This is a genomic window from Streptomyces sp. V3I8 (assembly GCF_030817535.1).
GTDB lineage: Bacteria > Actinomycetota > Actinomycetes > Streptomycetales > Streptomycetaceae > Streptomyces.
The window spans coordinates 8,559,432-8,789,446 of sequence record NZ_JAUSZL010000002.1 but is presented as its reverse complement, the minus strand read 5'-3'; the positions used below and the strand labels follow the sequence as shown (position 1 = coordinate 8,789,446).

The following is a 230,015-nucleotide window of genomic DNA, read 5'->3' as shown; positions in this document are numbered from 1 at the left end:
GATCCAGCGGTCGACCCGGCCGACGAGCGTGTCGCGGTGGCGGTCCAGCACGGGCCAGTCGGTGTAGAACAGGCGCGCCAGGTCGCCCGGCGCACCGGGGCGCCCGAGATTGGCGCCGACCGGCAGCTCGCCCCTGCCGACGGCGGCTTCGGCGTACCGCTTCGGCAGGTCGGCGTACCAGAGCACGTCCGGTGCGCACAGCGCCGCGCCCGGCCCGAACACCAGCAGCACGCCGTCGCCCGCGGGCCTGCGCGGCCGGGGCACAGAGTCGAAGAGGTCCGTGGCCCGGGCCTGCGACAGCGGGGTGAAGAAACGGTCGTCAGCCGGGTGGGGCCGGGCGGCGATCCGTTCGGCCGCGGAGGGCGCGTGGTGGTCGCGCACGTCCAGTGCCTCCGCTTCCCGTCCTGCCCCGCGCACGGCCTCCGTGAGGCCGCCGATCAGGGCCTCCCAGTCCAGTGCGGCGGGACCGTCCACGGCCAGGACGAGCGGACCCGGCGGCAGCGCGGCGACCGCGACCGGCCACCCCTCGGTCACCTGCCCGTCGACCGGTTCGTAACGGGGATGGGGGTCGTACGAACGAGACGCGGACTGCACATCTGCTCCTCAGTGGGCTCCATAGGGAGGTTAACGATAACAACGCGTGTCCGAGAGAGTCCATCCTCGGTCAGCAATCGATCGATCCCATGCATGGCTCCACAAGCTGGCCTTTTATCAGGAAGAGAGATTCTTCCCGCTTCTTCCATGTGACGGACCCTTGCCACTGCAGGAATGTTGTCGTTAACTTCCACGCAACACCCACTCGGCGGCCCCGGGTATTCCGGGAGACCCTGCGCCCTGTGGTTCACATCCGGCCATGCACATGGCTCGCTTCCGTGAAGGTGATCAATGTCAGCATCGGGCAGGACCCGAAGTGCGGCCGCGCCGCTCGCCCGGCGCCGCCTTCTCGCCGGGGCGGCCGCGGGCGCGGCCGTGCTCACCGCGGGGGGCTGCGCCCGCGGGGACAGTACGTCGGCGCAGCCGGGGACCACGAGCATCTCCAACGACAACGCGACCTGGGACGACGGCTACCGGGCGGCCGGACGTGAACTGCAGAAGATCACCGGCTACGCGCTGCGGCCGTTGTCGAACCCCTCGGTGACCTCGTACCAGCAGGTCGTGCAGATGACCCTGCAGACCTCGAAGGCCACCGACCTGGTCAAGTGGGCCTCGGGCTACCAGCTCAAACGGCTGGCCCGGGCCGGCGGCCTCACGGACCTGTCGGGCGTCTGGGGGAAGTACCGGGCGAAGGGATGGGTACGCGGCGCGTCACGGGACGCGGTGTCGTACCGCGGGAAGGTGTACGGCATCCCGCTGTACGAGTCGTACTACGTGCTGTTCTACAGCAAGCCGGTGTTCAAGAAGCTCGGGCTGTCCGAGCCGCGGAGCTGGGACGCACTGCTGCACTGCGCCGAGGTCCTCAAGCGCAACAGGATCACGCCGTTCCTGGCCAGTCAGGTCGGCGGCTGGCCCGCGATCGAGTGGTTCCAGGAGCTGGTCACCAAGGTCGACCCGCGCTTCTACCAGAAGCTGGTGGCCGGCCAGGCCTCGTACACCGACGACCCGGCCCGACGGGCGATGGACATCTGGCACGACTTCATGCGCAAGGGCTGGATGACGTCGCCCGACTTCGACCAGGCCCGGGGCCCGGGCGCGCTGAAGGCCGGAACGGTCGGCATGTTCCTGCACGGCACCTGGCAGGCCCAGGGAATGACCGCCGCGGGCATGGAGCCGGGCGCGGACTACGGGGCGTTCATCCTGCCCACGGTGGGGTCCGCCACGCCCAAGAGCGTGATCGCGGAGTCGGGCGTCTTCACGGTGCCCGCCCGGGCCTCCTCGCACGACGCCGCCCTGGCGAACGTCGGAGCGTGGCTCGCCCCGCCCGTCCAGCGGGTGTGGAGCGACTTCCTGCAGGACAGCTCCGCCAACCCGACGGTCCGGTCGGACAACCCCGTCGTGGCCGAGCTGCAGCGTGACGTCACCAGGGAGCGCCGGATCCCGCTGATCCGCTACTGGGAGGCCGGCCCGCCGAGCCTCATCCAGGGCAACACCAACGACCTGGGCGGGTTCATGGCCGGGCAGACCTCGCCGGCGACCACCCTGCGCCGGATGCAGGAGCGTGCACAAGACGAATGGGCAGCCTGGAGGCGCGACGAGGCATGAGTACTTCCACGACCGACCGACCCGCCACCGGCGGGGGCAGGCGGACACCTCCCGTCGGCGCGGAGCCGCGTCCCGCGGTGCGGCACGTCTGGATCGGCAGGCGCGAACGCCTGACGGCCGGGGGGTTCATGGCGCCGGCCGTGCTCCTGGTCGCGGCGTTCCTGCTCGCCCCGTTCGTGTGGACCGTCCACCGCAGCTTCTTCGCCGACACCCGGACCTCCCCCTTCAGCTGGTTCGACAACTACACCCGGTTCGCCTCCGATCCGGCCCTGACCCGCTCGATCCAGAACACACTGCTGTGGGTGGCGGGCACGGTCGTGCTCCCCTTCGTGCTCGGGCTGGCCATCGCCTGCATGACCGACGCCACCCGCTTCTCGCGCCTCGCACGGCTGTGTGTCGTCCTTCCCTACGCGCTGTCGGGCTCCGCGGTGGCGGTGGTCTGGAACTTCATGCTCACCAGCGACGGCGCCGTCAACCAGGTCCTGACCACGGTGGGCCTGGACTCGTTCGCCCAGGGGTGGTTGCTGACCTGGCCGGGCAACACCTTCGTGATGATCCTCGCCAACGCCTGGCAGGCGACCGGTGTGGCCGTCATCCTCTTCCTGGTCGGACTGCAGTCCATCCCACCGGAGACCCTGGAGGCCGGCTCCCTGGACGGGGCGGGGAGCTGGCAGCAGTTCCGCCACATCGTCCTGCCCCAGCTGCGGCCCGTGTCGATCATCGTGATCGGCATGAGCCTGGTGAACGGCCTCAAGTCGTTCGACCTGATCTGGGTGCTCACCCAGGGCGGCCCGGGACGCGCCACGGAGACCCTCGCGGTGTCCATGTACAACGAGACCTTCCTGGAGCTGCGACCCGGCGCGGGAGCGGCGATCGCCGTCGTCCTCACCGTCATCGTCCTGGTGGCCTCCTGGCTCTACCTGCGCCGTCAGCTCGACGTGAAAGGCGAATGACCATGTCCCTCGGCCGCGTCCTGCGCACCGGCACCGTCACGGTGCTCGCCCTGCTCTGGCTGGTCCCGACCTGGCTCCTGGTGGTCAACGCCCTGGTGCCGGCCGAAAGCTACTCCGGCAGCCCGCACTGGCTCCCGACGGACTTCGGGCTGTTCGGCAACATGTCCCAGGCGTGGGACAAGGCCGACCTGGGCCCGGCGTTCGGCAACAGTCTGCTGTACTCCGTCGTCAGCGCGCTGGCCGCCGCCGTACTGGCCTCGGGTGCCGCCTTCGCCACGATCATCATGCCCGTGCGGCACCGGACGCTGTGGTTCTGGGTGATCTACTCCGGCACGCTGCTGCCCCTGCAGGTCTTCATCCGCCCGCTGTTCCTGTCGTACGCGCAGTCGTCCCTGTACGACACCCAGTTCGGGCTCGTCCTGATCTACACGGCGATCGCGATCCCCTTCGCCTTCTTCGTCATGCGCAACTACGCCCTCACCCTGCCGCGGGAGGTAGTGGAGGCCGCACGCATGGACGGCGCGTCCTGGTGGCGGCTGTTCTGGCAGATCCACGTGCCGCTGACCCGGTCCGCCATGGTCGCCGTGTTCGTGTTCCAGTTCGTGGCCGTGTGGAACGACCTGATGTTCGGCATCACGCTGACCACGAGCCGCAACATCCGGCCGGTCATGGCCGCGCTCGCCGACCTGCAGGGCAACTACTCCAACGTCGGGCCCCCGGTCGTGCTCGCCGGCGCCCTCCTCGTCTCCCTGCCGACCCTGGTGCTGTTCTTCTCCGCCCAGCGCTTCTTCGTCAGCAGCCTCAGGATCCACCGCTGACCTCTGCACGCCTCCCTCCTCCACCTCGCGAAGGGTGAACCATGCCGCGATCCCTGCTCCGCCGTGCCACCGTGACCGCCGTCTGCGCGGGCCTGCTCTGGACCGCCGTCCCCGCACACGCCGGGACCGATCGTCCCGTCCGGCCCCACCCCGTCTCGCCCGCCCGGTGGGCCGACCGCGCCACCGACGCCTACGAGGCCCTGCAGACCTACCTGTACGAGGGCACGGACCAGCACGGTCTGTACCTGGAGCACACGCCGCGGCAGGCGGCCGACCCGGCGCACTCCTACCTCTGGCCGTTCCGCGAGGCCGCGGCGGCGGCCGTCGACATGCAGGAACTCCCGCGCACCGGACCGGGCTACCGCGCGGCCGCGGCGGAGCGCTTCGACACCTTCGAGCTGTACCACTCCGGCGGCGAGCGGCCCGGCTACCAGTCGTATCTGCCCGCCCCGCTCGGCTCGGGCGGCGACGTCTACTACGACGACAACGCCGTGGTCGCCCTGAGCCAGCTCGACCAGTACGAGTCCACCGGCGACAGGACGTTCCTGCGGCGGGCCGAGAACGTCATACCGGTCGTCACCCGCGCCTGGGACGGCGACACCGCCAAGGCGTGTCCGGGAGGCATGGACTGGGTCGACTCCCCCGGCAACAACATCCGGGCCACCAACGTCACCGCGCTCTCGGCGCAACTCGCCGCCCGGCTCTACGAGCACACCCACGAGCGTGCCTATCTGGAGAAGGCCGAGCAGTGGTACGGCTGGGTGTCCTCGTGCATGCGCAAGGCCCCGGGGCTGTACGTCAACGACCGGAACGACGACGGCGGCACCAACGAGACGCTGTGGACGTACAACTCGGGGGCCATGATCGGCACGGCGACGGCCCTGTACCGCGGGACCGGCAAGGCCGCCTGGCGGACCAGGGCCGTCACCGACGCCGACGCCTCTCTCGCGTACTGGGCGCAGGGCACCCGCCTGCACGACCAGCCGGCCGTTTTCAACGCCTTCTACTTCAAGGACCTGCTGGACCTGGACGCGATCCGCCCCGACTCCGCCTACCGGCAGACCATGAGCGGCTACGCGGACAGCACGTACCGGACCAACCGGGACGCCTCCAACGGGCTGTTCCGCTTCCAGCCCTCGAACGGCGGCGACTACGACCCGCAGGCCCCGGCCGCGACCCTCAACCAGTCGGCCATGGTGCAGATATTCGCCACCCTGGCCCGCGGCGACCGGCACGGTCACGGGGCCGAGTAGGGCCCGTACCACCGACACCGACCCCGACACGAAGGACGATCACGCACCATGCCCAAGCCACCGCTGATCCGGCCGTCCTGGTGGGACTCCGACATCGCGCGCGACATCCTGCGCGACCGCGTGGTCACCGCCACCGTCGGTGTGGGTGACCTGCGGGTGCACCTGTCCGGCGAACCCCTGTTGCGCCACGACGGCTCCGGCGCACTGCTGCAGTCCATCCGGGTGCGGCTGCAGCCCGAGGGCGCGGCGGCCGGCGCCGGGGCGCCGCGCGTCACAAGGGTCCGGGTCACCACCGGCGGTGGTACGCCCGTCCGCAGCGAGCTCCTCTCCGGCCCCGGGACGGACCTGCGCGTCCTGGTGCCGGAGGTGGACGCGCCGACGCCCCTGCGGATCGAGCTCCCCGACCTGGCGCAGGACACCTGGCTCGACTTCGAGGCCCGCCCGCAGCGCCACTGGACACTGCACCTGGTGCAGCACTCCCACCTCGACATCGGCTACACCGATCCGCAGGGCCGGGTGATGGCCGAGTCCCGCGCCTACCTCGACTCGCTGCTGGAGCTGTGCAAGGACACCGACGACTGGCCGGAGCCCGCCCGGTTCCGCTGGGCCGTCGAGGGGTTCCACTCCTTCCAGGACTGGAGCGCCAACAGGCCCGCACGCCAGGTGGAGAACTTCCTGGACCGGGTGCGCGAGGGGCGCGTCGAGCTGACGGCGATGCCGTTCAACCTCCACACGGAGACCTGTTCCACGGACGAACTGCACGAACTGCTGCGCCCGGTCACGGAGTTGCGTGACCGCCACGGCATCGACATCACCACGGCCATGCAGACCGACGTGCCCGGGCAGGTGGTCGGCCTGCCGGACGTCCTGGCGGACCACGGCATCCGCCACCTGTCCGTGGCGCACAACTGGGCCGGGCGGGCCGTCCCGCACCTCGTCGGCGGGGAACACCTGCCGCGGCTGTTCCGCTGGCAGGCGCCGAGCGGCAACAGCGTCCTGGTGTGGCGTACGGACACACCGCACGGCCTGGCGTACATGGAGGGGTCGATCCTCGGTTTCGACGAGTCCTACGACCGGGTCGACGACCTGCTGCCCGCCTACCTGACCGCCCTGGCCCGGTTCCCCTATCCGCACGAGGGCCGCGGGATCCCCGGCTTCCCCATCCTCGACCGGACCTCGGCCGCCACCGCCGGCGTCGACCCCTATCCGTGGGACGTCCTGCACCTGCGCGTGCTGGGCAAGTTCGCGGACAACGGGCCGCCGCGCCGGATCATCTCCGACACGGTGCGCCGCTGGAACGAGCAGTGGGCCTACCCGCGGCTGCGGGCCTCCCGCAACGAGGACTTCTTCGCGGACGCCGAGCGGCGTGTCGGGGACCGCCTGGAGACCTACCGGGGCGACTGGAGCGACTGGTGGGTGGACGGGGTCGGCGCCGGAGCCGTCCCGCTCGCCGCCACGCGCCGCGGCCAGGCCGCCCTCGCCGAGGCCCAGACGGTGGCCGGGTACGCGCACCTGCTGGGCGTACCCGGCAGCACGGCGGTCACGTCGAAGGCGCCGGACGTCTACCGGGCGGCCTCGCTGTTCAACGAGCACACCTGGGGCGCCGGCGACCCGTGGACGCACGGCGATCACGGCCACGGGTCCGGCGAGCAGCAGTGGCACTGGAAGTACTCGCAGGCCATGCGCGCCCACGACGACGCGGAGACCCTGCTGGACGCCGCCACCGCGCTGCTCGGGGAGGCGTTCGCCGCGCCCGCCGACGCGTTGGCCTCCTTCCACGTCGTCAACACCTGCAGCTGGCCGCGTACGGAGACGGCACGGCTCTTCCTGCCGGAGAGCACCGTCGCGCTGCACGACGCGGTCCAGGTCCTCGACGCGCGCACCGGCACGGCTCTGCCGTTCGTGGAGGAGGCGCAGAGCAACGACCGTCACCGGGCGGCCGGCCGGTTCCTGCACGTGCCCGTCGCCGACGTACCGGCCTGCGGCTCGCTGCGCCTGGACATCGTGCCCGGCACCGCCCCCGCCCCGCGGGGCGACGACCGGGCGGGCGCCTGCGCGGACCCGGCCGTCCTGGAGAACGACCACCTGCGGGTCACCGTCGACCTGCGCGAGGCGTGTATCGGCTCGGTCGTCGACAAGCGCACCGGACGCGAACTGGTCCGGCAGGACGCCGCCGTCGGCTTCAACGGCTACGTGTACGACGAGTACGCCACGGCCGGCGCGTTCAACCACCAGTCCAGCAAGACCGTCGCCGACGACTCGATGCACCTGCTCGCCTCGCGCAGCACGGCGCCGCCCGCGGCGCTCGTCGACCGCACCACGGACGCCACCGGCCAGAGCCTCGTCTACGAATGCGCCCCGGCCGGAACGCGACGGCTCCGGGTGAAGGTGCGCCTTCCGCACGACGCGGCCCGTATCGACGTGGAGAACCGCATCGACAAGACCGCGACGCTCACCAAGGAGAGTGCCTTCTTCGCCTTCCCGTTCGCCCTGGACGACCCCACCGTGCGTACGGAGGCCACCGGTGGCGTCCTCGGCACCGACCGGGAGACCGTGCCGGGGTCCGCCACCCACATGCGCGCGATCCGCCGCTGGATCAGCCTCGGTGACGACACCCGTCACGCCGTCCTGGCGACGGCCGACGCCCCGCTCGTGCAGCTCGGCGGGATCGCGATCCCCTACGCGCCCTACCCGCCATCACTCCCGCACGAGGAGCCGGGCACCGTCTTCTCCTGGGTGCACAACAACATCTGGGACACGAACTTCCCCTCCCAGCAGGCCTTCCACCACACGTTCCGCTACAGCGTCGCCTTCGCCGGGGCCGACGAGGACGCCGAAGGGCTCGGCGAGCGACTGGCCGCGCGCACCGCGGCCGTCACCGGCCACCCGCTGGTGGCGGTCCGCGCCCGCGCCGGAGCCCGGACGGAACTTCCGGCGCGGACACGGTTCCTGACCCTGGACGACCCCCGGGTACGGCTCGTCGGGCTGACCGTCCCGGACGAGGGACAGGTCATGGTCCGCCTGCAGTCCCTGGTGGACGTCCCGGTCACCTGCCGCGTCGGCACCCCGCTCGCCGTCGGGCGGGCGTTCCGCACCACCTACCTCGGTCTGGCCCCGCGCGCCGTCGAGGTGGAGCCGGACGGAACCGTCCCGGTCACCGTGCCGGCACTCGGAACGGCGGCGGTCGTCCTCCACCTGCGCCCGTCGCCGGACGAGTGACGTCTGCGGGGAGGGCGTGACGTCTGCTAGGGGCCGTGACAGCAGGGACGGCCCTCTCGCACGCGGTGCCGGTCAGGCGGCAGCGGCTTCCTCGTGTGCCTCCCGCTTCCAGAAACCGGAGAAGGTGATGCGCGACTTCGGCAGTCCCGAGCGGTGCAGGTGCCGCCGGCCCTCGGTGGCGAGTGTCGACTCCCCCACGACGAAGGCGTAGCCCGTCGGACCGGCGGGCACGTGCCGGCGCAGCTCCGCGAGTGCGGCGGCGCCGGGAACCGCGGACGGGTCCTCGCGCACCACCCAGGTGACGCTCACTCCGGCCGGGGCGTCCAGGTCGCGGCGGTCGTCCGCGGTCGGGATCTCCTGGATGACACGGCCCACCGCTTCCCGCGGGAGGGAGCGCAGGATGCCGGCCGTCGCGGGCAGCCCGCTCTCGTCGGCGACGAGGAGTACCTCGGAGGCGTCGTCGGGGCAGTCGAACAGCAACCCCTGGTCGAGGAGGGCGAGTTCCTCGCCGGGGGTCACCCCGCAGGCCCAGATCGCCGCGGCGCCCTCCGGTTCACCGCCCGGACCGCTGTGCACGACGAAGTCGATGTCGAGTTCCGCCACGTCGGGACGGAAGCCGGCCACGGTGTAGTTCGCGCAGTGCGCCCGCTCCTCCTCCGGTAGGGCGAGGAACGGCTTCCACCAGGTCGGCCCGGAGATCTCCGGCAGGACGAACTCCTCCTGGTGCGGTTTCCGCAGGAACAACCGGAACCACTGGTCGTAGCCTTGCCACGGGAACGAGGAGAGGTCGGGTCCGGTCACCGTGACCCGTTGCATCGAGGACGTGTAACGCTCACTGCGCACGACGTGGCAACGGAACAGCCGGGGCTGCCGGGGCATCAACTTCGGGTTCTTCGACACGCAGTAAGGCTAGCCTTAGCTTACTTCGATGCCAACCCCGATCTCGTACGACGGTGAGCGAGCGGCCCGGTCGGCCGGTCGGACGAGCAGCACGAGGAGGACCGTATGAGGATCGTCGTCACCGGTGGCTTCGGTTTCCTGGGACAGCAGGTCACCGACGCCCTGCTCGCGCGGCGGACCCTGTGCGGTGCGCCCGTCGACCGGCTGCTGCTCGCCGACCGGCGGGTACCTGCCGCGGCGCCGGTGGCGGACCACCCGCTGGTGGACGTCGTCCAGGGCGATCTGAGCGAGCGCCTCGACGATGTCTTCAGGCAGCCCGTGGACGTGGTCATCCACCTGGCGTCGGCCGTGTCGGCCGAGTGCGAGAGCGACTTCGACCTGGGCATGAGCGCCAACCTGGACACGACACGCGCGCTGCTCGACGCCGCCCGCGCCCAGTCGGCCGCCGGCGGGCCGACGCCCCGGGTGGTGTTCTCCAGCAGTATCGCGGTCTACGGCTCCGACCCCGCGGCGCCTTTGCCGCCCGTGGTCGACGAGTGGACGCTGCCGACGCCGCAGTCGAGTTACGGAATGCAGAAGCGCGTCTGCGAGCAGTTGATCGCCGAATACACGCGCCGGGGCTTCGTCGACGGGCGGGTGGCGCGCCTCATGACCGTCGCGGTGCGGCCGGGCGAGCCGAACGCGGCCGCTTCCGGCTTCCTGTCCGGCATCATCCGCGAGCCCCTCTCCGGCCTTGCGGCCACCTGCCCGGTCGACCCCGGCCTGCGGGTCGCGCTGGCCTCACCGCGGCGCACCGTCGAGGGCATCCTCCGCATCACCGAGGCCGTGCGCGGCAGCGGCCCCGGCGCCCTCGAAGGCGGACTTCCGGTCAATCTGCCGGGGCTCACGGTCACGGTCGCGGGCATGCTGCGCCGGGTAGCCGGCGACGCCGTCGCCGACCTGGTGACCGTCGCGCCCGACCCCGCCGTCGAGGCGATCGTCGGTTCGTGGCCCGCCTCGTTCGACGGCGCGCGTGCCACGGCGCTCGGCCTGCGCCCCGACGACAGCTTCGAGTCGGTCGTCAAGGCGTACATCGAGGACCACCCCGAAGCGATCGCCACCGGGACGACCGGCCCCTGAGGGATGGGGGGCGTCACCGCCGTGTGGGATCTCTTCCCGGTGACGCCCTCGTCAGCGTCCGGGCGCCGGTGACGTCCGCGCGCCTTGCTGTTCCCTGACGTCCTGAGGGCGCCGGGTGAGTACGAGCGGACCGGTCTCGGTGATGGCGACCGTGTGCTCGGAGTGCGCGGTGCGCGAGCCGTCGGCCGAGCGGATCGTCCAGCCGTCCGGGTCGTAGACGATCTTGTCGGTGCCGGCCGCGAACCAGGGCTCGATCGCGATCGTCAGGCCGGGCCGCAGCTTCCAACCGCGGCCCGGACGACCGTCGTTGGGGATGTGCAGCTCCTCGTGCATCGTGCGCCCGATGCCGTGGCCGCCAAACTCCAGGTTGACCGGATAGCCGTACTCGCGGGCCACCGCGCCGATGGCCGCCGAGATGTCCCCGAGCCGGTTGCCCGGCAGGGCGACCTCGATCGCGGCTTCCAGGGCGACCTCGGTGGCCTCGATCAGCCGCAGGTCCTCCTCGGACGGGGTGCCGACGACGACGGAGTAGGCCGAGTCGGCGGCCCAGCCGTCGACCGTGACCGCCATGTCCATGGTCACCAGGTCGCCGTCGCGCAGCTTGTACCTGTGCGGCAGGCCGTGCAGTACGGCGTCGTTGACCGAGAGGCACACCACGTTGCGGAACGGGCCCTTGCCGAACGAGGGCTCGTAGTCCCAGTAGCAGGACTCCGCGCCGCGCTCCTTGATCCGGCGGCGCGCGTGATGCTCCAGGTCCAGCAGGTCGACCCCCACGTCGGCCAGGTCACCGAGTTCGGCCAGCACCTGCCCGAGGAACTGTCCGGTGACGTGCATACGCTCGATGTCTCCGGGGGATTTGTGCTCGATCACTGCGCTTCTCGATTCTCCGGGGGGGGGGGCGGCCGACCGGTATATTTATACCAGAGGGGGCGGTTGCCGCCGGGACGCCCACGGACCTAGCATGTGGGCATGGTTCGCCATCCGCTCGCCCCCGAACAGATCGAGGCGGGCCGACGTCTCGGGGCGGCGTTGCGCTCCGCCCGGGCCGGACGCAGTCCCGTAGAAGTGGCCCTGGCGGCAGGGATCTCGCCGGAGACCCTCCGCAAGATCGAGACCGGCAGGCTGCCCACGCCCGCGTTCGGCACCATCGTCCGGCTCAGCGAGGTACTCGACGTACCGCTGTCCGAACTCGCCTTCATCTGGCGCACCGATCCCGCCCTGAGCGCGGCTTCCTGACGACGGCCCACGCAGGGTTCCGCCCGACGGTCCCATGATCTTTTCGTGCGACACTCCTGCTTCACGAGTGTCAGGCGAGGGGGATCCGGTAGCGCGTGCGGTGGGGGTGCGGCGGTCGCCGCGACTCCGACGATGGTCCTGGCGGGCTGCGGCGGAGACGGCACCGGAGCCCCGGGGCGTCCGGACGGCCAGCCGGGACCACGGACGGGACCGTGGTGAGCAAGAGCCTCGTTCGCACCGACATCCGGGCGGCTGTCCTCGCGGGCCGGTTCGAGGGAACGAAGTTCAGCAGCAGGCCGTTCACCGGGCGCTCGACCGAGTGCCACCTGCTCACCGTCGTCCACACGGACGGCGCGCCCGACATGAGGCATCTCCGTGCCGCCGTGGCCGAGCTGAAGGACCGGCGCCGGAAGCAGACCGGGAACGCCGGGGACGAAACCGGCGAGGGATGGCTGTTCGAGAAGGGCCGCTGGGAGCTGGACCTGCTCGCGGCGGCGGTCACCGGCAACGAGCCGAATCCCGACACCTTGTTCCCGGAGCGGAAGGCCCTTGTTCCCGGAGCGGAAGACAGAGCCCTTCAGCGGCGGGACGGTGAACGCCATGAAGCACAAATGCGGCGCGTGAGCCAGGCGGCCCGTGCGGTCCGCGCGATCGGCGACGCCTACCGCCCTGGGCCCTCGACCACCCGGGGCGCTACGCCGCCGTCGTCCGCGCGCCTGCGGCCGACGACGAGGAGGACCAGCGCGTCAGCAACGAGGCTCTGCAGATCTCCTTCGACGTCCTCGCCGGTTTCGGGCTGCGCGACGACCGCGCCGTCGACACCGCGCGCACGCCGCGGTCCGCGCTGCACGGCTCCGTCAGCCTCGTAGCCGGCCTCCAGGCCGGCCGGCCCGCCCCGCGGTCACGGTAGCCGCATCACGGGGCGGCTCAGTTCCCGACACCGAGACCGGACATGAACGCGGCCGGATACCGGTCGCCGCGTGCCGTCCCCGAAGGGACCGCGCGCTCGATCCCGGCGAGGTCGTCCGGGGTGAGGTCCAGTTCCGTCGCGGGCAACGCCTCGGCCAGCCGCTCGCGGGTGCGGGCGCCGACCAGGGGCACGATGTCCTGACCCTGCGCGGCCACCCAGGCGATGGCCAGCTGGGCGACGGTGCACCCCTTCGCCGCCGCGACCCGGCGCAGCGCTTCCACCAGGGTGAGGTTGTGCTCCACGTTCCCGCTCGAGAACCGTGGGCTGGAGGCGCGGCTGTCACCGGGACCGGCCGCGCGGTCGGCGGACCAGTGCCCGGAGATCAGGCCACGGGCCAGGACTCCGTACGCGGTCAGGCCGATGCCGAGCTCACGGAGCGTGGGCAGGACGTCCGCCTCCACAGCGCGGGAGATCAGCGAGTATTCGATCTGCAGGTCCGAGACGGGGTGCACGGCGTGTGCCCGGCGGATCGTCTCCGAGCCGACCTCCGACAGACCGAGGTGCCGTACGTGACCGGCGTCGATCATCTCCTTGATCGCACCCACCGTCTCCTCGATCGGCACCGCCGGGTCCAGCCGGGCGGGGCGGTAGATGTCGATGTGGTCGGTGCCCAGCCGGGTCAGTGAGTGGGCCAGGAAGTTCTTCACCGCCTCGGGACGGCCGTCAAGGCCACCGAAGGAGGGGCCGGGGCCCGTCAGCAGGCCGAACTTGACGCTCAGCAGGTAGCTGTCCCGGTCCCGGCCGCGCAGCGCCTCGGCGAGCAGCAGCTCGTTGTGCCCGCTGGCGTAGAAGTCCGCGGTGTCGATCAACGTGATGCCTGCCTCCAGCGCGGCGTGCACGGTGGCGACGCTCTCCGCCCGGTCGGCCGCGCCGTAGGCGCCCGACATGCCCAGCCCGCCCAGGCCCAGCGCGGAAACGGCCGGACCGGTGCTGCCCAGTGTCCGTATCTGCATGGTGTTCTCCTTCGTCGTCGGTCTGCCCCTCACCCTGCGCCCGGGCCGCGCGGTACGGGAGCGGAGCGTTCATCATGGGAGCGCCGCTCCCTGGATGGGTCCGCCGCCGCGAGGGACCATGGGGACATGCAACGGGACCAGCTCGCCGACTTCCTGCGCCGCCGCCGCGAGGCGATCAGCCCGTCGGAGGTCGGCATCACCGACGGTCCGCGCCGCCGTACCAGCGGTCTGCGCCGGGAAGAAGTGGCGATGCTGGCCGGCATGTCGGTGGATTACGTCGTACGCCTCGAACAGGGCCGCAGCAGCCGGCCCTCGACCCAGCTGCTCGGGGCCCTCGCCCGGGCGCTGCGGTTCTCCGACGACGAACGCGACCACCTCTTCCACCTGGCCGGCCACCAGCCGCCGCCCGCCGACGGGGTGGCCGCCCCGGCCCGCGCCGGCCTGGTGCGCATGCTCGACCTGCTCGGCGACACACCGGCCCTGGTGCTGTCCGACCTGGGCGAGGTCCTGGCACAGAACCGGGCGTCCGTCCTGGTGGCGGGCGACCAGACCGGCTTCTCCGGTGACCGGCGCCATATCGCGTTCCGCTGGTTCACCGAGCCCGCCGTCCGTGCCGGCAGCCCGCCCGAGGAGCAGGAACACCACTCCCGCCAGCTCGTGGCCGACCTGCGCGCGACCGCAGGCCGGCGCTCCGGCGACGCCGCGGTCGCCGAACTCGTCGAGCACCTGCGGGCCGCGAGCGCCGACTTCCGCCGTCTCTGGGCCCAGCACGAGGTGTCCGTCCGGCGCGCCGACCGCAAGACCCTGGTGCACCCGAAGGTGGGGAGCCTGCTCATGGACTGCGAAACCCTGGTCACCCCCGACCTGCGCCAGCAGCTCCTGGTGCTCACTCCCGCCGATGCCCGGACCCGCGAACGACTGGAACTGCTGCGCGTGCTCGGCACCCAGGAGTTCTCCACGCGATAATCGCTTGCCCGTCCCCCACAGCGGCGGATGCACTGTCCGGCATGGCCCCCCGCACGCCACCACCGCCACCCTCGCCACCCGTCCGGATCGGTGTGGGGCGGTGGGCCGGAGCACCGGGGCGGGGCGACGGGGCCGCCCCGGTTGCTGTCGGGGTCAGAGGACTTCTTCGAGCTTGCCCGTGGCGACGTCGAGGACGAAACCCCGGATGGCGTCCTTGTGGACGACGAAGGGGTCGGCCTTGATGCGTGCGACGGACTGGCGGACGTCCGTCTCCAGGTCCGCGAAGGCCTCCGCCGCCCAGGGCGGGCGGATGCCGGTGTCCTTCTGGATCGTGTCCTTGAAGCCGTCGTCGGTGAAGGTCAGCATGCCGCAGTCGGTGTGGTGGATGAGGATGATCTCCTCGGTCCCGAGCAGTCGCTGGCTGATGGCGAGGGAGCGGATCTCGTCCTGCGTGACCACGCCGCCCGCGTTGCGGATGACATGGGCGTCGCCCTCCTCGAGGCCGAGGATCGCATAGACGTTCAGCCGGGCGTCCATGCAGGCGATGACGGCGAGGTGCCGGGCGGGCGGCAGCGGCAGCGGCAGCGGGCCGGAGAAGGTCCCGGCGTAGCGGGCGTTGTTGCCCAGGAGTTCGTCGGTCACGGACATGGCAGACCTCTGTTCCGGTGTGTTTGTTCCGGTGTGTTCTCGTCCGCGCGATGCGCGACGAGTGGGGAAGAACCGCACACGCGCAGGCCATGTGCGGGCGCGAGGACCACAAATGACCTAGCGACAGAACACGTCGAACACATGGATGCGACGCGAGGGCCAGAAGCCCGTCAGCGCAGCGGCGGAGGTCGGCACTCCTCCAGTGAACAGTGAATCGTCCCCGGATGACAAGAAGACGCGTGTTCGGGTCACCCGGCCGGTGAGGGCGGTGCGGATCGGTCGGCGAACAGGCCGCGGGCCACGCTCTGCCGTATGCGGGCGTCGCGGTCGTGGGTGTGGTGGGTGAGCATCCGGGTCCGGGCGAGTTCGGCGTCCTGGGCACGGATCGCCTCCGTCACCGCCGCGTGGTCGGCGAAGGTCGTCCCGAAGGTGTCGTCCACCGCGGGGGCGTGCCACGGGGCGCCCGCCTTCACCTGGTCGTCGATGGACTGCACACAACTGATCGAGCAAGCCGGCTCCCGCGGCCCGCACGGCGCTAGCGTGGGCCCATGATCGTATGGCTCAACGGCACCCACGGCGCGGGCAAGACGACGACCAGTGCGCTCGTACAGCAACTGATCCCCGGTTCACGGGTGTTCGACGCCGAGAAGGTCGGCGAGACACTCATGGACATCACTCCGAAGCTGCCCGGGCCCGGGACGGACAACTTCCAGCACTGGCCGCCGTGGCGGCCGCTCGTCGTCGAGACCGCCCGTCACGTCCTCGACTACACCGGCGGCACCCTGGTGGTACCCATGACCGTCCTGGTCGAGGAGTACTGGCGCGAGATCAGCACGGGCCTCGCCCACCACGCCATCCCGGTACGGCACTTCGTCCTCCACGCGGACCAGGACACCCTGCGCGGACGTATCGAGGGGGACACCCTCATGGGCCCCTCCCCGTTCCGCCTCAAGTACCTCGAGCCCTACGCCGAGGCGGCCCGCACCTGGCTGCACGCCGCGGCCGAGGTCGTCGACACCACCCGTCTCACCCCCGCCCAGGCCGCCGAACGGATCGCCGGGATCGTCAAAAACTGAGGATCCCGTCCCAGGTCACGCGGCGGGCGGCGCTTTTCGGACTTTCCCTGCTGCGGCTTTCCGGAACGGCCCTGGACCGCCTTTCGCGACCCTATGCTTCTACTCGCTTGTAGAGGAAGAACGCGAGTGCTTTCCGGGTCGTCCCCGAACACCCCGGCGTTCGTCCTCGCCGTTCGTCGTTCGTCACGAGTGACACACGTACATGAAGGAGTGGACGCCGCGATGGTGTTCAAACGGCTACTCGGATCACTGGGTGTGGGCGGTCCCACGGTGGACACGACTCTCGACCCGGGAGCGGCTCTGCCCGGCTCCACCCTGTCGGGCCAGGTGCATCTGCGGGGCGGCGACGCCGACTTCGAGATCGAGCACATCACCCTGGAGCTGCTGGCGCGGGTCGAGGCCGAGCACGAGGACGGGGAGAGCGAGGGCACGGTCGTCTTCGAGCGGTTCACCGTCGGCGGCGGCTTCCGCCTCGCCGCGGGCGAGGAGCGCGGCCTCCCGTTCGGCGTGACGCTGCCCTGGGAGACCCCGATCACCGAGCTGTACGGGCAGCCGCTCGGCATCGTCCTCGGGGTACGCACCGAACTGGCGGTGGCAGGAGCGAAGGACAAGGGTGACCTCGACCAGCTCACGGTGCAGCCCCTGCCCGTCCAGGAGGCCGTCCTCGAAGCCTTCGGGCAGCTCGGCTTCGGCTTCCGGTCCGCCGACCTGGAGTTCGGCCGCATCGGCGGCACGGGCCAGCAACTCCCCTTCTACCAGGAGCTGGAGCTCACCCCGTCATCCCAGTACGCCCATGCCGTCAACGAGATCGAGCTGACCTTCCTCGCCACGCCCGGCGGTATGGAGGTCGTCCTGGAGGCCGACAAGCGCGGCGGGCTCCTCTCCTCCGGGCACGACGCGCTCACCCGCTTCACCGTCTCCCACGACGGGGTGGCGCACCAGGACTGGACCACCCTGGTCGACGGCTGGATCCGGCAACTGGTCGAGCAGCGTGCGTCCTACGGCTCGCGGTCCGCGTACGAGCACGGCGGTGACGGTCACGGGTACCACGGGCAGCGTCACGACGACCACCGCTCCGGGCCGGGCACGGGCACTGCCGTCGCCGCGGGGGCAGCCGGCCTGGCGGCCGGTGTCGTCGGCGGTATGGTCGCGGCCGAAGTCGTGGACGAGGTGGGCGACTTCTTCGAGGGTGACGAGGAGGACGGGGAAGAGGACTGATCCGCACCCGGCCGGGAACGGGCAGGTCCCTCCGGCGTCCGGGTGACGCCGGACACGGACGGTGCCCGCGCGCTCCGGCCGGAGCGCGGCACGGCGGCCGGGCCGCCCCTTCCGGGCGCGGCCCGGCCCGTCGTCCCCTGGGGGGGCGCGACGTCACGGGGTGCCGGACGACGTCACAGGATGCCGAGCGGCGTCACAAGATGCCGGCGGCGTCACAGGATGTCGTCGGGATCGAGGTCGGTGCCCACCGCGAGGGTGACCACTCCCCCGGCAGCGTCCGCCCCCTGTGTGGCCCGGGCCTGGGACAGCCGTGACGCCAGCACCTTCGCCTGCTCGCCCATCCCCTGCGGGTAGGTGGCGGTGGTGGTGCGGGTCGTCCTCGCCGCGTTGCCCGTGCCGACGACGGTGAACCCGGCCTGGCGCAGTTTCGTGGCCACGGCGGCGGCACGCCCCGGGACACCGGTGCCGTTGAGCACCTGGACGCGCACGCTCGACGCGTAGACCGGGTCCTCGGCGTCGGCCTGCAGTTCCTTCTTGTCGACCTCCTTGTCCTTGGCGAGGGAGGTGAACAGGCTGCCGGCCTGCGGGTACTGCCACACGACGTTGGCCTTGTCGGTGGCCACATCCGCCTCGCGCGGGTAGTTGGGCACGGTGAGGAAGGTCAGCCTGTCGCCCGGAATGCCCTTCACCTCGGAGGCCAGGCCGTACAGCGGCTTGATGCCGGCCAAATCCCTGTCCGTGGTCAGGGATTTCGTGGCCGACTGGAGGAAGCCGTAGAGCGCGTTCGGGCTGGTCAGCTTGGACTGCGCCTTGTCGGCCAGCGCCTCCATGAACTCCTGCTGGCGGCCGATGCGCCCGAGGTCGGAACCGTCGCCGACGCTGTAGCGGGCGCGTACGTAACCGAGCGCCTGCTCGTCCTCGACGGTCTGGCAGCCGGCTTCCAGGTCCAGGTGCGCCTTCTCGTCGTGGATGGCCTGCTCGGGGCAGACCTCGATGCCGCCCAGGGCGTTGACCATGCCCTTGAAGCCCTGGAAGTCGACGGACATGAAGTGGTCGATCCGCAGTCCGGTGTTCGCCTCGACCGTCCTGATGGTGCAGGCGGCGGCGCCGGCGACCTTGCCGCTGGAGCCGCCGATCGCGAACGCCTCGTTGATCTTGGCGTGATGGGATGCCGAGGTGGTCCTGTCACCCTTGTCGCACGCGGATATCCGCACCCACGAGTCGCGCGGGAAGGACACCACGGTCGCCCATTTCCGGTTCGCCGGGACGTGCATCACCATCAGGGTGTCCGACTGCATGGTGGTCAGGTCCTTGCCGTACTTCGCGTTGCCGCCCGCACGGCTGTCGGAACCGACGACCAGGATGTTCTTCGAGCCCGGGCTGAGGTTGGCGGGACGGTCCCCGCCGAGCTTGTCGTCGATGTCGGCGGCACTGATGTTGTCGTCGAGGTCCTGGTACATCCAGGCGCCGACCCCGGCCGTCCCCAGGACGAGCACCGCGAAGGCCCCCGCCGTCCATACGAGGATCCGCCCCCGCCGCGTCAGCCTCACGCGCCGTGCCGGCCCGCCTCCGGCCTGCGTGTGCCGTCGCTGTCCCCTGCCGCCCACAGGCGCCCCTCTCTTCCGCCCGGCCACGAGCGGCCGGTCCGTGCCTGTTGTCCGTTCGGTGCGCCCCTGTACCGAACGACGGAACTCTACAATTTTGTAGAAGTACGGATGGAGGGAGGGTCCGTCTCATCGGCCCCACCTGCCACGGCCCCACCCGCCACACCCGGGGGTCCGCTCTCACCAGGCACACCCGGGGGTCCGCTCTCACCAGGGGGTCGCCGCGTGCAGGATGAGCACCATCGTCACCGCGGAGTTCGCGGACGACAGGGCGGACACCGCGGTCCCGGCCGCCGCGCCCCAGGCGGCGAGACCGACCGAGGTGAACACCGGGGGCCAGCTGCGCAGCGCGGGCGCGGGGCCGAGCAGAGCGGCCACCCGTCGCGGCACCGGCCCCGGTGCGGCGAGGCCCGCGAGAGTGGTCGCCGCGGTGCCCCGGGAGACCAGGGCCGCCTTGCCGATCGCGCGCGCCACGGCCCTGCGGCTGCCGACGGCCCGTGCCGCCTCTTCGTCCGCCCAGCGTTCCGCCGTGAAGGACACGGCCGTACGCAGCGGACGCAGGAACGGGTTGGCGCGCGCGGCGAGCTGGGCGGCCAGCAGGAACCGGTGGTGCCGGGCGGCGAGGTGGGCGCGCTCGTGCGCGAACAGGGCGCGCCTTTCGGCCGGTTCGAGGCAGGACAGCAGGGCGGTGGTCACCACCACCCGGTCACGGCGCCCGCCCGGGAGGGCGTACGCGTACGGCGTCTCGTCGGGCAGGACGGCCACCTCGGTCGCGGGCAGGCCGGCGAGCGCCCGGTGGGCGCGGCGGCGCACCTGCCGGTGCCGCCACAGGGTGCGGCCGCCGGCCAGCAGGACAGCGAGCAGGGCCGGTATCGCGAGCTTCCCCGCGAACTCGTCGTACGGCACCGCCGCACGCACCTCGGGATCCGACCACGCGTCGGGCAGCGGGTTGCCGGGCAGCTGTGCCGTGCCGACGACCACGAGCAGCCCCAGGCACACGGTGCTGCACAGCGCCATCACCACGGCCAGAGCGGTCAGCAGCCGGGTGGCGGTCCGCGGGTACAGCCGCTGCTCGGCGAGGCGTGCGACCGGCCAGGCCGTCAGCGGCAGGACCAGCGGCAGAAAGACGAACACCCCCATGAGGCTTCAGTCTTCCCCTTCGGTCCTGGCCCGGCCCAGCAGTTCGCGCAGCAGGCGTTCGTCGTCCGGTGCCAGGGAGGTCACGAAGCTGGCCAGCACGGCCTCGCGGTCGCTCTCCCCGTCGAGCACCCTGCGCATCCGGTGTGCGGCCAGGCCCGCCTCGTCCGACGCCGAGGTCCAGGCGAAGGACCGGCCGACGCGCTCGCGGGTCACCGCGCCCTTGGCCAGCAGCCGGGTCAGGATCGTGATGACCGTCGTGTAGGCGAGGTCGCCGCCGAGCCGTTCCTGCACCCAGCCCGCGGTCGCGGGGCCCTCCGCCGCGCGCAGGGCGGACAGGATCTGCGCCTCCAGCTCGCCCTGACCCCGCCGTGGGGGACGCTGCCGCTGGTCCGTCACGCCGTGGCTCCCTTCTCCGCCGGCTCCACATCCCGGCCGGTCCATCGTATCGACGCCGCACGACCGATCACGACGTCCGCGGCCGTCCGCCGCCCGTGACGAGCCGCGCGGACGGGTTTTCCCGTGCCGGTCCGCGACGGCGGCACGACAAGGGACAGTGGACCTGAACACCGTCGCAATCTCTACAGTGCTGTAGATTTTAGTTCAGGGTCCGCCGGGTCCGCCGGGCCCGCACCCGACGCGTCGAGAAGGAGTTCGCAATGGGAGTTTCCCTGGCCAAGGGCGGCAATGTCTCGCTCAGCAAGGAGGCGCCGGGCCTGACCGCCGTACTGGTCGGCCTCGGCTGGGACGTGCGCACCACCACCGGTGCCGACTACGACCTCGACGCCTCCGCACTGCTGCTCGACGCCTCCGGCAAGGTGCTGTCCGACCAGCACTTCGTCTTCTACAACAACCTCAAGAGCCCGGACGGTTCGGTCGAGCACACCGGTGACAACCTCACCGGTGAGGGCGAGGGCGACGACGAGTCGGTCAAGGTCGACCTCGCCGCCGTGCCCGCCGAGGTCACAAAGATCGTCTTCCCGGTCTCCATCCACGACGCCGCGAACCGCGGGCAGAGCTTCGGGCAGGTCCAGGGCGCCTTCATCCGCGTCGTCAACCAGGCCGGCGGCGCCGAGATTGCCCGCTACGACCTGTCCGAGGACGCGGCCACCGAGACGGCGATGGTCTTCGGCGAGCTGTACCGGCACGGCGCCGAGTGGAAGTTCCGGGCCGTGGGACAGGGCTACGCGTCCGGTCTGGCGGGCATCGCGTCCGACTTCGGCGTCAACGTCTGACACGGACGGCCCGCCCCCGGGCCTGGTCACCGGGGGCGGGCCCGGCGACACCCCTGCCGGCACCGACCGCCCCCACGCGTCAGGAGACCGAGTGGCCGACCCCCCTGACCCGCACCCCGAGGACCGGTACGGCTTCGAGGCCGTACCGCACGCGTCCGCCGAGGAGTCCGCACCGCGACGGCCCGGTACCGCCCGGTCCGCGGGCGGCGCTCCTGGCGCTCACGCCCGCTGTGGCCGCGTCGTCCGCCACCCTCCTGCTCGTAGCGGGTCATCTGCTCCGAGGCGTCGGCGTCGCGGGCACGCTGCCGGGCTCGCTCATGTCCGCCGGCTGGGTCCTCGCGCTCGTCGCGGTCCTGAGTGCGCTGCTCACCCTCATGTCTTCGTCCGTCGCCGAAACCGGGAACCCCCGCTCCCCCGATGACAGCAGTGCCTGTCCGGACGGCCCGGCAGACGGCTCCGGACAGTTCCCCCAGCAGGTCGAACCCGAAGGAGAAGCACCCCATGTCGGTGAACATGACCAAGGGCCAGCAGGTCAGCCTGAGCAAGGCCGACGGCAGCGCCCTGAACTCGGTCCGGATGGGCCTCGGCTGGCAGGCCGCGCCCCGTAAGGGCTTCCTCGCCCGGCTCACCGGAGGCGGGGAGATCGACCTGGACGCCTCGGCCGTGCTCTTCGCGGCCGGGCAACCGGTCGACGTCGTCTTCTTCCAGCACCTGACCAGCGATGACGGTTCCGTCCGGCACACCGGCGACAACCTCACCGGCGGGGCAGGTGCCGGAGGCGACGACGAGTCCGTCCTGGTCGACCTGGCCCGCGTGCCCGCCCAGGTCGACCAGATCGTGTTCACCGTCAACTCCTTCACCGGCCAGACCTTCGCCGAGGTGCAGAACGCGTTCTGCCGGCTGGTGGACGAGACCACGGGGACCGAGCTGGCCCGCTACACCCTGACCGGCGGCGGCAGGCACACCGCCCAGATCATGGCCAAGGTCCAGCGCACGAGCGGCGGCTGGCAGATGAAGGCCATCGGCGAACCCGCCACCGGCCGCACCTTCCAGGACCTGCTCCCGTCCATCGCGCCCCATCTGTAGGCCCCGGTCCGGTCACGGGTCCTCGATGTCGAGGGTGACCTTCGACAGCGGAGAGTTCACGCACGTGAGTACGTAACCGTCGGCCCGTTGGCGCGGTGTGAGGCAGTCGGGCTCGTTCTGCGTCACCTCTCCGCCGCGCAGCCGCACCATGCAGTCGCCGCAGTTGCCGACCGTGCAGGAGTACGGCATCGGCAGCCCCGCGGCGAGACCCGCGTCGAGCAGTGTCCGGCCTGGCTCGACCACCACCGTGCCGACGGGGCGGCCGGCCTCCTCGACGGTCATCTCCCAGGGCACCGTCACCTCGGTCCCGGTGTCCGCCCCGCTGGTGTAGCGCTCGTGGTGCACCAGTTCGTCCGGGACCCCCAGCCCGGGCAGCACGTCCCGGACCACGTCCATCAGCGGTCCGGGGCCGCAGACGTAGTAGTGGGCGTCGCGGGCCGGGGACAGGGCGGTGACCCACCGGCGTACGCCGTCCGCGTCGAGCCGTCCGTCCCGGCGGGTCAGGACGTGGGTGACCGACAGCCGGCCGGGGTGGTCCCGCGCCAGCCGGTCCAGCTCGTCGGCGAAGATGACCTCGTCCGCGCTGCGGCTGCTGCAGAGCAGCGCGATCCTCCCGCCGTCCGGACGGCCGGCGGTTCCTGCGCGTCCTTCGCGTGGCGCGGGGGCCGCGGCGAGGCGTGTGCGGATCATGCTCATCATCGGTGTCACGCCGCTGCCCGCCGCGACCAGCACGATCTCGTCCGGCGGCCGCGGCCCGGCGTGGAAGGAGCCCGACGGGCCACGCACCGCGAGACGGTCCCCGGCGCGCAGACTCCGGTGCACGTGGGTGGAGAACCGGCCGCCCTCCACGTGCTTGACGGTCACCTCAAGCCGGGACGACCCGGGCACCGACGAGGCCGAGTAGGCCCGCCGCACCGGGCGGCCGTCGATGTCGGCGACGAGGGTGAAGAACTGGCCGGGGCGGAAGTCGAACGGTCCCGGGTTCTCGCCGGCGTCCTCCAGTACGAGGGTGACCGCGCTCGGCGTCTCCCTGCGCACCTCGGTGACGCGCACCTCCCGCAGCGGCTTCCCCACCCCGACGGCATCGCCGCCGACGCCGTCGTCATCGCCGCTGCCGACGTTGTCGTTGCCGTTGCCGTTGCCGGAGGGACGCCGCCGCAGGAGTCCGCGGCGCCGTCCGCCCGCGCCGGGCCGCCCGCCCCCACCGGGTCCGAGGTCCTCGTAACCCTCCTTCCGCAGTCCGGAACGGTAGACACGGTTCACCACCAGCCGCAGCAACCGGGGCATCCCCGGGATCGCGCCGACGGCCCTCAGGAGGAACGCGGGCGGTCCGCCGCCGGACTCGGCCGAACCCGCGGCGAGGTGTTCGCCCGCCATGGCCATCATGTCCGGCGCGGGCCCTGTGCCGAGGTGCGCGCCCGGGATCCACAGCCGCGAGCGCACCAGGGCGTCGTTGCCGCTCACCTCGGCGTGTTCGACGTCGATGAGCAGGGCCAGCTGCGGAGGCGTCCCGCGCAGTGCCATCGTCTCCAGCAGCGCCGGATCGTCGGTGATCGCGCCGCGGCCGCGGACCTGCAGCACACCGCTGCGCCCCGGTACGAGCGCGGCGAACGACAGCCGGTCGTCCCGCAGCAGGTTGTGGAGTGTGTCGGCGCGCTTGTTGCCCCTCCGGTCCGGGACGACGAGCGTGTGACCGTCCAGGATCCGCGCCACCGCCTGCCGGTCCCCGCGCGGACTCGTGTCGCTGCCACCGGCCGGGTCCCAGGTGGACAGGGCCAGGAACGGTGCCGCGGCCAGGAAGTCGGCGACGCCCGGCGCGCCCAGGGGCCCGTCGCCGGGTGTCTGCGCGGCGGGCCCGGCCGGGGCGGGCGGCTGCCACAGCCTGGACCGGAGGACGGCCTGCGCGCAGTGCACGTACGCCTCCTCGATGTCGACGGTCACCGTCGTGCCCTTCCGTCCGGCCACCGAACCGTTGACGCGCAGGATCTCCCCGACGCCCGGCAGGAGGAAGAAGAACGAGACCGGACCGTGCGGGTCGCCGCCCCCGGGCAGGGCGAACGAGATACGGGTGGGCGAGTGGACGCGTACGAACCCCGGTGTGCCGCCGATGAACGTCGTCCTGCTGGTGCCATCGGTGTCCCGGTGGCCGACGGCCGCGATCGGGCAGTGGGCCAGGACGGTCCGGCAGCCCTCGTCGAGGGCGCTGATCTGCTTGAGCATGATCACCGGCGCCGGACGGCCGATGATCCCCTCGACCTCGTCCGCCGTCGTCAGACGGTGTGGGGTGCTCGATCCAGGTGCTTGCTGCTGCATGGGAGTTCCTCTCAGCCGGGGGTGGATCGGCCCAGGCGCCAGTAGCCGACGAACGAGATGTCGCGTTTGGGTACGCCGCGGTCGTCGACGAGATGCCGCCGCACCGTGGTCGCCAGCCGGGACTCGCCCGCGACCCACGTGCAGAGGCGGCCGGGCGGCAGCGGTCCGCCGCGCAGGGCGTCCAGGACCAGGGCGCCGGGCCGCAGGTCCGCGTCGTCGCGGCTGAACCAGTGGATGCGGGTGCCGACGGGTGGCTCGACGGCGCGGATGTCGGCCTTCGTCGCCACCTCCAGGTAGACCTCCGTGGCCGGCGGGGCCGGTGTTCCGTCGAGGATCGACAGGACGGCGGGCAGCGCGCTCTCGTCGCCGACCAGCAGCCGCCCCTCCGCGTGTCCGGGCAGCCGGTACGTACTGCCGGTGTCGAAGATCCCGGCCGGATCGCCCGGCCGGACCCGGCGCACCCAGGACGACATGGGCGAGTCACCGTGCAGGGCGAACTCGATGTCGATCTCGTCGTCCGCGGGCCGTGCGCGCCGGATCGTCAGGTTGCAGACCCAGGGCCGGGCCGACTTGGGCACCAGGAGGAGCTGGGCGATCCAGGCCTCGTTCGAGACGGTGGGCATCCGCAGGGCGGTCTGTCCTTCGCGGGGGAAGAAGAGGCGCACCGCCTGGTCGTTGCCGGTGACGACCAGGTCCCGCAGGGCCGGTCCGCCGAGGGTGACGCTCGCGGAGCCCGGGGTGAGGAACTCACGGCGGCGTACCTCCAGCGTGATCATCCTGCGTGACTCGGGCAGGTGCACCTTGGGGATCACAGCGCCGCACCCGTTTCGGGCGTGGACTTGTTTTCGCAGGTCATGGCACTATTGTGAGCAATAGCTCAGCTCTTTGACTACTCGCTTTTGCCGCACCCAGGAGGTCTCCGGATGCCGTCGGCCGACCGTCGTCTTCAGCCACGTCGCAGGCCCCGCCAGGTCCGTGCCGAGCTCACCCGTGGGCGCATCCTCACCGCCGCTGCTCACGTTTTCGCCGAGTACGGCTACGCCGCCGGCACCACCAACCGCATCGCCGAGCGCGCCCACATCTCCATCGGCTCGCTGTACCAGTACTTCCCGAACAAGGACGCCATCCTGGCCGAGCTGATGGTGCGGCACATCGACCGCGGCACGTGGGCGGAGGCCGACGAGCTGGATCTGTCCCCCGGGAGCCTGGAGGCGACGGTGCGGGCGCTGGTCCGCGACGCGATGGACAACCACCGCGACGATCCGCAGCTGCTGCGGATCATGATCGAGGAGGCGTCGTTCTCGCAGGAGCTGCTCGACACGATCGAGCGCCACGGGAAGAAGCGCGTCGGTCAGGTACGCGATCTCCTCGCCCGGCACCCGGACGTGCACGTGGGGGACCTCGACGTCGCGGCCGAGCTGATCGTGTTCACGGTGGAGCTCAACACGCACAAGCTGATGGCCGACCTGCGGGCCGTCCGGGTCGAGACGTTCGAGAACGAGCTGGTGGCCATGACGACCCGTTACCTGCGCGGCGATCAGTGACCGTGCACCACGCGGGGCCGCCCGACGCGCGGTCGGCTTGCGGTCGGCTTGCGGTCGGCCTGCGCTCAGGACAGCGCGCGCAGGTAGCGCCGGCGCGCGTACCGCTGGGCGAGGAGGAGGAGCGGGAACAGCCGGCGCCAGGGACCCGCGGGGGCGGCGCGGGTCAGGGACCTGAGGGTGAGGCGGACCGTGCCCCGGTCGTCCCGGTGGACGACGAAGGCCTCCTCGCCGCTGACGGGGTGGCCGTGGCGGGTACCGTACGCGAAGCCGCACCGGTCCCGGTCCTCCACCACGGCGACGACCTCGACCGGTTCCCGGACGGTGAACGGCCCCGGACCGGCGGTGACGCGGTAGCGCCCGTGCTGCCGCGCCCGCGGGCCGTCTGCGTCCTCTCCGGCGCCCCCGTCCTCGGCGACGATCACGAAGCCGCTGCGCCGTTTGACCTCCCAGCGCATCACCGCGTCCGCGGCGGTGCGCCAGGCGTCCTCGCCCCGGCCGATCACGACGGTCCGTTCGAAACGCCGGAACCCGGGCGGGCCCTCGCCCCAGAGGGGTTCGTCGGGCCGGGTCGCGCCCGGGACCCCGTAACTGAGTCCGGTGCGTACGGGCGGCTCGCCCCGGCTGTCCGCGTCCGCCGTCATGTCCCGCTCCCCCGTCATCTGTGGGCCGTCGCTGCGGGCCGGCGTCGTGGGCCGGTCCGGCTCAGACCGGCAGCCGCGGCACGCTGTCGATCAGACGCCGGGTGTACGGGTGGGCCGGGGCCCCCAGTACCTGGGCGGTGTCGCCCTGCTCGACCAGCCGGCCGCGCTCCAGGACCGCCGTACGCTCGCACAGGGAGGCGACGACCGACAGGTCGTGGGAGACCATGACGAGGGTGAGCCGCCGCTCCTCCTTCAGCTCGGCCAGCAGGTCGACGACCTTGACCCGGGTGGTCACGTCGAGCGCGCTCACGGGTTCGTCGGCGAGCAGGACGCGCGGGTCGCACACGATGGCACGGGCGATCGCGATGCGCTGGCGCTGGCCGCCGGAGAACTCGTGCGGGTAGCGGGAGGCCGTGTCGGCCGGGAGTCCGACCCGTTCCAGCGCGGCGGCCACCTTCGGCGCGGCGGTCGTACGGCTGTCGAGGCCCAGGGAGCGCAGCGGTTCCGCGACGATCGCGGCGATACGCCGGCTCGGGTCGAGGGAGGAGTACGGGTCCTGGAACACGCACTGGACGCCGCGCCGGAAGCGGCGCATCTGCCGCCGGTCGCGCGGGGTGAGCGGATCGCCGTCGAAGCGGACGGTGCCGGCCGTGGGGCGGGCCAGTCCCAGCAGGAGCCGCAGGAGGGTGGTCTTGCCGGCGCCCGACTCGCCGACGAGCGCCAGCGACTGCCCGGGCTCGACGGCGAGGGACACGCCCTGTACGACATCGGCGGCGGCGCCCCGGTAGCGCACGGCCACGTCCGTCAGTTCCAGTACGGGCGTCGGCCCGGGTACGGATGCCGGCTCCGGTACGGGCGTCATCGCGGGCTCCTCAGGTCCAGGGCGGACTCCAGTGTGCGGGCGCCGGCGACGAGCGCCCTGGTGTACTCGGCCTTTGGCGCGGTGACGACGTCCAGGACGGGACCCTCCTCGACGGCCCGCCCGTCCTTCATCACCAGGACGCGGTCGGTCACCCTGGCGACCACGGCGAGGTCGTGGCTGACGAACAGCACGGCCATCTCGCGTTCACGGACGAGCGTGTCGAGCAGCTCCAGCATCTCGGCCTGGACGGACACGTCGAGCGCGGTGGTGGGTTCGTCGGCGATGAGCAGGCCCGGATCGCAGGCCAGGGCCATGGCGAGGGCGACGCGCTGGCGCTGCCCGCCGGAGATCTCGTGCGGGAAGGCGCGGGCGATGCGGTCGGGTTCGGACAGCCGCACCCGGACGAGGGCCTCGGTGACGGCGGTCCGCAGGTCCCGTCCCCTGAGGCCGGTCCTGCGGGCCAGGGGTTCGGCGATCTGGCGGCCCAGCCGCATCAGCGGGTCGAGGGCGGTCAGGGGCTCCTGGAAGACCACGGCCGCGTCCCGGCCGCGTACGGCGGTCAGGCGCTTCTCGGGGGCGCCGACGATCTGCGTGCCGGCCAGTTCGACGCTGCCGGTGACGGTCATGCCGTCGGGCAGCAGGCCCAGCAGGGCGAGCGTGGTGAGGGACTTGCCGGAGCCGGACTCGCCGATCAGGCCGAGCCGTTCGCCGCTGTCGACGGTGAAGGAGAGGTCGTCGACGAGGGTGCGCCCGTCGTCGGTGCGCACGGTCAGGCCGCGTACGGCGAGCAGGGGGGCGGGAGGGGTGTCGTGGAGGGTCATGTCCGCCTCCGGCGGGTCGCCGGGTCGAGGGTGTCGCGCAGCCCGTCGGCGATGAGGTTGACCCCGACGACGAGCACGACCAGCAGGATGCCGGGGGCCAGCGCGCCCGCGGGGGCCGTGGTGAAGGTGGCCTGTGCCTCCTGGAGCATGCGGCCCCAGGAGGCGTTGGGCGGCGGAGCGCCGAGGCCGAGGTAGGACAGGCCCGCCTCGGCCAGTACGGCGAGGCCGAACTGGAGCGCCAGGTTGACCACGAGGGTGGGCCAGATGTTCGGCAGGACGTGTCCGGCGACCGTACGCGGCCAGGAGGTGCCCGAGGTCCGGGCGGCGGTGACGTAGTCCTGGGCCAGGACCCGCTTGACGAGGATCCGTACGAGACGGGCGACCACCGCGCTCTGTGCCAGGCCGATGGCGAGGATCGCGGAGCCGAGGGTGGCCGAGCGGGCGGCGACGACGAGCATCGCGAGCAGCAGGGTCGGGAAGGCGATGAGGATGTCGAGGAACGCGGCGAGCGTGTCGTCGAGCCAGCCCTGCGCGAACGCGGCGAGCACCCCGAGGGTGACCCCGACGAGCGCGGCGACGGCGACCGAGCCGAGACCCGCCTGGACGGCGATACGGGAGCCGGTCATCAGCTGGGTGAACAGGTCCCGGCCCAGCTTGTCGGTGCCGAGCAGATGTCCGCCACCCGGGCCCGCGAGCCGGCCTCCGGAGGTGTCGTCGGTGCCGAAGGGCAGCCAGAGGAGCGAGACGAGGGCGAGCAGCACGATCAGGGCGGTCAGCGCGCAGCCGGCCAGCAGGGTGGCGGAACGGCGGCGGCGCGGCGTCGGCGGTGCCTTGAGCTGGGCCTCCGTGAGGGTCACCGGGCACCTCCTGAGAGCCGTCCGCGCAGGCGCGGGTCGATGATCCGCTGGACCAGGTCGGCGGCGAAGCCGATCAGGAGCACGGCGAGGGTCGAGACGAACAGGACGCCCTGGACGACCGGGTAGTCGTGCTGGGCGATGCCGGTGGCGAGCAGCGAGCCGAGACCGGGCAGTGCGAAGACGGATTCCACGACGACCGCGCCGAGCAGGGTCGAGGCGAGTTCGATCCCGAGGACGGAGATCACCGGGACGGAGGCGTTGCGCAGCCCGTGCCGCCACATGGCGCGCGGGAAGGAGGCGCCGAGGGCCCGGGCGGTGCGCAGGTAGTCGCTGCCGAGGACGTCGAGCGTGGCGGAGCGGACGTACCTGATCAGTGAGGCGCCCATCACCAGCGCGATGGTGACCACCGGCAGGACGAGGGAGCGGATCGCATCGGCGGGCGCGGCCCAGCCGTCCTGCGGAAAGCCGCCGGAGGGCAGCCAGCCCGCGTTCAGCGCGAACACGGCGATGAGGATCATGCCGAGCCAGAACACCGGGACGGCGATGCCCAGTTGGGAGATTCCGCTGAGCAGCGCCCCGTACCAGGTGCGGCGCTTGTACGCGGCCACGAAGCCGACGGGTACGGCGACGACGACGGCCAGCACGAACGCGGCCAGCGTCAGCGGGACCGTGACGTTCAGGCGGGCGCTGACCTCGGGGCCGACCGGCAGCGAGCTGACGAAGGACGTGCCGAGGTCGCCGCTCGCCAACTGCCCGAGCCAGTGGGTGAACTGCTCGGGCAGCGGCCGGTCGGAACCGATGGAGTGGCGGGCCGCGGCGATCTGCTCCGGGCTCGCGCCCACCGAGGTGAGCGCGTTGGCCGGATCGCCGGGGAGCAGGCGCAGCAGGACGAAGAGCACCACGCTCGCCAGGGCCAGCGACACCAGGAGGAACGCGAGGCGGCGCAGGAGGTAGCGCCCCATCAGCCCTTCTTCTTGATGTCGTAGGCGTAGAACTGCGAGTTGAGGCCGTTGAGCGGGTAGCCGGAGAGCTTGCTGCTCGCGACGACGATCTGCGGGTAGAGGTAGAGCCAGTCGCTGGCCGCGTCCTCGGCGGTCCTGCGGTTGACCTTCTTGAGCAGGTCGGTCTGCTCGTCGGTCGTGGAGGCCTCCTCGGCCTGCTCGACCCACCGGGTGACCTGCTTGTCGTCGTAGCCCCAGTAGAAGTCGGGGTTGCCGTACCAGACCAGGTCGCGGTCGTTCACGTGCTCCTGGAGCGTGGCCGTGAAGTCGCGGTTCTTGTAGACCTTCGTGTACCACTCGTCCGGCGTGATCGTATTGATCTTGACGGTGATGCCGACCTGGGCGAGCTGCGACTTGATGAAGGTCGCGGCCGTGGGATGCGGGTCGTAGTTCGGGGTGTCGAGGGTGAAGCTGAAGCCCTTGGCGTAGCCCGCCTCCGAGAGCAGCTTCTTCGCCTTGGTGACGTCGTACGCGTTGACGTCGGTGAGGTCTTCGTACCAGGGGTCGGTCGGCGGCACCATCGAGCCGATGAGCTTGCCGTAGCCGCCCCAGACGGAATCGAGCAGCTTCTTGTCGTCGATGGCGGCGGAGACGGCCCGGCGGACCTTGACGTCCGTGAACGGCTTCGCCTTGTCGTTGAAGGCGAGAAGCAGCTTGGTGGTGGAGTCGCCGTCGTTGACCTTGTAGTTCCGGTTGCTCTTGAACTGCTCCAGGGCGTCGGGCGACTGCTCGCTGGTGACCACGTCGACGGCGTTGGTCAGCAGCGCGTTGTTCAGCGCGGTGGCGTCCTTGTAGTAGTGGTAGACGACCTTCTTGTTGGCGGCGGCGTCGCCCCAGTAGCCGGCGAAGCGGTCGAGGCTCAGCGCGGAGCCGCGGGTCCACTTGGCGAGCTTGTAGGGGCCGGTGCCGTCCTCGGTCGTCTTGAGGTTCTTGGCCTCGGAGTTGATGATCCAGACGTAGGAGAGGTTGTAGACGAAGGAGATCGACTTCTTCGACAGGGTGACCTCGACGGTCTTCGCGTCGGGGGTGGCGATGTCCTTGACGACCTCGAGGTTGCTCTTGCGGGCGGACTGCGAGTCGTCCGCGAGGACCTTCTCCAGGCTGTACTTGACGTCGGCGCTGGTCAATTCCTTGCCGCTGTGGAACTTCACGCCGTCGCGCAGGGTGAAGGTGTAGGTGAGGCCGTCCTTGCTCACCTCGTGGTCCTCGGCGAGGAGGTCGTCGACCTTGCCGTCGTCGGTGAGCTTGAAGAGACCCTCGTAGACGTTGCCGTTCAGGGCCTCGGTGACGCCCTGGCCGCCGCCCGCGGTGTTGTCGAGGTTCTGCGGCTCGTAGAGGGAGCCGATGTTCACGGTGGCGCTCTTGTCCCAGGTGCCGGACGAGGCGCCGCTCCCGCCGGAGCCGCCGCCGCACGCGGTGAGGCCGAGGGCGAGGGTGGCCACGGTCGCGGTGCCGTAGAGGGACGCCTTGCGCTTGCTGTTCTTGCTCATGGGTGTCGGATGCCTTCGGTGCGAGGAGCTGCGGGGGCTGCGGGATTCGGTGGGGTGATCAGTGCTGGGCCGGGAAGCCGTCGCGGAAGAGGGGGAGCTTCTCGCCGGCCTCGACGGCCAGGTGGAAGCGGTTCTGCCGCGGCGGCATGGGACAGTTGTACTGATCGGAGAATCCGCAGGGCGGTACGAAGGCCCGGTTGAAGTCGAGGACCACCCGGTTGTCGTCCTCGGTGCGCCGCACGAACAGGAAACGGCCGGCGCCGTAGGTGGTGTCCCCGTTGGTGGGGTCGCCGAAGACGAGGAGCAGGGTGCCGTCGTCGTCGAACGCGCTGAGGGTGTACGCGCGGCCGTCGACGGTGAGTGTGATGTCGCCCGGGACGACCAGCTCGCGGGTGCCGCCGTTGTCCCGGAGGTGCTCGAAGGCGACGCGGCGGGCGCCGGGCACGGGGGTGTAGGTCGCTTCGAGGACCCAGGCGGGGTCGTACGGGAAGGCGCTGACCCCCTCGAAGTGACGGATCGCGGGCGCGTCGGCGTCCCAGAAGCGCAGGCCGTGCTCCGGTTCGCCGGTGACGAGGTCGTTGCGCCGCAGCGTGGTGACCCTCACACCGTCCGGCTGTCCCGCGCGAATCGCGCCGGTGTCGGGCTTCTCGCCGGCCGGCAGCCAGCGGGTCTCGACGAGGGCGAGGTTGCCGGTGGGCGAGGTGAGCGAGCGGTGGCGCTCGGCCCGCCAGGCGTCCCACTCCTCCCCGGGGTGGGCGGAGGCCGGGGAGGAGCTGGACTGGGACACGGCGGACTCATTCGATCAGAGGGAGCGGCCACCAAGGATCGTCAATAGATGGCCAAAGCATGTCCTTTATCGTTCATAAGGTCAGCTAATGTCAAACATGACTCTCAAGGAGCGAGACAGCCGGTCTCAGGCCTGGCGCGCCCACCCCGGTCCGGCGGGCGACCGGTGCGCCGTGCTGCGCACCGTGCCGACGGGACGCGGCGTCGCTAAGCCGGTTCGGGCTGGGTCCGCGCCGGCTGCGTCTCCGCATCCGGTTGCCGCACGGGGTCCGGTTGCTGCACCGGGTCCGGTTGCCGCACGGCATCCGGGTGTCGCGCGGGGGACGGGGGCTCCACGGGAGCCGGTCGCTGCGCGGGAACGCTCTTCGGATCCCAGAGCCGCACGGCCCGTACGTAGACGGCGATCACCGAGGCCATCAGCGCGATGAGGAGCGGTCCGAACACCCACGGATGGTGGGCCATCTGCATCGGCAGCCAGCGATACGCCACCAGGAGTGCGGCGAACACCGTCGTGCCGTACACGACCAGGCGGGTCGCCGTGCCGTCCCAGCCGCGGCCGAGTGCGCGCATCCCCGCGTCGATGGTGAGCGCGAACACCACACCGGCGACCAGGTCCGCGCCGTAGTGGTAGCCGAATCCCAGTGTCGCGGTGAGTGTGCCGACCAGCCAGAACGTGCCCGCGTACCGCAGGGGTCGTGAGCCCTTGCGGGAATGGAGGAAGATCGCCGTGGCCCACGCCGTGTGCAGGCTCGGCATGCAGTTGCGCGGGGTGATCTCGTCGAACGGCAGCGGGTGCGGGACGTCGATCGGCGGCAGCGTGTGCGGCCACAGGTCGGCCGCCGCCCAGGGCCCGCCGTCGGGGCCGTAGGCGAAGACGGGTCCCGCGACCGGGAAGATCATGTAGATGGCCGGGCCGAGCAGACCGATGACCAGGAAGGTGCGTACCAGATGGTGGTGCGGGAAGCGGCGTTCGACCGCCACGTGCCGCAGCTGGTAGAGCGCGAAGACGGCCGCGGCGAGCGGGAGCTGGCCGTAGACGGCGCCGAGGACGTGACCGCTGACCGGGTCGGTCGCCGCCATCGCGCGGCCGACCAGCCACGAGGGATCACCCAGCGCGTGGTCGGCCGCCGCCACGTACGGGTCGAGGACGTCCGGGCGGGTCTTCGACGTGATGAGCAGCCAGGTGTCGCCCGTCTTGTGGCCGCCTATCAGCAGCAGGCCGAGTCCGGCACCCTTGAGCAGCAGGGCACGGTCCTCGCCGGTGCGTCGGGTGACGGCGAGGACGGCACAGCCGATGAGGACCCACAGCGCGCCGTTGCCGAAGTTCATGTCGGCGCCGGCCGCCCATCGCACCAGCCAGAAGACGACATCGATGCCGACCGCGGCACCCGCCGCGACGAAACGCTGCCGCCAGGTGAGCACCACCATCATCAACGCCATTCCGGCGTACAGCAGCGGCCCCGAATGCGGGGCGAATATCAGCTCTCGCGACACATTGGCGATCGGCCCGTGCATCCCGTAGCCCCGCGCGACGATCTCCAGAGTGACGAGAAACGCGAGGAACACGAAACCCACCGCGGCCCACAACATCATTCTCCGTCGTGATCCACCGGTTCCGCTTGTGCGGTTTATTCGCGAAGGTATTCGCGGCTCTCTAGATTTCAATGGCCTGGCCGATTTATTAGATTTTGGTCAGATGACTCATCCTTCGCGCTAGACGGAATCTTCTTCTAGTGAAGGACGGACGACCGGTTCGATCACCCATGAGTTCGATCATGTTATCGGAAAGGCCGGGCGGATCCGGCTGAACGCGGACGGACGGCCCGGCCGGACTCCGGACGATCAGCGGGTGGCGAGGAACTCGAGCGTGTCGACCACGCGGTGGGAGAAGCCCCACTCGTTGTCGTACCAGGCGACCACCTTCACGTGGCGGCCGTCCACGCGGGTGAGGGCGGAGTCGAAGATCGACGAGGCGGGATTGCCCACGATGTCGGAGGACACGAGCGGGAAGTCCGAGTACTCGAGGACGCCCGCGAGCGGCCCGTCGGCCGCGGTGCGGTAGGCCGCCAGTACGTCGTCGCGGGTCACGTCACGGGCCACGGTCGTGTTGAGCTCGACGATGGAACCCACGGGGACCGGCACGCGGATCGAGTCGCCCGCCAGCTTGCCGTCCAGGTTGGGCAGCACGAGGCCGATCGCCTTGGCGGCGCCCGTCGTCGTCGGCACGATGTTGACCGCCGCGGCCCGGGCCCGGCGGGCGTCCCGGTGCGGGCCGTCCTGCAGGTTCTGCTCCTGCGTGTAGGCGTGCACCGTCGTCATGAAGGCGTGCTCGATGCCCGCGAGGTCGTCGAGCACGGCGGCCAGCGGAGCCAGCGCGTTCGTCGTGCACGAGGCACACGAGACGATCCGGTGCAGGGCCGGGTCGTAGGCATCGGTGTTGACCCCGAAGGCCAGCGTGACGTCGGCGCCGTCCGACGGCGCGCTGACGAGCACCTGCTTCGCGCCCGCGTCGAGGTGGGCGCCCGCGGCCTTGGCCGACGTGAAGCGGCCGGTGGCCTCGACGACGATGTCCACCTCGAGGGCGGCCCACGGCAGTTGCGCGGGTTCGCGTTCGGCGAGCACCGTGATGCGGCGGCCGTCCACGACGAGCGTGTCGCCCTCGACGGTCACCGGGCGGCCGAGCCGGCCGGCCGTCGTGTCGTACGCGAGCAGCCGCGCGAGGGTGGCCGGCTCCGTGAGGTCGTTGACGGCGACCACCTCGAGGGCGCTGTCGCGTTCGATCAGCGCCCGCAGCACGTTGCGTCCGATACGGCCGAATCCGTTGATGGCGATGCGAGTCATGAGTGGTGTCCTTTCGGGTCGCCACCAGGCTCGCTCGCGGTGACGGCCGCCGACAGTGGCGGGATCGCCACGGTTCGAAAGGATCGCGCCACGCCCTCGGCACGTGCCCCGTCACGCCGTGTGGGGCCGGGTCACCCGCCCGGGGTGAAGGTGCGCCGGTACTCGCTGGGTGTGGTGCCCAGGATGCGCTGGAAGTGCGTCCGCAGGTTCGCGCCCGTGCCCAGGCCGACGTCGGCGGCGATCTGCTCGACACTGCGCTGCGAGCGTTCGAGCAGTTCGCGGGCCAGGTCGATGCGGGCCCGCATGACCCACTGCATCGGCGTGTACCCCGTCTCCTGCACGAAGCGCCGGGAGAAGGTGCGCGGTGAGACCGCGGCCTGCCGCGCCAGCAGGTCGAGGGTGAGCCGCTCACCGAGCCGGTGCAGGGCCCACTGCCGGGTGGCGGCGAACTGTTCGCCGAGCGGCTCCGGCACACTGCGCGGTACGTACTGCGCCTGGCCCCCGCTGCGGTAGGGGGCCGCGACGAGGCGCCGGGCCGCGTGGTTGGACGCGGCCACCCCGAGGTCGCCGCGCAGGATGTGCAGGCACAAGTCGATGCCCGAGGCGGCGCCCGCCGAGGTCAGGACGCTGCCCTCGTCGACGAACAGCACGTTCTCGTCGACCCGCACCCGCGGATACCCGGCCGCCAGCGCCCGCGTGTAGTGCCAGTGGGTCGTGGCGCGCTTCCCGTCGAGCAGGCCCGTCGCGGCGAGCGCGAAGGCGCCCGTCGAGATCGCCGCCAGCCGGGCGCCCCGGCGGTGGGCGGCGAGCAGCGCCTCGACGACGGCGGGCGGCGGATCCTCCCGGCCCGGGAACCGGTAGCCGGGGATGAAGACGATGTCGGCCCACGCGAGCGCGTCCGGGCCGTCGGCGACATGGTAGGAGAGGCCGTCGCCGCCGGTCACCAGACCGGGCGCCGCGCCGCACAGCCGTACCTCGTACGGCATGCTCGCCCGCGTGCTGAACACCTGGGCCGGAATGCCGACGTCGAGCGGCTTGGCACCCTCCAGTACCAGAACGGCGACGCGGCGCGGGCGGGGAGTCGGCATCGGAACAGGGTACGCAGGCCGGGCGAGAGGGTGTCGTACCGGTCCACGGAGGGTGATCGAAAAGAGGGTGACAGACCGTCTTCGGCGTGGTTAGCATGCGCGGGATGAAGAATTCCTCCTCTTTCGGAACGGGGGAATCATTCGTGCAAGGTGAGTGCTGATGGCACCTCACCTCGCGCATGGGATTCCGCCCCACCTGTCGATGTGGCAGCGCGTACGCGAGTACGCCGTGCCACCGTCCATGATCAAGAAAGCGACCGCGCGCCGTGCGGCCGGCGACTGGGCGGGGGCCTGCGCCGCCGCCCGCGTCTACGTCGATCTCGATCTGCGCGCCGTGCGCGACCGCCACGGCACCGATACCGCCACGCTGCTCCGGGCCGATCTGCGCCGGCTGGCGCCGGACCTGCTGCGCTGGCACATGCCCCGGATCGCCCCCGACGGACGGCTCCGTCCCGGACTCACCCTCTCGCTGGCCCGTTACCACGGCTTCGGCGGTACGCCGTTGCAGCTGGTGGTGCGGACACCGCCGGCGTACGCGGACGCCGGACAGCACCTGTCCCTGGCCGTGTGGGACGGGTCGTGGAGCAACGTCGCCGGACACCACCCGCATCCGCATCCCGACCGGCGTTTCCGGCTCGACCTGCACCGGCATCTCTGGGACGCGGGGCGGGCCGGCGAGCTGAGGTCACGGTGCGCACCGGGTCCGCCGACCGTGTACGACTCCCCTTACGCGGCGGGGAGCTGGGCCGCCGAGGCGGAGTTGCTGCTGCGGGCCGAAGGGCTCCCCCGCGGAGCCTTCACCGTGCGACTCGGCCCTCGGAAGCGCGTCCCGCTCGAACTCGTCGCCCCTGACGACAGCCATGCTCCGACGTTCCGCGCACTGCGTACGGACGCGCTGTCACCGCATCACGTCGCGGCACTCCCCACACTGCCGGAAGCGGCCGTACGGGTGCTGCCGGACGTGGAGTTGCTGCGTGCGGGGCTCGTCCCGGCCGAACGGCTGCATCCGCTCGTCGGCGCGGCACTGGCGGCGTACGCGTCGACGCCGACGGGCGGCCCCACTCCGGAACCCGCCGATCCGCACCGGGTGAGGTGTCGTGGCGAGGACCACCGGATCGCGCTGCGCGGCGGGGTGCTGACGGCGGTCGACCACGATCCCTCCCAACTGCGGCGCGAGGAAATGCTGGTGGCGCTCGGCGGGCCGGCGCTGCCCTGTCTGCGCGCGATCGACGAGGTGCACCGCGACCCGGAGGCGCTGCCCGCGGTCCGGGAGCGGCTCGCCCACGGTGACGTGGTGGGGGCGCTGGCCGTGGTCGAGGGGCTGCTCGGTCCTGCCGCGGTCCTGCGCGACGGGCCGCTCCGCGAGGAACTGGAGTCGGCCATGGTCCGCCGCGTCGAACACGGCCTCTTCCGCTCGGGGCTGGTCGCCGTCCATCCGGGTGCCGGTGCCACGGGCAGCGAGTACGTGTCCGATGCCGGACAGGTGACGGCCGCTCGTCGTCCCCGGCTCACCCGCCGTACGCCGTACCCGGTGCGCCGCAAGCTGAACAGCCGGTCCCGGCCCCGCACCGGCCTGTTCCCCTGACCGGCGCCCCGGCTCACGTCCCTTACTGATGTCGCGTGTTCCGCGCTGCCTGTTCCGCGCTGCGTGCCCCCATGCCCCATGCGCCTTCCGTTCGCCTTCCACTTCGGTCTCCACTCCTCCTCCCCCTTCAGGTGATGCCCATGACCATCAGCACCGTCCTGCCCGCCCGGAAAACGCATCTCGCGCCGGCCGACGACCTCCTGGCCCTCCTGCGGACGACCACCACCGAGCCGCGGCCCGACGAGCAGCTCGAAGCACTCACCCTGGCCGTGGCGGCGGACCTGCCCGTGCTGCTCTGGGGCGAGCCGGGCATCGGCAAGACCGCGGCCCTGACCCAGCTCGCCGCCTCCCTCGACCTGCCCCTGACCACCGTGATCGCCAGCGTCCACGAGCCGTCGGACTTCTCCGGGCTGCCCGTCGTGGGCGAGGACCCCGCGGTGCAGGGCGTGCCGATGGCGCCGCCGCAGTGGGCCGTGGAACTCGTGCGCGCCGGGCGCGGGCTGCTCTTCCTGGACGAGCTCTCCACCGCCACCCCGGCCGTGCAGGCCGCGCTTCTGCGGGTCGTCCTGGAGCGGCGGGTCGGCGCGCTGCAACTGCCGCCCGGCATACGGATCGTGGCCGCCGCCAACCCGCGGGCCTCGGCGGCGGACGGATGGGAGCTGAGCCCGCCGCTGGCCAACCGGTTCGTGCACCTGTACTGGGTGCACGACCAGGAGGTGGTGGTGCGCGGACTGGGCGGTGTCTGGCCGCGGGCGGAGCTGCCACGGCTCGTGCCGGAACTGCTGGCGGAGGCCGTGGCCTTCTCGCGGCGTGCGGTCTGCGGTTTCCTGACCGCCCGGCCGACACTGATCCACCGGTTGCCGAGTTCCGAGACGCGGCGCGGTGGTGCCTGGCCCTCGCCCCGGAGCTGGGACGCCGCGCTGACCCTGCTGGCGTTCGGGACGGCCGCCTCGGCCTCCCGCGAGGTGCTGGCCCTGCTCGTACGAGGAGCGGTGGGTGACGGCCCCGGGCTCGAACTCCTCGCGTATCTCGACCGGATGGATCTGCCGGACCCGGAGTCGCTGCTGGCCGATCCGGCCGCCGCCGAGCTGCCGGAGCGGGGCGACCTGCGGCAGGCGGCGCTGGAGGCGGTGGTGGCCGCCGTCGGAGCACGGCCGGAGCGCGGGCGGTGGGAGGCGGGCTGGGCCGTGCTGGTCCGGGCGTCGGAGACCGGCACCGCCGACCTGCTGGTCGCTCCGGCGACGGCGCTGGCCGCGCTGCGGCGCGACGACTGGGAGGTGCCGGAGACGATGGAGCGATTGGCCGGGGTGATCGGTCTCGCCCGGGAGGCGGACCGGTCGGTGCGGCGGGTCACGGCCGTGGGTTCCGCCCTGCGTGGGGCGGGGGCGGGCCGATGACGGACGGTGCGCGGCGCGCGGCGCCGCGTCCGATCCCGCGTCCGATGCCCCGGCCGGCGCCGCCGCGCCCGGTACGGGCCACGGTGCCCGGGCCGCCGCCGGCCCTGCCGCTGGACATGGAGAAGCTGCTGGCCGCCCGGCTGCACGCGGTGAGGGTCCGTCCTTATCTCGCCGGAGCGCTGTTCGCCCTGCACGTGGTGGAGGACCGGTCGGTGCCGACGATGGCGGTGGACGCGCACTGGCGTTGTTACGCCTCCCCCGGTTTCGTGGCGCGCACCCCGGTGGAGGAGCTGGCGGGCGTCTGGGTGCACGAGGTGTCCCACCTGCTCCGGGACCACCACGGGCGGGGCGAGCGGTACGGGCGGCGGCACGAGGAGCACGGGCCGGGCGAGCGGTTGCGGCGCAACATCGCGGCGGACTTCGAGATCAACGACGACATCTACGGAGACGGGTTGCCGCGGCCTGCCGGAGTGGTGCTTCCGTCGCTGCTGGGGCTCCCCGACGGGCTCCTGATGGAGGAGTACCTGCAAAGGGCGTCGTTGTCCGGGCTCGCCGCGGACCTGGCCTGGCTGGACTGCGGCAGCGGTGCGGACGGGCAGGTCCGGCCGTGGGAGCTGGGGCCCGGCGGGTCGAACGGGCTGACCAGGCAGCAGCGGGACGCGGTCCGCTTCCGGGTCGCCGAGGGGATCAGGGGCCGGCCGGGCGAGGCGCCGGAGGGATGGCGCCGGTGGGCGGACGAGGCGTTCCAGCCGCCGCAGCCGTGGCGGCAGTTGCTCGGGGCGGCGGTCCGTTCGGCGGCGGGTGCGCCGGGCACGGGCGAGAACCACAGCTACCGGCGCCCGTCCCGGCGCTCGGCCGGTGTCCCCAAAGTGGTGCTGCCGAGCCTGCGCCGTACGCCGCCCCGGGTGTGCGTCGTGATCGACACCTCCGGATCGGTCAGCGACGCCGAACTCGGCAGCGCGCTGCTGGAGGTGGCGGCGATCACCCGGGCGGTGGGCGGGCGGCGCGACCTGGTCTCGGTGATCTCCTGCGACGCGGCGGCCGGGGTCGCCGTCCCGCTCTGCCGCGCCGAGAAGATCGAGCTGCTCGGCGGCGGGGGTACCGATCTGCGCTCCGGTTTCGCGCAGGCGCTGCGTTCCCGGCCGCGTCCCGACGTGATCGTCGCCCTCACGGACGGACAGACGCCGTGGCCCTCCGCGTCACCGCCCTGCCGTACCGTCGTCGGCCTCTTCCCCCGCCCGGCCGGCACGGCGGACGAGCGGAATCCGGACTACGTCCCGGACACTCCCCCGTCCTGGGCGCGTGTCGTCACGATCAACTGACGGGCCGCCGGCCGGCCGTGCGGCCCTGTGCCCAGCGGCCGGACCGCCGCGCGGGCCGGCCCGCGCGGCGGTTCGCCGTCGCTGACGACCCGTCGGTTTCCGTGGCCGATCACCGGGCACACGCCGAGTGTCAGGCCGTACAGCGGCACACCGGATCCGGCGCACCGCGCCCGAGAAAGACGGAGGTCACCATGTTCAAGGCCATCGCAGACGTCCTTCGGTCCATCGGCGGGGCAGTCGCGACCGTCGTCACCCTGCCGTTCCGAGCCGTGGCCCGCCTGTTCGGCGGCGCCTCGAGTTCCGCCCACGGTCACCACTGACGGACCGGTGGCGCGCTGCCGCGCGCGTCCCGGACCGGAGCCCGGCCGGACCCCTGTCCGGCCGGGCTCCCTTGTGTCCGCTCAGTCGTCCTGCTTCCAGGACCCCGCAGGCTCGCCGTCCACGCAACGCACCCGCAGTTCGACCTTGCCCGCGGTGCCCTCGAACTTCACCTCGACGTGTTCGTCGTCGGGGCCCCGGTCGGCGCTCTTGACCCCGTAGCCCTGGGCGGGGGCCCACGACAGGAGGCGTACCGTCGCTCCGTCGCAGGCGGCGATGGCGGTCCCGGCCGGTCCGGAGAACGTCTTCTTGGTCCGGGTGGCCGGGACCGAGGCCGAGGCCGTGGGAGTGGGAGTGGGCGTCGGCGTGCCGGGAGTCGTACCCGGGCTCGCGCCGGCCGTCCCCCGGTCGGGATCGGGGTCGGGCGACAGGGATGCCTTCGCCGCGTCGAGTTGCCGCTCGACCTGCTCCGAGGTGAGCGCCGTGCCGTCGGAGGAGCCGGTGATCCCGTCACCGATGATCTCGACGGCGGCCAGTCCGGTGAGCGTGGCGGCGACGGCGGCGGCCGTCCAGCCGGCCAGGGCGAGAAACGTACGCGAAGGCATGCGTACGACTATGCCCCGGCCTCCGATAAGGGGAGCACCGGGGAAACCTAAGGGATGGTTAACGGGGCCCTGGCCGGCCGGACCGCTCGGATAACGTGCCCGCTGTGGTACATCTGCTGATCGTCGAGGACGACCCCACCATACGGACGCCGCTGCTCCGTGCCCTGCGCGAGCGCGGCCACGCCGTCGCCGCCGCCCACACCGCCATGAGCGGGCTGCAGACCGCGCTGGACGAGCGTCCGGACCTCGTGGTCCTCGACCTCGGCCTGCCCGATCTCGACGGCATCGAACTGCTGCGCATGCTGCGGGCGGTCAGTCCGGTGCCGGTCATCATCGCGACGGCGCGCGACGACGAGGCGGAGATCGTCCGCGGGCTCGACGCCGGTGCCGACGACTACGTGGTGAAGCCGTTCACCGCCGCCCAGCTGGAGGCGCGGATACGGGCGGTGCTGCGGCGCGGCGCGGGCTCCCGGGAGCCCGTGGGCGCCACTGTCGTCGGTGACCTGCGCATCGATCCGGGCACCCGCGAGGCGACCCTCGCCGGAGCCGTACTCGACCTCACACCCCGCGAGTTCGACCTCCTGCACCATCTCGCCGGCCGTGCGGGACAGGTCGTCACCAAGCGGGAACTGCTCACCGAGGTGTGGCAGGTGCCCTACGGGAGCGCCGACAAGACCGTGGACGTGCACCTGTCCTGGCTGCGCCGCAAACTCGGCGAGAGCGCGCAGGAACCCCGTTACCTGCACACCGTGCGCGGTGTCGGCATCCGGCTGAGCGCGCCCGCGGACCCCGCATGAGACGCCGTCTGACCCTGCTCGTCGCGGCCACCATGTGCCTGGCCCTGCTGGCGTTCGTCGTGCCGCTGGCCCTGTTGCTGCGTACGGTGGCGCAGGACCGTGCCACCGCCACCGCCGGCGCCGACGCGCAGAGCCTCGTGTCCCTGGTGGGGACCGCGGATCCGGACACCCTGCGGTTCAGCGTCGAGCACATGGCCGCCCGGGCCCGTGGCCCGCTCACCGTCTACCTCGCCGACGGCACGGTCCTCGGCACCCGGACACCGCGGACCAGTGCCGTACGGCTGGCCGCGCTGGCAGGGGTGAGCCGGACCGTGGACCGGGCCGACGGGCGCGAGATCGTGGTGGCCGTGCTCGGCCGCCCGGACGGCACCGCCGTCATCCGCGCCTTCGTGCCCGCGGCCGAACTGACCCGCGGGGTCGTACGGGCCTGGCTGGTCCTCGCCGCGCTGGGGGTCGCGCTCCTGCTCCTGGGCCTGCTCGTCGCCGACCGGCTCAGCCGCGCCCTGGTGAGTCCCATCACGGAGCTGTCCGCCGTGTCCCACCGGCTCGCGGGTGCCGACCTCACGGCCCGGGCCCGTCCGGACGGGCCGCCGGAACTGCGCGAGGTCGCCGGGGCCCTCAACCACCTCGCCGACCGCATCCAGGACCTTCTGCGCGAGGAGCGCGAGCAGGTCGCGGACCTGTCCCACCGCCTCCGCGCGCCGCTGACCTCCCTGCGGCTGGAGGCCGAGTCGCTCTCCGGCACCGACGCCGTCCGGATCGCCGCGCGCGTGGACGCCATGGAACGGGCGGTCACCGGCCTCATCAGCCAGGCCCGCCACCAGCGGGAGACGGACACGTACGCCGAGTGCGACGCGGCCTGCGCGGTCCGCGAACGGGTGGCGTTCTGGACCGTGCTGGCCGAGGACACCGGCCGGGGCGTCACCCTGGACGTCACGGCGGACGGCACCCTGCCGGTCGGGGTGCCGGCCGACGAACTCGCCGCCGCCGTCGACGCCCTGCTGGGCAACGTGTTCGCCCACACCCCCGACGGCACCGCCTTCTCGGTCGCCCTGGTGCCCCGCGCCGGCGGCGGAGCCCTGCTGACGGTGGCGGACGACGGTCCCGGCCTGTCGGCGGACCTGGCCCGGCGGGGTGCCAGCGCGGGCGGGTCCACCGGTCTGGGTCTGGACATCGCCCGCCGGGCCGCCCGGTCCAGCGGCGGCCGCATGGACCTGTCGTCCGGCCCGGCGGGCGGCGCCCGGGTGACCCTGGAACTGGGCCCGCCGACTCCCGCTCCCCCGCCGTGAACGCCTTAGCCCGCTCTTAACCCTGCCGCAGCGCGGCCCTATCCCGCCCCGGGCGAATCTCTTCCCACCACAGTCACACACAGGAGGTTCGTCATGAAGCGCACACCGGTCGTCCTGCTCGCCTCGGGAGTACTCGTCGCCGCGATCACCGGCACGGCTCTCGCGAGCGGAGGCGACGACGACGTGTCCCCGTCCCGCAGCGCGTCGTCGGCCACGGCGTCGTCGGCGCCGTCCGCCGGGGCACCGGCCGCGTCACCGTCCGGACCGGCGTCCTGGTCGTCCGAGCCGCCGTCCGGACCGGCGGCCACGTCGCCGACGACGGTGGACAGCCGGCGGGCCGGCCGGATCGCGCTCGCCCACGTGGGCGGCGGGACCGTCACGAAGGTCGAGTCCGAGGTGGAGCACGGCCGCGCGGTGTGGAACGTGCGGATCGTCAGGAACGGTGCCCGGTACGACCTTCACGTCGACCGGAACAGCGGCGAGATCACGCGGTCGAGGTCCGGGTCGGACGACGACGGGACGGCCGACGACCACCGTGGCGGTGACGACGGGGACAGCGGCCGGCACGGTCGCCACCACGGCTGAGCGGGCCCTCGGGTGCGCGCACAGGGCGCGCACCCTCCGGGGTCAGCCGTGGGAGACCGTCAGCCCGTAGAAGGCGACGCGGGCTCCCTTGGTGGTGCTGTCCGACGAGGACTGGTTGTAGGAACCGGCCTTGAAGTACTGCTTGTACGGGTCGAACGAGGTCGGGATCGTGTAGTGCGTGGTGCTGCCGTTGACGGTCAGGTCGATGGTCCGGCCGCCGGAGACGGCTATGGAGTAGGTCCAGGTCTTGCCGAGGGAGACGTGGCCGACGGTGTGCGCGGTCTGGCCGCCGGCGGGCGAGTTCTCGATGCCGGCCACGATGTCGCCGTTGGCGCGGTAGTACAGCTCGACGAGCGGTTTCGTGGAAGACCCTCCGGAGCCGAGGTGGATCTGGCCCACGCACACGTTGGAGGTCACCGACACCACCCGCAGGGTCGCGTTCATCCGGTGGCTGCCGCTGAGCGACCAGTCGGCGGCGCTGCCGTTGCGGTTCATCTCCCGCAGTTCGGAGCGGGCGTACTTGGAGTTGGGTGTGGTGACGCCCTTCTCGGGGGCCCAGAAGGTCATCGCGCCGTCGCGGGTGTCGGTGTAGAAGTACGAGTCCTGGAAGCCGCCCGCGCCCTGGAGGCGGGACGAGGAGATGGTGGTCGGCGAGCCGGGCGAGCCGACGGGCTCCTGCAGCTGCCACACGGAGAGGTCGAAGTTGCCGCCCGGGGCCTTGCTCGGGTCGGCCGCGGCGGCGCTGCCGGTGCTCAGGACGGCGATCGTACCGACGAGGCCCGCGACGGTGGCGGTGGCCAGGGCTTTGAAGCGCATCATGTGAGGTCCTTCGACGACGAGGAGGAGTGGTGGGGGTCAGCCGGTGTACGCGGCGAAGACACGGGTGTAGTCCCAGGCGGCCTGGCTGACGCCGGAGCAGCTCTCGGCGTCGCCGCCGGTGCAGGGCCGGTCGCGGTTCGCGGACCAGAAGGTGAGCCGGGCCAGGTGGTGCTGCTGGGCGTAGCCGAGGACGGTGCGGAAGTCGGCGACGGTGACCTTCTCGTTCTGGTCGGTGACGCCGTTCATCGAGGAGATGCCCATGGTCCGGTAGGCCTGGTCGTCGCTGTAGCCGTAGGCCTGCTTCAGCGCGGTCTTCAGGCCTTCGGCGGCGCGCAGGGTCAGGGTGCCCATGTTCTGGCTTCCGCCGTCGAAGTCGAAGGGCATGATGGTCCAGCTGTCGGCCGACAGGCCCGCCGCGGCGGCACGGTTGATCAGACTGGTGTCGGGACCGCTCTGGCCGGTGCCGATGGTGATGTGGACCTTCAGGCCAGGGTTACGGGACTTGACGGTCTTCAGGGCGTCGACGGTGCGCTGCTGCACGGTGGGGCTGTCGTACGCGGCGGCCTCGATGTCGATGTCGATGACCTTGAGCGTGTAGGCGTCGACGACCTTCTGGTAGGCGGCGGCGAGTTCGCTCGCGCTGGAGCAGGAGCTCTCCAGCTTGTTGCCGCTGTATCCGCCGAACGACGGGATGGCGTCGCCGCCGCCGTTGCGGATCGTGGTGATGGTGCGCTGGTCGACGCCGCCGGTGAGGGGGCGGCTGCCGTCCCACTGCGGGTTGCAGTGGCCGTTGCTGAGGACGAAGGCGAGCGTGAACGACTTCACGCCGGTGGCCTGGGTGATCGTCGTCGGGCTGGGCGGGTCGCCCCAGCCGTTGTAGAGGTACGGGGCGACGGCCGACGAGGTGGCGGCGGGGGCGGCGCCGGCCTGCGGGGCGGCGAGAAGACCCGCCGTCAGGGGCAGGGCCGCCAGGGCGAGTCCGCCGCGCAGGGCGTTGGAACGAGTACGGGTTCGCACGGTCATGGGGGTGATCGCAGCCTTTCGTCAGAAGCAGACGGTGGGGGAGGCTCGTTCATGTCGGTGAACAATGAGTTCACCTATGAACATGCGGTGTGCGGAAGAACGTAAAGGTCTGAACCAACGACGTCAAGAGGTGCGGAACAGAACTACAGCAGCCCGTGGACCGTGGCCCCTGGTCGGGGCCGTGGTCCACGGGCTGCTGGGCTGCGGGCTACGGTCCGCAAGGGGGAGCGAGTGCGGTCACAGCAGGCGGCGGATGTCACCGCGGACCCGGTAGAAGCCGCCGGCCGCCGGGTGCAGGGCGTCGACGACGTAACGGGCCCCGGCCTCCCGTACCGTGCGCGGGAACTGGACGTTCCAGGACGGGTCGTAGCCCTCGGACACCACGTGGACCCGCAGCCGTCCGGTCGTCTGCACACACTCGACGACGATGCCTCCGGCGGGGGCCCGGGAGACGGTCGGCAGGGCGGCCGCGGCCGTGGCCGGTGCGTAGGTCGGCAGGGCGGCGGCGAGCTTGACGTCCCGCGCCACCGGCACCGTGCCCTGCTGGGCCGCCGTGATCGCCGCCTCGCTCGCGTCCACGCACACCAGCGAGCCGTCCGTGGTCACCAGGTAGAGCCGCTCGTCGCGGTACTGCATCGACAGCGCCGAGCCGTCGCCCGTGCCGAGCTTCCACAGCCGGGTGCCGTCCCGGTCGAAGCAGTAGACGGACGAGGACGCGTCGCCGGCGAAGACGAACCGGCCGCCGGGCGAGGTGGCACAGGAGTAGACCGCGCTGTCGCAGGCGTAGGTCGCCTCCACCGCGCCGGTGGCCTTCGACAGCCGCTGCACCACGCGGTGCGAGGTTCCCGCGTACACCGCGTCCTGTTCCTGCCAGCCGAAGAGGACACCGCCGCGGGTCGGCGTGTGCCACAACTCGCCGGTCCCGTCCGGCGCGTAGGCACTCACCCCCGCCCCGTGGCCGTGGTAGACGGCGCGGTCGTCCGCGCGGACCATCCAGGCGTGCTCGCCCTGGCTGCGGCGGGCCCACTGGTGTTCGTCCTCGTGGTCGATGACGGTCAGCCGGCCTTCGCGGTCCGAGACGTTCAGGACGCCCTCGTGGATGTCCAGCCAGAAGATGTCGACGTCCGCCGCGACGTCGTAGGCCGCGAACGGCAGCTTGGAGGACAGGTCGTAGACCCGGCCGTCGTCGCATCCGGCGTAGATCCAGAAGTCGTCCGCGACCAGGCACTTCACACCGTCCGGCAGGTTGAAGCGCGCCAGGACACCGCCCTCGTGGTCCAGGGTGTAGACGTCGCCCGCCTGGTTGCCCACCCAGCACCGGTCGTCGTCGACGTGGATGCCGAACGCCGACGACCCGGTGCGGAACCGCCACAGCACCGGGGCCACGGCGCGTGCGGTGGGAGGGCGCCGAGGTCACCTGACGGCGGGTCACCGAGCGCGGCGCGCGCTGCCCGGCGACGGCCGGCGCGTACCCCTTGCGGACCTTCTCCCCCACCTTCTTCGCGGCCGCGGCGCGCGCCTTGTCCGGCGTGGGGAACGTCGTCGTCTGCGTCTGCCCGGCGGCGCCTATCCGCCCGTACCGCACCGTCACCACCAGGCCGTCGACGGCCACTTCGTAGAACTTGTGCGCCGTGCCGTCGTCCTGCGACAGCTCCAGATACGTCCTCGACGCCGACCCGGTAGACATGACAGACCCCTCCCAGAGCGCGGCCCGCGCTCTCTTCGGCGGGTCCCACTGCTCACACCGTAGAGGTGACCACTGACATCGGCCGGGGCAGGTGGCACCCCTCCCCCGTCGGACGCGATCCCCGCCACGAAGGACCCGATCGCCCGGCCCGGGGAGGGCCTGCGGCAGGATGGTTCCATGAGCGTAGTCAAGATCAATGTCCTGACCGTCCCGGCCGAGCAGCGGGAGGTCCTCGAGAAGCGCTTCGCGGCCCGCGCGGGCACCGTGGAGAACTCCGACGGGTTCGAGTGGTTCGAACTGCTGCGGCCGGTGGAAGGCACCGACAGCTACCTCGTCTACACGCGGTGGCGCGACGAGGAGTCCTTCACCGCGTGGATGGAAGGCTCGATGAAGGCCGCCCACCAGGGCGGCGGCGCGGAGGGCGGCGAGCGCCCCAGGCCCGCGGCGAGCGGCTCCACGCTGTGGTCCTTCGAGGTCGTCCAGCAGACACCGCCGGCCGGCTCGTAACCCCGCGGTCTGCCCGACCGGCTCCACCCCGTCGTCCGGGCACCTGAACACCGGCCGCGGCGCAGACACTTGGGCGCCGCGGCCGGTGTTCGTGCGTCACCCTCCCCGCCCGTACCCGGCTGACCGCAGGCGCGCGGCGTGTCCCGAAAGGATGAATGGCGTCCCGTCCGGGCGTGTCCGCGCCGCCGGACCAGCACGCTGTACACAGAGGGCACTCCTGTACCGCGGGCGGGACGGCGGTGCCCCCGGTGTGCGTCGGCGCCGCCCGGGCGGGCGGGGGAAGTGGGGGCTCAGTGCGGTGGAGGCGGCCGACTTCGTTACGGGACCGGGCGCGCTACCGGTTCGACACCACGCTGGCCCGCAGCACGAGGATGCTGGTGGGCTGGCTGGTGCTGTCGTGCCTGGCGGTGGTGGTTCCCGTCAGCGCGCTGGTGGTGTGGACGGATCCTGACTCCCCGCGTTCGCTGTCGGGCCGGCTGCTGGCCGTGGGGCGCACCAGCGCGGAGACCCTGCGGCTCGGCGCGCCGAGCGGCGCGCCCGTCCGGGTGGCGCTGTCGCTGTTGCTGGGACTGGTCACGCTGCTGTGCGTGTCGACCCTGGTGGGGGTGATCACCACCGGGCTGGGTGAGCGCCTGACCGAGCTGCGGCGGGGCCGTTCGATGGTGCTGGAGCAGGAGCACGCGGTCGTCCTCGGCTGGTCGGACCAGGTGTTCACGGTAGTGGGTGAACTGGTCGCCGCGCGGGCGGGGCGCCGTTGCGTGATCGCCGTGCTGGCCGACCGCGACGTCGCCGAGATGGAGGAGGCGCTCGCCCTCTCGCTCGGGCGCGGTCCCGGTGTCCGGCTGGTCTGCCGCAGCGGTTCGCTGACCACCGTCGACACACTGGCCCTGGTCACCCCCCGGGCCGCAAGTTCGGTGCTGGTGCTGCCCTCGGACGCGCCCGACGCGGACAGCGAGGTCGTCCGCACGCTGCTGGCGCTGCGAGCCGTGCTCGGCGAGGATCCGGGGCCACCCGTCGTCGCGGCCGTCCGCGACCGCCGTCACCTGCCCGCCGCGCGGCTCGCGGCAGGCGCCCGCGGCACGATCGTGGAGACGGACGCGACGGCGGCCCGGCTGCTGGTGCACTCCGCGCGGCGCAGCGGGGTGGGCGAGGTGCTGCGCGACCTGCTCGACTTCGCGGGCGCCGAGTTCCATTTCGTGGACGTTCCGCCGGACGACCGGCAGGCGGACGGCCGGGAGACGCGCGCGGACCGCTGTTTCGGGGATGTGCTGCTGCGCTTCGAGCGGGCGAGTGTGGTGGGGCTGATGCCGCCTGACGGGCCGCCGGTGCTGAACCCTCCGGCGCGGACCGTCATCGGCCCGCAGGACCGGCTCGTCGTCATCGCGCACGACTGCACGGCCGACGCGTCCGTCGACTGCCGTGCGCACGTCGACCTCACGGCGGTGGCCGTGCCGCGGCCCGGGCACGCCAGGCCGGTGCGGGTCCTGCTCCTGGGCTGGAACCGCCGTGCCCCTCTCCTCGTCCAGGCGCTGCGCCACAGCGTCGTACCGGGGTCGGTGCTCGATGTCGTCGCGGAGGGGGCGCAGTCGGTTCCCGCGCCGGACCACGCCTGTTCGCCGGAGGACGCGGCACAGCTGGCCGTCACCCACCGCGGCGGGGAGTCGCCGCATCCGGAGAGCCTCGAGGACCTGGACCTCTTCGGTTACGACAGTGTGATCGTGCTGGGTGCGGACGCCGGGGCCGGCCCGGGACACCCCGACGACAGGGTCCTGGTCACGCTGCTGACGCTGCGGTCGGTGGAACTGCGCTACGGCCGGACCCTGCCGGTGGTCGCGGAACTCGGCGACCACCGCAACCGCGCTCTCGCGCCGCTGGGTCCGGCGTCCGACATCGTGGTGCGGGGCGAGCTGACCGGACTGCTCATGGCGCAGATCGCCCACAACCCCCATCTGGCGGCCGTTTTCGGCGAGCTGTTCGCGGCGCACGGCGCCTCGATACATCTGCGCCCGGCCGGCCACTACGTCGTGCCCGGAGGCGAGGCGTCGTTCGCGACGGTCGTGGCCGCGGCCCTCGACCGGGGCGAATGCGCGATCGGTTACCGCCGTACCGGCCCGGCCGCGGGGGCCGGTGGGCCCGGGAACGACCGCCGTCACGAACTGCGGCTCAACCCGGCCAAGTCCGAGCGGCGCGTGTGGGGCGCGCAGGACGAGGTGGTGGTCCTGGCGACGGACACCGCCGTGTCCGACGCGCCGCACGACCCGGCCGGCACGGCGCCCGCCATGCCCCACGCCCGCGGCGGTGACAGCCCGCTGCCCGGCGTTCCGGACCACCTGTAGGAATGGCGCAGGCGGTCAGGCGGTCAGCGAGGCCAGCTTGGCGTTGGCGCGCTCGGTGACCAGGGCCAGGACGCGTCCGGCGGCGGCCAGGTCCTCGGCCGGTATCCCGCCCCAGATACCGGCGGTGACGGGAGCGGTCTCCTCACCCACCGCGGTGAGCAGGGCGCGGCCCTCGTCCGTGGGGCGAAGGTGCGCGCCGACCGCGACGAGCAACCGCTTGTCCAGCAGCTCGTCGAGCGTGCGCCGGATGCCGGCCGGATCGGCCTTGAGGGTGCTGTGGATCTGGGCGGCGAGGTCGTCCCGCGTCTGCGGGACGTCGGACGTCACGGCGGCGCGCAAGGCGATCTGCTGCTGGAACGTGCTGCCGTGCCGGGCCAGCACGTGTTCCAGGACGCCGCGGGCGGCGTAGTGGGCCAGGCCGAGGGCGCGGGCGTCGGCGGCAGGCGCGGATGCGGTGGACGCGCTGGATGCGGCACCGGTCATGGTGTTGCCCCCTGGGTGTTCTCGTCGTTCGGTACGAATGGAGTGAGAGGTGCGCCTAGCAAGGCCGTCAGCTCGTCGGTGAACGCACGTGTCCGCGGGGCGTCGAGGCCGCCGAGCGGGTCCAGCAACCGCTGGAGCAGTTCCTGGACCACGTCGACGGCCTGGCGTGTGACCGTCTGGCCCTGCTCGGTCAGAGCGAGCCGGACGGCACGTGGATCGCGCGGGTCACGGGTCCGTCCGACCAGGCCGGCCGACTCCAGGGCGCGCGCCAGCTTCGAGACGTACAACGCCTCCAGTCCCGTGTGGTCGGCGAGCTGACGCTGGCTGGGCCGCTCGCCGGTGCGCTGCATGCCGTACAGCGACGCGACCAGTGAGTACTGCGCGTGCGTGAGGCCCAGCGGGGCCAGCGCGCGATCGACCGCGACGCGCCATCTGTTGGCGAGCCGCCATACCAGGAAACCGGGCGTGGGACCCGGTGCGACCTTGCTCATGCCGAATACGGTACATGGCTACTATGTCCATGGCTACTGTTTTTACGGCCCTCACCGTACCCCGCGACGACAAGAAGGTACCGAGTAGGTACCATGCCTGTATGCCATCACTGAATGTGACCTTCACCGAGGAAGAAATGGAAGGCGTGCGCGCGGCTGCCGCGGCCGAGGGCAAGAGCCTCAAGCAGTACATGCACGACCTCGGGGTCCGCGAGATGCAGCGCAAGCGGTTCGTCGTCGGCGCCGCCTCGTGGGCGGACAGGCTGCGTGCCGAGTTCGACGAGGCGTTCCCGGACGAGATCCCCCCGTCCCAGCGCGGCCGGGGAGCAACCGCCGCCTGATGAGCGAGATCCTGTACATCGATGTCCCCTGGCTCCTGGACGTCCAGGACGCCGCCCTCGACGACGACGACGTGTCGGTCACCGACTACTCGGCGCTCGTGGCGGCCGTCGCGCGCCACAAGACGCGTATGCCGACCCTGGCCACGTCCAACCCCGACGCCGCCTGGCGGGCGGCCGCGCTGCTGCACACCGTCGTGCGCCTCGAACCGCTCCCCCACCGCAACAGCCTCTTCGCCGCCTTCGTCACCGGGCAGTACATGGACCAGTCCGGAGAAGGCATCGATCCTCCGTACGGGGCGCTGTCCGACCTGATCAGGAAGGTCCGCGAGAGCCGGCTGAGCATCTACGACATCGCCGACGAGCTCCGTTCCTGGCGTATCTGAACGCGGGGGCACGGACCGGCGGGCGACCTGTCCCCCGTGACCGATGAGTTTCCGGAGCCGGCGGGGTCTGCCCCGTCATGACTGCGTACACACTCCGGACCGCTGACGCCGACCTCGTCTACGACGTCCACGGGCCGCTGCCGGCCGACAGCGGACGGCCGCCGCTCGTCATGGTCGGCCAGCCCATGGACGCCGGCGGTTTCGCCACGCTGGCGTCGCTCTTCCCCGAGCGGACCGTGATCACCTACGACCCGCGCGGCATCGGCCGCAGCGTCCGCAAGGACGGCCGGACCGACCATGTGCCCGAACTCCAGGCCCGTGACGTGCACGCCGTCGTCGAGGCGCTCGGGGCCGGTCCGGTCGACATGTTCGCGAGCAGCGGCGGCGCGGTGACCGCGCTCGCCCTCGTGGCGGCACACCCCGAGGACGTGATCACCCTGGTGGCGCACGAGCCGCCGCTCATGTCCGTACTCCCCGACGCCCGCGCCGCCGAGCGCGCCCGGGCCGCCATGCGGGACGCGTACCGGGCGAAGGGGTGGGGCGCCGGCATGGCCGCGTTCATCATGATGACGTCGTGGCGGGGCGAGTTCACCGACGACTACTTCGCTCAGGACGCGCCGGATCCCCGAGCGTTCGGCCTGCCGGCCGAGGACGACGGCAGGCGTGACGATCCGCTGCTCTCCGAACGGTCCTGGGCGGTCAGCGACCACCGGCCCGATGCCGACGCGCTCGCCGCGGCGCCCACCCGGGTCGTGATCGCCGTGGGCGAGGAGTCCTCGGGCACCTTCACCGCACGCGCCTCGGTGTGCACGGCCGAGCTCCTCGGTCAGGAGGCGACGGTCTTCCCGAGCCACCACGGCGGCTTCCTCGACGGCGGGTCCGGCCACGCCGGCCGGCCGGAGGACTTCGCGCGCAGACTGCGCGGCGTTCTCGGTACGTCCGGCTGACACCGGTGTGCGGTCCCGGTCATACGCCGTCCGGGGCCGCGGAAGGCGGCAGGCGCAGCTTCCCGAGGGCGTAGCCGACGAGCGGGCCTATGGCGAGGGCGAAGACGACGGTGGCGACGCCGACGCTTCCGCCGAGCAGCCACCCCACGGCCAGTACGGACAGTTCGATGGCCGCGCGTGCGGCGACCACGGGTACGCCCAGGTCGGCGAGGCCGGTCATCAGGCCGTCCCGCGGGCCCGACCCCCAGCCGGCGCCCACGTACAGGCCGGTGGCGACCGCGACGCCGACGACGGCGGTGACGAGGAAGGCCACCCGGGCCGGCAGGTGGTGCGGGGTCGGGATCCAGGCGAGACCGAGGTCGAGGAAGGGGCCGACGAGCAGCGCGTTGGCGACGGTGCCCGGGCCGGGACGCTGACGCAGCGGGACCCACAGGACCAGCAGCAGCACGGAGACGGCGACGACGACCTGCCCCAGGGTCAGCCCGGTGACCGCGGCCAGCCCCTGGGTGAGGACGGTCCAGGGGTCGGCGCCGAGATCCGCCTCGACCAGCAGCGCGAGGCAGAGTCCGAAGAGGGCCAGGCCCGCGGTGAGCCGCAGGGCACGCTGGACGGGGCGGTCCGTCAGGCGCGCCATGGCTGCGGGCGGGCCGCCTCGATCAGGACGGCTGCCGCGCGGGCCGCCGTCGCGGTCACGTCGGCGGCCGCGTCGGCGCCCCGCACCAGGACGCGGCCGGCGACCCCGTCGATCAGGAGCAGCAACTGCGAGGCGACCTCGGCCGGCCTCACGAGCCCCGCTTCCCCGGACAGCCGGGTCAGTGTGTTCAGCAACCATGTCTTCTCCTCGCGTACGGCCGCGGCGACCGGTTCGTCGGCCGGGGAATCGGCGGCCGCGTTGAGGAAGGCGCACCCGCGGCCGTTGTCGTCCCGGTAGCAGGAGGCGAGCCAGGAGAACACGGCCAGCAGGCGCGGCTCTCCCGGCTCGGCCTCCTCCAGGCGCGCCTGGAGGTCCGCCGCGCGCCGCTCGTGCCGGTTGGCCAGCGCGGCGGCGGCGAGGGCCGACTTCGACGCGAAGTGCGCGTACAGGGTCGGCTTGGCCACTCCGGCCGCCCGTGCGACCACGTCCACGGCCGTGGTCGCGATGCCCCGTGCGTAGAAGACCTCTTCGGCGGCGCCGAGGAGGCGGGCGCGCGAGGTCGTGTTCCTCTTCATGAATCTAACTTACCAGTTAGTTCAGTTAAGGTCTCGCGCGGTGATCACGTCAGGTGAGCACCTCGTCCAGGGACTCCTCCCGCCAGTGGCGCAGGAGTTCGTGAAAGGCGCAGGCGCTGTGCGGGTAGCCGCCCGGGCCGTTGGGGCGGCCGCGCCCCTCGCGGTTGTAGTAGCCGGGGGTGCATCCGGCGTGGAACCACTCGTGGTCGGGCGAGCCCTGCGTCAGGACGGCGAGCCAGGCGTCCTCGGCCTCGCGGGACGGTTCGAGCAGGGCGCCCTTGGCTTCGGCCGCCGCGACGAGGGCGGCGGCGTGCACGGCCTGTTCGTCGAGTACGTGCGTGAAGTTGACGCTGCTGGCGTTCTGCAGCGAGCCCAGCTGGATCAGGTTCGGGAAGCCGTTGCAGGTGAATCCGTGCAGCGTACGGATGCCGTGCCGCGCCCACGCGTCCAGCAGCCGGACGCCGTCCCGGCCGTGGACGGGCAGCGTGCCGGAGTGGACGCCGGAGACGCCGACGGAGAAGCCGGTGGCGAGGACCAGGCAGTCGACTTCGTACTCCGTGCCGCCCACCACGACACCGTTCGCGGTGACGCGCTCGATGCCGTGGCTGTCCGCGGTGTCGACCAGGGTGACGTTGCTCCGGTTGAACGCCGGATAGTACGTGTCGGAGAAGGTGGGGCGCTTGCAGGCGTACCGGTACCAGGGCTTGAGCGTCTCGGCCGTCGCCGGGTCCGTGACGTGCCGCTCGACGCGGGCCCGTATCTCGTTCATCTTCGCGGCGTCGGCGGCCTCGTAGGCGGATTCGAAGGACGCGCGGTCGCCGGAGCGGCGGAAGCTCGGCACCAGCTTCTCCAGCAGGCCCGCGGACGAGGTCCATCCGTCCGCCACGAGGTCTTCGCCGAACGGCTCACCGGAGACGATGCGCAGGAAGTTCTCGCGGCGTTCGCGGGCCCAGCCCTCCCGGCCGGCGGCGACGTCCGCGGCCGTGGTGCGGCGGTTGGCGCGTACGTCGACCGTGGAGGGGGTGCGCTGGAAGACGTACACGTGCCGTGCGTCCCGGGCCAGCACGGGGATGACCTGCACGCCGGTGGCGCCGGTGCCGACGACACCCACACGTTTGTCCGCCAGCCCGGTCAGGCCGCCTTCCGGAGTGCCGCCGGTGTAGCCGTAGTCCCAGCGGGAGGTGTGGAAGGTGCGCCCTTCGAAGTCCTTGATGCCGGGGATGCCCGGCAGCTTCGGCTCCGCCATGGTCCCGGTGGCGGTGACCACGTACGTCGCCCGGAAGGCGTCCCCGCGGTCGGTGTCCACCCTCCAGGTGCGGGAGCTTTCCTCCCAGGTCAGCGCGGTGACGGAGGTGGAGAACAAGGCGTCCGCGTAGAGGCCGGCCCGCTCCGCGATCCGTATCGCGTGCCGCCGGATCTCCTCGCCCGGCGCGTACTTCCACCGCGGTACGTAGCCGGTCTCGTCGAGCATCGGAAGATACACGTGGGACTCGATGTCGCAGTGGACGCCCGGGTACCGGTTCCAGTACCAGGTGCCGCCGAAGTCGCCGCCCCTGTCGATGACGCGTATCCGTTCCACGCCCTGCCGGCGCAGCCGCGCGCCGGCGAGGATGCCGCCGAACCCGCCTCCGACGACGGCCACGTCGACGGTGTCGCGCCGCGGTTCGCGCCGCGGCACCTCCCCCACGTACGGGTCGGCGGCGTAGAAGCCGAACTCCGCGTCGGCGCCGAGGTACTGGCGGGGCCCGTCGGGCCGCACACGCCGCTCGCGTTCGCGGTGGTAACGCTGCCGCAGTGCGGCCAGTTCGTCAGGAGTGGGCGCCTGAGGGGGCGTCAGGTGGGGGGACGTCATGTGGGGTGACCTCGTCTCTCCGTCTGCTGTGCAGGAGGGGTCCGTCCGGGTTCCGCCAACTGCTGCGGGTCCGAACGGCTTTGACGAACCGTAACAACAACCGGACAGAGTTGTCCGGTTAGAGTGCGGGGCACGACGACTCCCGGACAGGAAGAGTGCACCCCCCATGCGACGCATTCGAAACCGTTCTCTGGCCGTACTCGCCACGCTCGGCGCGCTGGCCCTGACCGGGTGCGGCACCGTCCCGCACACGTCCGGCGAGGCGGCCGCGGCCCCTTCCGCGTCCGGCAGGGGCATCACCGCCCGCCCGTTCATGCGGCTGACCACGGTGCACGAGGCGACCGGGATGACCCTGCTGGAGGGCCCGGTCCTCGGCGAGGACGGCCGCCTGACGGTCGTCGACGTCACCGCGCCCCCCGGAGCGCCGAAGGTGCTGCGGGTCGACGTCCGGAAGAAGGTGGTGCGGAAGGTCTTCACCGACAGCCGCGGCGCCTACACCTCGGCCCAGTTCAGCCCGTACGACGGACGGCTCTACCTGTCGGACTTCGCCCACGGCGAGATCGTCTCGCTGGCCCCCGACGGCAGCGAGCGGCGCGCCTTCTTCACCGACGAGGTCGACGGCGACCGGATGCAGCCCGACGACATCGCCTTCGACAGGGACGGCGACCTGTACGTCAGCGACGCCCTCGGCATGTCCGAAGGCAAGGCACGCGGACGTGTGGTGCGCATCGACCGCGACGGCGCGGACGCCACCGTCCTGGCCGACGGCCTCGCCGCGACGAACGGCGTCTCGTTCGACGTGGACTACCGCGGGCTGTGGATCAGCGAGCTCACGGAGAACCGGATCTCCTACCTTCCGGTCGTCGAGCGGCCCGGGACGAGCGGCCGGCACACCGCCGTCCGCGTCGACGCCGGTATCGCCCAGACCGACTCGATCGCCGTGGACGCGGACGGCAACCTGTACCAGGCCCTGCACGGACGACCCGCGATGGTCGTGTACGACCGGTACGGGGAACGCCTCGCGACGGTGAAGGTCCCGGCCGGCACCGAAGGACTCGAGTCGGCCACCAACGTGGCGATCACACCGGGCGGGACCAAGGCGTACATGACCGTCAGCGGCCCCGCCGGCGGATACCTGTACACCTTCGACGCGCTCGCGGCGGGCATACGGCAGTCCAACGGCGGCTGAGGCCGTCCGGTCCTCGCCGCTACTCCCCGAAGGGCCGTACCGGTCCCACCGTGACACCGAGCAGCCGCCAGCCCGCCAGCGCCCGGCGTTCACGCTCCTCACGCGTGGGGCCGGTGACGGCTCCGGAGACCATGGCCACGGCGAGCATGAGGTCGTCCGGCGCGTCCGGAGCGCCCAGGCGGTGGCCGTCCGGGAGGCAGCCGCGCAAGGCCCGTTCGACTCTGCCGGACAACGCGCGGGCGAACACGTGGGCACGGAAGCGACCGCTTCCCGCCCCGTCGGCGTGCAGGAAGCTGATGAAGGCCGCCGACTGCGTCAGATGCCAGGTCACCACTCCCAGGACCCCGGCAAGAGTCGCGCCCTCGGCGGCAGCCGCCTGCTCGACCTGGCGTACGTTCTCCTCCAGGACCGCGGTCGCGACGGCGTCCCGGTCGGGGAAATGCCGGTACAGCACGCCCTGCCCGACGCCGGCCCTGCGCGCGATCCTGGACAGGGGGACGTCCAGGCCGTCCGCCGCGTAGATCTCGCGGGCCGCGGTGACCAGAGCGGCCCGATTGCCGGCGGCGGCTTTCGGCCCCCGGTTCGCGGGCTTGGGTCCGTCCACCATGTGCTGCGGTGTCATCCGGCCAGCGTAACGGGGATGCGTGGGGAACCCGGCAGGGGCTGACGTGCCCTTGTGCACCCCTGCCTGCCCCTTCGTCCTCTTCCTCCCCGCGGCGGTACGTGGGGCAGGGCGGAGCCGCCCGGTTCGGGTCATGGGAGCCGAAGTCGCCGCCGGCGGTGCCCGGGCCGGGTGGACCGGGTGTCTCCGCGCTGTCGAGGACGTCGGAGAGTGCGAGGCGACCGCTTCCGGCGAGACGGTGACCGCCCGCGCTCCGCACGTCGCCCGTACCGTCCCGGCCGCTCTCCCCCGCCCGACCAGGGTCTGCCCGCCCGGCCAGGGTTACCCGAGCGCCGGGACGTATCCCCGAGGGAATGTCCGTTGCCCTTTTCGCTGCTCGGGGGCGGGTCCCGGTGGGGCAACCGTGGTGCAGGTGGTGCAGTCGGGGTGGGAGTGAAGTGCCGTTGTCAGAGGAGGGCGTTAGCGTCTTGGACGACCCGCTCGGTCGCCCCGGCGGCGGACGGTCTTCTCAACGACCTTTTGGAGAGCCCCAGATGGCCCCTGTTCTTGTCGATTTCTCGACCCGGCCCGCCGCGCTGTCGAACGCCGTCGTTCGTCATCACCGGTGCGTGATCGCCTCCTCGTACGTCGTGGTGGCGGCCGGCGGCCACCTCAAAGTCGACTTCGCGGTCGGGAGCGGGGACGAGGTCGCCGACTTCGTGCTGCGTGTCGCGGTGCTCGGTGCGGCCGTCCCCATGGACGTCGCGGTCAACGACGAGGTGGTGACGGAGGGGTTCTCGCTGCCCGACGACGGCGATCCGGGCGCCGTGCGGGAGTACCTGGTGAGCGTGCCCGGCAAGGTCCTCCAGGAGGGCGTGAACGTCCTTCGGATACGCAATGCCGGCGTCGCGGTCGAGGGCGACGGCCTGCTTCGGGTGCGTGCGATCACGGTGGACCCCGCCGAGGACGCCGGGCGCGCCGAGCGCGTGCATACGGCGAGGACGGGCGGACGGTCCGTGTGGACCTTCGCCACCGAGCGGCGCCCCCTCGACGCGCCCACCTGGCAGCCGGGGCCGCGCCTGCTGTTCCACCTCGACGCGGGAGCGGGGGAAGCCGCCACCCGGCTGTCGTGGCGTGCGACCGACGGCGCGGAGTCGGCCATCGCGTTCCGCAGTGACCTGTCCGGCTTCCACGGCCATTTCCGGACCGGCGACGGCGTCATCGGCGAGGTGCGGGGCACGCTCACCGACCGCCGGACCCCCGCGCAGGGCACCGACGGCATCCTCGGACGGCACTTCGCCACCGAGGAGGAGCGCGACGGCGTGTGGCGCGCCGTCGGCCGGCTGGGACTGCTGCTCGACGACGGCGGCGCGCCGGTGGAGCGTGTGACGTGGAGCGGCCGCAGGGGCGACGCCACCTCGCTCACCCTGCGGACCGCGGTCACAGGGACGACGGGCCCGACGGCGACCGGCGAGCGGCTGGACGTCACCGGCAAGGTGTCCAAGGTGGAGGCCAGCGAGGAGTTCACGGAGTGGGGCGAGGTCGCGGCCAACCTCCTGCGCAAGGCGAGCGACAAGTGGCTGGCCCACGAGGACTCCGCCGACCTGGAGTTCACCTTCGACAGCCCCGTCGCCGTCACCGCCTACAGCCTGACCTCCGCCAACGACTGCCCCGACCGCGACCCGTCGGACTGGGTCCTGGAGGGCTCCCACGACGGCAGGGACTGGGCACGGCTGGACGCGCGGGACGACCAGCAGTTCGGCAGGCGCTTCAGCACCAAGGAGTTCCCCTTCCCCAACTCCGTGGCCTACCGGCACTACCGGCTGCGCATCACCGCCAACCTCGGGGCGGGCGAGACCCAGTTGTCGCGCGTGCAGTTCTTCGGCGTCGAGGGCGGTGACACACCCCCGCAGCCCGGCGTCTGCGACTTCGTCGGCTACCGGCAGGACGCCGGCGGCGAACCCGTGGGGTACCGCGGCACGAACGTCCCGGCCCCCGTGTCCGGTCCGGGACAGGAGGACGGCGAGGACGCGGAGGAGCTGCTCGCCGGGGACTTCTCCGACACCGCCCGGAGCCTGCAGGACGCCGCCCACCTCCTTGACCGGCTGACCCGGTACCTGCGCTCCTGACCTCCGCGCCACGGGCCCCGGCCACCGCCCGGACGACAACGGCGGTGGCGGCAGCGGGGGCGGGGGCGGCGGGGCCCGAACCGGGAGCGCGACCACGGGTGTTCAGCTGTAGTAGGTGATCTTCTCGTCGAGGACCTCCATGGCGCGGTGCAGTGCCAGCGCCCGTTGCCGCAGGGCGGCACGGCGTTCGCGAAGGAAGGCGACCCGGTCCTGCGGGGAGTGTTCGGCGCGCAGGATGGCGACGAACTCCCGCAGGTCCGCGATGCCGAGGCCGGCCTCGCGGAAGCATGTGACGAGGCCGATCCAGAAGACGTCGTCCGCGGTGTACTGCCTGCGCCCGCCGGCGGAGCGCAGGATCGGGCCGATGAGCCCTTCCCGCTCGTAGTAGCGCAACGTGTCGATCGAGACGCCGGTGCGGTCGGCGGCCGCTGCCGGGGTGAGGGTGGTCATGGGACTCCTTGGGTGGCCGCGCTACCGCGCTTCGGCGAAACGCGCCAGGTGGTCGTCGTCGAGCCGTACACGGCGTGCGGCGAGTGCCTCCTCGACCTGTTCCACCCGGCTCGCGCCGACGATGGGGTCGATGCCCTGCCGGATCAGCCAGGCGAGGACGGCCTGGTTCCTCGTGGCGGAGAGTTCGCCGGCGACCTCGTCCAGGACCGCGAGCACCCGGGCCGTTCCGGGGTGATCATAGGTGGGTGGGAGCGGCTTGTCCGAGCGCGCGTAGGAACCCCACAGCAGTGAGCTGTACGACCACACGGCAAGGCCTTCCGAGCGGGCGAGGTCCAGGTCCTCGGCGGTGAGCATGCGGTGGCCGGCCTCGGCGACCGGGGTGAGCGGACGCGGCTGGAGGAGTGAGTGGCGCAGCTGGAGGGACGTCCAGGGTGGTACGCCCTGCTCCCGTGCGAGCGAGCGGGCGCGCTCGACGCGCCAGGCGGCATGGTTGGCCGCCCCGATCCGCCGGGCCACCCCTTTCGCGACCAGCTCGCCGAAGGCGCCGACCGTCTCCGCCAGCGGTACGGCACGGTCCTCGGCGTGGGCCCACAGCAGATCCACGTGATCGACGCCGAGACGCTCCAGGCTCTCCCGCACCCCGGCGTGCACGGCGCGGGCGGAGAGTCCTTCGGCGCTCTTCGGCCAGGTGTGCGGGACGAGCGGGTTCTGCCGGACCTTCGTCGCGATCCGCACCGTCTCGCGCGCGCCGGGGCGGGCCCGGAGCCAGGCACCGATGACGCGTTCGCTGGCGCCGCCGGTACCGCTGGGGTCGGCCCAGAAGGAGTAGCAGTTCGCGGTGTCCAGCCAGACACCGCCGCCGGCGACGAAGGCGTCGAGGATCGCGAAGGCCGTGTCCGGGGCGACACGGGTGCCGAAGTCCATCGTCCCGAGGACGATCAGGGGTTCGTCGGTATGCATGCCCCCCATGCTCGGATCTGGAGCGCGCTCCAGGTCAAGCCCTCCCGACCCCCGGCCGCGCGGACCCTTCTCCACTGCTCTTTTCCGGTCTCGTACGGCCTCGGTCTCGCGGGACCGCGGGTCCGCCGGGCGGCCCGGCCGTCCCGCCGGCGTCTTTGTGCGATTGGTGCGATTGGAAAGCAGCCCGGTGGATGGTCTTCAATGGCCGGCGGGCTTGTGCGCTTGTAATGATTCCGCTGGGGTACTGCAGCAGATTGCGTTCGGATCGAGGAGGGACGGAAGGGACATGGACGGGCTTGCGGCTCCCGGCACAGGAGGCAGACCCCTGCCCGGAGAGCCGGCGCTGTCCGGGGTGCCGCTGGAGAAGGCGCTGGACAACGTGGCGGCGCCCGCCCTCGTCGTCGATGACGACGGTCTCATCGTCGCGGCCAACAGCGCGGCCCAGAGCCTGCTCGGCAGGGGTGCCGCGGAACTGACCGGCCAGGACTCCCACGACCTGCTGCACCGCAACAACCACGGGCACGCCATGCCCCGTAGCCGTTGCAAGCTGAGGAAAGCGCTCCTCACCAGGGACATCAGGCACGGCGACGCCGAATGGTTCGTCCGCGGGGACGGCGTCCTCGCGCAGCTGTCGTGGCTGATCACGCCTTGCACGACGGGCACGGGCGTGGCGGGTGCGCTGGTGCTGCTGTACGAGCGGGAGAAGTCGCAGCAGGGCGACGAGCGGTACTCCGTACCGCTGACGGAACTGGACCGCCTGGCGCTGCTGGCGGAGACGACCACACAGCTCACGTCCACGCTGGACGTGGACGAGGCGCTGCACCGGCTGGCGGCCCTGACCGTGCCGCGACTGGCGGACTGGGCGGTGTTCGATCTCCTCACCGAGCACGACGAGGTACGGCGTGTCCTGGTGATGGAGCACAAGGACGGCATCCTGGTCGAGCGTGGCGATCTGCAGGGCCCGATGCCTCCCGTGCCGACGGAGTCCCCGATGCCGCTGTCGCGGGCCCTGCGCGGCGCCGCCTCCTCCCTCGCCGGCCCCGCCACCTACCAGGGGCCGCCGGACTCGGGCATCGCGGTCGAGCAGCAGCGCCTGTTCACCGAGACGGGCATGCACTCCGCCGTGATCGCGCCCATCCGAGGTCTGCGCGACGTACTGGGCGCCCTGACCCTGGGCCGTGCGCAGCGCCATGACGCCTTCACCCCCGCCGACCTGCCACTGCTGGAGGACCTGACCCGTCGGACGGGTCTGGCGCTGGACAACGCACGGCTGTACGAGCGCCAGCGCAAGGTCGCCGAGACCATGCAGCGTCATCTGCTGCCGCAGCTGCCCTCACTGCCCGGGCTGGAGATGACCGCGCGCTATCTGCCCGCCCCGGACGCCTCCTCCGTGGGCGGTGACTGGTACGACGCCTTCGCCCTGGCCGGTCGCGCCCATGCGCTGGCCATCGGGGACGTCGTCGGTCACGACCTCGATGCCGCGGCCGGTATGGCGCAGGTCCGCAACATGCTGCGTGCCTTCGCCTGGTCGCAGCCGGACGCCGCGCCCAGCGCCGTCGTCACCCAGCTGGACGAGGCCGTGATGCACATAGCCGAGGTGCCGATGGCGACCATGATCCTCGCCAGGCTCACCGTGGGTGAGGACGCGCTGTGGCACCTGGACTGGACGAACGCCGGCCATCCGCCGCCCCTGCTCGTCACCCACGACGGCCGGGCCCGCTACCTCGACGAGGCGCACGGGATACTGCTCGGGACGGGAGTCACCAGGCCCCGCCCCGACGCCGTCGCCGTCCTGCCGCCCCGGGCCACGCTCCTGCTCTACACCGACGGCCTGATCGAGTCCCCGCGCCATTCCATCGACCACGGGCTCGACCGGCTGCGCCGGTACGCGGCGTCCCTCGCCCACCGTCCGCTGGACTCCTTCTGCGACTCCCTGCTGGACCAGGTCCGCCCCGCCGACAACGACGACGACGTCGCCCTGATCGCACTGCGCACGCCCGTCCTCCCCTAGACCTGTCCGCCTGGGGTTCGGGGCCCATCGCCGGCCCGCGCCGTGCCCCGAGTGGGGCACGGCGGCCGACACACCTCACGCGCGGACCGTACCGCCGTGTCGCCGCCCTCAACACCTGCGAGATCTGCCGTTCCGGCTACCGTCCTCCTGCGTGAACCGCGTCTTCCAGTCCGGTACGCAGGCCGAGCGCGCCCTGATCAGCCGTGTCGACGGCACCCTGGTCGCCACCCCCGGCATGCCCGACGCCGGCCTGATTCCCAGCCTGCCGGCCGCCTCCGACGTGCTGGGCACCGGCTGGTTCGGCGCGGTGGCCGCGCAGGCCGGTCCCGGCAGGCCATCGGCTCCATCTGTCCCGGTGCGTCAGTACCTGCCCGGGCTGATCGGCCTGGTCCGGCAGCGGAAGATCGACCCCGGCAAGGTCTTCGGCTTCGGCCTCGTCCTCCCCCTCGACCAGGCCGCCGAGGCGTACAGGGCCATGGGCCAGCGCCGCGCCGTCGAGGCCGTGCTCACTCTCTGAACGGCCAGGGAGCAAGCCTCCCGGCAGAGCCGAGCTCGGACCGGCAGTCCGCTGGAACCGTGCTCCGACGAGCGGCTCCTTCGTTCGTCAGCCGTAGAGCTGCGCGGGATCGCCTGCGAAAGCAGCCTTGACGAAGCGACTCGGGTCATCGACCAGGACTTCGATGGCTCCGGCCTCCACTCCGGCGAGGCCGGCTCGCGCGACCTCGCTCGGGTCGATCTTGGGTCCGTCACTTCCCGCCATCATGTCGGTGTCGGCAGCCCCCAGATGTACTCCCTGGACGAGAATGTTCCGGCCGGCCAGTTCCACGCGGACACCGTTGGTCATGTTCCATTCCGCGGCCTTGGCCACGGAGTAGGACCCCGATCCGGCAGCGGTGGCGACCCAGGACAGGACGGAGAGGATGTTCACGATGGCGCCTTCTCCGTTGCGGATCAGGACCGGAGCGAAGGCGCGGATGACTCGGAGCGTACCGAACAGGTGGGTCTCGAGGTCCGTTCTGATGTCGTCGACGGGTGAGGTCAGCAGGTTGGCCCCCGTGGTGATGCCGGCGTTGTTGACCAACAGGGTGACGTCTGGGGCCGCCGCCGCTGCCTTCGAGATCGACTCCTCGTCGAGGAGATCCAGGTACAGCGGGACGACGCGAGGATCACTCACGTCCATGAGGTCGGGGCGGCGGGCCGCGGCGTACACCTTCTCGGCTCCGCCGGCCAGAAGCTGTTCGACGAAGTGCCGTCCGATGCCTCGGTTGGCGCCGGTCACCAGTGCGACGGCTCCGCTGATCTGCATGATCGTCCCTTCGACAGCGACGGGAGAGCGTCTCCCGTCCGCGCTGAGTACGCTAAGACCTGACGTCGACGTGAAGGGCAAGTCGTTCCGAGTCGCGTCGTGAGCCGGGAGGGTGACCATGCGCATCGGAGAGGTGGCCGAACGGGCCGGAGTCAGCACCCGTGCTCTGCGCTACTACGAAGAGCAGGGCCTCCTGGAGCCGGAGCGCACCGCCAGCGGTCAACGGATCTACACGGAGTCGTCCGTGGCGCGGGTCCAGCTCATCCAGCAGCTCTTCACCGCCGGGCTCAACAGCCAACTGCTCGCCACGCTCCTCCCCGCGATCGATGCCCGCCACATCGGTCCCGGCCTGTCGGAACGGTTGCTGGCCGAACACACCCGTATCGAGTCAGAGATCGCCGGCCTGCAAGCAGCCGGCCGTCGACTCGCCGCGCTGATCGGCCTCGTCACCCACCCGGACGACATGCCGTGTCCGGCCTCACTCGACGAGGCGGTGGCCGGTGACCTGCCAGTGTTCGAGAGGACGCCTGTTCGTCCGTCCCGCCGGGTCCGCGTCGTCTGAGGGACCCGCCCATTTGCAGATCCGCGGAGCTCCAGGATGTACGGGGATGTACGGGGATCCGATGCATCGGCTCGTGGGAAACGGGCCACTGGCGCGTCACGCCGACCTGGATCATCCTGTGCCGCAAGCACCGCGTCACCATGCTCGCCCCGGCCGCGGCGCCTGGTGGGGTGGGCGCTCGCCGACCGCATGCGGGCCGCGGGCCGGCCTCGTCGTCGGCGCTCCCGCCTCGACCACCGCGGCCCGACTGCCGGTTTTCCGTTCGGCGATGCGCCTGGAAGCCGGTTCCCGTCGTCCGAGCGGCCGGGTTCCAGGTCCAGGACGAAGAACGCGCACTTGGCGTTCAAGTGGACGCTCATCGTCCTGTTCGTCCGGTTGGCGATCAGGTCCGGCCGGACCTGGAGGTTGATGCAGACATTGTCCGGCGGGTTGTCGACCCGGAACTCTTGGCATGGTGCCGGCTCCCGGAGGTCCGGCGGCCAGATGGAAGAGCCCCGCTCGGGGCCGAGGTATGTTTCCGCTCCGCTTCGCATGCGGTGAGTGCGGCGGCCACGGCGGCCCGGTGAGCGGTGGCTGAGGTCCGGCGGGGCCGGTGGACCCGGCGTCGTACGTGCGGGCCAGTCCAGTCAACCGGTCCGTGACCTTCTTCGCTGCGCCGAGACGGGCGACCTCGGTCAGCAACAGTGCTTCGCCGGGAGATGGCCGGTCGAGCGGGCGACGCGGGCAGGGGCGGTGAGCGCGGACCGGGCCTCGCCCAGGCGTTCCTCCCGGGCTGACAGCAGGCTCGGTGTCAGTGGTAGCAGAGTGCGGTGCTCGGCGAGCAGCGTTCCGGCCGCGTCCGGGTCCACCGGGACGGCCGCGCGGACGGCGAGACCGCTGAGCACCGGAAGCAGGGCCACGGCGTGGTCGATGGGACGGGCCAGGGCGGCGGCCTCCGCCCACCAGCGGCGCGCCGTGGCGGGCCGGTCGGCCGGCCGGCCGCTCCATGCGGCCGAGGGGAACTGCCCTCCGGCCCCGGCCGCGGTAGACACCGTCGGAGCGGACACCGCCTTCGCCGCGGCCCGATGGTCCCGCGCCGTCTCGCGACGGCGCGGGACCGCGCATACCCGGGCGGTGGGAGCCGATCCGGTATCAGGGTTCAAGCAGCCGGCGCTGGCCCAGGTCGGCCGCCGGTCGTCGGCCCGGCGCCGAGCCGACGACGTTCGGGCGCCCGGGTTCAGGCGCCCGGGAGGAAGAGGCAGAACGGATGGCCGTGAGGGTCACGAAGGACCCGTACGTCCTTCTGCGGCTGGTACTCCTCCAGCGTCGCGCCCAGGGCACAGGCCCGTTCGGTCTCCGCCTCCAGGTCATCGACCTGCAGGTCCAAGTGCGCTTGCATCTGCTGGGTGCCCGGGCTCTGCGGCCATGTCGGAGGAGTGTGATCGCTCTCCAACTGAAAGCTGATACTGGGACGTTCTTGTTCCGGATTCCTCAGGCGGACCCATTCCTGCTCGCGATCGACCTCCTCCCAGCCGAGCAGAGCCCGGTAGAAGTCGGCCAGCGCGGGGGGATCGGGAGTACCGAGAACAAAGGCGGCGAGCATCATGGTCATACAACCCACTTTGCCCCGGCACTCCGTTCCACGCATCCGTCTGTCCTGCCCGCCCTGTCTGCTCCGTCCGCCCTGCCCGCTCCGTCAACGACAGGAGATTCTGGTGCAGCGGTGTTCGACGGCCTGCCGCGGGTCACTCATGCCTGTCGGTGTGATTCACGGCTGCCCTCCGAATCACCGGAGCCGACACGGATGACGGATGACTGATGACGGATCGACAGCCTCCGGCGCGGCAGGCGCGGACGGCACCCGGTTCGTGGGCTCGGACCGCGTGTTCGCGCTCATCGAGGAACCGGCACGACGTCCGGACAAGGGGGTCAGTCGTCGGCCCCGGCGGCGCAGTAACCGTGCTCCCAGGCCCATGCCGCGACCTCGACACGGTTACGGGCCCGCAGTTTGCGCTGGACGCTCGCCAGGTGTGTCTTGACGGTGGAGAGCGACACGTAGAGGTCGGCGGCCAGTTCCACGTTCGTGCGGCCACGGGCGACCAGGCGGACGACTTCGGCCTCCCGGGGCGTCAGCAAGTCCTCGGCCTCGGCTCGTCGCACCGGAGGAGCTCCGAGGCGCGTCCGCTGTCGCTCCCGCTCATCGGGTGTGACACCCGTGCCGGGAAAGCCGGAGGTGCGGGACATGTGCCGCAGGAGACGGACCGTGATGGAGGGTGAGATCAGGGCGTTCTTCTCGGACACCGCCCGTACGGCCTCGATCAGGAGCGCCGGGGATCCGTCCTTGAGGAGAAAGCCGCAGGCACCGTTGCGCAGCGCGCTGTACACGTACTCGTCCAGGTCGAAGGTGGTGGCGATGAGGACGTTCAGCGGGTCCTGCACGTCGGGTCCCGCGAGCAGGCGGGTCGCCTCCAGTCCGTCGATGCCCGGCATCCGGATGTCGAGGAGGCACACGTCGGGGCGCAGCCGCCGTGCTTCCTCGACCGCGGCCGTGCCGTCCGACACCTCCGCGACGATCTCCATGTCCGGCTGGGAGCCGAGGATGAGGCGGAAGGCGGACCGGATCATGTCCTGGTCGTCGGCGAGGAGGAGTCTGATCGTCATGCCGTTCAGACTTGCAGTTCGTCGGCTGCCGGTGCGTCCCGGGGTACGGACGGCAGCGGGAAGTCCGCGCTGACCGCCCATACGCTGCCACGGCGGCCCGCTTCGAACCGCCCGCCCAGCATCTCGACCCGTTCGGCCAGGCCCAGGAGCCCGTAGCCGGGACGTCTGCCCAGCCCGGTGTCGTGCTCCGGCCGGCCCGCCGGAGCGGTGCCGCCTGCTCCGTTGTCGGTGACCGACACCCGCAGGTGTGGCGCCTCGTCGTCGTGCAGGCGGACATCGACAGTCACCACGGTGGCCCGTTGGCCGTGTTTGCGTATGTTCGTCAGGGATTCGCGCACGACGTGGTGCGCGGCGGTGCCGACGCCGGGGGGCAGGCGGCGCATCGTCAGCCGCGGGTCCAGCGTCAGCATGGCGTCGGGACCGGTGGCGGAGAACTGCGTCAGCAGCGTGCGCAGTTCACCGAGGTCGCCGTCGTACCGGGCGGCGGACCCCTCGGTGTCGCGCAGTACGGACACCACGGCCCGCATCGAGTCCATGGCCTGCGACCCGGCCTTCTCGATGCCCGCCAGCATCCGGTCCAGCTCGGTGGGCTCCAGGCCGTTGCCGGCCGCGGAGATGTATCTGACGGCCTTGGTGTGGGCGATGATCGCGGTGATGTGGTGGCCGACGAAGTCATGCAGTTCGCGGGCGTATTCGAGGCGCTGGGCCTGCAGAACGGCCTGGTGGTCACGGGCTCGCAGGGTGTCGAGAAGCCGCAGGCACAGACCCAGCACCGCCATCAGCACCGCACCGGCCCAGGTGAACCCCACACTGAGTGCCCCCACAACGCCGTACTCCGGAGCGGGCAGCCGGAAGAAGGCCACCGAGGCGGCGAGCGTCGCACCGGCCGCGGGCGCCACGGCCTGGAGCAGCGGTCGTTGCCACAGTGCGCGGGCGACCGTCAGCAGCAAGGCGCACGACTCGACGAACCCGTAGGTGTGCTCGGGGCGTTGTGACAGTTGCGCGTTGAGGACGGTCAGCAGGAGGGAGGCCGCCGTTGCGGCCGTGACAACCGGCAGGAAGCGGTCGGCGGGAACCGCGAGCGCGGCCAGGGCCAGGGCCCCGGACACGACCCAGGCGACCGCCAGGACGGCGGAGCGGGTGTCCAGTCCTTCGAGGACGAGCAGGGTCGGCAGGAGGACCGCCGCCAGGCACCACAGGATGCGCGTTCCTCCCGGCCGGGTGCCGAAAGCGTGATTCATACGGCCTACGCTACGGCCGGTCGGCAGGCCACCGCCTCGGCCGTTCGGCCGAGTGTTCCGCCGCCCGGTCTCCGCGTTTCGGCCGATCCGCCGCCTTCCCGCCGTGCCGGAGAATCGTCCGGCAGCGGCCGGACCGCTGTCGGACCGCTGCCTCGTTTCCCGTCCGCCCCTTCGGGTGAGGCGCCGAGGCAGCACCCGGGCAGACACGCCACGGAGCAGACGGAACCGGGCCGGGCCGCGCGCTCGTGCGGCGTGCCGGCCGGACCCGGGCACGTCGGCCACCCCTCCTTTCCGGACCCGCAGACCCTGACCGCCGCGTTCTCCTGCCGAAGGTGTTCCATGCTCCGTACCGTCCTGCGTTCCCTTCATCGGCAGAAGCGACGGCTGGCCCTGCCCGTGTCGGCCGTCCTGCTCGGCGTCGCCTGTGTCAGCGGTTCCCTGCTGTACGGCCAGTCGCTTCAGCGGACGCTGGCCGAGGCCCGGACGGCTTCCCGGCCCGATGTGTCCGTCGAGATCCTGCCCGACGCGTCCGCCGGTCCGGACTCCCCCGGCGGTGTGCCCCGTCAGGACGAGGCACTGCTGCGTCGCCTGGCCGCGCTCCCCGCCGCCGCGTCGGCCCGGGGCACGCTGGAAGGGCGTGCCTTCCTCCTCGGCTCGGACGGCGAACCGACCGGTTCACCGTCGGCCGCCACAGGCGTCAATTACGTGCCCGACCGTCATGGAACCGACCCCCGCTACCCGATGACCGAGGGCCGCGGCCCGCGTCACGCCGACGAGATCGCCGTCGACCGGCGGTCCGCGCGACGAGCCGGACACCTGGTCGGGGACCGGATCGACGTCATCGTCAACGGCAGGGTCCGCTCCTGCCACCTGGTCGGCGTCTTCAAGGCCCATGATCCGCGGCTCGCCGGTGGCGGCACCCTCACGGCGTTCGACAACGCCACAGCCCGCAGGCAGTTCGCCCCCTCACCCGGCACGTACGCCTCCCTCACCCTTGCCGCGAGGCCGGGTCACTCCCCTGACGCCCTCGCCGCCGACGCCGCGCGGCTGCTTCCGTCCGGGTTGCGGGTGGTCACCCGGGCCGGGCTCGACGCCGAGGCCGCCGCGGGCACCGACCATGACAAGCTGGCCACCATCCTGTCGGTCTTCGCCGGCATCGCCCTGCTGGCGTCCGCTTTCTTGGTCGGCAACACCTTCACCATGCTCAGCGCGGCGCGTGCCCGCGAGCATGCCCTGCTGCGCGCCGTCGGAGCGACCCGGCACCATGTGATGCGGATGGTGCTGACGGAGGCCCTCCTCGTCGGCACGGTCGCCTCGGCCGCCGGATACGTGGCCGGCCTCGGGGTGGCCGCCGCGCTCGCCGAGTTCTTCGCCGCCGGCGGCGGTCTGCCGGACGATCTCGTACCGCCTCAGCCGCTGTCGGCCGGACCGCTGGCGGCAGCGTTCACCGTCGGCATCGCGGTCACCGTGCTCGCCGCTTTCCTGCCCGCGCGCAGGGCCGCCGCGGTGGCGCCCGTCGCCGCACTGCGCACCTCGCTCCCCGCGCCCGCCCGTTCGCTGCGCCGGCGCAACCGCATCGGTGCGCTCACCACCGCGGTGGGCGTACTGATCGCCCTGGCAGCGACGCGGGAGATCGGCCTGTTCGCTTTCGCGGTGCCCCTCCTGCTGACCGGGCTGGCAGTCCTCACCCCCCAGCTGGCCCTGACCGTGTCCCGCCTGCTGCGGCCACCGCTGACACGGCTGGCCGGTGTCGACGCGGTCCTCGCGCTCGCCAACGTCGCCCGCAATCCGCTGCGCACGGCCGCGACCGCCAACGCCCTCACCATCGGTCTCACGCTCGTCAGCGCCGTCACCGTGGCCCTGGCCTCCCTGAGCACCATGGCCCAGCGTGACGCGGAGGCGGACATGCCCAGCGACCTGGCGGTCACCGCGATCGACTTCGCCGAGATCGCGGACGACACGGTGGGCCGCATCGCCCGCCTGCCGCACGTGGACGCCGTCACCGCGACCACCGACGTGGCCTTCCGGCCCACCGGGAACGATTCCTTCCTGTACGCCACGGCCGTCGATCCCGCCGCCGTCGGCCGCCTCGTGGACTTCACCGTGCACGCCGGCTCCCTGGACGACCTCGGCCAGGGCATGGCCGTCGACAGCGGGACCGCCGCCGCGCACGGCTGGCACCTCGGTGAGCGGGTGACCGGCAGGCTGGGTTCCGGCCAGGAGCGGACGGCTCTTCGGATCGTCGCGCTCTACGACGGCCCGCCCGCGCTCACACCCGTCCTGCTGTCCGCCGACGTCCTTTCGCCGCGCACGTCCGCCGCGACGGCCGACTCGCGGGACGGTGCCGTCGACTCCGTCCTCGTACGAGCCGCTCCCGGTCACGTCGCCGACGTCAAGCGGCAGATCCGGCACGCTCTCGGTAATCCGACGCTGCTCGTCCAGGACCGCGCCGACGCCGGACGCGAGGCCGCGCGCGTCTACGCGCCGGTCCTGACCATCATGTACGCGATGCTCAGCGTGACCGTGATGATCGGGGCACTCGGCGTGGCCAACACCATGGGAATGGCGGTCTCCGAGCGCGTCAGGGAGTTCGGCCTGCTGCGTGCCGTCGGGATGGACCGCCGGAAGGTCGGTTCGATCCTGCGGCTGGAGGCGACGGTGGTCTCCCTGCTGGGTTCGGCCCTCGGTGTCGTCACGGGCGGCGCGCTCGGTGCCCTGGCCGTCGTCGGTCAGTCGGGCGCGGTCCTCACCGTGCCCTGGGGCCGTCTTCTGCTGTGCTTCCTCGCGGCGGCCGGGATCGGCGTACTGACCTCCCTGTTGCCGGGACGCCGCGCCGCCGCCGTACCGATTCTGAGTGCCGTCCGCGTCGACGACGCGTGACGGCGCGAGACCACCGGGCCCGGTCCGTCGTCGAACCCGGGTGCGCGGGCGCGGCCGTGGGTGGCAAGGGCGGCCGGGCGGTGACGTCGGCACGGATCGTGCAGGGGGGAGAGGCCGTCCCGTCCGACGATCGTGACCGCCCGGATCACGGGCCGGTTCCCCGGTGGGTAGGGATCCCGTTCTCCGGCCGTTCGTCCAATCGCACCAACCCCCGGGCCGTTCTTGATGTCGGGGCACCAAGACGCGCGGGGTGCCTTCCCGGAAGGCTGCGTGCAATGACTCAGCCCCGGAGGCGTGATGTACCGACCCGTGATGGCAGTGACCGGCGCAGTGGTTCTGTGGTGCCTGGCCGCGTGTGACACCGGCACGAATTCCGCAGGCTCGGACGGACAAGTGGTCGACGGCGCCACCTTCACGATGGTGCTGGCGGCCGACCCGGGGACCCTCGACCCCGATGCCACCACGCTCGCAGGGGCCTATCAGACGGACCGCTTCCTGTACGACTCGCTCACCAACGTCGACCCGCAAGGGCGCGTGGTGGCGGGCCTGGCCGGCGCCTGGAAGGGGACGACCACCGAAGCGACGTTCACTCTGCGCAAGGGCGTCACCTGCTCCGACGGGAGCGCCCTGCGGGCGTCCACGGTGGCCGACAACATCAACCACGCCGGTGATCCGGAGAACGCCTCCACCCGGCTCTCCCTGTACGTGCCGGCCGGCGCCAAGGCCGTCGCGGACGACACGGCCGGTACCGTCACCGTCACCTCACCGGTCCCCGACGCCTTCCTCACCCGCAATGTGGGCGGTCTCCACATCGTCTGCGACAAGGGCCTCAAGAACCGCAAACTGCTCAAGAGCGGGGCGGTGGGCACGGGAATGTATCGGATGACGGAAGCCGTTCCCGGTGACCACTACACGCTCACCCGCCGCAAGGAGTACGCCTGGGGCCCGGGAGCCTGGAAGAAGAACCAGCCCGGTCTGCCCGACAAGGTGGTTCTGAGGATCGTCGCGAACGAGACCACTGCCGCCAACCTGCTCACCTCCGGCGCGGTGAACGCCTCCATGGTCACCGGACCGGACCAGGACCGTCTGCGTCAGGCCAAGTTGTTCCGGCGGGACAACAGCGCTCCGCTCGGTGAACTGTGGTTCAACCAGAAGTCCGGGCAGCCCGCCTCGGACGGTGCGACGCGCAGGTCCCTGGCCCAGGCGCTGAATCTCCAGGAGATCGGCCGTGTGGTGAGCGGGGGCAAGGGGGCACCGCCGACCGGTCTGGTGTCGGGCAAGGGACCGTGCACCCAGAACACGGTCGGCAAGGACCTGTCCGGCCTGCCCGCGCACGATCCCGCGGCGGCGAAGAAGGCCCTGGACGGAGCGGGCTGGCGCGCCGGGCCGGGTGGCGTCCGTACCAAGGACGGCCACCGGCTGTCCCTCACGTTCGTCTATCCGACCAGTCTCGGTGCCACCATGCGTTCCGGCGCGGAGCTGATCCAGAAGCAGTGGGCGGCCATCGGGGTCGGGACGAGTCTGCGCGGGGTCACGGACACCGAGCTGTCCCAGCAGGTCATCTCGGGCCAGGGTTCGTGGGACGCGGCCGTTCTGCCGCTCACGCTCTCCCTGCCGAGCCAGGCCGTGCCGTTCCTGTCGGGTCCGACCCCTCCGAAGGGGGGCAACTACGCGCACATCGACAACGGCACCTACGACGCGGCCGTGGCCGAGGCGGCGAAGACGGCCGGCTCCGCCGGCTGCAAGGAGTGGGCCAGGGCGGAGCGGGCCCTGTTCGAGCGAGCGGACGTCGTTCCTTTCGTGAACGCCTCCAATCCGTTCTTCGGGCAGCGTGCCGTCTTCGAACTCAGTGAGAGCAGCCTCATCCCGTCCTCGGTCCGCATGAAGGGCTGAGGCCTCCGCGACATGGCATCCCCGGCCGGCGCCCGGCCGTCGTCCACCGCCACCCGCACGGCGACCGACGGCGCGCGAACACCACAGGCAAGGAGACGTACAAGCACATGACGAGCTACTCGGCCGTCACCCGGGCAACACTCGGTCGCCTGGACAACCCGTGGCTGTTCTTCGCCGGGCGCCGCGCCCGCAGGCTGGTCCTGTCACTCTGGGCGCTCGTCACCGCCGCTTTCCTGATGATCCATCTGATCCCGGGAGATCCTGTCCGGGCAGCCCTCGGACCGACCGCGCCACCCGACCTCGTGGCGGCCCGCCGCTCCGCACAGGGTCTGGACGACTCGCTGTGGAGTCAGTACGTGCGCTACCTCGGCGACGTCCTCCACGGGGACCTGGGTGTTTCCATGACGTCCGGTCTGCCGGTGTCGCAGACCATCGACGCACGGCTGCCCGCGACCCTGCAACTGGCGGTGGCCGCCTTCTTCTTCTCGATCATGGTGGCCGTACCCGTCGGAGTGGTGACGGCCGCCCTGACACGCGGCGAGCGCAGTCGCCGCACGGAGGCGGTCTTCACGACGACCAGTGTGGTGCTCGCGGTGATCCCGGAGTTCCTGCTCGCCGTGGGCCTGGTGTACGTCTTCGCGGTGCAACTGGGATGGGCACCGGTGGCGGGCCGGTCGGGCCTCGGCTCGTACGTCCTTCCCGTGCTGTCGCTCGCGGTGGGCCCGGCCGCGATACTCGCCCGCATCGTCCGGGTCGAACTCCTCAAGGTCCTGGGCGCCGACTACGTACGCACGGCCCGCGCCAAACGCCTGCGCCGGCACCGCGTCTACCTGGGGCACGCCCTGCCCAACGCCCTCACGGCGACGGTGACACTGGCCGGACTGCTGCTGAGCACGATGATCGCCGGCACCGTGCTGGTGGAGAACGTCTTCGCCTGGCCCGGTCTGGGCACGACGGTCGTGCAGTCGATCCTCGCCAAGGACTATCCCCTCGTCCAGGGCATCGTGCTGGTCTACGGCAGCGGCGTCCTGCTCGTGACGGTACTGGTGGACGTGACCCTGTCGTTGATCGACCCCCGCTCCACGATGAGGGAGAACTGATCCATGAACCAGCGATCACGGCCCCGGTGGTTCTCCGTCGTGAAGACCCCGGTGGGTGCCACCGCCGCCGCGCTGCTGGCCGTCATCGCCCTGCTGACGGTCTTCGCCCCGATGCTGTGGGGTGAGCGGGCCGATGCCGTGGACAGCGCGCACCTGCTGGCCGGTTCCTCGGCGGACCACTGGCTCGGTACCGACGGTCTGGGCCGCGACGTGCTGGCGCGGGTGCTGGTGGCGACGAGGCTGTCGGTGGGACTCGCCCTGTGCGCCACGGCGATCGGGGTGGGCGCGGGCCTGCTGCTCGGCGGCGTGCCGATACTGCTCGGCCGACGGGTCGGCCGGATGGTGCACTCGTTCGTCGGCGTCGCGGTGGCCTTCCCCGGACTGCTGCTGGCGCTGTTCTTCGCGGTGATCTTCGGGGCGGGCGAGCGGGGGGCCGTTCTCGCGATCGGACTGGCCGTGGCGCCGGGGTTCGCGCGTCTGGTGCAGACCCTGGTCTCGGGTGTGGAAGCGCTGGACTACGTGGCGGCGGCACGCACACTGGGCGCGGGACGCGTACGGATCCTGCTGCGCCACGTCCTGCCGAACATCGCCGAGCCCCTGATCATCAACGCCGCCATCGCGGCCGGCAACGCCCTGCTCGCCTTCGCCGGTCTGTCGTTCCTCGGTCTGGGCGTGACCGCGCCCTCCTACGACTGGGGCCTGCGTCCTGAGCGAGGGGCTCAGCCGCATCTACATCCATCCGACGGCGGCCGTCGCGCCCGGGGTCGCGGTCGTCCTGGCCGGACTGGCGTTCAACCAGTTCGGCGAGACGCTGGCCACGTGCTTGCGGCAGGACGGTTCCGGCTTCGCCGGCGCGACCGGCCCGGCCCGGCCGCAGACCGGAACCGAGAGCGCCTCGGCCGCTGCCGCCGAGGAGGGGGCGGTACTGGTCGCCGAGGATCTGCGAGTCGTCTTCCCCGCCGCCGAAGGCCACATCAGCCCCGTACGCGGAGTCGGTTTCCGCGTGGGTCACGGCGAGGCGATCGGAGTCGTCGGCGAGTCCGGGTCGGGCAAGAGCCTGACGGCACTGGCGATCGCCAGGCTGCTGGAGGAACCGGCCAGGACGACGGCTGCCCGCCTGGACTTCGACGGCACGTCGCTGCTGCTCACCTCGGTCGCGCAGCAGCGCACACTGCTGGGCACCTCGTTCGCCATGGTCTTCCAGGATCCGCTGACGTCCTTCAACCCGACCCGGCGCATCGGCCACCAGCTCGCGGAGGTCGCCCGGGAACACCAGGGCATGCGGCGGCGGCCGGCCCTGACCCGGGCGGTGGACCGGCTGCGCGCCGTGGGCATCGCCGAACCGGAGCGCCGTGCCTCGGCCTTCCCGCACGAGCTCTCCGGCGGAATGCGCCAACGCGCCATGATCGGTCTGGGGCTGATGGGGACACCCCGGCTGCTGGTCGCCGACGAACCCACGACCGCGCTGGACGTGACCGTGCAGCGGCAGGTGCTCGACCTGCTCGCCGATGTCCGCGCCCAGGACTCGGTCGCCCTGCTGCTCATCAGCCACGACATCGCCGTCGTGGAGCAGGCCTGCGACCGGGTACTCGTCATGTACGCGGGACGGATCGTCGAAGAACTGCCCGCGGCGGGCCTGCGAACCCGGGCCCGCCACCCCTACACCCGCGCGCTCGTCGACGCCGTTCCCGACATGACCACGGACCGCTCCGAGCCCCTGGCCGTCATACCCGGCCAGCCCGTCGATCCGGCCGACGTCCCGGCCGGCTGCGCCTTCGCGGCCCGGTGTCCCCGCGCCGACCGGCAGTGCACGGCACGGGAACCGGCACTCAGCGGCACCGGTACCGACACCGGGAAGGTCGCCTGCTGGCATCCGTTCGACGCCCGCGACCCGTCGCCGCACGACCGCGCGACCGCCACGTCAGGAGACCACTGACATGCCAGAACTCCGCTTCGACAACGTCAGGGTGACATTCGGCGGACGCCGGACCGGCGCCACCGCCGTCGACGGCATCGACCTGGTCGTACCGGCCGGCAGCACGGTGGGACTCGTCGGTGAGTCGGGTTCCGGCAAGTCCACCCTCGCCCGCGCCGCCGTGGGACTCGTCCCCCTGGCCGGCGGGCGGATCACGCTCGGCGGACTCCCCGTGCCCCGCGGCGGACGGGGAGTGCCCCCGCCCGTCCAGATGGTGTTCCAGGACCCCTACTCCTCGCTCGACCCCCGTATGCCGGTCGGGGACTCCGTCGCGGAAGGGCTCCCGAAGGCGGACCGCGGCAAACGTGCGGCCCGCGCCCAGGAGGTGGAACGACTGCTGCGACAGGTCGGGCTGGCGCCCGAACTGGCACGCCGGCGTCCGGCTGACCTGTCGGGCGGCCAGCGCCAGCGCGTCGCCCTCGCCCGTGCCCTCGCCGCCCGGCCCGAAGTCGTCATCGCGGACGAGATCACCTCCGCGCTGGACGTGTCCGTGCAGGGAGCCGTGCTCAACCTCGTACGGGAACTGCAACGCACGACGAAGTCGTCGATGCTCTTCATCTCCCACAACCTCGCCGTGGTGCGCTATGTCAGCGACTACATCGCGGTGATGCGACAGGGCCGGATCGTGGAACAGGGCCTCGCCGAGGAGGTACTCGGCGCGCCGCGACACGCATACACCCGTGAACTGTTCGCCGCCGTCGCCCCGGCGACCGACGTGCGGGCCCACTCCTGAGGCGGACGCCGTCCGGGCGCCGCCCGGCGTTCCGCCACCCCCTACCCGTGAACCGTGGCTGCCACGGCCTTCGCACCACCGGCAAGGAGCATTCTGGTGACACGACGACCGACCGTCGACGACATGGACAAGCTGGCGGTACCCGAGCAGCCCGCGCTCTCCCCCGACGCACGCAGATGCGTCTACGTCCTGCGCACCGGTGACACCGGGCGGGACCTCGACGTACGCAGCCTGTGGACGGTGGATCTCAAGGACCGCGACGCCCGGCCGCTCACCGGCGGGGACATGGACAGCGCGCCGGCCTGGTCGCCCGACGGCAGCCGCATCGCCTTCCTGCGCGCCGCGGACGGGCCCGCCCAGGTGTGGGCCCTGCCGGCGGTCGGCGGGGAGTGGGCCCTGCCGGCGGTCGGCGGGGAGCCGACCCGGCTCACCTCGCTCCCCCTGGGGGCCGGCGCGCCCGTCTGGAGCCCCGACGGCACCCGGCTCGCCTTCAGCGCGCCCGTGGACACGTACGACATGCCGGGCGGGCCCCGCGCGCGGGAGACATCCCGGGCACCGGCACCCGTGGTGGCCGACCGGCTCGACTACCAGGCGGACGGAACGGGTCTCCTGCGCGGCGTACGTTCCCATGTGTTCGTACTCGACGTGGCGGACGGCTCCTGCCGGCAGGTCACCGAGGGCGACTGGCACGCCGGTCCGCCGGCCTGGAGCCCCGACGGCACCGTTCTCGCCTTCGTCGCGGGCACGCGGCCGGACGCCGACCTCACCGCACTGGCCCAGGCGCACACGCTCGACATCTCCACCAGCGGCTCCGCGCCGCGGGCGCTGGGCCGGCCGATGCTGATCCAGGGGCCACTCACCTGGACGTCCGACGGAGCGGCCCTCCTGGCCGTGGGCAATGAGCGGAACCCTTCCGAGCACCTGAACCTGCTCCGGCTGCCGCTCGACGGCGGCGACCCCGTCGACCTCTCCTCGGCGCTGGACCGCAACGTGCTCCTGGGAGGCCCCGCCTACCCCGGTTCCGTACCGCGCCTGCGCGACGGCGGCCGCACCGTCCTGTTCTGCCTCCGTGACCGCGGTTGCACCCACCTCTACGAGGTACCGGCCGACGGCGGCGCGCCGCCCCGTCCGGTCCTCGACGACGACGAGCACGTCGTGTCGGGGCTGTCCGTGTCGGGCGACACCGCTGTCGTCGTCCTCACCACGCCCGATTCGTTCGGGGAGGTGGCCGTGGTCGACCTGTCCACCGGCGACGCGACAGCGCTGACCAGGCACGGTGAGGCTCTGAAGGGCATCGAGCCGTATCCCCGCGAGCGTCGCGTGTTCACGGTCTCGGACGGTGAGAGCGTCGACGCCTGGATCGTCCGTGATCCCGCGCTCACCGGTCCCGGCCCCCTCCTGCTCGACATCCACGGTGGTCCGCACAACGCCTGGAACGGCGCGGCGGACGAGGTGCACCTCTACCACCAGGAGCTCGCCGCCCTCGGCTGGACGATCCTGCTGGTCAATCCGCGCGGCAGCGACGGCTACGGCGAACGGTTCTTCACGGCGGCGCGGCACGCCTGGGGCGAGGCCGACGCCAAGGACCTCCTGGAGCCCGTCGACCAGCTCGTCGCGGACGGCATCGCCGATCCGGCCCGGCTCGCGGTGACCGGCTACAGCTACGGCGGCTACATGACCTGCCGTCTCACCGGCCGGGACGACCGGTTCGCGGCGGCCGTCGCCGGAGGGGTGGTCAGCGATCTCACCAGCTTCGAGGGCACGTCCGTCGAGGGCCATCTGTACGGCACCTGGGAGCTGGGCGGACCGCACCCGGACGGGACGGGGCGCAGGGCCGCCATGTCGCCGCTGACCGACGCGCACCGGGTCGCCACCCCCACGCTGGTCCTGCACGGCGCGGAGGACAGGACCTGTCCGGTGGGCCAGGCCCAGCAGTGGTACGCCGCCCTGCGGGCGCGCGAGGTGCCCGCACGTCTGGTCCTCTACCCCGGTGGCTCGCACCTGTTCGTCATCGACGGTCCTCCCTCGCACCGCGCCGACTACCAGCGCAGGCTGATCGACTGGGTCGAGCGGTACACCGGGCCGAGCACGTCCCGGGAGCCGCTGGACGCCCGGCACTGGCAGCGCCGACTGTCCGCGCTGGCCGACCGCTACGGCATTCCGGGGGCCGCCCTAGGCATCCTGCGCCTGCGTCCGGGACGCGGGGACGACGTCGTCGAGGTGGCCCATGGCGTCCTCAACAGGAACACCGGGGTGGAGACGACCACCGACTCCCTCTTCCAGCTCGGCTCGGTCACCAAGGTGTGGACCACCACCGTGATCATGAGCCTGGTCGACGAGGGTCTGCTCGACCTGGACGCGCCTCTCGTCGAGGTCATGCCGGAGCTGCGGCTGCGTGACGCCCGGACCAACGAGAAACTGACCATGCGTCATCTGCTGACCCACACCAGCGGAATCGACGGCGACGTCTTCAACGACACCGGGCGCGGTGACGACTGCCTGGAGAAGTACTGCGTACTGCTCGCCGACTCCGCACAGAGTCATCCGCTGGGCGCGACCTGGTCGTACTGCAACTCCGGTTTCGTGCTCGCGGGACGGGTCGTGGAGAAGCTGACCGGCCTGACCTGGGACGAGGCGCTGCGCCACCGCGTCCTCGAACCCCTCGGCCTGCGGCACACCGTCACCCTGGCCGAGGACGCGCTGCTGCACCGCGCCGCCGTGGGACATGTCTACGACGGCGTCTCCGAGCCCGCCCCCGCGGCCGCCTGGCAGCTGCCCCGGTCGATGGGACCGGCCGGCCTGGTCAGCGCCACCACCGCCGACGCCCTGTCCTTCGCCCGTCTGCACCTCGACGAGGGACGCGCCCAGGACGGCACCCGGGTGCTCAGCCGGGAATCCGTCCGCGCGATGGCCGGTCACCAGGTGGATCTGCCCGACATCCATCTGCTGGGCGACTCCTGGGGACTCGGCTGGTTCCGGGCCGACTGGGACGGCCGTCTCGTCATCGGGCACGACGGGAACACCATCGGCCAGTCCGCCTATCTGCGGTTGCTGCCGGACCAGGGCCTCGCCGTCGTCCTGTTGACCAACCGCGAGAACGCCGCCGACTTCTACCAGCAGCTGTTCACCGAGATCTTCGACGAGGTGGCCTCGGTCACCGTGCCCGGCCCGCTCACCGCGCCGGAGCCGCCCGTGGAGGCGGACGTCGAGCGCCACACCGGTGTCTACGAACGGGACGGCGCCCGCCTGGAGGTCATCGGGGGCGACCGCCCGATCCTGCGCCGCGTCGTCACCGGGGCACTGGCAGCACTGGTCCCGGAGACCACGTTCGAGTACGACCTCGTCGCGGTCGAGGACGACCTGTTCGTCATCCACGACCCGCAGACCGGCATGTGGATCCCGGTGACCTTCTACGCACTGGCGACGGGCGAGCGGTACCTGCACCTCGGGGTACGCGCCACTCCCAAGGTGTCCTGACATGGACGGACGCACACTGCTGAGCGGACTGCAGCACCTGCTGCCGGACATGATCGCCGACATCGGCGAGCTGGTCCGGTGCGAGTCCCCGTCCCAGGACAAGGCCGCGACGGCACGCAGCGCCGCCGTCACGGCGCGGCTCGGAGAGCGACTGCTCGGCCGGCCTCCGGAGCGTCTGGTCGTCGGGGGAACGACCCACCTTCGGTGGCGACTGGGCACGACCGCTCCCCGCGTACTGCTCCTGGGACACCACGACACGGTGTGGCCGCTGGGATCGCTGCGCACGCACCCCTTCCGGGTGGAGGGCGGCGTCATGCGGGGACCGGGATGCTTCGACATGAAGGCGGGCGTGGTGATGGCCCTGTACGCCGCGGCCTCGCTCGGTGACCGTTCCGGCGTCACCCTGCTGATCACGGGTGACGAGGAGATCGGCTCACCCACCTCACGCCGACTCATCGAGTCCGAAGCGGCCCGGTGCGGCGCGGCACTGGTGCTGGAGGCGGCTGCGGACAGCGGTGCGCTCAAGACGCAGCGCAAGGGTGTCTCCCACTACGACGTCCAGGTCTTCGGCCGCGCCGCGCACGCCGGTCTGGAGCCGCACCTCGGGGTCAACGCCACGGTCGAACTCGCCCATCAGGCGCTCGCCGTCGCCGCCCTGAACGCCCCGGAGCGGGGGACCACCGTCACACCCACGGTGCTGAGCTCCGGGACCACCGTCAACACGGTGCCCGCCCAGGGCCGGCTGGCGGTCGACGTACGGACCGGGGACGCGGCCGAGCAACATCGTGTGGACGCCGCGCTGCGCTCCCTGCGCCCTGTGCTGCCCGGGGCCCGGGTCGAGGTCGGTGGGGGCATCAACCGGCCGCCGCTGACGGCGCGGGCGTCCGCCTCCCTCTTCGCGAAGACGGCGGCCGTGGCCGTCCGCCTGGGCCTGCCCCGGCTGGAAGGGGTGTCGGTCGGCGGCGCCTCGGACGGCAACTTCACCGCCGGCGTCGGTACCCCCACCCTCGACGGGCTGGGAGCGGTCGGCGGCGGAGCACATGCCGAGACCGAACACGTACGCGTGGACGCACTGCCGCAACGCGCCGCTCTCGTGGCGTCGTTGATGTCCGAACTCCTCCGTCCCCGCGTCGGGGCCGCACCTCCCGACGCGTCCGCGAAAGACAGGTGAGCCGCACATGCCCCCTCTCCACGGGACCGAGGCGTCCGCTGTGTCCCTGATCAACCCGGCCGGGGACGGCGCACCCGCGCGCGCCGCGATGCGCGACGCCGAACGCGCCGCCCGGCAGGCGGGTGTCACCATCCGGGATGTCGCCGAACTGACCGACATCGACGTCGTGTGCCGGCTGTTCGACACCATCTGGCGGCCCGACCCCCACCACCGGCCCGTCACGGCCGATGTGCTGCGCGCGCTGGCCAAGGGCGGCAACTACGTCGGTGGGGCGTTCGCCGACGACCGGCTGGTCGGCGCCTGCGCCGGGTTCTTCGCACCACCACGCGAACTGTCCCTGCACAGTCACATCACCGGAGTGGCGGACGAGGCGCACGGCCGGCACGTCGGCTACGCCCTCAAACTGCACCAGCGGGCCTGGGCCGTCCAGCACGGCCTGACCTCCATCACCTGGACCTTCGATCCGCTGGTGTGCCGCAACGCCTACTTCAACCTGGCCAAACTGGCGGCCGAGCCGGTGGAGTACCTGCCGAACTTCTACGGGGACATGAAGGACGGCATCAACGGGGGCGACGACACCGACCGGCTGTACGTGCGCTGGCACCTGCACGCGGATGCGGTCGCCGTCGCCTGCTCCGGGTCCCCCGCCCGGCACAGCACCGGGACGTATCTGCGCCAGGGCGCGCGCATCGGTCTGGGAACGGCCCCGGACGGCGGCCCGCAAGCCGGCGACCTGGGGGCGGACACCGTGCTGGTCGCCGTACCGCCGGACATCGAGCGGCTGCGCATCGAAGCACCGGACCGGGCCCGGCTGTGGCGCCGGGCCGTGCGCGAGGTCTTCGCCACGCTGATGGGCGAAGGCGCCCACGTCACCGGCTTCGACAGGGCAGGTCACTACGTGTTCGGCAGGAAAACCCCGAAGGGAACCGCTCCATGCATCTGACCGGTCTGGAACTGCGGCGTGTCCGCATGCCGCTCGTCGCACCGTTCCGCACCTCCTTCGGCACCGAGGAGTGCCGGGAGATCCTGCTGGTCCGAGCGGTGTCGGACGACACCGAGGGCTGGGCCGAGTGCGTCGCGCTCGGTGACCCCAAGTACAGTTCCGAATACGTGGACGGCGCCCAGGACGTGCTGACCCGGTTCCTGATCCCCGCCCTCGCCGAACACAGGAACCTGGACGCGACCACGGTCGGCAGGGTCCTCGACCGGTTCGCCGGCCACCGTATGGCGAAGGCCGCCCTGGAAACAGCGGTCCTGGACGCCGAACTGCGGCTGCGCGACCAGTCCCTGAGCAGCGCCCTGGGCGCTGAACGGGAAAGCGTGGCGTGCGGAGTGTCGGTGGGCATCATGGACTCCGTCGCCGAACTGCTGGACAGCGTCGCCGACCACCTCGAAGCCGGATACCTGCGGATCAAACTCAAGATCCAGCCCGGCTGGGACGTGGAGCCGGTCCGCGCGGTGCGGGAACGCTTCGGTGACGCTCTCCTGCTGCAGGTCGACGCCAACACCGCCTATCACCGCTCCGACGTACGCCATCTCGCCGAACTGGACCGGTACGGGCTCCTCCTCATCGAACAGCCCCTCGCCGAGGAGGACCTGCTGGGCCACGCGCACCTGGTCCGGACCCTCACCACCCCGATCTGCCTCGACGAATCGATCACCTCGGCACGCTCCGCCGCCGACGCGATCGCGCTGAAGGCCTGCGACGTCATCAACATCAAGCCGGGCCGGGTGGGCGGCTACCTCGAAGCACGGCGCGTCCACGACGTGTGCGTCGCGCACGGCATCCCCGTCTGGTGCGGCGGCATGCTGGAGACCGGCATCGGCAGAGCGGCCAACGTGGCGCTGGCCGCTCTGCCCGGCTTCGTCCTGCCAGGTGACACGTCTGCGTCGAACCGGTACTACCGGAACGACATCACGGCACCGTTCGTCCTGCAGGACGGACACCTGAAGGTTCCGACCGGTCCGGGCATCGGTGTGGAACCGCTGAAGGACGCCCTGGCCGATGTCACCACCGCCACGTTCTGGAACCCGCTGTGACCGGCGGGTGAGCCGCCCGGCGTTCCCGCGTCCCGGGCGGTGACCCGGAAAACCCAGGTGAGCGCGGACGCCGCACCGTCTGTCTCCTCCTCGAGGAGGAGCACATGAAGGAGGAGACAGGCTGTGCGGCCCTCCCCCTCAGGGCAGACCGCCTGTGACTGTTCGCCGTCTACCGTTGACCTCATGAAGGCGATGGAATCCGTCACCGGGCACCGTGTCCCCACAGCTGTGACGGACACGGGTCTGGCCCTGCTGCTGGCCGGCGGATGTCTCGCGCTGCCCTCGCTGATTCCCGACGGCGAACCGGGGCTGCGCGCGCCCGATCCGCGGTGGGTCGTCCTCGTCCTCGTCCTGACGCTTCCCCTGGCACTGCACCGCCGCTTCCCGGTGTGGGTGCTGCTGACCACGGCCGCCGCCGCGGCCTCCCTCCAGGGACTCTCGTACGTCCCTCAGCTGGCGGGACCCGAGGGAACGTCCATCGGGCCGACGTACCTGAGTGTGGCTGCCGCGGTGTTCCTGACCGCTGTGCGCTGCTCCGCCCGTACGGCCACCGCGGTCGTGGCCGTGTTCGTTCCGGGAGCGGCTCTCACGGAGGCACTGCTGGCACCGGCCGGTCACCGCATCGCCGCCTTCCTCACCGAGGCCGTGCTCCTCGTCGCCGCGTGGGCACTGGGCCGTCTGACCCGTGCGCGCGCCGCCATCCGGGACCAGGCGCTGGAGCGGGCGGCCTTCCTGGAGCGGGAGCAGGCGGCCGACGCGCGGGCCGCCGTCATGGAGGAGCGGGCCCGTATCGCCCGGGAACTGCACGACATCGTCGCTCACAACGTGAGTCTGATGGTGGTGCAGACCATCGCGGCGGACCGGGTCCAGGACCGGGACGGCGCCAAGGCGCACGAGCTGCACGGCACCATCGAGAAGACCGGACGAGCCGCGGTCACCGAGCTGCGCCGGCTCCTGGACGTCCTGCGTACGGACGAGGACGCTTCCGGCGAACCGAGCAGGGAACCCCCGCAGCCCACCGTCGAGGCACTGCCGGCGCTCGTCGAGTCCGTGCGCGCCGCCGGCCTCGTCGTCGACTTCGACGTCAAGGGTTCTCCGGTGGACCTGCCGGCCGGCTCCCACCTGGCCGTCTACCGCGTGGTGCAGGAGGCCCTGACCAACACCCTCAAGCACGCCGGCCGTACCCGTACCGGCGTCACTCTCGCCTGGGAGACGGAGCAGGGAAGACTGAACGTGCGGGTCTGTGACGACGGCCGCGGCGACGAGGAGGCCACGCCACGTGTGCCGGCGGCGGCGAACGGCGGCGGCCACGGTCTGGTCGGCATGCGCGAACGTGTCACCGCGGCGGGCGGTTCCCTGCACACCGGGCCCCGTCCCGGCGGCGGCTACTGCGTGCACGCCCTCTTCCCCCTCCCCCTCCCCGGCGACGCCGCGTAGACGAAGGACCTCATCCCATGCACCCCATCCGCGTCCTCCTGGTCGACGACCAGCCGATGATCCGAACCGGATTCCGGCTGATCCTGGAAGCCGAACCGGACATCACGGTCGTCGGCGAAGCGTCCGACGGCCACACGGCTGTCAGCGAGACCCTGCGGCTGGCACCGGACGTCGTCCTGATGGACATCCGGATGCCGCACATGGACGGGGTGGAGGCGACCCGGCTGATCACCGGCTCCGGCGGACCCGGCCGCATCATCATCCTGACCACCTTCGATCTCGACGCCCATGTCCTGGACGCCCTGCGGGCAGGGGCGAGCGGCTTCCTGGTCAAGGACGGTCCCGCCGACTCACTGGTGGACGCCGTACGCACCGTCGCCGACGGCGAGGCCGTACTCTCCCCCCGGGTCACCCACCGCCTCCTGGACCGCTTCGCCCGTCTCTCTCGGCCGGCGCCGAGCGACGTGCCGAAGAGCCTCGGGACACTGACCGGACGGGAGGTCGATGTGCTGCGGGCGCTCTGCAGGGGGCTGTCCAACAGTGAGATCGCCCGCGAGCTGGGCATCGGCGAGACCACGGTCAAGACACACGTCGCCCACATCCTGGAGAAGTGTCACCTGCGCGACCGCGTGCAGGCGGTCGTTCTGGCCTATGACGCCGGACTGGTGCAGCCGGGTACGAACGCCGTCGGAACCACCTGACCTCCCCGGCGACGCCGCCGGCTCACGTTCCCGCCCCATGCGAGGAGTCCGGTCCCATGACGCCCCCTTCCCGATCCGGTCTGGCACGGTTGCTCCACACCCTGGGCTCCACCCTCCTGAACCGTGCGCTCGGCGACGTCGACCCCCAGGCCGAAGTCAGCGGCGTGGTCATCCACGACCCGGCCGACGAGCCCGTCTTCCCGCCCCGTGCGATCGTCCTGGGAGTGGGCACCAGAGAACCGGAACACATCACCGAACTGCTGCGGGCGCTGCAGCGCAGCGGCTCGGCCGCACTCGTCGTACGTGAACCCATCGCCGTCACGCCGGAGCTCACGGCAGCGGTCGCCGACACCGGCGTCGCGCTGCTCGGGCTGGTCCGCGGTGCCTCGTGGACCCAGCTGACCGCGATGCTGCGCTCCATCCTCGCCGAGGGCGACGTGGGCGACACCCCACCCCTGGGCGGCATACCGTCGGGAGACCTGTTCAGCCTGTCGAACGCGATCGCGGCGCTGATCGACGCACCGGTGACCATCGAGGACTGCAGCTGCCGGGTCATGGCCTTCTCCGGACGGCAGGACGAAGCGGACTCCTCACGGGTCGAGACCATCCTCGGCCGTCAGGTGCCCCAGCAGTACGCCCGGCGGCTCTCGGAACGCGGTGTCTTCCGCGATCTCTACCGCAGCGACCGCCCCATGTACCTGGAGCCACCCGCTCTCGCGCTGAAGGGCATCTCCGTACCGAGGGTCGCGATCGCGGTGCGCGCCGGGGACGAGTTGCTGGGCTCCATCTGGGCCGCGGTGCGCGCACCGCTCAGCAGCGACCGCATGCAGGCCCTCACCGACGCCGCGCCCCTGGTGGCCCTGCATCTGCTGCGCGTGCGGGCGGGCGCCGACGTGCAGCGCCGGCTGCGCACCCAACTCGTCAGTACGGCTCTGGAGGGCGGCTCGGGAGCACATGAGGCCCTGCGCCGACTGCGCCTGTACGACCAGAGAGTGGTCGTTCTGGCACTGGCCCTGCCCTACACCCGGCATGACACCGCCGCCGAGACCGCGGCGGACGCGGAGACGCAGTGGCAGCGGATCAGCGACGGCTTCGCACTGCACCTGAGCACGGTGCATCCGCTCTGTGCCACAGCCATGATCGGTGACACGACCTACGGTCTGGTCCCCCTGCGGCACAACGACGAGGAGGACGACGGACAGAGCGGGGCGCGAACCGCCGGCGACTTCCTCGAACGGGCGGGAGACCGTGTCAGGGCCGTGGTGTCGGTCGGGCCGGTCTGCCACGACGTGCCGGGGCTCGTGCGAGCACGGGCCGACGCCGACCGCGCACTGCACGTGCTGCGGACCCGGTCCGGTGGTGCTCGTGTCGCCCGGCTCCCGGACGTCCATGCCGGCGCGCTGATCCTCGAGCTGAAAGGGCTCATGGCGGCCCGGGGCGAAGAACTGGCCGGCCCGGTCACCCGTCTGCGGGACTACGACGCGCACCACGGAACCGAGCTGACACAGACGTTGCAGGCCTGGCTGGACACGCTGGGTGACATCACCGCGGCCTCCAGCGCGTTGTACGTCCATCCGAACACCTTCCGCTACCGCCTCCGACGGGTGTCCGAGGTCGGCGCCATGGATCTGCACGACCCCGAGGTCCGCTTCGCGGTCATGCTGCAGCTGCGCATCGGTCCGTCCGTGGACGGCCACCGCACGCGTTCGACGGCTCCGGCCGGACACGACCGGCCTCCGCGGTCCCGCCCGCGATCCGAGCAGCCCGGTTCGTCCTGACCGTCGCCGGCTTCGACGGGACCGCGCGACGGTCATGCGCGGTCGGCGACTTCCCGCGCCGCTTCCCGCGCAGGCCCGCCGTCACCCCGGGAGACCTGGGTGACGGCGGGCCTGCGCACAAGCCTGGTCCGGCGGGTGTTCCTCCTCGATTCCGCCGGTCCCCTCGCTCCTTACTCCTTGGAACCGATCGCTTCGATGGGCCGTGCCCTCAGCATGAGGCGCGCGGTCAGCATCGTGCCGGCGATCGTCGCCGCCGCGGCGATCCCGGCGATCGCCGTGTACCCGAGAACCGTCACGCTCGGCCAAGGTGCTCCCGTCACGGCCATCGCCACGAGCATGAGCGGGAAGGCTGCCAGCAGGCTGCCCAGGCAGAGGCCGGTGAGGACGACGACGAGGCTCTCGAGACGCATCATGGCGACGACCTGCCGGCGTACCGTCCCGGTCAACCGCAGCAACGCGAACTCACGGTGCCTGGTCGACGTGTTCATCGCCTGGGTGTTGACGACGGTGATCAGCGTGTACGCGATGATGACCGCCACGACCAGGTAGTTGACCCAGGCGGTGGCACGCTGTTCGGCGACCTGGGTGTCCGTCGCCAGGCCTGCGGACACGGCCGCGCCCGGGTACTTCGCGGCCAGTTCGCCCAGGGCCTTGTCCGTGCCGGCCGCACCCGGTGCCGAGCGAACGAGGACCGACCGGTCGACCCGGTCGCCGGTATGGGCCAGCAGCAGGTCGTGGTCGAAGGTCACGTCGGCGAACCCGAAGCCCCGTTCGTACACGGCGATCACTTCGCCGGTGAAGCGGGTGCCGTCACCGAGGCGCAGATCGGCCCGGTCCCCGACGTCGAGGCCGAGCCAGGAGGCGGTGGTCCTGCTGATGGCCACGGTGCGGGGGGACAGCCTGGACAGGGAGCCCGCGCGCGGATCGAGGTCCACGGTGGCGGTCAGCGCACGGGGATCCAGTCCCTGCGCGCTGAGCGAGACCGCTTCCTCCTCACCGAGCAGGGACCCGACTGCGACCACCTTGCTGCGTACGACGCCGGTCGCGGCCTTCACGCCGGGCACGTGGCGTGCCTTCTCGGCGAGGTCGGGCGAGAGGCCGGCGGGTGCGGTGAGGACATGGTCGGCGACGAGGCCGTGGCGGATCTGGTCGGCCGACTCGTTCAGCTGCGTGGTCTGGGTGAAGACCACCGTCGCGGCGAAGGAGACGGCGAGGACCAGAGGCGTGACGGCGCCGGCCATACGGCTCGCCTGGCTTCCGGTGTTGGCCGCCGCCAGCCAGCCGGTCACGCCCGTTGCCCGCAGGGGGCGCGTGAGCAACCGCACGGCCAGGCGGGTGAGGGCGGGGCCGAGGACGGCGACCGCGATCACGAGGACCAGGACGAGTGAGTTGGCCAGCCCGACGAGGGTGAGGAAGTCGGCCCGGTAGCCGAGACCCAGGCCGAAGACGGCCGCGGCGAGTGCCACCAGGATCCAGCCGGTGATCAGGCGTCCGCGTCCCAGCCGGTCGGGTTCGAGGGCGGCTTCGCCGAGAGCCTCCGTGGGGCGGATGCGCGTGATGCGGCGGGTGGCGAACCATGCGGCGACGAGTGCGGTCAGCACCGTGGTGGCGACGGCGACGAGGAACGGCAGCGGGCCGACGACGGGCGTGAAGTCCGGCGGGACCAGACCGTGGCCGGCGAACCGGGCGCCGAGCCAGTGCACCACACCGATGCCCAGGGGACATCCGAGGACACCGGCGCTCGCGCCGGCCACGCCGGCTTCCGCCAGGATCATGCGCCGCAGCTGGCCGGGGGTGGCTCCGACGGCCCTCAGCAGCGCCAGTTCGCGCCTGCGGTGGCGGATCGCCAGCGCTGTCGTGGCGCACAGGACGAAGACGGCGACCAGGAGGACGTTGCCGCCGATGGCGGTGGTGAGTTCGACGAGGTTGGCCCGGCCGGCGGCCAGGTCGTCGAACTCCGCCCTGCCCCGGTCCAGCCCCCTGCTGACGCTGATGTCCCTGTCGTCCACCACGCGGCCGACCGTCGACGCGACCTCTCCCGCCGAGGTTCCGGAGCGCGGGAACACACCGAAGGTGTACACCGCGGCGGGCGTACGGGGCGTCAGGGCGTCGACGGCGGAGTCGGCGGCGAACAGCACGGACTGCCGGGGAGCCCGCCCGTCGGGCAGGCCCACCAGACCGGTCACTTCGACGGTGCGGGGCGTGCTGGACGTCATCAGGCGCACGGAATCGCCCGGGCCCACGCCGGCGCGGGCCGCGAGGCCTGAGTCCACGACGACCTGGCCGTGGCCGCGCGGCGCCCGGCCCGCGGTGAGGCGGAAGTCGCCCAGGGACAGACCGCTCCAGGTGTGCAGCTGGGGCGTGGTGCCGTTGTGCCCCGCCACCGGCCGGCCGCCGGTGGTGACGAGGCGGACCGTGACGGCGCGGTCGGCGACCACGGACCGTACGCCGTCGGCCGCCGCGATCTTCGAGGCCATGGCCGGATCGAGCCCGGCCCGTTCCGGCAGCGGCTGTGTGCTCTCGTAGGTCGAGCCGTCCGCGGACTTCACGCGGAGTTCGGCTTCCTGCTTGCCGGAGACGACGACGGGGGCGGCGGCGTAGCGTTCCGGGGGCACGGTGGAGCGCAGGCCGGACTCCAGCAGCATTCCGCAGGCGCTGACCACGGCCGAGCCGAGCAGCAGCGCGAGGAACGTCGCGGCGAAGGCGCCTTTGCGGGTCCGCAGTGTGGCAAGGGCGAGACGGAGCATCAGTTCCGCCCTCGCAGCCCGGACAGCACGCCCCGCACCGCGTCCGCGGTCGGCCGGTCCATACGGCTCACCACACGCCCGGCCTGGAGGAAGACGACATGGTCGCCGTGCTGTGCCGCGGCCGGGTCGTGCGTGACCATGACCACCGTCTGGTGCAGGTCGGTGACCGCCCGCCGCAGCAGGGTCAGGATGTCCAGGGCGGTGTCCGGGTCCAGGGCACCGGTCGGCTCGTCCGCGAAGATCACTTCGGGGCGGGTGATCAGGGCCCGGGCGATGGCCACGCGCTGCTGCTGGCCGCCGGAGAGTTCCGCGGGCCGTCGGTGCAGGAGCCCGGTGAGCCCCGTGCCCGCCGTGACCTCCGCCAGCCGGTCCCTGTCGGCGCGAGCGCCGGACAGCCGCAGGGGCAGAGTGATGTTCTGCTCGACGCTGAGCGACGGAAGCAGGTTGAACGCCTGGAAGACGAAGCCGATCCGGGTGCGCCGCAGCTGCGTCAGCTGTGTCTCGGTGAGGCCGGCGAGGTCCTGGGTTCCCAGGTGCACGGTGCCGGAGGTCGGCCGGTCGAGTCCCGCGGCGCAGTGCAGGAACGTGCTCTTGCCGGAGCCCGAGGGACCCATGACCGACGTGAAGGCGTGGCCGGCGAGACCGACACTGACCGCGTCCAGGGCGGTCACGGCCGACGCGCCGTGTCCGTACCTCTTGGTGACACCGGTCATGCGTACCCCGGCTTTCGGGGCCGCGGGGGCGTCAGCCAGGTCGGAGCGGCTCCATGGTGTGGGCATTGCTTCCTCGTCTGTCGGGGCGGTGAACGGAAGTACTCACTTCAGTTCACCTCCCGTCCGAGGCCGCTTCCTCGTCCATGACGGGTAATTCGGTACTCCCCCTTGCGAGTGAGGGCGACAACGATGTCCCCGGCCGGAAGGAGGAGGCCGACCGGTTCCGCCCTGGAGCGGAGTCCTGTCCCGGCCGGCTTCACGGGTGCCGGGTACCGTTTCGTGGACCTTCCCGGGGACCGGAGGTCTGGTCGGCCGGGGTTTCCGGTGCGACGGGCGTGGCGTAGAGGACGAGATTGCGCTGATACCGGCCGGCCGCCCGGTCGTAGGGCCCGGCGCAGGTCACAAGTACCAGCCGGTGCGGGCCGTCGTCGGTGAAGAGATCAGCCGGCAGCCGTTCCTGCCGGTACGTGCGCCGCGCCGCGACCCGGTACACGCGCACCCGCCCGTCGGCTCCCGCCACCTCGACACGGGCGCCCAGCGGTGTCCGGTGCAGAGCGGCGAAGGGCCCGAGTCCGTCCTCGCGGGTGTCCACGTGTCCGGCGATCAGCGCGGTTCCCCGCGAGGCGCCGACGGCGGCTCCCAGCGCCCACCACCCTCCGGTGCGCACGCCCTGCGGCAGGGCCAGGGTCCCGTCGGCTCCCGCCGCGACCGGTACGACGGCGGCGTCGAGGCCCTTCGGTCCGCGGACGCGGGTCGGGGGCGAGGCGGCCGACACGGCACCGGTGGCCGCACCGCGCACCCCGGCGGGCAGCAGGCCCGCGTCCGCCGGGCCGGGTCGTGGTACGCCGGGAAGCAGCCATCCGGCGGCCACCGCGCTCAGTCCGCATCCGATCGTGAGCAGGGTGGCCAACCGGTGGCGTGCCATGGTTCAGCGCCGCTGGGCGGAGCGGCGCCGGGTGCGCCAGGACCAGGCGGCTCCTCCGGCGGCGAGGAGGCCGCCGGCCATGCTGAGGACCCCGGTCGCGGCCAGGGAGTCGTCACGGGGGGCGTCACCGGCCAGGGTGGCGTCGGCATCGGCGTCGGAGGCGGCCAGGTAGCCTCCGTCACCGGCCCGGACCGTTCCGGCGTCCTCGGCCGGATGACAGGTGCCGCCGCGGACCATGTCCAGGTGCATCGCCACCACCGGACGGGCGGCGCGGGCGGCGGCCTCGACCTCGGGGTTCTTCCCCGACATGAGCTCCTTGTCGATCAGCGCGAGCGTCCTGCGGTGCGCGGTGTCCTGCGCGGTGAGCCACGCCGCGTCGTACGCGGGGCCGCCGGCCTTCGCCCGTACGGCGGCCAGCTCCTTCTTCTGCTGCGCGGACGGGGAGCCGGGCAGCGTGACCTGCAGCTTGCCCGCGAGCGTCTTCAGATCCGCGTCCAGCTTGGAGTGGTCCCGCACCAAGGCGCTGCCGATGTGCCGCACACACTCGGTCGTGGCGTTCTTCCCGGCATCGTGTCCTGCCGCGATCTCCGTCAGGTTGCCCTGGTGGGCCTGGAGCGTGAACATCTCGTCCTGCGCGCCCACCTCGGCGGCGAACGCGTACGGCGCGGATATGCCGGACAGCGCCACCACCATGACGGAGGTGGTCATCAGTCGTCTACACATCGGTACTGCTCCCTTCAGCCGGCCCGGGAATGGCCCGGACGCCGGCCGGTGATCGGAAACGGGCGCCGGAGAGCACCCCGTGCCCATGTCTCCCATCCGCGCCACCAGGTCTCACAGGCACGGCCGGCCGCTCACCCGTACAGCCGACACGGGCGAAGGACGGTGCCCGGACGCACGGGCCGCCGTGCGGACGGGCCGCGTGCCGCTTGCGGTCCGGCCAGGAGGCGGACGGCCCGGGAGCGGGCGAACGCCCACCGTCCCGGTCGCCCCGGGGCGGGAAGGGCGACCACGGGCATGCCGGACCCGACCGGGTGGCGGTGCGGTGGAGAGGTGCGCAGACTTTGGGGCACCGGCGCCCTGCCGCGCCGGACGTACGAGCCCGCCGGGTCCCACCCGGTCTCGCAAGGGCAGCCATCCGGACAAGCGGAGGTGCGCACACATGGAGCGTGGCAGCAACCCGGTCGGTCCCCGTAAGGACGACGAGATGAAGCACGAGCTGGAGGGCTATCTCCGGTCCGGTCAGCACACACACGTGGAGGAGGGGAACGACCCCGAGCCCGCGGCGGACGACGACATCCGTGTCGACCCGGGCGGGCCGGTGCCCCCGCCGGGAGCCGAACGCGACCGGGCCCGGGCGGACTCCGAGAGGGAGTCGTTGCGTCTGGAAATGGCGCGCCACCTGGAGGGTGCCGTCTTCCCGGCCGACCGGCAGACGGTGCTGGACGTCCTTGAAGCACACCACGCGCCGGACACCGTACTGGAGGCCGCGCGGCGTCTGCCGGACAGCGGCACGTACGCGAACGTCACCGAGATCGTGACCGCCGCCGGAGACAGCCGCCAGGCGGAGTGAGCCACCGCCCCACCCCGAACCGCGGTCGGTGAACGGTGCGACGGCCGGGCGGTTGTGGTGAGCCGTACGAGTTCCTCGCCGATCGGGTCCGTCCGCGCGCAGGTGCTTCCCCACGACCCGGCACGGAGATGCGGGGCGTGTGCGCCCGGTGGGACGAGGGTGTGCCTCTTCGCCGTTCGGGCACTCGACGTGACGAACCGTGCCGAACATGGAGGAAACATGCAGCTCTCATTCCTCGAACCACTCTTCGACCGGCCCGGCCCCTGGGCCACCGTCTACTTCGATCCCGGCGAGAACGACGAGTCGGGCGCCAAGCGGCGTGAGCTGTCCGTACGCGAAGCCTGCCGGGCGCTGGAGGAGCAGGGCGCCGACGCGGCGACCACGCAGGCGGTCGGCGACGCTCTGACCGGCATGAGCCCCGCGCAGGACCCTGCCGGACGAGTGGTCTTCGCCGCCGACGGCGAGGTGGTCCTCAGCCATCGTCTTGCCCGGCCGCCGCAGCGCCAGATCGTGTGCTGGGCGCCCCTTCCCCGGCTGACGCCGCTGCTGGAACTGTGCGGTCAGGATCCCGTCTGCCTCGTGGCCTACATCGACCGCACCGGCGCGGACTTCGAAGTGCGCGGGGCGGCCGGACCGCGGGATGCCGGGCGGGTGGAGGGACAGCAGTGGCCCGTCCACCGCACCGCCTCCGCGGACTGGTCCGAGCGGCACTTCCAGCTCAAGGTGGAGAACACCTGGGAGCACAACGCCGGCGAGATCGCCGAAGCGCTGGGCGCGGCGTACGAGGAGTGCGGCGCCGAGCTGGTGGTGCTGGTCGGCGATCCCCGTGAACGACCGGCGGTGCACGAGAGGCTCGGCGACGCCGTCCGCGCGGTCACGGTGGAGACCGAGCACGGAGGCCGCGCCGCCGGCTCCTCCTCCCCCGCCCTGGAAGAGGCCGTCGAGCAGGCCCGGCACCAGCACACCCGCCGTCGCGTCGAGGAGGCGCTGGACCGCTTCCGCGCCGGACGCGTGGGCACCGACCGGCCGACGGACGCGGTCGAGGGCGTCCCGGCCGTGGTGGAAGCGGCACGTGAACACCGCATCGACACGCTGCTGGTCCGGCCCGACGGGTCCGACCTGGCTCGTGAGACGTGGGTGGGCGCGCAGCCCGACCAGGTCGCGGTGCGCCGCACCGACGCACAGACCCTGGGAGAGAGCGACCCGGTCTCCGTACGCGCGGACGACGCGCTGCTGCGCTCGGCCGCCGTCACGGCCGCCGACGTGCTGGTCGTCCCTGCTGCGGATCCGCTGAACACCTCGGACGGTTCGGGCGGTTCCGAGGCGTCGGAGGAGGACGCCGACATCCCGGTCGGCGGTCTCGGCGCCCTGCTGCGCTGGACGTACGAGCCGAGCACGGCGTAGGAGGGACGGCCCGCTCGAGAAGACCGCACGCGGCTCCGCCGACGGCCGGCACGGGCAGTGCCGCCTGCCGTCCCGCGGGTACGGGGCAGCGCGGTCGCCCGGGCCGGCGAGACCAGCGCCACCGGCACGGTGAGGAGCAGAAGCCGACAGGTCCGCGGATTCCTGAAGGCCCAAGACCGTGAACCGGCTGGCCGCCCGGGGCCGAGGCGGCGATCGTACGGCCGGTTGAAGCGGCAAGGGCTCGTAGAGGTTGCGTTCGGGAGGGTGTGGCGAGGGAGGCGGTCTTCCTCCACGTGAGACTTCGTCAGGGTGAACGGCTCGCGTCGCTCTGCGGCTGTTCGGCGTCGGCCCGGTCGGTCTGGCGCAGCGGCTGCGGTTTCGGGCGACTGCTCTGTACGGCCTGGACACGGTCGTGGGGATCGGTCACCGACGCGAGCGTCACCGGTCGGACGGCAGTTGTCGACATGGTGGACCAGGAGAAGCCGCGGCCAGGATTTCACTGCACGCCGCACGGCGTGTACGTGCACGGGCTCGGGGGTGAGCCGGATGTCCGCAGTGGAATTCGGCGGCCCGGCGCGGCAGGTCGAGCCGCTCACCGTCGAGGAGCTGCAGGACAGCATCCGGCGGGTGAGCGGCACCGATGTCACGATCACCACGATGTTGTCCGGGCTCCGCTGGATCGACACCGCGCGGCAGGCGATCACGTACCGGGCCTGCCGGGTCCTGCTGGCCGGGGACGCGGCCCCGTGTACGCGCCGGTCGGCGGCCAGGGACTCGACGTCGGTATCGTCGACGCGGCGAACCTCGGTTGGAAGCCCGCGGCCGTGGCATGCGGCTGGGACGGCGAGGACATCCTCGGCACACACCACCGAACGGCATCCGGTCGCGGCGCGCCTACTGCGGAACACCCGGGCCCAGATCGCCCTGCTGCGACCCGACTCGCAGACGAGCGCGCTGTGGGAGATGTTCTCCGGCCTGATGGCCCTCGACGACGCCCACCGGTACGTCGCCGACATGCCCGCCGGCGTGGACGTCCGGTACGACCCGGGCGACGACCACCGGCTCGTCGGCACCCTGTGCACGGACATGGAGTTGACGCTGGAGCGGCCCGACCCGGACGTCGTCACCGCGGTGACCCGGTCGGCGGACCTGCTGCGTGGGAGTCGTGGGCTCCTGCCCGACCTCGTCGACCGCGCGGAGGTCCGCGACGCCGCGGCCGCGTGGACCGGACAGGCCGACACCGTCACCGCCCGCACGGACCGGGTGGACGTCGACGCGTTGCTCATCCGGCCCGACGGCTGTGCCGCCCGGGCCCTGCCCACCGGGCAGGACCTCGACGCCACCACTCCGGTGCGTGCGCTGGGCACCTGGTTCGGCCGACCGGCCTGAGCACCGCATTAACAGTCGTCTCAGGTTCGCTCCGTAGGAAGGAGGCGTCCAGATGAGCGAAGCAACCCGTATGTAGGAGGCTAGTGATGGCAGTCGACGCAGCGCCGTCCGGGGAAGCGCCGGCCGGTCGGTTGGCAGGCCGGTGGGTGCCATGGTTGGTGATTGGCCTGTGGCTGGTGCTGGCGGCGGGCATGGTGCCGCTGAGCGGAAAGTTGAGCTCGGTCACCACCGACAGCGCCGTGGACACCCTGCCGGCCGGTGCCGAGTCCACCAAGGTGGCGGTGCTGGACGACAGTCTCCCCGGCGGTGACGACAACACGTTCGTCTTCGTGTACCACCGCGCCGGCGGCATGACCGACGCCGACCGCGCGACGGTCGAGCGCCACTACAACACCCTTGCCGAGCGGTACCCGCCAAAGGGGACGGCGGCGGCCGGCGAGGACGACGAGGGCTCACCGACGAGCCCCTCCACCGACCGCGAGGCCATGATGTTCACCCTCGAGGTGAGCACGGCCTACGGCGCACCGGAGGACCTCGTCGGCCTGTTGCGTGACGCCGCGAAGGACCGCCCCTCCGGCCTGGAACTCGACGTGACCGGACCGGGCGCGATCGACGGCGACATGGAGGCCGTCTTCAACGGCATCGACGTGCAGGTCCTCCTCACCACCATCGTCGTCGTCACGCTCCTGCTCATCATCACCTACCGCAGCCCGGTGTTGTGGATCATCCCGCTGGTGGCCGTCGGCGCGGCCGCACTGACCTCGATGGCGACCGTCTACCTGCTCGTCAAGGGCTTCGGCATTGTGGTCAACGACCAGAACTCGGCGCTGCTGACGATCCTGGTATTCGGCGTCGGCACGGACTACGCGCTGTTGCTCATCGCTCGATATCGGGAGGCACTGCACCACCATGAGAACGTCCGGGTCGCGATGGTCCACGCGCTGCGCGGCGCGGCGCCGGCCATCGTCGCGTCCGCGGCCACCGTGGTCGCCGGCCTGCTCTGCCTGCTCGTCGCGGACCTGAACAGCACCAGCGGGTTGGGCCCGATCGGTGCGGCCGGCATCCTGTGCGCGCTGGTGGCCATGCTGACGCTGTTCCCGGCGGTGCTCGTGGTGCTCGGCAGGCGGATCTTCTGGCCGGCCGTCCCGCGGTTCAGCACGGCCGTGGAGGAGAAGCCGGGGCTGTGGGGACGGCTCGGCACCGCCATCAGCCGCCGCCGGTGGGTGGCGACGCTCGGCTCGCTCGGAGTCCTCGGCGTGCTCGCCCTCGGGCTGGCGGGCAACACCGGCGCCCTGCGGGAGCAGGACCAGTTCCTGTCCGCGCCGGAGTCGGTCACCGGCTTCACCGTTCTCCGCCAGCACTTCCCGGAGCTCGGCGGCCAGCCGATGACGATCTTCACGCGGCCGGCGCACCAGGAGCGGGTGCTCGACATCGTCAAGGACACGCGCGGTGTGGCCCTGGCCGTCCCGGAGCAGACCAGCGGTGGCTGGGCCAACATCTCCGTGTTCCCGAAGGACGCGCCGGACACCGTCGCGGAGTACGACACGATCAAGCGGGTACGCACCGCCGTGCACGCGGTGAGCGGGGCGGAGGCGATGGTCGGCGGGCCGAGTGCGGAGAACCTCGACACCGAGGTGACCACCAAGCGCGACGAGAAGCTGGTGATCCCGCTGGTGCTCGCCGTCGTCCTGATCGTCCTCGGGCTGCTGCTGCGCGCGATCCTGGCCCCGCTGGTCCTGATGGCCACCGTGGTCGTCTCATTCGCCGCGGCCTTCGGCGGCAGCGTGTTCGTCTTCGACACGATCCTCGGGTTCAAGGGGATCGACTATTCGGTGCCGCTGCTGGCCTTCCTGTTCCTGGTGGCGCTCGGCGTCGACTACAACATCTTCCTGACCAGCCGGGCCCGGGAGGAGACCGTGCGTCTGGGCACCGGAGAGGGCATGCTCAAAGCCCTCTCGGCCACCGGTGGCGTCATCACCTCGGCAGGCCTGGTCCTGGCGGCCACGTTCGCGGTCCTCGCCACACTTCCGCTGGTGATGCTGATCGAGGTCGGGTTCCTGGTCGCCTTCGGCGTGCTGCTCGACGCCCTGCTGGTGCGGTCGGTCCTGGTGCCCGCCCTCACCTTGCTGATCGGCCGGCGGATCTGGTGGCCGAGCCGGCTGTCCCGTCCAGCGGCGGAGCTGCCGGAGGGTCAACAGTCGCTCGCCGACGAGGAGGAGGAGCCCGCGCTGCAACGGTGAGCGCGGCGGTACGGACGAGATCCGGGACGGGGCCCCAGGCCCGTCCCGGATTTTTTCATGGACCCGGCAGTCGCCGCCCTTCGGTCCTGCGCCGTGCGGCCGGGGCCGGGGTCGGCGCACCGTGTCCTGCCCCGACGGTGAGCCGCGCGGGGCCATGCCCGAAGGCCGGCGTCCCTTGTCCTGCGCCGCGCCGCCGGGGCGGGTCAGCGTGCCGCGGTGTCCTCCCCGGCGGTGAGCCGAGCGATCGGGACGGGCGGGGCCGCGGCCGGAAGGTCGACCCGAAGCAGCGCGCCACCACGTGCGGAGCGGGCGACGGCGGCCCGGCCGCCGTGGGCGTCGACGACCCGTTGCACGATCGACAGCCCCAGACCGGATCCCGGCAACGCCCGGGCGCTGTCGGCACGGTAGAACCGGTCGAACACCCGCGGTACGTCGGCGGCGTCGATGCCCGGCCCGGCGTCGTCGACCTCGAGCACCGCCGACGCGCCTTCGGCACGGAGCCGGACCTGGACCGGCTGGTCCCCGGGGGACCACTTGCCGGCGTTGTCGATGAGGTTGAGCACCGCCCGCTCGAGCGCAGCGGGACGCCCGCTCACCCACACAGAGGTCACGTCGAGCGCGACCTCGATGTCGGGCAGGCGGGAACGCGCCCGGGTCGCGGCGGCCACCACCACATCGGCGAGGTCGAGCACCTCGGTGCTCTCGTCGCTGACGTCACCGCGCGCCAGGTCGGTCAGCTCGGCGGCAAGGGTGCTCAACTCGGCCACCTGGGCGCCGAGGTCGTTGAGCAGCCGGGTCCGGCTCTCCGCCGGCAGTGCGCTGTCCAGGGTGCCGCGCCGATCGAGCCGGATCAGCAGTTCGGCGTTGAGGCGCAGGCTGGTGAGCGGGGTCTTGAGCTCGTGGGCGGCGTCCTCGGCGAGCAGCCGCTGGGCCCGCCGGGAGTCCCGGAGCGCGGCGAGCATGTCGTTGATCGACTGGATCAGCCGCCGGATCTCCCCACCGCCCTCGTCCGGGATGTCGGCGTCCAGCTCCCGGGTGTGCGCGACATGTACCGCGGCGGCGGTCAGCCGGTCGATCGGTGCCAGCCCGGTCCGCGCCACGGTCCGCCCGACAAGGGCACCGCCGACCACGCAGAGCAGCCCGATCAGCAGCATGCCGAACCCGAACCGGTTGATCGGGCTGTCGTCGACGACGTGGGCCACCTGGACCGCGCCGCCGCCCGCCCGCAGCGTGCAGATGACGTAGCCGTCGTCGTCGCTGTCGTTCGACTCCATCAGGCCGGCCGACGCGCCCTGCGCCACGCGCCCGGCGTCCTCGCTGACCGGGGGCAGCGCGGGTTGGCCGGCCGGCGTCCGGATCGAGCCGTCGGGCAGGATGACCCGCACCAGCCGACCGGCTCCGGGATACGGCGGTAGCTCGACCTGCGCCAGACCGGCGCGCTCCGCGTTCGTCGCCAGGACGCGGGAGTCGGCGCGCAGCTGATTCTCGACGCTCTCCTGCAGCTCCCGGTCCAGTAGCTCGCTGGCCACCTGGAAGGCCGCGAACACGCTGACCGCAATGGCCGTCGCCGCGATCACCGTCAGCCTGGCCCGCAGGGAGCGCCGGCGCCACCATCGGGTGAGCCGGCGCGGTTCCCGGCCGGCGTGCCTGCTCACGGAGGAGTCTCCCGCAATGTGTATCCCAGGCCGCGCAGCGTGTAGATCAATCGCGGCTCACCCTCGGCCTCCATCTTGCGGCGCAGGTAACTCACGTACACCTGGAGGTTGTTGGCGGTGGAGCTCATGCCGAAGCCCCAGATCGCCTCGAACAGCGCGTCGCGGGTCACGACCCGGGTCGCGTTGCTCACGAGGACCTGCAGGAGGGAGAACTCGGTCCGGGTCAGGCGCAGCGGCCGCGCGCCACGCCACGCCTCGAACCTGTCGGGATCGAGCCCGACGTCGGCGAACGACAGGATCTGCGACTCCTCGTCGGTCGGCGTGCGCCGACGCAGCAGGGCCCGCACCCGGGCCAGTAACTCCTCGGTGGCGAACGGCTTGGGCAGGTAGTCGTCGGCGCCCGCGTCCAGCCCCGCGACCCGGTCGGAGACCTGGTCACGGGCGGTCAGCATCAGCACCGGCAGATCCCGGCCCGCGGCCCGCAACCGCCGACAGGTCTCCAACCCGCCGAGGCGGGGCATCATCACGTCGAGGAGCAGCAGATCCGGCGCGTCGCCACCGACCCCGTCGAGCACGGCGAAACCGTTGGCGACGGTGCTGGTGTCGTAACCCTCGACCTGGAGCACCCGCTCCAGCGATTCACGGATGGCCGCCTCGTCATCCGCGATCATGATCCGCACGCCGGCCCGCCCCCCTCCAGTCGATGCTTTCGCCGCTCATTGTCCCCGATCAACCTGAGGTCAGGATTAGAGCGTCGCCGTGGTGCCCGCGGGCGGTCCGAAGGATGCCTTCGTCATTGCGGATCAGGCGCGCATGCGATGTGACCTTCAGCCGGTTCACCGCGGCGACGACATTGCGGTCGACCTGCGGTTTCCCACCTCGCGTCGCATGCACCTGGCTGCGGACTCCCGCTGGACCTCGTCGACCGCGCGGAGGTCCGCGACGCCGCGGCCGCGTGGACCGGGCAGGTCAACACCGTCACCGCCCGCACGGACCGGGTGGACGTCGACGCCACCACGCTGGTGCGTGCGTCGGGCGCCTGGTTCGGCCAACCGGCCTGAGCGGCCGTATTAACGTTCGTCTCAGGTTCGCTCGGTAGGAAGTCGGCAGGAAGTAGGCATCCGGATAAGCGAGGTAACCCGTCGTGTCTTGCAGACGGATGTCGCACGGATACCGCACCGCGCAAACACCTGAGGAGAAACCGAGATGAAATCCGACGCAACCCCTCCGAAGCGCCTCACGACGGGACGCCGCGGCTTTCTGGCCGGCACGGCAGCACTTGGCATCGGGGCCGGCTTGTCCACGCATGCCATTGCCTCCCGCGCGGCGTCGAACGAGACTACGGATTTTTCACAGCGGGACCAGGACCTGCCCTTCATCGGCACGGAAGAGACCTTTTCCACCCATGAGTTGATGGTGCTGAACGACAGGCTGTTCCTCGAGGACACCGGTCTTGCCGAGCTCGGCCCGCGCCGCATCGGTGCAATGGATGAGGCAGGACTCAACGTTCAAATCCTCTCCGCACATACGCCAGGTGTGCAGAATGTCAAAGGTCAGAAGGGAATCGATTTTGCGTATCGCCTCAACAAGTTGCTCGTCGATGGACCGATGGCCGCCCATCCGGGGCGTTTCAAGGCGTTTGCAACCTTGCCTCTGCAGAATCCGGAGGCCTCCGCGGACGAACTGGAACGCACAGTTCGGGAAGATGGCTTCCTGGGATGCCTGACCAATGGAATCATCGGAAAGAAATTCCTCGACAATCCCGACTTCGACCCCCTGCTGGCGCGCGCCGAAGCCCTTGACGTGCCGATATACATCCATCCGGGCCTGCCGCCCGACGAGGTTTTCGAAATCTACTACAGCAATATGCGGCCGGAATATCAGAAGGAGTTCCAGGACCAGGTTCTCAGCATCTCTGCATATGGATGGCACCAGGAAGTCGTTACTCAGTGCCTCCGAATGATCACCTCAGGAGTATTCGACAGGTACCCCAAGCTCCAGATCATCATCGGCCATATGGGAGAGGGCCTTCCGTTCTTCTACGAACGCGTCGTGGAGAAGATGAGCGAAGTGACCAGGAAGAGCCTGGACAAGCCGTTCGAGCAGTATTTCCATGACAATTTCTGGTTCACAACCAGCGCATTCCCCCAGACTGAACTGCTCGATCTCCTGCTGAAGTATGTAAGTGTGGATCGAGTGATGTTCGCAACCGACTACCCGTTTGCAGATATGAAAACTCAAACCGACTGGTTCCGGGGAGTCGCTTTGCCGCGTGAAGCCAAGGAAAAAATTGCGTTCCGAAACGCGGAAAAACTGTTCGGAATTAAAGTCTGATCACGTCCCGACGGGCAGAATGATGCCCGTGAAGTGACGCGCCGGCGTCGGCGGAGGCGGGCGAGGGAGCCGAGGATCTCTTCGGCCGTCTTGGTCCAGATGAACGGCTTGGGGTGTTCGTTCCGGTCCTTGACTCAGGCGCGGATGCCGGCTTCGAGGGCAACGATGATTTCGCGCAGGCCGTCGCGGTGGGCTGGGTGCTGGGTGACCTCGAGCCGCTGCCCGGCACCGGGTCGGCGGGTGCGCGCCGCGAGGTCGACGCCGAGGCTCGCCCGGTCTGGCGGGAACTGCGGGCGCTGTTGCGCGCCGAGCAGCTCGCACGGATCGGTGCGATGCGCGCGTCCGCGCTCTCCTGCGAAGGCGACGCGTTCGAGGCGCTGAAGGGCGGTGGGTCCCGGTGAGATGGCTGATGCTGTACGTGCGCTCGCGCCGGGTACCCGCATCGCTCACCGTGGTGGTGATCAGCGCGGTGGCGGTGTGGGCGCTGGTCCGGGACGGCGGCGGGGGCCCGGGGATCCACGGCCGTGCATGCTCGTACTCGCCGCGGGGGCGATGGCGGTCTCGGTCGGGTTCGGCGGGCAGGACCTCGCGCTGGACCGTACGGCCGCGATCCGCTGGGCGCCCCGCAGGGCGGCGCACGTTCTGCTCGGTGGCACGGTCGTCGGCGCCGTGCCGCTGACCGTGCAGACGATGGGCGAGGACCTGGCCACCACCGCGTTCGTCGCCCGGGACAGCGCGGGACTGCTGGGGTCGGTGGCCCTGGGCGCGGCTCTGGCGGGCGCCCGGTACGCGTGGACGCTGCCGTTCGCGTGGCTGGCGTTGTCTTTCTTCGTCCCGCCGGCCACAAGTACGCCGATGCGGGTGGTGAGTTGGATGCTGCAGCCGCCCGGTACCACGACGGCCACGTGGACGGCCCTGCTCCTCATGATCGCCGGTACTACGGTACTACGGCCTACGCCCTCGGAGGCCCCGGACACCGGCCGTCCGGTTCCGGCTCTGGCTCCGGCTCTGGCTCCGGTTCCGGCTCCGGCTCCGGTTCCGGCTCCGGCTCCGGTTCCGGCTGAACCGGAACTCCTGCTGGTCCCGGCGCACCCGACGGCCCTCACCGGCGGGTGCGCCGGAGAGGATCCGGTCCCGGTCCGTGTCCCGCTCCCCCGTTGGGACATCGAACGCCGGTCCCGGCCAAAGAGCACAGGCCATCACCGGCACCGGCCGTGCGGACCGGTGCGGCAGTCCGATGCCGGTGCTCCACGTCGCCGGCCGTTCTTCGTAGCCGGTGGCCGGATACTGGTCCCGGCCGAAGATGGGTATCTTTCAAATGTCGGTATCCGCTTCGGCAGTGAGGCGGGTCGTCAGGCCCAAGGGAATGTCATGCCCGAACCTCTCGAGCCCCGCCTGCTGATCACACAGCATCAGCCGGCCGGGGCTGTCGCCGTAGTCGCCCTCACGGGTGAACTGGACGCCTCCACCTCCACCGACCTGCGCGAGACGGTTGCGCGCCTCGTGGCGCAGCCCGTCCGCCCCGGCCGCCTCTCCCTGGACCTGACCGGCGTCACCTACTGCGACAGCGCCAGCCTCTACACCCTGCTCGGCATCTGCCAGGCCCTCGACCTGACCGGCATCACCGTCACCATCACCGCCGCCGGCCCGGCCGTCCTGACCGCCATCCACCGCCACACCCTCGAAGAGCGCCTCCCCGTCCAGGCGGTCCTGGACGGCTCGCGGCCTCCCGTTCAGGAGCGCCCGGCCCGGCTGACGCACTGAGCGCGGCTACGACGCGCCGACGGTCCCGGCCCGTTCCAGGGTCCCGGCCGGCCTGCCCGCTCCCGGCGGCACCCCTCGTCGAGTCACCCCCGGCAACCGAAATCAAGCCGACACGGCCGGCTTGAGCACGTCCTCGCACCACTGGCGGAAGCCGGTCGGGGCGGCGGACCGCAGGGCCCGCTGCTCGGCGTCGTAGATGCCCTCGTTCTGGGCGATGGCCATGTCGACCAGGCCCTGCGCCCAGGCGTCACTCATCCCGTACTGCGTCATCGTCGCCCTGTACGCCTCGCCGCCGATCTGCTGGAAGCGGATCGGCCGCTCCAGCACTTCGGACAGGACCTCCGCCATGCCGTCGGGGGAGAGTGCGTCGGGGCCGATCACCGGGACACCGCCCTGCCCGCTCCAGGAGTCGTCGAGCAGCAGTCCGGCCGCCACCGCGGCGATGTCGCGGGTGGCCACGGTCGCGAGCGGGCGGTCTGCGGAGTTCGCCATGAAGAACATCCCCTGGCTCCTGATCGCCTCGACCTGGTTGAGCAGGTTCTCCATGAAGAACGGCATGGCCAGTGCCCGGTAGTCCACCCCGGTGCCCTCGATCAGCTCGTCCATCGCGAACGCGGGTGACAGCAGCCCGGCGTGCTTGCCGTACGCGCGGCCCAGGCTGGTGATGCCGATCACCCGCTTGACGTTTTGGGCCTCGATCGCGGCGCAGGCCGGGCGGGTGAAGTCGAGGTAGTGGTGCTGGATGTCGTCGGCGTGCGGGTCCGGGGGGACCAGCCACAGGACGCTGTCGGCACCGGCGAATGCCTCGTCGACGACATCGCGGTCGCGGTGCGACCCCTGCACGACCTCGACGCGTTCACGCACCTGCGGGGCCAGACGGGAGGGATCGCGGGCGATCACCCGGACCGGCCGGTCGCCGTCCAGGAGCGTGCTGAGGACCTGGTGGCCGATCTGGCCGGTAGGAGCGGTGACGACGATCATTGGAGCCTCCGAAGGGCATTGCTCTGCATGGCGGCGGCATGTGCTGCGGACCGGCATCAGCCACCGCCGTTTCCATTGATAACGAAAGCACGTTATCGACTCATCGCGCAAATCCGTTAACGCATATCCGTTAGCATTGGAAACATGGAGATCGATCACCCCGCCCCAGTCGAGAGCAACCGTGACCGGATCATCACCGCCGCAGCCCGGCTCCTCGCCGAGAACGGCCGCGAGGCGGTCTCGACCCGGGCGGTGAGCGCCGCGGCCGGCGTCCAGGCCCCGACCATCTACCGCCTCTTCGGGGACAAGCAGGGCCTGCTCGACGCGGTTGCCGCGCACGGCTTCACGACGTACCTGAACGGAAAATCCGGTTTCAGGCCCAGTGGCGACCCCGTCGAGGATCTGCGCACCGGCTGGAACCTGAACGTGGACTTCGGTCTCGCCAACCCGGCCCTGTACGCCCTCATGTACGCCGAACCCCGCCCCGGCGTGGTCCCGCCGGCGGCCCTCGCCGCGATGGAGATCCTCGCCGCCCACATCCACCGGGTCGCGGAGTCGGGCAGACTGCGGATCGACGAGGAACGCGCCGCGCAACTCGTCCACGCCGTCGGCAGCGGTACGACCCTCGCCCTGATCGCCACCCCCGAGGCCCACCGGGACCCCGCCGTGTCCCACATGGCGAGGGAGGCGGTCATCGCCGCGATCACCACCGACACCCCCACCCCGGTGGCACCCGGCCCGGCCGGTGCCGCGATCGCCCTGCGCGCCGTCCTCCCGCAGAGCGACGCACTGACCGCGGGCGAGCGCAGCCTGCTCACGGAGTGGCTCGACCGCATCGCCAGAGGCTGATCCCCCCGCTCACCCGTCATCGGCGGCGGCCGGTCCGCGCAACGGCCGCGGCCCGCCGGGCGGATCGGGAAGCGGAAGGAGTACCGGCCGAGCATGTCGATGCGGTGCCGGACGACCGGTGAGAGGCGGACCATGTCCTCGCCGCGCTCTTCGACGACATCGCTCGCGCCGTGACAGCGGGGTGTGCGCCCTGATCGCTCGCGCGGTCTTCAGCGCCGCTCCGCCTCCCGGCCGGGCGTGGTCGCGGGCGCGGTCATGTCGAGCAGCGTCATGGCGTCGTGGTCCGGCGCGACGTCCGCCAGCAGGACACGGACGCCCGCCCGGCCGCCGAAGACCGCCTGCCCTCCCCCGACGGCTACGGCACCGTCCTCCCGGCCGGCTCCGTCCGGAACGTCCGAGCGCCCATGATCATGACGACGTTCACCGAAGCGCTCGGCCTCCGCCTCCGCAGCAGGACCGTCCACCCGGTCACCACCCACACCATGAGCGGCCTGGGCACCACCGAACGCGACTACGCCGCCTCCTGCCCCGGCGCGGGCATCGCCGAGGGCCTCGCCGTACGCGGCGAAAAAGTGAAGGACGCCGGTCCCGCGACCGAGGAACGGCCACAACGCACCGGGCTCACTCGCGCACGACCGGGACGCCACCGCCCGCGGACATCGCCGCCGGGCGGCTCGACGGCGGGAAAGCGTGTCAGCCGGCCTTGTCGCCGTCCGTGAGGGCGATGTCCAGGTGCACGAGCAACGCGTCGAGTGTGCCCAGCTGTTGCGGTTCGAGCGAGCCGAAGCAGTGGCGCAGCGCCTGCGTTCCGGCCTGTTCCGCGGCTGCCAGTGCCGTGCGGCCCGAGTCCGTCAGGGAGACGGTCTTGCGGCGGCGGTCCTCGGGGTCGCCGGTCCGGGCGACCAGGCCCAGGCGCTCGAGGCCTTCCACGATCTGGGTGACGGAGCGCGGCGCCTGGCCGAGGGAGGCGGCCAGCTCCGCCTGGTGGAGCGCGCCGCGGCCGGCCAGCGCCTGAAGGACCTTGGTGCGGGACAGGGACAGACCGGCCGTCGACATCATGCTCCGGTCGACCCGCTCGCGCAGGCCGTACGCGAGGGTGAGGAAGGACAGTCCCACCTGCTCCGGGGTGCTGCCGGTCGTCACTGCTTCGTGCTGCTCCATGGTTCGGGTATCCTCGCACAACATATTCGTGAGGTACCTCATAAAAGGAGTCGCACGATGGACCGTCCCGTCGCCGTGATCACCGGAGCCACCTCCGGACTGGGCCGGATCGCCGCCTTCGAGCTGGCTCGCCGGGGCTACCGCATCGGCACCGTGGCCCGCTCCCGCAGCAAGGCGGAAGCCCTCGTCGACGATCTCAAGGCGGTGACCGACGAGCCCGTCGACGTCTTCCACGCCGATCTCGGCCTGATCTCCGACGCACATCGCGCGGGAGAGGAGATCGCCGCGCGCTGTCCGCGCCTGGACGTCCTGGTCAACAACGCGGGCCTGCACGCCTTCGCGCAGCGCGTCACCGCCGAGGGGTTCGCGGAGATGACGGCCGTGAACCACCTCGGCCCGTTCGTCCTGACGGAGGCACTGACAGCGAAGCTGGGGGCCTGTGCGCCGGCCCGGATCGTCAACGTCGCCTCCGGGGCGTCCCGGCAGGCGAAGACGATCGCTCCGGCCGAGGACCTGCGCCGCACCGACTCCTACACCCGCCGGGAGTCGATGTCCTTGTACGGGCTCACGAAGCTGATGACCATCATGTGGACGCAGGAACTCGCCCGTCGCCTGGACGCGGACAAGGTCACCGTGAACTGCTGCGACCCCGGCTTCAACGCCACGGGCCTGGGCCGGGACCTGCCCGGCTCCGCCGTCCTGCAACGGGTGCTGAACACCCTGAAGATCGGCGATCCCCGCAAGGGCGCCGGCATCATCGTGCGGCTCGCCGTCGACCCGGCGCTCTCGGGCACCAGCGGCGGTTACTTCTCCGCGCGCGACGCCCGTCCCCTGGAGTGCCCCGAGCCCGGCCGGGACCCACGCGTGCAGCGGGAGCTGTGGGAGGCGACCGCAGCGCTCCTCGCCACTCACCCGGCCGGCTGAGACCCGGGACGTCCGTCTCGAGGAGGACGGCGCCCGGTACCGGGGTACCGCCCCGGGCGCAGATTCGTCCTCACGCAGCTCATTTCGGCCGCACGCGACTCCTAGGTTCATCGACGGAGCCTGTCGGGCCCGCCCTCACACATCCGTTTTCCTCCTGGTGGGAGTAATTTTCGTGGCCACCCTTCTCTACCGGCTCGGCCGGCTCGCCTTCCGGCGACGCCGGCCGGTGCTGCTGGCATGGATCACGGTGCTCGTCGCCGCGGTCATCGGCGTCAGCAGCGTGTCGGGCAGTACGACGGACGACTTCACCCTTCCCGGAACCCAGTCGCAGCAGGCCATCGACCTGCTGGAGAAGGAGTTCCCGCAAGCCTCGGCCTCCGGCGCCACGGCCCGTGTGGTCATCGAGGCCGCGGACGGGCGGAAGCTGACGTCCGCCACGCACAAGCAGCAGGTGAGGTCGCTGGTCGCCGATCTGCGCAAGGCGCCGCAGGTGGCGAGCGTCACCGACCCCTTCAGCGGCGGCCTGGTCAGCTCATCGGGCAGCATCGCCTACGCCCCGGTGACCTACGCCGTCCCGCAGGCCGGCATCACCCCCGCCGCGTCGGACGCCCTGCACAAGGTGGCCGACAAGGGCGGGAGGGCGGGCCTGGACATCAGTCTGGGCGGCAACGCGGTGCTGGAGGAGGAGCAGAGCAACGCAGCCGAACTGATCGGTCTGCTGGTCGCCGCCCTCGTCCTGGTCATCACCTTCGGTTCGCTGGTCGCGGCCGGACTGCCGCTGCTGTCCGCGGTCGTCGGTGTCGGCATCGCCCTGTGCGCCATCACCGTCGCCTCGTCGTTCGTCGACATGGCCTCCAACGCGCAGACCCTGGCGCTCATGCTGGGTCTGGCGGTGGCCATCGACTACGCCCTGTTCATCGTCTCCCGCTACCGGACGGAGTTGCGCGCGGGGCACGAGCCCGAGGAGGCGGCCGGGCGCGCCCTGGGCACCGCGGGCTCGGCGGTGGTCTTCGCCGGCCTGACCGTCGTCATCGCACTGGCCGGTCTGAGCGTCATCGGCATCGCGATGCTCACCACCATGGGCCTCGCCGCCGCCTTCGCCATCGCGGTCGCCGTGCTGGTCGCGCTCACCCTCCTGCCGGCCACGCTGGGTTTCACCGGTACCCGCGTGGCCCACGGCCGCCTCACCACGCGCCGCGTGCGTGCCGAGCAGCACGGCCGGCGCGTCACGACGGGCGTTCGCTGGGGCCGCTTCGTCACCCGCCATCCCTGGAAGATGCTGCTGGCCTCGGTCGTCGGCCTGGGCGTGCTGGCCATACCGGCACTGTCGTTGCGGCTGACCCTGCCCGACGACAGCATGGCCGCCCCCGGCAGCACCCAGCGCGTGGCCTACGACACGCTCGGCAAGGGCTTCGGGCCGGGCTTCAGCGGTCCGCTCACCGTCGTCGTCGACGCCCGCGACAGCGACGACGCGAGGGCGGCGGCCACCGGCACCTCCGCGATGCTGGACGGCCTCGACGACGTCGCCACCGTACGGCCTCCGGTCTTCAACGAGGCCGGTGACGTCGCCCTCATCACCGCCGTGCCGGGCAGCTCGCCCACCAGCCAGGAGACGGTCGACCTGGTCGCCGACATACGCGAGCGCAGCGACGCGGTGGAGCAGGACAGCGGCGCGCACGTGATGGTGACCGGCACGACGGCGCTCGCCATCGACGTCTCCGCCCAGCTCGGTGAGGCGATGGTGCCCTACCTGGCCATCGTCGTCGGACTCGCGCTGGTCCTGCTGCTCCTCGTGTTCCGCTCGGTCCTGATCCCGCTGAAGGCCGCGGCCGGCTTCCTGCTCAGCGTCGCCGCCACCCTCGGCGTACTGGTCGCCGTGTTCCAGTGGGGCTGGCTCAAGGACGTCTTCGGCGTCGACGAGACCGCTCCGATCGTCAGCCTGCTGCCCATCCTGCTGATCGGTGTCGTCTTCGGCCTGGCCATGGACTACGAGGTGTTCCTCGTCTCCGGGATGCGCGAGGCGTACGTCCACGGCGCCGATCCCACCGAAGCGATCGTCACCGGTTTCCGCCACGGCGCCCGCGTGGTCACCGCCGCCGCCGTCATCATGATCTCGGTGTTCGCGGGATTCCTCCTCGATGACGTCGCTCTGGTGAAATCCATCGGGCTGGGTCTCGCCACCGCGGTCCTCTTCGACGCCTTCGTCATCCGCATGACCCTCGTCCCCGCGGTGATGACCCTGCTCGGCGCACGGGCCTGGGCACTTCCCCGCCGGCTCGACCGCCTGCTGCCGAACGTCGACGTGGAGGGCGAGAAGCTACGCCACGCCCTGGCCGAACGAGACCGTCACTCACACGTCCCGGCGCACACCCCCGCGCGGAGCGACCAGGAGCCGACGGCGCCCGCCCCTCTCGGGTAGACGCACCCCGGTAGACCCGATACACCGCACGCGCCTCGGCTCCGTCCACCGGCCCGACCCCCGGGGCCGGCGGGCGGCCCCGGGGCCCGGACAGCGAGAAAGCCCCGACCTGCCATGACCGAGCCGAGCAACGACGAACCCTCCCCCGGCACTTCACCTCACGTGTCCCGGCTTCCGCGGTCACTGACCAGCGACCCCGACCACCGCGTCACCGTGTCGATCATCAGCGGACTGGCCGCATGGCGGATGCTCGACCACGACCACCCCCAGCTGCGGCGGTGGACCGTGCCCGTCTTCTGCGCCGTCCTCGGACTGCCCTCCCTGCTCAACCCGGCCAACCGCGCCCATCTGCCCGGCGAGATCGTCCTCACCCTCGCGTACACCGTCCCGCTGCTGTGGCGCGAACGCCGTCCCGGCCCGGTGTTCGCGATCACCACGGCCGTCTCCGTCCTCGCGCTGCCGCTGAACGTCCTCAACGGCGCCGACGCGGCCCGGATCGTCGCGCTCTACAACGTCGGCCGTTACGGCAGGCACCGCCACCTGGTCCTCGCCTGCGCGGTCACCGCCGTCCAACTCGTCCTGTGGATCACGGCGTTCTGGGGAAGCGGCCAGCTGCAACACGCCAAGCGCCCCGAAACCATCACGCTGCTGGCCATGTTCGCCGTGACGGCCTGCGCCGGACTGGCCCTCACCGGACGTCTGGCGAAGGCCTACATCGTGGCCCTGGAGACCGAGAGGGACCAGCAGGCACGCCTGGCCGCGGCCTGGGAACGTACCCGCGTCTCCCGCGAGATGCACGACATCCTCGGCCACACCCTGGCCGTCGTCATCGGCCTGGCAGACGGAGCGGCCGCGCTGGCCAGAACCCGCTCCGAGAAATCCGCCGACACTCTCGACCTCATCGGCGACAGCGGCCGGGAGGCCCTCGCGGAACTGCGCCGCCTGCTCGCCGTGATCGACATCCCCGCGACGCGGAGGGACACGACCCCGCTCGCCCCGCAGCCGACCCTCCAGGACTTGCCCGCGCTGCTCCACCGCGTCCGCGCCGCCGGTCCCGCCGCCGACCTGCGCACCGACGGGGACCTGGCACCGCTCAGTCCCGGCCTCCAGCTCACCGCCTACCGCATCGTGCAGGAAGCCCTCACCAACACCCTCAAGCACGCCGCCGCCGACACCACCGTCTCCGTCGACCTGCACCGGAACGGGGAGTCGGTACACCTCACGGTGGAGGACACGGGCCCGCCGCGCGCGGCGGACAGCGAACGGCACGGCAGGCGCAGCGGGCAGGGCCTGGTCGGCATGCACCATCGTGCCGCCCTCTACCAGGGCCGTATCAGCGCCGGTCCGACCCCCGCCGGCGGCTGGCGTGTCCACACCGTCCTCAGCACCTCCCGCCCCCTGTCCAGCGCCGTCACGGAGAAGCACCCGCTATGACCACTGTCCTCATCGTCGACGACCAGACCCTGCAACGGCTGGGCTTTCGCATGCTCCTCGAAGCCCAGCCGGACATAGCGGTCGTCGGCGAGGCCTCCCAGGGCCAGGAGGCCGTCCGCCTGACCGCGGAACTGCGCCCCGACGTGGTCCTGATGGACGTCCGGATGCCCGGCGTCAACGGCATCGAAGCCACCCGCCGCATCGTCGGATCCGGCGGCCGCTCGCGGGTCCTGGTCCTGACCACCTTCGACCTCGACGAGTACGCCTACGAGGCGCTGCGGGCCGGTGCGGCCGGCTTCTTCCTCAAGGACGCACGCCCCGAGGAACTCGTCGTCGGCATCCGGGCGGTAGCGGCCGGCGACTGCGTCATCTCACCCGGCCTGACACGCAGACTCGTCGAGACGTTCACCACCTCGCAGGCACAGGGGATGCCCGGCTCTCCGGCTCTCGGTCCCGAACGGCGACGACAACTGGCCGGCCTGACCGAACGCGAACGCGAAGTCCTAGCCGCCGTCGCCACGGGGTGGTCCAACACGGAGATAGCCGCTCACCTGCACCTGGCGGAGTCGACGGTCAAATCCCACGTCAGCCGCATCCTGGGAAAGATCGACGTGCGGGACCGCGTACAGGCCGTCATCTTCGCCTACGACGTGGGCCTGGCTCGCCCTCACTGAACTGGCGACCGCGACCCCCTCCCGCCCCGTCGTCCTGCTCGCCCATCAGCCCGTACAGGTGCACGGAGCCGCCCGGCGCGCAGTTGGTCTCCGGCTGTCCGGGCACATGGGACGTGGTGTCCCTGACGGACACAGGCGACCGGTTCAGCGACTGTGCCGACATCACTGAGGCGTACGGCGACTTCGCCGATCCCGAGAGCCCGCTTCCGCCGGGGATTGTTCCGCTCATGGACCGGGGCTGTGCGATGTGGGCGCTGATCGGCTTCAGGACGGCCGACGGGCAGATGTGGGACCGGGACCCCACTGTCTGCTGCGCGGAGCATGCCCTGGCCTCGCTCGGTCAGTCGCCGGCCGAGTGGCTCACCGACCGGCTGCACGGCACGATGCCGGAGGGGTCCTACCCGAAATGCGAGTTGACGGAGTCCGACCGGTCGACCGCGGGCCGACAGGTCTCCGGGGTGCCGGGGCGCCGGCCGTCGACGGTCGGACCGCCCGGTACCAGTGACCGCGCGATGTGGCGCGGGTCACCGGAACCCCTCGGCGCTGCCGGAGAGGTACGTGGTGTGAGATGTGATGAACAGGAAGATCGGAAGCGCATGCGCGCACGGATCAGGGCGGGCGACCACGAGGCGTTCGCCGCGCTCTACGAGGAGTACGCGCGGGCGGTCTACAACCACGCCTACCGGCTGTCGGGCGACTGGTCGACGGCCGAGGAGGTGTTGTCCGACACCTTCCTGACGGCCTGGCGCACCCGTCACACCGTCGAGCCGGAGGGCGACTCGCTGCGGCCGTGGCTGCTCGGGATCGCCACCAACAAGGTACGCAACGCCAACCGCGGTATCGGGCGGCGGCTGGCCTTCCTGGCCCGCCGCCCGGCCCCTGAACCGGTGGCGGACATCGCGGACGCCACGGCCGGGCGCGTCGACGACGCACGGCGGCTCGCCGCGGTCCGGCAGGCACTGGGCGGACTCCGCCGCCAGGAACGCGAAGTGCTGGTCCTGTGCGTCTGGTCCGGGCTGGACTACGCCGAGGCCGCCGAGGCTCTGGGCATCCCGGTGGGCACCGTGCGGTCGCGGCTGTCCCGTGCCCGCACTCGGCTGCACCGGCTCACCGACGGGGAACTCGGCCGGCCGCCGGACGGCTCCGCGCGGGAAACACGTCCCGGAGAAACGGTCCGGTCCGGCCGGGAACCCCGCCCCGGCCGCGGAGAGGTAGAGAGCAGGGCCGCGTTCGTGGCCCTGCCCATCCAGGAGGAAGCCCGATGAACGACCGTACCTCCGGCTCCGAGCGGGCCGAACGCGAGGAACTGGCCCGGCTGTTGCCGGCCCCGGCCGAACGGGACCTGCCCCTGGGGCGTCATCTCCACCACAAGGACACCTTGATGCGTCTGATCGACCAGGACGGCGACCGCTCCGCCGCACACCCCAGCCCCGGCCCCCGCCCTCGGCCCCGTCCTCGCCTCCTGCGCCCCGCCGTCCTGCTGCCCGCCGCCGGTCTGGCCCTGGGCGGGGTGCTGCTGACCACGCTCGCCGTTACCGGCCAGGACGGTGCTCCGGCGCCGTCGACCTCGGGCACGGGTTCCCGGACCACGGCAGCGCGTGGCGCGGCCGTGCTGCTCGACCGGATCGCCTCGGTCGCCGGGAAGAGCGGCGAACAGGCGGTCGACGAGGACCAGTTCGTGTACGTCAAGACGCTGCAGACCCAGAACGACGGTGATTTCGGTGGTCCCGTGAAATTGACCGGGCCCCGCGAGCGTGAGGTCTGGATGGCGCAGAAGGCGAAGCCGGTGATCGATGTCGGACTGATCCACGAGGACGGCTCGTACTTCCCGATCACGGTCGGGGTACCGGACGGCGAGACCGCCGTCGGCGTTCCGGCGGGCCTCAGCCGGCCGACATACACGTGGCTGGCCTCGCTGCCCACCGACCCCGACGCCCTGCTCCGGCGGCTCGGCAGCGAGATCGTCCGGGACCAGGACTCGCGCGACACCCCGGCCGAGGACCGGGACCAGGACCAGGACGCCTTCGACGCCATCGGCGAACTGCTGCGGGAGACGGTGATGCCACCGAGGACCGCGGCCGCCCTCTACAAGGCCGCGGCGAAGATCCCCGGCGTGACCGAGGACTCCGACGCGGTGGACGCGGCCGGGCGGCACGGCGTCGGCGTCGCCCGCGACAACACCCGGACCGGTGAACGCACCGCCTGGATCTTCGACTCGACCACTCTGGAGTACCTGGGTGAACGGAGTTATCTCGTCAGGAACACCACACGGGGCAAGAAGGGCACCTTGACTCACGCGTCGGCGGTCCTGGAGCGCGCGGTGGTCGACGCCCTCCGCGAGGAACCGTCGACCACGACCTGATCCCGACGGAAGACTGCCGGGTCGCGGCCACGCGACCCGGCACCGTCCGGACCGGTGCGCTCGTGGACCAGTGCGCTCGCGGACCACGGTCGGGCGCAGAGAGCAAAGCGGTGGGGGCGCACGCACCCTAGGTTTGCCCACGTACCTCCGGTGCAAAGCCGCACTTTTCACCACGCCACAGAAATGAGCCCCGTCATGTCCCCCTCCGAGACCCCGACCGTCGTACTGGTGCACGGTGCGTTCGCCGACGCCTCCAGCTTCAGCAGCGTCATCCCCGCCCTGCTCGAGCGCGGCCTGAAGGTCGTCGCTCCGGCGGTGCCCAACCGCAGCCTGATCGGCGACTCCGCCTACATCGCCTCGGTCATCCGCCAGATCGACGGCCCGGTCGTTCTCGTCGGCCACTCCTACGGCGGCGCCGTGATCACGGTCGCGGGTGCGGAGGAGAACGTGAAGGCGCTGGTCTACCTGTCCGGTTACGCCCTCGAGGAAGGCGAGAGCCTCGGCGAACTCCAGGGCCGATTCCCCGACTCCGACCTCGCCGCGGCCCTCGTGTACACCCCGTTCCCCATCGAGGGGGCGCAGACCCCCGGCACCGATGTGTCGGTGGACGTCGAGAAGTTCCCCGCCATCTTCGCCGCCGACGTCGACCCCGGGGTCGCGGCCGTCCTCGCCGTCTCCCAGCGCCCCCTCGCGGCTCAGGCCTTCGCCGACGCCGCCCCGGCCGCCGCCTGGAAGACCAAGCCGTCCTTCGGCCTGGTCTCCTCGTCCGACCGCACCATCAACCCCGACGTCGAGCGCTTCGGCTACAAGCGCGCCGGCATGACCACCATCGAGGTCGACTCCTCGCACCTGGTCATGCTGGCCCACCCCGAAGAGGTCGTCGCCTTCATCGAAGAAGCCGTCAAGGCCGTCGTCAAGTAGTTCCCCAACCGGCCCTCACGGCGCTCGCATGCCCCGGGAGCACGGCTGCCGGCCGGGGCCCGTTCAGCACGTACGTACGTGTTCACGTACGTACGTGACGCCACGGCGTGACACCGCTCAGATGCTGAGCGGTGTCACGTCCGTACCGGCGCAGTCGAGTGCCGCGAGCGGTCCGAAGCGGTTGCCGTACTCATGGGACAGGCGCGGCAGGCGGCCCGCGGGGGTCGGCTGTGCGGGGGTCTCAGGAAGCCGGGGAGGGCGTACGAGGACGGTAGGCGCAGGCCGGGTGTCGGTCTCCCCGGTCGCCAGCCGCATGGTGCGCCATTCGCGGGGCGGGAGGCCGTAGACCCCCCGGAAGACGCGGCTGAAGTGGGTGGGGTTGACGAATCCCCAGCGCTGGGCGATGGACGAGACGGTGGGTACGGTCCGTCCGCCGCGGGTCAGTTCACGTGCGCACTCCTCCAGTCTGCGCCGCTGGATGAGCCTGCTGACGGTGACGCCTTCGCCCTCGAAGAGCCGGTGCAGGTAGCGCACCGATATGTGGTTCGCCTTCGCGACGGATTCCGGTGACAGAGCCGGATCGGCCAGGTTCTCGTCGATGTGGTCACGGACGCGTTGCACCAGGTGATTCCGCGTGTTCCCGGCGTCCGTCGCCGTGTCCTCGGTGCGTTCGGCGACCAGTGCGGTGAACACGTCGGTCAGACCGTTGGCCAGACCGCTCGCGGCAGCCGGGGAGAACGCGTGCGCCGATGCGACGACCGTGGCGAGCAGCGGCATCAGGACCGCGGCACATCCCCGGTCCGTGGGGAACACGGTTCCGGCGACGCGGCGAAGATCCTCGTCCGGCAGCCCCAGCATGTGGCGCGGCATGTGGACGACGCGGGCGCAGAAGCGCTCGGGGAAGTCCAGGGAGTACGGGCGTGTCGTGTCCCAGACGAAAAGGTCACCGGGGTTCGCGGCGACCTGCCGGCCGTCCTGGGTGAGCACCGTCGTACCCGACATCTGCAGGGCGATGGCCACGAGCGGCTCCGGGGAGCGGGCGATGTGAGCCGCCGTCCGGCTGACGCGGTACGCGTCGGCTTCGACGGCCGAGACCCGCAGGGCTCCCACACGGTGGGTGACGATGCGCCCTTCGAAAGGGCGATCGCCGCGCGGAGCGATGGTCACGGGCACCAGCGCCTGTTCGACCGCCTGGCGCCAGTAGGCGAGTCTGTGTCCGTCGGGCACCAAAGCGGTCGTCAGCACCGGACTCATCCGGCTCTCCTCTCATCCGTGCAACACCGGCGGAGACCTCGGACACCCGTGCCCGCACGGACCTGGCGGATGCTCGGCACCTCGAAGAGGCGACGGCCGTACCCGGGCAAGTGCGGATGTCCCGTCGCGGAAGGTGTCCTCGCGACGGGCCCGGGCAGCGACGGTGCGGCCCGGTTCTCCGCTGCGACCAGCCAAGCAGTCCGGCGTCCGGCACTCCAGGCAGAAGGCAGGCAGAAACGCGGCACAGCGGTGGAGGGAGGTCGGTCTACGGTTCCGCCGTTCCCGCCCCTTCCCGGTCCGCGGTGACGGTGACCACAGGCCCGGCGGATGCGTCGAAGGCGTGCATCACCTCGGGGGACGTGCCCGGTGCGAGAAGCCGGCGTGCACGCTCCTCCACGGTGCGGTCGGTGGCCGTGAGCCGGCTGTGATGCTGGGCCAGATGCTCCGACCAGGAGGCGACCAGATAGTTCTCGGTGAAGCGGCCGGGATCCCGGCCGTCCTGGTACAGGCCCCAGGTGAGCGCGCCCGTTCGGCGCCGGGACCGGGCGAGCTGCCGCATGCAGTCGGTGAAGGCCGCCCGCTCGCCGGGGGCCACCCGGTAGGTGAGGGAGACGAGCACGGGGCCGTCGGCCGGTCCCGGTACGAACACCAGGGGCGGCGAGGGCCAGTGGTCGGAGAGGGTCGGGTCGATGCCGTCCGTTCCGCGCAGCGGCCACCGGCGCACACTCACGGCGGCGGCCAGCAGCAGTCCTGCGCCGGTGAGCAACGCGACGGCCAGTCCCGGGCCGTCGGCGAGGGCGCCCCACAGAGGTGCCGTCAGGGCCTGTCCGCCTTGGAAGACCACCAGGTAGAAGGCGAGTCCGCGGGCTCTGACCCACCCGGGCAGCCGCTGCTGGACCGCCGCGTTCAAGGTGGACAGCACGCCGATCCAGGCAAGGCCCGCGGGCAGCAGCGCGGCGGCCGCCATCCACGGGGAGCGGGTCACCGCCAGCACCGCGAGGGTGGCCGCGAAGAGAGCCGCTCCGGCGGCGAGGATGCCGTTGGCCCCCAGCACCCGCCGGAGCACGGGCAGAGCGAATGCGCCGCTCACCGCTCCGAGCCCGACCGCACCCAGCAGAAGCCCGTACCCGCCCGAGCCGAGTCCCAGGGAGTGGCTCGCCACCAGGGGCAGCAGTGACCACAGAGCGGCACCACCGGGGATGAACAGGACCGTACGCAGCAGGACCCGGCGTACGCCGGGTGCGTGCCAGACATAGCGCCGGCCGGCGTGTACGGCCGCCAGAAGCGTCTCTCCGCCGACGGGCCGTTGTTCGCGCGGTCGTTCCCACCGCAGCAGGACGACGGTGATGCCGAGGTACGACACGGCGTTGAAGGCGAAGACCCAGCCCGCTCCGGCCGCCGCCACCAGGGCTCCTCCCAGGGCCGGGCCGACGGCGCGCGCCAGATTCATGTTGACGGCACCCAGCGCGGCGGCCGCTCCCAGCTGGTCGTGTTCGACCAGCTCCGGCTGAACGGCCTGCCAGGCCGGCCCCATCAGGGCGGTGCCACAGCCCAGCAGGAAGGTCAGGCACAGCAGCAGCGGCGCGGAGAGCGCGTCCTCGAACGCGCATACCGTCAACACCGTCGCCACGGCCAGCATGGCGAGCTGGGCGGCCACCAGCACCGAGCGGCGGTCGTAGCGGTCGGCCAGCACGCCGGAGGGCAGGGCGAGCAGGACGACCGGAAGGCTGGAGGCGGTCTGTACGAGCGTCACCAGCGCCGCGCTGTGGCCCACGAGGATCCACTGGGCCCCCACCGTCTGCATCCAGGTGCCGGTGTTGGACACCAGCTGGGCGATCCAGAGCGCGCGGAAGACACCGGAGGCCAGCGGGGCCCAGGCCGAGGCGCCGGCGGGCTTCACGACGACAGCCGTATCCCGGCGGCGTCGGCTGCCGACCGTCCACGGATCGCTGCTGCCGGTGCAGCCGATGCTGTGACCAGCACCGGAGCCAGCGGCAGCGGACCGTGCCGGCCGTTCTTCGCCGGGACCGGGGTGCGAGCGGCGTCGCTCAGTAGCCGGTGCACAGGGTTTCCGTTCATCCGTTCATCCATTCATCCGTGCGCCCACCGGGGACGGGCCGATACAGCAACGCCTCCAGCGGCTCCAGCGCCCCTCGGAGCCACGTTATGCCGGTCCCGGCCACGGACTTTCCGGTCAGCGCACCGGACCGTTTCCCCCAGCGCACTGCCCGACGAGGAGTGCCCCGGCGCCGGGCGCGCAAGGACGTCCGGACCGGCTGTGGCCTGCGTACCTCCGGTGTCTAGAATTCCGGTGACCGTGCTCGGTGCAGCGACGGGAGCACGTCGAGCGAGGAGCATGGAGTGACCGGTGCCGGTGAAGCGTTCGGAGTCGCGCTGCGCGAGCTGCGAGTCGCCGCTTCCCTGACCCTGGAAGGGCTCGCCGAGGCGTCGGGGGTCAGCGTCCGGGGCATCGGAGATCTCGAGCGTGGACGGCGGACCGCGCCGCAGCGGCGGACGGTCGCGGCGCTCGCGGACGGACTGGGGCTGGGCGACGCCGAACGGGAGCGGCTGCTGGCCACCGCCAGAGCCGGGCGCAGCACGGGTTACGCCCCCGCCGGGGTACGGGCCCTCCCCCGGGGCATCGTCGACTTCGTGGGCCGGACCCGGGAGATGGCGTCCCTCACCGAACTCGCGGAGACGGCCGCGGCCCGGCTCAGCACCGCGAAGGACCCGGGCCAGGTGGCCGTGGCGGTCTCCGGACCGCCCGGAACGGGAAAGACCACCCTCGCGCTGCATGCGGCGCGGGAGCTGGCGGGCCGGTTCCCCGACGGGCAGCTGGTGGTCGACCTGCGGGGCATGGACGAGGAACCGCCGGGACCGGCCGAGCTGATGCTCATCGTCCTCAAGGCTCTCCAGGTGGCGGACCGCGACCTGGCGAGGACGGGGCCGCAGGGGCACCCCGGCCTGTACCGGCAGCTGCTGGCCGAACGACGCTGCCTGCTCGTGCTGGACAACGCCCGCGACGAGGGACAGGTACGCCCGCTGCTGCCGGGCGCCGGCGCGGGAATGGTGGTGGTGACCAGCCGGCGCATGCTCACGGGCCTGGAGAGCGTGTACCGGCTCCCGCTGGGCGAGCTGACGCCGACGGAGGCAGCGGCCTTCCTGACCGGTCTGGTCGGAGCCGAACGGGCGGTGGCGGACCCCGCCTCGCTCGCGGAGGTGGCCCGGCTCTGCGGACACCTGCCGCTGGCCCTGCGGGTGGCGGGCAGCTGGCTGGCCACCCGCACGGGCTGGTCCGTACGCAGGCTCGCCGACCGCCTGGCGCTGGAGGACCGCCGGCTGGACGCGCTGTCCACCGGAGACATCGGGGTCTCCGCCGCCTTCGACCTCTCCTACCGCCAGCTCACCCCCACGGCGGCCCGGATGTTCCGACGGCTCTCGCTGATCGCGGGTCCGGACGTCGGGACCGCCGGGGCCGCCCGGTTGACCGGACAGGAGATGTTCGACGCCGAGGACACCCTGGAAGAGCTGGTCGAGGCGGGGTTGCTGGGCTCGGACGGGGAGCGCTACCGGCTGCACGACCTGCTGTGCCTGTTCGCGCGTACCCGCCTCGTGGCCGACGAGAACGCCGAGGCCGTCGACCGGGCGGCGGCCGCACTGGACGACTGGCTGTTGCGGACCACGATCGTGGCCGGCCGCTGGTTCGAGCCCGATCACGGAGCTCTCCCCTCCGGCTGGCAGGGGACGGTCGACCTCTCCTCGGCCGACCTCGCCCGCCGCTGGCTGAAGGACGAGGGCGCCAACTGGCTCGCGGCGCTGCGCAGGGCCGCCACGGCCGGTGAGCACGCCGTGGTGGTGGAGGTGGCCGAGGCGCTGCACTGGTTCTCCGACCAGTGGATCTCCTGGGTGCACTGGCCGGAGGTCTTCGGCATCGCCGCCGGGTCCGCGCACGCGCTGGGAGATCCCCTGCTCGAAGCCACCCAGCTCAACTACCACGCCTGGGCGCTCCTCGTGTGCGAAGGGCGGCTCCACGACAGCGTCGCCCGTGCCGATCAGGCCCTCGCCGCCGCGCGGCGCGCGGGTGACCTGCAGCAGGAGGCGTGGGCGCACCAGTACCGCGCCTGGGCCTTCCGCAAGATCGGTGACCATGTGACGTCCGGCAAGGACATCGTCAGGGCCGCCGAACTCTTCGAGGCCGCAGGGGATGTGCACGGCAGTCTCCAGTGCATGCACAGCCACGCCCTGAGTCTGATGGCACAGGGAAAGTCCGAGGAGGCCCTGGTGTCCTACCGGCGCACCCATGCCTTCCTGTGGCAGGCGGGAGACCGTGTCAACCCGCACGTCGCCGACATCACCCGGTTCGAACTGCACTCCAACATGGGAGTGGCGTATGCCCAGTTGAAACAGTGGGACGACGCTCTCGTCCATCTGTGGACGGCGGTCCGCATGTGTCACGACACGGGCAACACCTCGCTGGAGAGCCGTCGGCTGATCGATCTGGGCGGCGTGCTGATCGATGCCGGGCGACCGGCGGAGGCCCGGGACGTCTACGCCCGTGTGCTGACCCTGGACGCCGACGCCGACCCGCGGGCCGTCACGGAGGCACGCGAACGGCTCGACGGCCTCCGCGGCCTTTGAGCGGTCCCCCGTCCGGCACGCCCGCCCCGTGCCGGCGGAGGGACCGGAAGGGGTGGTGCCGGTGGCGATGTCGTCCACGGTAGGCGTGTCGTGCGTCCGATTCCGCTCCCTGCGTGCACGAGGACCGTTCTCCTCGTGCACGGCGGCGGGCTCTCCTGTGCACGGCGGCAAGCCCTCCCGGCGCCGGCCGCTCGGCGTCCGGGGACCGGGAGCACGGGCGTCCCGTCCCAGCCCCGTCCTCGCCCCGTGCACTGCCAGGTCAGAGCCGGTGCGCCGACGGACAACCTGTCTCCGCGGCCCCTCCTAGGGTGGGAACCGGGACCGAGCGGGCTCAGCGCCGCCGCCCCGTACACCCGCCGGGATGTCCGTCGGCGGGGCCACCTTCTTGATCCGCCCAGGAGATACACATGTCCGACGCCGTGGAACCCGTGGTACCCGTACTCGAGCCGGCGGCAGCCGCCTTCGCCGAGGCGACCGCGAATCCTCCGTACCTGTTCGACCTGGCGCCCGCCGAGGGCCGCAAGGCCGTCGACGAGGTCCAGTCCGGCGAGATCGACAAGCCGGCGGTGGACGAGGAGTGGATCACCGTCTCCGGCGGCCCCACGGGCAGCGTCCGCGTACGGATCGTCCGGCCCGCCGGTGCCGGGGGACCGCTGCCGGTGATCCTCTACATCCACGGTGCGGGCTGGGTGTTCGGCAACGCGCACACCCATGACCGGCTCGTGCGCGAGCTCGCCGTCGGTGCGGGCGCCGCCGTGGTCTTCCCGGAGTACGACCTCTCCCCCGAGGCCCGCTACCCCGTGGCCATCGAGCAGAACTACACGGTCGCCCGCTGGATCGTCGAGCAGGGCGCGTCCAAGGAACTGGACGGCGGCCGGCTGGCGGTGGCGGGCGACTCGGTCGGCGGCAACATGACCGCGGCCCTGACCCTGATGGCCAAGGAGCGCGGTGACGTGGCGCTCGTCCAGCAGGTGTTGTTCTACCCGGTCACCGACGCCTCCTTCGACACCGGCTCCTACCACCAGTTCGCCGAGGGCTACTTCCTGCGCCGCGACGGCATGCAGTGGTTCTGGGACCAGTACACGACCGACGAGAAGCAGCGCGCCGAGATCACCGCCTCCCCGCTGCGCGCCACCACCGAGCAGCTCACCGGCCTGCCCCCGGCCCTGGTCGTCACCGGTGAGGCCGACGTCCTGCGCGACGAGGGCGAGGCGTACGCCAACAAGCTCCGCGAAGCCGGCGTCCCCGTCACCGCCGTGCGTTTCCAGGGCGTCATCCACGACTTCGTGATGCTCAACGCGCTGCGCGAGACCCACGGTGCGGAGGCCGCCATCGGCCTGGCCGTCAGCACCCTCCGTACGGCTCTCGCCGCCCGCTGACCCGGCTGCACCAACGGTTTCACGGCGGCGCGCCGATCACGGTGCCGGGGACAACGGAGGACACGGTCGGCCTCGGCGACATGACCGAGCGGTCGCGCCGCGGGTGAGCCCGGTCCGGCCGGTCCGGAGGGCTCACCCGCGTCACGCCGTACAGCAGAGGGACGTCAGCGCCGTCCGGGCCGAACTGCCCATGACGCCGCGACCGTTCGGGATGCCCTCCCCTCGTGGAGCTCGCCTCCACCGCTGCGGGTGGTCTCTGCGCCGGGCTCGGCGGGCTGCGCCGGGCGCAGTCCGTCCAGCCAGGAGTTCTGTTCGGCGGTGTTCTTCGCGATGGCCGCGGCCAGTTCCTTCGCCTTGCCGGCCCGGCCCTGGGTGCGCTCGCCGGCGCAGAGCATCCGGGACTGTGCGAGGTGGGCGCGCAGCGCGTCGGTGAGGATACGGTCGAACGTACGGCCGTTCGTGCCGGCCGCCTTCTCCAGGGTGCCGGGGCTGACCATGCCCGGCATGTCGTGCCCTTCGTGGGGATGGGTGTCGGGGACGCCCGAGAGCCGCAGCACGGCACGCAGGCGGCGCAGGTCCTGGCGCAGTTTCGCTCCGGTCTTCGCCGCCACCGCCGTCAGGGCCGGGTCCGCCGTGCGGGAGGGTGCCAGATCGGTCAGGGCCCGCGCACGCTCGGTCATGGGGATCATCAACAGGATCCAGGCGGTGTCGGTCGCGTTGAAGGCCGATGCCTGCGACGCGCCGGCTGTCGGCGGCGTACCGGCTGCCGGCTGCGCGGTGCAGCCGACAGCCGACAGCGCCATGACCACGGCGCATGCCGACCACAGGGTCAGAACGTGCCGGCGGAGTTGCATTTGGCCTTCTGGGTGAGGCAGTCCTTCACGCGGTGCCCGAGAGCGGCGTTGTCCCAGGCGTTGAAGAAGTCACCGTGGATGGACGATGCCATGCCCGAGGCCAGCCGGAAGCCTTCGGTGCTGCCGCTGGTCGGGTAACTGGTGACGAAGGAGAGGTTGGGGATGGCGACGGGGTAGGCGCCGCTGCACTTGCCGTCGTAGGTGAACGCCACGTGCGACTTGTGGTCGGGACTGTCGAGGTTCTTGCCGTCCCAGCAGTCGGGGAAGACGAGCTGGTGGGTGAGGTGGGCTTTCGGCGCGCAGCGCGGCCAGTTGCCGTCGGCGCTGCGGCCGATCTCACCGCCCTCGCCCGCGCACCAGAACTGGCCCGGTGAGCCCGCCGGGGTGGGCGTCTGTGTCTTGGCGCTACCCGCGATCATGCGGAACCCCTGCGGGAACGGCACGGTCGCCGAGGGGTCGGAGAGCCGGGAGCCGTAGTAGACGATCATGCCTTCGGGTTCGACGGCCCTGTCGCCCTCGTAGAGGGTGGGGATCCAGTACGCCGAGAGGTCGTTGGCAGGGGTGCAGCTGGTCGGCACGTTGGCCAGCAGCGACTGGGTCGTGGAGAACGCGTCGGTGCTCTTGTTGCCGAAGAAGCTGTGCATGTGGGACGCGCCGGGAAGGCCCGGCAGGACGATGGGGTCGTCCGGCTTGGAGTGACTGTAGGTGCAGGTGGCGTTGAACTCCGGGACGCGGACCACACCGGCGGGCACCGCGGCCGGCGTCATCGCGCGGAACTGCGTCAGCTGGGCGTTCCACTTGGCCTGGTCGACGGGGACCCACCCGGCCTCCGCGCCGCCCCCCTCGCCGACGAAGGAGAACCAGTTGATGTTGACGAAGTCGCCCGGTGTCGTGCCGCGCAGCACGGCGAACACCGTCTGTGCGCCGGTGGGGTGGGTGGTGACCTCGGTGGCCCGGGTCGCCCAGTTCTGCCAGCCGCCGGTCGGGGAGACCGGTACGACGGCGAGCAGCGGTCCGGTCGCGCTGGTGGTACGCAGTTCCACGGTGCCCGAGCCGACCGCGGAAGCGATCCGGGCCGACACCGTCATCCGGCCGGCCACGCCGAGGTCGACGTTGTCGAAGCGCATCCAGTCGCCGTCGGCGAGGAACGCGGCGTTCTGTCCGCCTCCGGTGTCCGCGGTCGCCTCCAGCGCGACGCCCGACTGGGCTGCATAGGATTCGGCCTGGACGGTGACCGTCGCGGCCTGCGCCTTCGGGGCCGAGACGGTCAGGCTCAGGGCAGCGGTCAGCACGACCACCAGAGCGCTCACCAACAGTGTGTACAGATGGACGGGATGTCTGCGCATCTCACTTCCTCACGGGCATCGGGGATGACGGGGACGAGCGTCAGGGGCGACGGGACGAGCGTCGGGGGCTACTGGTAGACCCGCACGTGGTCGACGATCATCTTGGCGGGGAAGGGGGTACTGGCGTCTGTCGGGCCCGGCCAGTCACCTCCGACCGCCAGGTTGAGGATCATGTAGTGGGGGTGGTCGAAGATCCACGGTCCGCGTGTCTGCTCCACCTGGTCCTTGTCGAGGGAGAAGACGGTCCGGCCGTCCAGGCTGTAGGTGATGCCCTTGCTGTTCCAGTCGGCGACCCAGGTGTGGAAGTCGTCGGAGTAGTCGGCGTTCCCGGGCAGTGTGTACGGCGCGCCGATTCCGCCTCCGCCGTTGTAGGCGGGCGCGTGGACGGTCGAGTAGGCGGTCTTCACGTCCTTGCCGAGGATTTCCATGATGTCGACCTCGCCGTTGTACGGCCACGGCCGGCCCGTCAGGAAGTCGGCGCCCATCATCCAGAACGCGGGCCACAGACCGTTGCCCTTGGGCACCTTGATGCGTGCTTCGACGCGCCCGTAGGTGAACTGGAACGTCGCGCCGGTGTTCATCCGCGCCGAGGTGTACTGGCAGGTGGTGCTGCCGCTCAGCGGGTCGCTCGGGCACGACGATCCCGCGGTGGCCTCCTTGCGTGCCTCCATCACCAGGTGCCCCGACCCGTCCAGTGCGGCGTTGCGATGGTCGGTGTAGTACTCCAGCTCGTTGTTCGGCCCGGTGCCCGGATCGGCCCTCCACTTCGAGGAGTCGGGCCTGCTGCCCGCGGCACCGTCGAAATCGTCGCTCCACACCAGTCGTGGCGGATTCGCGGGGTCACTCGGCAGGGGCGGAGCGGGTATCGGATCGCCACCGGTGCCGTACACCTGGAACTCCCACAGCGAGTAGCCGTAGGCGGTGGCGCGCTGCGTGCCGTACATGCGCACATAGCGGCCGGTGCCGGAGACGGCCAGCGTCTGCTTGAAGCCCGTGCCGGACGTGGTCGAATAGATCGGCGTCCAGTCGGTTCCGTTCGGCGAGACCTGGATCTGGAAGGACTTGGCGTAGGCGGGATCCCACTGCAGGACGACCTTGTCGATCTGTGCCGTCGCGCCGAGATCGATGGAGATCCAGCCCGGATCGGTCCATCCCGTGGTGGGGCTCGTGGCCCAGCGGGAGGCCGGATCCCGGTCGAAAGCCCTGGTCGGCGTGCACTCCCAGCAGTTCTGGTCGCTCTGGGAGGAAGAAGCCGCGCCCGGCCTGCCGTAGGAGAGCAGTCTGCCGGTGTCACCACCAGAACCGCCGGCGGTGCCGTACACCTGGAACTCCCACAGCGAGTAGCCGTAGGCGGTGGCGCGCTGCGTGCCGTACATGCGCACATAGCGGCCGGTGCCGGAGACGGCCAGACTCTGGGTGCCGCCCGTACCCGTGGCCGTCTGGTGGACGACGGTCCACCTCTGCGCGTCGGCCGATGTCTCGATCCTGAACGCGGTGCCGTAGGCGGCTTCCCAGTTGAGGACGACCCGGCTGATCTCGGCACTCGCCCCGAGGTCGACCTGTATCCACTGCGGATCGGCGAAGGCGCTGGACCACCGCGTCCCGGGGTCGCCGTCGACGGCGCTCCGGGCGCTGAAGACTCCCTCGGTGCTCGAGGCTGTGGCGGTCTTTCCCTGGGAGAGCAGGACCTCCGCCGCCTGAGCGGCAGGAGCGGGAAGAGCGATGAAGGCGAGCAGTGAGGCCACGAGGGCAAGGAATAAACCGAAGCGGCGCAGCGGCGGTTGCACGGGCGACTCCTCAAGTGGGGGGAGGTGAGGGAGCGCTCCCTGAAGGGGAGGATGGAGCGACTGGAAGTCGCTGTCAAGAGCCCTTTCACCTCGAAAAAACAACGCCGTAATACCTGAGACACATGGAGGGAGCGGTCTCTCACAGCCTCCACCGCATGCCGAAGGTCACGTGGGGGGCGCGAGAGGAGACGTGCTCCTGGGCATGCTCGTGCCGCCCCGGCCTGCGGATACGCTGCTTGCATCGCCATGACGCAGAGCCGGAGGTCGACCCGATGAGAAAACCCTCGCCGCGCACGAACCAGGGCGGCGACACAGGGGACGGACGGGCATGAAACGTCCCACTCTCGAAGTGGTCGCCGCCCGGGCGGGCGTGTCCAAATCAAGCGTCTCCCGCGTCATCAACGGCGAGACGACGGTCGCCCCGCAGATCCGGGACGTCGTCATGCGGGCCGTGGACGAACTGGGCTACGTGCCCAACGGGGCGGCACGCAACCTCGTCACCCGCCGCACGGACACCCTCGCCGTGGTGGTCTCCGACCCGCCTCAGGGGGTCGTCTCCGACGATCCCCTCTTCTCCGCCGTGGTCCGCGCCGTCAGCAGAGAGCTGGAGACAGCGGGCAAGCGGCTCGTGCTCATGCTCGCGGAATCGGACCAGAGCCGGACCAGAGTGGTGCAGTACATCGCCGGCGGGCATGTGGACGGCGTGCTCCTGGTCGCCCTGCACGGTACGGATCCGCTGCCGGCCGCGCTGGCCCGGCAGGGGCTGCCCGTCGTGTCCTTCAACCGCACCTCCGCACAGGACGTCCCGTACGTGGCCCTGGACAACGCCGGCGGAGCCGCACTGGCCGTGCACCATCTCCTGGAGCGCGGCCGGCGCCGGATCGCCACCATCACCGGCCCGCTCGAACTCTACGAGGCGCGTGAGCGTCTCGACGGCTACCGCAGGACGCTGCGTGACACCGGCCGTCGCTCCATCGTGGCGCTGGGCGACTTCACCAGGGTCTCCGGCGCCGAAGCCATGCACCAGCTCCTGGAGGACGATCCCGACCTCGATGCCGTGTTCGCGGCCAACGACCTGATGGCGATCGGAGCCCTGCGCACCCTCCATCGAGCGGGCCGACGCGTCCCCGAAGACGTGGCGGTCGTCGGCTTCGACGACATAGAAGCCGCGTCCTACACCAGCCCCGCGCTCACCTCGGTGCGCAGTCCGATGGCCGACCAGGCGACCGCCGCCGTCCACCTGCTGCTCAGCCTGATCGACGGCGGTCCCACGAGCCCGGTGATCATGCCGAACGAACTCGTGGTGCGCGAATCGACCTGACTTCCCGTCAGCACGGTTTCCGCCGCGCACGGTCGGGGACCGCGCGCCTGGCCGCGTTCGGGCGCCGCCGCAGACGCAGACGCGACCGAGAGGGTACGGTACGCGGCACTCCGGCGGAGGCCCGGCCCAGTCGCCGTGGGGACGGCGGTCACCTCCGGGGCAAGATCGTCCTCACCGTCCGATCCCGTCACGGGGCCGCGCGTGAGTCGCGCCGAGGACGCCGTCCGGCTCAGGCGGGTGGCCAGTTGTGGAGGGCGGCGTCCGCGACCCGCTGGAGTTCGTCGCGGGTGGCGCCCGTGGCCGCCTGGACCGCGATGCCGTTCGCCATGGTCATGAGGTAGCGGGCGAGGGTGTCCGGGTCGGTGCCGGCAGGCAGGTCGCCTTCGTCGACGGCCCGCCGGAAGCGGTCACGAAGGTGCGCCCGGTTGTCGTTGCGCCATGCGGCGAGCGCGTCAGCGGCGCTCGGTCCGAGGTGGCCCGCAGCCAGGAAGCCCTGGACACCGAGACAGCCGGCGGGACAGCCGTCCTGGGTGGAGGCCCGGACGGAGCCGGCCAGGTAGGCGGCGGCCACGTCCCTGGCGGTGGTCTCCCGCAGTGCGCTGGCGCTGTAGGAGGCGGGGCCCTCGGCGTAGCGCTCCAGGGCCTTTCGGAAGAGGTCCTCCTTGTTGCCGAAGGCCGCGTACATGCTGGTCTTGGTGATTCCCATGGCGCGGGTCAGATCGGTCAGGCTGACGCCGTCGTAGCCGTGTTCCCAGAAGACGACCATGGCCCGCTGCAGGGCCTCTTCGGTGTCGAACCCTCGCGGCCGGCCGATCGGCGCCCTACCCGTAGCTTCCACACCTCGCATCATACTCCTTCTGTACCGAGCGGAACGGAAGTGCTACGGTCTCATTCTGTTCCGGTCGGAACAGAACTATGGAGGGATCACGTCATGGGAACACTCGAAGGCAGGACGGCCGTCGTCACGGGCGGCGGGACACGAGGGATCGGCCGGGCCACCGCCGCACGGCTGGTCGCCGAGGGGGCGCACGTGTTCATCACCGGGCGACGTGAGGCCGAGCTGAAGGAGGCGGTGGAGTCCATCGGTTCCGCGGTCACCGCGGTGCCGGGCGACATCACGGACGCGGCCGACCTGGACCGCCTGTACGACGCGGTGCGCGAGCACGGGCAGGGCCTGGACGTGCTGTTCGCCAACGCGGCCACCGCCTCGTTCGCGACGCTGGAGCAGATCACCGGCGAGGACTTCGACCGCGTCTTCGCGGTCAACGTCAAGGGAACACTGCTGACCGTGCAGAAGGCACTGCCGCTCCTCAACGACGGAGCCTCGGTGATCCTGAACGCCTCCAGCGCCGCCGACCACGGCACACCGGCGTTCGGCGCGTACGCGGCGTCCAAGGCCGCCGTCCGGTCCTTCGCGCGGACCTGGGCCAACGAACTCAGCAGCCGGGGCGTTCGTGTCAACGCGATCTCGCCCGGGCCGATCGACACCTCCGGCATCACCGAACTCGTCGGCGAGGAGAACGCGGCCGCCTTCAAGGCGAAACTCGGCGCCGAGGTCGCGATCGGCCGGATCGGACGACCGGAGGAGGTCGCCGCGGCGGTCGCCTTCCTCGCCTCCGCGGACAGCAGCTACATGATGGGCGCCAACCTGTACGTCGACGGCGGTGAGAACCAGATCTGACGCGACCGCGCGGCCCGTCGCATGTCTTCGGGTCCGGTCAGGCGGTACGGGACACATCTCTCGGTGGTCATGTGTGCGGAGATGTCCGCAGGGCGAGGAAGAGGTCCATGAGGTGAGCCGCCCGCGATCCGGGAACGCGGAGCGTGACCGTCCTGCGCAGTCCGGCGGCGAAGACGCGGGAGTGCAGCGCGTGGTCGTCGGGGTGGTACAGGGACCGGACGGCCGGGTCGGTGAACCACCGGTAGCCGATACTGCGGGCCGGGCCGCTGTATCGAGTGGTGTCGCCGTTGAGTGCCACGCCGAGCGGGGTCTGCCGGAGTGTCTCGCCGAGTTCGGTGACGATCTCGGCGGGGGTGTCGGTGAGCCGGTCGAAGATACGGAGCAGGCCGGGACCGATGTGTTCGCCGGTCGCACCCCTCGCCGGAGGGTTGTGCCCGGCGAGGCGGAACAGGTGGTCGCGTTCGTCGAGGGACAGCCGCAGTCCCTGCGCGATCGAGGTGATCATCTGCTCGGAGGGGTGCGGTCCGCGCTCCCGCTCAAGTCGGCTGTAGTAGTCGGTGGAGATGTGGCAGAGCGTGGCGACCTCCTCGCGTCGCAGGCCGGCGGTTCTGCGCCGTTGCCCACGTGGCAGACCGACGTCCTCAGGTTGCAGCGACTCCCGATGGCGGCGTAGGAACTCGGCGAGGCCGGCTCGATCGATCACTGCTGCTTCCTCCTGGTCTCAGCGCTCCTTCATCCTGCCACCGGCGCCGGACGGCTGCCTCGGCCTGTCGATCCCCCCTTCGGGCCGAGGCAGCCCGGACCGGCCGGCCTGGGATCGGCAGGCCGTGGATACCTCCGTGGATTCGGCGCAACCTGAGACCGCATCCACCTTCCAGCGACCAGGAGCGGCACATGGCACGCACACAGCCGGACATCACGGTTCCCGACCTCTCGGGGAAACGCGCCGTGGTCACCGGCGCCAGCGACGGTGTCGGACTGGGCCTCGCGGTCCGCCTCGCCGCTGCCGGTGCCGAGGTCGTCATGCCCGTCCGGAACCCCCGTAAGGGTGAGGCAGCGGTCGCGCAGATCAGAGAGCGGCACCCGGAAGCGGTCCTGTCCCTGCGCGAGCTCGACCTGTCGTCACTGGGCTCGGTCGCCGCGCTGGGAGCCATGTTTCGCGGCGAGGACCGTCCGATCCACATCCTCGTCAACAACGCCGGTGTGATGACTCCCCCGGGCCGGCAGACCACCGCAGACGGGTTCGAGCTGCAGTTCGGCAGCAACCACCTGGGCCACTTCGCCCTGGTGGCACACCTGTTGCCCCTCCTGCGCGCGGGACACGCGGTCGTGACCTCGCAGATCAGCATCAGCGCGAACGCGAACGCGAACGCCATCAACTGGGACGACCTGAACTGGGAACGGTCCTACAGAGGCAGCCGGGCGTACAGCCAGTCCAAGATCGCGTTCGGTCTGTTCGGGCTCGAACTGGACCGACGCAGCCGAGCCGGGGGCTGGGGAATCACCAGCAACCTCGCCCACCCCGGCATCGCCCCCACCAGTCTCCTGGCCGCGCGCCCCGAGGTCGGCCGGACGAAGGACACCGCCGGGGTGCGTGCCATCCGCGTGCTCGCCCGCGGCGGCCTCCTCGGGACGGTCGGGACCGCGCTGCTCCCGGCCCTGCTGGCCGCCACCTCGCCGGACGCACGCGGCGGCCGCCTCTACGGTCCCAGCGGCCTCGGGCACCTGTCGGGCGCGCCCGCCGAACAGGCCGTCTACTCCCGGCTCCGCAGCGAGGAGGACGCCGAACGCATCTGGCGGATCTCCGAGGACCTGACCCGCACCTCCATCCCGGCCCGCGAGGATTCCCACGCCGACTCGGGATCGAAATCGGCTTCGGGTTCGAGTTCGGGTTCGGGTTCGGGTTCGGGTTCGACAGATCCTGGCGGTCGTCGGCCTCGGTGACCGGAGTGGGCGGCGTCTGAGCCGTCCAGCCGTCCAGCCGTGCCGGCGATTCCGGTGTGCCCGTCAGAGACCGAACCGGGCGAGGAAACTCACAGCCGGGACTCGCCTGACGGAACCTGCTGACCGCGGTCCTTGACCGACTGCTCGATCGCGTACGCGGTCGTGGTGAACGTCTCGATCTGCTCCGCCGTCAGGCCCTGTACGGAGATCTCCTCCAGGGTCCGCCACATGTCCGCGATGGGCTCGCGCAGGGCGCGTCCGGCGTCGGTGAGGTGGACGACCATGACGCGCCGGTCGTGTGCGGCGGGTTCCCGGGTGAGAAGTCCGGCGTCCTGCATGCGGCGCAGCGACTTGGAGACGGTGGAGTGGTCGAGGCCGACGGCTTCCAGGAGTTCGGACTGGGTCTGGCCGTCGCGGTCGAAGAGCTGCATGAGCAGCAGTTCCTGTCCCGGGTGCAGGTTCATGCTGCGGAGCATGGTGGCGGCGTGGCCGCGGTGTGCGCGGGCGAGTTGGAAGATGGCGTAGCTGAGGCGACCGTCGTGCGCCGTGCCGGGGGGCCTGGAGGCGGGGTCGTTCATCGCTTCTCCTCAGGCATGGTGGCGGGTGGGGTAGTCGGTGTACCCGGTTTCGCCGCCGCTGTAGAAGGTGGCCGGGTCCGGCGTGTTCAGCGGCGCTCCAGAGCGTACCCGCTCGACCAGGTCGGGGTTGGCCAGCGCCTGCGCGCCGACGGTGACGAGGTCGGCCCGGCCGTCGGCGATGTCCTTGGCGCGGGTGGGGAGGTCGGCGCCCGCGCGGTTCAGGACCAGCGTGCCCGGCCACAGCGACCGCAGGGTGTCCAGCAGTTGCTCGTCGCCTGTGTGGACCAGGTGCAGGTAGGCCAGATCCAGCGGTGCGAGGGCGCGTACCAGCGCCGGGTACAGCTCGTGTGTGTCGTCCTCGCGGATGTCGTTGTACGGGTTGCCGGGCGACAGGCGGATGCCGGTACGGCCCGCGCCGATCTCGTCGGCGACGGCGGCGGCGACCTCGACGGCGAAGCGGATGCGGTGGTCGACCGGACCGCCGTAGCGGTCGGTGCGCTCGTTGGCGTTGGAGGAGAGGAACTGGTGGACGAGGTAGCCGTTGGCCCCGTGGATCTCCACGCCGTCGGCGCCGGCTGCGACCGCGCCCGCGGCGGCGCGGCGGTGGTCCTCGACGGTCGCGGCGACCTCCTGCGTGGACAGTGCCCGGGGCCGCGGCATCTCGTGCGGTCCGGACGCGGTGAACATCATGCCCGCCGGGCGCACCGGGGAGGGTGCAACCGGCTGCCGTCCGTGCGGGGTGTTGTCGGGGTGGGCGATGCGCCCGACGTGCATCAACTGGACGACGATGCGCCCGTCGGCGGCATGCACCGCGTCGGTGACCTTGCGCCACCCGGCCACCTGTTCCTCGCTGTGGACACCGGGCGTCAGCAGGTAGCCCTGCCCGTCGGCGGACGGCTGGGTGCCCTCGGTGATGATGAGCGCGTTCGAGGCACGCTGGGCGTAGTACTCGGCGTTCAGCTCGGTCGGTACACCTTCCGCGGTGCTGCGGCCGCGCGTCATCGGGGCCATGGCCAGCCGGTGCGGCAGTCGGATGTCCCCGGCGCGGACGGGCTGCCACAGGGGGTTCAAGTCGGTGGTGGACATGAGGACTTCCTTCGGTACGGGAGCGGTACGGGGGGACACAGGGGAGACACGGGCGGGGGCCGGCCGGCAGGCACAGGGCCGGCTCCCGCGGTGGAGGTCAGCCGACGGTCAGGACGAGCTTTCCGCGGCTGTGGCCGGCGTCGCTGGCCTGCTGCGCCTCGGCCGCGGCGGCGAGCGGATAGGCCGCACCGACCGTGATCGCCAGTGTGCCGTCGGCGGCCTGCTGGGCGAGTTCGGCCAGCCGGGCGGCCGAGCGCCGCTGCGGGCCCTCGGCGAAGACGATGCCGAGTTCGCGGGCCCGGAAGTCGGCGGTGGTGACGATGCGGTCGGTGGTGCCGCGCAGGGTGATGGAGTCCTCCAGCGCGCCCTTGCCCGCGGCGTCGAACACGGCGTCCACGCCGTTCGGGGCGAGCGCGCGGACCCGCTCGACCAGGTTCTGTCCGTAGACCAGCGCGGTGGCGCCGAGCGAGGCCACGTACTCCTGGTTGGCCGGGCCGGCGGTGCCGATGACACGGGCGCCGCGGGCGACGGCGAGCTGGACGGCGACGGTGCCCAGCGCGCCGGACGCGCCGTGGATCAGCAGGGTCTCGCCTGCTTTGACGTCCAGCAGGTCCAGGACCCGGTCGGCGCCGTCGCTCGCCACCGGCAGTGCGGCCGCGTGCGTCCAGTCCAGGCCGGCCGGCTTGGGGGCGAGGACGGCCGGGTCGGCCAGGGCGTACTGGGCGTAGGAGCCGGTGTCGGACCAGCCCAGCACCTCGTCGCCCACCTCGAACAGGTCGACGCCTTCACCGAGGGCGTCGACGACCCCGGCGATCTCCCCGCCGGGGACGGCGGGCAGCGTGGTGGGGAAGATGGCCTCCATGGTCCCGGAACGGATCTTCCCGTCCACCGGGTTGACGCCGACCGCCTGTACCCGCACGCGGACCTGGCCGGGGCCGGGCTCAGGGACCTCGATCTCCGCCTCGTGCAGGACCTCGGTACCGCCGAACGTGTCGAAAACGATGGCCTTCATAACTGATCTCCCTTAATAAGCCGATCTGGCGACCCCGATTAAGTGGCCAGCCACGTAAAACGTAGCACCGATTATGTGGCTAGCCAAGTATTGGGAGGGGGAAAGGTCCCACGGTCGATCAGCTCGCCGCCGGAGCGCGTCGCCGAGAAGTGGAACGCGGCGGTGCCGATGCGGTTCACACCGAGTTCGACCGCCCGCCGGAGGACGCCGATCGACTGCTCGCGGCCACGCGGCACGCCCCTACCGAAGGGCGCGGCACGTTCAGGCCGCCCGGCGGGCAGGCATCTCGAAGTGGACCCAGCAGGGCAGGGCAGGTCGGTGCAGAACAGGACAGGGCAACCAGGGCTTTCGCCGGCAGGTCGCCGGATACGGGAGAGGGCTCACGCACGGCGCCCCGGCCGCACCCCCGTCCCGGGTCGCCGCCACCGCACGACGGTCCCGCCAGCGGCCCCGCCGTCGGTCCGCCCTTCCGGGCCGCCGATCAGCCTGTGGGCGTGCCGATCTGCTCGTGTTCGAGCACGGAGCGCAGCTTCGAGAGGGCCCGTGCGGCGGCCGACGCCGAGGAACTGTCGAGCGCGCCTCCGATCAGCTCGGCCACCGCTTCGGTGAAGGTTTCCTCCGCCGCGCCGACAAGCCGAGAGCCGTCGTCGGTCAGGGCCAGCAGCGAGGACCGTCGATCGGATGGATTCGGCTGCCGGACGGCCCACCCCTGCCTCTCCAGACGGTCCACGGTCTTGCTGGTCGCCCCGACGCCGATGGCGAATTCGGCAGCAAGGTCCGCCACGCGGGACCCGGGGCGGTCGCGCAGGTAGCGCAGGGCCTCGAACTGCGAGGTGACGATCCCGTGCCGCTCACGGAGACGGTCGTTGAGGGCGTTGTACAGACGCGTCTCGCATCGGACCAGGTCGGCGAAGAAGCCCGGGAGGTCGACCGTCTCACCGCTTGCTTTGGATGTCACGGCATATAGTCTACGTTATATGCCTCGGCATATAGTGCAGTGGAAGTTACTTACGGCTGGAGTGGAAGATGAGCAAGGAACAACGCGCGCAGATCGACGCGATGCTGCGGCAGCCGCGACCCGAGGGCCCTCGGTCGGTCGAGGCGATCCGAGCCGGATTCGAGGCGCTGATGGCCCGGATGATCGTGCCCGACGGCATCCGCACCGCGCAGACGACGCTCGGCAACCGGCCCGCACTGCGTGTCGAGCCGGACAACGGGCCGCGCGCCGGGACGATCCTGTACTTCCACGGTGGCGGCTGGGTGTACGGCTCCCCCGAAAGCGTGCTGTCGCTGACGGGACACCTCGTTGCCAAGACCGGCTTCGAGGCGTACTCGGTGGACTACCGGCTCGCCCCCGAGCACCCGTTCCCGGCCGCGATCGAAGACACGCTGAGCGCCTACCGCGCCCTTCTGGAGAGCGGTCAGGACCCTTCGGCCATCGTGTTCGCCGGGGACTCGGCCGGTGGCGGCCTCACCGTCACGACCTGCCTGGCCGCCCGCGACGCGGGCCTCCCGCTGCCCGCCGCCGTCGTGACGTTCTCCCCGGGCCTCGACGCCACCCGTACGGGCGGGAGCATGGACACCAAGGAAGGTCTCGACCCGATCCTCACCCGCAGGTCCGTGGAGCACACCGGAGCCCTGTACCTCGCCGGCGCCGATCCGCACCAGCCCCTGCTCAGCCCGGCCGTCCTCGCCGACCTGACCGGCTTCCCCCCGATGCTCATCCAGGTGGGCACCAACGAGATCCTGCTGGACGACTCCACGCGCCTGGCCGCGCGGGCGAGGGCGGCCGGAGTGGATGTCATCCTGGACATCACCGCTGACGTGCCGCATGTGTTCCAGTCGTTCGTCGGCGTCCTGGACGAGGCCGACGAGGCACTGGACCGCGCGGCCCTCTTCCTCCGCCAGCGTCTCCGCGCCGCGGGCACGGCGCACACGTCAGCAGGCTAGGGCGGGCCGCCCGGCCTTGTTCGGGCCACGGCCTCCGTCCCGGGTGGCCCGGTCGCCCGGTCGCCCGGACACCGTGGAGCCACCCGCCCGGTCGTCGCCAAGGCCCTCTCCCGTTGCGGGCACATCCTGCTGCCCGTCGTCCTGATCGCCCTCGGCCTTCTCGTCCTCGGCCTTCTCGTCCTCGGCCTTCTCGTCCTCATCGAGGGCGGTGCTTTCAGCCTCTGACGCGCAGTCACCTTCGCACAACCCTTCGTACGCCTCGTGAGTCACAGCTCCGGGAGTCCTTCCTCCTCGTCTTTTCCTTTCCATTACGGGAGTTGCTCCGTGCGTGTACGTACCCTTGCCGCCACCGCCGCCGTAGCGGCACTCACCGCCGCCGGTCTGACCCTGCCGCTCGCCGGAAGCGCCGCAGCCGCGACAACAGCGCGGTTCGACTTCAACGGCGACGGATACGCGGACATCGCGGTCGGCATGCCCGATGCCACGGTGAACGGCAAGGCCGAGGCCGGCTACGTCAGCGTGATCTACGGCGGTCCGCAGAGCCCGAGCCAGTCCACCGGCGTCATCAGCCAGGCCGAGGCCGGCATACCCGGAACGCCCGAGGCGGGCGACCACTTCGGCTCCTCCGTGGCGCCCGTCGACGTGAACGGCGACGGCGTCTTCGAGCTCGTCGTCGGCGCGAACGGCGAGTCGCTCACCTCCGACCGGTTCAAGGACGAGGGCACCATCACCGTCCTGGACAACTCGGGGTGGAACATCGAGGGCACCACCGTGGCCCGGGGCACGACCCGGTTCAGCAGCATCGGCCGCACCATCGCCACGGGGGACTACGACGGCGACGGCGACACCGACCTCGCCTACGGCGAGAACGGCGAGGAGCACGGCGCGCTCCGGTTCCGCCCGGGCCCCCTCACCGCCGACCCGGTGACCACCACCACCCTGCGCGACTACGGCATGGGCGGCAGCACCCGCGACCTGGCCACCGGTGACTTCGACGGCGACGGCCGGGACGACCTCGCCACCACCTGGAAGGCCCTGGAGAGCTCCGGCACCTTCATCACGCGCTGGGACGACAAGGCCACGCCCGCCCGGTGGTGGGCCGACGCCGACCGCGGCAGCACGCTCGCCAGCGCCGACTTCGACCGGGACGGTACGGACGACCTCGCGGTCGGCCTCGTACAACCCAACCCCGAGTCGCAGAGCACGCACTGCCAGGACCGGCTCGGCGGCGCGGTGCTCCTGCTCAAGGGCTCCAGGACCGCGCGCTTCGGCACCGAGAACGAGTGCGTCACGCAGTCTGCCCCGGATGTCGGCGGCGCCGCCGAGGAGGGCGACGACTTCGGCGCCGCGCTGTCCGCCGGCGACCTGAACGGCGACAGCCGTCCGGAACTGGTGGTCGGCGTGCCCGGCGAGGACGTGGGCACCGTGAAGGACGCGGGCGGATACGTCACGATGAACGGCACGGAGCACGGCCTCCACGGAGGGCCGGCCCGCAGCCAGAGCACCCCGAACGTGCCCGGCACCGCCGAGGCCGGCGACCGCTTCGGCGCCCGGCTGGCCGTCGGCGACTACAACCGCGACGGGCTGTGGGACACCGCGGTGAGCGCTCCCGGGGAGAACGCCGGTGAGCCCAGGTCCGGTGGTGTCTGGTTCGCACCGAGCAGCACCGAGGAGACCTACCCGCAGGGCAAGTCGCTGACCCCGTTCGGCTTCGCGCTGCCCCACGGGGCCATCAAGTACGGCGAAGTGCTGGGGCTCTAGACACCCGCTTACCCCTCCCCCCTCCCCCCTCCCCCCTTCCCGTCGCGGTCACCGGCGCCAAGGCGTTATGACTGCAGGTCTTCAGCCGTCACGGATCGACGCGTTCCAGCACGGTGCCGAGGTCGACGAACTTGAAGCCGGTGGACTCGCGTTCCCGGCCTTGGCCGTCAGTGACCGCGGGGGTGTCGTGACCGTCCTGGAGGACCAGCAGGCCGCGCGGATAGAGCCTTCCCAGCGGAGCGTCGAGCACGGCGGCGCCGTCGCACTCCTCGGAGCCGTCGAGCACCGTGTCGGCGGCCACCACGCGGAAACCGCCTTCGTACGCGTTGCCGTCCTCGGTCTCCCGGCTGTAGAGCGCGAAGGTGTCGTCGCCCTGGCTCGAGGCGAAGAGGTACCCGTCGCCGTCCGATCCCTCGAGCAGGGTCAGTCCCTCGACATCGGCTGCCAGCCGCTCGCCGCCGTACCCGGGGTCGGTGCCGAAGGTGCACTCTTCCGTGCTTTCGTCGTAGACACCCGGGACGCCGTACTCCTTGACCTTGTCGACGAGCGTCGATGCCGCGGTGAGATCGGCGCGCAGTCGCCAGATGCCGACGTCTTCCTGCCCCGCGTACAGCATTCCGTTGGCAGGATCGACGACCATGCCCTCGACCTGCGGGAACTCTCCGGGTTCGCCGCACGGAGCCCATGACGCGCCGTTGGGGAGGCGGAACGTGCCGGGCAGGTCGAGGGTACGGATCTTGCGGTAGCCGACTGTGCCGTCGGCGGCGGGCCGCAGTTCCAGCAGAGCGATGCGGGTTTCGTTGCGGCGGCTGACCAGAGCGTACGAGCGTCCGGTGGCGCGGTCCTTCCACGTGGCGATGCCGTACGCGGTGCGCTGCTCGTTGATCTCCGACTGGTCCGCCGAGAAGACGGGGGCCGCGGACGGGCTGGTGATGTCGGTGAGCGGACCGCCCGGACGGGAGGGGTCTATGCGGTAGATCCGCAGCCTGTCGTTGCCGCGGTCGCTGACGACGGCCACGTCGGCGCGGCCGGTCGGCAGAGTGAGACCGGAGACGAGGTCGACGTTGTTGAACCGGCCCGGTGCGTCGTCGTTCGTCCGAGGTCTCGGCGCCGGTATGGACTGCACCTGGTGTGCGTTCAGGTCGAATACGCGTAAGCCGCCCTCTTTGACGGTGGCGATGACCAGACTGCGCCCCGGCCGGGCGGCGTTACGCCATATGGCGGGGTCGTCCGCGTTGGCGTTCCCGCCGTCCTCGTCGTCGAAGACGGCGGGCGTCTCGGATGCGGGTGTGACGACGGGGAGGTCCGCCGCGGGTGCGGGCAGGTTGGCCGCGACGAGGGTGGAGGACGCTGCGGCAGCCAGTGCTGCCGTCCTTACAACGTGCCGAGGTCTCATGAGATCTCCTGACGATGCGACGGCGTGCCATGCGGCCATCGGCATGTTCCGAGCCGATGTCATACTGATGTCCTGTCATACACCTGTCAGGTCATGGCGGGTAGGGGTACCGCGCCGTTGTCCGCGCCCGGAGCTTTCCCGGTCTGCGTGCGAACGGGTCACTGCGGCGGCGGTGACGCGGCGAACAGCGGTCCGAACTCCTCGCGGACCCCGGCGATGACGCGCCGCCCGCGAACTCGCCGAGCACTCCGGAGAACGCCGGGGCGTTCCCCTCGTTTCGGCCCGCGCTCCAGCGCACGGTGACCTCGCCCGGCGGACCGAAGGGGCATCGCGGTGAAACCCGTTCGACCCGGCCCCTCGTCGAAGAGACTCTATGGGCATGGAATTCCTGTGCCACCACCGTGACCGGCCCGGATCGCTGTCGCTGCGCGACGAACTGCTGCAAAGGCATTGGTCGTACATGGACCGGTACGCGAAGGAGATGATCGCCCGGGGTCCGACCTTCGCCGACGACGGCGACACACCCACCGGAAGCGTGCACATCCTGGACCTGCCCGATCCCGCCGCCGCCCGCGCCTTCGCCTTCGACGAGCCGAACTACCAGGCCGGCGTCTACCGCGACGTGCTGCTGCGACGGTGGCGCAACATGCTGGGGCGCACCATGTGGGACTTCCCCGGCGGCCGGGACGGCGGCAACCGGTACCTGGTGCTCGGCCTCGGCGCGGGCCGGACCGACGACCTCGCGGTGCCGTCCGACCGGGACGAGCTGATCGCCTACGGGCCGCTGCTGTCCGACAACGGCGCCACCTGGCTGGGCACGGCGGCGTTGCTCCGGGCGCCGGACCCGGACACGGCGCGCGCCATCCTGACCCCGGACCGGTACGCCCACATCGAGGTGCACAACTGGCAGTTCGGTGGGCGCCCGTCATAACTCCGGCACGTCCGGCCGACGTTGCCGCCGAAGCTCCTCGGACCGCTGAGCTCCTCGCGTTTCACCCGCGCCCACCGCAACGGCGCTCGTCCCGGCACCCGGCGAACGGTTCGGCGAACACGCCGTGCGGTTCGCCGAGGTCGCGGCGGCCCGGGTGCACGATCCTGCGAAAGACCGGCAACTCGGCCCTCCACGTCAGGGAATCGCCGCGGTTCCTGCCACCGTGGCCGAGAACCCGGCCGAGCCTCGGCGGATCCGCCGACGAAACAGGTGGTTTCGCCGATGGCGCCGAGGCGGAGTCGCCCTATGGTGTTGCTGCTTCAAGCGGCACGGGCCCCCACGGCCCGGTCGCGTGTCGTCCCACCGGGTCCGTTTCGCACGCAGGACCGTGCACCGCCCATGCGACATCCGAGACAACCTCGTTGCTTCCGTGACGTGACGCCACGCCCCGCGACCCGCATCGGGCGCAGCCGGGCAGGCCCGGGCTCGACCAGCCACGGGCCCGCTCGACCGGCCATGAGCAGGGCACGCACCACCGGAGCCACCGCTCCGGTGTCACCCACGGAACCTGGTGAAAGGACCGTTCGTGCAGGCATCCCCCACTCCCGTTTCCTCCCCGGCCCCCGGCTTTTCCGCGCGGGCGGGGAGTGCCCCGCGCCGCCGACCGCGCGGCCGGCTCATGACGCTGCTGGCCACGGCCGCCGCCCTCGCCGGTCTGACCACCTCCCTCACCGGTGTCGCGGACGCCGCGGACAACCCCTACGAACGAGGCCCGGCGCCGACCACCGCCAGCATCGAGGCCGCGCGAGGCTCGTACGCCGTCTCACAGACGACCGTGTCCCGGGCCGGTGTGACGGGCTTCGGCGGCGGCACCGTCTACTACCCGACCACCACCAGCGACGGCACGTTCGGGGCGGTCGCCATCTCGCCCGGCTTCACCGCCTCCCAGTCGTCGGTCTCGTGGCTGGGCCCCCGACTGGCGTCCCAGGGCTTCGTCGTGATCACCATCGACACCCTCAGCACCCTCGACCAGCCGGCCAGCCGTGGCGATCAACTGCTCGCCGCCCTGGACTACCTGACGCAGAGCAGCAGCGTCCGCACCCGGATCGACAGCACCCGGCTCGGCGTCATGGGGCACTCCATGGGCGGTGGCGGCTCGCTCGAAGCGTCCAAGGACCGGCCGTCGTTGCAGGCCTCGATCCCGCTGACCCCGTGGAACACGGACAAGACCTGGCCGGAGATCAAGACGCCCACCCTGGTCGTCGGGGCGGACGGTGACACGGTCGCCCCGGTCTCCTCGCACGCCGAGCCCTTCTACACCAGCATGCCGTCCGTCCTGAACCGCGCCTACCTGGAGCTGAACGGCGCCACGCACTCCGCCCCGACCTCGTCGAACACCACGGTCGCGAAGTACAGCGTCTCCTGGCTGAAGCGGTTCATCGACAACGACACCCGCTACGAACAGTTCCTGTGCCCGCTGCCTCCGGCGAGCACCACCATCGAGGAGTACCGCGGTAACTGCCCGCACACCGGCTGAACCGGGCACGCCCTGTCCGCCGACCCACTGATCGGGTCGGCGGACAGGGTCGTACCGGCCGGCCCGGGGACGGCCTTGTCCATGGGCGCCGGACCTACCTACCGTCCGCCGATCGCCGGACAGTCCCGCCTCACTTCAGGTGTCGGTCCAGGAATCGGCACCCGTCCTCCAGCTCGAACCACGGAGTGCCCGTGTGTCCGCCCGGATTGGCGTGCAGTGTCTTCTCCTTGCTGCCGAAGGCGTCGAACAGGTCCAGGGCCCGTTGCCTGGGGTTCCCCTCGTCGTCCCACTGCAGCAGGAACAGCAGCGGAACGGTGACCTGCCGGGCCTCTTCGCGCTGGGCACGGGGGACGTAGCCCCCGGCGAAGAAGCCTGCCGCCGCGATGCGCGGCTCGACCACCGCCAGCCGGATGCCGAGGGCGGTCCACCCCCCGGAGTAACCGACCGGGCCGCTGACCTCGGGCAGCTCGAGGAGGGCGTCCAGGGTGGTCCGCCATTCCGGGACCGCGTTCTCGACCAGCGGGCCGATGAAGGACTCGAAGATCTCGTCGACCGGGTCACCGGCCTGCATCGCCCGACGGAGGTCGGCGCGCGCCTGCTCGTCGGCGGCGGAACGGGGACGGTCCCCACACCCGGCGGCGTCGATGGAGGCCACCGCGTAGCCGTGCGCCGCGGTGTACCGGGCCCGGGCCACCAGCCGGGGCTCCGCTTTGGGCAGGCCGTTGTTGTGGGCCATCAGGATCAGCGGGGCCGGTGCGCCGGATCCGGGCGTCCACAGGGTGCCGGGGATCTCGCCGAGGGTGAATTCGCGTTCCAGGACGCCGTCGTCGAGGCGCTGCTCGGAAGTGAATCGCATGGTCATGCCTTTCGGGAGTGCACAGAGCGGCGCTCCCGGACGACCTATCGCCCGACCGTGACCCCGGAGGGGAGCACCCATGTCGATACTGCGTCCACGGGTACCACCTCCTCGTTCTCTCGCACGGCCTCCGGAAAAGTAGCAGTCGTCCCCGTGGACCGCCAACGGGTTTTCGCGAAGGCCCACGGCTTCCCGCGAAGCACACGGCGCACGTCCGTCTCGCGAACGGGCAGTCCCTCACCGCCCCGGCCGGCCCGCCGGCCGCTCCACTCGTCGGCCGCTCCGCCTGCCGGGCGGGCCCTGTGCCTCAGGCCGGCGCTGCCGATGGTGGCGTGCATGAGGGCGAGGGTGCCGGGGTCGGGTTCGGCACCTCCTCCCTCGCCGGTTTCGGCACGCCGGCCCGCATGGCCGCACCCTCCGAGCGCGGCGAACTGCCCTCCGCGGCCTTCGTGATCTCCTACCTGTCCTTCAGCGTGCCCGCGGTCGTCGCCGGAATCGCGGCCACCCACAGACGCTCCACGAGACGTCCGTCGCCTACGCCGCCATGGTCTCCTTCCTCGCCGCCCTCGCGCTGCTCGCCCAGCGGCTCCGCTCCCGCCGTGTCCCCGGGCCCGGCACCTGCCCGCAGACCTGGCCGGGTACGGGCGAAACGACTGCCGCGCGGCACGAGACCGTTCACGTCACCGTCAGGAGAAAAGCCGAAGCGGCACCTGTCCGCCACGGGGCAACGCCGGTAACGTGCCGGCGGTGCCCCCTCTGTCCTGCCCATGACACTGCCCATCCCGATCCTGCACGGACCTGATCGTGTACGGCCTGATCGTGTACGGACCTGATCCCGCACGTGGTGGGTCGCCATCAACTCTCAGCGGCTTCATCCGCACCGCCGAATTCGCCGCACAGCCCGCGACAGAGCCTCCTCACCCCACAAGGAGCCCGCATGGCAACACCGATCAGCCGTCGCACCGTTCTGGCCGCCGGCACCGGCGCCGCCGCCGGCCTGTCCCTGCCCGGTGTCGCCGCGTACGCCGACGACCATGCGACCACCGGCGTGAGGTTCACCCTGAACGCCCAGGTGCTCGACGGCGGCGAACAGGTCACCTCGATCACCCTCGGTACTGCCCGGCTCGGCCCGATCGACCCGGCCGGCCTGACCCCCGCCACCTTCGACGTGCGGGCCAAGGCCACCAGTCCGATCCCCATCGCCGCCGGAGACGTCATCTTCGGCGAGTACGACCTCGACCGCACGGTGACCGCTGTCCGGCTCGACCGCCGCGGCGACATCGTGCTCGACCTGAGCCATGCCGAGGGGCAGACCGGCGGCGGGACCCTCGGCTACATCGCGGGCAGGGGCCGTAACGTCATGCTCGACCTCACCTACACCATCACTCAGCGCGCCCCGATCGTCTTGCGCGACCACCGGTCGATCACCATCGAGAGCTTCGTGCAGGACCGTCGCCTGTCGGACCCCGAGGTCGACGCGTTCAGCTCCCACATCTCCGGCGCGGGAATGAAGTACCGGCTGTACTCGCCCACCGGCTCCCACGCTTCCCGGCGGGGCAGGCACCCGCTGATCGTGTGGCTGCACGGCGGAGGCGAGGGCGCCTCACTGCCCGACGGCTACTACGACAACGAGACCACGCTGCGGGCCAACCGCGGCGCGCTGGGCTTCGCCACCCCCCAGGCGCAACGCATCTTCGACGGGGCCTACGTCCTCGTCCCGCAGAGCACGTCCGCCTGGATGCAGGACGGCCCGCGCTTCGCACCCCTCATCCGCGGGATCATCGGCGACGTCACGCGCGCGAACCGCATCGACCACGACCGGATCTACGTCGCCGGCTGCAGCAACGGCGGCTACATGAGCATGAAGATGACCACCGTCTATCCCACCCTTTTCGCCGCCTCCGTGCCGGTCTGCGGCGTTGTCACGTCCTTCCCGCCCGGTGGCGCACCGCTGATCCCCGACAGCGAGCTGGCGGGGATCAGCACCCCCAGCTGGCTCGTCGCCTCGCTCGACGACACCACCGTGGACCCGCAGGCCAACACCGTCCACGCGCACGGCCTCATCCCTGGCTCGCTGATGACGCTCTACGACCACGTGGTCCGAAACGGCCACCAGTTCGCCGGCCACTGGTCGTGGATCTACGTCGCCCGCAACGACCCCGGCATCGACGGAACCCACCTCTGGCAGTGGATGGCCGCCCGGCGCCAGCACTGAGGCGGTGGCATCCTCTTCGGCCTTCCCGACGCCACGGAGGACGCGGACGGGCTCCCGCCGGTCGTCGCCGGCCGGGCGGGAAGGGGCCCTACGGTGGCGAAGGGCCCCTCGGGTGCGGACCGGATACTCATCCGGGCAGGTTCACCGACCGGGCGGACGTGGCGCCGATCTCCCCGGCGACCTCGTTGACGACCTCCTGCGGGACCGCGTCGTCGACGGTGAGGACCGCCAGTGCCTCGCTCCCGGCCGCCGAGCGGGAGACCTGCATGCCGGCGATGTTGATGCCCGCCTCGTCGAGGATCCGGCCGACCGTGCCGACGACCCCCGGACGGTCCTCGTAACGCAGCACCACCATGTGGTCGGCGAGCGCGAGGTCCACGTCGTACGCGCCGACCGCAACGATCTTCTGGAGGTTCTTCGGACCGGACAGCGTGCCGGAGACCGCGACCTCCTCGCCGTCGGACAGGATCCCGCGCACCGTGATGACATCGCGGTGCTCCGTGGACTCCGAGACGGTCGTCAGCCGCACCTCGACACCGCGCTCCTGCGCGAACAGCGGCGCGTTCACGTACGACACCGCGTCATCCACGATGTCCTCGAAGACACCCTTCAGCGCCGAGAGTTCGAGCACCTTCACGTCGTGCCGGGTGATCTCGCCGTACACCTCGACGTCGAGACGGGCCGCGACCTCGCCCGCCAGGGCGGTGAAGATGCGGCCGAGCTTCTCAGCGAGCGGCAGCCCCGGCTTCACCTCCTCCGCGATGACGCCGCCGCCCTGGACGTTCACCGCGTCCGGGACCAGCTCACCGGCGAGCGCGAGGCGCACCGAGCGGGCGACGGAGATGCCGGCCTTCTCCTGCGCCTCGTCCGTGGAGGCGCCGAGGTGCGGGGTGCAGACGACCTGGTCGAGCTCGAAGAGCGGGGAGTCCGTGCAGGGCTCCTTCGCGTAGACGTCGAGGCCGGCGCCGGCGACCCGGCCCTCCTTGAGGGCCGAGTACAGCGCGGCCTCGTCGACGATCCCGCCGCGCGCGGCGTTGACGATCCGCACCGACGGCTTGACCTTGTGCAGTGCCTCGTCGCCGATGAGACCGAGGGTCTCCGGCGTCTTCGGCAGGTGCACGGTGATGAAGTCGGAGACCTCCAGCAGCTCGTCCAGGGACAACAGCTTCACCCCCATCTGCGCGGCCCGCGGCGGCTGTACGTAGGGGTCGTAGGCGACGACCTTCATGCCGAAGGCCGACATGCGCTGGGCGACGAGCGCGCCGATGCGGCCCAGGCCCACGACACCGAGGGTCTTCTCCGCCAGCTCGACACCCGTGTACTTGCTGCGCTTCCACTCGCCGTTCTTCAGGGCGGTGTTGGCCTGCGGGATGTGGCGCGCGGTGGCGAGCAGCAGACCGCAGGCCAACTCCGCGGCCGTCACGATGTTCGACGTCGGCGCGTTGACGACCATCACGCCGGCCTTCGTCGCGGCCGGGACGTCGACGTTGTCGAGACCGACACCGGCCCGCGCGACCACTTTCAGCTTCCGCGTCGCGGCGACCGCCTCGGTGTCGACCTTCGTCGCCGAACGGATCAGGATCGCGTCCACATCGGTGATCGCGGCCAGCAACTCGGCCCGGTCCGCGCCGTTGCAGTGCCGGATCTCGAAGTCCGGGCCCAGAGCGTCCACCGTGGCCGGCGACAGCTCTTCCGCGATGAGTACGACAGGTTTCGAGCTCACATGGACTCCTCATACAGGATTGTTCGAACCTCGCCGGTCGGGTCGTACGCAAGACGTCGGAGATCGGCTCGTGCCGGGGGATTCAAGGGGGCACCTGCCGTGGCCTTCGTCGAACGGACCGTCTCGAAGCACGTTCCCGTCCCGTTCCCTGCCTGGTTCCACGGACTTCCCGGATCTCCCGGACTCCCGGGTTTCCCGGACGCGCGTACGGCACGCGGGCGGGCGGTCCCTGACGGCCCGTCGGCCGGTCGTCGGCGGCCGGCCGTCAGGGGCCGGCGGGGGCGGACGCGGGCAGGGCGTCGGACACCGTCGGAAACAGGCGCAGCACTTCGTCGGCCCCGGTCAACTCCAGCAACCGCGCGATCTGGCCAGGGACGCCGGCCAGTCGCAGGTCGGTGGCTCGGCGCACCATCAACAGCAGGTTGAGAAAGGAGGAGTCGGCGAAAGTGACCGCGCTCAAGTCCAGGACCAGGACGGGAACGGCGGCCGCGGTTCTCTCCAGCTGCGTGCGTTGCGCTGCCAGCGATTCGAGATCGAGATCGCCGCGCACCGTCACCACCCAGGCGCCACTGCAGGCGTACTGCTCACCCAGCACAGCGAAGGACACGGGCCGCGGCACGGCAGGACGGCTCCCTCGAGAGGAGTCCGGGGACGAGGGTTCCACACGGTCAGTATGCCGCAACACCCGGGGGCAGGCAGCGTTCTGCTCCGCCCGCCCTCCCCCTCCTCTCGTGATCAGTACGCACGTTCCAAGTACCGTGTCCCGGCCTGACGTCCGCCGAGGAAGGGCCGCGGGAAAACCCGGATGCGTCGGACAGCCGGCACAGTTCATACTCCGTACCTCACTCTGCACCTCGTCCGCGCGCACCGGGAGCTTCATGGCCAGCAGGTTCACCGAGTTGGTCGTCGACTGCCACGATCCGGAAGGGCTCGCCGCCTTCTGGTGCGAAGTCCTGGGCTTCGAGGTGATCGACCGGGGCGAGGGCAAGGTCGAGATCGGCTCCTGGGTGCCGACCGTCGAGGAGGTCCGGGCCCGCCAGATGCCGCCCACCCTGCTCTTCGTCCACGTGCCCGAGGACAGGGCCGTGAAGAACCGGCTCCACCTCGACGTCAGCCCGATCGACCGCAGCACCGAGGACGAGGTGACCAGACTGCTCGCCCTCGGCGCCAGGAAGACGGACGTGGGACAGGGTCCGGACCGCAACTGGCAGGTCATGGCGGACCCGGAGGGCAACGAGTTCTGCGTCCTGCGCACCCTGGCGCCCTGAGACCGTGTCCTACATGGTCAGTTTGAGGAAGCGCTTGTAGCAGCAGAGAGCGGATGCCAGTCCAAGAAAGGCCAGGTAGTTGCCTGGTTGCCGCTCGTAACGGTGGTTGAGCCGTCGGTAGCAGGTCAGCCAGGACATGGTGCGCTCGATGACCTACCTACGTCGGCCGAGCCGCTCGCTGGAGTCGATGCCCTTGTGAGCGATACGGACGCCGATGCGCTTACCCCATAACCATCGCCGCAGGTGAGGGACGTCGTACGCCTTGCCTGTGTGGAGACGTACGGGTTTGGAGTCGGCTGCGTGGAGTTCGTGTCCCATGTGGAAACCCATGTGGAAATGGGACAGCATCCGGCTTCAGGGCGAGGCTGTCGCGGGTGTTGACCGCGGAGAGTCCGACGCGTAGGGGCAGTCCGTTCGCGTGCGCGGAGTCAAGGACCGCACGTGACAGGTCGACCAGGTCCCGCTCGTCCAACGTAGATGATCGCGGCAAACACCGCCTCAGCATCGATGTTCGCAACACCACCGCCCTGCGGACGTACCCGCGCCGACGGCAGCAACGGCCCTGCCGACTCCCACAAGCCGTCCGGAACCATCCATCCCCAGCGTCCACTCCCCAATACCCAGAACAACCGCCAACTGACCATGCAGGAAACGGTCTGCGTGCGCGCGGGCCCGAGCTTTCCCCAGGGGAGGTACGACGGGCATCGGCGTGTGAGGTCGTCTCGGGTGGTTCGGACCGTCGGGGAGACCTGTCAGCCTCGCTCCCACAGCGGCAACCGGAACATGGCGTAGGTGAACTTGCCACTGATACGTCCTGCGGTGTCGAAGTGGAACACGTCCACACCGTGCCACTGCATGCGGCCGCCGTAACGCGCACGGGCGAACAGGCGCAGTGGCAACGGCACATGACGGCCGGACTCTCCGCTCATGTCGAGCCGGCAGGCCCAGCGGATCGTGGCGCGCCGGTTCGGCTCGTCGACGATCTTGTCGTACACGGCGAAGTGCATGGTGCCGTAGCGCCCGGCGAAGTGCGGCTCGAACTCTTTGCGGATCGCCGCGATGCCACGTCGCTCCGGAAGGTGTCCGGGCAGATACACGGCGTCGTCGGCGAAGAAGGATATGACCTTGTCGAGATCAGGGCTCGGCTCGTTGAAGGCGGCAACGAAGTCGTCAATGGTCTGACTGAGGTTGGTCGAGGTGGCGGAGATGGTCTTTCACTCCCGGGAGCGCGATGGGGTCGTCGGATGCCGGGACATTAACAGAACGCCCGTCCCTTAACAAGAGATGGGTGTTCTGTTACATCTGGACTAGGATGAACGGTCATGTCAGCGCCATTCCAGCGGGCTCGACGCCCTGATCAGAAGGATCAGCGCCGCGAGGCCATTCTCACCGCCGCTCGGGAGCTCGCCGAGCGCTCCGGTGTGGCCAGGGTCAGCCTGCAGGACATCGCCACCGCGGTCGGCCTCGCCAAGTCCAACGTGCTGCGCTACTTCGGGACGCGTGAGGAGATCTACCTGCATCTGCTGATGAGCGCGGGTTCTGAGTGGGCGAGCGTGGTCAGTGCCCGGTTGCAGGAAGTGAGCGGGACCGAGGCAACAGCGGGCGTTCTCGCGGATGCCTTCGTGGACCGTCCGCTCTACTGTGATTTGACCACGCACGCGGAGACGATGCTCGAGCACAATGTGTCCGTGGAGGTGCTGAAGGTCTTCAAGGAGTGGGCCATCGACACCTACTGGGCGATCGGCCGTCGCATCTCCGCCGCCTGCCCGGAACTGACCCCTGCCGATGGCGCCGCACTCGTGATGACAGCCAGCGCCTTCGTCGCGAAGCTGTTTCCCCTCACCCGTCCGCCTGAGGCGCTGCGTGAACTGTACGCGCGCGAGCCGGAGATCGCGGGGGCGTTCCCGCCGTTCCGCCCGACACTGAAACGCATGGTGGCGGCCACTGCAGCCGGCCTTCCTCTGGTGCGTTACTGATCTTGAATATGTGATGGCGTCATGGATGGCCGGCGTCGGAGGCGAGTGCCGGTGAGGCAGCCGTCGAGGACGTCGTGGCGGTATTGAAGCCGGCGGAGGCCACGTCGGACGGCAGCGATCAGGTCATCGGGGCCGGCGAACGCGCGGTGGGCCGTGGTGGTGCGTCGTAGGACGGACCGGATGCCCTCGACAGGGTTGAGGTCGAGTGCGTAGGGCGGCAGCTGGAAGACGGTGAGCCGGTCACGGTCGGCGATGCAGCGGCGCATGCCGGCGGTGAGGTGGGGGCTGAGGTTGTCCCAGACCAGCACGATCGGGCCGTCGAGTTGCTGGTGGACGGTCTGGATCAGGTCGCGGTAGTCCTTCCAGGAAAAACTTTTGCGGCCATCGGGCCGGGTGTGCGGGCAGGGCCGGTAGATAAGCCGTGAGGATTCGGCGGCCTTGTAGCAGGCCAGGGCGGCGACGGACAAGCGGCGACGGGAGCGGTCCCGGACGCGCACCACAGGAGTGTGGCCGCGGAGCGACCAGGTGCGGGTGGCCGGCGGCGTCATCGAGAAACCGGCCTCGTCCTCGAAGACGAGCCGGGCATCAAGCGCCGCCACGGTCCTTCCACGCTCGGCCAGGTCTCCTTCACCCAGCCGGCCACCGCCGCCTCGTCCCGCTCGATCGCGCGGCGGGCGGAGACCTGGCAGCTCCAGCCGTGCCGCTTGAGCAGGGCGGCCACCCCCTGCACGGTGTAGCTCTTGTGGAACCGGCGCCCGATCAGCGCCTTGATCCGCGACAGGGTCCAGATCCGGTCCGTCCAGCCGTGTGCCACAGGCCCCTTGGCCAGCTCCCGCTCGAGCACGGCGAACAGTTCGTCATTGAGCAGCGGCAGTGAGGCCGGGCCCTTGGAGATCAGGGCCCAGGGCCCGTTCTGCGACCAGGCTCCGCGCCAGCGCTGAACCGATCGGATGCCGACCCGCAGGTCGTGCGCGATAACCGGGTTCTCGTCGCCCCGCATACGGTCGGCATACCGCAGGGATCACGAGACGTCAGCCCCTACGACACCATGCTTTGAAGGGCAGTAACGAACTACCGGTGGTAGGCAAGGGCTACATCACAGAACCGGTCCAGGAGAAGCGAATCTTCGGATAGGGGCTCCGGCGCGCTTGCGCCTTCTCTAGGATGACACCGTGGGTGATCAATTAGACAAGGTCTTGCCCTACGGGGCGGGTGTTGCGGCAGTCGTTTTTGTCACGTTCTTTCTTCTCGCCTCGTACTTCAGCGAGTTGATGAAGGGGTTCGCCCCCTACACCGTTGACTTAGTTTTCCGCAAGAGAAACTCCATGCGGCGGGTCGGCGGCAGACAGCTTCGGCGCTACCGACAGCGCGCCGAGAAGTGGCATGGCCGGCATCCGTTGGGATTCGACACGGTCAACATCGACATCCGACGCATCTACGTTCCCCTTCAGTCTGCTGTCGGCACAGAACGGGCCGATATGAGTGAGACGCTGAGCAGCAGTTCACGGATCGTGGTGCTGGGAGAACCAGGCGCAGGGAAGTCGCTGCTTGCGAAGACTGAGATTCTTCGCTGGGCAGAAAAAGAGGACGACACTCAGGTTCCCGTCATCATCAACCTGCACAATTGCAATGCTTCCCAGAAGAGTCTCCGAGATTTCGTTGTCGCCGAATTCAGTCAGGCCAAAGTGCTCGGCGCCGCATCACTCGTGGACAAGATGCTGAACACTGGACGTCTGCGCATCTTCTTTGACGGCCTCGACGAGGTCGGCCGCGAAGACCGCGAGCGCATGGAAGGAGAGCTTCGCGAGTTCGCCCGGACACATGCGGTCTGCCCAATGATCGTCACGTGCCGGACTGCTGTATATGACGGCCAGCTCAGTCCGGAGTTCGCCCATGTTGTACGCTTGGCGGAATTTGATGATGCGTCGATGCGGCGTTTTCTCAACAACTGGAACAAAGCGGAAGCTACACTGAACGTCAACCGCGTCATCGCGTCCCTGCGGAGCAACCGCGAGCTGATGCGGATCGCCAGGAGGCCACTCCTGCTCACGATCATCGCCTACCTTCAATCGGGGGACCGGGCGGAAGAGTTCGGCCCTCTCCCAAAGAGCCGCGCGGGATTCTACAAGGCAGCGATTGCGCATCTCCTGGACCGTGACAGGCAGTTGGGTCGCACCCGGGCCATCGCTCAATACCATGGAAACCGCAAGCTGTTGGTGCTGCAACGCATTGCGCTCACAATGCACGAGGCGCCCACAGGTCGTGATGACCGTCTTGCCATATCAGGCATGAATCTGGAATCCGTCGTCCGCGATTTGCTGCCCGACTTCGATCTAGACGCCGATCATGTACTCCCGCTGCGGGACGAGATCGTGGAGCGCAGTCAATTACTGCGTCCGCTGGACGCACTCAGAAGCCAATATGGATTCGCGCACCTCACTCTCCAAGAGTTCCTCGCTGCTCAAGCGCTGCATGACGCTCCCGGCAGGCTTCTGGAGAACTACCGAAGAGACCCGGGCGCCTGGCGGGAGGTTGTGAAGCTGTGGTGTGCCGTCGCCAGCGTCGAGTGCACTCCGGTCGTCTCCGAGCTCTTTACGGACAGCTGGGAGGACAGCAAGATTCTCGCCTTGGAGAGCCTCTCGGACGCGACCTCGGTCAGCGCAGGTCTCGCAGAGGAGATCATCGCCTATTTCCTGGAACGCCTGGAGATCTCCGAAGACGAAGGCACAGCCGTCGTCAACGCGCTCGGCGCTCTTGCGTCCAATAACACGCCTCGCGGCAACGAGACGTTCGAGTTGCTCCGCCGCATCGCCTGGGAGCCCGCCTCCGGGCGACAGGCGGCTGCGCTGCGTGCGCTGGCGGTATCCGAACGGCAGGAAGCGGCAGCATGTCTCGGCGAGCTGGAGGCGGATGACGAGCACCGCGCAGGGGCCCGGGCAGCTCTCCGCTCCATGGGAGAGATCGCTATCCCGCAACTCGCATCGGCAGCATCCGACCGGCAGGAGATCTGGGCCATCGACGCCTTGGGCACCACCGGCACACCGGCGGCGGCAACGGAACTCGCCTCGCTCCTATGGGCGCACACGTCCACGGCACGCCGGGCAGCCTGGTGGCTAGCCTCGCTCATCCGCGTATCAGACGTAGAAGAAGCCCTTCGGGAGTGCGAGGCTCCGCAAACGGATGCCGCCTATCAATGGCTGTGGAAGGCCCAGGACTCTTCTCCGGCACTGCGCCGCATCGCAGGGCGTATAGGTTTCCTGATGGACAACGGGCATCTGGACGGTTATGCGTCCGACCCGCCCATGCCCGACGAGCCAATCGAAGTACGGGAGATCGATCGCAGGATCGGGACCCCCATAGCCGCCCTGGGAATCGAGAAGTACCGCTACAACCAGAGCACCGTTCCGGGACATCTAGGTCGGGGAAGAAACAGTCCGGACAGCCAGCAGATCTACAACTGGGTCAGCTCTCTGGCCGGTCAGCAGCGCCGCAACGAGTTCGCCGAAATTTTTCACAGGCATCGGCAACTTCCTCCTTTCTACCGCCACTTGCCCGGACTGCTTCCGCAGGAGGTCGAGACGTTTCTCCTTGCGCGCCTGGTCGAGCAGAAGACAAGCCCAGCCCTGACGAAGGCCGCATGGCAGGCTGCGTGCGTGGCGCCGCCCCGGTCGCCCGTGCTGTTGAAGACCGTCATGCAGTGGACCGTCTGGAGCGCAGTCTCCACGCTTTTCATGACGGCCTGCATGCGTGCGGCAACCACCGTGCTCACATCGCGCCCATCCTGGATGCCCTCCGGGCAAAAGCCGTGGTCAGATCTCTCTACCCCGGCGAGCTGGGTATTTTTGGGCTCTTCCGTGGTGGTGATCGTCCTTTTCACCCTTAATATATGCGTGAACCGTACGTCGGATTCGATAGAGATCCTCTTGGCTCTGTCCTTGCTCTTTTGGGCACCGTGCTTCCTCTTCCTCGCCCTGGAACTGCTCACTCTTTCGCTGGGAGCGTTGACGACATGGATCGGTGTGCTTGTCGTCCTGACAGCTGTTGCGCTGGGCTACCGGGACATCGGGCGGCGGGAACGGAATCTTGCCAATCCCTTTCGCCGGATGCTTACGGTCGACCTGAGTGATAGCGGGCTGGCCACCCGCGCATCCACACTCGACTGACAAGGCCCTCTGCCGCCAGCACGCTGAAAAATGCAAAGGGCGGAGGCGGCTTGGCACAGTGCGGGTCAGCCCAACGCGACGGGCTGCAACAAATCGCTGGTCCCGTCACCGCCGAATAGATCCGCCACCAACGCCTCATGGTCAGGGACAGCTGTCCGGCACGGCCCCTGGTCACGGGGCTTGGCCAGCTAATGAGCTCGTGCACGACAAGTGGTGAGACGTCGAGCCCGTGATGGTTGATCATGGTCGGGTGGTGGGAATCAGGACTCGTGCAGTGATCACCAGCAACTGTCGCACCACAGGCCTGACGGGCGATGCAGTCGCTGAACTCGTAGCTGAGATAGGTCCGTTGTGGCATGAGCGTCACCGGGCCAAGCCGGCCTCTCGACCGCGGAAGCGGGCCGTGGGCGGCGGGCCGAAACACCAGTTGGTCTTCGTCGACCGGCTGCTGGCAACTCTCGTCCATCTTCACCGCGGGGCCACCCACGACGTGCTGGCCCGCTGGTTCAGCGTGGACCGCTCCACCATCACCCGGGCCATCGGTGAAGTGCGGCCTCTGCTCGCCGAGCGAGGCTGCACCGTCAGCCCCGGCGTGCGGCTACGGACCCTGGCCGAGGCCGTCGAGCATCTCGGCACCAGTGGGACGACCGGCATCATCGACGGCACGCAGATCCGGGTCCGGCGGCCCGCCGTCGGGCGCAAGGACCGGGACAAGTTCATCTCCGGTGACAACAAGCAGAACGCCGTCAAATCCATGGTGGTCACGAACGGCAAGGGCCGGGTGCTGCGATGCAGCCCGGCCCGTCCCGCGAGCTGTGCGGACATCACCCACGCCCGCCAGTTAGGGCTGGTCACGCTCCTGGCCGACAGGCCCGCGGTGGGGATCCTCGCGGATGCCGGCTACCAGGGCCTGGGCGCTCAGACAGGTGACCGGGTGGTGACGCCCCCGCACCGGAAGTCCAAGAAGAACGCCCCCGACTGGTACGAGGAGATGTACGAGCGCCAGCGCAAGGCACACTCCTCGCGGCGTATCAGGGTCGAGCACGACATCGCCCATCTGAAGAACTGGCGGGTTCTGGCCCGACCCCTCGGCCGCCGCGAGCACATGAGCGACACCGTACAGGCCATCGCCGACCTGCTGCCCTACCAGCAGAGTTTCGGCAGACCGTGCACCGTGCGGCCGTGCCTCTGTTTGTGTACGCAAGTCGGGTGTCACCGGCGGCCCGGCGTCGGTGGCTTCGCAGGCTGCTCGGAGCGCTGACCTTGCACGGGAGCGGCTGCTTGCCTTCGGGGGCTCCTACGGTTTGGTGAGCATCTTCTGTGCCGCGGTGAAGGTTCGTTGAAGAGATGGCGAGCCGTGTCGTGTCCAAGCCGCGGGAGAGGCCGCGAGTTGGCCGGAACGGCACGCAACGTGCCGCTTTGCAACGGATGTTGATGGCGCTTCAGGGCGGAGTGGGTGCTCTGGAGGGATGGTGCTCGGTGATAGCATCGCGGCGTCTGCGGCCTTGATCAACTTTGTGGTGATCTGAGGTCAGCCTGCTCTTCGTAGTAGCGCTCATGCAGTTCCCAAGGCATGCGCCGCAGATCCTTCTGTGGCGTGTTCCGGCGATGTCTGCATGTCGCGCCCCGGGAAAGGTATCGATGAATCGAGACGTGCTCATATGGTGCCTCGGTGCTGTGGCGGTGATAGCCGTCGCCGCAGTCGTAGCACTCGTCGCCCGCAACAGAGCTCTGGGAGCCAGAAAACGGCAGTTCGAGACCGAGTCGGCCCACAGACTGGCCGAGGCCCAGAGCAGGCTCTCAGCTGCTCTGAGCGACTTGCAGAAGTTCCGTGCCGAGCAGGACGACGCACTGCGGGACGCCGAACGGACGGCGGAGGAGAGCACCAAGGCCGTCCTCAAGGGTGCGGTGCGCTTCCTGCAGAGCCTCGCAGCCGAGCAGACCACCCTCCTGGACGGCATCCAGCGCAAGCACGGCGGACACGCGGTCCTGTCCGACCTGCTGGACGTCAACCACGCCACCGCCCAGATGGCCCGCAAGGCCCAGGGCATCGCGGTCATGTGCGGCGCGCCCCTCAGCCGCCGCAACCAGCCCGCCAGCGTCTTCGACGTGGTGCGCAACGCCCAGGGTCAGATCCGTAACTTCAACCGTGTCGAGATCATGCAGCAGAGCGGGATCGCGCTGAAGGCCTCCGCCGTCTCCCCCGTGGCCCTCGCCGTCGCCGAACTGCTCGACAACGCTGCCAGCTTCTCGCAGCACGACGCACCCATCGAGGTCACGTTCCAGCGCGTGCAGAAGAACCTGTGCATCGTGATCGACGACGCCGGTGTCGGTATGAACGACGAGGACCGGCAGAAGGCGACCGTGCTGCTGTCCGGCGACACCGCCCCCCGCCTGTCACAGCTCGGCGCCCAGCCGAAGTTCGGTCTCCCCGTCGTCGGCCTGATCGCGCGCCAGTACGGGTTCAAGGTCGACGTCACCGGAGTCTCCCGGTACGGCGGCGTCCGGGCCGTCGTCCTGCTGCCTGAGGAGCTGTGGACCATGGAAGAGACCCCGCCGGCCCCCGCTCAGGACGCCCCGGTGCGCAGGATCCGGCGCATCCCCACCAGGGAGGACGAACCCGAGAGCCGCACGGTGCACGGTCTGCCGAAACGGGGCGAGCGTCAGTCCCCCACGGCGAGCGTCACTGATGCCGGGAGTTCCACCGGCGGAACCGCCCGCCCGTTCAAGAAAGCCCGAGGGGTTGGTGGCCTGGCCGCCATCCAGCGGGGCACCATGTCGGGCCGTGCTGCCGAGGCCCCGTCGTCCGAAGGGACCGAGGACGCATGACCACAGACATGTCATGGATGGTCAAGGACATCGTGGACAACGTCCCCGGGGCCCGGCACGCCGTCGTGCTGTCTGCGGACGGCCTGCCGCGTGGGGCCACGGACGCTCTCACCGAGAGGGACGTGAAGACGATCTCGGCCGCCATGTCGGGGATGCAGTCGCTGAGCCGGGCCACCGCGCACTTCGTCGGTGTGGCGCAGGAACAGCAGTGGAACCAGACGGTCATCGAGTTCTCCCACGGCTGGGTGTTCCTCATCGGGGCGGGACAGGGCGCTTATCTGGCCGCCGCCGCGGAGCCCGACGTCGACCTGCAACAGCTGTCGTTCCGAATGAACCGCCTGGTCGCCCGGCTGGGCAACAACCTGACATCACCGCCGCGGGCCGGTCTCGACGACCCCTCCCGCACGAGCAACGCCACGCGCCTCCCGCACAACGAGGCCGGCGGCTCGAACTTCGTACTCAAGGAACTGGACCAGGTCGTCGACGAGGTGGACGGTGCCCGGCACGCGCTACTGCTCGGCGCCGACGGTCTGCCGCGCGGGGCGACCTCGGCGATAGGCAAGGATCTCGCAGACACGATGTCCGCGGCCATGACCGGCATCCACGCCTACAGCCGTGCGGCGGCGGACTTCGCGGGCGGCTCCCAGGACGCCGAATGGCAGCAGACGGTCATCGAGTACCAGCACGGCTGGATCTTCCTCATCGCGGCCGGAGACGACGGATTCCTCGCCGCCGCCGCCGAACACGCCTGTGACATCGAAGAGTTCACGACGCGCCTGTGCGACGCCGTGCCCGGGATCCTGGCGCCCGAGGGCTGGGGAGAGGAGACCGACCATGTCTGACGGATCGGACGAGGAACTGGAGCTCACCTCCCCCTTAGTGCCCCTCTTCGTGATCACGAACGGACGTGGTCTCCCCTTGGATCACGAGTACGAGCACACCGCGTTGGTGATGGCGCACGACAGCGGCTCGTCCGCGGCTGCGCGTGCCCTGTCCCCCGAGGCGCGCAAGGTCATGGATCTGATCGCCGACGGATTCCTGTCGGTGGCAGAGGTCTCGGGCCACACCCACCTGCCCCTGGGCATCATACGGATCCTGCTGGCGCAGTTGGAGGAGGACGGCCTCATTCTCGTGCGCAAGCCCATTCCCCGCGTCGAACGAGCCGAACGCGAACTCCTCAACGCCGTGCTGGATGGCCTCAGAACCAAATTCGGAGCGTAAGCCGTGTATCTGAATCCAGAGACCTCCAACTCGGTCAAGATCCTCGTCGTGGGGCATTTCGGGGTCGGGAAGACCACCCTGATCAACAGCATCTCCGAGATCGAACCGCTGCAGACCGAGGAGGAGATCACCGAGGCCAGCGAGGGCTTCGACGATCTGTCGGGGACACCGAACAAGACGACCACCACCGTGGCCATGGACTTCGGCCGTCTCACCCCTCAGCGACACCCTCGTCCTCTACCTCTTTGGAACCCCCGGGCAGGAACGCTTCAAGGAGATGTGGGAAGCACTGTCACGGGGCGCGCTCGGCGCCCTGGTCCTGGTCGACCCCACACGGCTGCACGACAGCTTCCCCATCCTGGACCTGGTCGAGCGCTACGGCCTGACGTACACCATCGGCGTCAACCACTTCGAAGGCACCACCGAGTACCCGCTCGACGAAGTCCGCGAGGCGCTCAACCTCGCCGAGGACACCCCGATCGTGCACTGCGACGTGCGCGACCAGACGTCCTCGGCGCAGTCCCTCATCACCCTCGTGCAGCACCTCATGTCCATACTCGGCTAGGAGCCGGCATGCAACACCAGATCAACTCCCACCCGACACCGCCGCCCGGGTGCCCCGCGCACGGCAACACCCAACTGTTCGGCCCCGAGTTCGGCTCCGATCCCGAGCGCCACTACGACCACCTGCGCTCGCTCGGCCCCAGCGCCCCCGTCGACATCGCCCCCGGCGTCGAGGTCGAACTGGTCACCAGCTACGACGCGGCCCTGTACATCCTGCAGAACCCCGCCTCCTTCGTCCGCGACTCACGCCGCTGGAACGCGCTGAACGAGGGCCGGGTGCCCGAGGACAGCCCGGCCCTGCCCATGATGGGTCACCGGCCCAACGCCCTCTTCAGCGACGGCGCCGCCCATGCCCGGCTCCGCCAGGCCGTCACCGACAGCCTCGCCAGCATCGACGAACTCCAGCTCGTCCGCCAGACGCAGCAGTCCGCCGACTATCTGATCAGCCAGTTCTCCTCGGACGTCCGCGGCCAGGCGGATCTGATGGCCGATTACGCCCAGCCGCTGCCGCTGCTCGTCTTCAGCGACCTGTTCGGCTGCCCGCCCGAGATCGGAGACCGCGTCATCGCGGGCATCAGCGGCATCTTCGAAGGCACCCCCGGCGCCGACCAGGTCCTGGGCGGCGCGCTCGGCGAGCTGATCGCCCTCAAGCACCGCCGGCCCGGCAACGATGTGACGACGCGGCTCATGCAGCACGCCGCAGGCCTCACCGACGAGGAGGTGCTGCACCAGCTCGTGACCCTGCTCTCCGGCGGCACAGCCCCCCTTGCGGCGGCCATCGGCACCAGCAGCGCGCTGTACCTCGGCGAGGACTGGCCGGCCGGCCTCCCGGTCGAGGACGCGATCGTCCAGACCCTGTGGAACTACGCGCCGATCGCCAACTACGCGGCCCACTACCCGACCCACGACGTCGACCTGGGCGGCCGGATTCTGCGCGCCAACGACCCGGTGGTCATCTCCTTCGCCGCGGCCAACACCGACCCGAAGCTGACCGAGCACCGCGAGCAGCTCAGCGGCAAGGCGCACCTCGCTTTCGGTGCCGGACCGCACGCGTGCCCCGCCAAGGACCCGGCGTTCATGATCGCCGTGACCGCCGTCGAGTCCCTCCTCAACCGGCTGCCCGACGTCGGGACGCGCGTCCGCTTCCAGGATCTCGCGTGGGTGCCCGCGCCGTGGAGCCGGTCCCTGGTGAGCGTCCCGATCCGGTTCACCCCGCGCAGCGTGACCCAGACTGCCGCGGAACCCTCCCGGTCTCAGGACGCCTCGTCGACGCCCGCGACCGCGGCGCAGTACTCCACCCACTCGTACCAGCAGCCGACGGCGCACTCCGCACCCAAGGCCAAATCCGGGCTTTTCAGTCGGTTCCTGGCATGGACCAGGGGCGAGTGATGTAAGTAACGCTATGAGGACACAGTGTTATTGGATGCTTCAATAACCTCACGGGTACGTATGGCGGCTGTTGCTCAGAAAGGAGCCGCCACCGTGGGCAGCCTCACGACGTCGTCGTCCGACCGCCGCGCCACCGTCTCCCTCTTCTCCCGTCTGCGGACGGCAGAAGGGCAGGCTGACCCCTTCCCCCTCTACGCGGAACTACGGTCCAAGGGCGGAGTCCGCCCCGCCCCCTGGGGCGGCTTCCTCGTCACCAGCTTCGACGCGTGTGACCGCGTACTGCGCAGCAGCGAGTGGCTGGAACCGGACAAGAGCTGGCGCGACCGGCAGGGCCCCCGAACCCGCTGGAGTGCTCCGTCCTCGCGTGAGATAGGGAGCACGATGCCCGCTCTCAACCCTCCGGAGCACACCAGGGTACGGCGAGCTGCCGGCGGATTCGACCGGACGGCCATCCAGCAGATGGGCCGGACGGTCGGTCGGCTGACCGACAGCTTCCTCGACACCGTGGCCGAGCGCCTGAGGGACGGCGAAGAACATACGGACTTCGCCGCCCTGGTCAGCGAGGAACTCCCGATCGCCACCATCGGCACCTGGCTCGCCCTGCCGTCGGCCGACTGGCCACGGCTGCGCGAACTGACCCATGAACAGGTCTTCACCCAGGAACTGCTGCCCTCCAGCAGCCAGTTGACCCGGTCCGACGTCGCGATGGCCGAACTGCGCTCCTACTTCATGGACCTCATCCGTGACCGGCGCGGGCATCCGGGCGACGACCCCGTGTCACGCTGGATCGCGACCTGGGACACCATGGAAACCGATCAGGACAAAGCGGATGAAGCCGTCTACTTCCTGGTCCTCTTCGTCCTGCTGGCCGCCCTGGAGACCACCTCGACCCTGTTGTCGACCATGACGCTCCTCCTCGTCGAGGACCCCGCACGCTGGGACCTGCTGACCGCCCGCCCCGACCTGGTACCCGCCTTCGTGGAGGAGACACTGCGCTACGACCCGCCGGCACACGTGATCAGCCGGGTCGCCGCACGGGACGGCCTGCTGGACGGCGTCGAGGTCCGGGCCGACGACATGGTCCACCTCATGGTGGGCGCCGCCCACCGCGACCCGGCCAGGCACCCCGATCCCGACCGGTTCGACCCGCACCGCAAGGCCTTCCACAACCTCGCCTTCAGCGGAGGCATCCACTACTGCCTCGGCGCCCCGCTGGCCCGACTCGAAGCCCACACCCTCCTACGCCAACTGGTCGGACGCCTGCCCCGCCTCACCCTGGCCCGACGCCCGCTCAGGGCACCCAGAGTGGCCTTCAGGCGTCTGCTGAACCTGGACGTCGCCCTCGCATGAACCACATACTCCCGCCCCCCGCCGTCCGCCCCTCCGCCATCGACACCGAGCAGGACGGTCCCATCCTGCGAGTCCGCCTCAATCCCGACGGGCAGGACGACGTCCTGAGCGCCGCCGCGATCGACGACCTCATCGCCCTGCTGGACGGCCTGCACGGACGGCCCGACATCCGTGTCCTGGTCCTGTCCTCCCTCGGACCGGACTTCTGCACCGGAGCGGACCGCAGCGAGTACCTGGACGCGGTCACCGCCGACCCGTCCGGCGCCGCCCTGCGACGGGCCGTGGACAAGGCCCACCGCCTCTGTCACGCCCTGGAGAACACCCACGCCGTCACCATCGCCCGGCTCCACGGCAAGGTCATCGGAGCCGGACTCGCCCTCGCCGCGTTCTGCGACCTGCGAGCGGGCTCGGACACCTGCCGCTTCCGCATGCCCGAAGTCGCACTGGGCCTCCCACCCGCCTGGGGAGGCGCCCTGGGCCGGCTGATATCCGAGGTCGGCGTCGCACCGATCCGCGAACTCGCGCTCACCTGTGAGGTCTTCGACGCCTCCACCGCCCACCGGATAGGCCTGCTCCACAAAGTGGTTCCACCCGACCAACTGGACCGCACCGTCGACGCGTGGACGAAACCACTCGCCCGACGCTCGCCTGAAATCCTCGTCCTGACCAAGCGCATGCTGGCCGGCTACGCACAGACCAGCCGGGCAGACGTTTCCCTCCTCGACGCCCACCTTCTGAGCAGCACGCTCAAGTAGCCCTGGTGCGGCGCCACTCGCTCCGATCACGTGTCTGCGCCACCAGGCACGTGATCCGCAAGCCAAAAAGAACAGCAACACCTTGATTTCCTGCATGCCCTGACCCGGTCGGAGGTCGCGTCCCGCTCCCCCGGTACTCAGCACGAGAGGTCCGCAATGTCTTCCTGTCAAGGCGAGAGCACATCGAGATCTGGGCAATCGGAGCTCCGTGTTCTCTCAGCCAGCGTGGAGGATCCGAAAGCGATCGGGCTCCGCCGTGTCCCGATCGACGACCTGGATCGGTGTCCAAGCCCATTGCCAAACGCTGATGCCCGGCGTGCGGGAGAACCGGATCGGCCCGCGGGTGCCCTCGACCGCCACGTGCGGCCATGACTCGGCGATGGCCGCCCGGTCCGTGCCGTGGGAACGCAGCACGTCGGCGAGGACGGTGACGGTGTCCCAGCCCTCGAAAGCGACGAAGGAGGGCGCTTCGCCCAGCCGTTCGCGGAGCTCCTTCCCGACGCGTTCGCCGAGCGGACCGAGGCGCTCGGGCAGGTATCGCAGGAACGGGATCCCGGCCCCGTCCTCACCCAGCACCGCGGCCCATTCGGCGAACTCCGGTTGTCCGGCCGGAGCACCGATCAGGATCTCCGCGAGCCGCCGGTCACCCCGGACGGCTCTGACGATCGGCACCGCCGGCTCCGGATGGCCGACCAGCAGCAGGAGCGCCGTCGCGCCGTGGTCGACGAGCGCGTCGCACAGGGCTTCGGGGGTGAGCGCGTTCGTGTCGAGTTCGACGACGGTGCCGCCGCGCGGAGCGAGGTGGTCCCGCAGGGCGCGGGTCCCGGACGCCCAGTAGACGCTCGGCTGGGTCGCCACGGCGATCCGACGCCGGCCCGCGCCAAGGAGAAAGTCCGCGTAGATCCCCCAGCCGTGGGACTGGGCCGGGGCCAGGCGCGCGACCCACTCCGTCGGCTCCTCGGTGAGCGCGTCGAGCACTGCGGACGAGCAGAGGAACGGCACGCCGAGGGCGTCGGCCCGGGTGGCGGCGGCGCGGGCGACGACGCTGTGGTACTCGCCCGCCACGGCGGCCACGCCCAGGCCGGCCAGTTCGTCCACGGCCGCTGCGGCCCGCTCTGGATCGGCCGCGGTGTCCCGGACCACCAGCTCCAGTGGTCTGCCGTCGATCCCGCCAGCATTGTTGACCTCGCCAACGGCTAGGTCGAGTCCTGCGAGCAGGTGTCGGCCCGCCTCGACCCAGCCGGGCCGCGTCAGCGGTACGAGAGCGCCCAGGCGAACGGACGACCCGTCTGTGTACTCCGCTCCGGACGGCGATGGTGGCGTGTTCATCGGGTGCTTCTCCTTGGGACGGTGCGGTCGTAGTCCTCCCGGATTGCGCCAGCTGGGGTCGGCGGTTCGCGCTCATCACGTCTCGCCGCGGCGGGCGCTACCGGGTGATCATGCCGGTGATTGGATCCACCACCACCGCCAATAGGCAACCGATTATCTATTCGCCGAGCTGTCAAGCTTCATCGTCATCGGCGCCAACGAACGAGGACCTGCACCTCAGAAGGCCACTTCTGAAACGGGCCCTGGAAGCGAGCGTGACCTCTCAGGTGAGGTGCTTCACAGAGTTGGAGACGGCCCGTACGGTCGTTCGACCCGAATTACCAAACGGACCGTACGGACAACTTCCGCACTCCACCCGCGCAGGGCGACTCGTTACGAATGTCGGATGAGGTTCGCGCGCAGCACCTTTTCGATGTCCAACTCCACCTCGCGCGTGTGAACCCCGGCCGCGAGCGCTGCCCGGGCAAGTTCTCCAGACGCGGGAGTGAACGTTTCGCCGAGCAGGCGGTCTTCCGCGCGCAGTGCGTCTTCGAGCGTGCCGTCGGCCGCGTCGATTGCTTCGGTAACCGCGGCGCGGACGCCGTCGGGCAGAGACGCGATGGCCAGTGCGACCCACTCAACATATTCGTCCAGTTCTGCGGCGGGCAGAGCTCGGTTCACCCAACCCCACCGCTCGGCAGTCGCCGCGTCGACGAGCCCGCCTGTCAGCACAATCTCGAGAGCGCGAGCGCGACCCACGAGGCGGGGCAGGTGGGCAGTTGCACCGGCTCCAGGGACGATGCCGATCAGTGCCTCGAACTGGCCGAACGCCGCAGTCTCGAGGGCCGCGAATCGCAGATCCAGGCTGGAGACCAGCTCGGCTCCACCGCCACGGGCGAGTCCCGCGACCTTGGCGATGGTGGTCTGAGGCAGACGCCGCCAGCGTTCATGAAGCCGCATCATCGGGCCCGTCCCGACAAGCGTCTCCTCCGCGACCGGGAGGGCGGCGTAGGTCGCGGGGTCCTCCACGAATGACAGGTCGCCGTGTGCCAGGAAGAACTCCGGATTGGTGCTCTGGACCACGATGACGTGCAGATCGGGATCATTCTCGGCCGATGCAGCGACGGCGTCCAGGTCGAGCATGAGTTGCGCCGTCATCAGGTTGACGGGCGGAACATCAATCGAGACCCATAGCACTCCGTCCTGGCGCTTGAGATTGAGGCTGGGCAGGGACTGTTCGGCCATGAGATTCCTTTGGGTTGCCGGTACCTCTGGTATACCTGGTACATGACAGGTACTTCAAAGAAACCTGGTACCCGCGAAGATCCGGCCGGTCACGAGACCATCGTCGGCCCGCAGCGCGAGCTCCTGGACCAACTGCTGGACAAGTGGGGTCATCTGCTGCTGGCCGCGTTGTGCCGGCAGCCGCGACGCTTCAACGAGCTCAAGAGAGAGCTCGATGGGGTCACTCAAAAATCGCTGACGCAGGCACTGCGACGGTTGGAACGCAACGGCCTCGTCGAGCGCCGGGTACTGACGCAACGCCCCGTTGCTGTGGAATACCGGATCACACCGCTGGGCCGCACACTTGAGGAGCCCTTCTCGATCCTGCGCTCCTGGACCGCCGACCACCTCCCCGAAGTCGAACGACACAGGGAGGCATTTGACGAAGGTGCGGACACCCTTTAGCTGGCGGCTCGCGTCAGCAGTCGGCGAGGCAAGGTCGAGCGCACGCACGGGAGTTAGGTGTCTGCGCGTTGGGAGAGCCATGTCAGGAGGTCACTGGTGCCGAATTGACCGTCTGAGACCCGACCGAGAGGACCACAACGACGAGCACCACACCCGGTGAAGGGCCCAGCAATGGGCACGGGGACAGCCCACGAGCGACGCCGGCCGCGGACACCTGGCGAGGCGCCTACCGCGAGAAGCTGCTGGAGGCGATCGGGGTCTTGACCGCTGCGGCACGACTTGCGCGGCCGCGGCTGCAGCGCACCCACGACGGTGACCGGATCGACAACCTGATGGGGGCCACCGACCGGGCTGACTGGGCTGAGTTCGTGACCCTGGCCCTGGCGAGCGCGGCCGCGAACTTCGGTGGGGTCGAGGCGACCCTCGCCGGCCGGTCCGGTTCCTGGGAGGCAGAGGGCATACGCCAACTGCTGCACTCCACGTTCGGCCCTGACGGGAACGCCCTGTGGGACCACCACATCGAGCCCTTCGAGATCACGCTCCACGTCGACGAGCTCCTGGCCGAGCGCACCGACGTCAACAGCCACTACGACGCGGCCACAGAGGAGATCCAGCGTCGCTTCGAGGCCGCCGAGGCCGCCGAGGCCGCGGACCCGCCGATCGACTACAGCCGTTACATGTGGGAGTACGAGCGCGCCGGCGACGGAGGCTGGGTGCCGCAATCGCCGGCGGCTCCCCCGTGGTCTCTGGAGGCCTGGCGCGCAAGCCTGGACGTCAACGGTGCCGATCCAGCCGTCAGGGAGTCGCTGGAGGCCTCCCTGCTGGAGACGGCCACCGGGGTGCACATCCCGAAGTCGGCTGAGGACCTGGCCGAGCTGCGGCGGCTCGAGGCCGACAGAGATGCTCGGCTCGGCCCCATCGCCGACCCCATCACCGACCTCGACGAGCACCTCGAGCAGCAGCGGCTCCGTGAGTGGAGCAGCTACGGCGAGGCGCTCAAAGCCCGGGTCGAGGCCGGGGCGGCAGCGATTCCGGGCCTGATGGTGCCGGTCACCGCGCGCGTCGACTTCACCACGTTCCGCTCCTCCTCACGCACCTGCTCGACGACCTGACCTTGGAAACAAGCCCGTCGATGCCGCGGTGATGGACACCCCGACCCCGACGACCTGCCCGGTAGCCCTCTCGACCGGTTGACGGCGGCGCTGAACACCAGCGCCGGGACGAACCAGGCAGACCCGCCGCCAGGCTCGACAGCGGCCCGAGACGACGGGGGACTGTGATGTCGCGCCGCCTCGCTGAGGGCGACTACGTATGCCGGCGGTGCGGATGCGCATGTGACGCGGCCTGCGCCCAACTCTCTGAGATCCTCGACCAGGCCAAGACCGACCAGGTCCTCGAGACCGACGGCATGGCCGACACCGACGACCTCACCCCGGCCATCGACACAGCCGCGCTACACCTGGAAGAGGCCCAGGCTGCCGCCGTCGCGCTGTTTGGCTTTCTGGACGCCGCGCGCAAGCCAGACTGCCCACATCATCAGCCACACCGGCCTCCGACCGCGGCACCTGATCGGCGGCGGGAAATTCCCCCCTCCGACCTGGCTCACTACCGCAGTCAAAGCCATCCTCACCCTGGAGAGCTACCGCTGAAAATGCTCACTCAGTGCTACTCCGCCCTCTCATGGCCCTGTTCCCAGCGTGTCCGCGTTCGTGTCCGGGCGAAGTCGGCGCTGTACGCGGCTGACGTGTTCGCGTCGGTGCCGAGCGAGGACCAACGGGCCGGGCCGAGGCCGACTGTTGCCTGCGGGGACCGATGCCGGACAGCCGCCGTCGCTCGATCCGGGGAGATTCCGCGATACGACGTCGGTCACTTCCTCATTGCAGGAACTGCAGGATCTGTCGCGCAGTGGTGTCGGGACGGCTGAAGTGCACCGCGTGACCTGCGCCGGACACCACGGCCAGTCGGCCGTCGAGCAGGCCGGTGCACACCCGCTCGGCCCAAGACTGCGGGGCAACACGATCCTTCGAGCCCCTCAACACCAGTGCTGGCACCTCGATCTGGCCCAGACGCACGACGAACGGGCCTGCCGCGTCCTGCTGCGCCTGGTGGAACATCGCAAGGAAGCGACCTGCTCCGGTGACCAGATAGTCCGCAGCGGCCAGGGCGAGGAGCGACGGCGGTTCCCTGGGTGCGTCGGCCAGCAGGCGCAGCAACTGTCGCGCCGGCGACAATGCCGTCGCGTCGAGGGCAGGGCCAATGAACACCATGCGTTGCACCAGGTGTGGGTGATCGGCGGCGAGGACCGCAGTCGTCTGGCAGCCGACTGAGTTGGCAACCCAGACACAGGGGCCGATCGCCGCGGCGGTCTGCCAGCGCAGTAGCGCTTCCGCGGCCTCCTCGACAGCGGGAGTTCGTCGGACGGCCCGCCGGGAGCGTGCGCTGCCTGGCAGGTCGGGCACCAGCACGGTGCGTCCCGCAGCCGCCAATGATCGGGCCAAAGGGGTGAAGTAGCGCCCCGACAGGCCGAGTCCGTGAACTAGAACAACCACGGCGCCTCTCGAGGGCCAGGGACCGAAGCGCCGGGTGTACAGCCCGGCCACACGCCCTTCTCGCCAAGTCACAGGCCGGGCAACGTGTTCGTCCACTCCACGCGCGGCAACGACAGCCTTTTCTCCGGCGCCGACAGCAGGGGCCAGGGCCTTGCGCAAGGCGGATGAAACATCGTGGAACACTATCCCGTCCTCGGCTCCGTTCCATGCGCACGCGCCGATAGGGGCATCGGCATGGAAACAGTTCGGACAGATGCAGTCATGGCATGCGGCACAGCTCTCGTCGTCCTTCGACGTCACGTTCGCACCACCCGCCGTGGCGGATCGGCTCCCTCGACGGCTGTCACCCTCCTCGCCCATTCGCCGTTTCACTTTTCCGTACGCTTCGACGAGTCACCGTGCCGGAACATTCCATTCCTGTTGGTGTCCATGAGGTCATGGGGGAACCGGGCCGGTGCGTCCTCGGAAAAGCCCATGAGAACGCCGGTGCGCAGCGATCCAGGGACATTACCCCTATGGGTTCGGTCACTTGGTCCGTATACCCACACACAGAAACGACAGCGCGGTGAGTCGCCGAGGTCGCCGCCGACAGGGAGGAGGACATCTTACGACAGGTGTGCGCAGCGGAAAGGGCTGCGTGTGGACGACGCGACTCCCAGAGATGGTTTCTCAATTTCGGGAAGTCGCCTCCGGGGTGTCGGTGCTGCTGCTTCGTGGCCGACCGGGGCACGGAGGCCGTCCATACGGAAGACGGGACGGTACGGCGTTCACCAGACGAGCGGCGCCCTACCAGCCTCACCGCCACCGGACAGTTCACACACTCATTCTCCTCCCCCGACCGCTGGCCTCTCGGGTAAAGAGGATACGGAGGACCAGAGGCGGGGTCCGGGATTTCTGGCAGGCGGCCCTGGTGCAGCAAGGACCGCCTCTGCTCTCGTTCCGGGACCCGCCGTGGGCCGGATGCGCCAGATACGGCCCTTTACAACCTTGGGAGCGATTGAGTTCGGGGCGTGCTGGCCGAAGATCCTGAAGTGCCGGGAGCAGCTCAGTGAGCCTGCGAAGCCGAGGCTCGGAATGATCGCCGCCGGGCGCGGCCACACGGTGAGTAGCTCCTCCTGCGCATGACCTCGGTCACACGGCTTGCCTCTCACGTTGATGTCAGGTTTTAGCGTACTGCCAGGCCCGCGCGTCGGGGTTCTCTCTCCAGTACCAGGCAGTACGAGGAGTACCGGCATGACCACGTCGCCCGGTCGGCTCCGCACCGAGACACCAAGGATGAGAAGGAACAATGAATTCGCCTCAGGACCCTCAGGACCCTCAGAACCTTCAGGACAAGGCCGCCGCCACCGCGACAGCGGAAGCGCCTGTCCAGACGGAGATCATCGTGGCAGGCCGAGTCTTCGTCCCCGCCGAGGATGTCGAGACGTTCGTCACCGAGGCGCAGTCGACGTATCCGATAGCCGCGGCGAATCCTGGGAGCGTGTTGATCTCGTTCTGTGTCGACGACGCGGCAACCGGAACCGTCACGGTACTTGAGCAGTGGGCTTCCCAGGAGGCGCTCGATCGCCACCTTGCCACACCGGAGGTCATGGCGCTCTTCACCAAGTGGGGCCCGCACATGCGCAATGAAGTGCGCAAGTTCGACGCGCTGAACGAGAGAGACCCCCGGGCCTGAGCTCGGCTCCGGCCATCTGTCGGAGTCGGCCGGCGGTGAGCCTCGCGATCCTTCGGAACCGATCCTCCGATCGAACGAAACACGTCGCCGCACCGACCCGGCCGAACTCCAACGCTTGGTCCTCGGCGCCGTGCCACCAGTCGGAACGGACGCCACGGCCGGGGGCGACCGCACCCGTGCGGCGCACTCAGCCGTCGGAACTCAGGCCGCTGGCGCGGGCGATGCCGTCCAGCTCGCTGTAGAGGGCCTGCTGCTCGGTGACGAAGCGACGCTGCTTCTCGCGCAACTCCTGCAGTTTCGCCGGGTCGTCGGCGACAACGGTTTCCACGATGGCGAAGCTGGGGCTGCCGTCGGGGCCGGGCAGCTCCACGAGTCGGTGGTCCATGCGGCCGGTCAGGAGAATCGCCAGAACCGTCGCGTACTCCCGCTGCACCTCATCGGTGAACTGTGAGGCGCCACCGACAGGGCCGGCCTCATGGCCCTCGGCTATCAGGTGCGCGGTCTCGTGTACGGCCTTGGCCAGGATGTCGTACTGCTTGGGGTCCATGCGGGCCTTGAGCGTCTCCTTGTAGAGGGAGACCCTGTCGATCCTGCCGCCGTCCGGGCCGGAGTCGTTCTCGTCGTTCATCTCGGCAGCCCGGCCCGGGAGACGGCAGGCGTCCAGGCCCGTACAAGTACCGGTTGGCGTCCAATCGGATCCGGCAGCCGGCCCTGGTGGACCGGGCCCGTCAAAGCGCTGTACAGGCTCAGGCTGGCATCGATGCCGGACGCAGCGACGCGAGCGGAGAGCGCCGGAGTCACCTCACGCTGACCGGTTCGGCCTCGTCGGCCAGGTCGGTCAGGATGTCGCTGATGCCCTCGATCAGCCGTGAGGAGTCCTTGTCGCCCAGTCCTGCCCGCACGCACTCCACGACACGGCCGGCCCATTCCACCCGCGGGGCAAGGTGCAGGGCACGCCCCGTTCACCTCGATGGCGCAGTGCCACGAGCGGAGAGCCCCGGCCTGTTTCCACTGCCGCCAAAAGTGCTCTCGTATATGCGAAGGAGAGCTACCCGCCCAAGTGCCGCTCCGCCTTGAGCAGAGGGCCATGGTCGGGGTGACCACAGACCCGACCATGAGGTCGACCACGGCCCCGATCACACCGGTTATATTCCGATGTCCCGTACCAACGACGCTTGATCAGGAAATGCCGAAGCCGGTGGGCTTCTCTGCCTGGCCTTTCACTCAGACTGCGGGCGGGTGTTGTTGAAGCGCACGGCCGGTCCCCAGTTCTCGCGGGCGCTGGCCAGGCACCACTGGCACAGCGGGAGTCCGCCGCTGCCGTACTTGTGGGTGGGTCGCCGGCAGCCGGAGCAGGCCCGCCAGCGCGCCACGGCCGTGAGGGCCGGGCTGCTGGATAACGGGATCTCGAGTGTGGTGTCGGGGGTGCAGGCGCGTACACCCGCAGTGAGAAGCCGGCAGGATTCGTCCCGGTCGACGGCCTGGCGGCGCTTACCGATGGTGTAGCAGTCACCGGACTCCGAGACCCCGGCCCGCTCGAAGAGGCGATCGACCGGCTGATCGCGCGGCGCGAGGTCCATCTGCGGGAGAAGACGCTGTGGCGGATGCTCTACGAGACCGCTGGGCGGGCGGAGGAGATCCTGGGCGTGAACATTGAGGAGCTGGACTTCGCCGGGCGTCGTTGCCGGGGCAAGGCGAAGGGCGCCCGTGCCAAGGCCCGCTGCCGGGGCCAGGCGCGCGAGGACTTCGCAGGGGAGACCGTCTACTGGGACGCCGGCACCGCCCGGCTGTTGCCCCGGCTGCTCAAGGGACGAACCCGCAGACCGGTGTTCGTCACGCACCGCCGTCCGGGGCCGGGCAAGGTCGTCAGCCCCCGTGATGTCTGCCCGGATACCGGGCCGGCCCGGCTTTCCTACGGACAGGCCCGCGCCCTGCTGGACGAGCACACCGCGGTACGTGGTCCCGGAACGGGCTGGGCCCTGCACGAGTACCGCCACTCCGCGCTGACTCGCTTCGGTGAGCAGGGCGCCTCGCTGCTGATGCTCATGGCCAAGTCCCGGCGCAAGAAGCCGGAGAACCTCCACCGCTGCTTCAAGCCCTCGGCCGAGGCGATCACCGAAGTCATCAGCCTGCTCGCAGCCGGCGACGCCCGGCGTTGATCCACCCAGTCAGCCGGAACGCCGACCCTCATACACCGTGGGGTATGGGCGAGGACCGCCGCCTTCGGCGACCACACCTTGGCTGCCGACCGCGCGTCGCGGGTTCCGATGCGGGAGGGGCTTGTCCATCCGCAGCGGACGGCAAAAAAACAAAGGCAAGGAGGTTACCTACTCCTTGCCACTCTCAACTTATAGCGCACGGGGGGCCTTGCGGCAAGGCCAGGGTCGTGACGCAGAATCGTCGGCCGAGGCCAGAACTTGGGGAAATCAGGGATGCGCGAAGTACGTGCGCCTTTATCGACTGTGGGTTCTGCGGGACGTGAAACCGCCGGTGGGACTCGCGGTGTGGTGGCGAGCACGCGGCGCGGAGGTCCGGGTGTGCGCACTGCCGGACTGCGCAGAGCAGCTGGCCGAAATACAGCCTTGCTGAATGGGGGGTTCATGATTGATGTGATCGTTGCTGGCGGCGGACCGACCGGTTTGATGCTGGCCGGCGAGTTGCGGCTGCACGGCGTGCACGCGCTCGTGCTGGAGAAGGAGACGGAGCCGACCAGGATCGTCCGCTCGCTCGGCCTGCACGCGCGCAGCGTCGAGGTGATGGACCAGCGCGGTCTGCTGGAGCGGTTCCTTGCGCTCGGCAAGCAACATCCGGTCGGTGGTTTCTTCGCCGCCATCAACAAACCGGCGCCGAACCAGCTGGACACCGCGCATCCGTACACCCTCGGCATTCCGCAGACCACCACCGATCGCCTGCTTGCCGAGCACGCCACCGAACTCGGCGTCGAGATCCGGCGCGGCTGCGAACTCGTCGGGCTGAGCCAGGACGAACACAGGGTGAGCGTCGAACTTGCCGACGGCACGCGGCTGCGCTCGCGCTACCTCGTCGGTTGTGACGGCGGCCGCAGCACGGTGCGCAAACTGCTCGGTGTTGGCTTTCCCGGCGAGCCCTCCAGGGTCGAGACGCTGCTGGGCGAGGTGGAGGTGACCGCGCCGTCGGACACGCTGAACGCTGTGATGGCCGAAGTGCGCAAGACCCACAAGCGGTTCGGCGCCATGCCCCTGGGGGACGGGGTGTACCGCCTCGTCGCGCCCGCCGAGGGGGTGGCCGAGGACCACACGGTCCCGCCGACCCTGGACGAGCTGAAGCGGCAGGTGCGGAAGCTCGCCGGCACCGACTTCGGCGTGCACTCACCGCGCTGGCTCTCCCGCTTCGGCGACGCCACCCGGCTGGCCGAGCACTACCGGACCGGCCGGGTGCTGCTGGCCGGCGACGCGGCGCACATCCACCCGCCGACCGGCGGGCAGGGGCTCAACCTCGGCATCCAGGACGCGTTCAACCTCGGCTGGAAGCTGGCCGCCGAAGTCAACGGCTGGGCACCGGAGGGACTGCTGGACAGCTACCACACGGAACGGCACCCGGTGGCCGCCGATGTGCTGGACAACACCCGCGCGCAGATGGAGCTGATGTCCATCGAGCCGGGTCCCCAAGCAGTGCGCCGGCTGGTGTCGAAACTGATGGACTTCGAGGAGGTGAACCGGTACCTGATGGAGAAGATCACTGCGATCGGGGTCCGTTACGACTTCGGCGAGGGGCATGAACTGCTCGGCCGACGGCTGCGGGATGTGGGGCTGAAGCGGGGTCGCCTCTACGAGCTGATGCACGGCGGCCGCGGGCTGCTACTCGACCAGACCGGCCGCCTCTCGGTGGCAGGCTGGGCAGATCGAGTCGACCACGTCGCCGACATCAGCGAGGAACTGGACGTGCCCGCGGTGCTGCTGCGGCCGGACGGCCACGTGGCGTGGGTCGGTGACGATCAGCAGGATCTGCTCGACCGGCTTCCCCAGTGGTTCGGCGCTGCGGTCAACTGAGCGCGCAACTCGGCGCACGAAAGCCCACCGGGCCTGCCGGACGGAGCGGGTACGCATAGCTGTCACTCGTGAGGAGACGCTTACCCGCTCCAGGCCACTGACCAGTACTAACGGGGAATGGGAGGCGACTAAGAGGTCCTGACAAAGGCGTTGGACGTGGCGGTGGGTGATGAGGCAGGTGGCGAGGCCGAGGAAGGCTTGGTGGATGTCATCGCGTCGTTCCCAGCAGATCCGCAGCCGTCGGAAACCGTGCAGCCACAGCAGACAACGGTACTTGTCGTGGTCGTAGGCGCGGTCGGCGAGGAGCGCGTCGGGTCTGCGCCTGGGCCGACCGACGACGCCCGCCACTGCCGGGATCTTGTCCAGCAGGGGCAGCAACTGCGTGACGTCGTTGCGGTTTCCGCCGGTCAGCGACACCGCGAGCGGGATGCCCTGGGCGTCGGCGAGGGCGTGGTGCTTGCTGCCCGGCCGTGCGCGGTCGACCGGACTGGGCCCGCTTTTGGGCCCCGTCGGGCCGCCCTGACGTGGGAGGAGTCGATCACCGCCCGCGACCGGTCCAGCTTGTTCTTGGACCGCAGCTTCTGCAGCAGCACCAGGTGCAGTTGCTCCCACACACCGGCCTCGTTCCACGCGGCAAGACGCCGCCAGCACGTCATGCCCGAACCGAAGCCCAGCTCCTGGGGCAAATACTCCCACTGGATGCCGGTGTGCAGTACGAACAGGATTCCGCACAGCGCCTGCCGGTCCGGCACCCGAGGTCTGCCCTCGACCAACTTCGGCGCCGGCTCGGGCAGCAACGGCTCGATCAGCGACCACAGTTCATCCGACACGATCGACGGCCGCGGCTCACGCTTCGCCATGACAGAACCAACGACCGATCAAGCCGATAGTCACATGATCAACAGCTTCTATTAGGGACTGTAAGTGGACATGCGGTGATCGACCGAGATACCAGTCGGACAAAAAATGTCCGAAGAGTGGGTAGCACCTGATCGAGCTCCCAGTCCTGATCTTTTAGAGATCGGGTATTCCCCACCCGCGGAGCCTTCCTGGGGAAGCTCGAGGGCTATGCGTTGAGCTGTCGCGGGCGGAGCTCGGAAGTGGCCTCTCCTGCCGGTGCTTTGGGTGGCCTTGGCGGCGCGGCGTTCACGGCGCTGATGCCGGTCCTGAAGACGTGAGCGGCTCACAATGCAAAAAGCGCCCCTCCCCACGGCTTAGCCGTGGGGAGGGGCGCTTCGCTGCTTCGTGTCAGGTGGGGTGGGTGTAGCGGATGGGTTTGCCGGGGCTAACTGGCTCTAACAAAAGCTGCTGATCATGAGACTGTCGGTCTCTCTGCTCGTATGTCTGGGTATGGGAAACCGTCAGTCGCGGCCGTGGATCGTGTCGGACGAACTGTGGTCGTTGATCGAGCCGTTGCTACCGAACCCGGGCCCGAAGAAGGCTGAGGGCAGACCGCGGGTGCCGGACCGGCAGGCCCTGTCCGGGATCCTGTTCGTCCTGCACACCGGCATCCAGTGGGAGTACCTGCCCCAGGAGCTCGGCTTCGGCTCGGGGATGACCTGCTGGCGGCGCCTGGCGGCTTGGAACAAGGCCGGCGTCTGGGACCAGCTCCACCATCTGCTGCTGAACGAGCTGCGGTCGAAGAACCATCTGGACTGGGGCCGGGCGGTGATCGACTCCTCGCATGTCCGCGCGGCCCGACGGGGCCCAAAAGCGGTCCCAGCCCGGTCGACCGCGCACGTCCGGGCAGCAAGCACCACCTCATCGTCGACGGGCAGGGCATCCCGCTCGCGGTGTCGCTGACCGGCGGCAACCGCAACGACGTCACCCAACTCCTGCCCCTGCTCGACAAGATCCCCGCCGTCGCCGGGGTTGTCGGCCGGCCCCGCCACCGGCCCGACGCACTGCTCGCCGACCGTGGTTACGACCACGACAAGTACCGGCGCTTGCTGTGGCGGCGCGGGATCCGTCCCGTGATCGCGAAGCGGGGCGAGTCTCACGGCACCGGCCTGGGCGTCTTCCGCTACGTCGTCGAACGCACGATCGCCTGGCTTCACGGCTTCCGCCGCCTACGCATCCGCTGGGAACGACGCGACGACATCCACGAAGCATTCCTCGGCCTCGCCACCTGCCTGATCACCTACCGCCACGTCCGACGCCTTTGTTAGGACCTCTAAGGGCATAGTCGATCTCGTGGCGGGTGCTGTCGCCTATGTAACCGCCCGGGAAAGCTCCTGAGTTCGCGAATACTGAGCACTCGGCGCCCCGAACCTGGGCGTTCGTCGCGTGTCGGTTGGCGATCATCGTCGTTCTTTCATCCAGCAGGCGGGGCAAATGTCGCGGCCATCGCGGGTCCGGTGCCATTAGCTATCCAGTCGGCGGGGCTTGGTGCCCTTCTTGTGATGGACGGGTCTGGTGTACGCCTCGCCGGTTGCGAGGACCGGTCCCACGTCGTGACGGGTTGCCGAACCGCTGTTTCTTGAACCGAGTGGGCGGCCAGGGCCAGGTCGGGAGGGCTTGGGCGCACGCTCTGGCCCGACGTCCGCTCGCCCCCGGCGGCCTCACCTTCTCAGACCCGGACCGCCATATCTGAGCGCTACCACCACGGGTTGCGCCACGTCCAGGACCAGCTCACCACCTAGCCCCACCGCCCGGTGTGCCAGCACCTCCACCTGGACAGTCGTCGTAGCTGGCGCGGCTCCCGCCTCGAGTACCGTGTTCCTCTACGGGGTGCCATAACGGATGTGGCGCCCTCCACCGGAGGTAGTCAGCGTATGAGTTCAAAGCGCAGCAAGAATCCAGCCCTGCCCGTACTTGACGACGCATTCCGACTTGCGTCGGTCAAGGACGCCGAAGAGTCCACCCGTGACTTGTCCGCGCGGCTGGCCACCACCGAGCTGCGCCGCGTTTCCCACCCGGGCCGGGTCACCTGGGAGCCCACCGATCAGGCCGAGCCCGTACCGGTCCCGCCGACTGTGGTCGACGGTGACGGGGACCTGTGGCTGCGGGACCGGGGCACTGGCACCTGGACCATGCCCGAGTTCAACCCGAAGGAGTTCCCGGCCCGCTGTGGCGAGGTTCTGACGTGGAACCAGCTTGCCCGCGAGTTCGGCCCCCTTACCGCACTGGCCGACGACCGCCGCATCGGCGGCGGCCGACGCTGATCGCGCAGCCTTCTGGGATGACCGCGCCCCTGAAGCGCTCATTACGGGTAGCTGGGAGCTCCAGCTCACCACCGAGCTCGACGATGGCGGCGAGCAGGTGAGCGTGGTGGTCGGTCACGATGTCTCCATGTTGCAGCCGGATACGTCGTCGCTGTCCGTGGGGTCGGGGTGGAAGAAGCGGGTGTAGCGGAGTCCGGTCTCCGGAGTGATGTTGAACACCGCGCATAGGTGCTGCGGGTCAGCGCCGGTGACGGCGGCCTCTTCGAGGATTCGGTCCTCGCGAAGTTGCTGGGCGGTGACCGGGAGGCCGCACAGCAGAGGCTGCATCCAGCCGGTTGTGACCGGGGCGCGGGTGTGCGCGGTCTGCGAGCTGATGAACAGGTGAGGGTTGCGGATATGTGGCCAGCGCTGGTGCCGGAGGTGGATGTAGTCGACGACGGCCTGCTGGGTGAAGGCGTCGAGGGGGTGACCGATGTCGCCGAGCGTGAGCCGGCTGCGGGTGAAGTCGATGCGGTCAGGGCCAGCGCTCGGGCCTGGTGCGGGTAGAGCGCATGGATGCCGACGAGGGCGATCAGCAGCTTCAGGGCGGGGTTGGTCTCGGCGGCTGCGGTCAGACTCTGGATCGTTTCGGGGCTCAGCGGCATGGGCACCGAGCTGGGCCGGGATCCCAGGCTCACGCCGCGTGCGGGGTTGGCGAACAACAGCCGTTCGCTCTTGAGGGTCTTGAACATGTCGCGCAGCGCGACGGCTTCGGTGTGCGGTGCCGCGCATTGGGCAAGCCACTTGGTGACGTCGGCACGGCTGACCTGGCGGAGGGTGCGGTAGCGCTGCGAGCAGGCAAGAAGGAACGGGATCGCAGAGTTGGCCTGGTTTCGGACCGTGATCGAGTCTTTGGGTGGCCGGACGGGCAGGGTGCACTCAAGTCCACCACAGATGCGGGGGACTCTCGGATGCCGGAGTCAGACGCGCGTCCGTAGCGTCGCCGACATGAGTGATGAGACGCGCACATCTCATGAAAGTAGGGTGAGCCGACGGACGCGCAGGGGACTCGCCGGAGCGGCGGCCCTGCTGCTCGCCGGGCTCGCCGCGGCCCCGGTGGCCACAGCCGCCGGCGAGCAGCCGCACCGGACGCGACGCGGTGACCTGGTGTCCGTCACCCCGGTCGCCGACCGGGGCGCGGGGGCCGTCCGGGCGTTCCTGGAGGGACAGGACGTCGCCGCAGACTCCGTGAGGTACGGCGTACAGGCTTACCGGCTGACGTATCGGACCATCGACCCGTACGGCGACAACACCACCGCGACCGGGCTGCTGACGCTGCCCAAGAGCCGTGCCCACCGCCTCGACCTGGTCTCCGACACCCACGGCACGATGGTCGACCGCGACTACGCGCCCTCGGCGAGTGAGGACTTCGGGCGGGTGCCGTCGTATCTGAACGCGAGCGCGGGACGTGCCGTGGCCGCTCCCGACTACCTCGGCCTCGGCAGCGGTCCGGGCCTGCATCCGTACATGGACACCACTTCGTCCGTGACGGCCTCCCTCGACATGCTGCGCGCCGCCCGTACGGCCGCCGGCCTGCTCGGCCGCCCGCTCACCGGGAACGTGTACGCGACGGGCTTCTCCCAGGGCGGCCAGGTCGCCATGGCGCTCGGAAAGGCGCTGCAACAGGGCGCCGACCGGCACTTCCGACTGAGGGCGGTGGCACCTGTCAGCGGGCCGTACGACCTGGAGGGCCAGGAGATGCCCGCACTGTTCGACGGGCGCGTCAACGACGTCAGCGGGGTCCTCTACGTTACGTACTGGCTGGTCGCGCAGAACCGCCTGCACCCCCTCTACAAGGACCCGTCCGAAGCCTTCCGCACGCCGTACGCGAGCCGGGCGGAGAGCCTTCTCGACGGAAGCCACGAGCAGGAGGACGTCATACGGGGACTGGCGCCCTCGGTGAGGCAACTGCTGACACCTGCCTTCTACGACCGTCTGCGGCACCCGTCCGGTGCCGTGCTGGACGCGATGCGCGGCGCCGACCACACCTGTGCCTGGAAGCCGGACGTGCCGGTGCGGCTGTACGCCGGTGACGACGACACCGACGTGCCCATCGGCAACACCCGCACATGCGCCCGCACCCTCGCCGGTCAGGGAACGAGGGTACGGGTGGTCGATCAGGGGGCCGTGGACCACTTCGGGTCGGCAGTGGTCTCGGCCCCGCAGGTGGTGCGGTTCTTCGACGGCGTACGGCGGTGATCCGCGCGGCGGCTCAGTACCAAAGCGCGCCACTGCGACCTGGCAGGAGCTGGCCGCGGTCACCGGCGCCAAACGCAGGCTGTGGCTGCGGAGCCGGAGCCGCACCGGCTGGGCGGTGTGCGGCCGGGAGTGGGACGTGGTGGCCGCCGAGCCGACGGCGGCCGGGCTGGACGCACTCGCCGCGATGGGTGCGGGCATCCGGTGCGGCTACCAGGTCCTCGCCGACCACCTGAGTGCCCGGCTGTACGTCGCGGTGCCGGGCGACCACCACAAAGCACCCGGCGAGCGCTGTGGACTCGTGGCGGCCGGGGTGCGGCTGGTGCGGTCGGGGTCGGGTTCGTCAGGGCGTTCCCTCGATGATGACGGGGACTTCCAACGGCACGGCCCAGATGATGCCGTACACCTGTGACAAACCGTGCCGTGCAGCAACGCTCAACGATCGAGTGCGGGAAGGCCGGCCAGACCAGTGTCGAGCATGATGCGGTCGACGGTCTCCTTCAAGGTGCTGTCGGCGCCGATGACGGTCTCGGTGGCGCCCAGCAGGAGATCGAGCTCCCGGTACCACTCCCGCAACTGTGGTTCGCCGACCTCACTCGCGATCGGTTTGGTGGCGTGGCGGGCGAGGGTCTGCTCGAACGGCACGTGCAGGTAGTAGCCGTGGGTCGGGCCACGGTGATCGGCGCGCAACTGGGCAAGCATGTCGCCGTAGTGGTCGGTGTACAGAATCCCTTCGACGATCACGTGGTAGCCGGCGTTCAGGGCGTAGCGGGCGGTCAGGTCGATCAGGCCGATGTTCGCGGCGCCCGGTCGGTCCCGCTCGCGCAAGACGATCCGGCGCAGGTTGTCCTGGCCGACGACGGCCAGGCCGCGGCCGAAACGGTCACGGATGCCGGCTGCGACGGACGACTTCCCCGACGCGCTGTTGCCGCGCAGCACGACCAGCCGGGTTTCTTCGGTGCCCACCATCACGACGAGCACGCTACCGGCGGCCGGAGTATGGCCGTGGCCACGTCTTCCAGGACCGCCGCGCCTACGTGTGGGACAACCGCTCCGACATCGCCACCCTGCGAAACGACAACAACCGCCGCGTCGACACCGAAACCTGGGGCCACGACCACGGCGGCGGCCACCACCGCCGCCGCTGACCCACCAGCCTGGCCACCGCCGGTGACCATCCGGCCGTAAAACCGCGGCGCGCCAGCCCCTTGTCCAGAGTGGCGCGCCGTCGGCGTGCGGAGGGAACGGCGCCGGGCGGGTCAGCCGCAGTCGTTGTTGTTGATACACAGGGAGCGGGTGGTGTCGTTGAGGTTGTAGCCGCGCAGGTCGTGGATGGAGCCGCTCTTGGTGACGCACACCCAGCGCCCGGCGTAGTCGCGTTTTCGTACACGCGGGCGGTACGCCCGGAGTTGTTGCGGATCGAGCTGCCGCGGTCGCGGATCGCGGAGGGCAGGTCCTTGACGCTGTCGTCCACCGCCCGCTTCACCCAGGGCTGCTCCCCGAAGTCGATCTCCGGGTAGATGCAGACGTACCCGTCCGGGCACTCCACCGCAGCAACGGCCACCTGATGCTGCGGAGCAGACGCCGTGGGGGTGACGCCGGCCGGGGCCGGGACGCTGAGGGTCAGGGGAATGAGCGCCGGCGCGGCGGCCGCGGTGAGGCGTTTCACGGTTGAGGTCATGCCGTCAGGCGAGCGCAGACAACCGCACGGCACGCCGCGGACAGCACCTGCTCCAACCGGCCGGATACACCACAGCCCCACAGAAACGATCTGCCCGCCCGGGTTTGAGCCACCACCTCACCCACCCGTACGCCGTCCCGGGCACCACTCGGCTCGGCGCTGGAAGCGCCCTGTGCCCGCAGCCGGGGAAGGTGCGGCGCAGCCGGGTCGCGCCGGCGGGGCGGGCACTCGCTCCCGCTTGCCGCACAACCGCCTGCTGCCCGGCGTCCGCATCGGCCCACAGCTCGCGCTGCCCGGTACGACCAATGCGCACTCTGGTGGTGAGTCGGTCATCCGGCTGGTTGTCAGTGGGTCCTGCCAGGATGTGCCGCATGCTGAGTCGTGGGGAATTCATGGAAGCCGCGCGCGCGAGCGGTGTCTCGCAGGGTGCCGTCGAGGAGATTCTGCGGTGCCTGCGGCCATGCGTAGTGATCAACAGGGACAAGGTGGGTGAGCCCGTCGGCAGGTGGGAGCACGAGGAAGAGATGGTGGTCTTTCTCGACTGTGCCGCTCTTCCTGACCGTCACCTGGACCTGGAGCTCGGGCTTCCCAGCTCGGGTTCTGTGGTGCTGACCCCCTCGTTGCCACCGCGGTGGCTCCCGGGTTCCTACGCCGACGAGTTGACGGATTCGCAGGACAGCGGGGAGTTGCACGCCTATGCGGCGTGGACGCACGCGGAGTGGTACACGTACGCCAAGGACAGTGAGCATCCCGTGACGATGCATCCCGCCCTTGAGGAAGCGATGACGGAGTACCGGCGGTGTCACGGTCCCATGAAGCTGTTGACTGACGGTTATTTTGCTCCAGACAGGTCCCTGCAGCTCGGAGGTGTGATGCTCAACATCGCATCTGCGGGTCCGCTGGAGCTCGAGCTGATCGATCTCGACGACGACTGGGACTGGATATTCACTGACGAGGTGCTGCGGAAGGCATCTTTCTGGAGGCTCTTCGCCCATCTCCACCATGACAGCGGCTTCGAGTACTTGTGGATGGTCCACCGTGAGGACACCGCTGTGGAGCGCTACGACGAGATCGTCTGGATGGAGCATCTCGAATGACACCACGGCCGGTGCGTGGAGCGCCGCCGGGGCTGGCTGTCAGTCGGCCACCAGTGGTGTGAGGGGCTGCGCTCGTCTGGCGGACGGGATGCGGGGCTGGGGGTGAGTCCGAGGTCGGGGCGCCGACGCCGTGGGTGTGGCTCTCGGGGTTCTGGATGTGGACGGCGCCGGTGGCGGCGGGGTCGAGGACGAGGCGGTGCTGTGCGTCGATCCGGGGGCGGTCGGAGGCGTCGCGGTCGGGGAGGACGCGTTCGAGGGTGCCGTTCGCGGTAGCTGGTGGCGAGGACGACGGCGTCAGTGGTGAGGCGGGACCTGCACGGCAGCGGGTGGCCCGTTCGGTCGGACCCGACCGGTCGCCGCGGCATTGCTCTTCGTCAGATGCCCGCGCCCTACCTCGCGGCTGTCTCAATGGCCGCCATAACGAAGGCATGGCAGTCAATGGGCAGTCCTCATTGCCCGGAGCGGACGTGGCGGAGGACCTTGCGCTCTACCGGGAAAAGTTCCAGCAGCGGCTTCCCGGCCGGCGCCCTGGAGGACCTGCGCGGCCCGGTCACCGGTGTGGTCGAACTGCCCGTGCATGCGGCGTGGTCGGGGATGAGCGCTTACGACCTGGGCAAGCCGCGTCAGTGCATGGGGCTCTACCGCACCGTCCTGCACGAGGGCCTGCCCCTCTACCTCAACTACGACCTCCTGCTGCAACTGTGGCCGACCCTGCGCTCCCTCGTGGGGCGCACCGTGCGCACCGTGTGGGAGGACGCCTTCCCCCAGCTGGCCGCCCGGAGCCGGTCGGCGGCATGAGGGACCTGCCCGAGCTGCATGCGCGGCTGCTGGCCTACGTGATCGCCCTCGGCGCCCCCTACCCCCTGGTCCTCACCGGCGGCTACGCGGTTCGGGCGCACCGGCTGGTGTCCCGGCCCAGTCAGGACCTGGACGCCGCGACCGAGAACCCGGCGCCCATGGCCGAGATCGCGGCCGCCGTCCGTGACGGGCCGGTGCAGCGCGAGGGTGGCGGGTGCGGTCGCTGGAGACGGCGCCGCTGTCCGCCCGCTTCACCGTGACCGACCCGGCCACGGGGCAGGAGTGCGAGGTCGACATCCTCAAAAAGATCTTCTGGGGCCCCATCGCCCACACCGTCTACGGGCCCGTCCTCGCCGAAGAGGACGTGATCGGCACGAAGGTCCGCGCGCTGGCCGACCGCGGCGCACCGCGGGACCTGATCGACGTGTTCGCCGCCTCACGGCGCTGGACCACCAGCGACCTTGAGGAGTTCGTCCGCCGCCACGCCCGCGGACGCTTCGAACGAGAAGACCCCCAGGCCAACCTCACCGGCGCCGAGTGGACCGACGACGCCTTCACCGCCTACGGCCTCGACAACGACGCGATCGCCGCCCTGCGCGCGCTTGGGCTGTTCAGCGGGTCGACGACCTCGCAGCCCGCCTCACGAGGAGACCGACCGCTTCGACTGACGGGCCTGGCAGTTCGGCGAGGTCTTCGTTCGAGGCGGGAAGGACGAGCGCCCCGGATAAGGGCCCGGAGCAGTTGGCCGTCCTCGGGAACTGTGCAGGTCGGGCCTGACTGTAGCCCTGCCGTACACCGCACTCCGCTACGCAACGCAACGCAGCGAGTCCCCACCGCAGACTGCGGTGGGGACTCGCTGTATGTATGAGCGCCGGACTTCTCTGCACTAAGTGGTCCGGTTTGGAAGTCCTTCGGGGGTTGACTTCGGCGGTCGGGCAGGGTTGCCAGGTAAGAGGCCGCAGGTTCAGTGTGTGCCGTTGGTGTCCTCGCCGAGCTCCCTGGTGTCGCTGGCCTTCCTCACCGCATCCCCCGGGAATGGCTGATGTATCGATTCGTGGAGGCCGCACGGCGGGTCGCTGGCCCAGAATGATGTGCGAATCTTTCCGGAGGATTGGAATGCTGACATGACATACATATCGGTTGGAAACGTGCCGCGAACCGCCGAGGACTGGAGTGGCTATCTGGTCGAGTACGGCGGGGTATATGTGCGGACCGCGAATGAGTACATGCGTCCACGCCTGACCGCCGAGCAGATCGAGAGCCACTGGCTGGGCGCCGAGCCCGCGGACGGGCAGACCATCGCGGCCACCGAACAGCGCCTGGGCGTCCGGTTCCCGCCCAGCCTTCGGGCCTTCCTGACCGTCACCGACGGCTGGTACGGGGTCGGCGGGTGGGTCCACGAGGTCAGTCCATGCGCCGAGATCGACTGGCTGCGGAACACATCCATGGGCACCGACCTGATTGAGGTCTACGCCGAAGTGGAGGAGGAGGAAGGCGAGCCCAATGAGCTGCTGGCACTGTTCCGGCGCGCCCTGGCGATCGCCAGCGGCGAGGATCTCTGGCTGCTCGATCCCGCCAGGACTCACCCGCACGGCGAGTGGACCGCCTACGTGTTCGCGCCCAAATACGGGGAGGCCGATGTGTACCCCAGTTTTGCCGAGTTGTTCCATGCGAGCAAAGCTTTGATGATCAGGCCCGCCGAAAACGAAATGTGAGTGCGATGGAGGATTCTTCCTGGTGATCGGTGGTGTGCCGATCGAACCTGGCCAGCAGATCGTCCAGGTCGGAGGCGGTGAACTTCCACTGGAACGGCTGTGCCGTGGTGTTGTAGCGGTCTTCGAATGCTCGGAGCCGGTCCCCGACTTCGGTGAGGTCGGTGAAGTCGTTAGGCGAGACGACCTTGCGTTGGACGACGGAGAAGTAGACCTCCACCTGGTTCACCCGGGAGGCGTGGACCGGGGTGTGGACCATGACCGTGTTCGGGAACGCGGCGGCCAGCCGGCCTGCGGCTTTCCGGCCGCGGTGGGAGGAGCCGTTGTCGACGATCCAGAACACGCGCTTGGCGCTGGCGTACGCCTCCCGGCTCATGACCTGGGTGACCAAGTTCATGAACGGGTCGATTCTTCGCCACCCGCCCGGTGATCGCCAAGGCCCTCGCACGCTGGGGACACATCCTGCTGCCCTTGGTCCTGGTCGCAATCGGACTGCTCATCCTCATCGAAGGCGGCGCCTTCGGCCTGTGACGTGGTCAGCACCCATCGTTCGAATCCCTGGCGTCGTCCATGCGGACTCGGCCGGCGAGTTGGGCAAGGACCTGCTCAGGGCTCAGGTTGGTACGGGCGGCGATCGCGCGCAGCCGACGGCTCACGTCGGCCGACGGCCACACCTGCGTCTTCAGCTCCTCGCGCGTCCTGCCGCTCCTTCTGCCACGCAGCCTGCCGGGCCGGAGCATCCGTGCGCCGGGCCTCGTGTTCGCGGGCCCACGTACTGCCCTGCACGTCCTGCTCCGGACGGTGGACCGACCCGCCCTGAGCACCCAACAGGGCCGCCACGCGTGGCTTCGTTCATTTCACATCACAGCGATTATTCGTCCGTCCGGACAGCAGTTGGTGATCTTGAGGCTCATGGTTGTTCGCGAGAAATAGCAGGAGCAGTACGCCGGCCTGCGCTCGTGAGGGCGGAGGCGTGGCGCTGGTGTGCGGGGATCAGTCGGGTCTTGTCAGCGGGCCGGTGGGGTGAGGGTGGTGCGGTCGAACGGGCCACCATGTGAGGCCGCGTACGTGACGGCGTCGTTGACGGCGTTGAGGCCGAACGACCGGACGCGTTCGGGGGCGAGGTCCAGGGCGCCCGAGGCGATCAGCCGGATGATGCCGACGTTCGCTGTACGCGGGTACATCCACTGGCCGCGCACGGTGATCGATTTGCGCATGATCCATGGGTACGGCAGTGCGAGGTCGTCGCCACCGAGCATGCCGACGCCGCCCATGAGAACGACGCGGCCGTATTCGCGCACGGTCATGGCTGCCGTGCGCGCTGCCGAACTGGGTGCGCTCGGCGGTAGCAGGTCGATCACCATGTCGATCGGGCCGTCGGCCGCCGCGGACATCGCCGCGCGGTCGTCGGCCTCGTCCCCGGTGAGCGGGACCGGGCGCACGAGTGGACCGAACCGGCCGGCGAGGAAGTCGAGCGCGGCCTGGTTGCGGCCTGGGGCGACCACGCGGCCCGCCCCCATGGCGACCGCGACCGCGACCGCACTGCTGCCGAGGTTGCCGGTGGCCCCGCTGACGAGCAGCGTCTCTCCGGCGGCGAGCCCGCCGGCCAGCAGCCCGCCGTAAGGGATGACGTGCACGCCGAGCGCGGCCCAGCGGGCCGGGTCGTCCCCCGCCGCCGCGGGGAGCGGGAAGACGTTCTCCGTCGGGACCCGCATAAGTTCGGCGAACGATCCGTCGTGCAGATGCTGGGCGAGGCGCGCGCCGCCCTCGCCGCGGGAACTCCAGCCCTGGAGCGTGATGTCGGGCGTCAGGGCATCGTCCCGCGAGCGCACCGTCGAGTCGCACCACACCAGGTCGCCGGGGCGCAGCCGGGTGGCGTCCGGGCCCACGTGGACGACCCGTCCCACGCCGCCGATCCCGGGCACGACGGGAGGGACCAGGGGGTAGTTCCGCTCGCCGCTGAAGACCTCGGCCGCGTAGGGCGCCACGCCGGCGGCGAGGACCTCGACCAGCACCTCGCCGCCGCCGGCCTCGGGATCGGGCACCTCCCGCACCGTGAGCGGGGCACCGAACTGCGTCAGAACTGCTGCTCGCATGTGATGACCTCTGTGTTCGTCTGTGTTCGTCGGTATCGACACTAGGAACCCGGGCGGACATGCGGGAAGCGACGATCAAGCATCTGTGGTATGCGTACACCGCATGGATATCTCCAGCACAGGCCTGCGGGTCCTGCGGCAGATCGCCGAGTCGGGCAGCTTCACCGCGGCAGCCACCCGGCTCGGCTACACCCAGTCGGCGGTCTCACGCCAGGCCGCCTCCCTCGAGCGAAGCGCGGGCACCGCCCTGTTCGAACGCCGCCCCGACGGAGTGCGGCTCACCCCCGCGGGTCTGACCCTGCTGCGCCACGCTCGCACGATCCTGGACTGCCTGACGGCGGCCGAGCGCGACCTCACCGGCATCGTCTCGCGAACCGAGCTGGTGCGGCTCGGACTGTTCCTGAGCGCGGGCGCGGCCATCCTGCCTCCCTCGCTCGCCCGCCTCGCGGCGACCGACCCGCAGATCACGGTCACGACTACCGAGGGCACCACGCCCTCCCTGATCCGGGCACTGCGGGCGGGCTCGATCGACCTCGCCGTACTGACGTCCCGCCCACCCCACCGGCCTTTGGACGGCGAGTCGCCGCGCCTGCACGTCGAGACCGTTGCGGACACCGAGCTGGTCGTGGCGGTGCCTTCGGCCGGAGAGTTCGCCGGCCGCACCACGGTGCACGTCGACGAACTGGTCGACGCGCCGTGGATCGCCACCCCTGCGTCGAACGCCGAGCCACTGCTCGGCGTCTGGCCCGGCCTGCCCGGGCGGCCGGACATCGTCCACTGCGCGCGCGACTGGCTGACGAAGCTTCAGCTGGTCGCCTGTGGCTTCGGGGTGACAACGGTGCCCTCGCGGCTCTCGCCGGTACTGCCGCCCGGGGTGAGCCTGCTGCACGTCGAAGGCGCACCTCCCGAGATCCGCCGGGTTCTCGTGGCGCGACTCCCCGGCCGCCCCACCCCGGCGATCACGGCCGTCACCCGAGCGATTACCTCGACCGCCTGATACGTGCCCTTAGACACATCACCCTGGAGGCCGTACGGCCGCCACCACCACGATCAGAGGGCCGGGTCGCCGGGCGTTGGATAGGCCTGTTCACGACCGATCTTCGTTAAGGCATGCCGGTCCCACAATCGAACAACCCACTCCGGCTACAACCACCGGCCCGAGCTGTTGAAACCCCATTACGAGTGGGTGCGTGACAGCGGGTGGGCATGCTCTGCTGGTGAAAGGCAATGTGAACCGTTCGGTTCTTACGCATCCGTTGTTCACGGACGTCTCGAGCGCTCATCTTTCCTCGTTGATCGCGGAGTTGGCCAGGCCATGGGTGGCCGAGGTCGAGGGTCGCCGACACCAGGCACGAGGCGGGGCCAGAAAGCGGGCGCTTGGGGCCGGTGCCCGCCATCAGCTGGTCTTCGTGGACCGGCTGGTCGCCACGCTCATCCATCTGCGTCACGACCTCCCGCACGCGGTCCTGGTTCTTCTGTACGGAGTGGACCGCTCCACCGTGACCCGCGCGGTCGGTGAGGTGCGCCGGCTCCTGGTCGCACGGGGGTTCGCCGTTCCGGACCGGCCCGGTGTACGGCTGCGGACCCTGGAGGACGTGTTCGCCTACGCCCAGACCGAAAGTGTCCGGCTGCGGCTGGACACCACCGAGGTCCAGGTCCGCCGGCCCGCCGCGGGCCGGGGCGGCCGCAGGGCGTTCGTGTCGGGCAAGAAGAAGCAGAACACCATGAAAGCCACTGTCATCGCCGACAACCAGGGCCGCACCCTGTGGACCGACGCATTGCGGCCAGGGCGCATGCACGACGCCACCGCCGCCCGCACGGCCTGCATCGGCAGATGCTTCGATCACTTCGACCTGGTCCAGGTTCCCCTCGATGACGGATACCTCGGCCTCAGCCGCGACCGCCTTCCCGACACCTACCAAGCCATCGCCACCCTGGTATCCGACCGCACCGTCAGCGCTTAACGAACGCCGTGAGTAGGGCGAAAACGACTCACCCGCCATCACGCACCAACTCGTAAGTGCGCGCGGGCCCGAGCTTTCCCCAGGGGAGGTACGACGGGCATCGGCGTGTGAGGTCGTCTCGGGTGGTTCGGACCGTCGGGGAAACCTGTCAGCCTCGCTCCCACAGCGGCAACCGGAACATGGCGTAGGTGAACTTCCACTGGAACGGCTGCGCCGTGGCGTTGTAGCGGTCTTCGAATGCTCGGAGCTGGTCCCGGACCTGAGCGAGGTCCGTGAAGTCGTTCGGCCGGACGACCTTGCGCTGGACGATGGAGAAGAAGATCTCGATCCGGTTCGTCCAGGAGGCGTGGATAGGGGTGTGGACCACGACGGCGTTCGGAAACCGGCCGGCCAGGCGGTCGACTGCCCGCCGGCCACGATGGGAGGAGCCGCTGTCGACGACCCAGAAGACGCGTTTCGCGCCGGCGTAGGGCTCCGTGGTCATGACCTGCTCGACCAGGTTCATGAAGGGACGATGCCGGTCTTGGGTTCGCCCCGGCCGAAGACCTTCGCACGGTGGACGTCGTAGGCGGCGAGGTAGGCCAGCGCACCGCCGCGGCCGTACTCGTGATTGACGCGCATCACCCGGGCCCTGCCCGGGGCCAGGGACGGATGGCAACGGCAGCGGGCCTGGACGGAGGTCTTCTCGTCGCTGCAGAGCACGTAGTCGTCCTCGCCCAGCGGGGCACCCTCGCACGCCCGGTCGTAGAGGTCCAGAACACGCTGGGCCTTGGTGCGGAAGTCGTGTCGCGGATGAAGATCCATGACCGGTACTGCCAGGGCTTGAGCGCATCCTCTCGCAGTCAGCGGCGCACCGTTGAGGCGGAGACGCTGTCGGTGATCCCGCGGACGCTCAGCTCGGATGCCAGCTCCGGGCAGGACCGGCGTGCCAGCGGCACGCCGGTCTCGGCGGGTAACCGGCAGGCCGGCGCCTTGGCCTCGGTGACCTGCACGGGGGTGAAGCGGGCGGGGCGCCCGGAGCGGGTGCGGTCGGCCAGGGCCGACAGACCGCCTTCGGCGAACCGGCCACGCCAGGCGCGTACCGTGTCCAGGTGGAGGCCCGCCTCACGTGCGATCCGCGCGTTGGAGCGCCCCCACGCTGCGTGCAGGACGACCTGCGCGCACCCTCAGCCGGTACTCGGTCTTGTGGCCGTAGGCCATCTTCTTCAACCGCTCACACCCGGAAGCGGTGAGGAAGATCGGGCGTGCGGAAGCGAGAGGCAACGCGGGAGCCGTTCACGAGAAGTGGACCGCCCTCCCTTGACCGGCAGAAGGCACCGCGCAGTTGATGCACCGGAAGCGCGCTTTGGCGTCGCCGTTCTCGGAGCCGAGCCCGGCCGTACGCCGCCCGCACCGCCGGCCGGGCGGCGGGTAGCCGTCGTCAAGGAGGACTGCAAGTGCGGCGCCTGCCCGGACATGGGGCGGCGTCCCGCGAGGCGCTGCTACTGGGCCACCCGAGCACGCGCACCTGTTCACCGGGAAGGTGAGGCCCGCAGGTAGGACACGTCAGGTGTTCCAGACTCCTTCTTCAGCGGCGGTGCGGGCGTAGTCGGCGAAGGCCCGGGGCCGACGGCCGAGAACCTTCTCCACGTCATTGGTGACCGAGGCCAGAGTGCCGAGGCGGATCTGGGCGTACAGATCGACGGTCAGCTGCACCCATTCCTCGGGCACACCGTGCGCACGCTGCTCGGCGGCGTACTCCTCGGGCGGCAGCGGGGTGTAGCGGATGTCGCGGCCGGTCGCGTCGGCGATCTGTGCGACGGCGTCGGCGAACGACATCGCCTGCGGGCCGCTCAGCTCGTAAGTCGCTCCGGCGTGCCCGGTCTCGGTCAGGGCGGCTACGGCGACGCCGGCGATGTCTCCGGCATCGACGAACGCCTCCGTGCCGTGTCCGGCCGGCAGCCGCACGTCACCGGACAGGACGGCGTCGCGCAGGAAGTCCTCGCTGAAGTTCTGGAAGAACCACCGCAGCCGGAGCACCGTGGCCTCCAGGCCCGCCTGGCCCAGCGACCGCTCGGCCACCACCGCGTGCTCCAGACCCGGGGCGCCGGTGTCGGGAAAGGAAACCAGCACCGCCCGACGCACCCCGGCCTCGGCAGCCTGGCGGGCGAAGGCGGCGATGTCGTCGGCCGCCTGCGCGCTCCCGAGATCAGGAGCGACCAGATACACCCCGCCCACCCCGTTCAGCGCCGGCTCCCAGGTGGTGCGATCGCTCCAGTCGAAGCGCACCTGCCCGGAGCGGGAGGCGGCCCGCGCCGGAACTCCCCGGTCCTTCAGTTGCCGCATCACGCGGCGACCGGTCTTGCCGGTGGCGCCGGTCACCAGAATCGTCTCGTTGCTCATACCCTCCAGCGAACCAGTCGCCGCCGGTGGCGGACATGGCGAGAGCGCTCGCGTCCATACGCATTCGTCTACGCTGACCTGCATGGACCTCCAGACTCCGACCGGCGCGGACCCGCTGACCGAGCTGCTGGACGGGGTACGGACCGTCGGGGCGGTCTTCAACCAGTCGACGCTCTCCGGCACCTGGGCAGTGCGCTTCGAGGACGGCTCGCCACTCGCACTGGCCGTGTCGCTGCAAGGCCCCGTCTGGGTGGTCTCCCAGGGCGGTGAGCCGGTGCTTCTCGGCCCGGGGGACGTGGCGGTACTCAGAGGCGGCACCCCGTACGTGATCGCGGACGACCCGGACACCGAGCCGGGCGTGGTGATCGGACCCGGTGGCCGCTGCACGACCGTGGACGGACAGGACTCACGCACCACCCGGGGCGCCGGCAGCACGGTACTGATGAACGGCTTGTACACGGTGGACCGCGGTGTGCCCGGACAGCTGCTGGCCGCTTTGCCCGCACTCGCCGTCGTCCGGGCGGGGCAAGGGCCCTGCCCGATCAGCCCGGCAGCGTTCGAGGACGTCACCCGCCCCGAACCGGGCCGACAGGTCATGCTCGACCGGATGCTGGACCTGATGCTCATCACCGCCCTGCGCTCCTGGTTCACCCGCCCCGGCGCCCAGGTCCCCGCCTGGTACCGCGCACACGGCGACCCTGTCGTCGGACCGGCGCTTCGGCTGCTGACCGCAGACCCCGCCCACCCGTGGACGGTAGAAGCCCTTGCGGCCGGGACAGGTGTCTCACGCGCGGCGCTGGCCCGGCGCTTCACCACCCTGGTCGGCCAGCCGCCGATGACCTACCTGCGCGAGCACCGACTCGCTCTCGCCGCCGACCTGCTGCGCGAGCCCGGCGCGACAGTCGGCTCCGTGGCCGGCAAGGTCGGCTTCTCCAGCGCCTTCGCTCTCAGCGCCACATTCAAGAAGGTGCGCGGCATCAGCCCGAGTGAACACCGAACCGGCGAGACAACAGCCAAGGATTGACAGCCGGTACGCCGACGCCCGACCTCGAGGTCAACCCCCGAAGGACTTACGGCGCCAACCACTAAGCGCGCTGCGGAAGGTCTTGATCAGGGCATTTCCCTTGTGTGTGGGGGGTGTTGAGGGCTGAGCCGATGTGGGTGGAAACGTTCACGGGCTTGCGGATGCGGCAGTTCGAGGGGCTGGTGCGCGCGGTGCGCGCGGCGGTCTCCAGGGACGTACGGGCGCAGGTGCCGCCGGCCGCCAGGACGGCGGGGGCGGCGATGTGGACGGCGTCTTGGAGCGTCGCCGAGAAGCGGGTCGTGGTGGGGTGATCGAGGACGTCCGCGCGCTGTTGGGCCACGGTCTGGCCGTACGAGCCCCGCGCGCGGCCGGAGTCACCGACATCGGTATCGCCAACTCGCACGGGCCGGCCTGGCCCGCGTCCGAGGAGCCGGAGGAACCACTACGCCCCGACCAGGATGGGCGCGCCCCAGGGCTCGGAGATCGAGTTCGGCGGACTGACGATGCCCGCCGAACTCCCCTTCTCCGTAGAATTCTCCGTAAGAGAAGTAGAGGGCTGCCCGGTCACGGACTTCGGCCGGCCGGTGGTCCCGGAGGCACGGAACTGCTGGTGGACTTCCACAAGTGGTACGGCGATGATCTGGATCAAAAACCTCACCCGGACCACCAATTGATCACGACTCGGTACGGGCCCCAGGGCCGGGCCGCCCGCAACCGGAGCAGGGCCGGAGCGGGGGCGGGGGGACGGCGGTCAGTTCGTGGGTGCCTCCCTTGTGAACCATGCCGTCGTGTCCGCCGGTACGTGTGTCGTCAGCGGTTCGGACGCGACCAAGGTGTGTGCGTCCGGGGGCAGCGGGACCGGGAGTGCGTTGAAGTCGGTGACCACCTCGACCTGGCCGACGGTGAAGCGCAGGACGTCTGGCGGCGAAGGCATCCACCTGAGGGTGCCCTCCCCCAGGCCGTACCGGCGAGGCAGGGTCAGGAGGGTGCGGTACAGCTCCAGCGTCGAGTCCGGGCGGCCGCGCTGTGCGGCGACGGAGCAGGCACCGTAGTCGGACGGCTGGGGCAGCCAGGTGTCGGCCGCGGTGCTGAAACCGGAGGCCGGTCCGTCCTCGGTCCACGGCAGGGGGACCCGGCAGCCGTCGCGGCCCCGGATGCGGTGGCCGGAGCGCTCCCACACCGGGTCCTGGCGTGCCTCGTCCGGGAGTTCGGTCGCCTCGGGCAGGCCCAGTTCCTTGCCCTGGTACACGTAGGCCGAGCCGGGCAGCGCGAGCATCAGCGCGGCGGCCGCGCGGGCCCGGCGCAGCCCCAGGGGGCGGTCGGGCTGCGGGTCGTCGGCACCGACGCCGTGTTCCAGCTCGACCGCTCCGTCGTACCCGAACCGGCTGGCGTGGCGCATCACGTCGTGGTTGGACAGCACCCAGGTGGTCGGGGCGCCGACCGCGTCGTTGGCCGCCGGTGAGTCGTCGACGACGCCTCGCAGGTCGGCCGCCTGCCAGGTCGTCTCCAGGAACGGGAAGTTGAAGGCCTGGTGCATTTCGTCGGAGCGGATGATCCGGGCGGCGCGCTCCGGCGGCAGCCATGCCCCGGCGCACAGGATGCCGCGGCCGTCGTAGGTGTCCAGGAGCCGGCGCCAGGAACGGAAGATCTCGTGGATGCCCTCCTGGTCCCGCATGGGAGGCATCACGCCGTCGACGGGCTCGATCACCCCGTGGGTCGGCCGGGGCCGGTCGGGCAGGCCCGGGGCCTTGACGAGGGCGTCGCACACGTCGACGCGGAAGCCGTCGACGTCACGGTCGAGCCAGAACCGCAGTGTCCGTTCGAAGTCCTCCCGCACCGCGGGGTCGTCCCAGTTCCAGTCGGGCTGGGAGGGGTCGAACAGGTGCAGGTACCACTGCCCGGGACGGCCGTCGGCCTCGGTGACCCGGGTCCGGGCGGGCCCCTCGAACATGGACGTCCAGTCGTTGGGCGGCCGGGAGCCGTCCGGTCCGCGGCCGTCGCGGAAGTGGAACAGGGCCCGTTCGGCGCTGCCGGGTCCGGCGGCCGGCGCGGCACGGAACGCGGCGTGCTCCGAGGAGCAGTGGTTGGGCACGAGGTCGACGATCACGCGGATGCCCAGCGCGTGCGCACGCGCCAGGAGCGCGTCGAAGTCGGCGAGCGTGTCGTACCGCGGGTCCACCGCGCGGTAGTCGGCCACGTCGTAGCCGCCGTCGCGCTGCGGTGAGGGGTAGAAGGGCGAGAGCCACAGGGCGTCGACGCCGAGGTCCGCCAGGTGGCCGAGGCGACCGGTCCAACTGGCCGAGCGTGCGCAGGTGGCGGGCGTCGCCCTGTCCGCGGGCGTCGAGGTCGAGCAGGTCGAGTCCGCGCTGCACATCGTCGCCCGGGGCGCGGGAGACACGATCGTCTCCCGCGCGGTGGCGGGCAGCCGCACGCTCCCGGAGAACCTGCACACCGCCGGTTTCGCCGAACCGCTGTACGACACCATCGCCATGGTCCGGCGCCGGGGGGCCGTACTGTCACCCGCGACCCGGGAGATCGCCCGGCTGGCCCGCCGCATGATGCTGGAGCACTGAGGGCGACGGTCGCGCCCCGGCGGGGCCTGCGAGGCCGGCGCGCGGCGAGCCCGGTGCCCGTGGGGCCCTCTCGATGTCCACGCCGTCGATCTGCGCCGGCCGGACGCCCAGGGTGCGGCCGGCCGGCCGCGGGCCGGTGCGGACGGGCTCAGGCATCACCCATGACCAGACCCTCGATGGTGTGTTTCTGGGTGACCGGGACCAGCTCGTCCACCACCGCGCAGTCGAGGTGGCGGCGCACCCGCTCGGGCAGCGCGTCCCAGTAGCCGCGCGTCACGGCCGTGTCGTGCTTCTCCCCGTTGGTGGCCTCGGGTCCGTCGACGCCGAGCACCAGGACCGGGCGGGACCTGGCGGACCGGTTCTCGGTGCCGCGGTGGATCGTCAGGGCGCTGCGCACGGAGACGTCCCCGCGCCGCGGGTACTTGCGCACCGCGCGCCCGAGGTAGCGGTCGTAGTGCGACCTGGGCGGGAACATGCCGTGGTCGAAGTCGGGGCTGTCGTCCCACTGGGTGCCCGGCGCGATCTCGAAGGGCCCCATGTCCTCGGCGGTGTCCACCGTGGTGATGTTGAACGCGAGGGAGGTCAGGCGCCGTTCGCGGCGCGTCTCCTCGGGCATGGGGAAGTCCCGGTGCCAGGGCTGGTTGACGGCGCCCTCCAGCGGCACGTCGAAGCCGAGCTCGACAACGCGGTACCCGGGGCCGAGGACCGCCGTGCACACCGAGCGCACCCAGGGGTGGTCGACCAGGTCGACGAACCCCCTGATCTGCTCGGGGTGGATCTCGACGTAGTAGCGGTGGGGGCCGCGCCCCACGGCTCCGCCCTCACGGGAGCGCGCCTCCTCGAAGGCGGCCGCGACGTCCTCCCCCAGCCGGTCCGCCCAGTCGGCGGTGAAGGCTCCCCTGCGGGCGCTGATCCCGTCGGTGTAGAGGGCGTCGACATCGGCGGAGACATCCACGTCGAGGCCGTCCGCGGCGATACCGGCGTACGCGTGCGTGCTCATGAGCGCCTCCTTGCGCTGATCGGGTCGACCCATCATGCATACGTTGAATGCAACGTTGCAATACCTGTCGGGGATTTTCTGGACAGGGACCGGGACATGGGAGGATGCCCCCGTGACCAGCCGCCTGAAGGACGTCGCCGCCCGTGCCGGAGTGTCGATCCGGACCGTCTCCAACGTGGTGAGCGGATCGGCCAACGTCGCCGAGGAGACCCGCGCCAGGGTGCAGCGGGTACTGGACGAGCTGGGCTACCGGCCGAACCAGGCCGCCCGCAATCTGCGCGGCGGCCGCACCGGGCTGGTCGGCCTCACCATCCCGGAACTGCATTCGCCGTACTTCGCGGAACTCGCCGGACTCGTCGTCGAGGCCGCGGCGCAGCGCTCGTGGACCGTCGTGATCGACCAGACCCACGGGGCCCCGGACGCCGAGCGCAGACTGCTGGAGGGGACCGGCGGGCGGCTGGTCGACGGCCTGATCATCAGTCCCTGGTCGATCGGTCCCGAGGAACTGACCGCGTGCGCCGGCGGCGTGCCCGTCGTGCTGCTCGGGGAGCGGGCGACGCACGGCCTCGCCGATCACGTCGCCGTCGACAACGCGCTCGCCGCGGAGGAGGCGACCGCGCACCTGCTGGCGGGCGGACACCGCCGCATAGCCGCGATCGGGCTCCAGCCGCATCTGAGCAACGGCACGGCCCACCACCGGCTCAGCGGGTACCGCACCGCGTTGCGCAAGGCCGGTGTGACGCCGGATCCGGCGCTCGAGAAGCCGGTGCGGGCCCTGCACCGCAGGGACGGCGCGGAGGCGATGACCGCCCTGCTGCGGGAGGACGCGCGCCCGGACGCCGTGTTCGCGTTCACCGACGAACTCGCCCTGGGCGCCCTCCACGTGGCCGGCGCCGCCGGGCTGCGCGTGCCCGAGGACCTCGCCCTCGTCGGGTTCGACGGCATCGAGGACGCCCGCTACGCCAATCCCGCGCTCACGACCGTCGTCCCGGACAAGCGGCAGATCGCCGAGCGGGCCCTGCAGTGCCTGGCCGACCGCATCCACAGCCCCGCGACGGGAGTGCCTCCGCTCGACATCGTCGTGCCGCACCGGCTGGAGGTCCGCGCCAGTACGGGCGGGACGGCCTGAACCGGGGCATGCGCACCGCGCCACGGGGGGCTGGAGGTGTTCCGTGCCGGTGCGTGCGTCAGTGCGCCGCCCCTGCCACCGACCGCACGGTCCGCGCTGTGGCGCCCTGCGCGCATGCTCGTCTACCGTGAGGAACGAGGTCGGTGTCTGCGTCGATGTCCCGCAGGCTCACCGCACCGTTCGGCTCCCAGACCCCGGGCTGCTCACAGGAACAGGACGGCCACGGACGGCCGGAGCCCCCGGATCCTCGCAGCGGACACAGGGGCCCCGGCACCCGGTCCTCCCGTCGTCCCGGAGCGACTCCCGCGTGCTCCGGCGAGAGAGGGCCAACCGGCGCGGGGACACCTGCGGAATGGGGAGCCACCCGTGCCCCCGCGCCGGCGCGGTCCGTCGCGACCGCCGCCCGGTGTCAGCCCCGCTCGGGGACTGCCATCTCGCCGAGGGGCGACCAGCCCTCCTGCGGGACGACCGCGTGGACGATCTCCGGAGTGCGCGCCAGGTGGGCCGGCAGAGCGTCCCGGGCCTTGGCGAAGTGGTCCGAGGTGACGTGCGCCGAGCCGGCCTCCTCGTCACGGAAGGCCTCGACCAGTACGTACTCGGTGGGGTCCTCGACGCTGCGGGACCAGTCGAACCACAGGCAGCCGGGCTCGTCGCGGGTCGCCTCGGTGAATTCGCGGGTGATGTCCGGCCAGGTGTCGGCGTGCTCGGGCAGCACCCGGAACTTGGCGGTGATGATGATCATGACTCTCCTCGGACGTGGAACCGGGACGTGTGGCGTGTGCGTGGTTCGGGGAACCAGGATCGCGACCCCGCACCCGTTCGGCGTCCAGGGCGTCCAGGGCGTCCTGGAACCGGTCGAGAGAGTACCGCGTGGTGTGCGGCCGTGCCCTGCCCTGCGCCGTGAGCGCCATCGGCTCGCGCAGGTCGTCGCAGGACGCGTCGGGGCTCCCGCCGGCCACGGCACCGTGGTCCGCGCCGGTCACCACGCACCGGTCGCCCGGTCACGGGCGGCGGAACGCCGGGGCTACGGGGCGACGCGGTCCGAGGCCGGCCAGACGTAGGGCATGTCGTCGGGGACGTCCGGGAAGAACGGGGTGTAGAACTCCGGCGCCTTGCGCACGAGTGCCGACTGATGGCTGCGGTGGAAGGCGGGCTCGCCGAGCCAGGGCGGCAGTTCCCCGGCCTCGGCCAGTTGCGCCTGGCCCCGTACGGACGTGCCGGGACGGTGCGCGGTGAAGTCGGTGACGAGTGTGGTGGCGCAGGTGTCGGCACGCCCCTCCGCGACCCATACGGCGCACATGTCGAGGCCGTAGCGGGCGAGGGCCTCCTCGTAGCCGATCCACATGCGTACCGCGGGATGGTTGCGCCACCCGTATCCGGGCACGGTCAGGCCGCGCAGCACCTGGAGGGCCTCGACGCGCTGCTTGCCCAGGCGCGCCCGATCCAGGACCTCGGCGGACCGGGTGAAATCGGGGTACGGAAGAAAGGTCTGCACGCACCATGTCTACCGCGACCGCCCGATTCCCAGACGGGCGATTCGGGTGCAGTCGCCGGCGAGACGGCCCGAGGACGGACGGAGCCGGGCCGGGAGGGGCCGGGACGGCCGGGACGGGCCGAGACGGGACGGGACGGGACGGGCCGAGACGGGACGGGACCGGGCCGAGACGGGCCGGGAGGGATCAGCGGCGGACCGGGAGGGATCAGCGGCGGACCGGGACGGTGGGTGTGTCGCGGGGGGTGTTCGCCTGCGTGGGCTTCTCGCGGTAGTGGTGGGGGGCCGTGCCCGTGACACGGCGGAACACCCGGCTGAAGTAGGCGCGGTCCCGGAAGCCGACGGCCCGGGCCACGCTCTGCACGCTGTCGTCGCTCGAACGCAGACGGTCCGCCGCGCGCCGGATGCGCAGGCGGGTCAGGTAGTCCCAGACCGTCAGGCCGTACCGCTGCTGGAAGAGCTTTCCGAGGTGGTCGGGGCTGACCCCGGCGGCCTGGGCGACCTGCCAGCGGGAGATCGGCCGTCGCCAGTGCTCGTACAGGTAGACGAGGGCCTCGTCGAGGACGTCCCTGGTGCGCGACGGCAGCCGGGAGTCCTGGCCCGCCAGTTCACGCACGAGCGCGGCCGCCTCGTGCGGCGCGAACACGTCCATGTCCAGCATGAGCAGCGCCGGATGCTGGCGCCCGCGCCGCGCGTCCGCCGCCGTCATGCCCTCGTGGTCGGCGATGACGACGGGGCACAGCGCCCGGCCCGTACCGTCGTGCAGCCTGTCGACCACGTCCAGGGCCTGCAGGTCGGGCAGGCCCCGCTCCAGCACCACCAGCCGGGGCGTCTCGTCCGCGACCAGCGCCAGCAGCGTCGTCGCGTCGGTGGAGACCCGTGCCGGATGGTCCGGCAGGGCCGTCTCGGCCAGCCGCCGCAGCGACTCCCGGGACTCCTGCGAGCCGCCCGCGACGACCACCGGCTCGGCGAACCCGGCGGGCCGCAGCGCGCGCAGCGCCTGCGGCAGGTCGGCGCCCTCGGCGCCGAACAGCGCGAACGGCGTGTGGCGCAGGGCCGGATGGTCGTACAGCCGCTGCACCGCGCGCCATTCCTGCGGCCGGTCGGGCCGGGCGTCCCACACGACCGCTCCGGGCGTGCGGCGCGCGAGGGACGCCATGGGGTCGGTCGCGGCATCGGTCCGCACCACCTCCAGGCCGTGCCGGGCGGCGTGCTCGCGCACGTCCGCGCCGAACTCCCCGGGAGTGACGACGAGCAGCGGGGCGTCACCCGCGTCGGCCAGGTGCGCCTGCCCGTCGGGGGACGGCAGGGGCAGCTCCAGTACGTACCGGGCCCGTCCCGTGCTGTCGGAGACGGTCAGCGCTCCCCCGTGCATCATGGCCAGTCGCCGGGCCGTGGTCACCCCGACGTCCAGGAGCTGCCCGGGCCGCGTCGCCGAGGTGCGGGCGTCGGGGACGGAGACCGTGATGCGGACGCCGGCCGGGCCGAGGGCGGCCGCTACCAGGGGCGGAGCGTCCTTCGCGCGGGCCGCCGCCGAGATCAGCACGTTGTGCAGGATCTGCCGCAGCCGCGTCCCGTCCACCCACACCGGGGGCAGCCGCGCGGGAAGATCGAGTGTCCAGCCGGGACCGGGGCCGGAACCGGCGGCGGGCAGGGCGGAGGCCGTCGCCGCGCACGCCTGTGCGAGGACGGGCAGCGGGTCCATCAGCCGCCGGGTCAGGAGGAGGTCACCGGCCTCGGAACGGGCGAGGTCGAGCAGGTTCTCCATGAGGTGCAGTACGCGCACGGCGTCCCGGCGGACCTCCGCGAGGGCGGCACCGGGGTCGCCGGAGTGATGCAGCATCGCCTCGACCGGCGTACGCAGCTCGTCGGTGACGTGCGTCAGCAGCCGGGTCTGGAACCTGCTGGCCTGCTCCGCCGCATCCCGGGCGCGCCGCACCTCGTCGAAGAGCCCGATGCCCTTCAGCGCGGCGCTGATCTGGTCACCCAGCTCTCGGTAGAGCGCCCCGTCGTGGTAGGCGGCCCCGCCGGGGGCCGCCTCGAACACGGCCACGCCCAGGTGCTCCTCCCCGATGTGCAGGGGTTCGAGCACCAGTGTGAACCGGCCGTCACGAGGCAGCAGGGAGTCGGGGAGCAGCAGGGCGGGCGAGAAGGCGGGGCTGTCGAGCGGCCCTCCGGAACCGGATTCCTGGCCCGCCTCCGCACGGGCGAGCAGGGGGCGCGCCGTGCCGAGGGCCGCCGGGGAGGAGGCGTCGGCGTTGCGGTCGTACAGGACGATCCGGCAGTGCGGGACGCCCGACTGGCCCAGATGGCGCTCCAGCACGTCCGAGAGGCCCTCCAGGTCCACGACAGTGGTGAGTGCGGTCCCGAACTCCCTGAGCCTGCGCGCCCGTTGGGTCTGCGACCAGCGCTCGTACTCCAGGAGGGCGCGCGACCGCTCCGCCACGACGAGCCGGGCCTGTCCGAAGAGGGCCTCGCCGGCCCGGCGCAGCGGGCTCGGCAGTGTGTCGACGACACCGCGGCGCGCGGCCTCCAGCACCTGGTGCCACCGGTCGACCTCGGCCTGTGTGCCGGCGCTGCTGCGCAGCAGCTGCTCGACCAGCGGGAGGAAGCCACCGGGCCGTCCGGCCTCGTCGTTCGCCGGCGGACGCGGATCGCTGTCGGCGCGCGCGAGTTCGGCCCGGAAGGCCGCGGCGAGGCGGGGACCTCCGGACGCCGGCAGGGCGTCCAGCGCGTCCCAGCCCTCGGGGCGCCGCGCGGTGGCCGGCGCCGCGGGGACGGGCGAGGGCCGGTACGACGTCGGGTAGGGGCATCCGCAGGAGCGGCGCGGCACCAGCGTGGCGGGGATGGTGGTGCGGTCCGGCGGACGGGTGCCGCGCAGCCGGGCCACCAGGGTGTCCACGGCGAGCGCTCCCAGCTCCTCGAAGGGCAGCGCCACGGAGGTGAGGGGCGGGTCTCCGAGCCGGGCCTCGGGCGAGTCGTTGAAGCCCACCACGGCCACGTCCTCCGGGACCCGGATGCCCCGTTCGGTGAGGTGGCGCAGCGCCCCCGCGGCGAGGACGTCGCTGCAGGCGAGCACCACGTCGAAGTCGACGCCCGGGGTCAGCCCGCGCGCCTCGAGCAGTACCTGCATCGCCGAGGCGCCGGCCGCCGCGGCGAAGTCGACCGCGGCCCCCACGTGTTCGTCCCGGATGCCGTGGTGGCGCAGGGCGTCGACGCAGGCGCGGTAGCGCTCCTCGGAGACCGGGTTGGCGAGCGGGCCGTGGATGCAGGCCGGCTTCCGGCGGCCGTGCTGGACGACGAGGTGCCCGACCAGTTTGCGCATGCCCGCGTGGGAGTCGATCGACAGCACGTCGGTCTGGTCGCTGAGCGGCTGGTTGAGGCTGATCAGCGGAAGGTGCGCGAGCCGGCGCAGCAGGCGCCGGGCGCGGGGCCCGGACGAGGGCAGCCCCAGGGTGGAACTCCAGCAGACGACGCCGTCGAGCCGGGCCGGTCCGACGAGTTCGTACAGCTCGCTGCGGGTCACGTCCCCGTGGCGGAGGTTCCCGCCGGGGAAGCAGACGAGGTTGACGTCGTTGCGTTCGGCGGCGGTACGGGCCCCGGACCACAGGGTCGCGCCGACGCCCAGGTGGATGTTGGCGGTGAGCAGGCCGACGGTCAGCGGCCGGTCCGGCCCGTGCGACGTCCCGGCCGCGCGCGTCCCCGCGGCGGTCGTCCCTGGCGCGGTGCGTGATCCCGGGTTCATCGGCGCCCCTTCGTCCGGCCTGCGTCGGGATGCCCCGGGAGCCGCGGTGCCGACGAGGCCCACGGCAACGTAGGGGAGGATGCACCGCGGGGCAAGACCGGTGACGTGGGGGTCACCGGTCCTGCCCCGTGCTGTGTGCCGCTGTGCCGCCGTACGGAGGTACGGGCGTCGTGGGTCAGATCTTGCCGACGCCCGCACCGGCGGTCACGGTCGCCTTGACGGTCGACGCCGACTGCGCGGTGTAGCTGTACGGGATCGACGCCACGGAGCCACCGGTCTGACCGGAGCCGGAGCCCACCAGCTGGTTGTTCTTCGCCACCAGCGAGCCCTCGTCCGAGGAACCCTCACCGAGGTGGTAGGGGTCGTCGGTGTTCTCGAAGTAGTTCGCCTCCACGAGGACGCCCGCGTTCTCGGTGGACGCCACGCCGTAGGAGCCGATGTTGCTGAAGTAGTTGTTCAGCACGTGGACCGGGTTGCCGAACCGGACGCGCGGGTTGCGCTGGTTGGTGCCGTCGAACCAGTTGTGGTCGTAGGTCACCTTCAGCTTGCCGGTGTCCTCGCCGGAGTTGTCGTCGGAGTGGCCGAGCAGCATGTTCTTGTCCTGGTTGTGGGTGCGGTTCCAGGAGACCGTGATGTTCGTCGAGGCGCGCTTGATGTCGACGGCTCCGTCGTACGCGCCGGCGATGTCGTTGTGGTCGATCCAGACCTTCGTCGAGTACTGGACGTTGATGGCGTCGTCGTTGGACCCGGAGAACGACAGGTTCTGGATGATCACGTTGTTCACGCTCGCGACGTTCAGGCCGCTGCCGGTGATCTTGCCGGCGGTGCCGACGCCGACGATGGTCTTGTTGGACGCGACCTTGGTCATCTCCGTCAGCGCGATGGTGCCGTTGACGCGGACGATCGTGGCCGCGCTGCTCTGCACGGCGGTCTTGAAGGCGGCAGCGGTGGTGACGGTCACCGTGCTCCCGCCGGCTCCGCCGGTCGTGCCGGCGCCGAAACCGATGGGGGCGGCGGCTGCGGCGGCCGCCGGCTCCGACTGCGCGGTGCTGGAACCGCTCGCCGTGGTGGCTCCGATCACGGCGAGTGCGACGGCACTCGCCGCCGCGGCTCCGGTCAGGGTGAACCGTGCGCTCGTCCTGCGCATGTGGATCTCCGTCCGTGGGGTTTTGGAGAAGTGACGTGCCAGTGCGGGTGATGCGCCGGAACCGCGCGGTCGGCTCGCTGTGAGACTAGAGCGACGGGTGTGGACAATGACGTGCCGTGTGTGGACTATTGCGTCCTGCCCAGGCGTGGCGGCTCCTGCCCACGCATGCCGGCTCATGGGGTGCGCGCGCTCCGTACGTGGCCCGCCCGGTCCGGGGGCTGGAGTCGGAGCGGCCGTGTCACGCTCCGGGCTTCGCCCCGCTCCGCCGCCGCTGACCCCCGTTCAGCGGCGACGGACGGAACCCGACGGACGCGCCCGACTTCGCGGCGCGCCTTGCCGTCATTGCAGCCGACCGGCTCGGTGCGAAGGGGGAACGACCCACCGAGTCGGTCGACTGGCTGCCCACAGACTGCGGGAGGAACCTTGCGAAAACCTTGTCGGGGCCTCCGGGACGATCTCCGTCGCGGCACCACGGGCCCCATATGTGTGAAACCCTTGGGCTGGTCGGGGGGTTGGGGCACATGGAGCGGCCGATCGTGGGTGGGGACGTGGATCTTCGATTACTGGGCCCGTTGGAACTGTGGGCCGGTGGTCGCCACATCGAACTGGGCCAGCCGAGACAGCGCATGGTGCTGGCGGCGCTCGCGGCCAACTCGGGCCGGCTGCTGACCGTGGGCGACCTGGTGGACCGGATGTGGGACGACGCCCCTCCCGACTCGGCCCGTTCGACCCTGTACTCCCATGTGAGCCGGATCCGGCGGGTCCTGGAAGAGGCGGCGCGGCGCGAGAGCGAGACGGCGGAGCCTCCCCCCTTGCAGCTGCTCCGCGTGTCGGGCGGCTACCTCTTGAAGGCCGCGGACGACAGTGTCGACCTGCTGCGGTTCCGCACCTTGGTGGCCCGGGCCCGCGCCCTGCGTCCCGGCGACCCGGACAGCGGCCGGCTCCTGGGGGACGCCCTGGACCTGTGGCGGGGTTCTCCGCTGGCCGACCTGCCGGGCGCCTGGGCGGAGCGCACCAGGACCGCCTGGCTGAACGAGCGGCTGGAGGCCGCCCTCCTGTGGGCCCGGGCCGAGTGGACGGCGGGACACACCTCGCAGGCGATCGGCCGGATGCGGTCCCTGGCGGACGAGTACCCGCTGGCGGAACCCCTGGCCGCCCTGCTCATCAGGTCCCTGGCCCGCACGGGCAGGACCGCCGAGGCCCTCGACCACTACGCCGAGGTCCGCCGCCGGCTGGCCGACGACCTGGGTGCCCTGCCGGGAGCGGAGCTGCGCGCGGCGCACGAGGAGACCTTGCGCGAGCGCTCCGCGTCCGCCGACGGCGCCGAGCCGGGCCCCGCCGGCGCCACCGGGACATCACTCTCCGGACCCGCCCAACTACCCACGGACGTCCGGGCGTTCACCGGCCGTCAGACACAACTGGACGAGCTGTCCCGGCATCTGCTCGCCGCCGTCGGGGACGAGACCGACCCCACCACGACGGTCGTGGTCTCCGCGGTGTCCGGCACCGCCGGAGTCGGCAAGACGGCCCTGGCCGTCCACTGGTCGCACCGTGTACGGGAGCAGTTCCCGGACGGTCAGCTGTACGCGGACCTCCGCGGCTACGACACGGATGAACCGGTGTCCCCCGCCGACGTCCTCACCGGCTTCCTCGTCGCCCTCGGCGTACCCGGTCCCGAGATCCCGCTGCGCCTGGACGACCGGTCCGCCCGCTACCGCACCGAGTTGAGCGGGCGCCGCATGCTCGTCGTGCTCGACAACGCCTCCTCCAGCGAGCAGATACGCCCGCTGCTGCCCGGCGCGAGCCCGTGCAGGACCGTGGTGACGAGCAGGAACACCCTCAGCTCCCTGGTGTCCCTGCACGGCGCGCACCGGCTCGTACTGGACGTGCTCCCGCTCGAGGACGCCGTACGGCTGCTGCGCAGGCTCATCGGCCCCCGCGCCACGGCCGAGGCCCGGGCCGCGGCCGTCCTCGCCGAGCAGTGCGGCCGGCTGCCCCTCGCCCTGCGTGTCGCCGCGGAGCTGGCCCTCTCCCGGCCCGACTCCCCCTTGAGCACCCTTACCGCCGAACTGGAGGACCGGCGGGGGCGGTTGGAGCTGCTGGACTCCGACGACGATCCCCGCGCGGCCGTGCGCGCCGTCTTCTCCTGGTCGTACGACCGCCTCCCGGCCGACGCCGCCACCACCTTCCGGCTGCTCGGACTGCACCCGGGACCCGATGTGGACGCGTACGCGGCGGCCGCCCTGTGCGGACGCTCCGTCGCCGACACCCGGGCGGCCCTGGAACTGCTCGCCCGCAGTCATCTGATCCAGCCCACCCGGCCCGGCCGCTACGGCATGCACGACCTGCTGCGGGTGTACGCGGCCTGGCAGGCGGAACGGCACGACGGCGCGGCCGACCGCGAGGCCGCGTCGAGCCGCCTCCTGACCCACTACCTCGCGGCGTCCTGCGCCGCCATGGACGTGCTGCTGCCCGCCGAGAGCCATCTGCGGCCCCGGATCCAGGCCCCCGGGACCGAGCTGCCGCCCTTCTCCACCACGGGCGACGCCCAGGAGTGGCTGGCGGCCGAGCACAGCGTGCTGTCGGCCGTGACCGCGGCCGAGGCCACGCGCGGCAGGGCAGAATACGCCGTCGGTCTCGCCACCACCCTGCACCGCCACTTCTACACCCGCGGCCTGTTCACCGACGCGCTCGTCGTGCACGGCAACGCCCTGCGGGCCGCCCGCGCCGCCGACGACCAGCAGGGGGTGGCCGAGGTGCACACCTGCCTCGGCATGATCTACCGGCGGCTGGCCCGGTACGACGAAGCGGTCCGGCACCACACGGAGGCGCTCGACCTCTGCCGGCGGATCGGCCTGCCGGTGACCGAGGCCCGCAACCTCACCAACCTCGGTGTCCTGCACGAACTGCGGGGGCAGTACCGCGAGGCCGCCGAGCGGCAGGGGGAGGCGGCCGTCCTCTTCCGCAAGGTCGGCGACCTGGGCGGCGAGGCCGACACGCTCAACAACCTCGGCATCGTGCACGAGTTGCTCGAGGACTACGAGACCTCCGCCGTCCAGCACCGGCAGGCACTCGCCCTCTACCGCACCCTCGGCAACGACTTCGGCGAGGCCAGCGCCCTGGGCAACCTCGGCATCGTGCTCTCCCGGCTCGACCAGCACGCCACGGCGGCCGACCACCTCGAGCAGGCCCTCGCCCTCTTCCGGCGGCTCGGACACCGCGGCGGCGAGGCGCACGCCCTCACCAACCTCGGCGACGCCCACCACCGGCTGGACCACCACGAACTGGCCGCCACCCATCAGCGGGCGGCCCTCGCCCTGTTCCAGCGGACCGGGGAGCGCTACGGCGAGGCCGGCAGCCTCAACGGCCTCGGCGAGGCCCTGCACGGTTCGGGCCGACACGACGAGGCCGCGGCGGCGCACCGCTCCGCCCTCGCCCTGGCCACGGAGATCGAGGAGAAGGAGGAGCAGGCCCGCGCCCACATCGGGCTGGCCCGCATCCACCAGACCCGCGCGGACCTGCCGGCGGCCCGTACCCACTGGCAGAACGCCCTCGCCCTCTACAGCACCCTGGGTTCGCCACGCGCCACCGCGGTGAGCGAGGCACTGTCCGCGCTGGACGCCCGGTGACCCGCGCCGGTATTGCGGAAGCAAGCACTCCTCTTTTGTCAAATCTCGGCAAAAAGGCGCCGCGAGGGTTTATGGGGCAGGGCGCTCGGCCTATCCCATAGGCGGGCCGCCGGCTCCTCGTTCCCGAATTCGGGACGCCCCGCGGACATCTCCGGAAAACAGGCGGTCTTTGCATCCCCGAACACCCTTACTTGACGAAAAACCCGTCACATGGGGGCGTTTCCGGCGATAGCCTCCCCCTGGCGGGAGACCGTTGACAGGGTCTGGTCCATTGATCAATTATCGCCGTGCGTCCAGGTGCGCCCCATCGGCACACCGCCCGGACGACGTCTCCGCACCCGTGGGACGCCGTGAGCCAGAAAGCCGGTGGCCAGAATGCCGCACAACGAAGACGTGACCATGTCGCCGTTATCCACTGGCAACGTTGTCGCAATGGAACACCGGAATCCTGGACCGCACGGCCTCCCGCATTCTCCCGTATCTCTTGAATTTCATTCACTTTCTTCACCGCCCCCACCTGCGCGGTCCGCGCACCTCACCGCGACTCCGCCCGGTATCCGGGCGTAGAGCAGCCCCCGCGTGCTGACGCGCAGGCGGCCGAGCCCTCACCGTGACTCTCGGAACCAGTAACCCTGACGACGGGAAGAACCAGTCTTGTCCGTGCACCACACCCCCCACGTCCACGTTCCGGCCTCCTTCGCGCAGCAGCGCCTGTGGTTCCTCGCCCAGCTCCCGGGCGGCAACGAGGCGTACAACGAATCCATCGCCTTCACGATCCGCGGCCCGCTCGACGCGGCCGTCCTGCGCCGCGCCCTCGACACGCTCGTCGTCAGGCACCAGACCCTGCGCACCCGGCTCGTGGCCGTGGACGGGGAGGTCCACCAGCACATCGATCCGCCGGAGACCGGCTTCGCCCTCGCGGCGGACGACCTCACCGGGCTGCCGGACGCGGTGGCGCACCTCGACGAGCTGCGCCTGCGGGAGGCCTCGGCCCCGTTCGACCTGGCGCGCGGGCCCCTCACCCGGGGCCGCCTCGTCACGGTGGCGGCCGACCACCACGTCCTGCTGCTGACGATGCACCACACGGTCTTCGACGGCCGGTCCATGAACGTGATGATGCGTGAACTCAGCGCCGTGTACCCGGCGCTGCTGCACGGCCGGCCCTCACCGCTGCCGCCGCTGCCGATCCAGTACGCCGACCACGCGCGCGCCCAGCAGGAACGCGTCCTGTCGGGCGGACTCGCCGGCCAGGCCGCGTTCTGGCAGGAGCGGCTGGCCGGCGCCCCGCCCCTGTCGGGGCCGCCCACCGACCGGCCGCGCCCGGCGCAGCAGGACCTGCGCGGGGCCCGGGTGGAGTTCGCCCTGGACGCCGGGCTCACCTCCGCGCTGAAGGCACTGGCCCGGCAGCACGGAGGGACCCTGTTCGTCGCCGTGCTGACCGGCTGGTCGCTGCTGATGTCGCGGCTGAGCGGCCACGGCGACGTGGTGGTGGGCACCCCCACGGCGAACCGGCGGCACAAGGACGTGTCGGACCTCATCGGCTTCTTCGTCAACACGCTCCCGCTGCGCGCCGACTTCTCCCGCACGGACACGGCGGGCGACGCCCTGCGCCGCGTACGAGGTGTGCTGCGCGACGCGCTCGACCACCAGGACCTGCCCTTCGAGCGCATCGTCGAGCTCGTCAACCCGGTCCGCAGCGCCGCCCACACACCGCTGTTCCAGACGATGTGCGCCTGGGTCCCGGAGCGCGGCGGACTGCTCGAACTGCCGGGCCTGGACATCGCCCCGCTCGACATCCCGCACGCGCCGGCGAAGTTCGACCTCGCGCTGTCACTGACCGAGTCGCAGGGCCGTGTCGTCGGCCACCTGGACTACGCGTCGGCGCTGTTCGACAAGGAGACCGTGCGCCGGTACGTGACTCAGCTGCGGCACCTGTTGACCGACATGGTGGCCCGGCCGCAGGCGCGCGTCGGCACGCTGAAGCTGATGGACGAACACGAACGGCACCTGCTGCTCACGGACCTCGCCCAGGGGGAGCCGCTCACCGGCGCGCCCTCGCCGTGCGCGGGCGGCCTGGTGGAGCGGTTCGACGAGCAGGTCGCGACCCGCCCCGCACGGACCGCGCTGGTCTGCGGCGACGAACGGCTCGACTACGCCACCCTCGCCGCACGGGCCGGGCGGCTCGCCCGCGCCCTCGCCGGCCGGGGGGTGGGCCCCGGCTCCGTCGTCGGACTGCACACCGGCCGCAGCGTCGAGCTGGTCGTGGGCGTACTGGGCGTCCTGAAGGCGGGCGCCGCCTATCTGCCGCTCGATCCGGCCCAGCCGCCCGCGCGGCTCGCCGCGATGGTCGAGGACGCGGCCCCCGCCCTCGTGCTCAGCGATCTCCCCGGCGACGGGAGGCCGGCCGCCTGGCACGACCTGGTGACCGTCGAGACGTCGGCGGACAACGATGTCCCGCCCCCGCTCCCGTCCTCGGCGGCACCGGACACCGGGCGGCTGGCCTACGTGCTCTACACGTCCGGCTCGACCGGCCGGCCCAAGGGCGTGGCCGTCACGCAGGGCAGTGTGCTCAACCTGTTCGACAACTGGCTGGACCGCATGGGCGCGACACCGGGGGAGGCCACCTCCGCGTGGTCGAGCATCGGTTTCGACGCCTCGGTGCACGAGGTGCTGCTGCCGCTGACGACGGGCGCCGAGCTGCACCTGGTCCCCGAGGACCTGCGCGGCGACCCCGGGGAACTCCTGCGGTGGATGCGGGAGCACCGCATCGTGCAGGCGTTCCTGCCGCCCTCCTACGTCCGGTGGATCGACGAGGAACCGGCGAAACGGCTCGACGGGCTGGCGCTGCGCCACCTGCTCACCGGTGTGGAGTCCCTGCCGGAGGCGGCGCTGCACCGCATGCGGGAGCACCTCACGGACCTCAGGGTCTGCTTCGGCTACGGGCCGACCGAGGCGACGCTCTACAGCACGGCGTACTACGACCCGCGGCCCCTCGACCGGCAGTCCCCCATCGGGCGCCCGCTCGCCGGAACCCGGATGTACCTCCTCGACGAGGAGAGGGAACCGGTGCCGGTCGGGGTCGCGGGAGAGGTCTACCTCGGAGGGGCGGGTCTCGCCGCCGGCTACCTGCACCGCCCCGACCTGACCGCCGAACGCTTCCTGCCCGACCCCTTCCTCCCCGGCGAGCGCGTGTACCGCACCGGCGACCTCGCCAGGCGCCTGCCCGACGGCAACGCCGTCTACGTGGGGCGCGTCGACGACCAGGTGAAGCTGCGCGGCTTCCGTATCGAGCCGGCCGAGATCGAGGCCGCGCTGCTCGCACAGCCGGGGGTGCGCGAGGCGGCCGTGGTGGTCGACCGGGACACCGGCGGCGAACCCCGCCTGGTGGCGGCGGTGGGCCGCGGCGACGCACCCGCCGGAGCCCCGCACGCGTGGCGCGCGGCCCTGGCCGAGCGGCTGCCGGACTACATGGTTCCGGCGGTCGTCGTCGAGCTGGCCGTCCTGCCGCTGAGCCGGAACGGCAAACTGGACCGTGCCGCCCTGCTGCGCGCGGCGGCCGCGGCCGGCACGGGTCAGGTCAACACGGAGAACCCGCGCGACCACATCGAGTTGACGCTCCATGGCATATGGCGGGGCATCCTCCTGAACCCGGACTTCGGCATCGGCGACAGCTTCTTCGACATCGGCGGCACCAGTCTGTCGGCCATCAAGCTGGCGCACCGCATCCGCGAGGCGTTCGGCACGACGCTTCCCGTCCGGGACATCATCCTGAACCCGACGATCGAGGGACTGGGCGGCCTCGTCCGCCGCGGCCGTTCGGGAGCGCCGCCGAGCAACCTCATCGAGTTCCGGCGGGGCGGCACCGGCGGGAACGTGGTCTGCGTCCATCCCGCCGGCGGCACCGCGTTCTGCTACCTGCCCCTGGCCCGGACGCTCCCCGCGGACGTCGGCCTGTACGGCATACAGTCCCCCGGGGTCAATCCCGGCGAGGACCCCCTTCCCGACGTGGAGGCGATGGCCGAGGAGTACCTGCGGCTCGTCGAACCGTTCGGCGACGGCCCCCTCGTCCTGACCGGCCTCTCCTACGGCGGACTGGTCGCGCACGAGATGGGCCGCCGCCTGGCGCGGGCCGGCCGCACCGATGTGGGGGTCGTGCTCCTCGACACCCAGGCCACCGAGGACGCCGAGGTGCGCGCCGCCGTGGCGCCCGTGGACCGGGCCGAGTTCCGCGACAAGCTCGTGAAGTTCAACGGCATGTACCCGGGGATCGACGACGAGCAGATCGAGCAGTACTTCCGCATCTACAACCACAACCGCATGACGGCCCGCGACCATCTCCCGGCGCCGTCCCCGGCCCGTGTCGTGCTGGTCCAGGCCGTGGGCGGCACCACCACCGACCCGGCGTCCCTGCCCGAGGTGCGCGACTTCTGGCGGCGGCGCGCGGAGGGCGGCTTCCGGGTCGAACTGCTGGACTGCGACCACTGGGAGGTACTGGAGAGCGGCGCCTCACCACGGGTGTCCGCCGTCCTCGCCGCCGAACTCGCCGGACTCGCCGGACCGGCCGGGCTTTCCGGGCGCGCGGAGTCCGCCACCTCGGCCGCACCCGCCGCCATCACCACCGCCGCCGCGTCGGCCGTCACCGAGGAGGCGTGATGTCCAGCTCGTCCACGCCGGGCCCCCTGCTGGCCGAGGCCGTCCTCGACCGGGCGCGCCGCACCCCCGACGCCCCTGCCGTGGCCGACGGCGACCGCACCCTCAGCTACGCCGAGCTCGACCGCGCCTCCCTGCGCGTGGCCCGCGGCCTGCGGGCGGGCGGAGTCGGCGCGGGGCAGGCCGTCGCGGTCCGCCTGCCGCGGTCCTGGCAGCTGGTGTGCGTCATGCTCGGCATCCGCCGGGCCGGTGCCACCGTGGTGCCGCTCGACGCGCAGAGCCCCGCCGAGCGCCGCCGCCACATCCTCGACGACTCGTCGGCCGTCGCCCTCGTCCAGGACGGCACGGGTGGCGCAAGTGGCGCGGGCGGTACGGGCCGTACGGACAGCGCGCGTCCCGGATCCCGGCCGGATGCCGGTGCTTCCCCCGGCGCGGACCGGGTTCTCCCGCTGGACGTCGCCGATCTCCTCGGAGCCGATCCCCTCGGAGCCGATCCCCTCGCAACCGGCCTCCCGGACACGGACACGGCGCCCTTCGACGAGGCCACCCCCGCGACGGACGCCGCCACCTCGTTCCTCTTCTACACCTCGGGCACCACCGGCCGGCCCAAGGGCGTCGAGGTCAAGGACGCGGGCATCATGCGTCTGGCCGACCCCGGCTTCCTCTCCCCCGCCGTCGGCGCACGGTACGCGAGCGTCTCCAACCCGGCCTTCGACGCCCTGAGTTACGAGGTCTGGGTACCGCTGCTGACCGGCGGGACCTGTGTCGTCCTGAGCGACGAGCAGGTGCAGAGCCCCGACCTGTTCGCCGATGTCCTGCGGCGGGAGCGGATCGACGCCCTCTTCGTCACCACCGCCCTCTTCAACGCCGTCACCGACACCGCGCCGCACTGCTTCGACTCCGTCGGCCAGGTCCTGATCGGCGGCGAGCAGCTCAACGCCGCCCGCATCAAGCACTGGTACGCGGACAACCCCGGCAGCGCGACGCGCCTGGTCAACGTCTACGGGCCCACCGAGTCCGCCACCTTCGCCCTGTACCACCCCGTGCCCCGCGCCTTCGACGGCGACACCGTTCCCGTGGGGCGGCCCCTGCCCGGCACGGACGCGGTCCTCGTCGCCGACGGCTCGCGCGCCGCGGATGCCGACGAGGTCGGTGAACTCCACCTGTCCGGCGCCGGGCTGGCGGCGGGCTACCGCAACCTGCCCGAGGAGACGGCACGGCGCTTCGTGACCCTGCCGTGGCACGACGCGGGCCGCACCCTGTGGTACCGCACCGGCGACCTCGCACGCCACGACGCCACGGGACTCCTCACCTTCGTCGGGCGCGCGGACCGCCAGGTGAAGGTACGCGGTTTCCGCATCGAGCCCGGCGAGGTCGAGCAGCAGCTCGCCGCGCACCCCGCCGTCCGGCAGGCCCGCGTCTGCACCCGGCACGACGTGGACGGCGCCCATGAGCTGCTGGCCTACCTGGTGCTGGGGTCCGGCCTGGCGTACGACGCGTACGAGCGCCATCTGGCGGCCACCCTGCCCCCGTACATGCGCCCGCACCGCACCCATCTCGTGGACGCCCTGCCGCGCAACGCCAACGGCAAGGTCGACGACGCCGCGCTGCTCGGCTCCGCGGCACCGGCGTGGCGCCCCTCGCCGGGCACGGCCGTCGCGGTGACCGACGCGCAGCGCGAGGTGCTGGAGATGGCCGGGAGCGTCCTGGGGGTGTCCGGTCTGCGGCCCGACGACCGCTGGATCCCCCACGGCGGCGACTCCCTGAAGGCGCTGCGGCTGCGCTTCCTCGTCCGGCGGCGCTGGAACGTCGAGGTGCCGCAGACCGTCGTGCTGCGGGAGGACTTCGCCACGCTGACGGAGGCCGTCACCTCCGGGGCCTCCCCCTCCGGGGCCTGCGGGCCGCAGCAGTCGCCGCCGCACCCGCCGGTGCCTGTTCCGAGCGGAGACCGTCTCGCACCGGCCACGTCCGAGCAGCAGCGCCTGTGGCTCCTGCACCAGAGCGATCCGCACAGTCGCGCGTACGACGTTCCGCTCGCCTTCCGCCTGGAGGGGACCGTCGACGAGGACGCCCTGCGTGCGGCGCTCGCCCGTCTGGTCGTCGAGCATCCCGCGCTGCGTACGGCCTTCCGGTCCACCCCGGAAGGGCTCGTCCAGCAGATCGGCGATCCCTTCGACCCGTGGGAGCCCGCCGGTGTCCTCGACGGCGAGGACTGGGAGCCGGCGGCGCGGCGGTTCTTCGCCGCCCCCTTCGACCTCGCCGCGGCGCGGATGCTCCGGGCGGGCCTGCTGCACACGGGCGGGGGCGCGGTCCTGCTGCTCCACCTGCACCACATCGCCGTCGACGGCTGGTCCCTGAACGTCCTCTTCCACGACCTGACGGTCTTCGCCGCACACACGGCCGACACGACCGACGTGAGCGGCGTGACCGACACGGCCGGCCCCGGACAGGAGGAGGGCTCCCGCCGGACGCCGGTCGACTTCGCCCGGTGGCAACGGCGCTGGCACGCCGAGCCGTCCTACCAGGAACAGCGGTCGGCGCTGCACCGCCACTACGCGGCCCTGGACCCGTCCCCCACCCGCACCGCCGCGACGGAGACCGCCACCGCCACCGGGACCGCCGACGTCGCCGACTCCGGGGCGCGGTTGCTGACCGCGTCCCTCGACGCCGACCGGCGCGACCGTCTCGACCGACTGGGCGCGGAGCTCGGGCTCACCCGCTTCCAGCTCCTGCTGGCCGCGTTCTCCCTGACCCTGTACGGCGTGACGGGCCAGACCCGTCCCCTCGTCGCCAGCCCCGTGTCGGGCCGGCCGGTCGACGAATTCGCCTCCACCGTGGGCATGTTCGCCAACACCGTGCTGCTTCCGCTGCGGATCGAGCCGGACGTCGGGGTACGCAGGCAGCTCGGCCGGCAGGCCTCCGAGGTCCAGCGGATCCTGGACCGGCAGGACGTGACGCTCACCGACGTGCTGACCGATCACGACTTCGGCGGCGCCCCGCTCTTCGACTTCATGTTCGTCCTGGAGAACACCGACTTCGGCGCGCTCTCGCTGCCGGGGTGCCGGGTGCGTCCCCTCTGGCCGCGACCCGCCGGCACCAAGTGCGCGCTCACGCTCTCCGTCGTCGAGCGGGACACCGGCTTCGACTGCCTGTGGGAGTACGCGGCGGGACGGTTCGACGCCGAGCTGGTGGCATCGGCACACCAGCTCTTCCAGCGGGCGGTCGACCTGCTCACCACCGGCGCCGGGAGCGGCGACGGCGAGAACGGCGACGGCAGGAACGGCGAGGACGGGTCCACACCGGCGGCCCTGGTGGCGCCCTACCGGCGTACGCTCCCCGACCCGGGACGCGGTTCGCCGAGCGCCCCCGCGTACACCACCGTGGCGGAGGGCTTCGCGCGGCAGGTACGCCGAACCCCGCACGCACCGGCCCTGACCACGGGCGACCGCACCCTCACCTATGCGCAACTGGACGACCGGGCAAGGGCGTTGGCGGCCGAGCTGTCGGCCCGGCATCCGGTGCCGTCCGATCCGGCCGCGCCTGCCCGTGTCGCCCTGCACCTGCCGCCGTCGGCCGAGCACGTGGTGGCCCTCCTCGCCGCCGCGCAGCTCAACCTCACCGTCGTACCGCTGGATCCCGCCTACCCGCCGGCCCTGCTGCGCCGCGTCCTGGGCGACGCGGCCCCCCTGTGCGTCCTGACCGCACCCGGCACGGCGGCGGACGTGGACGCGATCGCGCCACCGGAGCTGCCCCGCCACGTCATCGACCTGACCGCCACCGCGACGGCGGCCCCGCCGCCACCGCCCCACGCGGGGCTGAGGCCGCTCTACACGCTGTTCACCTCGGGCTCGACCGGCACGCCCAAGGGTGTCGACGTACCGGACCTCACCCTGTGCAACCTGCTGGACTGGCAGACCGGGGAAGGCGGTCTCGGCGGGGCCGCGGTCACCCAGCAGTTCTCCATGCTGTCCTTCGACGTCTCCTTCCAGGAGATCTTCGGCACGCTGTGCTCGGGCGGCCACCTGCGCCTCGTGCGCCCCGACTGGCGGCAGGACCTGCCCGCCCTGCTCGACCAGCTGGAGGACGCGGGCATCGAGCGGCTCTTCCTGCCCTTCGTCGCGCTGCAGCTGCTGGCCGAACACGCCGTCCATCTGGGTCGTTTCCCCTCGCGGCTGCGTGAGGTGGTGACCGCCGGCGAGCAGCTCGTGTGCACCGACGCGATCCGCCGCTGGTTCGCCGGACTCACGGACGCGCGGTTGTTCAACCACTACGGACCCACCGAGACGCACGTCGTCAGCGGCCTGTGCCTCGACGGCGACCCGATGCGGTGGCCGACCCGCCCGGCCATCGGCCGGCCGGTGGCCGGGGCGGTCCTGCGGGTGGTCGACGACAGCGGCGCACCGCTTCCGCCGGGAGCCGTCGGTCACCTGCTGATCGGCGGCCCGATGGCCGCGCCGTGCTACCTGAACGACACCGGGCTCAACCGCACCCGGTTCACCGAACTGCCCGACGGACAGGGGACGTTCTACCGCAGCGGCGACCTCGCGCACTTCGACGCCGGAGGGCTGCTGCACTACGACGGCCGGGACGACGACCAGATCAAGATCAGCGGTCACCGGCTGGAACTGGGCCAGCTGGAGGCCGCCCTCCTGGGCCATCCCGCGGTCGTCGGTGCCCTGGTGGCCCGCGACGGCGACTCCCTCGTCGCGCTCCTGCAGTGCCGCGGCGACGATCCGGACCTGCGGGACCTCACCGTCCACCTGGCCGGGCAGCTGCCGCCCCACGCCCGGATACGCTCCTTCCGCCGGGTGGAGGCGCTGCCGCGCACCCCCAGCGGCAAGCTCGACCGCCGTGCCGTGACCACCCAGGGCCGTGAGCTGCGGGGCCCCGGCGGCACCGAACCCGCCGCGTCCGCGCAGGAGACCCGGCTGTGCGAACTGTTCGCCGCCGTCACCGGCAAGCGGGTACTGCCGGACCAGCGGTTCTCCGACGCGGGCGCCGGCAGCCTGGACCTGATGCGCTTCCAGCTGCGCTGCGGGGTCGAACTGGGCCTGTCCTTCACGGTGGCGGACCTCTTCGAGCACGTCACCGTACGCAGCCTGAGCACGTTCCTCGGCTCGTCGAGCGGCCCGGCGCAGGTCGCGGCGCAGAGTCCGGGCGGGCGGGAAACCGCGGCGGACGAGCCGGTCGCCGTGATCGGAATGGCCGTACGGCTGCCGGGCGCCCCCGACCTGGCGTCGTTCTGGCGGATGGTCGAGACGGGCGGGCGGGGCATCGAGCACTTCCCGGCGCCGGAGGGCCGCGTCGGTGCCCGCAGCCAGCTGGACGGCCCCCTCTCCTTCGACCCCGGCCACTTCGGCATCAGCCCGCAGGAGGCACGGCTGATGGACCCGCAGCAGCGGCATCTGCTGATGAGCTGTGTCGAGGCGCTCGCCCACGCCGGCATCGCCGACCCGGCCGGCGGGCGCGTCGGCCTGATAGCGGGCTGCGGCGAGAACACCTACTTCCAGTCCATGCTGCGGGAGGCCGATCCCGCCGCCCTCCCGGACGGCTTCCGCCTGGCCCTGCACCACGACAAGGACTTCCTCGCCACGAAGGCGGCGTACCACCTGGGCCTGACCGGTCCGGCCTTCACCGTCCAGGCCGCCTGCGCCAGCTCCCTCGTGGGGGTGCACGTCGCGGCCGGCCTGCTGCGGCAGGGCGAGGCCGACGTGATGCTGGCCGGCGGAGTGCTGGTCGACACCCTGCTGACGGACGGGTACACCTACCGGCCGCAGCACATCTTCTCCCCCGACGGCCACTGCCGGCCCTTCAGCGACGACGCCGCGGGCACCGTCGGGGCGAGCGGTGTCGGCGTGGTGGTGCTCAAGCCGCTGCGCCTCGCCGAACGCGACGGCGACACCGTCTACGCGGTCGTCACCGGGTCCGCCCTCAACAACGACGGGGCGGCGAAGCTCGGTTACAGCGCGCCCTCCGTGTCCGGCCAGCGGGAGGTCATCCGGACCGCGCTGCGCCGCAGCGGCCGCAGCGGCGCCGACCTCGGGTACGTCGAGGCGCACGGCACCGGTACCCGGCTCGGTGATCCGGTGGAGGTCAGCGCCCTGCGCCAGGCGCTCGACCTGCCCGACTCCGCCTCGTGCGCACTGTCCTCCGTGAAGAGCCAGATCGGTCATTTGGGCGCGGCCGCGGGCGTCGTCGGCCTCGTACGGGCGGCCCTCGCCGTCCACCACGGGGTGATCCCGCCGAACGTCGACTTCCGGCGCCTGAACCCGGAGATCGGCACCGACCCCGCCCCCTTCCGCATCCCGACCACCGCGCAGCCCTGGCCGGCCGGACGTCCGCGCGTCGCCGCCGTCAGCAGTTTCGGTATCGGCGGCACCAACGCCCACCTGGTCCTGGAGCAGTACGAGGCTCCCGCGGCGGCACGAGAGTTGTCGGGCGCGGACGGCCTGGTTCCGTCGGAGGCGGATCGTCTGGTGCTGTCCGCGGGCAGCGAGCAGGCCCTGCGTACGGATGCCCGGCGCATCGCCGATCACCTGGCCGCCGCGCCGCGGACGTACGCGCAGGTCCTGCGCCATCTGCGAAACGGCCGTCCCGCCCGGACGCACCGCGTCGCGGCCGTCTGCCCGGACGCCGGAACGGCCGTGGAGTGGCTGCGCGCGGTGGCCGGGGGGACGGTGGACACCGAGGGTGCGCAGGGCGCCGCGGCCACCGCTCCCGATGCGGGTGCCGGCCGGGAGCCGGGTCCGCACCCGGCTCCCCCGCCGTGGGACTTCCCGCCGCCCGCCTTCGCCCTCACGGAGTACGACTTCCCCCGCGCCGTCCGGCAGCCCGCGCGGGGCGACGCACCGACGCCGGCGAGCGACGTCACCCACGGCGGGGCGCCGGACAGGATGCCCGAGGAGGCATGGCTGCACCAGACCGAGTGGGCCCGGACGCGACGGGCCGTCCCGTACACCGGGGCCATGTCCGGGCGCCCGGTCGTCGTCGTCACCGACGGCGCCTCGACCCCGGTCGACTGGAAGGCCCTGCACTCCGCCCACGCCCGCGTCGTCCACGTCACGGCCGGGCGCGCGTACGGCCGGCTCGGCGCCGACCGGTACGAGGTCGACCCCGCCGACCCCGCCTCGCTGGCCCTCCTGCTCCAGGACATCGGGCGTGACGCGCCGGACGGACTCGAGTGGCTGCACGCGCTGCCCCTCGGCGTCGAGGGACCGGTCGGCGAACGGTCACTGGAGGAGGCTCGGCGCGTCTGCCTCGACCAGACCGCCGCCCTGTGCCGGGCGGTGGCGAACCTGCCGTCCGGCACCCGCCCGCGCATCTGGTGGCTGTCCCACGGAGCGCAGCCCGTGACGGGCGAGGTGACGCGCCCCGAACTGGGCCTGCTGACCGCGGCGGTGGAGGTGCCGCGCCAGGAACTCGGCCTGGACACCCGCTGGATCGACCTGCCCGGTGCCGAACCGTCCGACTGGGCCCACCTGTTGCCGCTCGTCCTCGCCGACACCGCTCCCACGGCCGCCGGTGCGGAGCGTCGCACCGCGCTGCGCCGGGGTTACTGGTGGCGGCCGGTGGCCCGGCCCGTGCCGCGTCCGCTCCCGCACGTGTCCGCCGGGCTCGTGGAGGGTGACGGCACGCATCTCGTCCTCGGCGGTACCGGCGGGATCGGTGCCGCCCTGGCTTCCTGGCTGCTCGAACGCACACACGGGCAGGTCGTGCTGCTCGCCCGGCGTCCTGAACTGCCGTCCGCCCTGGCCCGCTGGTCCGACCGCGTCGTCCTCGTGGCGGCCGACCTCGCCGAGGAGCCGCTCGACGACCTCCTGGAACGCCTCGCGCCGCACACCGGCAACCTGCACGGCATCGTGCACGCGGCGGACAGCGCGGCCGGCTCGCTCCTGGTGCGCCGCGACAGCGAGGTCATGCGCGGCGCGAGCCGGGCGAAGCTGCGCGCCGCCCTGCTCACCGAGCGGCTGATCGCGCGGCACCGGCCGCGCTACGCCGCCTACTGCTCGTCCCTGTCGGCGCGCTTCGGCGGGGTCGGCCAGTTCGACTACGCGGCGGCGAACGGGGTGCTCGACGCCTTCGCCCACCACGAGGTGGACGCCTCCCCGGCGACCGTACGGCTGGGCGTCGGCTGGGACGTGTGGCGGGACGCCGGCATGGCGCGCGACGCCCTCGGTGCCGACGCACGCCACCAGGCGCACCTGCGGACGGGGCTGTCGGCCGCCGAGGGCCTGCGCGCCTTCGCCGACGCCGTGGAACTCCAGCTGCCCCACCTGCTCGTCGCCACCACCCCGCTGGAGGCCGCCCGCCACTTCTACGAGCCGCAACCGCAGCCGCAGCCGCAGCCGGGACCCGAGCCCCGGCCACAGACCGCGCAAGCACCGGCACCGGCACCGGCACCGGCACCGGCACCGGCGGTCGACGCAACGGAGCCGCCCGGTTCCGCCGAACTGGTCGAGGCCGCCCGGGAGTTGCTGGGTACGGACACCCTGGATCCGGCGGCGTCCCTGTACGACCTGGGCGCGGACTCCCTCACCCTGCTGGACCTGCTCTCCGAGGTGAAGCGGCTGTACGGGGTCGACCTGGAGCTCTCCCGCCTCGGCCACCAGGTCAGCGTCAACGACCTGCTCGGCCACCTGGAGCGCCCCGTGCGGACCGAGGGGGCCGGGGGGACCGCCGGCGATCCGGTCACCGTCGAGACCTGGCAGAGCGGCGACGACCACGACGTGCTGTGCGTGATCCACCCGGTGGGCGGCGACATCCAGGCCTACCGGCCGCTGGTCTCCGCCCTGGACGAGCGCACCACGGTCTGCCTCGTCCCCGACCCCGCCCTGCTCGATCCCGGCCTTCCGCACTGGTCGGTCACCGAGCGGGCCGACCGCTACCTCGCCGCGCTGCGTGCCCGTTTCCCCGCGGCGGAGGTGCGCCTACGGCTCGCGGGCTGGTCGTTCGGCGCGCTCGTCGCCCACTCCATGGCCGCGACCGCCGAGGCGCAGGGCCACCCGCTGGAAGGGCTGTACCTCCTGGACCCGCCCGCGCCGCACGCCCCGCCGCTGCCGCCGGGTGGCCCCGACGGCCTGGACGAGGAGGCCCTGCGCGCCGTCTTCCGGCGCGAACTGCTCGGCAACGGCAACAACAACGGCACCCAGCCGATGCCGTCACCGGCAACAGCAACAGCAACAGCAACAGCAACAGCAACAGCAACAGGGCACACCTACGCCGAGCGGCTCGCGCACTGCTGCCGGGCCAACATCTCCGCGATGACCGGACACACCGCGCCCCGCGTGACACGTACGCCCAGTGCCCTGTGGCTGGCCACCGAGGTCGCGGCCGACCTGCCGCTCGCCCCGCCCGTCCCGTCCGCGGCCGAGGAGTGGACGGCGCTCCTCCCCCGTCCCGCCCGTGTGCACCACCTGCGGGCCACGCACTACGAGATCGTCACCGGCCGGCACGTCCGGCACATCGCCCGGGTGATCGACGCCGACCGGCCCGGCGGCCCCTCCGACGGCAGCCGCTCCGGCGCGACGTCCCCTCCCGCACGTCCCGTCTGACCCCGACAGCCCCTGATCCCCCTCACACCGGAGCCCCCCATGGACCAGTTCACCCTCGACGCCGTCGAACGCATCACCACCGCGCCCCGCGAGACCTACGGCAGTTTCACCGTCGACCCGCTGACACCGCTCCTCGGCGCGGAGGTCTCCGGCCTCGACCTCTCCGAGGAACTCACCCCGGTCCAGCAGAAGGAGATACGCACCGCCTTCCTGACCCACCACGTCCTCGTCTTCCGCGACCAGCACCTCACTCCCGAGGACCACAAGCGGTTCGCCGCGCTCTTCGGCCCGCTGCACCCGGTCTCCCTGCCCGAGGAGGACTCCGACCCGTACATCCTGGAGATCAGGGCGGACAAGGACTCCCGCGCCGTCGCCGGCAACGGCTGGCACGCCGACGGGACCGCCGACGCCGAGCCCTCCCTCGGGTCGTTGCTCTACGTGACCGAGGTGCCCGCGATCGGCAGCGGCGGGGACACGCTCTTCGCCAACATGCACCTCGCCTACGACATGCTGTCCCCGTCGATGAAGACGTTCCTGGACGGGCTCACCGCGGTCCACGACGGTGCACGCCCCTGGCTCGCGCAGGGTCAGATGCCGCCGGCCGAGTACGACGTGCCGCGCAACGAGCACCCGGTCGTGGTCCGCCACCCCGACACCGGACGCAAGCTCCTGTTCGTCAACGGCCCGTACACCTCGCAGATCACCCAGCTGGCCGCCGCCGAGAGCACGGCCGTCCTCACCATGCTGTACGACCACATCGCCCGGACCAACCTGCTGCACTGCCGGGTCCGCTGGCAGGCGAACACCCTGGTCCTCTGGGACAACCGCTGCGTCCAGCACCATGCCACCTGGGACTACTTCCCGTACTCGCGCTACGGGCAGCGCATCGCCGTCGACGGCACCCGCCCCCAGGCATGACCGGGGGATGACGGGAACCCGGACAGCAGCGTGTCCCGCATCCGCGGGGACGGTCCGGCCGGAAGATCGGGCGTGAAGGACGCTTACGCCGAGCAAGGAGAGTTCCCATGGCCGCCACTCGTGGTGCACCGGACGTCCTGGTGGTCGGTGCGGGGCTGGCCGGCCTGGCCTGTGCCCGTGACCTGGTGGCGGCCGGCCTCGACGTCGAGGTGCTGGAGGCGTCCGACGAGGTGGGCGGGCGCATGCGCTCGGACCGTCACGAGGGGTTCGTCGTCGACCGCGGCTTCCAGGTCTTCAACACGGCCTACCCGCAGGTCCGCCGCCGGCTGCCGCTGCGCGACCTGCGGCTGAGGCCGTTCACGCCGGGGGTCCTCGTGCACACCGGGGAGGGGTCGCTGCGCTTCAGCGACCCGACCCGCAGGCCCCGCGAGCTCCACGACCTACGTCCCGGCCGGCTCGCGGGCGTCCGTGACCTGGTCGCGCTGGGCGCCCTGTCGGCGCGGGACATGTGCGCGCCCGCGCGCCTGCTGAAACGCGGCGAGGACCGCACCACCCGCACCGCGCTCGCGGCGGCGGGGTTCAGCGAGGAGTTCGTCGAGCGGTTCTTCCGGCCGTTCCTCTCCGGCGTCTTCCTGGAGGACGAGCTGGAGACTTCGGGGCGGGTCTTCCACCTCGTCTGGCGCACCATGCTGCGCGGCACGCTGTGCCTGCCGGGCGAGGGCATCGGAGCGGTGCCGCGCATGCTCGCGGCCGCGCTCCCCGAGGCGACCGTGCGGCTCGGCACACCGGTCGCCCGGCTCACGGACGACGGCGTCGCGCTGGCCACGGGCGCCGAACTGCCGGCCCGCGCCGTGGTCGTGGCGACGGGGCCCGGTCCGGCGACCCGTCTGCTGCCGGACCTGGACGTGCCGCCGTACCGGGTGGTGACCACCTACTACCACGCGGCCCCGCGCTCCCCGCTCGCCGAACCCACCCTCCTCACCGACACCGGCAGGCGCTTCCTGAACTCCTGTGTCCTGAGCGAGGTCGTCCCCGCGTACGCGCCCGAGGGCATGTCCCTGATCGCGACCTCGGTGCTCGGCGGGGACACGGCGGGCCGCGAACGCGAGGTCCGGACGGCGCTGGCCGGGGCGTACGGCACCGACACGGCCGGCTGGGACCTGCTGACCGTACGCACCGTCCCCGACGCCCTGCCCGCGATGGCGCCCCCGCAGCCCCTCAGCCGTACCTCCCGGTACGCCCCCGGCCGGTACGTGTGCGGCGACCACCGGGCCACGGGGTCGGTGCAGGGGGCGCTGGCATCGGGCGCACGCGCGGCCCGTGAGATCGCGCGGGACCTCGGACGGCGGTAGGCCCGCGGCCCACGTGGTGCTGTACGGCGCCCATGCGGTCCCGCCCGGCGGTCACGTGGTCCTGTCCAGCAGTTCCCGCAGCACCGCCTCCGGGTCCCGGAGCACCGAGTCGAGCAGGGCCTTGTCGTACCCGGAGTCGCCCAGCAGGGACCGGGCGGCCGTCTCGTACCGCTCCCGTACGGGTCCGAGTTCCGGGGTGCCCCGTTGCGGGTGGCCGACGGCGGCCCAGTAGTTCTCCCCGGCCCCGTACGCGGCGACCGCGGGCTCGCCCGCCCCCTGCGCGGCGAGCGCCGAGGCGAGCAGGTCGAGGCCGAGGGCGATGCCGAAGCTGTCGCCGATGAGCCGCTTGCCGTCGAGCATGGACGTCGCGTGCCCGGCCGCCTCCTCGGGACGGTCCTCGAACAGCGCGAGCAGCGCCAGCTGGTAGTCGGCGTACGACCGCGTCCACCACTCGCCGCGCTCGGCACAGCCCCGGCGCAGCTCACGGGCCTCGCGGCGGGCCTCCTCCCGCAGTCCTTCGCCCGTCAGGCCGAAGATCCGGACCAGCCGGCACAGGACGCGGCCGACGGAGTCGAAGGGCCTGCCCCGCACGCTCTCCAGAGCTCCGTCGACCACGAACCGCGCGGCCATCGGCCGGCCCTCCATCAGGTGGACGAGACCCAGCAGGTACGCGGCGTGCAGCGTGCCCTCGGTCTCCCCCTGCGCCGCGGCCTGCCGCTCGCACTCCAGGGCGAGCCGGTGCGCCACCTCCTGCTCGCCGCACAGCACCCGGGCGACGCCCAGCGCCCACAGCGCCCGCGTCCGTACCGCTCCCGGCCGGTCCGTCAGGGCCAGGGCCTCCTCCAGATAGCCGGTGGTCTCCCGCAGATGACCGCAGCAGCTCCAGAAGAGGGCCAGCACCCCGGAGAGTTCGAGCGCCTGCTGGGGCCGCGTGGCGAGGAAGTGCTCGAGTCCGGCGCACAGGTCGGCGTGCGCGGAGGACACCCACCGGTACGCCTCGATCTGGGCCGGCCCCAGCCAGTCCGCGTGGGCGCGCCGGGCCCTGCGCAGGAAGTACGCGGCGTGCCGCTCGGACAGCCGGGTGGTCTCGCCCAGCTCTCCGAGCCACATACGGCCGTACTCCCGCAGGGTGTCGAGCATGTGGAAGCGGCCGTCGACCCGGGACACGACGGACTTCTGCTCCAGAGCGGCGAGCGCGCGTTCGGCGTCCGCGGCGCGCAGCACGTCGTCGGTGCACACGGCGCGCACGGCGTCCGCGTCCACGGGGGCCCGGAACGCCGCGAACCGGGCCCACAGCAACCGCTCCGCGGGCGTGCACAGTTCGTGGCTCCAGCCGATGGTGGTACGCAGCGTGCGGTGCCGGAAGTGCCCGGCGACCGGACTCTCCGCGACGAGGTCCAGACGGGAGCCCAGGTCGTCCTCGACCTCGCGCAGCGTGCGGTGCGCCAGCTGGCCGGCCGCCAGCTCCAGCGCGAGCGGGATCCCCTCCAGCCGCCGGCACAGCCGGACGACGGTCCCGAGGTCGTCGGCGGCCACCGGCCCCGTTCCCGTCTCGAGCGCGCGGCGGCGAAAGAGCTCCGCGGCGTCGGTCTCCGGCGGCAGCGGGTCCACGACCACCTGGTGCTCGCCGTCCATCCCCAGCGGCTCCCGGCTGGTCGCCAGCACGGTCACGGCCGGGCAGTCGTCGAGGATGCGGGCGAGCAGGCCGCGGCAGGCCGCCGAGAGGTGCTCGCACGAGTCCAGCACCAGCAGGACGTCCCGGTCCGTCAGCCATCCGCACAACGCGTCCAGCGGCTCGGCCGTCGCGTGGTCGGCGAAGTCGAGGGCGTCGGCGACCGTGGCGAGCAGGAGGCGGTCGCTCGTCAGGGGCCACAGGTCCGCCCAGGCCACACCCCGGGTGCCGGAGCGCGCCAGCTGCTCCGCGGCGTGCAGCGCGAGCCGGCTCTTGCCCACGCCGCCCACGCCCGTGAGGACGACCAGGCGGTGGCGGCCCAGGGCGGCGGTGACGTGCGCCAGCTCCTCGCGTCGTCCGACGAGGCCGTCGGGGAGCTCGGGCAGGTTGTTCAGCACGGTGACCGTCTCTCGTAGCAATCGTCCGGGCGATGCGCGCGGTGCGCGGAGCGCGTGAGGGGTTGGGGCGTGTAAGGGGTTGGGGCGTGTGTTGCGTCCGCTCAGGCGGTCGGTGCTGCGGCACGGGCGGACGGCGGCGGGGTCATCGCCCACCGGACCGCCGAGATCACGGCGGAGCCGAGCGGCCGTACGCACAGGCCGTCGACCACCGCCGGTCTGGGCAGCCGGAGCTCCGCGGCGGCCCAGGCGGGCAGCAGGGACACCGCGTTCGCGGCGAGCACCCCGTACGGGAGACGGGCGACCAGCGGGACCGGCGGGTTCAGCAGCAGGAAGCGTGCGGCGTCACGGGCCTGCGGGGTCGTCCGCAGTTCGGGACGGTACGCCTGCAGCCGTGCGTCGAGCCCCGCCCGGTCGCGCGGCGGATCGGGTACGCCCAGGGCGGCGGCGACGCGCGCCATGTCCTCGACGTACCCGTCGCACTCGCGCGCCGTCAGCGGGCGCCGCCCGTAGAGCTGGTGGGCGCGCAGGAAGCTGTCGACCTCGGCGACGTGGACCCAGCCCAGCAGATGCGGATCGCCTGCCCGGTAGGCGACGCCCTCGCGGGTCGTCCCGGACACCCGCTCGTGGACCGCACGCACCCGTGCGCAGGCCAGCCGGGCACTCTCACCGGTGCCGTACGTCGTCGTCGCCAGGAACGTGCTGGTGCGCTGGAGCCTGCCCCACGGGTCGCCCCGGAAGCCGGAGTGGGCGGCGACGGCGGCCATGGCGAGCGGATGGAGCGACTGGAGCAGCAGGGCCGACAGGCCGCCGATGAACATCGACGCGTCGCCGTGCACCCGGCGGACGGGGCGCTCGGGTCCGAACCAGCGCGGGCCCGGCGTGCCGTGGATGCGGGCCCGGTTGCGGGGGCCGTCCGGTCCTGCCACCCGGGCGAAGAGTTCGCCGCCGAGGCGTTCCCGCAGCCCGTCGACGCAGGGTGGTCTGGTCAGTCTCATCGCCGTCGCGTCCTCCCGTCGGCGGGCCCCCGCCCGCGGTCACCGGCGCCCCGCGCGGGGGCGGTGCTCGGCCCGTCGCCGCTCAGGGCGCGGCGGGCACGCCGCACACACTGGATTCCGTGCGGGCGGGGCATTCGGACGCACCGGACGGAAAAACCCGCGGGGCGCCCGCGGGACGCGCGGATCCGGACCGCAGGACCGCCCCGATAGCGTGCTCCCATGCGTGAGTCGTTGCACGATCCGTCGCGTGCGTCCCTGTCCGAAACGCCCCCGCCCACCGCCGCCCGCCGCGCCCGTGCGCTCGGTCTCGGCGTCGGGGACCTGCCCACCGGAGCGCACAACGCCCTGACCGACGTCCCCGGTGTCCGCGTCGGACACACCACGCTGGTCCGCCCGCCCCGGGTGCACAGCGGTGTCACCGCGATCGTGCCGGACGGGGTGGGGCCCGGCAGCCCGCTGCCGGCCGGGGTGTTCGCGGGCAACGGCTACGGCAAGCTGCTCGGCACCACGCAGCTCGCGGAACTCGGCGCGCTGGAGACGCCGGTGCTGCTCACCTCGACCCTGTCCGCCTTCCGGGTCGCGGACGCCCTGGTCGGCTGGGTCCTGGAGCGGCCCGAGGGGGCAAAGGCGCGGAGTCTGAACCCGGTCGTCGGGGAGTGCAACGACGGGCTCCTGTCCGACATCCGCTCCCGTCCGGTCCGGGCGGAACACGTGTGGGCCGCGCTCGACTCCGCGTGCGGCGGTCCGGTCGCCGAGGGCTGCGTGGGGGCAGGGACCGGAACGGCCGCGCTGGGTTTCAAGGCCGGTATCGGCACCTCGTCGCGGCGCGTGCCCCTGACCGCCGGCCGTGAGGTGACACTCGGCGTGCTCGTGCAGGCCAACTTCGGCGGCACGCTGCGGGTGTCGGGCCGCACGGTCACCCCCGCCGACGTCGGCGTCCCGACGGCGGACCCGGTCCCGGCGACCGCGCCGGGCGAGGCGGGTTCCTGCATGGTCGTGGTCGCCACCGACGCCCCGCTGGACGCCCGCCAGCTGACCCGCCTCGCCCGGCGCGCGGTCTACGGGCTGGCCAGGGCCGGCGCCGCGTACGGCCACGGCAGCGGCGACTACGGTCTCGCCTTCGGCACCCGCCCCCTGGGCACGCCCGCCGGGCCCGCCGTGGTGGCGGACGACCGGCTGGACCCGCTCTTCGTCGCCGTGCTCGACGCCGTCGAGGAGTCCGTCCTCGACTCCCTGCTCACCGCCACCACGACCACGGGCCCGTACGGCCACACCCGCCACCCGCTGCCCGCTGCGCCGCTCCTCGCCCTGCTGGACCGTGGCGCGCCGGACGCCGCGGGCGGCCCCGGCGGTACTCGTTCCCCCTGAGCCCGGTCACCGTGCCGCGGTCCGCTCGTTCCGCGGCACGGCTCCTGCTCCCCGTCCCGTCCCGTCCGCGGCGACGCGGCGGGCCCGCCGGCGGCGGGCGGTTCAGGCCGGGTCGTAGGCCGCGGGCTCCTGGGGACCGGGCTCGTGGCCGACGGCCCGCGGGTCCGTGGGGCGGGCGACGTACACGGGCGCGTCCGACTGGTAGAAGAGGTCGATGTCCGCCTCCTCGCCGCCGACGATCAGCGTGTCCCACGCGCCGCTCTCCTGCAGTGTCCGCAGCGTCGACGGTGCGAGGGAGGCGAGGTGGTCGCGCAGTTCCTCCTCGGTGGGCATATTGGGGAGGCGAGTGGCGAGACGCGAGCGGATCTCGCCCATGCGTTCGAGCAGCGCCTCCAGGTCGGGCCGCGCGTCCTCGGGTTCGGCGGTCGGCGCCGGCGCCGGGACCTCCTCCATGCTGCGGGCGATGACGTCCTTGATGGCGCGGGTGACGCCCTGTTCGTCGGTGGTGACCATGGCGTTCCAGGCGCGGCTCTTGTGCCGGTACTGCAGCATGGACATCGCGGCCTCGTGCCGGATGAAGTCGGCGTCGCGCAACGGCTTGCCCCGCCAGGCGCGGCTGAGCGAGCGGGCCAGCGACACGGCGGAGGCGACGCCGCTGTTGAGACCGCGCCCGGGCC

The 230,015-nt window shown here is 71.3% G+C and carries 185 protein-coding genes and 18 pseudogenes (2 of these 203 cut by a window edge); 110 read left to right on the top strand and 93 right to left on the bottom strand.

The window, feature by feature from the left end; translation table 11 throughout:
- Nucleotides 1-594 carry the 5' portion of a class I mannose-6-phosphate isomerase gene (locus tag QFZ75_RS38780; RefSeq protein ID WP_373466012.1) on the bottom strand. Its footprint begins 1,128 nt before the window's first position, so the window shows 594 of its 1,722 coding nt (coding positions 1-594); the start codon lies at nt 592-594; the stop codon falls past the left edge of the window.
- A 291-nt stretch (nt 595-885) separates the two neighbouring features.
- Here QFZ75_RS38780 and QFZ75_RS38775 point away from each other — a divergent pair, with 291 nt between their 5' ends.
- The 5 genes from QFZ75_RS38775 to QFZ75_RS38755 are packed head-to-tail and all read left to right on the top strand — an operon-like array spanning nt 886 to nt 8,442.
- Nucleotides 886-2,199, top strand: a complete 1,314-nt coding sequence (locus tag QFZ75_RS38775) for an ABC transporter substrate-binding protein (RefSeq protein WP_307544111.1) — start codon at nt 886-888, stop codon at nt 2,197-2,199.
- Complete coding sequence (locus QFZ75_RS38770) at nt 2,196-3,152, top strand: carbohydrate ABC transporter permease (protein WP_307544110.1); 957 nt, start codon at nt 2,196-2,198, stop codon at nt 3,150-3,152. The genes QFZ75_RS38775 and QFZ75_RS38770 overlap by 4 nt, the downstream gene beginning before the upstream one ends.
- The gene (locus QFZ75_RS38765; protein WP_307544109.1) at nt 3,149-3,970 is read left to right on the top strand and encodes a carbohydrate ABC transporter permease; all 822 of its coding nucleotides are present in this window, start codon (nt 3,149-3,151) and stop codon (nt 3,968-3,970) included. Before QFZ75_RS38770 ends, QFZ75_RS38765 begins: the two co-directional genes overlap by 4 nt.
- A gap of 41 nt (nt 3,971-4,011) precedes the next feature.
- Entirely contained in the window at nt 4,012-5,223 is a 1,212-nt protein-coding gene (locus tag QFZ75_RS38760) for a glycoside hydrolase family 76 protein (protein ID WP_307544108.1), read from the top strand.
- Between the two features lie 48 nt (nt 5,224-5,271).
- Nucleotides 5,272-8,442: a glycoside hydrolase family 38 C-terminal domain-containing protein gene (locus QFZ75_RS38755; RefSeq protein ID WP_307544107.1), complete on the top strand. Its 3,171-nt coding sequence runs from the start codon at nt 5,272-5,274 to the stop codon at nt 8,440-8,442.
- A 72-nt stretch (nt 8,443-8,514) separates the two neighbouring features.
- Here QFZ75_RS38755 and QFZ75_RS38750 read toward each other — a convergent pair whose 3' ends face one another.
- Nucleotides 8,515-9,321: a siderophore-interacting protein gene (locus QFZ75_RS38750; RefSeq protein ID WP_373466085.1), complete on the bottom strand. Its 807-nt coding sequence runs from the start codon at nt 9,319-9,321 to the stop codon at nt 8,515-8,517.
- A gap of 126 nt (nt 9,322-9,447) precedes the next feature.
- Between QFZ75_RS38750 and denD the strand changes: the two genes are divergently transcribed.
- On the top strand, nt 9,448-10,461 hold the full coding sequence (gene denD / locus QFZ75_RS38745) for a D-erythronate dehydrogenase (RefSeq protein WP_307544105.1): 1,014 nt from the start codon (nt 9,448-9,450) through the stop codon (nt 10,459-10,461).
- A gap of 51 nt (nt 10,462-10,512) precedes the next feature.
- Here denD and map read toward each other — a convergent pair whose 3' ends face one another.
- Nucleotides 10,513-11,331: a type I methionyl aminopeptidase gene (map, locus tag QFZ75_RS38740; RefSeq protein ID WP_307544104.1), complete on the bottom strand. Its 819-nt coding sequence runs from the start codon at nt 11,329-11,331 to the stop codon at nt 10,513-10,515.
- Between the two features lie 99 nt (nt 11,332-11,430).
- Between map and QFZ75_RS38735 the strand changes: the two genes are divergently transcribed.
- Entirely contained in the window at nt 11,431-11,697 is a 267-nt protein-coding gene (locus QFZ75_RS38735) for a helix-turn-helix domain-containing protein (protein WP_307544103.1), read from the top strand.
- A gap of 730 nt (nt 11,698-12,427) precedes the next feature.
- Nucleotides 12,428-12,607, top strand: a pseudogene (locus tag QFZ75_RS41310) (TetR-like C-terminal domain-containing protein); the annotation flags it as partial.
- A 17-nt stretch (nt 12,608-12,624) separates the two neighbouring features.
- On the opposite strand, the gene QFZ75_RS38725 reads toward QFZ75_RS41310, so the two are convergent.
- On the bottom strand, nt 12,625-13,620 hold the full coding sequence (locus QFZ75_RS38725) for an aldo/keto reductase (protein ID WP_307544101.1): 996 nt from the start codon (nt 13,618-13,620) through the stop codon (nt 12,625-12,627).
- A 126-nt stretch (nt 13,621-13,746) separates the two neighbouring features.
- On the opposite strand from QFZ75_RS38725, the gene QFZ75_RS38720 reads away from it, so the two are divergent.
- Complete coding sequence (locus QFZ75_RS38720) at nt 13,747-14,586, top strand: helix-turn-helix transcriptional regulator (protein WP_307544100.1); 840 nt, start codon at nt 13,747-13,749, stop codon at nt 14,584-14,586.
- A gap of 153 nt (nt 14,587-14,739) precedes the next feature.
- On the opposite strand, the gene QFZ75_RS38715 is transcribed toward QFZ75_RS38720, so the two are convergent.
- Both QFZ75_RS38715 and QFZ75_RS38710 read right to left on the bottom strand, forming a co-directional pair.
- Entirely contained in the window at nt 14,740-15,234 is a 495-nt protein-coding gene (locus QFZ75_RS38715; protein WP_307544099.1) for a carbonic anhydrase, read from the bottom strand.
- Between the two features lie 248 nt (nt 15,235-15,482).
- Entirely contained in the window at nt 15,483-15,728 is a 246-nt protein-coding gene (locus QFZ75_RS38710; protein WP_307544098.1) for an FCD domain-containing protein, read from the bottom strand.
- 54 nt (nt 15,729-15,782) lie between these two features.
- On the opposite strand from QFZ75_RS38710, the gene QFZ75_RS38705 reads away from it, so the two are divergent.
- Nucleotides 15,783-16,310, top strand: coding sequence for an ATP-binding protein (locus QFZ75_RS38705; protein ID WP_307544097.1), 528 nt, complete (start codon nt 15,783-15,785; stop codon nt 16,308-16,310).
- A 222-nt stretch (nt 16,311-16,532) separates the two neighbouring features.
- On the top strand, nt 16,533-17,528 hold the full coding sequence (locus tag QFZ75_RS38700) for a sporulation protein (protein ID WP_307544096.1): 996 nt from the start codon (nt 16,533-16,535) through the stop codon (nt 17,526-17,528).
- Between the two features lie 212 nt (nt 17,529-17,740).
- On the opposite strand, the gene QFZ75_RS38695 is transcribed toward QFZ75_RS38700, so the two are convergent.
- The 3 genes from QFZ75_RS38695 to QFZ75_RS38685 all read right to left on the bottom strand — a co-directional run bounded on the left by QFZ75_RS38695 (nt 17,741) and on the right by QFZ75_RS38685 (nt 20,668).
- Nucleotides 17,741-19,072, bottom strand: coding sequence for an LCP family protein (locus QFZ75_RS38695; protein ID WP_307545088.1), 1,332 nt, complete (start codon nt 19,070-19,072; stop codon nt 17,741-17,743).
- Between the two features lie 267 nt (nt 19,073-19,339).
- Complete coding sequence (locus QFZ75_RS38690; RefSeq protein WP_307544095.1) at nt 19,340-20,272, bottom strand: M56 family metallopeptidase; 933 nt, start codon at nt 20,270-20,272, stop codon at nt 19,340-19,342.
- A gap of 6 nt (nt 20,273-20,278) precedes the next feature.
- Nucleotides 20,279-20,668: a BlaI/MecI/CopY family transcriptional regulator gene (locus tag QFZ75_RS38685; RefSeq protein WP_307544094.1), complete on the bottom strand. Its 390-nt coding sequence runs from the start codon at nt 20,666-20,668 to the stop codon at nt 20,279-20,281.
- 260 nt (nt 20,669-20,928) lie between these two features.
- Here QFZ75_RS38685 and QFZ75_RS38680 point away from each other — a divergent pair, with 260 nt between their 5' ends.
- On the top strand, nt 20,929-21,504 hold the full coding sequence (locus tag QFZ75_RS38680; protein WP_307544093.1) for a TerD family protein: 576 nt from the start codon (nt 20,929-20,931) through the stop codon (nt 21,502-21,504).
- Nucleotides 21,505-22,005: 501 nt separating this feature from the next.
- Nucleotides 22,006-22,590, top strand: coding sequence for a TerD family protein (locus QFZ75_RS38675; RefSeq protein WP_307544092.1), 585 nt, complete (start codon nt 22,006-22,008; stop codon nt 22,588-22,590).
- 12 nt (nt 22,591-22,602) lie between these two features.
- On the opposite strand, the gene QFZ75_RS38670 is transcribed toward QFZ75_RS38675, so the two are convergent.
- A complete protein-coding gene (locus tag QFZ75_RS38670; RefSeq protein ID WP_307544091.1) occupies nt 22,603-24,903 on the bottom strand; it encodes a 2Fe-2S iron-sulfur cluster-binding protein in 2,301 nt (766 codons plus the stop codon).
- An 11-nt stretch (nt 24,904-24,914) separates the two neighbouring features.
- Nucleotides 24,915-25,679, bottom strand: a complete 765-nt coding sequence (locus QFZ75_RS38665) for a siderophore-interacting protein (protein WP_307545086.1) — start codon at nt 25,677-25,679, stop codon at nt 24,915-24,917.
- Nucleotides 25,680-25,826: 147 nt separating this feature from the next.
- On the opposite strand from QFZ75_RS38665, the gene QFZ75_RS38660 reads away from it, so the two are divergent.
- Nucleotides 25,827-26,447 (top strand): TetR/AcrR family transcriptional regulator, encoded by a 621-nt coding sequence (locus QFZ75_RS38660; RefSeq protein ID WP_307544090.1) that lies wholly within the window; start codon nt 25,827-25,829, stop codon nt 26,445-26,447.
- A gap of 65 nt (nt 26,448-26,512) precedes the next feature.
- Here QFZ75_RS38660 and QFZ75_RS38655 read toward each other — a convergent pair whose 3' ends face one another.
- The 10 genes from QFZ75_RS38655 to QFZ75_RS38610 all read right to left on the bottom strand — a co-directional run bounded on the left by QFZ75_RS38655 (nt 26,513) and on the right by QFZ75_RS38610 (nt 36,834).
- Nucleotides 26,513-27,088, bottom strand: coding sequence for a DUF1990 family protein (locus QFZ75_RS38655; protein WP_307544089.1), 576 nt, complete (start codon nt 27,086-27,088; stop codon nt 26,513-26,515).
- A 61-nt stretch (nt 27,089-27,149) separates the two neighbouring features.
- Nucleotides 27,150-27,950 (bottom strand): ABC transporter ATP-binding protein, encoded by an 801-nt coding sequence (locus tag QFZ75_RS38650; protein ID WP_307544087.1) that lies wholly within the window; start codon nt 27,948-27,950, stop codon nt 27,150-27,152.
- Entirely contained in the window at nt 27,947-28,771 is an 825-nt protein-coding gene (locus tag QFZ75_RS38645; RefSeq protein WP_307544086.1) for an ABC transporter ATP-binding protein, read from the bottom strand. The genes QFZ75_RS38650 and QFZ75_RS38645 overlap by 4 nt, the downstream gene beginning before the upstream one ends.
- A complete protein-coding gene (locus tag QFZ75_RS38640; RefSeq protein WP_307544085.1) occupies nt 28,768-29,628 on the bottom strand; it encodes an ABC transporter permease in 861 nt (286 codons plus the stop codon). Before QFZ75_RS38640 ends, QFZ75_RS38645 begins: the two co-directional genes overlap by 4 nt.
- On the bottom strand, nt 29,625-30,590 hold the full coding sequence (locus tag QFZ75_RS38635) for an ABC transporter permease (protein WP_307544084.1): 966 nt from the start codon (nt 30,588-30,590) through the stop codon (nt 29,625-29,627). The genes QFZ75_RS38640 and QFZ75_RS38635 overlap by 4 nt, the downstream gene beginning before the upstream one ends.
- Complete coding sequence (locus tag QFZ75_RS38630) at nt 30,590-32,119, bottom strand: ABC transporter substrate-binding protein (protein ID WP_307544083.1); 1,530 nt, start codon at nt 32,117-32,119, stop codon at nt 30,590-30,592. Before QFZ75_RS38630 ends, QFZ75_RS38635 begins: the two co-directional genes overlap by 1 nt.
- Nucleotides 32,120-32,177: 58 nt before the next feature.
- Entirely contained in the window at nt 32,178-32,906 is a 729-nt protein-coding gene (locus tag QFZ75_RS38625; RefSeq protein ID WP_307544082.1) for a DUF1684 domain-containing protein, read from the bottom strand.
- A gap of 206 nt (nt 32,907-33,112) precedes the next feature.
- Entirely contained in the window at nt 33,113-34,495 is a 1,383-nt protein-coding gene (locus tag QFZ75_RS38620) for a phosphatase PAP2 family protein (protein WP_307545084.1), read from the bottom strand.
- Between the two features lie 252 nt (nt 34,496-34,747).
- On the bottom strand, nt 34,748-35,746 hold the full coding sequence (gene gap / locus QFZ75_RS38615) for a type I glyceraldehyde-3-phosphate dehydrogenase (protein ID WP_307544081.1): 999 nt from the start codon (nt 35,744-35,746) through the stop codon (nt 34,748-34,750).
- 131 nt (nt 35,747-35,877) lie between these two features.
- Nucleotides 35,878-36,834 (bottom strand): GlxA family transcriptional regulator, encoded by a 957-nt coding sequence (locus QFZ75_RS38610; protein WP_307544080.1) that lies wholly within the window; start codon nt 36,832-36,834, stop codon nt 35,878-35,880.
- Nucleotides 36,835-36,994: 160 nt separating this feature from the next.
- Between QFZ75_RS38610 and QFZ75_RS38605 the strand changes: the two genes are divergently transcribed.
- From QFZ75_RS38605 to QFZ75_RS38590, 4 genes are all read left to right on the top strand, one after another.
- Nucleotides 36,995-38,419 carry a hypothetical protein gene (locus tag QFZ75_RS38605; RefSeq protein WP_307544079.1) on the top strand — a complete coding sequence of 475 codons (1,425 nt, stop codon included), beginning with the start codon at nt 36,995-36,997 and terminating at the stop codon, nt 38,417-38,419.
- A gap of 140 nt (nt 38,420-38,559) precedes the next feature.
- Nucleotides 38,560-39,816: a MoxR family ATPase gene (locus QFZ75_RS38600; protein WP_307544078.1), complete on the top strand. Its 1,257-nt coding sequence runs from the start codon at nt 38,560-38,562 to the stop codon at nt 39,814-39,816.
- Nucleotides 39,817-39,932: 116 nt separating this feature from the next.
- Nucleotides 39,933-41,138 carry a VWA-like domain-containing protein gene (locus QFZ75_RS38595; protein WP_307545082.1) on the top strand — a complete coding sequence of 402 codons (1,206 nt, stop codon included), beginning with the start codon at nt 39,933-39,935 and terminating at the stop codon, nt 41,136-41,138.
- Nucleotides 41,139-41,329: 191 nt separating this feature from the next.
- A complete protein-coding gene (locus tag QFZ75_RS38590) occupies nt 41,330-41,458 on the top strand; it encodes an LPFR motif small protein (protein ID WP_307544077.1) in 129 nt (42 codons plus the stop codon).
- Between the two features lie 81 nt (nt 41,459-41,539).
- Here the strand turns inward: QFZ75_RS38590 and QFZ75_RS38585 are convergent, their stop codons facing one another.
- Entirely contained in the window at nt 41,540-42,061 is a 522-nt protein-coding gene (locus QFZ75_RS38585) for a hypothetical protein (protein ID WP_307544076.1), read from the bottom strand.
- Between the two features lie 104 nt (nt 42,062-42,165).
- On the opposite strand from QFZ75_RS38585, the gene QFZ75_RS38580 reads away from it, so the two are divergent.
- From QFZ75_RS38580 to QFZ75_RS38570, 3 genes are all read left to right on the top strand, one after another.
- Complete coding sequence (locus tag QFZ75_RS38580; protein ID WP_307544075.1) at nt 42,166-42,858, top strand: response regulator transcription factor; 693 nt, start codon at nt 42,166-42,168, stop codon at nt 42,856-42,858.
- Nucleotides 42,855-44,147: a HAMP domain-containing sensor histidine kinase gene (locus tag QFZ75_RS38575; RefSeq protein ID WP_307544074.1), complete on the top strand. Its 1,293-nt coding sequence runs from the start codon at nt 42,855-42,857 to the stop codon at nt 44,145-44,147. Before QFZ75_RS38580 ends, QFZ75_RS38575 begins: the two co-directional genes overlap by 4 nt.
- A gap of 93 nt (nt 44,148-44,240) precedes the next feature.
- Nucleotides 44,241-44,732: a PepSY domain-containing protein gene (locus QFZ75_RS38570; RefSeq protein WP_307544073.1), complete on the top strand. Its 492-nt coding sequence runs from the start codon at nt 44,241-44,243 to the stop codon at nt 44,730-44,732.
- A 42-nt stretch (nt 44,733-44,774) separates the two neighbouring features.
- Here QFZ75_RS38570 and QFZ75_RS38565 read toward each other — a convergent pair whose 3' ends face one another.
- The 3 genes and pseudogenes from QFZ75_RS38565 to QFZ75_RS38555 form a co-directional block, all read right to left on the bottom strand.
- A complete protein-coding gene (locus tag QFZ75_RS38565; RefSeq protein WP_373466011.1) occupies nt 44,775-45,551 on the bottom strand; it encodes a polysaccharide lyase family 7 protein in 777 nt (258 codons plus the stop codon).
- 36 nt (nt 45,552-45,587) lie between these two features.
- A pseudogene (locus tag QFZ75_RS38560) lies at nt 45,588-46,475 on the bottom strand (chitinase); the annotation flags it as partial.
- Nucleotides 46,476-46,811: 336 nt separating this feature from the next.
- A pseudogene (locus tag QFZ75_RS38555) lies at nt 46,812-48,261 on the bottom strand (WGR domain-containing protein).
- A gap of 177 nt (nt 48,262-48,438) precedes the next feature.
- On the opposite strand from QFZ75_RS38555, the gene QFZ75_RS38550 reads away from it, so the two are divergent.
- Nucleotides 48,439-48,768, top strand: coding sequence for an antibiotic biosynthesis monooxygenase (locus QFZ75_RS38550; RefSeq protein ID WP_307544072.1), 330 nt, complete (start codon nt 48,439-48,441; stop codon nt 48,766-48,768).
- 293 nt (nt 48,769-49,061) lie between these two features.
- Nucleotides 49,062-51,104 (top strand): NAD-binding lipoprotein, encoded by a 2,043-nt coding sequence (locus QFZ75_RS38545; RefSeq protein ID WP_307544071.1) that lies wholly within the window; start codon nt 49,062-49,064, stop codon nt 51,102-51,104.
- Between the two features lie 15 nt (nt 51,105-51,119).
- On the opposite strand, the gene QFZ75_RS38540 is transcribed toward QFZ75_RS38545, so the two are convergent.
- Together QFZ75_RS38540 and QFZ75_RS38535 are read right to left on the bottom strand one after the other, a co-directional pair.
- Nucleotides 51,120-51,587 carry a MarR family transcriptional regulator gene (locus QFZ75_RS38540; protein ID WP_307544070.1) on the bottom strand — a complete coding sequence of 156 codons (468 nt, stop codon included), beginning with the start codon at nt 51,585-51,587 and terminating at the stop codon, nt 51,120-51,122.
- Nucleotides 51,584-52,078: a MarR family winged helix-turn-helix transcriptional regulator gene (locus tag QFZ75_RS38535; RefSeq protein ID WP_307544069.1), complete on the bottom strand. Its 495-nt coding sequence runs from the start codon at nt 52,076-52,078 to the stop codon at nt 51,584-51,586. Before QFZ75_RS38535 ends, QFZ75_RS38540 begins: the two co-directional genes overlap by 4 nt.
- Before the next feature lie 101 nt (nt 52,079-52,179).
- On the opposite strand from QFZ75_RS38535, the gene QFZ75_RS38530 reads away from it, so the two are divergent.
- The 3 genes from QFZ75_RS38530 to QFZ75_RS38520 all read left to right on the top strand — a co-directional run bounded on the left by QFZ75_RS38530 (nt 52,180) and on the right by QFZ75_RS38520 (nt 53,749).
- Nucleotides 52,180-52,419, top strand: coding sequence for a hypothetical protein (locus tag QFZ75_RS38530; RefSeq protein ID WP_307544068.1), 240 nt, complete (start codon nt 52,180-52,182; stop codon nt 52,417-52,419).
- Nucleotides 52,419-52,802 (top strand): toxin Doc, encoded by a 384-nt coding sequence (locus QFZ75_RS38525; protein WP_307544067.1) that lies wholly within the window; start codon nt 52,419-52,421, stop codon nt 52,800-52,802. The genes QFZ75_RS38530 and QFZ75_RS38525 overlap by 1 nt, the downstream gene beginning before the upstream one ends.
- Before the next feature lie 77 nt (nt 52,803-52,879).
- A complete protein-coding gene (locus QFZ75_RS38520; RefSeq protein WP_307544066.1) occupies nt 52,880-53,749 on the top strand; it encodes an alpha/beta fold hydrolase in 870 nt (289 codons plus the stop codon).
- Nucleotides 53,750-53,768: 19 nt separating this feature from the next.
- Here the strand turns inward: QFZ75_RS38520 and QFZ75_RS38515 are convergent, their stop codons facing one another.
- Genes QFZ75_RS38515 through QFZ75_RS38505 form a run of 3 tightly spaced genes read right to left on the bottom strand, consistent with a single transcriptional unit; the run spans nt 53,769 to nt 56,810 of the window.
- Entirely contained in the window at nt 53,769-54,383 is a 615-nt protein-coding gene (locus tag QFZ75_RS38515) for a YitT family protein (RefSeq protein WP_307544065.1), read from the bottom strand.
- Nucleotides 54,371-54,958, bottom strand: a complete 588-nt coding sequence (locus QFZ75_RS38510; RefSeq protein ID WP_307544064.1) for a TetR/AcrR family transcriptional regulator — start codon at nt 54,956-54,958, stop codon at nt 54,371-54,373. Before QFZ75_RS38510 ends, QFZ75_RS38515 begins: the two co-directional genes overlap by 13 nt.
- Nucleotides 54,959-55,007: 49 nt before the next feature.
- The gene (locus tag QFZ75_RS38505) at nt 55,008-56,810 is read right to left on the bottom strand and encodes a flavin-containing monooxygenase (RefSeq protein ID WP_373466010.1); all 1,803 of its coding nucleotides are present in this window, start codon (nt 56,808-56,810) and stop codon (nt 55,008-55,010) included.
- 166 nt (nt 56,811-56,976) lie between these two features.
- Between QFZ75_RS38505 and QFZ75_RS38500 the strand changes: the two genes are divergently transcribed.
- Complete coding sequence (locus tag QFZ75_RS38500) at nt 56,977-57,999, top strand: SMP-30/gluconolactonase/LRE family protein (protein WP_307544063.1); 1,023 nt, start codon at nt 56,977-56,979, stop codon at nt 57,997-57,999.
- 19 nt (nt 58,000-58,018) lie between these two features.
- On the opposite strand, the gene QFZ75_RS38495 is transcribed toward QFZ75_RS38500, so the two are convergent.
- The gene (locus QFZ75_RS38495; RefSeq protein WP_307544062.1) at nt 58,019-58,621 is read right to left on the bottom strand and encodes a TetR/AcrR family transcriptional regulator; all 603 of its coding nucleotides are present in this window, start codon (nt 58,619-58,621) and stop codon (nt 58,019-58,021) included.
- A gap of 533 nt (nt 58,622-59,154) precedes the next feature.
- Between QFZ75_RS38495 and QFZ75_RS38490 the strand changes: the two genes are divergently transcribed.
- Nucleotides 59,155-60,729, top strand: coding sequence for a discoidin domain-containing protein (locus QFZ75_RS38490; RefSeq protein WP_307544061.1), 1,575 nt, complete (start codon nt 59,155-59,157; stop codon nt 60,727-60,729).
- A gap of 102 nt (nt 60,730-60,831) precedes the next feature.
- On the opposite strand, the gene QFZ75_RS38485 is transcribed toward QFZ75_RS38490, so the two are convergent.
- Nucleotides 60,832-61,179 carry a MerR family transcriptional regulator gene (locus tag QFZ75_RS38485; protein ID WP_307544060.1) on the bottom strand — a complete coding sequence of 116 codons (348 nt, stop codon included), beginning with the start codon at nt 61,177-61,179 and terminating at the stop codon, nt 60,832-60,834.
- A 21-nt stretch (nt 61,180-61,200) separates the two neighbouring features.
- Complete coding sequence (locus QFZ75_RS38480; RefSeq protein WP_373466009.1) at nt 61,201-62,148, bottom strand: aldo/keto reductase; 948 nt, start codon at nt 62,146-62,148, stop codon at nt 61,201-61,203.
- A gap of 277 nt (nt 62,149-62,425) precedes the next feature.
- On the opposite strand from QFZ75_RS38480, the gene QFZ75_RS38475 reads away from it, so the two are divergent.
- A complete protein-coding gene (locus QFZ75_RS38475; RefSeq protein WP_307544058.1) occupies nt 62,426-64,150 on the top strand; it encodes a SpoIIE family protein phosphatase in 1,725 nt (574 codons plus the stop codon).
- Nucleotides 64,151-64,301: 151 nt separating this feature from the next.
- On the top strand, nt 64,302-64,667 hold the full coding sequence (locus QFZ75_RS38470; RefSeq protein ID WP_307544057.1) for a hypothetical protein: 366 nt from the start codon (nt 64,302-64,304) through the stop codon (nt 64,665-64,667).
- 87 nt (nt 64,668-64,754) lie between these two features.
- Here the strand turns inward: QFZ75_RS38470 and QFZ75_RS38465 are convergent, their stop codons facing one another.
- Complete coding sequence (locus tag QFZ75_RS38465) at nt 64,755-65,456, bottom strand: SDR family oxidoreductase (protein WP_307544056.1); 702 nt, start codon at nt 65,454-65,456, stop codon at nt 64,755-64,757.
- Nucleotides 65,457-65,574: 118 nt separating this feature from the next.
- On the opposite strand from QFZ75_RS38465, the gene QFZ75_RS38460 reads away from it, so the two are divergent.
- On the top strand, nt 65,575-66,018 hold the full coding sequence (locus tag QFZ75_RS38460) for a MerR family transcriptional regulator (protein WP_307544055.1): 444 nt from the start codon (nt 65,575-65,577) through the stop codon (nt 66,016-66,018).
- A 674-nt stretch (nt 66,019-66,692) separates the two neighbouring features.
- Here QFZ75_RS38460 and QFZ75_RS38455 read toward each other — a convergent pair.
- The 4 genes from QFZ75_RS38455 to QFZ75_RS38440 form a co-directional block, all read right to left on the bottom strand.
- On the bottom strand, nt 66,693-67,049 hold the full coding sequence (locus tag QFZ75_RS38455; RefSeq protein ID WP_307544054.1) for a hypothetical protein: 357 nt from the start codon (nt 67,047-67,049) through the stop codon (nt 66,693-66,695).
- A 185-nt stretch (nt 67,050-67,234) separates the two neighbouring features.
- Nucleotides 67,235-67,609, bottom strand: coding sequence for a VOC family protein (locus QFZ75_RS38450; protein WP_307544053.1), 375 nt, complete (start codon nt 67,607-67,609; stop codon nt 67,235-67,237).
- 317 nt (nt 67,610-67,926) lie between these two features.
- The gene (locus QFZ75_RS38445) at nt 67,927-68,658 is read right to left on the bottom strand and encodes a response regulator transcription factor (RefSeq protein ID WP_307544052.1); all 732 of its coding nucleotides are present in this window, start codon (nt 68,656-68,658) and stop codon (nt 67,927-67,929) included.
- Nucleotides 68,659-68,663: 5 nt separating this feature from the next.
- Nucleotides 68,664-69,899, bottom strand: coding sequence for a sensor histidine kinase (locus QFZ75_RS38440; protein WP_307544051.1), 1,236 nt, complete (start codon nt 69,897-69,899; stop codon nt 68,664-68,666).
- Nucleotides 69,900-70,238: 339 nt separating this feature from the next.
- Between QFZ75_RS38440 and QFZ75_RS38435 the strand changes: the two genes are divergently transcribed.
- The 13 genes and pseudogenes from QFZ75_RS38435 (at nt 70,239) to QFZ75_RS38375 (ending at nt 89,084) form a co-directional block, all read left to right on the top strand.
- On the top strand, nt 70,239-72,779 hold the full coding sequence (locus tag QFZ75_RS38435; protein ID WP_307544050.1) for an ABC transporter permease: 2,541 nt from the start codon (nt 70,239-70,241) through the stop codon (nt 72,777-72,779).
- Between the two features lie 312 nt (nt 72,780-73,091).
- A complete protein-coding gene (locus tag QFZ75_RS38430; protein WP_307544049.1) occupies nt 73,092-74,672 on the top strand; it encodes an ABC transporter substrate-binding protein in 1,581 nt (526 codons plus the stop codon).
- A gap of 107 nt (nt 74,673-74,779) precedes the next feature.
- The gene (locus QFZ75_RS38425) at nt 74,780-75,772 is read left to right on the top strand and encodes an ABC transporter permease (protein ID WP_307544048.1); all 993 of its coding nucleotides are present in this window, start codon (nt 74,780-74,782) and stop codon (nt 75,770-75,772) included.
- Nucleotides 75,773-75,775: 3 nt separating this feature from the next.
- A pseudogene (locus QFZ75_RS38420) lies at nt 75,776-76,411 on the top strand (ABC transporter permease); the annotation flags it as partial.
- 184 nt (nt 76,412-76,595) lie between these two features.
- Complete coding sequence (locus tag QFZ75_RS38415) at nt 76,596-77,708, top strand: ABC transporter ATP-binding protein (protein WP_307544047.1); 1,113 nt, start codon at nt 76,596-76,598, stop codon at nt 77,706-77,708.
- A 1-nt stretch (nt 77,709) separates the two neighbouring features.
- Nucleotides 77,710-78,480, top strand: a complete 771-nt coding sequence (locus QFZ75_RS38410) for an ABC transporter ATP-binding protein (protein ID WP_307544046.1) — start codon at nt 77,710-77,712, stop codon at nt 78,478-78,480.
- A 96-nt stretch (nt 78,481-78,576) separates the two neighbouring features.
- Complete coding sequence (locus QFZ75_RS38405; RefSeq protein WP_307544045.1) at nt 78,577-81,957, top strand: serine hydrolase; 3,381 nt, start codon at nt 78,577-78,579, stop codon at nt 81,955-81,957.
- A 1-nt stretch (nt 81,958) separates the two neighbouring features.
- Nucleotides 81,959-83,128 carry a M20 family metallopeptidase gene (locus QFZ75_RS38400; protein WP_307544044.1) on the top strand — a complete coding sequence of 390 codons (1,170 nt, stop codon included), beginning with the start codon at nt 81,959-81,961 and terminating at the stop codon, nt 83,126-83,128.
- Nucleotides 83,129-83,135: 7 nt separating this feature from the next.
- Complete coding sequence (locus tag QFZ75_RS38395; protein ID WP_307544043.1) at nt 83,136-84,071, top strand: GNAT family N-acetyltransferase; 936 nt, start codon at nt 83,136-83,138, stop codon at nt 84,069-84,071.
- Nucleotides 84,062-85,168, top strand: coding sequence for an o-succinylbenzoate synthase (menC, locus tag QFZ75_RS38390; RefSeq protein WP_307544042.1), 1,107 nt, complete (start codon nt 84,062-84,064; stop codon nt 85,166-85,168). The genes QFZ75_RS38395 and menC overlap by 10 nt, the downstream gene beginning before the upstream one ends.
- Before the next feature lie 183 nt (nt 85,169-85,351).
- Nucleotides 85,352-86,605 carry a sensor histidine kinase gene (locus tag QFZ75_RS38385; protein ID WP_307544041.1) on the top strand — a complete coding sequence of 418 codons (1,254 nt, stop codon included), beginning with the start codon at nt 85,352-85,354 and terminating at the stop codon, nt 86,603-86,605.
- Between the two features lie 17 nt (nt 86,606-86,622).
- Nucleotides 86,623-87,306, top strand: coding sequence for a response regulator transcription factor (locus QFZ75_RS38380; RefSeq protein WP_307544040.1), 684 nt, complete (start codon nt 86,623-86,625; stop codon nt 87,304-87,306).
- A gap of 56 nt (nt 87,307-87,362) precedes the next feature.
- Nucleotides 87,363-89,084, top strand: a complete 1,722-nt coding sequence (locus QFZ75_RS38375) for a CdaR family transcriptional regulator (RefSeq protein ID WP_307544039.1) — start codon at nt 87,363-87,365, stop codon at nt 89,082-89,084.
- 170 nt (nt 89,085-89,254) lie between these two features.
- On the opposite strand, the gene QFZ75_RS38370 is transcribed toward QFZ75_RS38375, so the two are convergent.
- The 4 genes from QFZ75_RS38370 to QFZ75_RS38355 form a co-directional block, all read right to left on the bottom strand.
- Nucleotides 89,255-91,831, bottom strand: coding sequence for an FtsX-like permease family protein (locus QFZ75_RS38370; RefSeq protein WP_307544038.1), 2,577 nt, complete (start codon nt 91,829-91,831; stop codon nt 89,255-89,257).
- Nucleotides 91,831-92,610, bottom strand: coding sequence for an ABC transporter ATP-binding protein (locus tag QFZ75_RS38365; protein ID WP_307544037.1), 780 nt, complete (start codon nt 92,608-92,610; stop codon nt 91,831-91,833). The genes QFZ75_RS38370 and QFZ75_RS38365 overlap by 1 nt, the downstream gene beginning before the upstream one ends.
- A 190-nt stretch (nt 92,611-92,800) precedes the next feature.
- Nucleotides 92,801-93,469 carry a class F sortase gene (locus QFZ75_RS38360; protein WP_307544036.1) on the bottom strand — a complete coding sequence of 223 codons (669 nt, stop codon included), beginning with the start codon at nt 93,467-93,469 and terminating at the stop codon, nt 92,801-92,803.
- 3 nt (nt 93,470-93,472) lie between these two features.
- Nucleotides 93,473-94,177, bottom strand: coding sequence for a DUF4142 domain-containing protein (locus QFZ75_RS38355; RefSeq protein WP_307544035.1), 705 nt, complete (start codon nt 94,175-94,177; stop codon nt 93,473-93,475).
- 454 nt (nt 94,178-94,631) lie between these two features.
- Between QFZ75_RS38355 and QFZ75_RS38350 the strand changes: the two genes are divergently transcribed.
- Entirely contained in the window at nt 94,632-95,042 is a 411-nt protein-coding gene (locus QFZ75_RS38350) for a DUF2795 domain-containing protein (protein ID WP_307544034.1), read from the top strand.
- A 219-nt stretch (nt 95,043-95,261) separates the two neighbouring features.
- Nucleotides 95,262-96,446, top strand: coding sequence for a Vms1/Ankzf1 family peptidyl-tRNA hydrolase (locus tag QFZ75_RS38345; RefSeq protein WP_307544033.1), 1,185 nt, complete (start codon nt 95,262-95,264; stop codon nt 96,444-96,446).
- A gap of 304 nt (nt 96,447-96,750) precedes the next feature.
- Here the strand turns inward: QFZ75_RS38345 and QFZ75_RS38340 are convergent, their stop codons facing one another.
- Nucleotides 96,751-96,873, bottom strand: coding sequence for a hypothetical protein (locus tag QFZ75_RS38340; protein WP_307544032.1), 123 nt, complete (start codon nt 96,871-96,873; stop codon nt 96,751-96,753).
- A gap of 37 nt (nt 96,874-96,910) precedes the next feature.
- Here QFZ75_RS38340 and QFZ75_RS41305 point away from each other — a divergent pair.
- From QFZ75_RS41305 to QFZ75_RS38330, 3 genes and pseudogenes are all read left to right on the top strand, one after another.
- Nucleotides 96,911-97,267: pseudogene (locus QFZ75_RS41305) on the top strand (hypothetical protein); the annotation flags it as partial.
- A gap of 142 nt (nt 97,268-97,409) precedes the next feature.
- Complete coding sequence (locus QFZ75_RS41300) at nt 97,410-97,835, top strand: hypothetical protein (RefSeq protein ID WP_373466084.1); 426 nt, start codon at nt 97,410-97,412, stop codon at nt 97,833-97,835.
- 86 nt (nt 97,836-97,921) lie between these two features.
- Entirely contained in the window at nt 97,922-100,075 is a 2,154-nt protein-coding gene (locus tag QFZ75_RS38330; protein ID WP_307544030.1) for an MMPL family transporter, read from the top strand.
- 203 nt (nt 100,076-100,278) lie between these two features.
- Here QFZ75_RS38330 and QFZ75_RS38325 read toward each other — a convergent pair whose 3' ends face one another.
- Nucleotides 100,279-101,730, bottom strand: coding sequence for a HAMP domain-containing sensor histidine kinase (locus tag QFZ75_RS38325; protein ID WP_307544029.1), 1,452 nt, complete (start codon nt 101,728-101,730; stop codon nt 100,279-100,281).
- The gene (locus tag QFZ75_RS38320) at nt 101,727-102,410 is read right to left on the bottom strand and encodes a response regulator transcription factor (protein WP_307544028.1); all 684 of its coding nucleotides are present in this window, start codon (nt 102,408-102,410) and stop codon (nt 101,727-101,729) included. The genes QFZ75_RS38325 and QFZ75_RS38320 overlap by 4 nt, the downstream gene beginning before the upstream one ends.
- Nucleotides 102,411-102,510: 100 nt before the next feature.
- On the opposite strand from QFZ75_RS38320, the pseudogene QFZ75_RS38315 reads away from it, so the two are divergent.
- The 5 genes and pseudogenes from QFZ75_RS38315 to QFZ75_RS38300 form a co-directional block, all read left to right on the top strand.
- Nucleotides 102,511-102,672: pseudogene (locus tag QFZ75_RS38315) on the top strand (transposase); the annotation flags it as partial.
- A gap of 264 nt (nt 102,673-102,936) precedes the next feature.
- Complete coding sequence (locus QFZ75_RS38310; protein WP_307544027.1) at nt 102,937-104,064, top strand: amidohydrolase family protein; 1,128 nt, start codon at nt 102,937-102,939, stop codon at nt 104,062-104,064.
- A 113-nt stretch (nt 104,065-104,177) separates the two neighbouring features.
- Entirely contained in the window at nt 104,178-104,465 is a 288-nt protein-coding gene (locus QFZ75_RS38305) for a hypothetical protein (protein WP_307544026.1), read from the top strand.
- Nucleotides 104,462-105,003 (top strand): annotated as a pseudogene (locus QFZ75_RS41295) (hypothetical protein); the annotation flags it as partial. The gene QFZ75_RS38305 and the pseudogene QFZ75_RS41295, both read left to right, overlap by 4 nt.
- Entirely contained in the window at nt 104,989-105,828 is an 840-nt protein-coding gene (locus QFZ75_RS38300) for an STAS domain-containing protein (protein WP_373466083.1), read from the top strand. The pseudogene QFZ75_RS41295 and the gene QFZ75_RS38300, both read left to right, overlap by 15 nt.
- Nucleotides 105,829-105,930: 102 nt before the next feature.
- Here the strand turns inward: QFZ75_RS38300 and QFZ75_RS38295 are convergent, their stop codons facing one another.
- Nucleotides 105,931-106,809 carry an NAD(P)H-binding protein gene (locus tag QFZ75_RS38295; RefSeq protein WP_307544024.1) on the bottom strand — a complete coding sequence of 293 codons (879 nt, stop codon included), beginning with the start codon at nt 106,807-106,809 and terminating at the stop codon, nt 105,931-105,933.
- Between the two features lie 144 nt (nt 106,810-106,953).
- Here QFZ75_RS38295 and QFZ75_RS38290 point away from each other — a divergent pair, with 144 nt between their 5' ends.
- Entirely contained in the window at nt 106,954-107,658 is a 705-nt protein-coding gene (locus QFZ75_RS38290) for a TetR/AcrR family transcriptional regulator (protein ID WP_307544023.1), read from the top strand.
- A 278-nt stretch (nt 107,659-107,936) separates the two neighbouring features.
- On the top strand, nt 107,937-108,377 hold the full coding sequence (locus tag QFZ75_RS41290) for a flavodoxin (protein ID WP_373466008.1): 441 nt from the start codon (nt 107,937-107,939) through the stop codon (nt 108,375-108,377).
- Here the strand turns inward: QFZ75_RS41290 and QFZ75_RS38280 are convergent.
- Nucleotides 108,352-108,819 carry a MarR family winged helix-turn-helix transcriptional regulator gene (locus QFZ75_RS38280; protein ID WP_307544021.1) on the bottom strand — a complete coding sequence of 156 codons (468 nt, stop codon included), beginning with the start codon at nt 108,817-108,819 and terminating at the stop codon, nt 108,352-108,354. The genes QFZ75_RS41290 and QFZ75_RS38280 overlap by 26 nt on opposite strands.
- Nucleotides 108,820-108,876: 57 nt before the next feature.
- Between QFZ75_RS38280 and QFZ75_RS38275 the strand changes: the two genes are divergently transcribed.
- The 7 genes from QFZ75_RS38275 to QFZ75_RS38245 all read left to right on the top strand — a co-directional run bounded on the left by QFZ75_RS38275 (nt 108,877) and on the right by QFZ75_RS38245 (nt 117,553).
- Nucleotides 108,877-109,743 (top strand): SDR family NAD(P)-dependent oxidoreductase, encoded by an 867-nt coding sequence (locus tag QFZ75_RS38275; RefSeq protein ID WP_307544020.1) that lies wholly within the window; start codon nt 108,877-108,879, stop codon nt 109,741-109,743.
- 172 nt (nt 109,744-109,915) lie between these two features.
- Nucleotides 109,916-112,162 carry an MMPL family transporter gene (locus tag QFZ75_RS38270; protein ID WP_307544019.1) on the top strand — a complete coding sequence of 749 codons (2,247 nt, stop codon included), beginning with the start codon at nt 109,916-109,918 and terminating at the stop codon, nt 112,160-112,162.
- A gap of 114 nt (nt 112,163-112,276) precedes the next feature.
- Nucleotides 112,277-113,596 (top strand): sensor histidine kinase, encoded by a 1,320-nt coding sequence (locus QFZ75_RS38265; RefSeq protein ID WP_307544018.1) that lies wholly within the window; start codon nt 112,277-112,279, stop codon nt 113,594-113,596.
- Nucleotides 113,593-114,270, top strand: coding sequence for a response regulator transcription factor (locus QFZ75_RS38260; protein ID WP_307544017.1), 678 nt, complete (start codon nt 113,593-113,595; stop codon nt 114,268-114,270). The genes QFZ75_RS38265 and QFZ75_RS38260 overlap by 4 nt, the downstream gene beginning before the upstream one ends.
- Nucleotides 114,271-114,866: 596 nt before the next feature.
- Nucleotides 114,867-115,535, top strand: a complete 669-nt coding sequence (locus QFZ75_RS38255) for an RNA polymerase sigma factor (protein WP_307544016.1) — start codon at nt 114,867-114,869, stop codon at nt 115,533-115,535.
- Nucleotides 115,532-116,632 (top strand): CU044_5270 family protein, encoded by a 1,101-nt coding sequence (locus QFZ75_RS38250; RefSeq protein WP_307544015.1) that lies wholly within the window; start codon nt 115,532-115,534, stop codon nt 116,630-116,632. Before QFZ75_RS38255 ends, QFZ75_RS38250 begins: the two co-directional genes overlap by 4 nt.
- Before the next feature lie 195 nt (nt 116,633-116,827).
- The gene (locus tag QFZ75_RS38245) at nt 116,828-117,553 is read left to right on the top strand and encodes an alpha/beta fold hydrolase (RefSeq protein WP_307544014.1); all 726 of its coding nucleotides are present in this window, start codon (nt 116,828-116,830) and stop codon (nt 117,551-117,553) included.
- Nucleotides 117,554-117,670: 117 nt separating this feature from the next.
- On the opposite strand, the gene QFZ75_RS38240 is transcribed toward QFZ75_RS38245, so the two are convergent.
- Nucleotides 117,671-118,807 carry a helix-turn-helix domain-containing protein gene (locus tag QFZ75_RS38240; protein ID WP_307544013.1) on the bottom strand — a complete coding sequence of 379 codons (1,137 nt, stop codon included), beginning with the start codon at nt 118,805-118,807 and terminating at the stop codon, nt 117,671-117,673.
- Between the two features lie 265 nt (nt 118,808-119,072).
- Nucleotides 119,073-120,707, bottom strand: coding sequence for an MFS transporter (locus tag QFZ75_RS38235; protein WP_307544012.1), 1,635 nt, complete (start codon nt 120,705-120,707; stop codon nt 119,073-119,075).
- A gap of 461 nt (nt 120,708-121,168) precedes the next feature.
- On the opposite strand from QFZ75_RS38235, the gene QFZ75_RS38230 reads away from it, so the two are divergent.
- Both QFZ75_RS38230 and QFZ75_RS38225 read left to right on the top strand, forming a co-directional pair.
- Nucleotides 121,169-123,445, top strand: a complete 2,277-nt coding sequence (locus tag QFZ75_RS38230; protein ID WP_307544011.1) for a helix-turn-helix domain-containing protein — start codon at nt 121,169-121,171, stop codon at nt 123,443-123,445.
- 407 nt (nt 123,446-123,852) lie between these two features.
- Nucleotides 123,853-124,824 carry an alpha/beta hydrolase gene (locus tag QFZ75_RS38225; RefSeq protein WP_307544010.1) on the top strand — a complete coding sequence of 324 codons (972 nt, stop codon included), beginning with the start codon at nt 123,853-123,855 and terminating at the stop codon, nt 124,822-124,824.
- 164 nt (nt 124,825-124,988) lie between these two features.
- On the opposite strand, the gene QFZ75_RS38220 is transcribed toward QFZ75_RS38225, so the two are convergent.
- The 3 genes from QFZ75_RS38220 to QFZ75_RS38210 form a co-directional block, all read right to left on the bottom strand.
- Nucleotides 124,989-125,627, bottom strand: coding sequence for a DUF305 domain-containing protein (locus QFZ75_RS38220; RefSeq protein ID WP_307544009.1), 639 nt, complete (start codon nt 125,625-125,627; stop codon nt 124,989-124,991).
- A 26-nt stretch (nt 125,628-125,653) separates the two neighbouring features.
- On the bottom strand, nt 125,654-127,024 hold the full coding sequence (locus QFZ75_RS38215) for a DUF1996 domain-containing protein (protein ID WP_307544008.1): 1,371 nt from the start codon (nt 127,022-127,024) through the stop codon (nt 125,654-125,656).
- A gap of 68 nt (nt 127,025-127,092) precedes the next feature.
- Nucleotides 127,093-128,811 (bottom strand): discoidin domain-containing protein, encoded by a 1,719-nt coding sequence (locus tag QFZ75_RS38210; protein WP_373466007.1) that lies wholly within the window; start codon nt 128,809-128,811, stop codon nt 127,093-127,095.
- Nucleotides 128,812-129,139: 328 nt separating this feature from the next.
- Here QFZ75_RS38210 and QFZ75_RS38205 point away from each other — a divergent pair, with 328 nt between their 5' ends.
- Nucleotides 129,140-130,132, top strand: a complete 993-nt coding sequence (locus QFZ75_RS38205) for a LacI family DNA-binding transcriptional regulator (RefSeq protein WP_307544007.1) — start codon at nt 129,140-129,142, stop codon at nt 130,130-130,132.
- A gap of 229 nt (nt 130,133-130,361) precedes the next feature.
- Here the strand turns inward: QFZ75_RS38205 and QFZ75_RS38200 are convergent, their stop codons facing one another.
- On the bottom strand, nt 130,362-130,979 hold the full coding sequence (locus QFZ75_RS38200; RefSeq protein WP_373466082.1) for a TetR/AcrR family transcriptional regulator: 618 nt from the start codon (nt 130,977-130,979) through the stop codon (nt 130,362-130,364).
- 84 nt (nt 130,980-131,063) lie between these two features.
- Between QFZ75_RS38200 and QFZ75_RS38195 the strand changes: the two genes are divergently transcribed.
- On the top strand, nt 131,064-131,813 hold the full coding sequence (locus QFZ75_RS38195; RefSeq protein WP_307544005.1) for an SDR family NAD(P)-dependent oxidoreductase: 750 nt from the start codon (nt 131,064-131,066) through the stop codon (nt 131,811-131,813).
- 91 nt (nt 131,814-131,904) lie between these two features.
- Here the strand turns inward: QFZ75_RS38195 and QFZ75_RS38190 are convergent.
- Nucleotides 131,905-132,516: pseudogene (locus QFZ75_RS38190) on the bottom strand (helix-turn-helix domain-containing protein); the annotation flags it as partial.
- Between the two features lie 191 nt (nt 132,517-132,707).
- On the opposite strand from QFZ75_RS38190, the gene QFZ75_RS38185 reads away from it, so the two are divergent.
- A complete protein-coding gene (locus QFZ75_RS38185; protein ID WP_307544004.1) occupies nt 132,708-133,757 on the top strand; it encodes an SDR family oxidoreductase in 1,050 nt (349 codons plus the stop codon).
- A gap of 89 nt (nt 133,758-133,846) precedes the next feature.
- Here the strand turns inward: QFZ75_RS38185 and QFZ75_RS38180 are convergent, their stop codons facing one another.
- The 4 genes from QFZ75_RS38180 to QFZ75_RS38165 form a co-directional block, all read right to left on the bottom strand.
- Nucleotides 133,847-134,335, bottom strand: a complete 489-nt coding sequence (locus QFZ75_RS38180; protein WP_307544003.1) for a MarR family winged helix-turn-helix transcriptional regulator — start codon at nt 134,333-134,335, stop codon at nt 133,847-133,849.
- Between the two features lie 9 nt (nt 134,336-134,344).
- Entirely contained in the window at nt 134,345-135,421 is a 1,077-nt protein-coding gene (locus QFZ75_RS38175; RefSeq protein ID WP_307544002.1) for an alkene reductase, read from the bottom strand.
- A 97-nt stretch (nt 135,422-135,518) separates the two neighbouring features.
- On the bottom strand, nt 135,519-136,433 hold the full coding sequence (locus QFZ75_RS38170; RefSeq protein ID WP_307544001.1) for an NADP-dependent oxidoreductase: 915 nt from the start codon (nt 136,431-136,433) through the stop codon (nt 135,519-135,521).
- 481 nt (nt 136,434-136,914) lie between these two features.
- Nucleotides 136,915-137,391, bottom strand: coding sequence for a MarR family winged helix-turn-helix transcriptional regulator (locus tag QFZ75_RS38165; protein ID WP_307544000.1), 477 nt, complete (start codon nt 137,389-137,391; stop codon nt 136,915-136,917).
- A 68-nt stretch (nt 137,392-137,459) separates the two neighbouring features.
- Between QFZ75_RS38165 and QFZ75_RS38160 the strand changes: the two genes are divergently transcribed.
- The gene (locus QFZ75_RS38160; protein WP_307543999.1) at nt 137,460-138,383 is read left to right on the top strand and encodes an alpha/beta hydrolase; all 924 of its coding nucleotides are present in this window, start codon (nt 137,460-137,462) and stop codon (nt 138,381-138,383) included.
- Here QFZ75_RS38160 and QFZ75_RS38155 read toward each other — a convergent pair.
- Nucleotides 138,372-138,653: a hypothetical protein gene (locus QFZ75_RS38155; RefSeq protein ID WP_307543998.1), complete on the bottom strand. Its 282-nt coding sequence runs from the start codon at nt 138,651-138,653 to the stop codon at nt 138,372-138,374. The genes QFZ75_RS38160 and QFZ75_RS38155 overlap by 12 nt on opposite strands.
- A gap of 54 nt (nt 138,654-138,707) precedes the next feature.
- On the opposite strand from QFZ75_RS38155, the gene QFZ75_RS38150 reads away from it, so the two are divergent.
- On the top strand, nt 138,708-140,144 hold the full coding sequence (locus QFZ75_RS38150; protein ID WP_307543997.1) for an FG-GAP and VCBS repeat-containing protein: 1,437 nt from the start codon (nt 138,708-138,710) through the stop codon (nt 140,142-140,144).
- A gap of 88 nt (nt 140,145-140,232) precedes the next feature.
- Here QFZ75_RS38150 and QFZ75_RS38145 read toward each other — a convergent pair whose 3' ends face one another.
- Nucleotides 140,233-141,540 (bottom strand): phytase, encoded by a 1,308-nt coding sequence (locus tag QFZ75_RS38145; RefSeq protein WP_307543996.1) that lies wholly within the window; start codon nt 141,538-141,540, stop codon nt 140,233-140,235.
- Between the two features lie 379 nt (nt 141,541-141,919).
- Between QFZ75_RS38145 and QFZ75_RS38140 the strand changes: the two genes are divergently transcribed.
- Together QFZ75_RS38140 and QFZ75_RS38135 are read left to right on the top strand one after the other, a co-directional pair.
- A complete protein-coding gene (locus tag QFZ75_RS38140; protein WP_307545075.1) occupies nt 141,920-142,471 on the top strand; it encodes a YciI family protein in 552 nt (183 codons plus the stop codon).
- A 586-nt stretch (nt 142,472-143,057) separates the two neighbouring features.
- Nucleotides 143,058-144,008, top strand: coding sequence for an alpha/beta hydrolase (locus QFZ75_RS38135; protein ID WP_307543995.1), 951 nt, complete (start codon nt 143,058-143,060; stop codon nt 144,006-144,008).
- Nucleotides 144,009-144,138: 130 nt separating this feature from the next.
- Here QFZ75_RS38135 and QFZ75_RS38130 read toward each other — a convergent pair whose 3' ends face one another.
- Together QFZ75_RS38130 and QFZ75_RS38125 are read right to left on the bottom strand one after the other, a co-directional pair.
- Entirely contained in the window at nt 144,139-144,864 is a 726-nt protein-coding gene (locus tag QFZ75_RS38130) for a dienelactone hydrolase family protein (RefSeq protein WP_307543994.1), read from the bottom strand.
- A gap of 457 nt (nt 144,865-145,321) precedes the next feature.
- Nucleotides 145,322-145,543 (bottom strand): hypothetical protein, encoded by a 222-nt coding sequence (locus QFZ75_RS38125; RefSeq protein WP_307543993.1) that lies wholly within the window; start codon nt 145,541-145,543, stop codon nt 145,322-145,324.
- A gap of 258 nt (nt 145,544-145,801) precedes the next feature.
- Here QFZ75_RS38125 and QFZ75_RS38120 point away from each other — a divergent pair, with 258 nt between their 5' ends.
- Nucleotides 145,802-147,079 (top strand): prolyl oligopeptidase family serine peptidase, encoded by a 1,278-nt coding sequence (locus QFZ75_RS38120; protein ID WP_307543992.1) that lies wholly within the window; start codon nt 145,802-145,804, stop codon nt 147,077-147,079.
- A 127-nt stretch (nt 147,080-147,206) separates the two neighbouring features.
- On the opposite strand, the gene serA is transcribed toward QFZ75_RS38120, so the two are convergent.
- Nucleotides 147,207-148,802 carry a phosphoglycerate dehydrogenase gene (gene serA, locus QFZ75_RS38115; protein ID WP_307543991.1) on the bottom strand — a complete coding sequence of 532 codons (1,596 nt, stop codon included), beginning with the start codon at nt 148,800-148,802 and terminating at the stop codon, nt 147,207-147,209.
- 265 nt (nt 148,803-149,067) lie between these two features.
- Nucleotides 149,068-149,421 carry an STAS domain-containing protein gene (locus QFZ75_RS38110; RefSeq protein WP_307543990.1) on the bottom strand — a complete coding sequence of 118 codons (354 nt, stop codon included), beginning with the start codon at nt 149,419-149,421 and terminating at the stop codon, nt 149,068-149,070.
- A 259-nt stretch (nt 149,422-149,680) separates the two neighbouring features.
- Between QFZ75_RS38110 and QFZ75_RS38105 the strand changes: the two genes are divergently transcribed.
- A complete protein-coding gene (locus tag QFZ75_RS38105; RefSeq protein ID WP_307543989.1) occupies nt 149,681-150,070 on the top strand; it encodes a VOC family protein in 390 nt (129 codons plus the stop codon).
- A 9-nt stretch (nt 150,071-150,079) separates the two neighbouring features.
- On the opposite strand, the pseudogene QFZ75_RS38100 reads toward QFZ75_RS38105, so the two are convergent.
- Both QFZ75_RS38100 and QFZ75_RS38095 read right to left on the bottom strand, forming a co-directional pair.
- Nucleotides 150,080-150,687: pseudogene (locus QFZ75_RS38100) on the bottom strand (transposase).
- A 135-nt stretch (nt 150,688-150,822) separates the two neighbouring features.
- Nucleotides 150,823-151,245 (bottom strand): nuclear transport factor 2 family protein, encoded by a 423-nt coding sequence (locus tag QFZ75_RS38095; RefSeq protein WP_307545073.1) that lies wholly within the window; start codon nt 151,243-151,245, stop codon nt 150,823-150,825.
- A gap of 147 nt (nt 151,246-151,392) precedes the next feature.
- Here QFZ75_RS38095 and QFZ75_RS38090 point away from each other — a divergent pair, with 147 nt between their 5' ends.
- Complete coding sequence (locus QFZ75_RS38090) at nt 151,393-152,046, top strand: TetR/AcrR family transcriptional regulator (RefSeq protein ID WP_307543988.1); 654 nt, start codon at nt 151,393-151,395, stop codon at nt 152,044-152,046.
- Here the strand turns inward: QFZ75_RS38090 and QFZ75_RS38085 are convergent.
- Nucleotides 152,040-152,594, bottom strand: coding sequence for a transposase (locus QFZ75_RS38085; RefSeq protein ID WP_307545071.1), 555 nt, complete (start codon nt 152,592-152,594; stop codon nt 152,040-152,042). The two genes, QFZ75_RS38090 and QFZ75_RS38085, sit on opposite strands and share 7 nt — an antisense overlap.
- On the bottom strand, nt 152,591-153,046 hold the full coding sequence (locus tag QFZ75_RS38080) for a winged helix-turn-helix domain-containing protein (RefSeq protein ID WP_307543987.1): 456 nt from the start codon (nt 153,044-153,046) through the stop codon (nt 152,591-152,593). Before QFZ75_RS38080 ends, QFZ75_RS38085 begins: the two co-directional genes overlap by 4 nt.
- A gap of 172 nt (nt 153,047-153,218) precedes the next feature.
- Between QFZ75_RS38080 and QFZ75_RS38075 the strand changes: the two genes are divergently transcribed.
- The 9 genes and pseudogenes from QFZ75_RS38075 (at nt 153,219) to QFZ75_RS38035 (ending at nt 164,317) form a co-directional block, all read left to right on the top strand.
- Nucleotides 153,219-156,209 (top strand): NACHT domain-containing NTPase, encoded by a 2,991-nt coding sequence (locus QFZ75_RS38075; RefSeq protein WP_307543986.1) that lies wholly within the window; start codon nt 153,219-153,221, stop codon nt 156,207-156,209.
- Between the two features lie 403 nt (nt 156,210-156,612).
- Nucleotides 156,613-157,470, top strand: a complete 858-nt coding sequence (locus tag QFZ75_RS38070; protein WP_307543985.1) for a transposase family protein — start codon at nt 156,613-156,615, stop codon at nt 157,468-157,470.
- A 380-nt stretch (nt 157,471-157,850) separates the two neighbouring features.
- Entirely contained in the window at nt 157,851-159,038 is a 1,188-nt protein-coding gene (locus tag QFZ75_RS38065) for an ATP-binding protein (protein WP_307543984.1), read from the top strand.
- Nucleotides 159,035-159,880 (top strand): roadblock/LC7 domain-containing protein, encoded by an 846-nt coding sequence (locus QFZ75_RS38060; RefSeq protein ID WP_307543983.1) that lies wholly within the window; start codon nt 159,035-159,037, stop codon nt 159,878-159,880. The genes QFZ75_RS38065 and QFZ75_RS38060 overlap by 4 nt, the downstream gene beginning before the upstream one ends.
- Complete coding sequence (locus tag QFZ75_RS38055; protein WP_307543982.1) at nt 159,873-160,259, top strand: DUF742 domain-containing protein; 387 nt, start codon at nt 159,873-159,875, stop codon at nt 160,257-160,259. Before QFZ75_RS38060 ends, QFZ75_RS38055 begins: the two co-directional genes overlap by 8 nt.
- A 3-nt stretch (nt 160,260-160,262) precedes the next feature.
- Nucleotides 160,263-160,824 (top strand): annotated as a pseudogene (locus tag QFZ75_RS38050) (ATP/GTP-binding protein).
- A gap of 8 nt (nt 160,825-160,832) precedes the next feature.
- Complete coding sequence (locus tag QFZ75_RS38045) at nt 160,833-162,212, top strand: cytochrome P450 (RefSeq protein ID WP_307543981.1); 1,380 nt, start codon at nt 160,833-160,835, stop codon at nt 162,210-162,212.
- A gap of 60 nt (nt 162,213-162,272) precedes the next feature.
- A complete protein-coding gene (locus tag QFZ75_RS38040) occupies nt 162,273-163,562 on the top strand; it encodes a cytochrome P450 (protein ID WP_373466006.1) in 1,290 nt (429 codons plus the stop codon).
- Nucleotides 163,559-164,317 carry an enoyl-CoA hydratase/isomerase family protein gene (locus QFZ75_RS38035; protein ID WP_307543979.1) on the top strand — a complete coding sequence of 253 codons (759 nt, stop codon included), beginning with the start codon at nt 163,559-163,561 and terminating at the stop codon, nt 164,315-164,317. The genes QFZ75_RS38040 and QFZ75_RS38035 overlap by 4 nt, the downstream gene beginning before the upstream one ends.
- A gap of 216 nt (nt 164,318-164,533) precedes the next feature.
- Here the strand turns inward: QFZ75_RS38035 and QFZ75_RS38030 are convergent, their stop codons facing one another.
- Nucleotides 164,534-165,646 carry an ABC transporter substrate-binding protein gene (locus tag QFZ75_RS38030; protein WP_307543978.1) on the bottom strand — a complete coding sequence of 371 codons (1,113 nt, stop codon included), beginning with the start codon at nt 165,644-165,646 and terminating at the stop codon, nt 164,534-164,536.
- A 372-nt stretch (nt 165,647-166,018) separates the two neighbouring features.
- Nucleotides 166,019-166,870 carry an enoyl-CoA hydratase/isomerase family protein gene (locus QFZ75_RS38025; protein ID WP_307543977.1) on the bottom strand — a complete coding sequence of 284 codons (852 nt, stop codon included), beginning with the start codon at nt 166,868-166,870 and terminating at the stop codon, nt 166,019-166,021.
- A 42-nt stretch (nt 166,871-166,912) separates the two neighbouring features.
- Here QFZ75_RS38025 and QFZ75_RS38020 point away from each other — a divergent pair, with 42 nt between their 5' ends.
- Nucleotides 166,913-167,314 (top strand): helix-turn-helix domain-containing protein, encoded by a 402-nt coding sequence (locus QFZ75_RS38020; RefSeq protein ID WP_307543976.1) that lies wholly within the window; start codon nt 166,913-166,915, stop codon nt 167,312-167,314.
- A gap of 260 nt (nt 167,315-167,574) precedes the next feature.
- Nucleotides 167,575-168,426, top strand: a complete 852-nt coding sequence (locus QFZ75_RS38015; protein WP_307543975.1) for a hypothetical protein — start codon at nt 167,575-167,577, stop codon at nt 168,424-168,426.
- Between the two features lie 762 nt (nt 168,427-169,188).
- Here QFZ75_RS38015 and QFZ75_RS38010 read toward each other — a convergent pair.
- A complete protein-coding gene (locus QFZ75_RS38010) occupies nt 169,189-170,163 on the bottom strand; it encodes an alpha/beta fold hydrolase (protein WP_307543974.1) in 975 nt (324 codons plus the stop codon).
- Between the two features lie 988 nt (nt 170,164-171,151).
- Here QFZ75_RS38010 and QFZ75_RS38005 point away from each other — a divergent pair.
- Nucleotides 171,152-171,538, top strand: a complete 387-nt coding sequence (locus QFZ75_RS38005; protein WP_307543973.1) for a putative quinol monooxygenase — start codon at nt 171,152-171,154, stop codon at nt 171,536-171,538.
- A gap of 187 nt (nt 171,539-171,725) precedes the next feature.
- Here the strand turns inward: QFZ75_RS38005 and QFZ75_RS38000 are convergent, their stop codons facing one another.
- Nucleotides 171,726-172,166, bottom strand: a complete 441-nt coding sequence (locus QFZ75_RS38000; RefSeq protein WP_307543972.1) for a hypothetical protein — start codon at nt 172,164-172,166, stop codon at nt 171,726-171,728.
- A gap of 884 nt (nt 172,167-173,050) precedes the next feature.
- On the opposite strand from QFZ75_RS38000, the pseudogene QFZ75_RS37995 reads away from it, so the two are divergent.
- Nucleotides 173,051-173,697: pseudogene (locus QFZ75_RS37995) on the top strand (site-specific integrase); the annotation flags it as partial.
- Between the two features lie 441 nt (nt 173,698-174,138).
- Nucleotides 174,139-175,566 (top strand): rifampin monooxygenase, encoded by a 1,428-nt coding sequence (rox, locus tag QFZ75_RS37990; protein ID WP_307545069.1) that lies wholly within the window; start codon nt 174,139-174,141, stop codon nt 175,564-175,566.
- A gap of 159 nt (nt 175,567-175,725) precedes the next feature.
- Here rox and QFZ75_RS37985 read toward each other — a convergent pair.
- A pseudogene (locus tag QFZ75_RS37985) lies at nt 175,726-176,426 on the bottom strand (IS5 family transposase); the annotation flags it as partial.
- A gap of 490 nt (nt 176,427-176,916) precedes the next feature.
- Here QFZ75_RS37985 and QFZ75_RS37980 point away from each other — a divergent pair.
- Nucleotides 176,917-177,734, top strand: a protein-coding gene (locus QFZ75_RS37980) for an IS5 family transposase (RefSeq protein ID WP_307534034.1) whose coding sequence is annotated in 2 segments (ribosomal slippage) — nt 176,917-177,261 and nt 177,264-177,734 — 816 coding nt in all. Because the reading frame shifts where the segments join, the coding sequence is not laid out codon by codon here.
- A gap of 606 nt (nt 177,735-178,340) precedes the next feature.
- Nucleotides 178,341-178,730, top strand: a complete 390-nt coding sequence (locus QFZ75_RS37970) for a hypothetical protein (protein ID WP_164414831.1) — start codon at nt 178,341-178,343, stop codon at nt 178,728-178,730.
- A 114-nt stretch (nt 178,731-178,844) separates the two neighbouring features.
- Here QFZ75_RS37970 and QFZ75_RS37965 read toward each other — a convergent pair whose 3' ends face one another.
- A complete protein-coding gene (locus tag QFZ75_RS37965) occupies nt 178,845-179,057 on the bottom strand; it encodes a hypothetical protein (RefSeq protein WP_307543971.1) in 213 nt (70 codons plus the stop codon).
- Between the two features lie 660 nt (nt 179,058-179,717).
- Here QFZ75_RS37965 and QFZ75_RS37960 point away from each other — a divergent pair.
- Entirely contained in the window at nt 179,718-180,968 is a 1,251-nt protein-coding gene (locus tag QFZ75_RS37960) for a S9 family peptidase (protein ID WP_307543970.1), read from the top strand.
- Between the two features lie 136 nt (nt 180,969-181,104).
- Nucleotides 181,105-181,377 carry a hypothetical protein gene (locus tag QFZ75_RS37955; RefSeq protein WP_307543969.1) on the top strand — a complete coding sequence of 91 codons (273 nt, stop codon included), beginning with the start codon at nt 181,105-181,107 and terminating at the stop codon, nt 181,375-181,377.
- Nucleotides 181,378-181,400: 23 nt separating this feature from the next.
- On the opposite strand, the gene QFZ75_RS37950 is transcribed toward QFZ75_RS37955, so the two are convergent.
- Nucleotides 181,401-181,934 (bottom strand): AAA family ATPase, encoded by a 534-nt coding sequence (locus tag QFZ75_RS37950; protein WP_307545067.1) that lies wholly within the window; start codon nt 181,932-181,934, stop codon nt 181,401-181,403.
- Nucleotides 181,935-182,388: 454 nt separating this feature from the next.
- Nucleotides 182,389-182,646: pseudogene (locus tag QFZ75_RS37945) on the bottom strand (hypothetical protein); the annotation flags it as partial.
- 371 nt (nt 182,647-183,017) lie between these two features.
- On the opposite strand from QFZ75_RS37945, the gene QFZ75_RS37940 reads away from it, so the two are divergent.
- A complete protein-coding gene (locus QFZ75_RS37940; RefSeq protein WP_307543968.1) occupies nt 183,018-183,743 on the top strand; it encodes a hypothetical protein in 726 nt (241 codons plus the stop codon).
- A 115-nt stretch (nt 183,744-183,858) separates the two neighbouring features.
- Here QFZ75_RS37940 and QFZ75_RS37935 read toward each other — a convergent pair.
- Nucleotides 183,859-184,057: pseudogene (locus QFZ75_RS37935) on the bottom strand (lysine 6-monooxygenase); the annotation flags it as partial.
- A gap of 166 nt (nt 184,058-184,223) precedes the next feature.
- Between QFZ75_RS37935 and QFZ75_RS37930 the strand changes: the two are divergent.
- From QFZ75_RS37930 to QFZ75_RS37920, 3 genes and pseudogenes are all read left to right on the top strand, one after another.
- The gene (locus QFZ75_RS37930) at nt 184,224-184,541 is read left to right on the top strand and encodes a transcriptional regulator (RefSeq protein ID WP_373466005.1); all 318 of its coding nucleotides are present in this window, start codon (nt 184,224-184,226) and stop codon (nt 184,539-184,541) included.
- A pseudogene (locus QFZ75_RS37925) lies at nt 184,538-185,183 on the top strand (nucleotidyl transferase AbiEii/AbiGii toxin family protein); the annotation flags it as partial. The gene QFZ75_RS37930 and the pseudogene QFZ75_RS37925, both read left to right, overlap by 4 nt.
- A gap of 482 nt (nt 185,184-185,665) precedes the next feature.
- Nucleotides 185,666-186,256 (top strand): SMI1/KNR4 family protein, encoded by a 591-nt coding sequence (locus QFZ75_RS37920; RefSeq protein WP_307543967.1) that lies wholly within the window; start codon nt 185,666-185,668, stop codon nt 186,254-186,256.
- On the opposite strand, the gene QFZ75_RS37915 is transcribed toward QFZ75_RS37920, so the two are convergent.
- Both QFZ75_RS37915 and QFZ75_RS37905 read right to left on the bottom strand, forming a co-directional pair.
- Nucleotides 186,231-186,650, bottom strand: coding sequence for a hypothetical protein (locus tag QFZ75_RS37915; protein ID WP_307543966.1), 420 nt, complete (start codon nt 186,648-186,650; stop codon nt 186,231-186,233). The genes QFZ75_RS37920 and QFZ75_RS37915 overlap by 26 nt on opposite strands.
- A gap of 610 nt (nt 186,651-187,260) precedes the next feature.
- Nucleotides 187,261-188,349, bottom strand: coding sequence for an alcohol dehydrogenase catalytic domain-containing protein (locus QFZ75_RS37905; protein WP_307543965.1), 1,089 nt, complete (start codon nt 188,347-188,349; stop codon nt 187,261-187,263).
- 103 nt (nt 188,350-188,452) lie between these two features.
- Here QFZ75_RS37905 and QFZ75_RS37900 point away from each other — a divergent pair, with 103 nt between their 5' ends.
- Entirely contained in the window at nt 188,453-189,346 is an 894-nt protein-coding gene (locus tag QFZ75_RS37900; RefSeq protein ID WP_307543964.1) for a LysR family transcriptional regulator, read from the top strand.
- Between the two features lie 412 nt (nt 189,347-189,758).
- Nucleotides 189,759-190,313, top strand: a complete 555-nt coding sequence (locus QFZ75_RS37895) for a transposase family protein (protein ID WP_373466004.1) — start codon at nt 189,759-189,761, stop codon at nt 190,311-190,313.
- A gap of 148 nt (nt 190,314-190,461) precedes the next feature.
- Here QFZ75_RS37895 and QFZ75_RS37890 read toward each other — a convergent pair whose 3' ends face one another.
- The 4 genes from QFZ75_RS37890 to QFZ75_RS37875 all read right to left on the bottom strand — a co-directional run bounded on the left by QFZ75_RS37890 (nt 190,462) and on the right by QFZ75_RS37875 (nt 192,695).
- Complete coding sequence (locus QFZ75_RS37890; RefSeq protein WP_307543962.1) at nt 190,462-190,818, bottom strand: transposase; 357 nt, start codon at nt 190,816-190,818, stop codon at nt 190,462-190,464.
- Nucleotides 190,815-191,117, bottom strand: a complete 303-nt coding sequence (locus tag QFZ75_RS37885; protein ID WP_307543961.1) for a hypothetical protein — start codon at nt 191,115-191,117, stop codon at nt 190,815-190,817. Before QFZ75_RS37885 ends, QFZ75_RS37890 begins: the two co-directional genes overlap by 4 nt.
- A gap of 38 nt (nt 191,118-191,155) precedes the next feature.
- Entirely contained in the window at nt 191,156-191,428 is a 273-nt protein-coding gene (locus QFZ75_RS37880) for a helix-turn-helix domain-containing protein (RefSeq protein WP_307545066.1), read from the bottom strand.
- 430 nt (nt 191,429-191,858) lie between these two features.
- Nucleotides 191,859-192,695: an NAD(P)H-binding protein gene (locus tag QFZ75_RS37875; RefSeq protein ID WP_307543960.1), complete on the bottom strand. Its 837-nt coding sequence runs from the start codon at nt 192,693-192,695 to the stop codon at nt 191,859-191,861.
- Nucleotides 192,696-192,777: 82 nt separating this feature from the next.
- Here QFZ75_RS37875 and QFZ75_RS37870 point away from each other — a divergent pair, with 82 nt between their 5' ends.
- Nucleotides 192,778-193,719, top strand: a complete 942-nt coding sequence (locus QFZ75_RS37870; RefSeq protein ID WP_307543959.1) for an AraC family transcriptional regulator — start codon at nt 192,778-192,780, stop codon at nt 193,717-193,719.
- A 104-nt stretch (nt 193,720-193,823) separates the two neighbouring features.
- A pseudogene (locus QFZ75_RS41285) lies at nt 193,824-193,916 on the top strand (IS5/IS1182 family transposase); the annotation flags it as partial.
- On the opposite strand, the pseudogene QFZ75_RS37865 reads toward QFZ75_RS41285, so the two are convergent.
- A pseudogene (locus QFZ75_RS37865) lies at nt 193,898-194,041 on the bottom strand (TerB family tellurite resistance protein); the annotation flags it as partial. The pseudogenes QFZ75_RS41285 and QFZ75_RS37865 sit on opposite strands and share 19 nt — an antisense overlap.
- 6 nt (nt 194,042-194,047) lie before the next feature.
- On the opposite strand from QFZ75_RS37865, the pseudogene QFZ75_RS37860 reads away from it, so the two are divergent.
- Nucleotides 194,048-194,362, top strand: a pseudogene (locus QFZ75_RS37860) (beta-glucosidase); the annotation flags it as partial.
- A 108-nt stretch (nt 194,363-194,470) separates the two neighbouring features.
- On the opposite strand, the gene QFZ75_RS37855 reads toward QFZ75_RS37860, so the two are convergent.
- Nucleotides 194,471-196,093, bottom strand: a complete 1,623-nt coding sequence (locus QFZ75_RS37855; RefSeq protein ID WP_307543958.1) for an alpha-amylase family glycosyl hydrolase — start codon at nt 196,091-196,093, stop codon at nt 194,471-194,473.
- On the opposite strand from QFZ75_RS37855, the gene QFZ75_RS37850 reads away from it, so the two are divergent.
- On the top strand, nt 196,032-196,292 hold the full coding sequence (locus QFZ75_RS37850) for a LysR substrate-binding domain-containing protein (RefSeq protein WP_307543957.1): 261 nt from the start codon (nt 196,032-196,034) through the stop codon (nt 196,290-196,292). The two genes, QFZ75_RS37855 and QFZ75_RS37850, sit on opposite strands and share 62 nt — an antisense overlap.
- A gap of 148 nt (nt 196,293-196,440) precedes the next feature.
- Here the strand turns inward: QFZ75_RS37850 and QFZ75_RS37845 are convergent, their stop codons facing one another.
- The gene (locus QFZ75_RS37845) at nt 196,441-197,292 is read right to left on the bottom strand and encodes a phytanoyl-CoA dioxygenase family protein (RefSeq protein WP_307543956.1); all 852 of its coding nucleotides are present in this window, start codon (nt 197,290-197,292) and stop codon (nt 196,441-196,443) included.
- Between the two features lie 112 nt (nt 197,293-197,404).
- On the opposite strand from QFZ75_RS37845, the gene QFZ75_RS37840 reads away from it, so the two are divergent.
- Nucleotides 197,405-198,421 (top strand): LacI family DNA-binding transcriptional regulator, encoded by a 1,017-nt coding sequence (locus QFZ75_RS37840; RefSeq protein WP_307543955.1) that lies wholly within the window; start codon nt 197,405-197,407, stop codon nt 198,419-198,421.
- 409 nt (nt 198,422-198,830) lie between these two features.
- Here the strand turns inward: QFZ75_RS37840 and QFZ75_RS37835 are convergent, their stop codons facing one another.
- From QFZ75_RS37835 to QFZ75_RS37820, 4 genes are all read right to left on the bottom strand, one after another.
- Nucleotides 198,831-199,163: a putative quinol monooxygenase gene (locus tag QFZ75_RS37835; protein ID WP_307543954.1), complete on the bottom strand. Its 333-nt coding sequence runs from the start codon at nt 199,161-199,163 to the stop codon at nt 198,831-198,833.
- Nucleotides 199,164-199,445: 282 nt separating this feature from the next.
- A complete protein-coding gene (locus QFZ75_RS37830; RefSeq protein ID WP_307543953.1) occupies nt 199,446-199,916 on the bottom strand; it encodes an MSMEG_6728 family protein in 471 nt (156 codons plus the stop codon).
- Between the two features lie 205 nt (nt 199,917-200,121).
- Nucleotides 200,122-203,658, bottom strand: a complete 3,537-nt coding sequence (locus tag QFZ75_RS37825; protein WP_307543952.1) for a substrate-binding domain-containing protein — start codon at nt 203,656-203,658, stop codon at nt 200,122-200,124.
- A 175-nt stretch (nt 203,659-203,833) separates the two neighbouring features.
- Nucleotides 203,834-204,805 carry a polysaccharide lyase family 1 protein gene (locus QFZ75_RS37820; RefSeq protein ID WP_307543951.1) on the bottom strand — a complete coding sequence of 324 codons (972 nt, stop codon included), beginning with the start codon at nt 204,803-204,805 and terminating at the stop codon, nt 203,834-203,836.
- Between the two features lie 536 nt (nt 204,806-205,341).
- Between QFZ75_RS37820 and QFZ75_RS37815 the strand changes: the two genes are divergently transcribed.
- From QFZ75_RS37815 to QFZ75_RS37795, 5 genes are all read left to right on the top strand, one after another.
- Nucleotides 205,342-208,434 carry a tetratricopeptide repeat protein gene (locus tag QFZ75_RS37815; RefSeq protein WP_307543950.1) on the top strand — a complete coding sequence of 1,031 codons (3,093 nt, stop codon included), beginning with the start codon at nt 205,342-205,344 and terminating at the stop codon, nt 208,432-208,434.
- 654 nt (nt 208,435-209,088) lie between these two features.
- Complete coding sequence (locus tag QFZ75_RS37810; RefSeq protein WP_307543949.1) at nt 209,089-213,087, top strand: amino acid adenylation domain-containing protein; 3,999 nt, start codon at nt 209,089-209,091, stop codon at nt 213,085-213,087.
- Nucleotides 213,087-222,635 (top strand): non-ribosomal peptide synthetase, encoded by a 9,549-nt coding sequence (locus tag QFZ75_RS37805; RefSeq protein WP_307543948.1) that lies wholly within the window; start codon nt 213,087-213,089, stop codon nt 222,633-222,635. Before QFZ75_RS37810 ends, QFZ75_RS37805 begins: the two co-directional genes overlap by 1 nt.
- A 39-nt stretch (nt 222,636-222,674) precedes the next feature.
- Nucleotides 222,675-223,553 (top strand): TauD/TfdA family dioxygenase, encoded by an 879-nt coding sequence (locus QFZ75_RS37800; protein ID WP_307543947.1) that lies wholly within the window; start codon nt 222,675-222,677, stop codon nt 223,551-223,553.
- A 107-nt stretch (nt 223,554-223,660) separates the two neighbouring features.
- Nucleotides 223,661-224,905 carry an NAD(P)/FAD-dependent oxidoreductase gene (locus tag QFZ75_RS37795; RefSeq protein WP_307543946.1) on the top strand — a complete coding sequence of 415 codons (1,245 nt, stop codon included), beginning with the start codon at nt 223,661-223,663 and terminating at the stop codon, nt 224,903-224,905.
- Nucleotides 224,906-224,956: 51 nt separating this feature from the next.
- Here the strand turns inward: QFZ75_RS37795 and QFZ75_RS37790 are convergent, their stop codons facing one another.
- Together QFZ75_RS37790 and QFZ75_RS37785 are read right to left on the bottom strand one after the other, a co-directional pair.
- A complete protein-coding gene (locus QFZ75_RS37790; protein ID WP_307543945.1) occupies nt 224,957-226,975 on the bottom strand; it encodes an AAA family ATPase in 2,019 nt (672 codons plus the stop codon).
- Between the two features lie 101 nt (nt 226,976-227,076).
- Nucleotides 227,077-227,970: an oxygenase MpaB family protein gene (locus QFZ75_RS37785; protein ID WP_307543944.1), complete on the bottom strand. Its 894-nt coding sequence runs from the start codon at nt 227,968-227,970 to the stop codon at nt 227,077-227,079.
- Between the two features lie 219 nt (nt 227,971-228,189).
- Here QFZ75_RS37785 and QFZ75_RS37780 point away from each other — a divergent pair, with 219 nt between their 5' ends.
- Nucleotides 228,190-229,338, top strand: coding sequence for a P1 family peptidase (locus QFZ75_RS37780; protein ID WP_307543943.1), 1,149 nt, complete (start codon nt 228,190-228,192; stop codon nt 229,336-229,338).
- A gap of 102 nt (nt 229,339-229,440) precedes the next feature.
- Here QFZ75_RS37780 and QFZ75_RS37775 read toward each other — a convergent pair whose 3' ends face one another.
- Nucleotides 229,441-230,015 carry the final stretch of an FHA domain-containing protein gene (locus QFZ75_RS37775; protein WP_307543942.1) on the bottom strand. The gene runs 1,378 nt beyond the window's last position, so 575 of the gene's 1,953 nt are visible here — the last part of the coding sequence; its start codon lies off the right edge, out of view; its stop codon occupies nt 229,441-229,443.

Excerpts from the sequence above, each read along its gene's own strand:
- QFZ75_RS38775 (WP_307544111.1), top strand. The coding sequence starts at position 886 with ATGTCAGCATCGGGCAGGACCCGAAGTGCGGCCGCGCCGCTCGCCCGG.
- QFZ75_RS38770 (WP_307544110.1), top strand. The coding sequence starts at position 2,196 with ATGAGTACTTCCACGACCGACCGACCCGCCACCGGCGGGGGCAGGCGG.
- QFZ75_RS38765 (WP_307544109.1), top strand. The coding sequence starts at position 3,149 with ATGACCATGTCCCTCGGCCGCGTCCTGCGCACCGGCACCGTCACGGTG.
- QFZ75_RS38760 (WP_307544108.1), top strand. The coding sequence starts at position 4,012 with ATGCCGCGATCCCTGCTCCGCCGTGCCACCGTGACCGCCGTCTGCGCG.
- QFZ75_RS38755 (WP_307544107.1), top strand. The coding sequence starts at position 5,272 with ATGCCCAAGCCACCGCTGATCCGGCCGTCCTGGTGGGACTCCGACATC.
- QFZ75_RS38750 (WP_373466085.1), bottom strand. The coding sequence starts at position 9,321 with ATGCCCCGGCAGCCCCGGCTGTTCCGTTGCCACGTCGTGCGCAGTGAG.
- denD (WP_307544105.1), top strand. The coding sequence starts at position 9,448 with ATGAGGATCGTCGTCACCGGTGGCTTCGGTTTCCTGGGACAGCAGGTC.
- QFZ75_RS38735 (WP_307544103.1), top strand. The coding sequence starts at position 11,431 with ATGGTTCGCCATCCGCTCGCCCCCGAACAGATCGAGGCGGGCCGACGT.
- QFZ75_RS38725 (WP_307544101.1), bottom strand. The coding sequence starts at position 13,620 with ATGCAGATACGGACACTGGGCAGCACCGGTCCGGCCGTTTCCGCGCTG.
- QFZ75_RS38720 (WP_307544100.1), top strand. The coding sequence starts at position 13,747 with ATGCAACGGGACCAGCTCGCCGACTTCCTGCGCCGCCGCCGCGAGGCG.
- QFZ75_RS38715 (WP_307544099.1), bottom strand. The coding sequence starts at position 15,234 with ATGTCCGTGACCGACGAACTCCTGGGCAACAACGCCCGCTACGCCGGG.
- QFZ75_RS38705 (WP_307544097.1), top strand. The coding sequence starts at position 15,783 with ATGATCGTATGGCTCAACGGCACCCACGGCGCGGGCAAGACGACGACC.
- QFZ75_RS38700 (WP_307544096.1), top strand. The coding sequence starts at position 16,533 with ATGGTGTTCAAACGGCTACTCGGATCACTGGGTGTGGGCGGTCCCACG.
- QFZ75_RS38690 (WP_307544095.1), bottom strand. The coding sequence starts at position 20,272 with ATGGGGGTGTTCGTCTTTCTGCCGCTGGTCCTGCCGCTGACGGCCTGG.
- QFZ75_RS38680 (WP_307544093.1), top strand. The coding sequence starts at position 20,929 with ATGGGAGTTTCCCTGGCCAAGGGCGGCAATGTCTCGCTCAGCAAGGAG.
- QFZ75_RS38675 (WP_307544092.1), top strand. The coding sequence starts at position 22,006 with ATGTCGGTGAACATGACCAAGGGCCAGCAGGTCAGCCTGAGCAAGGCC.
- QFZ75_RS38670 (WP_307544091.1), bottom strand. The coding sequence starts at position 24,903 with ATGCAGCAGCAAGCACCTGGATCGAGCACCCCACACCGTCTGACGACG.
- QFZ75_RS38665 (WP_307545086.1), bottom strand. The coding sequence starts at position 25,679 with ATGATCACGCTGGAGGTACGCCGCCGTGAGTTCCTCACCCCGGGCTCC.
- QFZ75_RS38660 (WP_307544090.1), top strand. The coding sequence starts at position 25,827 with ATGCCGTCGGCCGACCGTCGTCTTCAGCCACGTCGCAGGCCCCGCCAG.
- QFZ75_RS38655 (WP_307544089.1), bottom strand. The coding sequence starts at position 27,088 with ATGACGGCGGACGCGGACAGCCGGGGCGAGCCGCCCGTACGCACCGGA.
- QFZ75_RS38650 (WP_307544087.1), bottom strand. The coding sequence starts at position 27,950 with ATGACGCCCGTACCGGAGCCGGCATCCGTACCCGGGCCGACGCCCGTA.
- QFZ75_RS38645 (WP_307544086.1), bottom strand. The coding sequence starts at position 28,771 with ATGACCCTCCACGACACCCCTCCCGCCCCCCTGCTCGCCGTACGCGGC.
- QFZ75_RS38635 (WP_307544084.1), bottom strand. The coding sequence starts at position 30,590 with ATGGGGCGCTACCTCCTGCGCCGCCTCGCGTTCCTCCTGGTGTCGCTG.
- QFZ75_RS38630 (WP_307544083.1), bottom strand. The coding sequence starts at position 32,119 with ATGAGCAAGAACAGCAAGCGCAAGGCGTCCCTCTACGGCACCGCGACC.
- QFZ75_RS38620 (WP_307545084.1), bottom strand. The coding sequence starts at position 34,495 with ATGTTGTGGGCCGCGGTGGGTTTCGTGTTCCTCGCGTTTCTCGTCACT.
- gap (WP_307544081.1), bottom strand. The coding sequence starts at position 35,746 with ATGACTCGCATCGCCATCAACGGATTCGGCCGTATCGGACGCAACGTG.
- QFZ75_RS38610 (WP_307544080.1), bottom strand. The coding sequence starts at position 36,834 with ATGCCGACTCCCCGCCCGCGCCGCGTCGCCGTTCTGGTACTGGAGGGT.
- QFZ75_RS38605 (WP_307544079.1), top strand. The coding sequence starts at position 36,995 with ATGGCACCTCACCTCGCGCATGGGATTCCGCCCCACCTGTCGATGTGG.
- QFZ75_RS38600 (WP_307544078.1), top strand. The coding sequence starts at position 38,560 with ATGACCATCAGCACCGTCCTGCCCGCCCGGAAAACGCATCTCGCGCCG.
- QFZ75_RS38595 (WP_307545082.1), top strand. The coding sequence starts at position 39,933 with ATGGAGAAGCTGCTGGCCGCCCGGCTGCACGCGGTGAGGGTCCGTCCT.
- QFZ75_RS38590 (WP_307544077.1), top strand. The coding sequence starts at position 41,330 with ATGTTCAAGGCCATCGCAGACGTCCTTCGGTCCATCGGCGGGGCAGTC.
- QFZ75_RS38585 (WP_307544076.1), bottom strand. The coding sequence starts at position 42,061 with ATGCCTTCGCGTACGTTTCTCGCCCTGGCCGGCTGGACGGCCGCCGCC.
- QFZ75_RS38575 (WP_307544074.1), top strand. The coding sequence starts at position 42,855 with ATGAGACGCCGTCTGACCCTGCTCGTCGCGGCCACCATGTGCCTGGCC.
- QFZ75_RS38570 (WP_307544073.1), top strand. The coding sequence starts at position 44,241 with ATGAAGCGCACACCGGTCGTCCTGCTCGCCTCGGGAGTACTCGTCGCC.
- QFZ75_RS38565 (WP_373466011.1), bottom strand. The coding sequence starts at position 45,551 with ATGATGCGCTTCAAAGCCCTGGCCACCGCCACCGTCGCGGGCCTCGTC.
- QFZ75_RS38550 (WP_307544072.1), top strand. The coding sequence starts at position 48,439 with ATGAGCGTAGTCAAGATCAATGTCCTGACCGTCCCGGCCGAGCAGCGG.
- QFZ75_RS38540 (WP_307544070.1), bottom strand. The coding sequence starts at position 51,587 with ATGACCGGTGCCGCATCCAGCGCGTCCACCGCATCCGCGCCTGCCGCC.
- QFZ75_RS38535 (WP_307544069.1), bottom strand. The coding sequence starts at position 52,078 with ATGAGCAAGGTCGCACCGGGTCCCACGCCCGGTTTCCTGGTATGGCGG.
- QFZ75_RS38530 (WP_307544068.1), top strand. The coding sequence starts at position 52,180 with ATGCCATCACTGAATGTGACCTTCACCGAGGAAGAAATGGAAGGCGTG.
- QFZ75_RS38525 (WP_307544067.1), top strand. The coding sequence starts at position 52,419 with ATGAGCGAGATCCTGTACATCGATGTCCCCTGGCTCCTGGACGTCCAG.
- QFZ75_RS38520 (WP_307544066.1), top strand. The coding sequence starts at position 52,880 with ATGACTGCGTACACACTCCGGACCGCTGACGCCGACCTCGTCTACGAC.
- QFZ75_RS38515 (WP_307544065.1), bottom strand. The coding sequence starts at position 54,383 with ATGGCGCGCCTGACGGACCGCCCCGTCCAGCGTGCCCTGCGGCTCACC.
- QFZ75_RS38510 (WP_307544064.1), bottom strand. The coding sequence starts at position 54,958 with ATGAAGAGGAACACGACCTCGCGCGCCCGCCTCCTCGGCGCCGCCGAA.
- QFZ75_RS38505 (WP_373466010.1), bottom strand. The coding sequence starts at position 56,810 with ATGACGTCCCCCCACCTGACGCCCCCTCAGGCGCCCACTCCTGACGAA.
- QFZ75_RS38500 (WP_307544063.1), top strand. The coding sequence starts at position 56,977 with ATGCGACGCATTCGAAACCGTTCTCTGGCCGTACTCGCCACGCTCGGC.
- QFZ75_RS38495 (WP_307544062.1), bottom strand. The coding sequence starts at position 58,621 with ATGACACCGCAGCACATGGTGGACGGACCCAAGCCCGCGAACCGGGGG.
- QFZ75_RS38490 (WP_307544061.1), top strand. The coding sequence starts at position 59,155 with ATGGCCCCTGTTCTTGTCGATTTCTCGACCCGGCCCGCCGCGCTGTCG.
- QFZ75_RS38485 (WP_307544060.1), bottom strand. The coding sequence starts at position 61,179 with ATGACCACCCTCACCCCGGCAGCGGCCGCCGACCGCACCGGCGTCTCG.
- QFZ75_RS38480 (WP_373466009.1), bottom strand. The coding sequence starts at position 62,148 with ATGGGGGGCATGCATACCGACGAACCCCTGATCGTCCTCGGGACGATG.
- QFZ75_RS38475 (WP_307544058.1), top strand. The coding sequence starts at position 62,426 with ATGGACGGGCTTGCGGCTCCCGGCACAGGAGGCAGACCCCTGCCCGGA.
- QFZ75_RS38465 (WP_307544056.1), bottom strand. The coding sequence starts at position 65,456 with ATGCAGATCAGCGGAGCCGTCGCACTGGTGACCGGCGCCAACCGAGGC.
- QFZ75_RS38460 (WP_307544055.1), top strand. The coding sequence starts at position 65,575 with ATGCGCATCGGAGAGGTGGCCGAACGGGCCGGAGTCAGCACCCGTGCT.
- QFZ75_RS38450 (WP_307544053.1), bottom strand. The coding sequence starts at position 67,609 with ATGACCATGATGCTCGCCGCCTTTGTTCTCGGTACTCCCGATCCCCCC.
- QFZ75_RS38445 (WP_307544052.1), bottom strand. The coding sequence starts at position 68,658 with ATGACGATCAGACTCCTCCTCGCCGACGACCAGGACATGATCCGGTCC.
- QFZ75_RS38440 (WP_307544051.1), bottom strand. The coding sequence starts at position 69,899 with ATGAATCACGCTTTCGGCACCCGGCCGGGAGGAACGCGCATCCTGTGG.
- QFZ75_RS38435 (WP_307544050.1), top strand. The coding sequence starts at position 70,239 with ATGCTCCGTACCGTCCTGCGTTCCCTTCATCGGCAGAAGCGACGGCTG.
- QFZ75_RS38430 (WP_307544049.1), top strand. The coding sequence starts at position 73,092 with ATGGCAGTGACCGGCGCAGTGGTTCTGTGGTGCCTGGCCGCGTGTGAC.
- QFZ75_RS38425 (WP_307544048.1), top strand. The coding sequence starts at position 74,780 with ATGACGAGCTACTCGGCCGTCACCCGGGCAACACTCGGTCGCCTGGAC.
- QFZ75_RS38410 (WP_307544046.1), top strand. The coding sequence starts at position 77,710 with ATGCCAGAACTCCGCTTCGACAACGTCAGGGTGACATTCGGCGGACGC.
- QFZ75_RS38400 (WP_307544044.1), top strand. The coding sequence starts at position 81,959 with ATGGACGGACGCACACTGCTGAGCGGACTGCAGCACCTGCTGCCGGAC.
- QFZ75_RS38395 (WP_307544043.1), top strand. The coding sequence starts at position 83,136 with ATGCCCCCTCTCCACGGGACCGAGGCGTCCGCTGTGTCCCTGATCAAC.
- menC (WP_307544042.1), top strand. The coding sequence starts at position 84,062 with ATGCATCTGACCGGTCTGGAACTGCGGCGTGTCCGCATGCCGCTCGTC.
- QFZ75_RS38385 (WP_307544041.1), top strand. The coding sequence starts at position 85,352 with ATGAAGGCGATGGAATCCGTCACCGGGCACCGTGTCCCCACAGCTGTG.
- QFZ75_RS38380 (WP_307544040.1), top strand. The coding sequence starts at position 86,623 with ATGCACCCCATCCGCGTCCTCCTGGTCGACGACCAGCCGATGATCCGA.
- QFZ75_RS38375 (WP_307544039.1), top strand. The coding sequence starts at position 87,363 with ATGACGCCCCCTTCCCGATCCGGTCTGGCACGGTTGCTCCACACCCTG.
- QFZ75_RS38370 (WP_307544038.1), bottom strand. The coding sequence starts at position 91,831 with ATGCTCCGTCTCGCCCTTGCCACACTGCGGACCCGCAAAGGCGCCTTC.
- QFZ75_RS38365 (WP_307544037.1), bottom strand. The coding sequence starts at position 92,610 with ATGCCCACACCATGGAGCCGCTCCGACCTGGCTGACGCCCCCGCGGCC.
- QFZ75_RS38360 (WP_307544036.1), bottom strand. The coding sequence starts at position 93,469 with ATGGCACGCCACCGGTTGGCCACCCTGCTCACGATCGGATGCGGACTG.
- QFZ75_RS38355 (WP_307544035.1), bottom strand. The coding sequence starts at position 94,177 with ATGACCACCTCCGTCATGGTGGTGGCGCTGTCCGGCATATCCGCGCCG.
- QFZ75_RS38350 (WP_307544034.1), top strand. The coding sequence starts at position 94,632 with ATGGAGCGTGGCAGCAACCCGGTCGGTCCCCGTAAGGACGACGAGATG.
- QFZ75_RS38345 (WP_307544033.1), top strand. The coding sequence starts at position 95,262 with ATGCAGCTCTCATTCCTCGAACCACTCTTCGACCGGCCCGGCCCCTGG.
- QFZ75_RS41300 (WP_373466084.1), top strand. The coding sequence starts at position 97,410 with ATGTTCTCCGGCCTGATGGCCCTCGACGACGCCCACCGGTACGTCGCC.
- QFZ75_RS38330 (WP_307544030.1), top strand. The coding sequence starts at position 97,922 with ATGGCAGTCGACGCAGCGCCGTCCGGGGAAGCGCCGGCCGGTCGGTTG.
- QFZ75_RS38310 (WP_307544027.1), top strand. The coding sequence starts at position 102,937 with ATGAAATCCGACGCAACCCCTCCGAAGCGCCTCACGACGGGACGCCGC.
- QFZ75_RS38300 (WP_373466083.1), top strand. The coding sequence starts at position 104,989 with ATGATCGCCGGTACTACGGTACTACGGCCTACGCCCTCGGAGGCCCCG.
- QFZ75_RS38295 (WP_307544024.1), bottom strand. The coding sequence starts at position 106,809 with ATGATCGTCGTCACCGCTCCTACCGGCCAGATCGGCCACCAGGTCCTC.
- QFZ75_RS38290 (WP_307544023.1), top strand. The coding sequence starts at position 106,954 with ATGGAGATCGATCACCCCGCCCCAGTCGAGAGCAACCGTGACCGGATC.
- QFZ75_RS38280 (WP_307544021.1), bottom strand. The coding sequence starts at position 108,819 with ATGGAGCAGCACGAAGCAGTGACGACCGGCAGCACCCCGGAGCAGGTG.
- QFZ75_RS38275 (WP_307544020.1), top strand. The coding sequence starts at position 108,877 with ATGGACCGTCCCGTCGCCGTGATCACCGGAGCCACCTCCGGACTGGGC.
- QFZ75_RS38265 (WP_307544018.1), top strand. The coding sequence starts at position 112,277 with ATGACCGAGCCGAGCAACGACGAACCCTCCCCCGGCACTTCACCTCAC.
- QFZ75_RS38260 (WP_307544017.1), top strand. The coding sequence starts at position 113,593 with ATGACCACTGTCCTCATCGTCGACGACCAGACCCTGCAACGGCTGGGC.
- QFZ75_RS38255 (WP_307544016.1), top strand. The coding sequence starts at position 114,867 with ATGCGCGCACGGATCAGGGCGGGCGACCACGAGGCGTTCGCCGCGCTC.
- QFZ75_RS38250 (WP_307544015.1), top strand. The coding sequence starts at position 115,532 with ATGAACGACCGTACCTCCGGCTCCGAGCGGGCCGAACGCGAGGAACTG.
- QFZ75_RS38245 (WP_307544014.1), top strand. The coding sequence starts at position 116,828 with ATGTCCCCCTCCGAGACCCCGACCGTCGTACTGGTGCACGGTGCGTTC.
- QFZ75_RS38240 (WP_307544013.1), bottom strand. The coding sequence starts at position 118,807 with ATGAGTCCGGTGCTGACGACCGCTTTGGTGCCCGACGGACACAGACTC.
- QFZ75_RS38225 (WP_307544010.1), top strand. The coding sequence starts at position 123,853 with ATGTCCGACGCCGTGGAACCCGTGGTACCCGTACTCGAGCCGGCGGCA.
- QFZ75_RS38220 (WP_307544009.1), bottom strand. The coding sequence starts at position 125,627 with ATGGCGCTGTCGGCTGTCGGCTGCACCGCGCAGCCGGCAGCCGGTACG.
- QFZ75_RS38215 (WP_307544008.1), bottom strand. The coding sequence starts at position 127,024 with ATGCGCAGACATCCCGTCCATCTGTACACACTGTTGGTGAGCGCTCTG.
- QFZ75_RS38205 (WP_307544007.1), top strand. The coding sequence starts at position 129,140 with ATGAAACGTCCCACTCTCGAAGTGGTCGCCGCCCGGGCGGGCGTGTCC.
- QFZ75_RS38200 (WP_373466082.1), bottom strand. The coding sequence starts at position 130,979 with ATGCGAGGTGTGGAAGCTACGGGTAGGGCGCCGATCGGCCGGCCGCGA.
- QFZ75_RS38195 (WP_307544005.1), top strand. The coding sequence starts at position 131,064 with ATGGGAACACTCGAAGGCAGGACGGCCGTCGTCACGGGCGGCGGGACA.
- QFZ75_RS38185 (WP_307544004.1), top strand. The coding sequence starts at position 132,708 with ATGGCACGCACACAGCCGGACATCACGGTTCCCGACCTCTCGGGGAAA.
- QFZ75_RS38180 (WP_307544003.1), bottom strand. The coding sequence starts at position 134,335 with ATGAACGACCCCGCCTCCAGGCCCCCCGGCACGGCGCACGACGGTCGC.
- QFZ75_RS38175 (WP_307544002.1), bottom strand. The coding sequence starts at position 135,421 with ATGTCCACCACCGACTTGAACCCCCTGTGGCAGCCCGTCCGCGCCGGG.
- QFZ75_RS38170 (WP_307544001.1), bottom strand. The coding sequence starts at position 136,433 with ATGAAGGCCATCGTTTTCGACACGTTCGGCGGTACCGAGGTCCTGCAC.
- QFZ75_RS38160 (WP_307543999.1), top strand. The coding sequence starts at position 137,460 with ATGAGCAAGGAACAACGCGCGCAGATCGACGCGATGCTGCGGCAGCCG.
- QFZ75_RS38145 (WP_307543996.1), bottom strand. The coding sequence starts at position 141,540 with ATGAGACCTCGGCACGTTGTAAGGACGGCAGCACTGGCTGCCGCAGCG.
- QFZ75_RS38140 (WP_307545075.1), top strand. The coding sequence starts at position 141,920 with ATGGAATTCCTGTGCCACCACCGTGACCGGCCCGGATCGCTGTCGCTG.
- QFZ75_RS38130 (WP_307543994.1), bottom strand. The coding sequence starts at position 144,864 with ATGCGATTCACTTCCGAGCAGCGCCTCGACGACGGCGTCCTGGAACGC.
- QFZ75_RS38120 (WP_307543992.1), top strand. The coding sequence starts at position 145,802 with ATGGCAACACCGATCAGCCGTCGCACCGTTCTGGCCGCCGGCACCGGC.
- QFZ75_RS38105 (WP_307543989.1), top strand. The coding sequence starts at position 149,681 with ATGGCCAGCAGGTTCACCGAGTTGGTCGTCGACTGCCACGATCCGGAA.
- QFZ75_RS38090 (WP_307543988.1), top strand. The coding sequence starts at position 151,393 with ATGTCAGCGCCATTCCAGCGGGCTCGACGCCCTGATCAGAAGGATCAG.
- QFZ75_RS38085 (WP_307545071.1), bottom strand. The coding sequence starts at position 152,594 with ATGACGCCGCCGGCCACCCGCACCTGGTCGCTCCGCGGCCACACTCCT.
- QFZ75_RS38080 (WP_307543987.1), bottom strand. The coding sequence starts at position 153,046 with ATGCGGGGCGACGAGAACCCGGTTATCGCGCACGACCTGCGGGTCGGC.
- QFZ75_RS38065 (WP_307543984.1), top strand. The coding sequence starts at position 157,851 with ATGAATCGAGACGTGCTCATATGGTGCCTCGGTGCTGTGGCGGTGATA.
- QFZ75_RS38060 (WP_307543983.1), top strand. The coding sequence starts at position 159,035 with ATGACCACAGACATGTCATGGATGGTCAAGGACATCGTGGACAACGTC.
- QFZ75_RS38055 (WP_307543982.1), top strand. The coding sequence starts at position 159,873 with ATGTCTGACGGATCGGACGAGGAACTGGAGCTCACCTCCCCCTTAGTG.
- QFZ75_RS38045 (WP_307543981.1), top strand. The coding sequence starts at position 160,833 with ATGCAACACCAGATCAACTCCCACCCGACACCGCCGCCCGGGTGCCCC.
- QFZ75_RS38040 (WP_373466006.1), top strand. The coding sequence starts at position 162,273 with ATGGCGGCTGTTGCTCAGAAAGGAGCCGCCACCGTGGGCAGCCTCACG.
- QFZ75_RS38035 (WP_307543979.1), top strand. The coding sequence starts at position 163,559 with ATGAACCACATACTCCCGCCCCCCGCCGTCCGCCCCTCCGCCATCGAC.
- QFZ75_RS38030 (WP_307543978.1), bottom strand. The coding sequence starts at position 165,646 with ATGAACACGCCACCATCGCCGTCCGGAGCGGAGTACACAGACGGGTCG.
- QFZ75_RS38025 (WP_307543977.1), bottom strand. The coding sequence starts at position 166,870 with ATGGCCGAACAGTCCCTGCCCAGCCTCAATCTCAAGCGCCAGGACGGA.
- QFZ75_RS38020 (WP_307543976.1), top strand. The coding sequence starts at position 166,913 with ATGACAGGTACTTCAAAGAAACCTGGTACCCGCGAAGATCCGGCCGGT.
- QFZ75_RS38005 (WP_307543973.1), top strand. The coding sequence starts at position 171,152 with ATGAATTCGCCTCAGGACCCTCAGGACCCTCAGAACCTTCAGGACAAG.
- QFZ75_RS38000 (WP_307543972.1), bottom strand. The coding sequence starts at position 172,166 with ATGAACGACGAGAACGACTCCGGCCCGGACGGCGGCAGGATCGACAGG.
- rox (WP_307545069.1), top strand. The coding sequence starts at position 174,139 with ATGATTGATGTGATCGTTGCTGGCGGCGGACCGACCGGTTTGATGCTG.
- QFZ75_RS37970 (WP_164414831.1), top strand. The coding sequence starts at position 178,341 with ATGAGTTCAAAGCGCAGCAAGAATCCAGCCCTGCCCGTACTTGACGAC.
- QFZ75_RS37965 (WP_307543971.1), bottom strand. The coding sequence starts at position 179,057 with ATGCAGCCTCTGCTGTGCGGCCTCCCGGTCACCGCCCAGCAACTTCGC.
- QFZ75_RS37960 (WP_307543970.1), top strand. The coding sequence starts at position 179,718 with ATGAGTGATGAGACGCGCACATCTCATGAAAGTAGGGTGAGCCGACGG.
- QFZ75_RS37950 (WP_307545067.1), bottom strand. The coding sequence starts at position 181,934 with ATGGTGGGCACCGAAGAAACCCGGCTGGTCGTGCTGCGCGGCAACAGC.
- QFZ75_RS37940 (WP_307543968.1), top strand. The coding sequence starts at position 183,018 with ATGCTGAGTCGTGGGGAATTCATGGAAGCCGCGCGCGCGAGCGGTGTC.
- QFZ75_RS37920 (WP_307543967.1), top strand. The coding sequence starts at position 185,666 with ATGACATACATATCGGTTGGAAACGTGCCGCGAACCGCCGAGGACTGG.
- QFZ75_RS37915 (WP_307543966.1), bottom strand. The coding sequence starts at position 186,650 with ATGAACTTGGTCACCCAGGTCATGAGCCGGGAGGCGTACGCCAGCGCC.
- QFZ75_RS37905 (WP_307543965.1), bottom strand. The coding sequence starts at position 188,349 with ATGCGAGCAGCAGTTCTGACGCAGTTCGGTGCCCCGCTCACGGTGCGG.
- QFZ75_RS37900 (WP_307543964.1), top strand. The coding sequence starts at position 188,453 with ATGGATATCTCCAGCACAGGCCTGCGGGTCCTGCGGCAGATCGCCGAG.
- QFZ75_RS37890 (WP_307543962.1), bottom strand. The coding sequence starts at position 190,818 with ATGAACCTGGTCGAGCAGGTCATGACCACGGAGCCCTACGCCGGCGCG.
- QFZ75_RS37885 (WP_307543961.1), bottom strand. The coding sequence starts at position 191,117 with ATGGATCTTCATCCGCGACACGACTTCCGCACCAAGGCCCAGCGTGTT.
- QFZ75_RS37875 (WP_307543960.1), bottom strand. The coding sequence starts at position 192,695 with ATGAGCAACGAGACGATTCTGGTGACCGGCGCCACCGGCAAGACCGGT.
- QFZ75_RS37870 (WP_307543959.1), top strand. The coding sequence starts at position 192,778 with ATGGACCTCCAGACTCCGACCGGCGCGGACCCGCTGACCGAGCTGCTG.
- QFZ75_RS37855 (WP_307543958.1), bottom strand. The coding sequence starts at position 196,093 with ATGTGCAGCGCGGACTCGACCTGCTCGACCTCGACGCCCGCGGACAGG.
- QFZ75_RS37845 (WP_307543956.1), bottom strand. The coding sequence starts at position 197,292 with ATGAGCACGCACGCGTACGCCGGTATCGCCGCGGACGGCCTCGACGTG.
- QFZ75_RS37835 (WP_307543954.1), bottom strand. The coding sequence starts at position 199,163 with ATGATCATCATCACCGCCAAGTTCCGGGTGCTGCCCGAGCACGCCGAC.
- QFZ75_RS37825 (WP_307543952.1), bottom strand. The coding sequence starts at position 203,658 with ATGAACCCGGGATCACGCACCGCGCCAGGGACGACCGCCGCGGGGACG.
- QFZ75_RS37820 (WP_307543951.1), bottom strand. The coding sequence starts at position 204,805 with ATGCGCAGGACGAGCGCACGGTTCACCCTGACCGGAGCCGCGGCGGCG.
- QFZ75_RS37805 (WP_307543948.1), top strand. The coding sequence starts at position 213,087 with ATGTCCAGCTCGTCCACGCCGGGCCCCCTGCTGGCCGAGGCCGTCCTC.
- QFZ75_RS37800 (WP_307543947.1), top strand. The coding sequence starts at position 222,675 with ATGGACCAGTTCACCCTCGACGCCGTCGAACGCATCACCACCGCGCCC.
- QFZ75_RS37795 (WP_307543946.1), top strand. The coding sequence starts at position 223,661 with ATGGCCGCCACTCGTGGTGCACCGGACGTCCTGGTGGTCGGTGCGGGG.
- QFZ75_RS37785 (WP_307543944.1), bottom strand. The coding sequence starts at position 227,970 with ATGAGACTGACCAGACCACCCTGCGTCGACGGGCTGCGGGAACGCCTC.
- QFZ75_RS37780 (WP_307543943.1), top strand. The coding sequence starts at position 228,190 with ATGCGTGAGTCGTTGCACGATCCGTCGCGTGCGTCCCTGTCCGAAACG.